At 32.1% G+C, this 221,526-nt stretch carries 198 protein-coding genes and 3 tRNA genes; 114 read left to right on the forward strand and 87 right to left on the reverse strand.

The features are described 5' to 3' along the window. On the forward strand, positions 1-228 hold a 228-nt coding region (locus M890_RS16035; RefSeq protein WP_036597425.1), incomplete at its 5' end, for a T9SS type B sorting domain-containing protein. Between the two features lie 82 nt (positions 229-310). Here the strand turns inward: M890_RS16035 and M890_RS0110080 are convergent. Beyond that, on the reverse strand, positions 311-511 hold the full coding sequence (locus M890_RS0110080) for a dodecin family protein (RefSeq protein WP_028283420.1): 201 nt from the start codon (positions 509-511) through the stop codon (positions 311-313). Positions 512-632: 121 nt separating this feature from the next. Then, entirely contained in the window at positions 633-1,535 is a 903-nt protein-coding gene (locus M890_RS0110085; RefSeq protein WP_028283421.1) for a NifU family protein, read from the reverse strand. Between the two features lie 252 nt (positions 1,536-1,787). Between M890_RS0110085 and M890_RS0110090 the strand changes: the two genes are divergently transcribed. Further along, on the forward strand, positions 1,788-2,798 hold the full coding sequence (locus tag M890_RS0110090; RefSeq protein WP_028283422.1) for a PorP/SprF family type IX secretion system membrane protein: 1,011 nt from the start codon (positions 1,788-1,790) through the stop codon (positions 2,796-2,798). Positions 2,799-2,857: 59 nt separating this feature from the next. On the opposite strand, the gene M890_RS0110095 is transcribed toward M890_RS0110090, so the two are convergent. Beyond that, positions 2,858-3,871 (reverse strand): SIMPL domain-containing protein, encoded by a 1,014-nt coding sequence (locus M890_RS0110095; protein WP_036597427.1) that lies wholly within the window; start codon positions 3,869-3,871, stop codon positions 2,858-2,860. A gap of 207 nt (positions 3,872-4,078) precedes the next feature. Here M890_RS0110095 and M890_RS0110100 point away from each other — a divergent pair, with 207 nt between their 5' ends. The 3 genes from M890_RS0110100 (at position 4,079) to M890_RS0110110 (ending at position 7,560) form a co-directional block, all read left to right on the forward strand. Beyond that, complete coding sequence (locus tag M890_RS0110100) at positions 4,079-6,244, forward strand: tetratricopeptide repeat-containing sensor histidine kinase (protein WP_028283424.1); 2,166 nt, start codon at positions 4,079-4,081, stop codon at positions 6,242-6,244. 2 nt (positions 6,245-6,246) lie between these two features. Beyond that, positions 6,247-6,981 (forward strand): LytR/AlgR family response regulator transcription factor, encoded by a 735-nt coding sequence (locus M890_RS0110105; protein WP_028283425.1) that lies wholly within the window; start codon positions 6,247-6,249, stop codon positions 6,979-6,981. A gap of 63 nt (positions 6,982-7,044) precedes the next feature. Further along, a complete protein-coding gene (locus M890_RS0110110; RefSeq protein ID WP_028283426.1) occupies positions 7,045-7,560 on the forward strand; it encodes a gamma carbonic anhydrase family protein in 516 nt (171 codons plus the stop codon). A gap of 87 nt (positions 7,561-7,647) precedes the next feature. On the opposite strand, the gene M890_RS0110115 is transcribed toward M890_RS0110110, so the two are convergent. From M890_RS0110115 to M890_RS0110125, 3 genes are all read right to left on the reverse strand, one after another. Continuing rightward, positions 7,648-8,013, reverse strand: coding sequence for a hypothetical protein (locus M890_RS0110115; RefSeq protein WP_028283427.1), 366 nt, complete (start codon positions 8,011-8,013; stop codon positions 7,648-7,650). A 30-nt stretch (positions 8,014-8,043) separates the two neighbouring features. After that, positions 8,044-8,268 carry a hypothetical protein gene (locus M890_RS0110120; RefSeq protein WP_028283428.1) on the reverse strand — a complete coding sequence of 75 codons (225 nt, stop codon included), beginning with the start codon at positions 8,266-8,268 and terminating at the stop codon, positions 8,044-8,046. 70 nt (positions 8,269-8,338) lie between these two features. Next, on the reverse strand, positions 8,339-9,133 hold the full coding sequence (locus M890_RS0110125) for a DUF2797 domain-containing protein (RefSeq protein ID WP_028283429.1): 795 nt from the start codon (positions 9,131-9,133) through the stop codon (positions 8,339-8,341). Between the two features lie 42 nt (positions 9,134-9,175). Here M890_RS0110125 and M890_RS0110130 point away from each other — a divergent pair, with 42 nt between their 5' ends. Continuing rightward, positions 9,176-10,690: a GH3 auxin-responsive promoter family protein gene (locus M890_RS0110130; protein WP_028283430.1), complete on the forward strand. Its 1,515-nt coding sequence runs from the start codon at positions 9,176-9,178 to the stop codon at positions 10,688-10,690. A gap of 220 nt (positions 10,691-10,910) precedes the next feature. On the opposite strand, the gene clpX is transcribed toward M890_RS0110130, so the two are convergent. The 6 genes from clpX to M890_RS0110160 all read right to left on the reverse strand — a co-directional run bounded on the left by clpX (position 10,911) and on the right by M890_RS0110160 (position 16,359). Then, the gene (clpX, locus tag M890_RS0110135) at positions 10,911-12,143 is read right to left on the reverse strand and encodes an ATP-dependent Clp protease ATP-binding subunit ClpX (RefSeq protein WP_028283431.1); all 1,233 of its coding nucleotides are present in this window, start codon (positions 12,141-12,143) and stop codon (positions 10,911-10,913) included. 81 nt (positions 12,144-12,224) lie between these two features. Then, positions 12,225-12,899, reverse strand: a complete 675-nt coding sequence (clpP, locus tag M890_RS0110140) for an ATP-dependent Clp endopeptidase proteolytic subunit ClpP (protein ID WP_028283432.1) — start codon at positions 12,897-12,899, stop codon at positions 12,225-12,227. 140 nt (positions 12,900-13,039) lie between these two features. Beyond that, complete coding sequence (gene tig, locus M890_RS0110145) at positions 13,040-14,368, reverse strand: trigger factor (RefSeq protein ID WP_028283433.1); 1,329 nt, start codon at positions 14,366-14,368, stop codon at positions 13,040-13,042. A gap of 131 nt (positions 14,369-14,499) precedes the next feature. After that, on the reverse strand, positions 14,500-14,853 hold the full coding sequence (locus tag M890_RS0110150) for a phage holin family protein (protein ID WP_028283434.1): 354 nt from the start codon (positions 14,851-14,853) through the stop codon (positions 14,500-14,502). Positions 14,854-14,877: 24 nt separating this feature from the next. Beyond that, positions 14,878-15,639 carry an alpha/beta fold hydrolase gene (locus tag M890_RS0110155; RefSeq protein ID WP_028283435.1) on the reverse strand — a complete coding sequence of 254 codons (762 nt, stop codon included), beginning with the start codon at positions 15,637-15,639 and terminating at the stop codon, positions 14,878-14,880. Between the two features lie 6 nt (positions 15,640-15,645). Next, on the reverse strand, positions 15,646-16,359 hold the full coding sequence (locus M890_RS0110160) for a pyridoxine 5'-phosphate synthase (protein ID WP_028283436.1): 714 nt from the start codon (positions 16,357-16,359) through the stop codon (positions 15,646-15,648). Between the two features lie 93 nt (positions 16,360-16,452). Here M890_RS0110160 and M890_RS0110165 point away from each other — a divergent pair, with 93 nt between their 5' ends. From M890_RS0110165 to murI, 8 genes are all read left to right on the forward strand, one after another. Further along, positions 16,453-17,112 (forward strand): CBS domain-containing protein, encoded by a 660-nt coding sequence (locus tag M890_RS0110165; RefSeq protein ID WP_028283437.1) that lies wholly within the window; start codon positions 16,453-16,455, stop codon positions 17,110-17,112. Positions 17,113-17,114: 2 nt separating this feature from the next. After that, positions 17,115-17,984: an NAD kinase gene (locus tag M890_RS0110170; RefSeq protein ID WP_028283438.1), complete on the forward strand. Its 870-nt coding sequence runs from the start codon at positions 17,115-17,117 to the stop codon at positions 17,982-17,984. A gap of 98 nt (positions 17,985-18,082) precedes the next feature. Next, on the forward strand, positions 18,083-18,772 hold the full coding sequence (gene porG / locus M890_RS0110175) for a type IX secretion system protein PorG (protein WP_028283439.1): 690 nt from the start codon (positions 18,083-18,085) through the stop codon (positions 18,770-18,772). A 58-nt stretch (positions 18,773-18,830) separates the two neighbouring features. Beyond that, complete coding sequence (locus M890_RS0110180; protein WP_394331868.1) at positions 18,831-19,514, forward strand: undecaprenyl pyrophosphate synthase; 684 nt, start codon at positions 18,831-18,833, stop codon at positions 19,512-19,514. Continuing rightward, on the forward strand, positions 19,486-22,101 hold the full coding sequence (locus M890_RS0110185; protein WP_028283441.1) for a BamA/OMP85 family outer membrane protein: 2,616 nt from the start codon (positions 19,486-19,488) through the stop codon (positions 22,099-22,101). The genes M890_RS0110180 and M890_RS0110185 overlap by 29 nt, the downstream gene beginning before the upstream one ends. A gap of 231 nt (positions 22,102-22,332) precedes the next feature. Continuing rightward, on the forward strand, positions 22,333-23,346 hold the full coding sequence (locus M890_RS0110190; RefSeq protein ID WP_028283442.1) for an OmpH/Skp family outer membrane protein: 1,014 nt from the start codon (positions 22,333-22,335) through the stop codon (positions 23,344-23,346). Positions 23,347-23,388: 42 nt separating this feature from the next. Next, entirely contained in the window at positions 23,389-23,898 is a 510-nt protein-coding gene (locus M890_RS0110195; RefSeq protein WP_028283443.1) for an OmpH/Skp family outer membrane protein, read from the forward strand. 63 nt (positions 23,899-23,961) lie between these two features. Beyond that, positions 23,962-24,741, forward strand: a complete 780-nt coding sequence (gene murI / locus M890_RS0110200) for a glutamate racemase (RefSeq protein WP_028283444.1) — start codon at positions 23,962-23,964, stop codon at positions 24,739-24,741. A gap of 145 nt (positions 24,742-24,886) precedes the next feature. On the opposite strand, the gene rpsU is transcribed toward murI, so the two are convergent. The 4 genes from rpsU to M890_RS0110220 all read right to left on the reverse strand — a co-directional run bounded on the left by rpsU (position 24,887) and on the right by M890_RS0110220 (position 29,667). Beyond that, positions 24,887-25,081, reverse strand: a complete 195-nt coding sequence (rpsU, locus tag M890_RS0110205; RefSeq protein WP_028283445.1) for a 30S ribosomal protein S21 — start codon at positions 25,079-25,081, stop codon at positions 24,887-24,889. A gap of 102 nt (positions 25,082-25,183) precedes the next feature. Continuing rightward, a complete protein-coding gene (locus tag M890_RS0110210; RefSeq protein ID WP_028283446.1) occupies positions 25,184-26,047 on the reverse strand; it encodes a sigma-70 family RNA polymerase sigma factor in 864 nt (287 codons plus the stop codon). Positions 26,048-26,204: 157 nt separating this feature from the next. Further along, positions 26,205-28,871 carry an AsmA family protein gene (locus M890_RS0110215; protein WP_036597431.1) on the reverse strand — a complete coding sequence of 889 codons (2,667 nt, stop codon included), beginning with the start codon at positions 28,869-28,871 and terminating at the stop codon, positions 26,205-26,207. 91 nt (positions 28,872-28,962) lie between these two features. After that, positions 28,963-29,667, reverse strand: a complete 705-nt coding sequence (locus tag M890_RS0110220) for a queuosine precursor transporter (RefSeq protein WP_028283448.1) — start codon at positions 29,665-29,667, stop codon at positions 28,963-28,965. Positions 29,668-29,739: 72 nt separating this feature from the next. Between M890_RS0110220 and folK the strand changes: the two genes are divergently transcribed. The 3 genes from folK to M890_RS0110235 all read left to right on the forward strand — a co-directional run bounded on the left by folK (position 29,740) and on the right by M890_RS0110235 (position 33,814). Continuing rightward, a complete protein-coding gene (folK, locus tag M890_RS0110225; RefSeq protein WP_028283449.1) occupies positions 29,740-30,876 on the forward strand; it encodes a 2-amino-4-hydroxy-6-hydroxymethyldihydropteridine diphosphokinase in 1,137 nt (378 codons plus the stop codon). After that, the gene (locus M890_RS0110230; protein ID WP_028283450.1) at positions 30,866-31,345 is read left to right on the forward strand and encodes a GyrI-like domain-containing protein; all 480 of its coding nucleotides are present in this window, start codon (positions 30,866-30,868) and stop codon (positions 31,343-31,345) included. The genes folK and M890_RS0110230 overlap by 11 nt, the downstream gene beginning before the upstream one ends. A gap of 123 nt (positions 31,346-31,468) precedes the next feature. Next, positions 31,469-33,814, forward strand: a complete 2,346-nt coding sequence (locus M890_RS0110235; protein ID WP_028283451.1) for a hypothetical protein — start codon at positions 31,469-31,471, stop codon at positions 33,812-33,814. A 7-nt stretch (positions 33,815-33,821) separates the two neighbouring features. Here M890_RS0110235 and M890_RS0110240 read toward each other — a convergent pair whose 3' ends face one another. Next, a complete protein-coding gene (locus tag M890_RS0110240) occupies positions 33,822-34,355 on the reverse strand; it encodes an RNA methyltransferase (protein ID WP_028283452.1) in 534 nt (177 codons plus the stop codon). A 99-nt stretch (positions 34,356-34,454) separates the two neighbouring features. Here M890_RS0110240 and mutS point away from each other — a divergent pair, with 99 nt between their 5' ends. From mutS to M890_RS0110255, 3 genes are all read left to right on the forward strand, one after another. Then, on the forward strand, positions 34,455-37,067 hold the full coding sequence (mutS, locus tag M890_RS0110245; RefSeq protein ID WP_028283453.1) for a DNA mismatch repair protein MutS: 2,613 nt from the start codon (positions 34,455-34,457) through the stop codon (positions 37,065-37,067). Between the two features lie 95 nt (positions 37,068-37,162). Further along, positions 37,163-37,234, forward strand: a tRNA-Gly gene (locus M890_RS0110250). A gap of 28 nt (positions 37,235-37,262) precedes the next feature. After that, positions 37,263-37,346 (forward strand) — tRNA-Leu (locus M890_RS0110255). A 131-nt stretch (positions 37,347-37,477) separates the two neighbouring features. On the opposite strand, the gene M890_RS0110260 is transcribed toward M890_RS0110255, so the two are convergent. Both M890_RS0110260 and M890_RS0110265 read right to left on the reverse strand, forming a co-directional pair. After that, positions 37,478-37,732, reverse strand: coding sequence for a hypothetical protein (locus M890_RS0110260; protein ID WP_028283454.1), 255 nt, complete (start codon positions 37,730-37,732; stop codon positions 37,478-37,480). Between the two features lie 86 nt (positions 37,733-37,818). Then, positions 37,819-39,054 (reverse strand): 3-deoxy-D-manno-octulosonic acid transferase, encoded by a 1,236-nt coding sequence (locus M890_RS0110265; RefSeq protein ID WP_028283455.1) that lies wholly within the window; start codon positions 39,052-39,054, stop codon positions 37,819-37,821. A 120-nt stretch (positions 39,055-39,174) separates the two neighbouring features. Here M890_RS0110265 and M890_RS0110270 point away from each other — a divergent pair, with 120 nt between their 5' ends. The 3 genes from M890_RS0110270 (at position 39,175) to M890_RS0110280 (ending at position 41,809) form a co-directional block, all read left to right on the forward strand. Continuing rightward, the gene (locus M890_RS0110270; protein ID WP_028283456.1) at positions 39,175-40,332 is read left to right on the forward strand and encodes a DegT/DnrJ/EryC1/StrS family aminotransferase; all 1,158 of its coding nucleotides are present in this window, start codon (positions 39,175-39,177) and stop codon (positions 40,330-40,332) included. A 101-nt stretch (positions 40,333-40,433) separates the two neighbouring features. Further along, a complete protein-coding gene (gene galE, locus M890_RS0110275; RefSeq protein WP_028283457.1) occupies positions 40,434-41,453 on the forward strand; it encodes a UDP-glucose 4-epimerase GalE in 1,020 nt (339 codons plus the stop codon). 164 nt (positions 41,454-41,617) lie between these two features. Further along, on the forward strand, positions 41,618-41,809 hold the full coding sequence (locus tag M890_RS0110280; protein WP_028283458.1) for a hypothetical protein: 192 nt from the start codon (positions 41,618-41,620) through the stop codon (positions 41,807-41,809). Between the two features lie 33 nt (positions 41,810-41,842). On the opposite strand, the gene lspA is transcribed toward M890_RS0110280, so the two are convergent. The 5 genes from lspA to M890_RS0110305 all read right to left on the reverse strand — a co-directional run bounded on the left by lspA (position 41,843) and on the right by M890_RS0110305 (position 46,213). Further along, positions 41,843-42,325: a signal peptidase II gene (lspA, locus tag M890_RS0110285; RefSeq protein ID WP_036597432.1), complete on the reverse strand. Its 483-nt coding sequence runs from the start codon at positions 42,323-42,325 to the stop codon at positions 41,843-41,845. Continuing rightward, positions 42,318-43,217 (reverse strand): ACP S-malonyltransferase, encoded by a 900-nt coding sequence (gene fabD / locus M890_RS0110290; protein WP_028283460.1) that lies wholly within the window; start codon positions 43,215-43,217, stop codon positions 42,318-42,320. Before fabD ends, lspA begins: the two co-directional genes overlap by 8 nt. 131 nt (positions 43,218-43,348) lie before the next feature. Beyond that, the gene (locus M890_RS0110295; protein ID WP_028283461.1) at positions 43,349-44,905 is read right to left on the reverse strand and encodes an NAD(P)/FAD-dependent oxidoreductase; all 1,557 of its coding nucleotides are present in this window, start codon (positions 44,903-44,905) and stop codon (positions 43,349-43,351) included. A 25-nt stretch (positions 44,906-44,930) separates the two neighbouring features. Then, entirely contained in the window at positions 44,931-45,290 is a 360-nt protein-coding gene (locus M890_RS0110300; RefSeq protein WP_028283462.1) for a hypothetical protein, read from the reverse strand. An 11-nt stretch (positions 45,291-45,301) separates the two neighbouring features. Then, positions 45,302-46,213 carry a dihydrofolate reductase gene (locus tag M890_RS0110305; protein WP_028283463.1) on the reverse strand — a complete coding sequence of 304 codons (912 nt, stop codon included), beginning with the start codon at positions 46,211-46,213 and terminating at the stop codon, positions 45,302-45,304. A gap of 262 nt (positions 46,214-46,475) precedes the next feature. Between M890_RS0110305 and M890_RS0110310 the strand changes: the two genes are divergently transcribed. Then, the gene (locus tag M890_RS0110310; RefSeq protein ID WP_028283464.1) at positions 46,476-46,772 is read left to right on the forward strand and encodes an isoamylase early set domain-containing protein; all 297 of its coding nucleotides are present in this window, start codon (positions 46,476-46,478) and stop codon (positions 46,770-46,772) included. A 27-nt stretch (positions 46,773-46,799) separates the two neighbouring features. On the opposite strand, the gene M890_RS16475 is transcribed toward M890_RS0110310, so the two are convergent. The 6 genes from M890_RS16475 to M890_RS0110340 all read right to left on the reverse strand — a co-directional run bounded on the left by M890_RS16475 (position 46,800) and on the right by M890_RS0110340 (position 52,760). Next, positions 46,800-47,678 (reverse strand): energy transducer TonB, encoded by an 879-nt coding sequence (locus tag M890_RS16475; RefSeq protein ID WP_051437505.1) that lies wholly within the window; start codon positions 47,676-47,678, stop codon positions 46,800-46,802. A gap of 9 nt (positions 47,679-47,687) precedes the next feature. Next, on the reverse strand, positions 47,688-48,512 hold the full coding sequence (locus M890_RS0110320; protein ID WP_028283465.1) for a thymidylate synthase: 825 nt from the start codon (positions 48,510-48,512) through the stop codon (positions 47,688-47,690). Positions 48,513-48,602: 90 nt separating this feature from the next. Further along, positions 48,603-50,288: a NupC/NupG family nucleoside CNT transporter gene (locus tag M890_RS0110325; RefSeq protein ID WP_028283466.1), complete on the reverse strand. Its 1,686-nt coding sequence runs from the start codon at positions 50,286-50,288 to the stop codon at positions 48,603-48,605. 10 nt (positions 50,289-50,298) lie between these two features. Further along, entirely contained in the window at positions 50,299-50,907 is a 609-nt protein-coding gene (locus M890_RS0110330) for a bifunctional nuclease family protein (protein ID WP_028283467.1), read from the reverse strand. 114 nt (positions 50,908-51,021) lie between these two features. Beyond that, complete coding sequence (locus M890_RS0110335) at positions 51,022-51,984, reverse strand: electron transfer flavoprotein subunit alpha/FixB family protein (protein ID WP_028283468.1); 963 nt, start codon at positions 51,982-51,984, stop codon at positions 51,022-51,024. Between the two features lie 29 nt (positions 51,985-52,013). Continuing rightward, positions 52,014-52,760: an electron transfer flavoprotein subunit beta/FixA family protein gene (locus M890_RS0110340; RefSeq protein ID WP_028283469.1), complete on the reverse strand. Its 747-nt coding sequence runs from the start codon at positions 52,758-52,760 to the stop codon at positions 52,014-52,016. Between the two features lie 242 nt (positions 52,761-53,002). Between M890_RS0110340 and M890_RS0110345 the strand changes: the two genes are divergently transcribed. The 6 genes from M890_RS0110345 (at position 53,003) to M890_RS0110370 (ending at position 62,432) form a co-directional block, all read left to right on the forward strand. Next, positions 53,003-53,980: a pyruvate dehydrogenase complex E1 component subunit beta gene (locus M890_RS0110345; RefSeq protein ID WP_028283470.1), complete on the forward strand. Its 978-nt coding sequence runs from the start codon at positions 53,003-53,005 to the stop codon at positions 53,978-53,980. 78 nt (positions 53,981-54,058) lie between these two features. Continuing rightward, on the forward strand, positions 54,059-56,560 hold the full coding sequence (locus M890_RS0110350) for a DUF5686 family protein (protein ID WP_028283471.1): 2,502 nt from the start codon (positions 54,059-54,061) through the stop codon (positions 56,558-56,560). A gap of 264 nt (positions 56,561-56,824) precedes the next feature. Next, positions 56,825-57,919, forward strand: a complete 1,095-nt coding sequence (locus tag M890_RS0110355; protein ID WP_051437506.1) for a methyltransferase — start codon at positions 56,825-56,827, stop codon at positions 57,917-57,919. 234 nt (positions 57,920-58,153) lie between these two features. Then, positions 58,154-58,681, forward strand: a complete 528-nt coding sequence (locus tag M890_RS0110360) for an inorganic diphosphatase (RefSeq protein ID WP_028283473.1) — start codon at positions 58,154-58,156, stop codon at positions 58,679-58,681. Between the two features lie 252 nt (positions 58,682-58,933). Continuing rightward, entirely contained in the window at positions 58,934-61,354 is a 2,421-nt protein-coding gene (locus M890_RS0110365) for a sodium-translocating pyrophosphatase (RefSeq protein WP_028283474.1), read from the forward strand. Positions 61,355-61,388: 34 nt separating this feature from the next. Beyond that, positions 61,389-62,432 (forward strand): App1 family protein phosphatidate phosphatase, encoded by a 1,044-nt coding sequence (locus M890_RS0110370; RefSeq protein ID WP_232219147.1) that lies wholly within the window; start codon positions 61,389-61,391, stop codon positions 62,430-62,432. 97 nt (positions 62,433-62,529) lie between these two features. On the opposite strand, the gene M890_RS0110375 is transcribed toward M890_RS0110370, so the two are convergent. Next, positions 62,530-63,144 (reverse strand): deoxynucleoside kinase, encoded by a 615-nt coding sequence (locus tag M890_RS0110375; protein WP_028283476.1) that lies wholly within the window; start codon positions 63,142-63,144, stop codon positions 62,530-62,532. Between the two features lie 2 nt (positions 63,145-63,146). Continuing rightward, a complete protein-coding gene (locus M890_RS0110380) occupies positions 63,147-63,926 on the reverse strand; it encodes a hypothetical protein (RefSeq protein WP_028283477.1) in 780 nt (259 codons plus the stop codon). A 156-nt stretch (positions 63,927-64,082) separates the two neighbouring features. Between M890_RS0110380 and M890_RS0110385 the strand changes: the two genes are divergently transcribed. Next, the gene (locus tag M890_RS0110385; protein WP_028283478.1) at positions 64,083-64,985 is read left to right on the forward strand and encodes a GLPGLI family protein; all 903 of its coding nucleotides are present in this window, start codon (positions 64,083-64,085) and stop codon (positions 64,983-64,985) included. Between the two features lie 32 nt (positions 64,986-65,017). Beyond that, complete coding sequence (locus M890_RS0110390) at positions 65,018-67,741, forward strand: TonB-dependent receptor (RefSeq protein WP_028283479.1); 2,724 nt, start codon at positions 65,018-65,020, stop codon at positions 67,739-67,741. A gap of 131 nt (positions 67,742-67,872) precedes the next feature. Here the strand turns inward: M890_RS0110390 and rodA are convergent, their stop codons facing one another. The 7 genes from rodA to M890_RS0110425 form a co-directional block, all read right to left on the reverse strand. Then, positions 67,873-69,147, reverse strand: a complete 1,275-nt coding sequence (gene rodA / locus M890_RS0110395; RefSeq protein ID WP_028283480.1) for a rod shape-determining protein RodA — start codon at positions 69,145-69,147, stop codon at positions 67,873-67,875. 21 nt (positions 69,148-69,168) lie between these two features. Beyond that, the gene (gene mrdA, locus M890_RS0110400) at positions 69,169-71,082 is read right to left on the reverse strand and encodes a penicillin-binding protein 2 (protein ID WP_028283481.1); all 1,914 of its coding nucleotides are present in this window, start codon (positions 71,080-71,082) and stop codon (positions 69,169-69,171) included. Continuing rightward, complete coding sequence (locus tag M890_RS0110405; RefSeq protein ID WP_028283482.1) at positions 71,079-71,585, reverse strand: hypothetical protein; 507 nt, start codon at positions 71,583-71,585, stop codon at positions 71,079-71,081. Before M890_RS0110405 ends, mrdA begins: the two co-directional genes overlap by 4 nt. After that, positions 71,578-72,393 (reverse strand): rod shape-determining protein MreC, encoded by an 816-nt coding sequence (gene mreC / locus M890_RS0110410; RefSeq protein WP_028283483.1) that lies wholly within the window; start codon positions 72,391-72,393, stop codon positions 71,578-71,580. Before mreC ends, M890_RS0110405 begins: the two co-directional genes overlap by 8 nt. A gap of 13 nt (positions 72,394-72,406) precedes the next feature. Then, complete coding sequence (locus M890_RS0110415; protein WP_028283484.1) at positions 72,407-73,435, reverse strand: rod shape-determining protein; 1,029 nt, start codon at positions 73,433-73,435, stop codon at positions 72,407-72,409. A 246-nt stretch (positions 73,436-73,681) separates the two neighbouring features. Further along, complete coding sequence (gene purH, locus M890_RS0110420; RefSeq protein WP_028283485.1) at positions 73,682-75,211, reverse strand: bifunctional phosphoribosylaminoimidazolecarboxamide formyltransferase/IMP cyclohydrolase; 1,530 nt, start codon at positions 75,209-75,211, stop codon at positions 73,682-73,684. 99 nt (positions 75,212-75,310) lie between these two features. Next, positions 75,311-75,766 (reverse strand): XrtF-associated fRMsr-like GAF protein, encoded by a 456-nt coding sequence (locus M890_RS0110425; protein WP_028283486.1) that lies wholly within the window; start codon positions 75,764-75,766, stop codon positions 75,311-75,313. 79 nt (positions 75,767-75,845) lie between these two features. Here M890_RS0110425 and xrtF point away from each other — a divergent pair, with 79 nt between their 5' ends. The 3 genes from xrtF (at position 75,846) to M890_RS0110440 (ending at position 80,969) form a co-directional block, all read left to right on the forward strand. Next, positions 75,846-76,388, forward strand: coding sequence for an exosortase family protein XrtF (xrtF, locus tag M890_RS0110430; protein WP_051437507.1), 543 nt, complete (start codon positions 75,846-75,848; stop codon positions 76,386-76,388). After that, positions 76,389-76,817 (forward strand): exosortase F system-associated membrane protein, encoded by a 429-nt coding sequence (locus M890_RS0110435; protein WP_028283488.1) that lies wholly within the window; start codon positions 76,389-76,391, stop codon positions 76,815-76,817. A gap of 198 nt (positions 76,818-77,015) precedes the next feature. After that, complete coding sequence (locus tag M890_RS0110440) at positions 77,016-80,969, forward strand: DUF8693 domain-containing protein (protein WP_084553648.1); 3,954 nt, start codon at positions 77,016-77,018, stop codon at positions 80,967-80,969. A gap of 78 nt (positions 80,970-81,047) precedes the next feature. Here M890_RS0110440 and groL read toward each other — a convergent pair whose 3' ends face one another. The 8 genes from groL to miaB all read right to left on the reverse strand — a co-directional run bounded on the left by groL (position 81,048) and on the right by miaB (position 88,728). Further along, positions 81,048-82,679 carry a chaperonin GroEL gene (groL, locus tag M890_RS0110445; RefSeq protein WP_028283490.1) on the reverse strand — a complete coding sequence of 544 codons (1,632 nt, stop codon included), beginning with the start codon at positions 82,677-82,679 and terminating at the stop codon, positions 81,048-81,050. Between the two features lie 92 nt (positions 82,680-82,771). Further along, positions 82,772-83,050 (reverse strand): co-chaperone GroES, encoded by a 279-nt coding sequence (locus tag M890_RS0110450; RefSeq protein ID WP_028283491.1) that lies wholly within the window; start codon positions 83,048-83,050, stop codon positions 82,772-82,774. 142 nt (positions 83,051-83,192) lie between these two features. Beyond that, positions 83,193-83,549 (reverse strand): preprotein translocase subunit SecG, encoded by a 357-nt coding sequence (secG, locus tag M890_RS0110455; RefSeq protein ID WP_028283492.1) that lies wholly within the window; start codon positions 83,547-83,549, stop codon positions 83,193-83,195. Between the two features lie 13 nt (positions 83,550-83,562). Beyond that, entirely contained in the window at positions 83,563-84,510 is a 948-nt protein-coding gene (locus M890_RS0110460; protein ID WP_028283493.1) for a DUF8458 domain-containing protein, read from the reverse strand. A 4-nt stretch (positions 84,511-84,514) separates the two neighbouring features. Further along, positions 84,515-85,021, reverse strand: coding sequence for an LptE family protein (locus tag M890_RS0110465; RefSeq protein WP_028283494.1), 507 nt, complete (start codon positions 85,019-85,021; stop codon positions 84,515-84,517). Positions 85,022-85,051: 30 nt separating this feature from the next. Then, a complete protein-coding gene (locus M890_RS0110470) occupies positions 85,052-86,320 on the reverse strand; it encodes a sigma-54-dependent transcriptional regulator (RefSeq protein WP_028283495.1) in 1,269 nt (422 codons plus the stop codon). Positions 86,321-86,329: 9 nt separating this feature from the next. After that, entirely contained in the window at positions 86,330-87,256 is a 927-nt protein-coding gene (locus M890_RS0110475; RefSeq protein WP_028283496.1) for a hypothetical protein, read from the reverse strand. Between the two features lie 26 nt (positions 87,257-87,282). Further along, positions 87,283-88,728 carry a tRNA (N6-isopentenyl adenosine(37)-C2)-methylthiotransferase MiaB gene (gene miaB, locus M890_RS0110480; protein WP_028283497.1) on the reverse strand — a complete coding sequence of 482 codons (1,446 nt, stop codon included), beginning with the start codon at positions 88,726-88,728 and terminating at the stop codon, positions 87,283-87,285. Between the two features lie 155 nt (positions 88,729-88,883). On the opposite strand from miaB, the gene topA reads away from it, so the two are divergent. The 7 genes from topA to M890_RS0110515 all read left to right on the forward strand — a co-directional run bounded on the left by topA (position 88,884) and on the right by M890_RS0110515 (position 98,525). After that, entirely contained in the window at positions 88,884-91,412 is a 2,529-nt protein-coding gene (gene topA, locus M890_RS0110485) for a type I DNA topoisomerase (RefSeq protein WP_028283498.1), read from the forward strand. Between the two features lie 9 nt (positions 91,413-91,421). Further along, positions 91,422-92,588, forward strand: a complete 1,167-nt coding sequence (locus M890_RS0110490) for a formimidoylglutamase (protein ID WP_028283499.1) — start codon at positions 91,422-91,424, stop codon at positions 92,586-92,588. A gap of 169 nt (positions 92,589-92,757) precedes the next feature. After that, positions 92,758-94,119 (forward strand): T9SS ring complex lipoprotein PorK/GldK, encoded by a 1,362-nt coding sequence (gene porK / locus M890_RS0110495; RefSeq protein ID WP_051437508.1) that lies wholly within the window; start codon positions 92,758-92,760, stop codon positions 94,117-94,119. Positions 94,120-94,189: 70 nt separating this feature from the next. Next, positions 94,190-94,822 (forward strand): type IX secretion system motor protein PorL/GldL, encoded by a 633-nt coding sequence (gene porL, locus M890_RS0110500; RefSeq protein ID WP_028283501.1) that lies wholly within the window; start codon positions 94,190-94,192, stop codon positions 94,820-94,822. A 48-nt stretch (positions 94,823-94,870) separates the two neighbouring features. Continuing rightward, the gene (gene porM / locus M890_RS0110505) at positions 94,871-96,436 is read left to right on the forward strand and encodes a type IX secretion system motor protein PorM/GldM (protein ID WP_028283502.1); all 1,566 of its coding nucleotides are present in this window, start codon (positions 94,871-94,873) and stop codon (positions 96,434-96,436) included. 43 nt (positions 96,437-96,479) lie between these two features. Beyond that, positions 96,480-97,379, forward strand: coding sequence for a type IX secretion system ring subunit PorN/GldN (gene porN, locus M890_RS0110510; protein ID WP_028283503.1), 900 nt, complete (start codon positions 96,480-96,482; stop codon positions 97,377-97,379). Between the two features lie 105 nt (positions 97,380-97,484). Continuing rightward, positions 97,485-98,525: an NAD(P)/FAD-dependent oxidoreductase gene (locus tag M890_RS0110515; RefSeq protein WP_028283504.1), complete on the forward strand. Its 1,041-nt coding sequence runs from the start codon at positions 97,485-97,487 to the stop codon at positions 98,523-98,525. Here the strand turns inward: M890_RS0110515 and M890_RS0110520 are convergent. Further along, complete coding sequence (locus tag M890_RS0110520; RefSeq protein WP_036597435.1) at positions 98,522-98,929, reverse strand: DUF983 domain-containing protein; 408 nt, start codon at positions 98,927-98,929, stop codon at positions 98,522-98,524. The two genes, M890_RS0110515 and M890_RS0110520, sit on opposite strands and share 4 nt — an antisense overlap. Positions 98,930-99,038: 109 nt before the next feature. On the opposite strand from M890_RS0110520, the gene M890_RS0110525 reads away from it, so the two are divergent. The 16 genes from M890_RS0110525 to M890_RS0110600 all read left to right on the forward strand — a co-directional run bounded on the left by M890_RS0110525 (position 99,039) and on the right by M890_RS0110600 (position 119,866). Beyond that, positions 99,039-100,943, forward strand: a complete 1,905-nt coding sequence (locus M890_RS0110525) for an ABC-F family ATP-binding cassette domain-containing protein (protein WP_028283506.1) — start codon at positions 99,039-99,041, stop codon at positions 100,941-100,943. A gap of 80 nt (positions 100,944-101,023) precedes the next feature. Further along, positions 101,024-102,160 carry an efflux RND transporter periplasmic adaptor subunit gene (locus M890_RS0110530; protein WP_028283507.1) on the forward strand — a complete coding sequence of 379 codons (1,137 nt, stop codon included), beginning with the start codon at positions 101,024-101,026 and terminating at the stop codon, positions 102,158-102,160. Continuing rightward, a complete protein-coding gene (locus M890_RS0110535; RefSeq protein ID WP_028283508.1) occupies positions 102,160-105,357 on the forward strand; it encodes an efflux RND transporter permease subunit in 3,198 nt (1,065 codons plus the stop codon). The genes M890_RS0110530 and M890_RS0110535 overlap by 1 nt, the downstream gene beginning before the upstream one ends. After that, on the forward strand, positions 105,347-106,663 hold the full coding sequence (locus M890_RS0110540; RefSeq protein WP_028283509.1) for a TolC family protein: 1,317 nt from the start codon (positions 105,347-105,349) through the stop codon (positions 106,661-106,663). Before M890_RS0110535 ends, M890_RS0110540 begins: the two co-directional genes overlap by 11 nt. A 185-nt stretch (positions 106,664-106,848) precedes the next feature. After that, on the forward strand, positions 106,849-107,664 hold the full coding sequence (locus M890_RS0110545; protein WP_028283510.1) for a leucine-rich repeat domain-containing protein: 816 nt from the start codon (positions 106,849-106,851) through the stop codon (positions 107,662-107,664). 77 nt (positions 107,665-107,741) lie between these two features. Beyond that, on the forward strand, positions 107,742-107,924 hold the full coding sequence (locus M890_RS0110550) for a CPXCG motif-containing cysteine-rich protein (protein WP_028283511.1): 183 nt from the start codon (positions 107,742-107,744) through the stop codon (positions 107,922-107,924). 120 nt (positions 107,925-108,044) lie between these two features. Further along, a tRNA-Met gene (locus M890_RS0110555) sits at positions 108,045-108,117 on the forward strand. A 280-nt stretch (positions 108,118-108,397) separates the two neighbouring features. Further along, on the forward strand, positions 108,398-109,957 hold the full coding sequence (locus M890_RS0110560) for a hypothetical protein (RefSeq protein ID WP_028283512.1): 1,560 nt from the start codon (positions 108,398-108,400) through the stop codon (positions 109,955-109,957). After that, positions 109,954-111,618, forward strand: coding sequence for a hypothetical protein (locus tag M890_RS0110565; RefSeq protein ID WP_028283513.1), 1,665 nt, complete (start codon positions 109,954-109,956; stop codon positions 111,616-111,618). The genes M890_RS0110560 and M890_RS0110565 overlap by 4 nt, the downstream gene beginning before the upstream one ends. 221 nt (positions 111,619-111,839) lie before the next feature. Continuing rightward, positions 111,840-113,114 (forward strand): TolC family protein, encoded by a 1,275-nt coding sequence (locus M890_RS0110570; RefSeq protein WP_028283514.1) that lies wholly within the window; start codon positions 111,840-111,842, stop codon positions 113,112-113,114. A gap of 6 nt (positions 113,115-113,120) precedes the next feature. Next, positions 113,121-114,041 (forward strand): efflux RND transporter periplasmic adaptor subunit, encoded by a 921-nt coding sequence (locus M890_RS0110575; RefSeq protein ID WP_028283515.1) that lies wholly within the window; start codon positions 113,121-113,123, stop codon positions 114,039-114,041. After that, positions 114,038-117,037, forward strand: a complete 3,000-nt coding sequence (locus M890_RS0110580) for an efflux RND transporter permease subunit (protein ID WP_028283516.1) — start codon at positions 114,038-114,040, stop codon at positions 117,035-117,037. The genes M890_RS0110575 and M890_RS0110580 overlap by 4 nt, the downstream gene beginning before the upstream one ends. Positions 117,038-117,050: 13 nt before the next feature. After that, positions 117,051-117,740, forward strand: a complete 690-nt coding sequence (locus M890_RS0110585; RefSeq protein ID WP_028283517.1) for a VIT1/CCC1 transporter family protein — start codon at positions 117,051-117,053, stop codon at positions 117,738-117,740. A gap of 53 nt (positions 117,741-117,793) precedes the next feature. Beyond that, the gene (locus M890_RS0110590) at positions 117,794-118,495 is read left to right on the forward strand and encodes a DUF1003 domain-containing protein (protein ID WP_028283518.1); all 702 of its coding nucleotides are present in this window, start codon (positions 117,794-117,796) and stop codon (positions 118,493-118,495) included. A gap of 7 nt (positions 118,496-118,502) precedes the next feature. Then, positions 118,503-119,267 (forward strand): patatin-like phospholipase family protein, encoded by a 765-nt coding sequence (locus M890_RS0110595; RefSeq protein WP_028283519.1) that lies wholly within the window; start codon positions 118,503-118,505, stop codon positions 119,265-119,267. A gap of 11 nt (positions 119,268-119,278) precedes the next feature. Continuing rightward, the gene (locus M890_RS0110600) at positions 119,279-119,866 is read left to right on the forward strand and encodes a DUF6134 family protein (RefSeq protein WP_028283520.1); all 588 of its coding nucleotides are present in this window, start codon (positions 119,279-119,281) and stop codon (positions 119,864-119,866) included. Here M890_RS0110600 and M890_RS0110605 read toward each other — a convergent pair. Genes M890_RS0110605 through M890_RS0110615 form a run of 3 tightly spaced genes read right to left on the reverse strand, consistent with a single transcriptional unit; the run spans position 119,855 to position 122,869 of the window. Continuing rightward, positions 119,855-120,265 carry a DUF1003 domain-containing protein gene (locus M890_RS0110605; protein ID WP_028283521.1) on the reverse strand — a complete coding sequence of 137 codons (411 nt, stop codon included), beginning with the start codon at positions 120,263-120,265 and terminating at the stop codon, positions 119,855-119,857. The two genes, M890_RS0110600 and M890_RS0110605, sit on opposite strands and share 12 nt — an antisense overlap. An 11-nt stretch (positions 120,266-120,276) precedes the next feature. Further along, complete coding sequence (locus M890_RS0110610) at positions 120,277-121,134, reverse strand: mechanosensitive ion channel family protein (protein ID WP_036597439.1); 858 nt, start codon at positions 121,132-121,134, stop codon at positions 120,277-120,279. Positions 121,135-121,138: 4 nt separating this feature from the next. Then, entirely contained in the window at positions 121,139-122,869 is a 1,731-nt protein-coding gene (locus tag M890_RS0110615; RefSeq protein ID WP_028283523.1) for an APC family permease, read from the reverse strand. A gap of 57 nt (positions 122,870-122,926) precedes the next feature. Here M890_RS0110615 and M890_RS0110620 point away from each other — a divergent pair, with 57 nt between their 5' ends. The 24 genes from M890_RS0110620 (at position 122,927) to M890_RS0110735 (ending at position 153,292) form a co-directional block, all read left to right on the forward strand. Next, positions 122,927-123,283 (forward strand): hypothetical protein, encoded by a 357-nt coding sequence (locus M890_RS0110620; protein ID WP_028283524.1) that lies wholly within the window; start codon positions 122,927-122,929, stop codon positions 123,281-123,283. A 67-nt stretch (positions 123,284-123,350) separates the two neighbouring features. Next, complete coding sequence (locus tag M890_RS0110625; RefSeq protein WP_028283525.1) at positions 123,351-124,025, forward strand: response regulator transcription factor; 675 nt, start codon at positions 123,351-123,353, stop codon at positions 124,023-124,025. 3 nt (positions 124,026-124,028) lie between these two features. Next, a complete protein-coding gene (locus M890_RS0110630) occupies positions 124,029-125,291 on the forward strand; it encodes a sensor histidine kinase (RefSeq protein WP_028283526.1) in 1,263 nt (420 codons plus the stop codon). Positions 125,292-125,350: 59 nt separating this feature from the next. Then, positions 125,351-125,662, forward strand: a complete 312-nt coding sequence (locus M890_RS0110635; protein ID WP_028283527.1) for a DUF6660 family protein — start codon at positions 125,351-125,353, stop codon at positions 125,660-125,662. Positions 125,663-125,759: 97 nt separating this feature from the next. Beyond that, positions 125,760-130,094, forward strand: coding sequence for a CusA/CzcA family heavy metal efflux RND transporter (locus tag M890_RS0110640; RefSeq protein ID WP_028283528.1), 4,335 nt, complete (start codon positions 125,760-125,762; stop codon positions 130,092-130,094). A gap of 4 nt (positions 130,095-130,098) precedes the next feature. Beyond that, on the forward strand, positions 130,099-131,304 hold the full coding sequence (locus M890_RS0110645) for an efflux RND transporter periplasmic adaptor subunit (RefSeq protein ID WP_028283529.1): 1,206 nt from the start codon (positions 130,099-130,101) through the stop codon (positions 131,302-131,304). 3 nt (positions 131,305-131,307) lie between these two features. Then, positions 131,308-131,721: a Fur family transcriptional regulator gene (locus tag M890_RS0110650; protein WP_028283530.1), complete on the forward strand. Its 414-nt coding sequence runs from the start codon at positions 131,308-131,310 to the stop codon at positions 131,719-131,721. A gap of 56 nt (positions 131,722-131,777) precedes the next feature. Next, entirely contained in the window at positions 131,778-132,140 is a 363-nt protein-coding gene (locus M890_RS0110655) for a DUF3703 domain-containing protein (RefSeq protein WP_028283531.1), read from the forward strand. Next, complete coding sequence (locus M890_RS0110660) at positions 132,137-134,086, forward strand: heavy metal translocating P-type ATPase (protein WP_028283532.1); 1,950 nt, start codon at positions 132,137-132,139, stop codon at positions 134,084-134,086. Before M890_RS0110655 ends, M890_RS0110660 begins: the two co-directional genes overlap by 4 nt. 60 nt (positions 134,087-134,146) lie before the next feature. Further along, the gene (locus M890_RS0110665; protein WP_028283533.1) at positions 134,147-134,560 is read left to right on the forward strand and encodes an HYC_CC_PP family protein; all 414 of its coding nucleotides are present in this window, start codon (positions 134,147-134,149) and stop codon (positions 134,558-134,560) included. A 111-nt stretch (positions 134,561-134,671) separates the two neighbouring features. Further along, positions 134,672-138,457, forward strand: a complete 3,786-nt coding sequence (locus tag M890_RS0110670) for an efflux RND transporter permease subunit (protein ID WP_028283534.1) — start codon at positions 134,672-134,674, stop codon at positions 138,455-138,457. Next, positions 138,454-139,671, forward strand: a complete 1,218-nt coding sequence (locus M890_RS0110675) for a TolC family protein (protein WP_028283535.1) — start codon at positions 138,454-138,456, stop codon at positions 139,669-139,671. Before M890_RS0110670 ends, M890_RS0110675 begins: the two co-directional genes overlap by 4 nt. Before the next feature lie 3 nt (positions 139,672-139,674). Continuing rightward, positions 139,675-142,059: a multicopper oxidase domain-containing protein gene (locus M890_RS0110680; protein WP_028283536.1), complete on the forward strand. Its 2,385-nt coding sequence runs from the start codon at positions 139,675-139,677 to the stop codon at positions 142,057-142,059. Positions 142,060-142,094: 35 nt separating this feature from the next. After that, a complete protein-coding gene (locus M890_RS0110685; protein ID WP_028283537.1) occupies positions 142,095-142,703 on the forward strand; it encodes a DUF3347 domain-containing protein in 609 nt (202 codons plus the stop codon). Continuing rightward, positions 142,704-143,162: a heme-binding domain-containing protein gene (locus tag M890_RS0110690; protein WP_028283538.1), complete on the forward strand. Its 459-nt coding sequence runs from the start codon at positions 142,704-142,706 to the stop codon at positions 143,160-143,162. It begins immediately after the preceding gene. 11 nt (positions 143,163-143,173) lie between these two features. Further along, positions 143,174-143,701: a YybH family protein gene (locus M890_RS0110695; protein ID WP_028283539.1), complete on the forward strand. Its 528-nt coding sequence runs from the start codon at positions 143,174-143,176 to the stop codon at positions 143,699-143,701. A gap of 4 nt (positions 143,702-143,705) precedes the next feature. Next, entirely contained in the window at positions 143,706-146,210 is a 2,505-nt protein-coding gene (locus M890_RS0110700; RefSeq protein WP_028283540.1) for a heavy metal translocating P-type ATPase, read from the forward strand. 18 nt (positions 146,211-146,228) lie between these two features. Beyond that, the gene (locus tag M890_RS0110705) at positions 146,229-146,711 is read left to right on the forward strand and encodes a DUF305 domain-containing protein (RefSeq protein WP_028283541.1); all 483 of its coding nucleotides are present in this window, start codon (positions 146,229-146,231) and stop codon (positions 146,709-146,711) included. Next, on the forward strand, positions 146,701-148,416 hold the full coding sequence (locus M890_RS0110710) for an efflux RND transporter periplasmic adaptor subunit (RefSeq protein WP_028283542.1): 1,716 nt from the start codon (positions 146,701-146,703) through the stop codon (positions 148,414-148,416). The genes M890_RS0110705 and M890_RS0110710 overlap by 11 nt, the downstream gene beginning before the upstream one ends. Before the next feature lie 33 nt (positions 148,417-148,449). Further along, positions 148,450-148,863, forward strand: a complete 414-nt coding sequence (locus tag M890_RS0110715; protein WP_028283543.1) for a heavy-metal-associated domain-containing protein — start codon at positions 148,450-148,452, stop codon at positions 148,861-148,863. 188 nt (positions 148,864-149,051) lie between these two features. Continuing rightward, a complete protein-coding gene (locus tag M890_RS0110720) occupies positions 149,052-151,469 on the forward strand; it encodes a TonB-dependent receptor (protein WP_028283544.1) in 2,418 nt (805 codons plus the stop codon). Between the two features lie 75 nt (positions 151,470-151,544). Continuing rightward, a complete protein-coding gene (locus M890_RS0110725; protein WP_028283545.1) occupies positions 151,545-152,021 on the forward strand; it encodes a PepSY-like domain-containing protein in 477 nt (158 codons plus the stop codon). Positions 152,022-152,183: 162 nt separating this feature from the next. Beyond that, a complete protein-coding gene (locus M890_RS0110730) occupies positions 152,184-152,648 on the forward strand; it encodes a PepSY-like domain-containing protein (RefSeq protein WP_028283546.1) in 465 nt (154 codons plus the stop codon). A 173-nt stretch (positions 152,649-152,821) separates the two neighbouring features. Next, positions 152,822-153,292: a hypothetical protein gene (locus M890_RS0110735; protein ID WP_028283547.1), complete on the forward strand. Its 471-nt coding sequence runs from the start codon at positions 152,822-152,824 to the stop codon at positions 153,290-153,292. A 73-nt stretch (positions 153,293-153,365) separates the two neighbouring features. On the opposite strand, the gene M890_RS0110740 is transcribed toward M890_RS0110735, so the two are convergent. The 3 genes from M890_RS0110740 to M890_RS0110750 all read right to left on the reverse strand — a co-directional run bounded on the left by M890_RS0110740 (position 153,366) and on the right by M890_RS0110750 (position 155,745). Further along, positions 153,366-154,136: a PepSY-like domain-containing protein gene (locus M890_RS0110740; protein ID WP_028283548.1), complete on the reverse strand. Its 771-nt coding sequence runs from the start codon at positions 154,134-154,136 to the stop codon at positions 153,366-153,368. A gap of 165 nt (positions 154,137-154,301) precedes the next feature. After that, a complete protein-coding gene (locus tag M890_RS0110745) occupies positions 154,302-154,796 on the reverse strand; it encodes a hypothetical protein (RefSeq protein ID WP_157243275.1) in 495 nt (164 codons plus the stop codon). A gap of 208 nt (positions 154,797-155,004) precedes the next feature. Continuing rightward, positions 155,005-155,745 (reverse strand): phosphatase PAP2 family protein, encoded by a 741-nt coding sequence (locus M890_RS0110750; RefSeq protein ID WP_028283550.1) that lies wholly within the window; start codon positions 155,743-155,745, stop codon positions 155,005-155,007. A 157-nt stretch (positions 155,746-155,902) separates the two neighbouring features. On the opposite strand from M890_RS0110750, the gene M890_RS0110755 reads away from it, so the two are divergent. From M890_RS0110755 to M890_RS0110890, 25 genes are all read left to right on the forward strand, one after another. Further along, the gene (locus M890_RS0110755; protein ID WP_028283551.1) at positions 155,903-157,879 is read left to right on the forward strand and encodes an LTA synthase family protein; all 1,977 of its coding nucleotides are present in this window, start codon (positions 155,903-155,905) and stop codon (positions 157,877-157,879) included. A gap of 1 nt (position 157,880) precedes the next feature. Next, on the forward strand, positions 157,881-158,762 hold the full coding sequence (locus tag M890_RS0110760; RefSeq protein WP_028283552.1) for a diacylglycerol/lipid kinase family protein: 882 nt from the start codon (positions 157,881-157,883) through the stop codon (positions 158,760-158,762). A 113-nt stretch (positions 158,763-158,875) separates the two neighbouring features. Further along, positions 158,876-159,451, forward strand: coding sequence for a phosphatase PAP2 family protein (locus M890_RS0110765; protein WP_028283553.1), 576 nt, complete (start codon positions 158,876-158,878; stop codon positions 159,449-159,451). A gap of 20 nt (positions 159,452-159,471) precedes the next feature. Next, complete coding sequence (locus tag M890_RS0110770) at positions 159,472-160,041, forward strand: phosphatase PAP2 family protein (protein WP_036597444.1); 570 nt, start codon at positions 159,472-159,474, stop codon at positions 160,039-160,041. Positions 160,042-160,094: 53 nt separating this feature from the next. Further along, positions 160,095-160,685: an HD domain-containing protein gene (locus tag M890_RS16045; RefSeq protein ID WP_051437509.1), complete on the forward strand. Its 591-nt coding sequence runs from the start codon at positions 160,095-160,097 to the stop codon at positions 160,683-160,685. 26 nt (positions 160,686-160,711) lie between these two features. Continuing rightward, the gene (locus M890_RS0110780) at positions 160,712-163,531 is read left to right on the forward strand and encodes a gluzincin family metallopeptidase (protein WP_036597445.1); all 2,820 of its coding nucleotides are present in this window, start codon (positions 160,712-160,714) and stop codon (positions 163,529-163,531) included. A 13-nt stretch (positions 163,532-163,544) separates the two neighbouring features. Next, entirely contained in the window at positions 163,545-164,531 is a 987-nt protein-coding gene (locus M890_RS0110785; protein WP_051437510.1) for a phosphatase PAP2 family protein, read from the forward strand. An 89-nt stretch (positions 164,532-164,620) separates the two neighbouring features. After that, positions 164,621-166,366 (forward strand): hypothetical protein, encoded by a 1,746-nt coding sequence (locus M890_RS0110790; RefSeq protein WP_028283557.1) that lies wholly within the window; start codon positions 164,621-164,623, stop codon positions 166,364-166,366. Positions 166,367-166,376: 10 nt separating this feature from the next. Then, positions 166,377-167,096: a hypothetical protein gene (locus tag M890_RS0110795; protein ID WP_028283558.1), complete on the forward strand. Its 720-nt coding sequence runs from the start codon at positions 166,377-166,379 to the stop codon at positions 167,094-167,096. 381 nt (positions 167,097-167,477) lie between these two features. Further along, the gene (locus M890_RS0110800; RefSeq protein ID WP_028283559.1) at positions 167,478-168,314 is read left to right on the forward strand and encodes a DUF932 domain-containing protein; all 837 of its coding nucleotides are present in this window, start codon (positions 167,478-167,480) and stop codon (positions 168,312-168,314) included. 260 nt (positions 168,315-168,574) lie between these two features. After that, positions 168,575-170,371 (forward strand): ParB/RepB/Spo0J family partition protein, encoded by a 1,797-nt coding sequence (locus M890_RS0110805; protein WP_028283560.1) that lies wholly within the window; start codon positions 168,575-168,577, stop codon positions 170,369-170,371. A 259-nt stretch (positions 170,372-170,630) separates the two neighbouring features. Beyond that, a complete protein-coding gene (locus M890_RS16755) occupies positions 170,631-170,792 on the forward strand; it encodes a hypothetical protein (RefSeq protein WP_157243276.1) in 162 nt (53 codons plus the stop codon). A gap of 36 nt (positions 170,793-170,828) precedes the next feature. After that, complete coding sequence (locus M890_RS0110815) at positions 170,829-171,374, forward strand: hypothetical protein (RefSeq protein WP_028283561.1); 546 nt, start codon at positions 170,829-170,831, stop codon at positions 171,372-171,374. Between the two features lie 356 nt (positions 171,375-171,730). Beyond that, the gene (locus M890_RS0110825; RefSeq protein ID WP_028283562.1) at positions 171,731-172,546 is read left to right on the forward strand and encodes an AraC family transcriptional regulator; all 816 of its coding nucleotides are present in this window, start codon (positions 171,731-171,733) and stop codon (positions 172,544-172,546) included. A gap of 75 nt (positions 172,547-172,621) precedes the next feature. Then, on the forward strand, positions 172,622-173,116 hold the full coding sequence (locus M890_RS0110830) for a VOC family protein (protein WP_028283563.1): 495 nt from the start codon (positions 172,622-172,624) through the stop codon (positions 173,114-173,116). Between the two features lie 840 nt (positions 173,117-173,956). Further along, a complete protein-coding gene (locus M890_RS0110845; protein ID WP_028283565.1) occupies positions 173,957-174,310 on the forward strand; it encodes a single-stranded DNA-binding protein in 354 nt (117 codons plus the stop codon). 77 nt (positions 174,311-174,387) lie between these two features. Next, positions 174,388-174,768, forward strand: a complete 381-nt coding sequence (locus M890_RS0110850) for a DUF6876 family protein (RefSeq protein ID WP_028283566.1) — start codon at positions 174,388-174,390, stop codon at positions 174,766-174,768. Between the two features lie 10 nt (positions 174,769-174,778). After that, complete coding sequence (locus M890_RS16950) at positions 174,779-174,976, forward strand: hypothetical protein (RefSeq protein ID WP_028283567.1); 198 nt, start codon at positions 174,779-174,781, stop codon at positions 174,974-174,976. Between the two features lie 390 nt (positions 174,977-175,366). Further along, positions 175,367-175,768 (forward strand): BfmA/BtgA family mobilization protein, encoded by a 402-nt coding sequence (locus M890_RS0110860; protein WP_028283568.1) that lies wholly within the window; start codon positions 175,367-175,369, stop codon positions 175,766-175,768. 4 nt (positions 175,769-175,772) lie between these two features. Further along, positions 175,773-176,801, forward strand: a complete 1,029-nt coding sequence (gene mobB / locus M890_RS0110865) for a MobB family relaxase (RefSeq protein ID WP_028283569.1) — start codon at positions 175,773-175,775, stop codon at positions 176,799-176,801. Between the two features lies 1 nt (position 176,802). Then, positions 176,803-178,398, forward strand: a complete 1,596-nt coding sequence (locus M890_RS0110870; protein ID WP_028283570.1) for a type IV secretory system conjugative DNA transfer family protein — start codon at positions 176,803-176,805, stop codon at positions 178,396-178,398. 45 nt (positions 178,399-178,443) lie between these two features. After that, on the forward strand, positions 178,444-179,808 hold the full coding sequence (locus M890_RS0110875; RefSeq protein WP_028283571.1) for an RNA-binding domain-containing protein: 1,365 nt from the start codon (positions 178,444-178,446) through the stop codon (positions 179,806-179,808). A 3-nt stretch (positions 179,809-179,811) separates the two neighbouring features. Then, a complete protein-coding gene (locus M890_RS0110880) occupies positions 179,812-180,345 on the forward strand; it encodes a hypothetical protein (protein WP_028283572.1) in 534 nt (177 codons plus the stop codon). Between the two features lie 14 nt (positions 180,346-180,359). Continuing rightward, the gene (locus tag M890_RS0110885; RefSeq protein ID WP_028283573.1) at positions 180,360-180,965 is read left to right on the forward strand and encodes an ankyrin repeat domain-containing protein; all 606 of its coding nucleotides are present in this window, start codon (positions 180,360-180,362) and stop codon (positions 180,963-180,965) included. Positions 180,966-180,968: 3 nt separating this feature from the next. After that, on the forward strand, positions 180,969-181,952 hold the full coding sequence (locus M890_RS0110890) for a hypothetical protein (protein WP_036597449.1): 984 nt from the start codon (positions 180,969-180,971) through the stop codon (positions 181,950-181,952). A 54-nt stretch (positions 181,953-182,006) separates the two neighbouring features. Here M890_RS0110890 and M890_RS0110895 read toward each other — a convergent pair whose 3' ends face one another. From M890_RS0110895 to M890_RS0110935, 9 genes are read right to left on the reverse strand one after another with little or no spacing between them, the layout of a single operon-like run. After that, the gene (locus M890_RS0110895; protein WP_028283575.1) at positions 182,007-182,372 is read right to left on the reverse strand and encodes a hypothetical protein; all 366 of its coding nucleotides are present in this window, start codon (positions 182,370-182,372) and stop codon (positions 182,007-182,009) included. Positions 182,373-182,379: 7 nt separating this feature from the next. Then, complete coding sequence (locus M890_RS0110900; protein ID WP_028283576.1) at positions 182,380-183,213, reverse strand: DUF4138 domain-containing protein; 834 nt, start codon at positions 183,211-183,213, stop codon at positions 182,380-182,382. 30 nt (positions 183,214-183,243) lie between these two features. Continuing rightward, complete coding sequence (gene traM, locus M890_RS0110905; RefSeq protein WP_028283577.1) at positions 183,244-184,173, reverse strand: conjugative transposon protein TraM; 930 nt, start codon at positions 184,171-184,173, stop codon at positions 183,244-183,246. 22 nt (positions 184,174-184,195) lie between these two features. Continuing rightward, positions 184,196-184,813, reverse strand: a complete 618-nt coding sequence (locus M890_RS0110910; RefSeq protein ID WP_028283578.1) for a conjugal transfer protein TraK — start codon at positions 184,811-184,813, stop codon at positions 184,196-184,198. Positions 184,814-184,833: 20 nt separating this feature from the next. Continuing rightward, positions 184,834-185,676, reverse strand: coding sequence for a hypothetical protein (locus tag M890_RS0110915; RefSeq protein WP_028283579.1), 843 nt, complete (start codon positions 185,674-185,676; stop codon positions 184,834-184,836). A gap of 2 nt (positions 185,677-185,678) precedes the next feature. Continuing rightward, positions 185,679-186,260, reverse strand: coding sequence for a hypothetical protein (locus M890_RS0110920; RefSeq protein ID WP_028283580.1), 582 nt, complete (start codon positions 186,258-186,260; stop codon positions 185,679-185,681). Between the two features lie 4 nt (positions 186,261-186,264). Continuing rightward, the gene (locus tag M890_RS0110925; protein ID WP_028283581.1) at positions 186,265-188,667 is read right to left on the reverse strand and encodes a TraG family conjugative transposon ATPase; all 2,403 of its coding nucleotides are present in this window, start codon (positions 188,665-188,667) and stop codon (positions 186,265-186,267) included. After that, complete coding sequence (locus M890_RS16955; protein WP_084553653.1) at positions 188,660-188,938, reverse strand: hypothetical protein; 279 nt, start codon at positions 188,936-188,938, stop codon at positions 188,660-188,662. The genes M890_RS0110925 and M890_RS16955 overlap by 8 nt, the downstream gene beginning before the upstream one ends. Continuing rightward, a complete protein-coding gene (locus M890_RS0110935) occupies positions 188,938-189,225 on the reverse strand; it encodes a hypothetical protein (RefSeq protein ID WP_028283582.1) in 288 nt (95 codons plus the stop codon). The genes M890_RS16955 and M890_RS0110935 overlap by 1 nt, the downstream gene beginning before the upstream one ends. 199 nt (positions 189,226-189,424) lie before the next feature. Between M890_RS0110935 and M890_RS16055 the strand changes: the two genes are divergently transcribed. The 5 genes from M890_RS16055 (at position 189,425) to M890_RS0110960 (ending at position 193,540) form a co-directional block, all read left to right on the forward strand. After that, the gene (locus M890_RS16055; RefSeq protein WP_084553656.1) at positions 189,425-190,078 is read left to right on the forward strand and encodes an N-acetylmuramoyl-L-alanine amidase family protein; all 654 of its coding nucleotides are present in this window, start codon (positions 189,425-189,427) and stop codon (positions 190,076-190,078) included. Positions 190,079-190,270: 192 nt separating this feature from the next. Continuing rightward, positions 190,271-191,257: a CBASS cGAMP-activated phospholipase gene (locus M890_RS16060; protein ID WP_036597460.1), complete on the forward strand. Its 987-nt coding sequence runs from the start codon at positions 190,271-190,273 to the stop codon at positions 191,255-191,257. A 55-nt stretch (positions 191,258-191,312) separates the two neighbouring features. Beyond that, positions 191,313-192,323 carry a CBASS cGAMP synthase gene (locus tag M890_RS0110950; protein WP_028283583.1) on the forward strand — a complete coding sequence of 337 codons (1,011 nt, stop codon included), beginning with the start codon at positions 191,313-191,315 and terminating at the stop codon, positions 192,321-192,323. 76 nt (positions 192,324-192,399) lie between these two features. Beyond that, the gene (locus tag M890_RS16065) at positions 192,400-192,780 is read left to right on the forward strand and encodes a type II CBASS E2 protein (RefSeq protein WP_157243277.1); all 381 of its coding nucleotides are present in this window, start codon (positions 192,400-192,402) and stop codon (positions 192,778-192,780) included. A 28-nt stretch (positions 192,781-192,808) separates the two neighbouring features. Further along, positions 192,809-193,540 (forward strand): AbiV family abortive infection protein, encoded by a 732-nt coding sequence (locus tag M890_RS0110960; RefSeq protein ID WP_028283584.1) that lies wholly within the window; start codon positions 192,809-192,811, stop codon positions 193,538-193,540. Between the two features lies 1 nt (position 193,541). On the opposite strand, the gene M890_RS0110965 is transcribed toward M890_RS0110960, so the two are convergent. From M890_RS0110965 to M890_RS16860, 6 genes are all read right to left on the reverse strand, one after another. After that, positions 193,542-194,660, reverse strand: a complete 1,119-nt coding sequence (locus M890_RS0110965; RefSeq protein ID WP_028283585.1) for an exonuclease/endonuclease/phosphatase family protein — start codon at positions 194,658-194,660, stop codon at positions 193,542-193,544. Positions 194,661-194,672: 12 nt separating this feature from the next. Then, the gene (locus tag M890_RS0110970; protein ID WP_028283586.1) at positions 194,673-195,329 is read right to left on the reverse strand and encodes a P-loop NTPase family protein; all 657 of its coding nucleotides are present in this window, start codon (positions 195,327-195,329) and stop codon (positions 194,673-194,675) included. Beyond that, on the reverse strand, positions 195,313-195,960 hold the full coding sequence (locus M890_RS0110975) for a hypothetical protein (RefSeq protein ID WP_028283587.1): 648 nt from the start codon (positions 195,958-195,960) through the stop codon (positions 195,313-195,315). The genes M890_RS0110970 and M890_RS0110975 overlap by 17 nt, the downstream gene beginning before the upstream one ends. 6 nt (positions 195,961-195,966) lie before the next feature. Continuing rightward, complete coding sequence (locus M890_RS0110980; RefSeq protein WP_028283588.1) at positions 195,967-196,248, reverse strand: helix-turn-helix domain-containing protein; 282 nt, start codon at positions 196,246-196,248, stop codon at positions 195,967-195,969. Positions 196,249-196,528: 280 nt separating this feature from the next. Next, positions 196,529-197,356, reverse strand: coding sequence for an RteC domain-containing protein (locus tag M890_RS0110985; protein WP_028283589.1), 828 nt, complete (start codon positions 197,354-197,356; stop codon positions 196,529-196,531). A gap of 192 nt (positions 197,357-197,548) precedes the next feature. Then, positions 197,549-197,824, reverse strand: a complete 276-nt coding sequence (locus tag M890_RS16860) for a helix-turn-helix transcriptional regulator (RefSeq protein WP_198018212.1) — start codon at positions 197,822-197,824, stop codon at positions 197,549-197,551. A gap of 731 nt (positions 197,825-198,555) precedes the next feature. Between M890_RS16860 and M890_RS0110995 the strand changes: the two genes are divergently transcribed. Continuing rightward, the gene (locus M890_RS0110995; protein ID WP_028283591.1) at positions 198,556-199,536 is read left to right on the forward strand and encodes a D-cysteine desulfhydrase family protein; all 981 of its coding nucleotides are present in this window, start codon (positions 198,556-198,558) and stop codon (positions 199,534-199,536) included. A 1-nt stretch (position 199,537) separates the two neighbouring features. Here the strand turns inward: M890_RS0110995 and M890_RS0111000 are convergent, their stop codons facing one another. The 6 genes from M890_RS0111000 to M890_RS0111025 all read right to left on the reverse strand — a co-directional run bounded on the left by M890_RS0111000 (position 199,538) and on the right by M890_RS0111025 (position 207,576). Continuing rightward, entirely contained in the window at positions 199,538-200,869 is a 1,332-nt protein-coding gene (locus M890_RS0111000; RefSeq protein ID WP_028283592.1) for a tyrosine-type recombinase/integrase, read from the reverse strand. Between the two features lie 817 nt (positions 200,870-201,686). Continuing rightward, positions 201,687-202,898 (reverse strand): DUF3089 domain-containing protein, encoded by a 1,212-nt coding sequence (locus M890_RS16480; RefSeq protein WP_084553663.1) that lies wholly within the window; start codon positions 202,896-202,898, stop codon positions 201,687-201,689. Between the two features lie 360 nt (positions 202,899-203,258). Further along, positions 203,259-204,524 (reverse strand): hypothetical protein, encoded by a 1,266-nt coding sequence (locus M890_RS0111010; RefSeq protein WP_157243278.1) that lies wholly within the window; start codon positions 204,522-204,524, stop codon positions 203,259-203,261. A gap of 278 nt (positions 204,525-204,802) precedes the next feature. After that, on the reverse strand, positions 204,803-205,888 hold the full coding sequence (locus M890_RS0111015) for a hypothetical protein (RefSeq protein ID WP_028283595.1): 1,086 nt from the start codon (positions 205,886-205,888) through the stop codon (positions 204,803-204,805). 161 nt (positions 205,889-206,049) lie between these two features. Next, positions 206,050-206,904 carry a DUF4437 domain-containing protein gene (locus M890_RS0111020; protein WP_028283596.1) on the reverse strand — a complete coding sequence of 285 codons (855 nt, stop codon included), beginning with the start codon at positions 206,902-206,904 and terminating at the stop codon, positions 206,050-206,052. A 12-nt stretch (positions 206,905-206,916) separates the two neighbouring features. Next, positions 206,917-207,576: an oxygen-insensitive NAD(P)H nitroreductase gene (locus M890_RS0111025; RefSeq protein ID WP_028283597.1), complete on the reverse strand. Its 660-nt coding sequence runs from the start codon at positions 207,574-207,576 to the stop codon at positions 206,917-206,919. A gap of 98 nt (positions 207,577-207,674) precedes the next feature. Here M890_RS0111025 and M890_RS0111030 point away from each other — a divergent pair, with 98 nt between their 5' ends. Further along, complete coding sequence (locus M890_RS0111030) at positions 207,675-208,028, forward strand: winged helix-turn-helix transcriptional regulator (RefSeq protein WP_051437512.1); 354 nt, start codon at positions 207,675-207,677, stop codon at positions 208,026-208,028. A 160-nt stretch (positions 208,029-208,188) separates the two neighbouring features. On the opposite strand, the gene M890_RS0111035 is transcribed toward M890_RS0111030, so the two are convergent. The 12 genes from M890_RS0111035 to M890_RS16760 all read right to left on the reverse strand — a co-directional run bounded on the left by M890_RS0111035 (position 208,189) and on the right by M890_RS16760 (position 221,151). After that, on the reverse strand, positions 208,189-208,578 hold the full coding sequence (locus tag M890_RS0111035) for a nuclear transport factor 2 family protein (protein WP_028283599.1): 390 nt from the start codon (positions 208,576-208,578) through the stop codon (positions 208,189-208,191). A 68-nt stretch (positions 208,579-208,646) separates the two neighbouring features. Continuing rightward, entirely contained in the window at positions 208,647-209,537 is an 891-nt protein-coding gene (locus tag M890_RS0111040) for an MBL fold metallo-hydrolase (protein WP_028283600.1), read from the reverse strand. A 90-nt stretch (positions 209,538-209,627) separates the two neighbouring features. Next, positions 209,628-210,206, reverse strand: coding sequence for a Crp/Fnr family transcriptional regulator (locus tag M890_RS0111045; RefSeq protein ID WP_028283601.1), 579 nt, complete (start codon positions 210,204-210,206; stop codon positions 209,628-209,630). Positions 210,207-210,504: 298 nt separating this feature from the next. After that, positions 210,505-211,755, reverse strand: a complete 1,251-nt coding sequence (locus tag M890_RS0111050) for an erythromycin esterase family protein (protein WP_028283602.1) — start codon at positions 211,753-211,755, stop codon at positions 210,505-210,507. 152 nt (positions 211,756-211,907) lie between these two features. Then, entirely contained in the window at positions 211,908-213,668 is a 1,761-nt protein-coding gene (locus tag M890_RS0111060; protein ID WP_028283603.1) for an amidohydrolase, read from the reverse strand. Between the two features lie 157 nt (positions 213,669-213,825). After that, complete coding sequence (locus M890_RS0111065; RefSeq protein WP_028283604.1) at positions 213,826-214,956, reverse strand: hypothetical protein; 1,131 nt, start codon at positions 214,954-214,956, stop codon at positions 213,826-213,828. 219 nt (positions 214,957-215,175) lie between these two features. Beyond that, complete coding sequence (locus tag M890_RS0111070; RefSeq protein WP_028283605.1) at positions 215,176-216,552, reverse strand: PAS domain-containing protein; 1,377 nt, start codon at positions 216,550-216,552, stop codon at positions 215,176-215,178. Positions 216,553-216,783: 231 nt separating this feature from the next. Further along, positions 216,784-217,692: an MBL fold metallo-hydrolase gene (locus M890_RS0111075; RefSeq protein ID WP_028283606.1), complete on the reverse strand. Its 909-nt coding sequence runs from the start codon at positions 217,690-217,692 to the stop codon at positions 216,784-216,786. Between the two features lie 161 nt (positions 217,693-217,853). Further along, the gene (locus tag M890_RS0111080; RefSeq protein WP_028283607.1) at positions 217,854-218,255 is read right to left on the reverse strand and encodes a hypothetical protein; all 402 of its coding nucleotides are present in this window, start codon (positions 218,253-218,255) and stop codon (positions 217,854-217,856) included. Positions 218,256-218,595: 340 nt separating this feature from the next. Beyond that, positions 218,596-219,093 carry a GNAT family N-acetyltransferase gene (locus M890_RS0111085; protein ID WP_232219150.1) on the reverse strand — a complete coding sequence of 166 codons (498 nt, stop codon included), beginning with the start codon at positions 219,091-219,093 and terminating at the stop codon, positions 218,596-218,598. An 816-nt stretch (positions 219,094-219,909) separates the two neighbouring features. Continuing rightward, the gene (locus tag M890_RS0111095) at positions 219,910-220,431 is read right to left on the reverse strand and encodes a hypothetical protein (protein WP_028283610.1); all 522 of its coding nucleotides are present in this window, start codon (positions 220,429-220,431) and stop codon (positions 219,910-219,912) included. Between the two features lie 180 nt (positions 220,432-220,611). Then, positions 220,612-221,151: a hypothetical protein gene (locus M890_RS16760; RefSeq protein WP_157243279.1), complete on the reverse strand. Its 540-nt coding sequence runs from the start codon at positions 221,149-221,151 to the stop codon at positions 220,612-220,614. Positions 221,152-221,526 lie beyond the last annotated feature (375 nt).

A 221,526-nucleotide genomic window follows, 5' to 3' on the forward strand; every position in this document is an offset into this window, starting at 1 on the left:
TGGAACATTTACGGGATAGAAGACCAATTAGATGCTGAGATATACATCTTTGATCGTTATGGTAAATTATTAAAACAATTAAGCCCAAGTGGTCCAGGATGGGATGGAACGTATAATGGTAACCCAATGCCAACCAGTGACTATTGGTTTACGGTTGAGTATAGAGAACCAAACGATACGACAAATACAAGAAAACAATTTAAAGCTCACTTTACTTTAAAAAGGTAAATAAGCAAGATTAAATAACACCAATAAAAAAGCCTGAACAAATGTTCAGGCTTTTTTTATAATAAAATACTTTAAAAAGGTATTAGTTAACTTCAAAAGTAATTTTAAGGTTAACTCTAAAATCTACAACTTCACCATCTTCAACGCTAGCGCTTTGGTCTTGTACATAGACAGATCTAATATTTTTAACGCTTTTAGACGCATGCTTTACTGCTTTTTTAGTTGCATCTTCCCAACTTTTATCTGAGTTTGATAATACTTCAATTACTTTTAATACTGCCATAATATTTGATTTTTAATTATTGTTTGTTTCTTAAAATTACAAATTTTAATACAATAATCACAGATTTAAATATCCTAACAATATAGCAAACAGGATAAACAGTTCATTTTATTGGTTGAAATTAACCATTTAAGGCTACAACCGACTCGACTTTACCCGCTAACATCTCTTTAAGCATGTTTTCAATTCCGTTTTTTAATGTAAATGTTGAAGATGGACAACCGCTACATGCACCTTGTAAAATTACTTTTACTGTTTTAGTAGTTTCATCATAGGATTCAAATTGGATATTTCCTCCATCACTGGCAACTGCTGGTTTTACATATTCTTCTAGAATATTTACAATTTGCTTAGAGGTGTCATCCAATGTTTCAAAGTGTGCTTCTACTTTTTCGACAGATTTTTCTACAACTTCTGGAGCGTCTGGAGATACAATTTCTTTAGCATCTTCTATGTAATTTTTTATAAACTCTCTTAATTCAAAAGAAATGTCATTCCATTCTGCGATATCATATTTAGTGATTGATACATAGTTTTCGTCAAAAAAGACACTTTTTACAAACGGAAAATGAAATAAAGCAGTAGCCATAGGTGATGGCTTAGCAGTTTCGATAGATGTAAACTCGTAAGAAGAGGTTACTAATTTTTTGTTTGAAACAAATTTTAATACTGATGGGTTTGGCGTGCTTTCCGTGTAAACGGTTACAGCAACTTTTTTTGTTGCAGCTGTGTCTGATACAGCAATTCCTCCATCGTTAAGATACGTTTCAATTTGTTCTGCAACTTCAGTTTTAACATCGTTCCATTCTACAATATTATATCTTTCAATAGCTATAAAATTACTAGAGACGTATACTTTTTTTACAAATGGAAGATAAAATAATTGTTGTGCTAAAGGTGAGTCCTTAGCCTCGTCAATATTATTAAACTCAAAGCTTTGATGCTTAGTTATAAACTGGTTAAGTTCAAATTTTATTATGGTTGGGTTAGAGGTTTCTTGTATTGAAACTTTAAAATCACTCATTGTTGCTTTTTTTTTGCAAAAATACTAAAGAAAAGTATAGATATCTATTATATTTGATTTTTATAAAATTTAACGATTTTTGAGGTTTATTTGATAAAACATTTTTATCTTGAACCTTTAACTTTTACGATTGAAATTATACGTTGTAAATTTATATATTTGAGACTAACTTTTAATTTTTAATTTAAAAGTTAGTTATAAACCCAATAGCGTAGCTATTTTATAGACCTGTCTACCTCGAAATAAGAGATTATGAGATTAAAAAACATATTTTTAATAGCAATTGTTGCTTTATTTGGCACTCAACTTTTAAAAGCCCAAGAGGGATTACCAATCTACTCAGATTATTTAACGGATAACTATTACTTGATTCACCCATCTATGGCTGGTGCAGCAAATTGTGCTAAGCTTAGGGTTACAGGAAGACAGCAGTGGTTTGGAGATGATGATGCGCCTAAATTAATTACTGCTAGTGTAAATGGTAGAATTGGCGAGTCACAATCTGGTATTGGAGCTATTGTTTATAGCGATAAAAATGGTTACCACTCTCAAACAGGAGCCTATTTTACTTACGCACATCATTTAATGTTTTCTAGAAGTACTACTGACCTAAACCAATTGTCTTTTGGGTTAAGTGTTGGAGCAATACAATATAAGTTGGATGAAACAAGCTTTTTAGCTGATGGTTTTGATCCTATAATTGCAGGAATAGAGCAGTCTGCTACTAATTTTAATGTAGACTTTGGTTTTTCTTACTTTTTATATGATTTTTATGCACACGCAACCGTAAAAAACTTATTGAAAAATGATGGTATTAACTTTAACGAACAAGGTTTAAGTTACGATAATTTAAGAACTTACTTAGTGTCTGTTGGTAACACATTTGGAAGCTATGGTAGTGAATGGAGCTTTGAACCTTCTGCAATGTTTATGTATAGAGATGCTACAGAGGAAGCATCATTTGATATTAATCTTAAAGCTTACAAAACTGTTGACTTTGGTAAAGTTTGGGGAGGATTGTCTTACAGACGATCGTTAGATGGAGCAGAATTTAGAGATGGATCTGGAGTAAGCAGCCAAAAATTACAATATATAACACCAATATTAGGTGTGGAAGTAAACAATTTTGTGTTTGCTTATAATTATAGCTATCAAGCAAACTCTGTGGTGTTTAATAACGGAGGATTCCACCAATTAACTTTAGGATTTAACTTTAATTGTGGTAAAGAAAGATATAGTTGTAATTGTCCTGCAATTAACTAAGTTAACTATATAATTTATAAAAAAAGCCTCATTTTATGAGGCTTTTTTTATGAATTTAATTAATGGTTAGTATTTAACTCTTTAACATCAATGCTTCCATCAGGTGATATAACAAAGTATTTATGTTTAATTTCTGTTTTAATAACAGGTTCTTGTTTTTGCTCAGCTGGTTTAGGTGTAAAATGTAATTTTATTTCCATTCCAATTTGTACTACTGGTTCTAAAATAGAAGGGTTTATTACAATGTCATAGTTTTCGTAAGATAAGGGTTGGTAATAGTATGAGGTTTGTTTTTTTGCTTCAGTAACGCCTTTATCCTGTTTTAACGCCTGAAAAGATATACTATTATAAGCTTGATAGTTTTGATAAAAATCTTTAGGGAAATAACAATATTTTTGATCTGCCATTACAACATTATAATTGTCTAACTTAAAACCTAATAGGTTGTAATATTCTTTTTTATCAGATATTAAATTTAGTAGTTTAGTTTGAAGATTTTTGTAGACTTCAGTAATGTTTTCAATAAAATAATCCACTTTAACTAAGTTGTAAATTTCATTTTTAGCACAAGCAGTTAAAATCTTTTCAAACTGTTGTGATTTAGTAAACTGGATATGAATATTTTGTTGCAGCTCAAATCCTTTTGGGACTTCTGTATAGGTTTTACTAAATAGTTTTTTGGTGACTTCCACCTCATAAACTGGAACAAACGATATCACATCAATAGCAATATCCTTTTCTAAAATTCCTATCAAGGACAATTCACTTTTGATATTTGCAATACGATTATTTAAAAGACTATTAGTGGTTTCAGCAGTTTCGCCAATTTGCGAAACATTAAAAATAGCAGTGTAATTAGTTGCCTTTACATTTTGCAACGCTCTAACGTCAATTACAATAGTGCTATTAGGATTTAAATTAGGTGTGACTTGTCTAGGTGAGTTACCATAAGCAATAGCATTTCCGCTAGTTATATTTTGTCTGGAAATACCTTGATTAAGATTACCCATATGTTGAGCTTGGATGTTAATAGAAAGTAAAGTAAATAGGGCAAATAATTTAGTAAGTTTCATAATGGTTATAAGTTTTTATTTTGGTAAACCTATAAGCAACATATTTAAAACAAAAACTAGATTGAGTAAACTAACAACATTAATGAGTCAGTTTAGTATATAAATGAGTTAAGACTATAATTTTAGTTATTTTACTTATCAAATTGAAAAAAGTACATTTTATTTAATGGGCTAAAGTGCGTAAGTTTATGTTTTATAATTTAATAAATGAAAAACCTACGCATACTACTAACTATTTTATTGTGTTTAACAGCACAGCATATCATGCAAGCTCAACAACAGTTTAATAAAACTGATGATGATGTTACTTTTACCATAAAAGGATTAGTTAGAGAGGTAGATACTTATAATCCTGTTGTGGATGTCAATATCCAAGTTAATGGAGGCTCTTACACTAGCACAAGTTTAAGTGGTGAGTTTAGGATTAGTGTAAAAATAGGAGATGAGATTATGATTAGTCATAAAGATTTTGAGACTATTTATTACACCGTAAAGTCCCATGACGATTTAACAGTTGAAGTGCATGCGTTAATTGAAGATGCTTACGTTAAAAAAATAAAAACAAAATCAAATTCGTTTAAAAGCACCATAGATTCTGCTGTTTTTTACAAGAAAATTTCAGCCGAAAAAAGTATACAATTTATAACCGAAAGTATTCCCAAAAGCACATCTGTTAAGCAAAATGCCGAAGCTTTTGAGGTCTTGGCAGATGTCTATATGTATTGGAAACAATACGATTTAGCAGTAACAAACTATCGTATAAGTTTAAATAATGTAAATGCAACAGATGTTAATTTAAAATTAGCTAAAGCCTATTTTAAAAACAAAAACCACCAAGAAAGTTTAGCAATATATAATAGTTTAAAAACTAGCGATTTGTCTAATTGGCAAAACGTAATACGTTACGAAGGATTAGGTGATGTATATGCTCAAATCAATCAAAACAGTAAAGCAACGCAAGCTTATACAGAAGGATTAAAAATAGCGACTACCAATCAAATTTTGCCAAAAATAACAGATCTAAATTCTAAATTAGGAGAGGTTTATAATTCAGAAGGTAATAAGGCTAAAGCCGAAGTGTTACTAGAAAACTCTGTAGCACTTGCTGCTCAAGAAAATAAAACAAGAGAGGTTGAACAAAAAATTAAGTTTGCAGATTTTCAAAATGTCAACCAATCTTACGATCAAGAAATTAAAACTAGAAAAGAGATTATTAAGGATATCGCTGTTATTGAAAAAGACTCTGTAATAGCTAACGAGAGTAACATCACAAAACAAAAACAAAACTATAAAATTGGTAATGCATATTTCCTTCAAAAAGAGTATAAAGAAGCCATTCCATATCTAGAAAAAAGTATTGAAGAAGCAGATAAAAAAGAAGACTTAATAGTTAAAAAAGATGCGACTAAAAAACTAACAGATGTGTATGTCGAGTCTGGTAATTTTAGCGAAGCTAAATTAATGTTTGACGAGTACGTTAAAACTGTGGACCAACTATACATTAAAAAAGAGCAAGAAATATCGCAAGCAGCACGATTTAATAAAAGTATTGCCGAAAAGCAAAACCGAATTACAACTCTAGAAACAGACCGAAAGTTGACGCTAAGTCAAGTTGAATTATCTGAAGAAAAAAATAAAAGTCAGCAACTTATTATATATTCATTAATAGGTGGTTTATTCCTGTTGGCAGTAACAGCTTATTTGATGTTTAAATATATAAAACAACAAAAATTAGCAAACAATTTATTGGCATTAAAGTCTTTACGTAGCCAAATGAATCCGCATTTTATTTTTAATGCACTAAACTCGGTAAACAGTTTTATTGCGACTAATGACGAGAGGACTGCAAACAAATACCTATCCGATTTTTCTAAATTAATGCGTGCAGTTTTAGAGAATTCTGAAGAAGATTTTATTCCGCTTCAAAAAGAAATTGAACTTATAGAATTATACACTAAGTTGGAGCATTTCAGGTTTAAGGATAAGTTTGAATACACCATAAATATAGACAAAACTATAGATATCGAAGCCTACCAGATTCCGCCAATGTTACTTCAGCCATATATTGAAAACGCAGTTTGGCATGGACTACGATATAAAAATGACATGGGATTGTTAGAGATTTCAATAACCAAAAAACAAAAAGGTGTAATAGCAATTACCATTGCAGATAATGGTATTGGACGTAAAAAATCTAAAAGTTTAAAGACCCAAAATCAACAAAAACACAACTCTAAAGGATTAGGAAATATTAAAAAACGTGTCTCTATTTTAAACCAAATGTACAAAGACAAAGTCGATGTGTATATAGACGATAATACAACTGAAGGTGACGTTGGGACAAAAGTGGTGGTAACCTTAAAGAAAGATTAATTATGAAACTAAACGCAATATTAGTAGAAGACGAAGCACAAAGTAGAGCCATATTAAAAAACTATTTAACCAAATACTGTCCTAAAGTTAATATAATTGGAGAGGCAGAAAATATTAACGAAGCCTTAGAGTTAATACGTACCTTAGATTTAGACCTAGTGTTTTTAGATGTAGAGATGCCATATGGTAACGCATTTGATTTATTAGACAAAGTTGGTGATCGCGATTTCGAAACCATATTTGTAACCGCTTATAATAACTACGCAATGGATGCCCTAAATGCACACGCCTCTTATTATTTAATGAAACCAATAGATATTGACGAGTTGATTAAAGCAGTAGACTACGTTTCTGAAATTAAGTCAAAAGAAGACGCGTTACAAGACCAAGTATTAATACCTAAAACCAATAATGTAGAAGGTAAAATAACCATTCCACAACAAGACGGTTTTGAGGTGTTAAATACCAAAGATATTTTATATTGTAAAGCAGATGATAATTATACTGAGATCTATTTAAACAACAATAAAAAGAAAGTTGTCAGTAAGACACTAAAATATTTTGAAGACGCACTAACACCATCAGGATTTGCTCGTGTGCACAAAAGCTACCTTATTAATGTAGCCGAAGTCGTTAAATACGTAAAAGGAAAAGGAGGAAGTGTAATACTTAGTAACGGACAAGAAATTATGGTATCTGCTTCAAAAAAATCAGATTTATTATCATACTTTAAATAATACAATACGTCAGTTCTGGTGTTTTTAGAGTAACTAACAAAAAAAACATAAAACAAATAACACATGCCAATAATAAAACCAGTAAACGGTAAAGCACCACAAATTACAGAAGACTGTTACATAGCCGAAAACGCAACCATAGTAGGCGACGTTCAAATAGGCAAACAATGCAGCATTTGGTTTAATGCAGTGCTACGTGGTGACGTAAATTATATAAAATTAGGAGACAAAGTCAATGTACAAGATGGAGCAGTCGTGCATTGTACCTATCAAAAATACCCAACTATTATAGGTAATAATGTATCCATTGGTCACAATGCTATAGTCCATGGATGCACAATTCACGACAACGTGTTAATAGGTATGGGAAGCATCGTAATGGATAATTGCGTTGTAGAAAGTAACAGTATAATAGCAGCAGGAGCTGTCGTAACCCAAAATACAATAGTCCAATCAGGAAGCATTTACGCAGGTGTACCAGCAAAAAAAGTCAAAGACATTAGTAAAGAGTTAATCAATGGAGAAATAAATCGTATTGCCGATAATTACGTCAAATACTCAGGTTGGTTTAAAGAGTAATTTTTGGGCGTTACCACAAGGGTCGCGTCATCCATTATATCTTTTTTTGCCATATATGTCAGCAAAAAAAGGATGTCATTACTACCGCTAACGCAACCTATCGCAAGACTTGGACTCAATAGTAAGAATTAGTTCTTCCACAGATGTTAAGGACGCAATAGCTTTGCTTGACAAAAAAGGTTGAAACGTGTTATTGGTTTTGGATAATATAATTGGGTAACTGAAATTTTCAGTTTTAAATTTTGCTTCAAACGCGTCAATATGTAAAAATTCAATTTCTAAATCAGTTCTATTTCTAAAATCCTTCCAAATTGTATTTTCTGTAAACCTGTTAAACGTTAAAGCACATAAATTACAAGCGTAAGTTTTAGGGCTAAATAATTTATGTGCAATATCAAGTGCTAGGTTTTTAAAACCTGATTTGGCATTATAAACAAATACTAGTGTAGTCATTTACACTAAGTCGAAAAACATTTAAAATAATTACTTTCTGTAATTAAAAGGTTTGTCTTCGTAAAAATGTTCAAATGTTTTATCCGTAAAGTAGTGGTCTTTTAATACTTTATAAACCATAATAGCTACAAAAATTTGTCCAATAACAGTTAGGTAAAAGACCCAACTAAAGGATATGTTCATGGCTACCATAATGGTAACAGTAATTAATAGTAAGGTAGTAATGACCACCCAAAGCATTGCAGGCGTTTTCATAGTTTTTATTTACAATTTACTAAAAACTAGAGTAATATGTTTTGTGTGGCTCGTTAATTTATTTATAAAATTAAGTAATACTAATATTTACAACCAGACCTTCATTACTTCTAATGTTACAAACAGTGTTGTCTTCAAAAATTAAATATTGTCCTTTAATACCTTTTAAAACACCTGTGTAATGTGGTGTTTTAGTAAAGTTTAAAGACTTAGGTTTTGTTGGATATTGTAAGACTGGAAATTCAATATTAGTTTCCTGATTATCTTCAATAAAATATTGTTTTGCTTCGTCAGGTATATACTGTTTTAGCTTATCACGCCATTCAATTAAATTTTCATCCTTAATATCATTTTTAAGCATGGTACGCCAATTAGTTTTGTCGCCAACATAATCCTTTAAAGCAACTTCAGTAATACCAGCCAGATATCTGTTTGGCACTTCAACAATTTCGATAGCTTCATGCGCACCTTGATCAATCCAACGCGTTGGGACTTGACCTTTTCTAGTTACACCAACTTTTATATTGCTAGAATTAGCTAAATAGACAATATGTGGTTGTAACTGTACTTGTTTTTCGTAAGCCAAATCACGTTCTTCAATATCCAAATGCGCTTGACTTAACTCGGGTTTCATAATCCAATCTGCTGCTTGCGGAATCTCAAAAAAGCAACTTTTACAAAAACCTTGACGATAAATAGGCTTATCTAAATGGCAATTTAGACACTCGTATTTTACAAAACTAAACGTTAAGGTTTTGTCTAATAATTGGTTAATATTAATAAAGTCATTTTTAAAAACCATATAGTAGTTTATAGGTTTAGAAAACTCGGTTTGCATTTTTGTCAACACACCTTGGTAGGTCATAAAAAAAAGTATTATTTTTAAAACTTAAAGATACAAATAACTATGCCAATTCCTCTTGTTAATTCTATTGCTTCATGGTTTTTAAAGAAGCGTTTTCATCAAATAGAGTTGTTTTTAAAGTATCCAAATGAGGTGCAGCAAGAGCTATTATTTAGTTTACTAGATATTGCTAAAGACACTGAGGTTGGTAAAAAGCACGAATTTGCTTCAATAAAAAACTATGCAACCTTTGCGGATCGCGTACCAATATCTACTTACGAGGATTTACAGGATAGTATTGAGCGCTCAAGACAAGGTGTAAATAATATTTTTTGGCCAAAGCCAATTAAGTGGTTTGCAAAATCTAGTGGTACAACCAGTGCTAAAAGTAAGTTTATTCCTGTTAGTTTTGACAGTTTAGAGGAGTGTCATTATGCAGCAAGTAAAGACTTGCTATGTATGTATCTCAATAATAATGAAGACTCGCAATTATTTACAGGTAAAAGCTTAAGGTTAGGAGGTAGTAAGGAACTGTACAAAGAAAACGGAACTGCATTTGGAGATTTAAGCGCTATTTTAATAGACAATATGCCTTTTTGGGCAGAGTTTAGTAGTACACCAAGTAGTAAGGTTAGTTTAATGAGTGATTGGGAAACTAAAATGGCTGCTATAGTTAACGAGACTATAAACGAAAACGTGACCAGTCTTGCAGGAGTACCAAGTTGGATGTTAGTTTTACTTAATAACGTATTAGATAAAACTGATAAAACAAGCTTATTTGACGTTTGGCCTAATCTAGAAGTGTATTTTCATGGAGGTGTAAGCTTTAATCCGTATATCGAGCAATACCGAAACATTTTACCTAAAAAAGATTTTAAATATTACGAAATTTATAATGCATCGGAAGGTTTTTTTGCAATTCAAGATCAAAATTACTCTGGCGATTTATTGTTAATGTTAGACTATGGTATTTTTTACGAGTTTATCCCAATGGATACATTTGGGACCAAAGACCAAAAAGTAATACCATTAAGTGAGGTGCAACTTAATAAAAACTATGCAGTTGTAATTACAACTAATGCTGGGCTTTGGCGTTATATGATAGGTGATACCGTAAGGTTTGTCTCTATCAGTCCCTATCGTATAAAAGTGTCAGGACGCACAAAACACCACATTAATGTTTTTGGTGAAGAGTTGATTATTGAAAACGCTGAAGATGCTTTAAAAAAAGTATGTAAAAAGACGAAGTCAGAAATTGTAGATTACACAGCAGCTCCAATATTTATGGAAGGTAAAGAAAAAGGTGCGCATGAGTGGTTAATCGAGTTTAAAACGCCTCCAAAGGATATTAATTATTTTAATGAGCTGTTTGATAATGCACTTAAAAGTCTAAACTCAGACTATGAAGCTAAACGTTATAATAATATGACATTAAATAAACCAAAAATACATATAGCTAGAGAGCAGTTGTTTTATGATTGGTTAAAGCAAAATAATAAGCTTGGAGGCCAACACAAAGTCCCAAGACTATCTAATACGCGTCAATATATGGACGAGCTAATACTTTTAAATACATAGGTAATAGTTAGTGTTATTTACTGTTCTTTTTAACTAATGTCTATTTTATAATTATCATAGTTTAAATAAATCAGTCTATTTATTTGGTTATCAAACAAATAAAACATATATTAGTCTTGCTATTAATCTGGCTTTAAGGGAAGTCATATTGAATTTAATCAAGAAAAAACCACTTTAAACATCTGTCTAAAGTGGTTTTTTTAATTGCGTAAACTATAATTTAAGAGACTGCTTTTAATTTTTTAATAGTAGTCTTGCTTAATTTTTGTTCAGCGTAAGCTTTTGTTACGTTTAGTTTTTTAGTGTCACTTCCAGGAAGTTCAAACATGGCGTCCGTAAGGATTTCTTCGCACAAGCTTCTTAATCCACGAGCACCAAGTTTATACTCTATAGCTTTGTCAACAATAAAGTCTAAAGCACCATCGGTTAAACTTAGCTCTATTTCGTCCATTTCAAACAGCTTTTTATATTGTTTGATAATGGCGTTTTTAGGCTCTGTTAATATAGCTCTTAACGTTTTACCGTCAAGTGGATCCATGTAAGTTAAAACAGGTAAACGCCCAATAATTTCTGGTATTAAACCAAAGTCTTTTAAATCCTTAGGGATAATATATTGTAATAAATTATTGTGGTCTACAACATCTTCTTTAATAGATGCACTATAACCTACAGCTTGCATGTTTAATCGTTTTGAGATTACACGCTCAATACCATCAAAAGCACCACCAGCAATAAATAAAATATTTTCGGTATCTACTTCAATAAACTTTTGGTCAGGATGTTTACGACCACCTTTTGGCGGAACGTTAACTACAGTACCTTCTAAAAGTTTTAGTAAAGCCTGTTGTACACCTTCGCCAGAGACATCTCTAGTTATTGAAGGGTTATCACTTTTACGTGCTATTTTGTCAATCTCGTCTATAAACACAATACCTTTTTGTGCTTTATCTAAATTGTAATCTGCAGCTTGTAATAATCGTGTTAAAATACTTTCTACATCTTCACCAACATAACCTGCTTCTGTTAACACAGTAGCATCTACAATAGCTAAGGGTACATTTAACATTTTTGCAATGGTTTTAGCCATTAATGTTTTACCTGTACCTGTTTGTCCAACCATTATAATGTTTGATTTTTGAATTTCAATATCATCATTAGTTGGAGGTTGTAATAAACGTTTGTAGTGGTTGTAAACTGCTACAGACATTACTTTTTTGGTGTATTCTTGACCAATAATATACTGATCTAAAAAGCTGTTTATTTTTTGCGGCTTTTTCAGCATCAATTCTGCTGAAAGATCTTTAGTGTCTTCTTCTTTAGATTCTTCAACAACAATACCATGTGCTTGCTCAATACATCTATCACAGATGTGTGCATCTAAACCAGCAATTAATAAATTGGTTTCTGGCTTTTTCCTACCACAAAACGAACATTCTAATTCTTCCTTTGCCATTTTTTTTGTTTAAAAGTCAATAGTTAATTGTAAGCTATAAAATGATAACTTATAATTAAAATGACCCTTTAATTTAAATATTTAGTTACGAGCTAAAATCTCGTCAATCATTCCGTATTCCTTAGCTTTGTCAGCTTTCATCCAGTAATCTCTATCACTATCTTCATACACTTTATCATAATCTTGTCCAGAATGCTTACTAATAATCTTGTAAAGTTCTTCCTTAAGGATTAAAATCTCACGTGCAGTAATTTCTATATCACTAGCTTGACCTTGTGCACCACCTAAAGGTTGGTGTATCATTACGCGAGAGTGTGTTAATCCACTACGCTTGCCTTTTGCTCCTGCACATAATAATACTGCTCCCATTGAGGCTGCCATACCTGTACATATAGTTGCTACATCTGGTTTAATAAATTGCATAGTGTCGTAGATACCTAATCCAGCATATACGCTTCCTCCTGGAGAGTTAATATATATTTGGATGTCTTTATTAGCATCTGTACTTTCTAAAAATAATAATTGTGCTTGAATAATATTAGCAACCTGGTCATTAATACCTGTTCCTAAAAATATAATTCTATCCATCATTAAACGCGAAAACACATCAAATATAGCAATGTTCATTTGACGCTCTTCAATAATGTTTGGCGTTAAGTTAGTAGGATACATACTACTTATAATTTTGTTGTAATACGTACTACTTATACCTTGATCTTTTATAGCGAATTTTTCGAATTCTTTTCCGTAATCCATAGTCTGCTTAAATGTTATTTTAATTGAAAAAATTAGGCGTTGTTTAGTCTTGCTAAACAACGCCTAAAGATAATGATTATTTTGTTAAACCGCTCCCAATACATTCTTATCAAATTGATAAAAAGATAATAGAGGGTTTATTATTTATCACCATATACTTCTTTGACAAAAGCTTCATAAGACATTTCTTTAGTCTTAATGTTAGCTTTTTCTTTGTATAGGTCCAATAGTTTTTGACTTACTACTTGCTCAGAAATACGTCTTACTTCTTCTTGGTTACCTAATACACGTGCAGCGATGTCGTCTAATTCTTTTTCAGAAGGATTTAATTGTCCAAACTGTGCCATTTGCATTTTAATCATGTTTTTGGCACTTGTTTTAACGTCTTCAAAGTCTACTTTAAGGTCGTTGTCTGACATTAATTTACCTTCAATAAGTTGGTAACGTAAGCTTTTTTCTGATTTTTCGTATTCTTCTTTAGCAGTCGCTTCATCCATTTCTTTTTCACCTGCAACTTGCATCCATTTAGTAAGGAATTCTGCTGGTAAATCAAATTTAGTATTGTCTACTAAGTATTCTGTTACGTCGTTTAATAATTTTTGATCAGATTGTTGTACAAATTGCTTTTCAGCATCTTCTTTGATCTTAGCTTTAAGTTCTGATGCAGATTTTACTACGTCTTTACCAAAAAGTTTATCAAATAATTCTTGATCTAAATCTGCTAATTCACGACTATTTATTTCTGTTATTGTAAAAGTAACTTCTATATCTAATCCGTGAGCATCATCATGTTGGATTTTTAAAGCGTTCATTAATTCATGATCGTCTTCGTATAATCCTTTAGTTTTTAATGTTATTACATCACCAACTTTAGCTCCAATAAATTTCTTTTCTGTTGCTTTACCTTTAAACTTGTCTAAAGTAATAGTAACTGTGTTGTCTATTTCTTTTTCTTCGTTTTTAAAAGTTCCGGTGATTTCGCTATCCTTTTTAACTTCAGTTTCTGATACGATTTTACCGTATTGTTTTTGGATGCGTTCCACTTGCTCATCAATCATTTTGTCATCTGCAACGATGTTATAATGTGTAATGGCTGTTTTGCTTTTTAAATCTACGCTAAATTCTGGAGCTAGACCTAATTCAAATTCAAAAGCAAAAGAATCAGACTCCCAGTTTATTTCATCTTGTTGCTTAGGTAATGGTTGACCTAATACGTCTAATTTTTCTTCAGTTAAATATTTGTTTAATGCATCTTGAAGTAATTTGTTTACTTCATCTACTAATACAGCTTTACCGTATTGTTTTTTTACCATTCCCATTGGTACTTGACCTTTTCTAAATCCTGGGATGTTAGCTGTTTTTCTGTAGTCTACTAAGATTTTTTCAACCTTATCGTTATAATCTTCTTTAACGATTTCTACTTTTACTACAGCATTTAATGCATCAATGTTTTCTCTTGTAATATTCATTTATAAATGATATAAAGCCCTAAAAGGGCATTTAACACTAGTTTTTTTTAATTAAAAAGGTGTGCAAAAGTACTACTTTTTTATAGTATTGCAAAGTTTTTAACATGTTGTGTTACAGACTATTTTAAGTTTTACTTGGTTTTAGTGTCTGACTTTAAAAAGGATTGTAATAGGGATTGTAAGATAGATAGCAAAATACTAAATAAAATAGCAGTCCAAATACTTGAAACAGTAAAGCCATCTATAAATTTATCTGCTAATAGTATTATTAAACCATTAATTACAAATAAAAACAAACCTAAAGTTATAATGGTAATAGGGAAGGTTAGTATGACAAGTATAGGTTTTACTAATAAGTTTAATATTGATAAAACAATTGCCACTATAATTGCTGTTAAGTAGCTGTCTACAACTACTCCGTTTAATATATGTGCTAAAACAAATACTGCTATAGCGTTAAGTAATAATCTTATAATTAAGTTCATAATTTATGTTTTAGTTATTAGACCTTAATTTACAAAATTTGTTACAGCATTATAAAAATCTTCGGGATTTTCTGCATGCAACCAATGTCCTGCATTACTTATGGTAATTATGTTTGCTTCCGGAAAATGGTTTTTAATTATTGCTTCATCTTGGTTGCCTATATATTCGCTTTTATCACCTCTTAAAAATAGTGTGTCTCCTTCAAATTTTGCGTGTATAGGTAATGCTTCTCCAACTTCCGAAACATTTTCTGTTAAAGCTTCCAAATTCATCCTTAGTGCTAATTTTCCTTTTTCTATCCAATACAGGTTTTTTAATAAAAACTGTCTTGTGCCAAAATCAGATACATAGTTGGCTAGTTGTTTGTCGGCTTGACTTCGACTTTTTAAAACATTAAAGTCTAAGCTATTTAAACCTTGTAAAATGGCATCGTGATGGATAGGATAAAAACGTGGAGATATATCTGCAATAATTAATTTGCTAACAAGTTCTGGATACAGCGTAGCAAATAACATAGCTGTTTTTCCTCCCATGGAATGTCCTAATAAAATGGCGTCTTTTATTTGGTTAGCGTCAAAATAATGTTTTAGATCTTCTGCTAAAGCTTCGTAATGAAAACTATCATCATGAAAACTTCTACCATGATTACGTTGGTCTACAAGATGGACTTGAAAATGCTCAGCAAATTGATTACCTAGAGTTTTCCAATTATCACTCATGCCTAAAAAGCCATGAAGAATGACAAATGGTTTACCTTCTCCTATAATATTTGAGTGTAAGAGCATATGGATTTATTTTAGTTTGTTTTTATACATGTTAACCACGTTTTCTATGCCTAAATATAAACTTTCAGAAACTAAAGCATGTCCTATGGATACTTCTAATAATCCTGGCATATTTTGTTTAAAATACTGGATATTATCCAAAGATAAATCATGTCCTGCATTAACACCAAGTCCTAAATTATTAGCTAGTTCGGCACATTTTGTATAAGGTAATATGGCTTCTTTGTTGCCTAAACTATATTGATGTGCAAAAGCTTCGGTGTATAATTCAATTCTATCTGTTCCTGTAGCTTTGGCACCTTCTATTTGTGCTAAATCAGGATCTACAAATATGGATGTTCTGATGCCTTTTTTCTTAAATTCAGTAATAACTTCAACTAAAAAAGCTTTATGTTTAATGGTGTCCCAACCTGCATTACTAGTTAAAGTATCAATACTATCAGGTACTAAGGTTACTTGTGTTGGTTGTAACTCTAAAACCATATCCATAAATTTAGGGATTGGATTACCTTCAATATTATACTCGGTATAAACTACAGGTTTTAAATCGTAAGCATCTTGATATCTAATATGACGTTCGTCTGGTCTTGGATGTATAGTGACGCCTTCTGCTCCAAAACGTTGGACGTCTTTAGCAAACTGAACGACATTAGGTGTGTTGCCTCCACGAGAGTTTCTTAAAGTAGCAATCTTGTTGATGTTTACGCTTAATTTTGTCATACTATTATTTAATTTAATAATACAAAAATACAAAGTATAAGAGGCTTTTTGTGCTAATTTTTAATTAATTTGCAAATCTAAAGATTTAATAAAATGAACCTTTCAGATTACATAATAAACGATATAAAACCATTACTTAATTCTGGGTTAGTAAGCGATTTGCAATTGCTTTTTAATCAGTTGACTTATTCTCATATTCCTATAAAAAATGAGGAAGGTGTGTATTTGGGATGTATATCAGAGAATGATGCACATTGTTTTCAAAAAGTTGAGGCTATTTCGGATTGTGCTTATGCTACTGAAGGTTTTTTTGTTAGAGAAGACACTAATTGGTTAGATGTGTTAGAGGCTTTTGCTCAAAATTCTACTAATATAATGCCTGTTTTAAATGCAGGTAATAAATATTTAGGTTATTATGAATTAAATGATATTATAGGATTGTTTAATGAAACGCCATTTTTCTCAGAGAATGGAGCTGTTTTAATCATAGAAAAAGGTTTACTAGACTATTCTTTTAGTGAGATTAGTCAGATTGTAGAAAGTAATGATGGTAAATTATATGGTGCATTTATTTCTAAAATAGAAAATGATGTGGCTCAAATAACCTTAAAAATTGGTAATGTTGGTTTAAGCGAAATTATGCAAACCTTTAGACGTTATAGCTATAATATAGTATCAGGTCATGAGGAAGATAGTTATTTAGATGGTTTAAAAGAACGCTCTGATTACCTTAATAAATACCTAAACATTTAATAATGAAAGTTGCCATATTTAGCCAATTTCAGAAAAAAAAACCACTGGCGTCTTTAGAGGTTTTATTAGATGTTTTAAATAAAAAAAATATTGAAATAATCATAGAGGAAGCCTTTTATAAAGGTGTGTCTCCAAAATTAAATACAGATTACTCAACCTTTAATAACTTAGATGCCAGCTATGATTTTTTAGTAAGTATTGGCGGAGATGGTACTATATTAAGAGCCATAACATTAGTGCGAGATTTAAATATCCCAATAGTAGGTGTCAATACAGGAAGATTAGGGTTTTTAGCAACTATCCAATATGACGAGATAGAAGCTGCAATACATGCCATTTTAGATAAAAAGTACGCTATTTCAGAACGTAGTTTATTAACTATTGAAAGCTCTGAGGATAATTCCGAAATTAATTCTTGCAATTTTGCTTTAAATGAAATTGCTGTAAGCAGAAAAAATACCACTTCTATGATTACGGTTGAAACCGAATTAAACGGAGAATATCTTACGTCGTATTGGAGTGATGGTTTAATAATTTCAACACCAACAGGATCAACAGGATATTCCTTAAGTTGTGGTGGTCCAGTAATAACACCTGATGCAGCAAGTTTAGTGTTAACACCAATTGCACCTCATAATTTAAGCGCAAGACCTTTAGTTATAGATGACAGCACTGTAATTACCTTAAAAGTAAACGGTCGTGAGAAAAAACATTTAGTGTCCCTAGATTCTAGAATTGCAACATTATCCAACAAAACTACAATTACAATAAAAAAAGCGCCATTTACTATTAAAATGATAGTATTAAATAATGAGACTTTTCTTGATACACTCCGTAAAAAGCTACTTTGGGGTGAGGATAATAGAAATTAAACAATAAATTGTTGTTAAATCTGTTTAAAAGTGTAACTATTTCAATCAAATTGTTATAGGCTAATCTTATTTATTATATTTGCAAACTTTGAAGATTTATGAAGCAGTTAACAGTAGTAGTTTTAACATTTTTATGCATACAATTAAGTAGTGCACAAATCAACGAGTTTGGGTTGTATTTGGGTGGTTCTAATTTTATTGGAGATGTAGGTGCTACAGACTATATTGCACCTAGCCAATTAGCAATTGGTGCTATTTATAAATGGAACAGAAGTCCTAGACACTCATACAGGATCTCTTTAACCTTTACAGAATTAGAAGGTATTGATATTAACTCAGATGATCCAAGTAGACAAATAAGAGGCTTTGAGTTTAATAATCAAATTATTGAACTGTCTGCTGGTTTAGAATTTACATTTTTTGATTTTAACTTGCATCAAGGTAACTTTGTGTCCACACCATACCTATATACAGGTTTTAGTGTCGCACAACATGATAACTTTTATTATAACAATTTAGGAGAAACACAGTCTGAAGACACACAAAGCTATGCTTGGGGAATACCTATGGTAATTGGTTTTAAAGCAGCTGTAACCCCTGAGTTTGTTTTAGCTTTTGAAGTTGGTGCACGTTATACCTTCTCTGACGAGTTGGATGGTAGTGTTCCTGATGCAGGAGAGCTGTCAAGCAGAAGTTTTGGAAATTTAAATAATAATGATTGGTATACTTTTACAGGCGTAACGTTAACTTACACCTTTGGAAAAAACCCATGTTACTGCGGATTTTAAAGTGAATATACAAGACCAAATACAAAAACAACATTTGCCAAAGCATGTCGCCATAATTATGGATGGTAATGGTCGTTGGGCAAAACAAAAAGGAATGCTACGTGCTTTTGGTCATGAAAATGGTACAAAATCTGTACGTCAAACCGTAGAAGCTTGCGCAGAGTTAGGTGTTAAACATTTAACACTTTATGCCTTTTCAACAGAAAATTGGAATCGTCCAAAGTTAGAAGTTGATACACTAATGAAGCTTTTAGTATCCTCATTAAAAAAAGAAATCAAAACCCTTTTAGATAATAATATAAAACTAAAAGCAATTGGTAATTTAAAATCATTACCAAAAAAAGTATATAAGGAGTTGCACGAAGTTATGGATTTAACTAAGGACAATACACATATGGATTTGACATTAGCATTAAGCTATGGCTCTAGAGAAGAGCTGCTAAATGCTGTTAAAGAAATAAGTGCTAAAGTTAAAAATAATATAATTTCTACAGAAAATATTGACGAATCGGTATTTAATGCACATCTTTACACGCAGACGTTACCAGATGTAGATTTACTTATTAGAACAAGTGGAGAGCAACGCATTAGTAACTTTTTGTTATGGCAAATAGCTTATGCAGAATTGTACTTTACACCAGTACTTTGGCCAGACTTTACAAAGCAACACTTATGTGAAGCTATTATAGAATATCAAAAAAGAGAACGACGATTTGGGAAAACCAGTGAACAAATTAGCTAAACAATTACCATTGAAAACAATATTAAATTACACCTTGTTAGCACTAATGCTTATTAGTGCTTTATCTGTTAAAGCACAAGACTTAAGCTACGAAGACGGTAAAAAATTAATTCTAGCCGAAATTACCGTAAAAGGGAACACTAGTTTTAGTGAGCAAACCATTATAACCTATTCTGGATTAAGAAAAGGTGCAGAAATAATGATTCCTGGAGAAGAAATTAGTGATGCTATCAAAAAGTTATGGAAATCTAATTTATTTAATGATATCGAAGTTTACTTGCTAAAAGTAGAAGGTGATAATGCCTTTCTTGAAATTAGATTAACAGACTTGCCAGAACTTAACGAAGTTAAAATTACTGGAGTTAAAAAAGGTAAGCACGAAACTATTTTAAAAGAAAATAAGCTTCAAAAAGGGACCAAAGTAACGGAAAACTTAGTAACAACTACCGAGAATTATTTAGAAAATAAATATAAAAAGGACGGATTTTTAAATGCTAATGTGCAAGTAAAAACTACCGAAATTAAAAACGACTCAATAGCTAAGTCTTTAGTAAACATGGTTGTTGCTATTGATAGAGGTCAAAAAGTTAAAGTAAAAAACATAGATTTTGAAGGTAATAGTGTTTTAAGTGATAAGAAGCTTAGAAAAGCCATGAAAAACACTAAAAAAATTAACCCTATCAGAATCTTAAAACGTTCTAAGTTTATTGAAGCAGACTATAAAGAAGACTTATCTAGCCTAATTGATAGATATAAAGAAGTAGGATATAGAGATGCAAGAATAATATCAGACTCGTTAATTATTAATGATGATAAAACGGTGTCTTTAAATATTACACTTGAAGAGGGAGAAAAATATACTTTTGGAGACGTAACGTTTATTGGTAATACAGTGTATTCTGATGAGGTTTTAAAAAGAAAGTTACGTATTGAAAAAGGAGATACATATAATGGTGTGCAACTTCAAAAACGAATTGCAGATAACACTAAGCCAGATGGTGATGATTTAACAAACTTATATCAAAACAATGGATATTTATTCTCTACAATTAACCCAGTTGAGGTTAATGCAGATGGAAATGTAATTGATATGGAAATCAGAATATCAGAAGGTAAACCTGTGTATTTTGACAAAGTATCTGTAGTTGGTAACAAAAAGACTAACGACCACGTTATTTATAGAGAGATCAGAACAAGACCAGGAGAATTATATAGTAAAGAAAACGTAGTACGTACTATTAGAGAGTTAAGTCAATTAGGATTTTTTGATGCGGAGCAATTAACACCTAACTTTAAAAACCCAAATCCAGAAGAAGGATCAATAGATATGGAATATTCTCTAGTAGAGTCTGGTTCTAGTCAAATCGAACTTCAAGGAGGTTATGGTGGAGGAGGTTTTATAGGTACCTTAGGATTATCTTTTAATAACTTCTCTATTAAAGATATATTTAAAAAGGATGCTTATACACCAATACCAATGGGTGACGGTCAAAAATTATCTTTAAGATTACAAGCAAGTCGATTTTTTCAAACCTATAGTTTTTCATTCTCTGAGCCTTGGTTAGGAGGAAAAAAACCAGTACAATTTTCAACGTCGTTATCACATACAAAGCAATTTTTATATGATGCGACAACTGGAAATGCAGATAAGGATAAGCGTTTTAATATTACAGGTATAACCTTTGGATTAGCAAAACGTTTATCTATTCCAGACGATTTCTTTACATTATCTCAAGCAGTTAGTTTTCAACACTACAACTTAAAAAACTATAATACTGGTTTATTTACATTTGGAGACGGTTACTCTAACAACCTATCTTATACTTTAGGATTAAGCAGAAACAACACGTTTAACGATCCTATTTTCCCAATGGGAGGATCAAGTTTTACAGCAACAGCTAAATTATCTATACCTTATTCTTTATTTAGTAGTGTAGACTATACAGCTTTAAGTATTGAAAGAGCAGAAAATCAAGCAGTAGTTAACGACACTAATGCAAACGTAATTCTTAGAAACGAAGCTGCAGCTAGAATTAGCGAAATTGATCAAGAACGTTTCAAGTGGTTAGAATTTTACAAAGTTAAATTTAGAGGAGATTGGTATACAAGACTAGTAGACAAGTTAGTATTAAGACCAAGTGTAGAGTTTGGATTTTTAGGAGCTTACAATCAAGATAGAGGTGTGATTCCTTTTGAGCGTTTCTTTGTTGGAGGAGATGGACTTGGAAGCTATAGTTTAGATGGTAGAGAAGCAGTAGCCTTACGTGGTTACCCAAATCAAGCATTATCATCTCAAGATGGAGGAACAATTTATAACAAATTCTCATTAGAGTTAAGATATCCTATTACTTTAAAGCAATCTGCTAAAATATATGCATTAGGATTTTTAGAAGCAGGTTCTTCTTACGATAATTTTAAAGACTACAATCCTTTTACACTTAAAAGATCTGCAGGTTTTGGTGTCAGAATCTTTATGCCAGCATTTGGATTATTAGGGATTGACTTAGGTCATGGATTTGATCCTTTACCAGGAAGCTCTGTTAAACATGGTTGGGAAACACACTTTATTATTGGTCAACAATTTTAATTAATATATCACTAAACCTAATTAAATCAATAAATAACAATTATAGTTTTTTGTTTTTTATATTTTTGGCACGATATTTTCTAATAACCTAATAAGGATTTGATAAAAGAATTAAAATTTTTAAAATTAAAATTCGTTATTTTGAAAATACTTACTCAAAAAACTATTCTATTTACAATGAATTAAGTTATTTTGAGTTTATAATCAAGAAATAATAAAACAAATTCCAAAATGAAAATAAAAGTTCTTATTGTATTGGTAATGCTTGCAGCAGGTTTTTCTGCTAGTGCACAACGTGGCGTTAGGATTGGTTACATTGATACAGAATATATTTTAGAAAACATTCCAGAATATACTGAAGCAACTAGTCAATTAGAAAGCAAAGTCCAAAAATGGAAAACAGAAATTGAAGGCAAACTTAATGATGTTAAGCAAAAACGCGAAGCGCTTAATAACGAAAAAGCATTGCTGACTAAAGAGTTGATTGACGAGCGTGAAGAAGATCTTTTATTTGAAGAAAAAGAAATTTTAGATTATCAACAAAAGCGATTTGGTCCAAATGGAGATTTAATGATCCAAAAAAGACAGTTAATGCAGCCAGTTCAAGATCAAATTTTTCAAGCAGTTCAAGATATTGCTAAAGCTAAAAAATATGATTTTGTATTTGATAAGTCAGCCGATGTTGTAATGCTGTATTCAGCAGAGCGATTTGATATGAGCGAGCAAATTATCAGAACAATTTCTAGAGCTTCAAAACGTACACAAGCTAAAAATAAGGCAGAAAGAAAAGATGCTAAAGACGAAGATGTTATAGTAGAAATAAATGAAGCACAAGAAGAACGTCAAAAAATATTAGACGATAAAAAAGCAGAAAGAGAAGCAGCTACTGAAGCAAGAAAAAAAGAACTTTTAGAGGCTAGAGAAGCTAAAAAGAAAGAAGCTGCAGACCGAAGAGCACAAATATTAGAAGATCGCGCTAAAGCAAGAGAGGAAAAGCTTAAAGAAAGAAACGGAAATACAGAAACTGAAACTAATGACGTATCTGAAGACCGTAATGAAGAGGACAAAGTAAATCAAGAAGACGCTCCAAAAACTAGAGAGCAAATTTTAGAAGAAAAAAGACAACAAAAATTAGCAGATAGAGAAGCCAGAAAATTAGAACTTGAAGCTAAAAGAAAAAAAATCTTAGAAGATCGTAAAAAAGCTAAAGACGAAAAAGAGAGCCAAGACAACGAAGATAACTAAGACAAATATTAATAATTATAACACACAAATACTTTTTTAAAAATGAAACAAATTAAAACACTTTTATTTGCAGCAGCATTATTTATTGGTGCAACAAGTTTTACAAATGCTCAAACCAAAGTAGCTCATATTAATACAGGAGAACTTGTTGAGTCTATGCCAGAAATGAAGTTAGCTAAAGCTGAAATGGAAAAGGTAGGTAAAACTTTTCAAGCAGATATTCAAGAAATGGTACAAGAATACCAAACCAAAGCAAAAAGATACGAATCTGAAGCTGCAACTAAAACTAACGAAGTAAACCAACAACGTGGTGAAGAGTTAGCACAAATGCAACAAAGTATCCGTCAGTTTCAAGCAGATTCTCAAAATCAAATTGACAAAAAAGAATTTGACTTATTAAAGCCTATTACAGATAAAGCTAAAGCAGCTATCATTAAAGTTGGTAAAGCACAAGGTTTTAATTACATATTAGATTCTTCTCAAGGATCAGGTGTCATTATGGCTGAAGGTAAAGACTTATTAAAAGACGTTCAAAAAGAATTAGGATTTTAATTAAAATCCCTTTCAAATTAAAAAAAGCTGTCTAACTTTAGACAGCTTTTTTTATTTATAATTATGAGTAAACAACCCATTGGTATTTTTGATTCTGGAGTAGGTGGAACATCCATCTGGAAAGCTATTCATGGATTACTTCCTAACGAGAATACAATTTATCTTGCAGATAGTATTAATGCACCATATGGTCCAAAAGGAAAAGAGGCTATTATAGCGCTTTCTGAGAAAAATACAGAGTATTTGCTTAATCAAAACAGTAAGCTAATTGTAGTAGCTTGTAATACAGCCACGACTAATGCTATTAAACACCTTAGACAAAAGTATAAGACACCTATTATTGGTATAGAACCTGCTATAAAACCAGCTGCTTTAAATACAAAAACTAAATCCATAGGTATTTTGGCTACTAGAGGTACTTTAAGTAGTGAGTTGTTTCATAACACCTCTTTGTTGTATAGTGATGGTATTACTATTATTGAGCAAGAAGGTGAAGGTATTGTACAATTAATAGAAAGCGGTAATATCGTATCTAGTCAAATGACAGATTTGCTTAAAACGTATCTTAAACCTATGATACAAGCAAATATTGATTATCTAGTTTTAGGGTGTACACATTACCCATATTTAGTTCCTCAGCTTTTAAAACTTCTACCTAGTCATGTTAAGATTATAGATTCTGGTGCTGCAGTTGCTAGACAAACAAAATCTGTTTTAGAACAACACGGTTTATTAAATCAAGTAGTTAATAAACCTGCTTTAAAGTTTTATTCTAACAATAATCCGGTAATTATGAAAGATTTGTTAGATGGTGATTTTGAAGTTGAATTTTTAAGCTTTTGATATTGGGTAATAAAATTTTGGATTAAACACGTTAAAATAAGTACGATACTTCCCGAATAATATAAGATGCTTTCCAAATAAAAGTCAACAAAAAAACCACGACATTTAAAAATGCGTGGTTTTTTTATATAAATAAAGTAGTTAATTATATATTCTCTGCGTCTCTAAGACCTTGAATATAACTAGCTTTTTGTATTTGTCTTCTGTTTTTTACAGATGGCTTAGTAAAGTATTGCTTCTCTCTTAAGTTTTGCATAACTTTTACGTTTCTGTGCTTACGTTTGTAACGTTTTAGAGCACGTTCTATATTTTCGCCTTCTTTTATTTCAATTCTTAACATATCTAAATTTTAAATCTGGTGCAAATATCTATTAAATTAAAATATAATTCAAATTAATATTGCATTTTTTTACTATTTAATATCTAAAAAAGTCTATTTGGTTTATCCTAAATAGGTTTTTAATATCTTACTCTTAGAAGTTTGACGTAAACGTCTGATTCCTTTTTCTCTAATTTGTCTTACACGCTCACGTGTTAAGTCAAATGTACGACCTATTTCGTCTAATGTCATTGCTGGTTGATCGCTTAAACCAAAGTTAAGTCTAATAACATCACTTTCTCTAGGTGTTAAAGTTTCTAAAGCTCTGTCAATCTCAGTATTTAATGATTCTCTCATTAAATTAGTATCTGGATTTGGAGAGTCGTTAGAGCTAACTAAGTCATATAAACTATAATCTTCACCTTCTTTTAAAGGTGCATCCATTGACACGTGTCTGCTAGAAATTTTCATAGATTGCTTAACATCACTTATAGTCAAATCAAGCTCTTTTGCGATTTCTGAAGCACTAGGTGGTCTTTGATTAACTTGCTCTAGATGAGACGTTACTTTTCTAATCTTATTTATAGATCCAATTTTATTTAATGGTAATCTAACAATTCTAGATTGTTCTGCTAAAGCAGAAAGAATTGCTTGTCTGATCCACCAAACAGCATAAGAAATAAATTTAAATCCTCTAGTTTCATCAAAACGCTTGGCAGCTTTTACAAGTCCTGCATTACCTTCATTAATTAAATCTGGTAACGTTAATCCTTGGTTTTGATATTGTTTTGCAACAGAAACTACAAAACGTAAGTTAGCAGTGGTAAGTAAATCTAAAGATTTTTGACAGCCTTCTCTAATTTTTTGAGCTAACTCGACCTCTTCCTCTGCTGTAATCATGGGAAGTTTGCTAATGTCTTGTAAGTATTTGTCTAGTGATTTAGATTCGCGGTTGGTAACTTGCTTGGTAATTTTTAATTGCCTCATTCAGTCCAAATTGTTTTAAAGTTATACCTACAATCTAACATAATTTTTGACAAATCCTAATTATTAACAGTTTCTTTTTAAGAAACAGCCCAAACAACTAAATTTCATTAAAAAATCATTTAAAAACGACTAAAAAATGTTAAAATTTTAAATTTTATTATTTATCCTTTTTACCAAACAACCCTTTTATAGCATCTTTTACTTGATCTTTAGGCTTGTCATTTGTTGTTTTGGTTGTGTCTTTTGGCGTGTTGTTTCCGTTTAATATATTACCTAAAACATCCTTAACACCACCATTACTTTGTGTTGATGTACTGTCTTTAGGTTTGTTTCCTCCTAATATGTTACCAACAACATCAGTAAGTTTGTCCTTTCCTTTATTAATTAATTTTTGTTTTTCAATTTCAATTAATTGAGAGGTTAGGTTTTTAACACCACTGGTTAAGTCTGTTGTTACCTGAGGTTTTAGTGTGTTTCCAGATATGGTTGCAGTCACAGGGATCTTAATGTCATTTACTGCTGCATCATTTATTTTGTTTATCAAATTATTGACTTCTGTACCTAAATATTTTGCTGGCACATCTAATACAACTTGATAATTCATAGTGTTACTAAAGGTGTGTGATCCTCCAACGGTCATTTTAATATCCTTATATTTTATATCAAATGGCTTAACATTTACTTGACCATCGTTAAATGAAAGCTTAGTTTTTAAATCTTTTAAATCTAATTTACTGAAATCTAAAAAGTTTAATTTACTTTCTAACAACGAAAATAATTGCTCATTTTTAGGTTGAATTTGTGTTGTTATCAACTCTGCTAACGCATCTCCGGAAATGGTATTTAAAAGCGGAGTAAAGTCTTCGCCTAATGTACCAGATAGATTAATAGAACTGTTTAACTTACCTTGTAATGCTTTGGTTATTGGAGCCAAGGCTTGCAGTAAATTTAAATCGTTGAAGGATTGTGCGATATCAAAGTTTTTTGCACCAACATTCATATTAAAGGTAGGTTTTGTAGTTTTTGTATCTACCAATCCTTCAAGGCTAAGATTACCATTAAATATGCTTGAGGTAACATTATTTAATTGCGCAGTCTCATTTGCTATTTTAAGACTACCTTTTACATCTTTTAGTATTAAGTTATCGTAATAAACGGTTTTAGCATCAGCAGTTATGGTACAATCTAAAAAGGCAGGGATTTTTAATGCTGTAGCAGGCTCTGCACTTTGATTGATTGGTGCTTTGCTACCTCCTTCAATCATAAAGTCACTAATTTTAAAAACATTTGACTTAACATTAAAGTTACCTTCTAGTTTCTTGTCACTTAATAAAAAGCCAAGTAAATTATTTATAATTCCAGTAGCATTAAGGTCTGTTTGACCTGTTGTAGCAATAAAATTGTCTAAAGTAATAGTGCCTGGATTAAAATTTATTGAAGCTTTAGAAATATTTATTGGGTTAACAATATCTGCGGATGAAAACACAAAGTCCGATACGCTTACGCTTCCGTTGTTTTTGATGCGTTCATAAGGATTAGTTTCAATAGCATTCATATCAAAACTAGTATTTAATTTTGCTTTTAAAATTCCTTTTAATTCATTTTCTAACTCAATCGGATACGCTTTTGTTAAGTTTGCTAAGTTTAAAACACCATCTAAATTAGCGTTAACTAGCATGTTTTTGGTTAAATTTTTAATAGTGGCCGAACTCTTAAATTGGTCTTGGTCTATTTTAAAATCTAAAGTATTAATGGCTATATATGTGTCATCAACTAGTCCGTTATTATTTTTAATTTCGACATTAATATTAATATTTTCTACACGTTTTGGTAAGTCTGCAAATTTAAAAGACGCATTGTTTGATACTATATTAATATCTAAGGTTGGAATGGTTGTTTCAGTAGATTCTCCTTTAATAACTCCGTTTATTTTGAAGTTACCTGTTGTATCAACATTATCTAAGTTTTTAGCATAAGTTTTAGGTATCACAGCCAAAAAATCTTTAAAGGTAGATCCTGGATTTTCAAAGGTTATATCAATTGCTTGACCTGCTTCTATTAATTGTACATAACCTTTAAACTCTAAAGGTAAATCATTAATTAAAGCTTTGTTTTCTTTAAAAGTGTACTTGTTATTTGGTAAGTCTAAGTCTATTAAAGCGTCTAGTTTTAAACTGTTATTACTTAAATATTCTGTGTCTTCCATACTAAAAGTCACATTTGCTTCGGTTTTGGTGTCTAATTCTGATGTGTCGCCAGAGAAGGTTCCGTTTCCGGAATGATTTAAATTGGTGATTTTAAATATAGTATTGTTAGTTTCATCTAAATAATTAAACGCACTATTGGTAATGCTATAGTTTTCGATATCAAAAACAAAGCCATCACTACTTGAATTGTTATCTGTTGTTGGTGTGTCTGATGCTTTTGCAATATCCCAATTAACAGCTCCTTCTTTATTAGTTTTTAGATTTACTAGCGCATTGTCAATTGCAATAGAGTTAACAATTATAGGCTCTTCAGTAGCATTTTTAAAAAGCTCTTTTATAGACATGTCTAAAGACAATGATTGAACTTTGGCTAAAGTATCATTTTTAAATGGGGCAAAATTGGTTATTGTTAAGTTGTCCAAGGTTACGTTAGCCTGCGGAAAACTTCTTATAAAGCTTAAGTCAACATCATCAAAAGTAACTTTGGCGTTTACGCTTTCATTAATATAATTGCGAACCATATCTTTTATTTGACTCTGGAAAATAAAAGGACTAGCAATTAATAATGCAACAAGAATTAGTAATGATATACCTACGATTTTTAGCTTTTTTTTCATCAAATAGTGTTGTTTAATCTTTAATCTATCTACGTTTAACTTAAGTAAATAGTTGTCCAAACAAAAGTATTTAATAAAAGTTTAGCATTTGTTAAAGTAGTTGTAATTCTTCATTTTGCTTCAGTTTAAAGCGTTTTTTAAATAGGTAAACACCTAAATATAAAAAAGGTGTGTCAAGTATGGCAATTAGTACTTTAAATATAAAACCGCTTATTAATAGTCCTGCAAATTTATCCCAACCAATCTCGCCAAACGAGCATAATAAAAATAGTACAGAAAACGTGTCTACAAACTGCGATAAAAAGGTCGAAAAATTATTGCGTAACCATAAATGTTTGCCTTTAGTAATACGTTTCCAAAAGTGGTAAATCTGAATATCTACTAATTGAGCTAATAAATAAGCCATCATACTAGCAAAAACAGCAATCATAGTATTGCCAAATACAGTGGTAAATAGACTGTCATTAACTGGTGACCAGCTTGTGGCAGATACAGCATTAGCTGTGTAAACAATTAATAATGAAAAAAACGAAGCAAATATTCCGCCTATAACTACTTGGTTTGCACGTTTCTTACCGTAAATCTCACTTATTAAATCGGTTATTAAAAAGGTGACAGGATAAGGTAATATGCCTACAGAAACCTCAAATAGCTTAGAGCCAAAAATTTCAATGTTAAAAGGATACCAATAAAAAAACTTTTGAAAGATTAGATTGGACACCACTAATGAGGTTATAAAAAGCGCACCTAGAAGTAAATAGATTTTTTGAGCAAGTAATTTGTCTTTTAAGGTCATAAAAACTTATTAACAGATTTGATAAAGATAAGAACTAAGTGAATTTCTTTTAGTTATTTTGCTGAAGAAATTATGCAGGAGATTAAAACAGTATATATAGCATTAGGCAGTAATAAAGGCGATAAGTTTAAAAACTTACAAAACGCTATAGACGCTGTGTTTACAGAAGTTGGTAGTATTGTTAGTATAGCAAAAGTCTATCAAAGTAAAGCCTATGGCTTTGAAGGTGATGATTTTTTAAACACATGTATTGCAGTAAAAACAAGGCTTAAACCTAAAAAGGTATTGAGTGTTTTATTGCAAATTGAAAAAAAATTAGGACGTACGCCAAAACAAACAGAAGGGTATGAGTCTAGGATAATAGATTTAGATATTATCTTTTTTGAAGATGAAATTATTGAAGACAAAAATTTAATAATTCCACATCCCGAAGCTCATAAACGTCGTTTTGTATTGGAGCCTTTACAGTTAATTGCTGGCAACTTTATCCATCCTAAACTAAAACAGTCTGTTGATGATTTGTTAGCTACATGTGATGATACTAATGAATTAGAGCAAATTAAAATTTGGTTGAAAAATCCTAATAAGCAATTTGACTTTTCTAAACATAATTATATCGCTATTGAAGGTAATATTGGTGCAGGTAAAACCAGCTTGTCCACACAAATAGCTTCAGATTTTAATGCTAAGTTAGTGTTAGAGCGTTTTGCAGATAATCCTTTTTTGCCAAAATTTTATAAAGAACCACAACGTTACGCCTTTACTTTAGAAATGTCTTTTCTTGCAGATCGTTACCAGCAAATAACAGACGACTTAGGACAATTAGACTTGTTTAAAGATTTTATTGTTAGCGATTATGATGTCTTTAAATCTTTGATTTTTTCTAAAATAACACTGCAACCAGACGAGTTTAAGCTGTATCGTAAATTATTTTACTTGATGTACAAAGACATTGCAAAACCAGATTTGTATGTCTATTTATACCAAAATACAGAGCGTTTACAAGCTAATATAAAAAAACGAGGTCGTAAGTACGAAAGTGAAATTGAAGATGATTATCTGGAAAAAATTAATGCAGGTTATTTAGAGTTTTTGAAAAGTCAAACCGAATTTAATGTTAAAATTATTGACATCTCAGATAAAGATTTTGTTAAACATAGGGCAGATTATTTATGGCTTTTAAAACAAATATGTAACGATGACGCCTAAAATTATTAACACTAAGCCTATTGTTATAGTTGGATTAAAAGCAAATTTATCTTTTACAACTAATGGTCCAGGAACTGCGAAGTTGGCTAAACAGTTTATGCCAAATCGCAACCATATTGTAAACCGTGTTGGGTCAGAAAAATTTTCAATTCAGATCTATGATCAATTTGATTACAGTAAAATGTCTCCTAATACATTATTTGAAAAGTGGATAGGCGTTGAGGTGTCAAATGCTAAAGCTTTACCAAGTGATATGGAAGTTTTAACAATACCAACAGGTCAGTATGCTGTATTTAATTATAAGGGTAAACCGGATGGTTTTTTTAAGGCTTGGCAATACATACACACTACTTGGTTGCCTAAGTCTGGTTACAACTTAGACGATAGACCACATTTTGAAAAACTTCCGGAAGATTACCATCCTTCAAATCCTGAAGTTGAAGAGGAAATTTGGGTGCCAATTATATAAAGGTTATTGGTTATGGTAGCGCTTTTACGTTCTAGTTCAATTTTTATTTTCTAAGTATTAGTATTTATTTCATTGATTTTGTGTAATTTGATTGGCAATCAATCAATCAATCAATCAATCAAAATGAAATATAATCTAAGGTTTGTTTTTATTTTTATTACGCAACTTGCATTCGCACAAAGTAATACTTTGGATTCTGTTGTTGCAGCCTTGCAAAAAGACCAATTACTTTTTGAAAAAGTGTATGTGCATACTAATAAAACCAGCTATTCTGCTGAAGATGTGATTTGGTTTAAAGCCTATGTTTCGGATACTTATAATAAGCCTTCAGTGCAAACATCTGTATTATATGTAAGTTTATTTACGGATAATGGTATTCTTTTAGAAACTAAAAATGTTTTAATCACAGATGGTGTTGGTGTTGGGCAATTTCAGTTTTATCAAGATTTGCCAGAAGGGTTTTACTTTATCCAAGCCCATACTAATTACATGAAAAATTTTGGAGAGGCTAATACATTTGTTTCTAAGATTTTTATCAAAGGAACTATCCTAAAACCTAAACCAAATACATTAAAGCAAACTGTTTACGACGCTCAGGTATTTCCGGAAGGCGGTTATCTTCTAGAGGATGTGAACAATACAATAGGGCTTAAGGCATTGGTTAATGGTAAAAGCATTGCATTTAGTGGTCGCATTTTAGATTCAAATCAAAAAGAAATCACCACTTTTAATGATGACCATTTAGGGATGGGTAGTGTTAGGTTTAAGTATAAATCTACTGAGTCTTATATAGCCGAATTTTTTATAAAAGACACTATTATTAAAGTGATGATTCCTGAGGCTAATAAACAAGGAGTTTCGGTCATGGTTAACACGTCAAATAAAGATGTTGTTAGTGTAAAACTTCAATCTAATCGCACAACTGTAAAAGCCAATCATCCTAAGTACACGTTGTTATTTCATCAAAAAAATAAAATATTTGATTTTGTTGAGATAGCAATTAAAGATAGTTTGCCTGTAGTCTTAGAGTTAAATAAAAAGTCCTTATTTAATGGCGTAAATACAGTTACTGTTTTTGAAAATAATAAGCCAATATTGGAACGACAGTTTTTTGTGTATAAGCCGGAAAAATATTCAACAATCGAAATTGAAAAATTAAATGTTCTTCAAGATTCTATTATATATCAACTTAAGTTAAAAGACTTAAATATAAAAAGTAACTTAAGTATATCAGTGCTAAAATCTGATACAGAATATAAACCTTATACAACAATACAAAGTGCTTTTTTGCTATCACCTTATGTTAAAGGTTATGTAGAAAATCCAGCAACTTATTTTGATAAAAACACAAAAGATAAAACTAGAAAGATTGATTTGTTATTATTGACTCAAGGTTGGTCGCAGTATACGACCAAAGCGTTTGTGGATTATAACAATCCTAAATATAGTTATGATTTTGAATCTGGTTTTAGTCTAACAGGTACAGTAAGTCCTTTAAAATCAAATAATTTGGTTTTGCTTTCTGATGACAATCAAATTGTGGCTAAAACGTATTTAAATAGTAAGCTTAATTTTAAATTTAAAAATTTAATAGCGTACAAAGGGGATTCAATAAAAATAAGTTTTATTCGCAATGGTGAAGAATTAGTCAAGCCTCTTAACATGTATTTTGATAGTGTTCCAAAGCTGGCTAATAGTTTAAATAGCTTTTATTTTAATAAAAATAATGGAGCGCCTTTAGTGGTAGATGATTTTTATAAAACAAATCTTGAAAATAATGATTTGGGTTATATATATACTAGTTCAACTTATTTAGACACTGTTAAGCTTAAATCTAGCAAGGCTAATAAGATGAGGTTAGATAGTAGGGCTTTTATGAAAAAATATAGAGAATACGAAGACAGCATAATGTTTTATGACCCAATGGAGATTCCGGAACACTATTATAACAAAAATCTAACCTTATTTGAATATTTAAAAGCTACAGAAGCTGCTAGTTTGGTCAGTTGGAGAGGTGTGGAAACCTATCTGATTGCTAGAGGTTTAGAAGCGTTTTTAAAAGTGGATGGTAAAGGGATGGATACTTATAGTTTGCCTAATGCATTGCAAATCCGGATGGAAGATATTAGTGATATAGCTTTTAGAAGAGAGCCAAAAATTACGATTTTTCATGTGTTTACTACAGAAAATTATAAAAATAGTGTAAAGGAATTATTCCGAAAACATTTTTTTGAATCAGGATTTGACAAAGCAAAATCCTATTATACTCCTAAGTATATTAATACTACAGATAATTTAGAGCAAGAGGTGGATTGGAAGCCTATAATTGTAACAGATAGCAAAGGACAATCGGTTTTTAAAATAAACGATAGTCTAGAAACAAATTATTTGCTTTCCATACAAGGGTTTTCCGATAATGGAGATTTAATAAGCGAAATAAAATTTTTAAAGGATATGTTGATTAATTAAGCTACGTTTATAAGGCTTTTATCTTAGAGAAAATATCCCAAGTAACAACACCGCAACTAACACTAATGTTAAGCGAGTGTTTGGTCCCAAACTGAGGGATTTCAATAACAAAATCGCTTGCACTAACTACATCTTGTGCAACACCTTTAACTTCATTACCAAAAACCAAAGCATACTTTTTATTGGTTTCGACTTTAAAGTCGTCTAACATGGTGGCATTTTCAGCTTGTTCGATAGCACAAATAGTGACATTCTCAGATTTCAATTTTTCGATTAAATCCATCGTATTTTCAATATATTCCCAAGCTACAGTGTCTGTACTCCCTAAAGCTGTTTTATGTATGTCTTTGTGTGGTGGTGTTGCAGTGATTCCGCATAGGTATATTTTTTCAACTAAAAAGGCATCACTAGTTCTAAATACACTACCAATATTATTTAGGCTTCTAATATTGTCTAAAACAATAATTATTGGTGTTTTTTTTGCAGATTTAAAGTCGTCTATACTTAATCTGTCTAATTCGCTATTTTTTAGTTTTCTCATCAAAATAATTGTGAATAATTATCAATAACTAAACTTAAATAGACTTCTTAAAAAATCAATATTTAGTTACATTGCAAACTTAATAAAAACGTATATCCTTTGGCAACAAAAAGCAAAAAAGTCACTCCGTTAATGAAGCAATACAATGCCATCAAGGCTAAGTATCCTGATGCCATGTTATTATTTAGAGTAGGTGATTTTTACGAAACCTTTGGCGAAGATGCTATAAAGGCAGCAGGTATTTTAGGTATTACTTTAACTAAACGAGGTGCAGGAAGTGATAGCGAGACAGAGCTGGCAGGTTTTCCGCATCACTCTATAAATACCTATTTGCCTAAATTAGTAAAATCAGGAGAGCGTGTTGCTATTTGTGACCAATTAGAGGACCCTAAGCAAACCAAAAATATCGTTAAGCGTGGTGTAACCGAATTGGTAACGCCAGGAGTTGCGCTAAATGATGAGGTGTTACAATCCAAAACAAATAACTTTTTATGTTCAGTTTACTTTGGTAAGGTTAATATTGGGATTTCGTTTTTAGATATATCTACAGGTGAGTTTTTAACCTCACAAGGAAATCAAGAGTATATAGATAAGCTACTTCAAAATTTTAGTCCAAGTGAAGTATTAGTTGCAAAACCTAAGCGAAATAAATTTACAGACTATTTTGGAGCCGATTTCCATACCTTTAATTTAGAGGATTGGGTCTATCAACCAGATTATGCAAACGAAACATTATTAAAACATTTTGACACTAAATCTTTAAAAGGATTTGGGGTTGAAAACTTAAATGAAGGTATTATAGCTTCAGGTTCGATACTTCATTATTTAGCCGAAACACAGCACAACAAGCTAGAGCACATTTCTTCAATTTCGCGTATTGCAGAAGACGATTATGTCTGGATGGACCGTTTTACCATCCGAAACCTAGAGCTATACAACTCTACAAACAACAATGCAGTCACGTTATTAAATATTATTGATAAAACTATTTCTCCAATGGGAGGACGATTGCTTAAGCGTTGGCTAGCATTGCCTTTAAAGCAAATAGATCAAATCAAGCAACGTCACGAAGTCGTCTCTTTTTTAAAAACTGAAGGTGTTGTTTTGGATAAGATTCAGCATCATATAAAACTAATAGGCGATTTAGAACGTTTGATTTCTAAAATAGCAACGCAAAAAGTAAGTCCTAGAGAGGTTATTCAACTTAAAAATTCGTTAGAAGCTATAATTCCTATTAAGGAGCTGTCATCTAATTGCGATAACGAGTCCCTTAAAGTTATTGGTGATAATTTACAAAGTTGTAACGTGCTTCGCGAAAAAATAAAAGAGACTTTAAACGAAGAAGCACCTGTAAATATTTTAAAAGGAAGCTCAATAGCTGCTGGATTTTCATCCGAATTAGATGAGCTTAGAGCATTGTCAACTTCAGGAAAAGATTATTTAGATAAAATGTTACAACGCGAAAGCGAGCGTACAGGTATAACGTCTCTTAAAATAGCATCTAACAATGTTTTTGGTTATTATATAGAAGTTAGAAACACACATAAAGATAAAGTTCCGGAAGAATGGATTCGTAAACAAACTTTAGTAAATGCAGAACGTTACATTACTGAAGAACTTAAAGAATACGAATCTAAAATTCTTGGAGCTGAAGAACGCATCATGGCTATTGAGCAAAAGTTATTTGCAGATTTAGTGCAATGGATGAACCAATATATAAAACCTGTACAGCAAAACGCGTATTTAATAGCTAAAATTGATTGCTTATGTGGATTTGCACAATTGGCTTCAGATAATAACTATGTATATCCTGCTTTAGATGATTCTCACGATTTAGACATCGTTGATGGACGTCATCCAGTAATTGAAAAGCAATTGCCAATAGGTGAGCCTTATATAGCAAATAATGTGTTTTTGGATAGAGACACACAACAAATAATAATGATTACTGGACCAAACATGTCTGGTAAGTCAGCTATTTTACGCCAAACAGCTTTAATAGTGTTATTGGCTCAGATAGGAAGTTTTGTACCTGCAAAAGAAGCTAGAATAGGTGTGGTCGATAAAATATTTACTCGTGTTGGAGCAAGTGATAACATCTCGATGGGAGAATCTACGTTTATGGTAGAGATGAATGAAACAGCATCAATCTTAAATAATATATCAGATCGTAGTTTAGTCTTGTTAGACGAAATTGGAAGAGGAACAAGTACCTATGACGGAATCTCTATTGCTTGGGCAATTAGTGAATATTTACACGAGCATCCTGCAAAACCTAAAACGTTATTCGCAACCCACTACCATGAGTTAAATGAAATGACAGAGACCTTTGAGCGTATTAAAAACTTTAATGTATCTGTTAAGGAGTTAAAAGACAATGTACTATTTCTGCGTAAGCTAGTAGAAGGTGGTAGCGAACATAGTTTTGGTATACACGTAGCAAAAATGGCTGGAATGCCACAACAAGTGCTAAGACGCGCTAATCAGATTTTAAAAAAGCTGGAAAAAAGTCATTCAAGCGAGGAGTTGACAGATAAAGTAAAATCTATGCAAGATGAAATGCAATTAAGTTTCTTTAATTTAGACGATCCATTGCTTGAAAACATAAAAGAAGAGATCCTACATATCGATATTGACACCTTAACACCAGTTGAAGCTTTAATGAAACTAAATGAGATAAAACGTATGTTGGTGAAAAAGAAGCAAGTATAAATTTTTTTAAATTTTTTTCAAAAAAAGCTTTGTACTTTGTATAAAAGTACTAAATTTGCAACCGCAATACGATATTGCACGTTCATTTAAAGACTGCGAAAGTAGCTCAGGGGTAGAGCATCACCTTGCCAAGGTGGGGGTCGCGGGTTCAAATCCCGTCTTTCGCTCTGAGAATTTTCCTTAAAATATTCCTTCGCTCGGGTGGTGGAATTGGTAGACACGTTGGACTTAAAATCCAATGTCCATTAGGACGTACGGGTTCAAGTCCCGTCCCGAGTACTAGACCTCTTGTTAATCATATGATTTTCAAGAGGTTTTTTCATTTATAAAAGTTGAAACCAAGTCCGTTTAAAACAAAAAAAACCTTATCAATTGATAAGGTTTTTTATTTTGATAAGTCTTAAAAAGAATTAATCTTTTTTCAAATCGTCGGAAACTTCATTTACTGCATCTTTAACAGATTCTCCAGCTTCTTTAGTTTCATTTACAGCATTATCTATTGCTTTTCCAGTAGCTTCAAATCCGCCTTCAACTGCTTCTCCAGTCTCTTCAGCAGCATTCTCAATAGCGTCTCCTGCTTGTTCTGCGTTATTTTTATCCTCTTCTCTACAAGATGTAAAAGTAATTGCTGATACAAGAACAGCACTTAATAGTAATTTTTTCATTAGTTATTGTTTTTAGTGTTTAATATGTTATCAAACTTAATAATTAATTTAGTTAATAAAGAATTATGGTTATGATACATAGTACTTTATTTACGTAAATACTGCATGATTTGGATTACAGCTCCTTCGTTTTTTTTGATAAAGTCCGCGTTTTGATTGCCAGTAGTTAGTCTTGACTCTGGATCATTTATCAAGCTATTTAATTCTGTGCTTAACTCTGTAATATTAGAAACTGATTTAACACCTTTATTTTTTATCATATCAAAAGCTTCGGGAAATTTTTGGTAGTTTTTTCCAATAATTATTGGAACTCCAAAAACAGCAGGTTCTAGTATGTTATGTAAGCCAGTATTCCCCATTGCTCCTCCTACATAAGCTATATCTGCATAGCTGTAGGCTTTACTTAGTAGTCCTATGGTATCTAATATAAAAACATCGTATTGGCTTAAATCCTTCTTTTCTTTTTGGGTAAATAAAATAGAAGGCTTTTTTAAATTAGTCTGTATGTTTTCTATTTGTTTAGACTTGATGTTATGTGGTGCAATAATAAACTTTATAGGTATTCCTACGTAATTATTTATAAACTCAATAATTAGCGATTCGTCTTCAGGCCAAGAACTTCCTACAACGATACAAAGTTTATTGTCTTTAAATACTTTTATGAAATCTAAATTATTATCTGTGTTTAATTGGTTTGAAACACGATCAAATCTTGTGTCACCAGATATAGTTGCGTTGGTGTAATTTATAGACTCTAATAGTTTTTTAGAGGTTTCATTTTGTGTAAATATGTGTTCAAAAGCAAATAAAGCCTTTTTAGTTTGGCTACCATACCATTTAAAAAAAGATTGGTCTTTTCTAAACACTGCCGATATTAATATGGCTCTTAGTCCTCTACTTTTAATTTCATTTAAGTAATTAGGCCAAATTTCATATTTAACAAATACGGTTAATTCAGGATTTACAAGATTAATAAAACGCTTGGCATTATTTTTTGTGTCTAAGGGTAAGTAAACCACAAGATCTGCAAAGGGTGCGTTTTTTCTTATTTCGTAACCTGAGGGTGAAAAAAAAGAGAGTACAATTTTATGATTTGGATAATCCTTTCTTAATTCTGTAAAAATGGGTAAACCTTGCTCGTATTCGCCTAAGGAGGCACAATGAAACCATAAAGTTTTATCACCTTTATTTAAAAATTGATCAAGTTTATTAAAAGTTAATGCGCGACCATCAACACCTAATTTAAGCTTATTATTAAATAAACTTAAAAGTTTTAAAACTACAGAGGCTAGTTGTATTGTTATATTATAAAGTAAATTCACGTATCTATTTTTGCTAAAATAAACAATTCATTGCTTAGCGTTTGGTATTTTTGTAAATTCGATAATTATAAATTAAAAGTAAAACTAAGTTACTCAAGTTAGTTTACCACATATACAGAGATGAAAAAAATACAAATGGTTGACTTAAAAGGTCAATATGCAGCTATAAAAAATGTTGTTGATTCTTCAATACAAGAAATTATTGATAATACAACTTTTGTTAATGGACCTAAAGTACACGAGTTTCAAAAAAACCTAGAAAACTACTTAGGTGTAAAACATGTTATTCCGTGTGCAAACGGGACAGATGCTTTACAAATAGCAATGATGGGATTAGGTTTAGAACAAGGCGACGAGGTTATTACTGCAGACTTTACCTTTGCAGCAACCGTGGAGGTTATTGCTTTATTAAAGCTAACTCCTGTATTAGTAGATGTAGATCCAGAAACTTTTAATATAGACATAGAGGCTGTTAAAAAAGCCATTACACCAAAAACCAAAGCGATTGTACCTGTGCATTTATTTGGTCAGTGCGCCAATATGGAAGCGTTAATGGATTTAGCTAAGCAGCATAATTTATATGTAATAGAAGATAATGCTCAAGGTATTGGTGCAGATTACACTTATGCTGATGGTACTAAAGCAAAATCTGGAACCATTGGACATGTTGCATCAACTTCATTTTTTCCATCCAAAAACTTAGGTTGCTATGGAGATGGAGGAGCGATTTTTACAAACGATGATGATTTAGCACACACCATTAGAGGGATTGTAAATCACGGAATGTATGAGCGTTATCACCACGATGTAGTAGGTGTAAACTCACGTTTAGACTCAATACAAGCAGCAGTATTAGATGCTAAATTACCTAAATTAGACAGTTATAATAATGCAAGACGTAATGCAGCTAGAAAATATAACGCAGCATTTAAAGACGTAAAAAATATAATTACACCAAAAACAGTAAATGGATGCGAAGGTATTTGTGACACCTGTAACTGTCACGTGTTTCACCAATATACATTAAAAGTAAAAAATGTAGACAGAGACGCTTTAGTAAAGCATTTAAACGAGAACGGAATCCCATGTGGTGTATATTACCCAATACCATTACACGCTCAAAAAGCATATCGCGACACAAGATATAACGAAGCCGATTTTAAAGTAACCAATCAATTAATAAAAGAAGTAATTTCATTACCAATGCATACCGAGTTGGAAGATGATCAAATTGACTTTATAACAAAAACAGTTAAAGATTTTATAGCAAATAATTAGGACGTTACCACAAGGGTCGGGCTATCCACTAAAATCTTTTTTTGCCATATATGGCAGCAAAAAAAGGATACCGTTTCTATCCCTAACGCACGCATCAGCAAATGAAGATATTAGTTACAGGAGGTTTAGGCTTTATAGGGTCACATACAGTTGTTCAGCTTCAAAAAAAAGGCTATCAAGTTGTAATCATAGATAATCTTTCCAACACTACTTTAGACGTGTTAGAAGGGATTGTAGCTATAACAGGACAGCCACCAATTTTTGAAAAACTTGATTTAAAAAATAAGGCAGCAGTGCAAAACTTTTTTAAATCGCACCAAGACATACAAGGGGTTATTCATTTTGCAGCAAGTAAAGCAGTAGGAGAGAGTGTTGTTAATCCATTATTATATTATGAGAACAATATAAATACCCTAGTTTATGTTTTACAAGAATTAACCAAACTAAAAACATCTAATTTTATTTTCAGTTCTTCATGCACTGTTTATGGTCAAGCAGATACCATGCCTATATCAGAAACAGCACCAATTAAAGTCGCACAATCACCTTATGGTAATACAAAACAAATCGGAGAAGAAATTATAAAGGATACTTGTCAAGTTTATCCTAAATTAAAAAGTATCGCATTAAGATATTTTAATCCCATAGGAGCACATGAGTCTTCAAAAATAGGCGAGTTACCTATTGGTGTACCTCAAAATCTAATACCCTATATAACGCAAACAGCAATTGGTAAGCGTGCTCAATTGTCTGTTTTTGGTAACGATTATCCAACCATAGACGGAACCTGTGTTAGAGATTACATTCATGTTGTTGATACAGCCAAAGCACATGTTGTTGCTTTACAAAGGTTGTTAAATAACGAAAATCAATCCAATTTTGAAGTATTTAATATAGGTACAGGACAAGGTAGTACAGTTTTAGAAGTTATAAAAGCATTTGAAAAAGTATCAAACACCAAACTAAATTATAAAATAGTAGGCAGGCGTCCAGGAGATGTAGTGTCTGCTTTTGCAGATACAACAAAAGCAAATAACATTTTAGGATGGAAAGCAGAATATAATTTAGAAGATGCTATTTTATCAGCTTGGAAGTGGCAAAATACCATAAAACAGGATTAGTATATCCTAAATTAGAAAGGCTTATGGTTGATAATCTCTTAGTTATTAGACTCAATTTTTAGAGATTTCACATTAATATTCTGATTAACAATATTTTAGTAGTTAGGATTCGTCGTTGGTAATTATTATGTTTTACTTTGTAAGCTAATGCAAATGATAAAATAATGAAATTGATTACAGTAAAACGTCAGACAAGACAAGAAAACAGATTTGCTCCTAAAATGGGACGATTAAATGCCAAAGTAACTTATATTAAAAAACAAGTGTTAGGCATACCAGTTAAAACGCTTCATAAATATCGTGAAACGTACTACGGAGAAGTAAAAGATTGCAGAGATTGTAATTTAGCTAGATAAATAAAAAAGCCTCGAAAATTTCGAGGCTTTTTTTTATGCTTTTTTGTTTTTAAAACTACCTACAATTAGGCAACCCATACCAACCATAACAGATACGTCTGCTAGGTTAAATATTCCAGTTCTAAATACGCTTCCTAAATCGATGTGTAAAAAATCTGTAACAGACCCATATACAACTCTGTCATAAACATTAGCTAATCCACCACCAACAATACAACAAAATCCTACTAAGGTCATGGTGTTAATTGTTTTATCTTTAATAATATGTCTTAGGACTAATGCTAAAACAATGATAGGTAAAACTAATAATAAGGCAATTCTTAGGGTAGGGCTAAAGTCACTTCCCATACCTAAAAAGGCGCCTTTATTTTCTACATTATGAAGTGTAAAATATTGACCAAAAATTTCAGTTTCAGATCCAGCAATTACATCTGCTCTAACAATAAATTTAGAGACTTGATCTAAAATAATATTAAAGACTACTAAGCCAAGTATTAGTATGTTTCTACTACTCATCAGTCTTAGTTTCTAGAGTTGCAGATTCTGTTTGGGCTTCTCTATCTATTTTTTTAACTAGACCTTGAAGTACTTTTCCAGGACCAACCTCTGTAAATAAAGTAGCACCATCTTTAATCATTTGTTGTACAGATTGTGTCCAACGTACAGGAGCTGTTAATTGAGATATTAAATTTGCTTTTATTTCGTTTTCATCTGTAATTGCTGTTGCAGTTACATTTTGGTAAATTGGGCAATTTGGTTTGCTAAACGTTGTGTTTTCAATAGCTGCTGCTAGTTCTTCTCTTGCAGGTTCCATCATTGGCGAGTGAAACGCTCCTCCAACAGGAAGCATTAACGCACGTCTTGCTCCAGCTTCTTTTAACGCTTCGCAAGCACGTTCTACAGCACCAACTTCTCCAGAGATTACTAATTGTCCTGGACAATTGTAGTTTGCTGCCACAACAACACCATCAATTTGCGCACAAATATCTTCTACAACTTTATCTTCTAAGCCTAAAACTGCAGCCATAGTACTAGGTTGTAATTCGCACGCTTTTTGCATAGCTTGTGCACGTTGTGATACTAATTTTAAACCATCTTCAAAGCTTAATGCTCCAGCAGCTACTAATGCCGAAAATTCTCCTAAACTATGTCCTGCCACCATTTCTGGTTTAAAACTGTCGCCTAAAGTTTTAGCTAAAATAACAGAGTGTAAAAATATAGCAGGTTGTGTAACGTTAGTTTCTTTTAACTGTTCAGCAGTACCTTCAAACATTATATCTGTAATGTTAAAGCCTAAAATGGCATTTGCATCTTCAAATAAATGTTGAGCTTCTGGTGAGTTTTCGTATAAATCAAGACCCATTCCAGTAAATTGGGCACCTTGACCAGGAAATATATATGCTTTCATTGATTTCTTAATTTAAAGACAAAAATAAGAATAAAATTTTTATAAGAAGCAAGACTATTATTAAGACTTGTTGTCAAAATAGTAATAGTTTTTACTTAAAAAAGTTGTGGTATTTACTGTTTAAAAAGGACTTACAGTTTGCCTGTTGCAGCTTCTGCACAACGCTCTCCATCCATTGCAGCACTTATAATTCCTCCTGCATAACCACCACCTTCTCCACATGGATATAAATTTGTAATTTCTGGATGAGCTAAATTTTCGTTTCTAGGAATACTAACAGGAGAAGAGGTGCGTGATTCCACACCAATTATATTAGCTTCTTCAGTATAATAACCTTTCATTTTATCACCAAAAGCTTTAAAGCCTTTTCTTAAAGACGCTCCGATTAATTTAGGAAATAAACTATGCAGTGGTGCACTGTTTAAACCTGGTTGATAAGAGGTTTCATTTAAAGTGTTAGATAACTTACCTTCTACAAAATCGGTCATGCGTTGTGCTGGAGCAACTTGGCTACGTCCTCCTGCAGTAAAGGCTAGTTTTTCTAAATCCTTTTGAAATTCTAAAGCTTTTAAAGCACCAAAGTGTTCGTATTTTTTTAGGTCACGTTCCGCATTAATTTCTACAACTATTCCAGAATTTGCAAATTTATTGTTTCGTCTAGAAGGTGACATCCCGTTAACAACAACTTCTCCGTTGGCAGTTGCTGCAGGAACAATAAAACCACCTGGACACATACAAAAGCTGTAAACGCCACGTCCATTAACTTGCTGCACCAAACTATAGGAGGCTGCAGGTAATAGCTCTGGTCTTGGACCTTCACAATGGTATTGTATACTGTCTATGATGTGTTGTGGATGTTCTGCTCTAACACCCATTGCAAAAGATTTTGCTTCGATTGCAATATTTTTATCGTGTAATAATTTAAAAATATCACGTGCAGAATGTCCTGTGGCTAAAATTACTTTGTCTGTAATTAACTCTTCGCCATTTTGAAGTTGTATAGCTTCAATTTTGTTATTCTTAATGGTAAAATCTGTAACACGCGTATTAAAATGAATTTCGCCTCCAAACTTTATTATATTCTCTCTAATGTTTTGAACAACTTTAGGAAGTTTATTGGTCCCAATATGTGGATGCGCATCAACCAAAATTTGATCTGTTGCACCATGGTATACAAGATTTTCAAAAATACGTCGTACATCACCACGTTTTAAACTACGTGTATATAATTTACCATCACTATAGGTTCCTGCTCCACCTTCTCCAAAGCAATAATTAGAATCTTCATTTACAAAATGGTCCTGATTAATAGCTTTTAGGTCACGACGTCTATCTTTTACGTTTGCACCACGTTCCAATACAATTGGTTTAAAACCTAACTCTATACAGCGCAAAGCTGCCCACATACCAGCTGGACCAAATCCAATGATATGAATTGGTTTTGCTTTTGAGACATCCTTATAGTTAAACGTATAATCTGAAGTTTCCGGAACGGGTTCTTTTATGTAAACCGATACTTTGTAGTTTAATATTATTTTAGGCTTTCTGGCATCAATTGACTTACGTAGTACTTTAATACCTGTAATGTCATCTCTAGATATGGATAGCCACTCCGCAGATTTTTTAATTAAAATATCCGGAATTTCTTCTTCTTTTAAAGAAACACGAAGTTGAATGTCTTTTACCATGCTGCAAAATTAGGCAAAATATAATCTATCCAAATATATTTAGTGTAATTAGTCCAATTAAGCAACCAAAAAAGAACATTGAAATGATTAATTTGTGAGAAATCTCAAAATCTACACCTTCAATTTTTGGAATTTTAGCTTTTAATTTTTTTGATATTAAAGAGCCAAATATGGCATCAAAAACACCAAGTATTCCACAAGACATTATTCCTGTAATTGTGTTACTGACTTTGGCAGAATATATAGCGACGAGGCCATAAATTATTATTGATCCAATAGTTAGTATAGCGTAATTAAAGTTTAAGACTCTTGACAAAATTGCTCCAATAGCATCAAAAATAGCCACTACTAGAAAACCTGTTAACAACACTAAAATGATATTCATTTTAAAGGAAATTATTTTCTCTCAAAAGTTAAAAAAGAAAATTCAAATTCATGGTTTTCATCTTTTTTATGAAAAGTATTAGCGGTTTCTTTCCATTGGGTCATATCTATTTTAGGAAAAAAGGTGTCTGCGTCAAAATTAGAATGTACTCGAGTCAGTTCAATTTTAGAGGCATAAGGCATGGCTAGTTTGTAAATTTCTCCTCCACCAATTATAAAGGGTTGTGCATCATTTTTAGCTAAAGCAACAGCGTCTTCTAAATTATTAACAACTAAAACACCTTCTGGTACTTGATAGTCTAATTGTCTTGAAATTACAATATGTGTGCGATTTGGTAGTGGCTTAGGAAAGCTCTCAAATGTCTTTCGACCCATAATTATATGATGGCCAGATGTTAAAGCTTTAAAGCGTTTTAAATCATCCCGTAAGTGCCAAATTAGGTCGTTGTTTTTACCAATTTCATTATTTTCTCCAGCTGCAACAATCATGGTTAGATTTTTATTTGCTTTAGTTTGTTGTGCTTTGAAGACTTCACTTTTTGCAAGTGTTAAATCTTCTTTCTCAACTTGTAGTTTTAATTTTTCAATTCTAACTTTTTGTTTGTTTACAAGTTTAGCCAATTGTTGTTCTTCCCAATCTTTACCCATAAATTTAGAGGTCACAAAAACGCTAAATAAATGATATAAAAAGAAGAATAGCCAAGCCATTATGGCAAATACAAACCAATTGATGCCAAAAAACTTAGTGTCTTTACCTATCCCTAAAACTGTATTAGCTACAATTAAAAAAACAGCTCCAATTAAGAAAATAACAAAATGCGCATAGAGGCGTTTTTTTTGCTTAATTCTGCGTTGTGCATTTTTAATTAATTCTAATTGCTCTTTATCTATTTGAGGTTTTTCTTTTTTCTTTAATCCAAACATATCTTACTATTATAATGTAAAGTTAATGATTTTATGAGATTTGATTTTGTAATTTATAAACGAAATCGATTTAGTTTGATTATCAGTTATTTATGATAAATTTTGTGTTGTTATTATTAATAATTTATTACCCTTAATTTAATAAAAATAGTGATTTTAAGCTTTAATTTTAATAATCTCATAAAAGTTTAAAATTATTTAAATTTTATGTTGATGACTGAAAAAATCTTGTCTAATTTTAAAGCTTTAAAACATTAATATTATGGCTGTTAAGAAACAATTTTTGAAAAGTAAACCAATTTGTAAAGTCACTTTTACTGTTCCAGCAGCAGGAGCAAAGCAAGTTACTGTTGCAGGTAATTGGAATGAATGGAATACAGAAGTAGAACCATTAAAAAAGTTAAAAAACGGAACATTTAAAGGGACTGTAAATCTAAAAGCTGGTCAAGCTTACGAGTTTAAATATGTTGTTGATGGACAATGGGAAAACGAAGTGGAGGCAGACGCTTATGTATGGAGTGATTATGCAGCTACAGATAATAGTGTTATAAAGTTATAAGGCTTAAATTACTAAATTGGTCTACAATTATTCTTTCCTTTTTATGCGTTTAAGCCTTTTACGTTCTTTTCTCTGAGCAGCTGTTTCTGCAATGTTAAAGGTTATTGGCAAACCGTAAGGAACGTTTACTGCCTTACCTTTTTGCATTCCTGGTGATTCTAGTTGAGGTAAAAGATTTATTACCCTTTTTGCTTCTTTTTCTAAAGCAGGATGTGGCGCTCTAGTTAAGATGTCTACAACTTTGCCTTTTTTGTCTATCTTAAAACCAACATATATTCTGATAACTCCAGAAGGCAAATTAAGTGTAGATGCTAAGTTAGTATTAAAATTTTGTAGCACATGTTTACCAATAGCATTGCTCATACATTTTCTTGCTGCTTCTTGGAGTAAACTTGGAGCGCAACCTGGATATACAGGTACTTGTTCTACTAAAGAAAACGGAACATCTTTAGGTATGTAGTTTTTTATTGGTATAATGGTACTATCTGCTCTATTTATTTTAAAACCTAGGAGTAGATTTTTATAATCGGCAACTCCATTATCATATTTGTCTAATACAGGTAATACTTTAGGAAAGCTATCCTCAAGATAATTTAATTCATTTTTTAAACTGTCCATATAAATTTGAAATCCAGACATTTTTTTTATTAAATCTCCTTCTTCATTAAAAAATATATTGGCAGATAGGTCTAGTGTATCTTTTTTTGAATAACGAATTATTTTAGTTTTTATACTTTTTGTTAATGAAGAATCTATGAATTGTAAAACCTTATTTTCAAAACATAACTCTAAATCCTCTGCACTCTGGCAACCAGGGAATATTGCTTTTTCGCGATTATATTCAGGTTTTGATTGGCTAAATGCAAAACTTGAAAATAAAAATAACCATAAATAGATATATTTCATTTGATAGATTTATACTGCTACAGCACCTTTTATGTGTGGATGTGGATTATAATTTTCTAAGGTGAAATCTTCAAATTTAAAGTCAAAAATATCTTTAACATCAGGGTTAATTTTCATTGTTGGTAATGGTCTTATGTCTCTAGAAAGTTGTAATTCTAATTGTTCAAAATGATTGCTATAAATATGTGCATCTCCAAAGGTGTGAATAAAATCACCTGCTTCATAACCACAAACTTGAGCCATCATCATAGTAAATAAAGCATAAGAAGCAATATTAAAAGGAACACCTAAAAAAGTATCAGCACTACGTTGGTATAATTGACACGAAAGCTTACCATCTGCTACATAAAACTGAAAGAAAGCATGACAAGGTGGTAATGCAGCTTTACCGTTGGCAACGTTTTCTGAAAAACTTTTTGAGTTGTCTGGTAATACTGAAGGATTCCAAGCCGAGACTAACATGCGTCTACTATCTGGATTGTGTTTTAAGCTATGTATAACATCTTTAATTTGGTCAATTTCATCACTATTCCAATTTCTCCATTGGTGTCCATAAACAGGTCCTAAATCTCCGTTTTCATCAGCCCAATCATTCCATATTTTAACTCCATTATCTGTTAAATACTTAATGTTTGTATCGCCTTTTAAAAACCATAATAACTCATAAATAATGGATTTTAAATGCAATTTTTTAGTGGTTACCATTGGAAAACCTTCACTTAAATCAAAACGCATTTGATAGCCAAAAACACTTTTTGTGCCTGTTCCTGTACGATCTCCTTTTACGTTTCCGTGTTCTAATATATGTTGTACTAGGTCGTGGTATTGTTTCATTTTATTAAGTTTTCAAGAATTTAAAAGTATAAAAAAGGGTTAACATTAAAATGTCAACCCTAAATTATATATGAAAAGTTATTAACTACTTTATCCAATAATCATACCTGCAATGGTTGCGGATATTAGAGATGCTATTGTACCACCTAGTAATGCTTTCATACCAAATTTAGATAACGTTTTACGTTGTCCTGGAGCTAATGATCCAATACCTCCAATTTGAATACCAATAGATGCAAAGTTAGCAAAACCACAAAGCATATAGGTTGCCATAATTATGGATTTTTCATAGGTCAAATGTGTTGCTTTGGCTACGTCTTTTAGTTCTGCTAATTGGATGTATCCAACAAATTCACTAGCAGCTAACTTAATACCTAATAGCTGTCCCATAAGTGCCATATCTGTTTTAGCAACACCAATTAACCACATTAATGGTGCAAATATGTAACCCAAAATAAGTTCTAGTGATAATGCTTTATAGCTTGTGTTATTTTCTACCCAGTCATTTAGTGTTGTAACATCTCCAACCCATCCTAAAATACCGTTTACCATAGCTATAAATGCAACAAATACTAATAGCATTGCGCCAACGTTAACAGCAAGTTTTAATCCTTCTGTAGTTCCGTTTGCTATCGCGTCTAATATGTTAGATCCTATTTTGTCTTGAGATACTTCTACGTCTGTGTTTACTTCTTCTGTTTGTGGAAATAGTATTTTTGAGATTACAATTGCTCCTGGAGCTGCCATTACAGATGCTGCTAATAAGTGCTTAGCATAAAATAATCTTAAAGCTTCATCATCACCTCCTAAAAACCCAATATAAGCAGCAAGTACTGCTCCTGCAACGGTTGCCATACCACCAATCATAACTAAAAGCATTTCTGATTTAGTCATTTTTTCTAGGTATGCTTTTATAAGTAAAGGTGCTTCGGTTTGACCTAAAAAGATATTTCCCGCTACGCTTAAGCTTTCTGCACCAGATATTTTAAGTGCTTTAGATAATAACCAAGCCATAGCTTTTACTACACGTTGGATTATCCCTAAATAAAATAATAATGATGTTAATGCAGAGAAGAAAATGATTGTTGGTAATACTTGAAAAGCAAAAATAAATCCAAAGGTATCCATGTCTACCACTAAGCCTTCAAATAAAAACTTGCTACCTGCTCTAGTAAAATCTAATACACTTATAAATAAACCACCTACAAACTCGAAAGCAGTTTTAATAAATTCAACTTTTAAAACACCAATAGCTATTAATAGTTGGAAGGCTAATCCTATACCAACAATTTTCCAATCGATTGCTTTACGGTTACTACTAAATAAAAACGAGATAAAAATTAGGGCTACCATCCCTAAGGCTCCTCTCCATAAACTATTAAAAGAAAAACCTTTGCTTGGTATTATTTTATTAGCTTCTGAAACCGCTAATTGAGCAGCTGTTTTTTCTTTTATTTTAAAAGAATATATGTTTTTATTTTCTTTAAAGATTAAGGTTGAATCTGTTAATGTTTGGACTTTAAGACGTTTTGAGACATCTGAAGGTGTGTCATAATAAAACACTAAAACATTTTTTTGAAACAAGTAATCTCCTGATAAATTGTTGTGTTTAAAAATACCGTCTTTAAGTGTTAAGATGTCATTTTTAGAAAGGAAGCTAGTTGAGTCTAGTTTGGTTTTGCTTGCTTCGAGTTGCCAATCTTTTTCAATATCCTGAGCAAAAATAGATGTAATACTTATTAGGGTCGCTACAATAGCAAGTGCAAAATGTTTCATTGTAAAGGAATTATCGTTTAGAGATTTCGTCTCTTATTTTAGCTGCTTTTTCGTAATCTTCGTTAGTTACAGCTTCGTCTAGTAGATTGTGTAATTCTTCTACTGTTTTGGAAAAATAATCGTCTTGAGAAGGTTCTAGTTCTATATCCTCGTTAAGGATGTCTTCAATTAAAATGTTGTCAGGATCTTCTTCTTTAGTTGGATCTACTTTTAAGTAAATTCCAGCTTTGTCTAATATGTTTTTATAAGTAAAAATTGGCGCATCAAAACGTAAAGCTAAAGCTATTGCATCACTGGTTCTGGCATCAATTATTTCTTCAATATTATCGCGTTCGCAAATTAAAGAGGAGTAGAAGACACCATCCACCAATTTATGAATAATTACTTGTTTGACAACAATATCAAATCGGTCAGAAAAGTTTTTAAATAAATCGTGGGTTAATGGTCTTGGTGGTCGTATTTCTTTTTCTAAGGCTATAGCAATGGATTGCGCTTCAAAAGCACCAATAACAATAGGTAGTTTTCGGTCGCCATCTAATTCGTTTAAAATTAGTGCGTAAGCGCCATTTTGTGTTTGGCTATACGATATACCTTTTATATTTAATCGGACTAAACTCATAGTATTTAAAAAGCAAAGAACTGCTTAAATTAGGACTTTACCAAACTACATTACGCAGTTTTTTGTACATAATTTAAACAGTCCTTTGTTAATAGAACTTAAATTTATAAAAAATTATGCGTTTGCTGCTTTAAACGCTTTTAATTTTTCAATTAGTTGTGGTACAACTTCAAAAGCATCTCCAACAACACCATAATCTGCTGCTTTAAAGAAAGGTGCTTCTGGATCTGTATTTACTACAACTTTTACTTTTGAGGCATTAATACCAGCTAAGTGTTGTATTGCTCCAGAGATTCCGATTGCAATATATAGGTTAGACGCTACAGGTTTTCCTGTTTGTCCAACGTGTTCACTATGAGGTCTCCATCCTAAATCAGATACTGGTTTAGAGCAAGCTGTTGCTGCACCTAAAACATCTGCTAACTCTTCAATCATTCCCCAGTTTTCTGGTCCTTTCATTCCACGTCCTGCAGATACTACAATTTCTGCATCAGCTATGGTAACTTTATCTGTTGCTTTATCAACAGACTCAACAGTTACACCTGAAGCAGGTAGGCTAGGCGCAAAATCTTCAGCTGTAGCTGCACCATTGTTTTCTACCAATCCAAAAGAATTGTTAGATACACCAACAATTTTAACATCTGTATCAATTGTTGTTAAATTGAATGCCTTATTTGTAAAAGCTGTACGTTTTACTGTAAAGGGAGATGTTGAGGTTGGTAATTCCATAACGTTAGAGGCATATCCTGCTTCTAAACCTACAGATAATATAGGTGCTAAATATTTACTATCTGCACTTTGACTTAATATTACAACTTTAGTCCCTTCGTTTTTTGCTGCTTGAGCAATTGCCGAAGCATATGATTTTGCATTAAAATTATTTAAAGTAGCATCAGATACTTTTAACACTTTATCTACTCCGTATTTTCCTAATTCTGAAACATCATTGGCATTAACTGCAACAGCTGTAACTGTCGTACCTAATTGGTCAGCTACTGCTTTGGCGTAAGATGCAACTTCAAAAGCTGTTTTTTTAAAGGTTCCGTTTTCTGATTCTGTATATACTAAAACTGACATGTTTTTTTTGTTTTAAGATTAATAACTGATTAAATGACTTTAGCTTCGTTGTGAAGTAAGTTAATTAATTCATCTAAATTATCTGGTGACACTAAAGTTACAGCGCCTTTAGGTGCTGGTTTTTCAAACTTAACAGAAGCTGTTTCAACTGAAGCACCTGTAGGTTCTAAAACATTTAATGGTTTTTGACGTGCTTGCATAATCCCTCTCATGTTTGGAATACGTAAATCACTTTCTTCAACCAATCCTTTTTGCCCACCAATAACTAAAGGTAAGGTAGTAGATACGGTTTCTTTACCACCATCGATTTCTCTTATAGCTTTTGCGTTAGTACCATCTACTTCTAAGCTAATACAATTAGTTACAAAGTTAGCGTCAACCATTTCTGCAATCATACCAGGAACCATTCCTCCATTATAATCAATAGATTCACGACCAGCAATTACTAAATCATAAGCACCATCTTTAACAACTTTAGCTATTTCTTTAGCGACTTGGTATCCATCTTTAGCTTCTGTATTAACTCTTATTGCAGTATCTGCACCAATAGCTAATGCTTTACGTAAAGTAGGTTCTGTTTCAGGACCTCCAACATTTACGACATCTACAGATGCACCTTGCTTTTCTTTAAACCACATAGCACGTGTTAAACCAAATTCGTCATTTGGATTAATTACAAATTGTACTCCATTTGTGTCAAATTTTGAATCTCCATCTGTAAAATTAATTTTTGATGTCGTATCTGGTACATGACTAATACACACTAAAATTTTCATATTTTTTTGTTTTTTATAAGTTCTGTTACGTTAGATGTAATTAACTATAACGATATAGTTAGTCTAACCTTAATATAAATTTTCAACAAATTTAAGCGTTAAAAATGCGCTTAAATCTTACGGATACGAAGATAATTATTTTATTTCGAAAAAATACTATGCATGCATAGTAAATTTTAAATAATTCTTTAGTCTAAAGTTTTTCATTTATTGTTATTTTTGCTTTTCAAATTATTATTTAGATGAAGACAATTCAATTTAGAGAAGCTATTTGCGAAGCCATGAGCGAAGAAATGCGTAGAGATGAAAGCATTTTTTTAATGGGAGAAGAAGTAGCAGAATATAATGGTGCTTACAAGGCATCAAAAGGGATGTTAGACGAGTTTGGTGCAAAACGTGTAATTGATACACCAATTGCCGAACTTGGATTTGCTGGTATAGCTATTGGATCTACCATGACTGGTAACAGACCGATTGTAGAGTATATGACTTTTAACTTCTCTTTAGTTGGTATTGACCAAATTATTAATAATGCAGCTAAAATTAGACAAATGTCTGGTGGTCAATTTAATTGCCCAATAGTATTTAGAGGTCCTACTGCAAGTGCAGGACAATTAGCAGCAACACACTCTCAAGCTTTTGAAAACTGGTTTGCAAACACACCAGGATTAAAAGTAGTCGTGCCATCTAACCCTTATGACGCAAAAGGTTTATTAAAATCGGCTATACGTGATAACGATCCTGTGATCTTTATGGAAAGTGAGCAAATGTATGGAGATAAAGGTGAAGTGCCAGAAGGAGAATATACAATACCTTTAGGAGTTGCCGAAATAAAAAGAGAAGGTACAGACGTAACTATCGTATCTTTTGGTAAGATTATCAAAGAAGCTTATATCGCAGCAGACCAGCTAGCTAAAGAAGGTATATCATGTGAGATTATCGATTTACGTACAGTACGTCCAATGGATAGAGATGCTATATTAACATCAGTTAAAAAAACTAACCGTTTAATTGTTTTAGAAGAAGCTTGGCCTTTTGGTAACGTAGCTACTGAAATTACATACCTAGTACAAAGCGAGGCATTTGATTACTTAGATGCACCAGTTATAAAAATTAATACAGCAGATACACCTGCGCCTTACTCTCCAGTATTGTTAGCAGAGTGGTTACCAGACCATAAAGATGTGATCACTGCTGTTAAAAAAGTAATGTATAAATAAAAAAATAGTACTTTAGATTTATCAAAAGCTTCATTAGCACGATTGTTGATGAAGCTTTTTGTATTAAATAACCACATAATGAATAGTAAACTTTTTTGTATCCTTTTTTTCTTCGGAAGTCTTTTTGCTGTAGCACAAACTAAAGTTAGTGGTGTTGTGTTTGATGAGTTTAATCAACCTGTGTCATTTGCAAATGTTATATTTAAAGGCTCTTCAATAGGTGTAATTACCAATGAAGAAGGTCGCTTTTATATGGAAGACAGTAATACGTGGGACACGCTTTCTATATCATTTATAAGTTTTGAAACTCAAGAAATTAAACTAACTAAAAAAGTAAACTACGACTTAAAAATTATTTTAAAAGAAGAAGTTGCAGCATTAGATGAAGTTGTTATAGTATCTGGTAAGCAATCCAAAAAAAATAATCCAGCTATTGACATTTTAAGAAAAATATGGGCCAATAAACGTAGTAATGGATTAAAAAAATATAAGCAATACCAATACGATAAATACGAAAAAGTCGAGTTTGATCTTAATACAATTGATAGTTCTTTAATGGAAAGTAAACTATTTAAAGGTATGGAGTTTGTATTTGAGCAAGTGGACACCTCTAACGTTACCGGAAAAACGTATCTGCCAATGTTTATTAATGAGTCCTCTAGCCAAGTATATGGTGACAACATTATAAATGCAAAACGTGAAGTATTAAAAGGTAATAAAAACTCAGGTTTTAGTAATAACCAAATAATAATAGACTTTGTGGATGACCTATATTCAGACTACGATGTGTATGATAACTACTTAAAGTTTTTTGATAAAAGTTTTACTAGTCCAATTTCTAGAACCGGAATTCAGACCTATAACTATGTGTTAGCAGACAGTAGTTTTATAGATAACAAATGGTGTTACAATATTATTTACTATCCTAGACGAAAAAACGAATTAACTTTTAAAGGTGATTTTTGGGTTGCAGATACCACATTTGCTATTAAAGAAATTAACATGCAAGCCTCTAAAAGTGCTAATATAAACTGGGTTAAAGAAATCTATATTGAGCAAGAATTTGAAGTATTAAATGACTCGGTGTTTTTAATAAAGCGAGATTACTTCATGAGTGATTTTGCATTTAACAAAAAGGAAAAATCAAAAGGAATTTACGGTAAACGTACCACACTATATGATAACTATACCTTTGATCAAGTAAAAGACCCTAAATTTTACAAAGAAAAAGTATATAGTTTTGACCAAGACATCTATAATCAAGATGATAGTTTTTGGGAACAAAATAGGATGGAATCTTTAAGTAAAGACGAAAAAGGTGTCTACGTCATGTTAGACTCTTTAAAAAACACACAAAAGTTTAAACGTCTTTATAATTTAGGAAGCATATTAGCCTCAGGTTATGTTGAGTTTCCACAACTTAATTTAGACTATGGACCAATTTTTTCAACCTTTGGTTATAATGCAGTAGAAGGTGTAAGGCTAAGAGCAGGAGGTCGTACCTACTTTGGGCAAAACGATTTATGGCGTATAGAAGGATTTACAGCTTATGGTTTTAAAGACGATAAATTTAAATATGGACTATCAGGTAAATGGTTATTAGATAAGCGTAGTCGATTAATTATTGCAGGAGGTAACAGGCGTGATGTCGAGCAAATTGGAGCAAGTTTAACAACTAGTACAGATGTATTAGGACGAAGTTTAGCCAGTAGTGCAGTAGTTGGAACAGGAACAAATGATAAACTAACTAACATAAATCTAAGTACATTATCTATCGAAGCAGAGCCATTTCGTAATTTAGTTACACGCCTAAGCGGAAGTTATAGAACTTTAGAGTCAGCCTCTCCAACATTTAGTTTAGACTATTTTACAGACGCTACACAATCCACAACTAAATCTGAAGTTAAGCAATACGAAACAGCTTTTTCAATGTCCTTTTTTCCTAATAGAGAAATGACAGGTTACGGTGTAGAAAGACGAACTAAAAACGATGACTTTGCAAGGTTGTTTGCACAAATAACAGTTGGAGATAAAAGTGTTTTAAACAGTGATTTTGATTATACAAAATTACAATTTTCATATACGCAACCATGGTCATTAGGTGGTTTTGGACGTCTATATACAACTGTAGAGGCAGGTAAAACCTATGGAGAAGTACCACTAGGGTTACTAAGTGTTGTGCCAGGAAACCAAAGTTATTTCTCTATCTATAATACATTTTCTAATTTAGATTTTTACGAGTTTGTTACAGACGAGTATGCCACTTTACACGTAGAGCATAATTTTAACGGACGACTATTTTCTCGTATTCCATTCTTAAAAAAATATAATTTAAGAGCTATTGTTGGAGCAAGAGGAGTTATAGGAGATGTATCTCAACAAAATAAAGATATTAATGCGTCAGGATTAATATATAGAGCACCAAGTAAAGATGCGTATTACGAATATAGTGTTGGAGTAGGTAATATATTTAAAGTACTAAGAATAGATTTTAACTTTAGAGGTAATTACTTAAATGCTGTTACCAATCCAGATGCTAGAAAATTTGGTGTTACAGGAAGCTTTGGCTTTTATTTTTAATAGTTAACCCAATTATAACATATTTTAAATTTCTGATTAATTATAAGCTACCTTTATAGTCTTATTTATAGTAGTAATTAGCTTTTTGTATTGTTTAAGCAAAAAGCAGAGTCTTTTTATTTAAAGCCTCTATTTTTTTATTTTGATTATTGAAACACTAACAGTCAAATTAATGCCTGATTGTTAGAACATGATTACTTATAGTGATTTTAATCTTACGCCTTGCGCACCTCATTACTCTGCAATTCGTTTCAATACAAAATAATGGGAATAACCAATGCAGAAGGTAGTAGTGCAACTAATTGCAAATTAAACAAACCAGAGATAATTATTACAGATAAACAACTAATGCTGTTTAGTAGTAATACAGATATTAAGTTAACAATAAAAACTTTAGAAGCTGGTCATCCTGTATTGATTACAGCATTTTATAGTAATGGTTTAAGTTTATTAAAAGCCCTAAAAGTACATCTTCAAAAAAAGTACATAAATAAATCATTTAAGGAGCAGCGTGAGTATAGGTCTAAATACAACAAGCTTTCTCAACTAATTTTAATTGAAGTTATTAATTATAAATTAGTAGTTAAAAAAGCACCATTTATAGGTTGGTTAGAAAAGTTTTATCCAGAAACTAGCGACTTTTTATTACCATTTGTAAAAATACAAGGGTTAAATAGTGCTTGGCAATGGTATGAAAACGGAATATCTATTCCTGTACTACGTAATAAAATTTATCCGTTTTACGGTACTTATTTTCCAACACGATTTGATCATTTAATACTTTTTGATAATTGGTTAAACCGTTATGATGGACCAAAAAAAAATGCAATAGATGTTGGAATTGGTAGTGGAGTATTGTCTTTTCAGATGCTAAAACATGGTTTTCAAAAAGTATATGGTACAGATACTAACCCAAATGCTATTGTAGGCTTAACTAATACTATAAAGGATACCAAGTTATCAAGAAAAATTACTTTAGATTTTGGTCATCTTTTTGCAAATGCTAATCAACTAACAGAGCTAATTGTTTTTAATCCACCTTGGTTACCACAATCTTCTAATTTAAATATGTTGGACGAAGCTATTTATTATGATAAAAACTTATTTACTCAATTTTTTAAAAAGGCTAAACAACTACTATTACCAGAAGGACAATTGGTTTTAATATTTTCTAATCTTGCTCAAATTACCAAAGTAAACAAACAACATCCAATTGAATTAGAACTTGCAGAAGGTGGACGATTTATATTAGAAAAATGTTTAAAAAGAAATGTAAAAATGGCATCAGGTAAAACCAAACGAGATCAACATTGGAGAGCGGAAGAAGCAGTTGAGCTTTGGGTATTAAAGCATTTGTAATAATTAGATTTTAGCTAAAACTAATTAAAGATTATTAATAGCTATGTCTAACTACTAAGTCAGTAAGTTGTTATTTATAGTCTTTTTTTTCATCACACTTAGATTTAAAATAGTAAAGTAAGTAAAAATCAAAGCGTTTCTCTTGTCAAAACCTAAATAATCTTGTACTTTTGCAAGCCGAAAAAGTAAAGCAAAATTTAAATTCCGCTTGACGGAAAACTAAAATAATATAATATGAGTCCATCTGGAAAAAAGACATTTGACGTATTAATTGAAATACCTAAAGGAAGTAGAAATAAGTATGAATACGATTTTGAATTAAACAAAATCCGTTTTGACCGCATGTTGTTTTCTTCAATGATGTATCCAGGAGATTATGGTTTTATACCAGAAACATTAGCATTAGATGGAGATCCATTAGATGTTTTAGTAATGGGGACAGAGCCAACTTTTCCTATGTGTGTTATGGAAGTTAAACCAATTGGTGTATTCCATATGGCTGATGAAAAAGGTCCAGATGAAAAAATTATATGTGTACCAGTTACAGATCCAATTTGGAATAGCTGTAATGATATCGAGGATTTAAATCCGCACAGAATTAAAGAAATTACTCACTTTTTTCAAGTTTATAAAGATTTAGAGAAAAAGAAAGTTGATGTTGGTGGATGGGGAGATGCTAAAGAAGCTTATGACATATTAAACAAATGTGTTGAGCGTTATGAAAATAGTGAGCACAAAACAAATGGAGATTTTACTATCTAAGTAATTAAACCAAAACTTTATTAAAACCCTTTCAATTATTATTGAAAGGGTTTTTTTATACATTATTAACAAGATTGGGGCTATTTTTAATATGTATTAATTTAATTTCTATTTCTAATTATATATAATTGTTATTCTCATAAAATTAATATAAATGTAAAATTATTGTTAAAAAATTGCGATGTTAATATTTTGACTTCTGTTTGATTTTGTTACTTTAGCAGTAATTAAAAACTAATCAAACAAACTAATATGGAATCAATGATGATTTATATGCCTATTGCTATGGCAATTTTAGGCTTAATTTACATGGTTATAAAACAGTCTTGGGTAATGAAACAAGATGCAGGAGATGGAAAGATGAAAGAAATTTCGGATCACATCTACGAAGGAGCATTAGCATTTCTAAATGCCGAGTATAGATTGTTGTCAATATTTGTATTTATTGTAAGTGCACTACTTGCGGTAGTTGCTTATTTTGTGCCAACTACAAGCTATTTAATTGTAATCGCCTTTATTTGTGGAGCTGTGTTTTCTGCTTTTGCAGGAAATATAGGAATGAAAATAGCAACCAAAACAAATGTAAGAACAACACAAGCAGCCAGAACAAGTTTGCCAAAAGCACTTAAAATTTCTTTTGGTGGAGGTACAGTAATGGGACTAGGTGTTGCGGGACTTGCAGTTTTAGGTCTAACTGCGTTTTTTATTATTTTTTACAAGTTTGTATTTATGCCAGATGGTTGGACAAATACGGATGATATGACTTTAGTTTTAGAAACGTTAGCAGGATTCTCTCTAGGCGCAGAATCAATTGCATTATTTGCACGTGTTGGAGGTGGTATTTATACTAAAGCTGCAGATGTAGGAGCCGATTTAGTAGGTAAAGTTGAAGCAGGTATTCCGGAAGATGATCCTCGTAATCCTGCTACAATTGCGGATAATGTAGGAGATAATGTTGGGGACGTTGCAGGTATGGGAGCCGATTTATTTGGATCGTATGTAGCAACCGTTTTAGCAGCAATGGTTTTGGGTAATTATGTAATCAAAGATATGGGTGGAGCAATTACTGATGCTTTTGGTGGTATTGGACCAATTTTATTACCTATGTCTATTGCTGGTGCAGGTATTATTATTTCTATCATCGGAACGATGTTAGTTAAAATTAAAAATAACGACGCCAAGGAGGCTCAAGTAATGGGAGCATTAAATATTGGTAACTGGACATCTATTGCATTAGTTGCAGCAGCTTGTTATGGTTTAGTTACGTGGATGTTGCCAGAAACTATGCAAATGAAATTTTTTGGAGAAGGTACTCTTGAAATATCTTCCATGCGTGTATTTTTTGCTACGTTAGTAGGATTATTTGTTGGAGCTGTTATTTCATCAGTTACTGAATATTATACAGGATTAGGTAAAAAGCCAATTTTAAATATTGTACAACAATCTAGTACAGGAGCAGGAACCAATATTATCGCAGGTTTGGCAACAGGAATGATATCTACATTTCCTTCAGTTTTATTGTTTGCTGGAGCAATTTGGGGATCATATGCTTTAGCAGGATTTTATGGAGTAGCTTTAGCAGCATCAGCAATGATGGCAACAACAGCAATGCAATTAGCAATAGACGCTTTTGGACCAATATCGGATAATGCAGGTGGTATTGCCGAAATGAGTGAACAAGAACCAATTGTAAGAGAGCGTACAGATATATTAGACTCGGTTGGTAATACAACTGCTGCAACAGGTAAGGGTTTTGCAATTGCTTCTGCAGCACTAACATCGTTAGCCTTATTTGCAGCTTACGTTACATTTACAGGAATTGACGGAATTAATATTTTTAAAGCACCAGTTTTAGCTATGTTATTTGTTGGAGGAATGGTGCCAGTAGTTTTTTCAGCATTAGCAATGAATGCTGTAGGTAAAGCAGCTATGGAAATGGTAGAAGAGGTGCGTAGACAGTTTAGGGATATTCCAGGAATAATGGAAGGTACTGGTAAACCAGAATACGATAAGTGTGTGGCTATTTCAACTAAAGCCTCTTTAAAAGAAATGATGTTACCAGGCTTATTAACTATTGGTTTTCCGCTGGTAATTGCTTTTGTTCCTATGATTTTTGGAATGAAGCATTTAGCAATTGCCGAAATGTTAGGAGGTTACATGGCAGGTGTAACAGTTAGTGGAGTGCTTTGGGCAATTTTTCAAAATAATGCTGGAGGTGCATGGGACAATGCTAAAAAATCGTTTGAAGCTGGAGTAGAAATTAATGGAGAGATGACCTTTAAAGGAAGTGATGCACATAAAGCAGCAGTTACTGGAGATACAGTAGGAGATCCATTTAAAGACACTTCTGGACCTTCAATGAATATTTTAATTAAGTTAACTTGTTTAATAGGTTTAGTGATTGCTCCAATTTTAGGAGGTCATGCGGACACTGGAGTGTCTAATATTGAAGAAATAAATATTGAAAAGGAGATGGTGGTTACGGATAATATTGCTGAAGCAACAATAACCTATTCGGTAATTATTGATGGTAAAGAGGTTATTAAAGAGGAAAAATTTAGAGGAAGTAAAGAGGATGTTGATGCCAAATTAAAAGACTTTGAAGCCTCTAACAATCTAGCAAATGAAGAGAATAAAAAAGTAATTAAAAAAATTAATGTCAAAAAAGGCTAGTACTTTATTAGAAATGTAAATTTTAAACCTGCTAATGACATTAGCAGGTTTTTTTTATATTATATTTGATGTGATGAGTTGGTTTAAGAAAGATCCTTTACAAATAATTTCATTTTCAAGTTATGGTACATCTAAGCGATTATACCATCGTGGTCGTGCGTTGGAAGATGAAACCATCGACTTAGAACAAAAAAGCCTATTAGCTCTGGTATTAAATACTTGGAAAAGATTTGAGTCAGATGAAATAAAAAATACTAAGATTAAAATAACCTTACCTAATAATAAAGTCTTTTATACCAAAACAGACAAAGATGGTTATTATAAAATCGATAAGGAAATAGAAAACATTGAGTCTCTAATAAATTCTGAAGGTTGGCTAAATATAGAGGTGTCTTATGACGATGCAACATTAAAGCGTACCATACAAAATCAAAATAAATTTCCTGCCGAAATACTGATACCTAATCAAAATTGTGATTTTGGGGTTATTAGTGATATTGATGACACTATATTACACACAGGTGTTGTGTCTATATTAAAGTGGCGTGTGTTGTATAATACGTTTTTTAAACATGCGCAAAACAGAACACCTTTAGAAGGTGCTGCAGAGTTTTATCATTTACTACATATAGGACCAAATGGGGACAAGACTAATCCAATTTTTTATGTTAGTCATAGTCCCTGGAACTTATATAGATATTTAGAGTTTTTTCTTAAAAAAAATAATTTTCCAAAAGGACCAATTTTACTTAGAAGTTTCAGAACTATCTTTAAGAAAAAATCATCGACCTGTAAACCTGAAAAACAACTAGAAATAGAAAATATATTAAAAACCTATCCTGCTTTTTCATTTATATTAATTGGTGATAGTGGAGAGCATGATCCAGATATTTATCTAGAAATAGTAAATACATTTCCTAATCGTATTAAAGCAGTTTATTTAAGAAGTGTAAATGATAGTAAAAAAATTAAACGCGTTAAAAGCTTACTTAATGACTATAATACTACACCAGTGTTGTTGGTAAACTCTAGTAAAGATGCTATTTTACACGCAAGAGCAAATGGTCTAATTAAATAGGTTTAAAGCTAAATTAAAAAGGTCACATATAAAATATGTGACCTTTTTAATAAATATATTTTAATTGTACAATCTTAAAAAAAAAGCAGAATTAAGTTTAAAATAAACCGTTAATCTCTGCGTCTATTTTATTAATAATTGTACCTAAATCTTCTGGGTTTGCAACAAAATCCATATTGTCAACATCAATAACTAATAAGTTACCTTTATTGTATCCATGGATCCAAGCTTCATAACGTTCGTTAAGTCTGCTTAGGTAATCAATACTAATAGAGTTTTCATAATCACGTCCACGCTTGTGTATTTGAGAGACTAAATTTGGTATAGAGCTGCGTAAGTAAATTAATAAATCTGGACCTTCAACAAAACCTTCCATTAATTCAAATAAAGATTTATAGTTTTCAAAGTCGCGATTGGTCATTAAGCCCATTGCATGTAAATTGGGTGCAAAGATGTGTGCATCCTCATATATGGTTCTGTCTTGAATAATGTCTCTTCCGCTTTCGCGAATTTGTGATACTTGTCTAAAACGACTATTTAAAAAGTAAACCTGTAGGTTAAAACTCCAGCGTTCCATTTGATTGTAAAAATCGTCAAGATAAGGGTTGTCTACAACGTCTTCTAATTGAGCCTCCCAGTTAAAATGTTTGGCTAATAATTTAGTAAGCGTCGTTTTTCCTGCGCCTATATTTCCTGCTATGGCAACGTGCATAGTTAGTCTGTTTTAAGTTGGTATTGATAAAGTAATTTGCGAGTGTAAATATAAAGGATTTGGTTGGTTACAAAAAACTGACTTATTAACATATTTGGTATGTTGATAGCACTTATAGTTTTTGTTTTATTATTGTAAAATAACAAATCATTTGCTTTTTGAAGTATTAAATTCTCATTGTAGGCCTTAATATTTGTATAACCTTCATTTTTAAACTTATATACTAAGCTTCCAAAATAATTATAACAATACAAATTGTTTTCTGTAAGTAACCAGCAATAGTTATAATTGCTTGTTAAGTCTAAAACTTTGGAACTAACAGGAATTGTTTTATAACGTGATGTTTTATTTTGATAGTCGTATAGCTCTAAGTACTGAAAATCTTGATTAAATAACCAAATGGTATTATCAAAACCAGTGGTTATATGAGAAATGTTTTTATAAGGTTGTTGTTGATTAAAATCCAATTTAGATACTTCAGCTAACCTATTATCCAATATAACAACGGTATTAAGGTCGCTATATAGTACATTAATTTTTAGTGGATTAAAAGTATGTACAGACGTGATTTTGCCTAATTGGATATTACTATAATTAATAGTTTGCTTATCAGATTTTTTAAAAAGCACATTGTCTTTTATGTAGTACAGGTTTTCAAAATTATTTTTTGAAATAAATACGTCGACATTTAGACTATCCTTACCTGTAAGATCTACCAAAATTTTGTTTTGTGCAGACAACGATACTGTCGTTAAAAAAAATAAAATTATTAGTGGTTTCATTGGGTAACAATGTACAAAAACTAAACCAAACTTGTAACAAATTGTTGGTCTAGTAGACTAATATAAATATTACAAACTTTTAACAGTTATGGATTAAACCCTAAACAATATTAATAGTCTAATTTAAAAATATTCAAACAACAAAATTTAAATAAAATGAAATTAAAATCAACTTTTAAAAACTTAGCAACACTGTTAGTTTTGATTATCACGTCAAGTGTTTTTGCACAAGATGGCTTTCAAGGTCAAGCCACATACATGTCTAAAACAACGATGGATATGGATAACTTTGGTGGTCGTGAGTTAAGTCCAGAGCGAAAAAAAATGATAATGGAGCGTATGAAAACGATGCTTGAAAAAACATTTATTTTGGATTTTAATAAAACAGAATCTACTTACAAAGAAGACGAAGCTTTAGAAGCACCTGGTGGAGGAAGAGGTTTCATGATGGGTGGAATGGCTGCAGGAACGATATATAAAAACGTAAAAGAAAACTTGTTGTTGCAAGATCAGGAGTTTTTTGGTAAACAATTTTTAATTAAAGATAGTTTAGTAAAATTAGATTGGAAAATGAGTGGCGAGTCTAAGCAAATAGGTAAATACACTGCTTTTAAAGCAACTGCTACCAAAAAAGTAGACGCTGCAGATTGGACCAATATGAGAAGAAGAGGTAATGATAAGGATAAAAAAGAGGACGACAAAAAAGAAGTTGCTGAAGTAAAAAAGGATAGCACAAAAACTGATGCACCAAAAGATCCTTTTGAAGATATTGAAATTCCGGAAGAGATTGAAGTTACTGCTTGGTATACTATGGATATACCTGTAAATAGTGGTCCTGGTGAGTATTGGGGACTTCCTGGTTTAATATTAGAAGTTAATGCTGGTAGAACAACTATTTTATGTTCTAAAATTGTTATGAATCCTTCTGATAAAAATGAAATAAAAAAACCTTCTAAAGGAAAAGAAGTATCAATGGAAGAGTACCAAGATACTGTTAAGAAAAAAATGGAGGAAATGCGTGAGATGTTTAGATCGCGTGGTGGAAGAGGTAGAAATTAATTTTTTTCAATAAAAACCAATCAAAAAAACAAATGAAACACATATTTTCAGTACTACTGTTTTTAGTAGTAAGCACAACCTTTGCACAAGTTAAGTTTGAAGGTGTCGTTAAAGATAGTACAGGTTACGGACTAGAATTAGCAAATGTTGTTGCAATAAATCAAGCTACAAAAACATTAGAAGCTTATTCAATTACTAACGATAAAGGACGTTACAAATTAAATTTAGATGTCAATTCATCATATAGCATACAAGTTAGTTATATTGGAATGAAACAAATTTCTGAAACCATTCAAACCAAAGAAACTGATATTTCTAAAGATTATGTAATGGCTATGGATAATAGTTTAGATGAAATTGAAATCACCTATGAAATGCCTGTTACCATTAGTGGTGACACAATAACCTATAATGCAGATTCTTTTAAAAACGGAACAGAACGTAAACTTGGTGATGTGCTAGAGAAGATGCCAGGTGTTGAGGTAAATGATGATGGAGAAGTAGAGATTGAAGGGAAAAAGGTTGGTAAAGTCATGATTGATGGTAAAGAGTTTTTTGATGGCGACACTAAATTAGCAACAAAAAACATTCCAGCAAATGCTATTGATAAAGTACAAGTTTTAAAGAATTATTCTGAAGTTGGACAATTAAGTGGTGTGACTAATAATCAAGATAATATCGCTATTAATATTAAATTAAAAGAAGGTAAGAAAAACTTTTGGTTTGGTACAATAACAGCTGGAGCAGGAGACTCTAGTAGTGGAGAGTTGTATTTAGCGCAACCTAAATTATTTTACTACAGTCCTAAAAAAAGTATCAACTTTATTGGTGATTTAAACAACATTGGAGAGTTAGCATTGTCTAGACGAGATATATTTAATTTTTCAGGTGGATTCCAACAACCTAGTCAACAAAGTGGTACCAATATCAGCTTAGGAAGCAATGATTTAGGTTTTAGACAGCTTCAAAATAATCAAGCTAAAAGTTTAAATACCAAATTTGGTGCAGCTAACTTTAGTTACTCTCCAACAAGTGTTTTGGATGTTAGTGGTTTTGCAATTTTTGCTAGTAGCAGGATTGAATTACAAGAAGATAGTCAAGTGTTATATACAGACCAAACTTTAGGTATTCCAGATGAGACAACATCAAGTAATACACAACAAAAAAGTGACCTTGGATTAGTTAAATTTAGTGCAAAGTATAAGCCTAATGCTAATAATCAATTAGACTATGATATACTTGGACGTACTTCTAAAGATCAACAATTAAATGGAACTTTTTCTAATGTAGTAGGACCAATTGATCAGTTTGAAGAAACTAATCCGTATAAAATAAATCAAAACCTGAATTATTATTATACCATGGATGAAGATAATATTTTCGCGTTATCTATTCAGCATTTATTACAAGATGAAGATCCGTTTTATAACGCATTATTACAAAATGATCCAACAAGTTCTGCAGATCCATTTGATAATACAGCAGTAGGTCTTGGATTAGATGGTACACAGGTTACCTATGATGTAAATCAACAAAAACGAGTTAAGACAAACCAATTAGATGCTAAAGTTGACTATTGGAATATTTTAAATAAAAAGAGTGATATAAACTTTACTGTTGGGACTATTTATAGTAATCAACAATTTGATTCTAATGTGTTTCAAACTTTGGATGATGGAAGCGAGGTTGATACCAACACGTCAATACCAGGAGTGTCTGATGTAAATGATATTAAATATACGTTTAGTGATATTTATCTTGGAGCGCATTACCGATTTAAAACTGGTAAATTTACAATTAGTCCAGGTTTATCTGCACATGCTTATAGTGCAGTTAATGACCAGTTTAATACGACAACAACGGATAACTTTTTTAGAGTACTTCCTGATTTAAATGTACGCGTGCAATTAAAAGGGACTGAAAATTTAAACCTATCATACAAAATGCAAACGCAGTTTACAGATGTAAACCAATTTGCTCAAGGTTTAGTTTTAAATAATTATAACTCGCAATTTATTGGTAATCCAGAATTAGAAAGTGCATTGTCACATAACATTAACTTAAGCTACTTTAGCTTTAATATGTTTAATTACACTAATGTATTTGCCTTTATCAATTACTCTAAAAACATTGATAATATTAGAAACGTATCAGAGTTTCAACCTGGATCAGTTATTAGAACAAGTACACCTTATAACTCTGGTTTAGAAGATGAGAGTTTAAGTGCTAGTGGTCGTTTTCAAAGACGTTTTGGTAAACTACAAGCAAGCGTTAGGGGAACATTTAATTACTCTAAGTTTAATCAATTTATTAATACTCAGGTTTCTGAAAATCAAAACTACAGTCAAAACTATACTACAGAGTTAAGATCAAATTTTAGAGATGCACCTAACTTTGAGTTGCGTTATACTTACGGAATTAATGATAACGATCAAGGTACAAGAAGAACAAAAATTTATACAAATGCACCAGCTGTTGAGTTTGATGCGTTGATATTTAAAAAGTTTACATTTAAAACAGATTATACTTATAGTCGTCAAACTATTGATGGTAATAGTAATAGTTTTGGATTATGGAATGCTAATTTAGCCTACCGTAAAACAAGTGATAGTAAATGGGAGTATGAGTTAAAGGCTACTAACTTATTGGATACAGATTCTAGAATACAAAATAGTAATGGAGCTTTTTCAGTAAGTACTAGTGAGTACTTTATACAACCAAGATTTTTAACTGCTAGATTTATATATAATCTATAAGTCACATAATTAGTCTTAGGTAAAAGCCCTTTAAACAATAGTTTAAAGGGCTTTTTTATATAGAGTAGTCTTAATATTGTTGTATGCTTGGTTGAGTGTTTAAGATTAGGTAAGTGTAACTTTTAATGGTATTACCATTGGTTAATACGGTTAGAGTCTAGTTTAATAAAAATAAATACAAGAATCGTAAAACCCCAAAGTCCAGAACCACCATAACTAAAAAAGGGTAGAGGTATACCAATAGTAGGTATTAATCCCATCACCATGCCAATATTAATTAAAAAGTGTAAAAATAAGATGGCACCTACAGCATAGCCATACATTCTACTAAATTGATTTTTTTGTCTTTCGGCTAAAACTAAAATTCTTATTATTAAAAGTAAGAAAACTACAACTGTTAGGAAACTTCCAATAAAACCCCATTCTTCACCAACAGTACTAAAAATATAATCTGTATGCTGTTCTGGTACAAAATTTCCTGTTGTACGCGTTCCTTCTAAAAATCCTTTTCCTTTAAATCCACCACTACTAATTGCTTTTTCAGACTCGTTAAGGTTATAAGCAACGGTCTTTTTCATTCGTTCTAATTTATCTGGATCTTTTTCTAAACTTAGCCAAACAGTAATACGATCCTTTTGATGATCTGGCAATACGTTTTCATAAAAAAAGCGAACCGTAAACGCTAGAGAAGTACATAGCAGTATTACAATTAATGGTTGTATTATTGATGGTTTCTTTTTTCTTGTAAAGTAGTAGGTAAGCACCACAATGGCTGTTATAAGTAACGTGCTAACAACGCCAAATTTTAAAGCAAAAATGGAAAGTAATATTAATAAAATTCCAATTATTAAGTAAATGTGTGGTAATCCTTCTCTGTATAATACAAAGAAAAATGCACCATATACAATTGCGCTTCCAGCGTCTGGTTGTAATAAAACTAATAAAGCAGGAACAACAATTATAGCAAACGTTTTAAGTTGGTCACTAAAACGCCTAATATCTGTATTTAAGTCGCTTACATATTTAGCAACAGCTAATGCTGTAGCAACCTTTGCAAATTCTCCTGGTTGAAAGGTGAACGATCCAATTGGATACCAAGAAGTTGCTCCATTTATATTTTTACCAAATACAAAAAGACCAGCTAAGGATATTAATGCAATAAAATAAATAATACTTGAAAATCGCTCGTAAAACTTAGACTCGATGGATAAGACCAAAATAATTAAAACAATGGATAATCCAATAAAGACTAATTGCTTACTATAAAAATGAGAGAAGTTTGTAAACTCTAATGCTTCTCCTGAGTGTGATGCAGAAATTATATTTACCCAACCAAATATGACTAGAATAAAAAACAGGAAGATTGTTAGCCAATCAAATTTATAATATCTATCAGTTTGCCTCATGCTTTGCTTTAGCTGTCTTTATTATTGTGTGTCTGTATCTTTTAAAGTTGGCGCAGGAACAATTTGTAATTGCGTTTCTCTGTTAATTTTAAAAGGTTCTCCAGAGTGTGGTTTGGCATATTCATTTTCTAAACTATGCGTTAAAATCCAGGTTTCTAGATCTGTACGAGAGATGGTTCCTTTTAAATATTTTTCAATCATTAAGCTTGCCATTTTACCTGCAAATCGGCTTCCCCAATACCCATTTTCAACAAATACTGCTATAGCTATTTTAGGGTTGTCTTTAGGTGCAAAAGCAACAAAAATGGAGTGGTCAGTAAGCTGTGTTTTTACACCATTAACTTTTGCGTAATTTTCTGCAGTTCCTGTTTTACCACAAATTTCAATACCCTCAACTTGCAGGTTTGATGCAGTACCTTTATTATATACATCAAACATCCCTTGTATTACTGGTTCAAAATGTTTTCTATCAATTGTTGTATATCTTGGAGTGGTATATTTTTCGTCAATAGATTCACCTTCAATTTCTTTAATTATATGAGGTGTAATAAAATAACCACGATTAGCTATAGCTGCTACCATATTGGCTAATTGTATTGGTGTTGCTTCAACTTCACCTTGCCCAATCGCGTTGGAGGTCATAAAGGTGGAGCTCCATCTATTTTTACCATACCACTTATCGTAAAACTTACTATCAGGAATTCGTCCTTTTCTACCAACTACTAAATCGTATCCAAGATAATCACCTAAACCAAAACTTTTAGCATGATTACTCCAAGCATCCATTCCTGTGGAAGCGTTTGGATATTTTTCAACAATACGTCTGTATACATTTACAAAATAAGCGTTACAAGATTCGTAAATCCCCAAATTCATATCAACAGGACTTCTATGACTGTGACATCCATGAAGTTTTCTTCCATTATAATAATAACCCATTCTGCAGCTAAATTGTTCTGTTGGGTTAACAACACCTTCTTGTAGTCCAATAAGAGCGTTAATAACTTTAAAAGGAGAACCTGGTGCGTATTGTGCTTGTAAACTTCTGTCAAATGTTGGATTAGCTATGGAGTCGTTATATAGTTTGGTAAAGTTTTTAGAACGATCTCTACCTACCAAAATATTAGGGTCGTAACTGGGTCCAGAAACTAAAGCTAAGATTTCGCCTGTTTTAGGATCTAAAGCAATAATGCCTCCTCGTTTATTGGTCATTAATAACTCGCCATAGGCTTGTAAAGTAGCATCAATGGTTATTTTTATGTCCTTACCTGCTTCTGGTAATGTGTCATGGATACCGTCTTGATAAGGACCTAGGTTTCTGTTAAATCTATCTTTCTGTATAAATTTAATGCCTTTCTGACCACGTAATGTCGTTTCATAAGACGCTTCAACCCCTTGTTTACCAATTAAGTCTCCGGATTGATAATAGCTGTCGTTTTGTATGTTTCTATTGTTAACCTCTCCAATATCTCCTAATACATTGGCTCCTATAGCAGTTTCGTATTTTCTTAGGTTACGTTTTTGAATATAAAACCCTTCATATTTACGCATTTTTTCCTGTAATACTGCATAGTCTTCTTTGGATAAATGCGACACAAATACGTATGGTAGTCTTGGTGAGTACCTGTAGGCTTTATTATATTTTTCAATAAAAGTTTGTTTGTCTATTTTTAACAGATTGCAAAACTCAATCGTATCCAAAGGTTTAACTTCTCTAGGGATAACCATGACATCGTAAGAGGGTTGGTTGGATACTAGTAGTTTGCCATTTCTGTCATATACAAAACCACGTTTAGGATAATCAAAGACTTTTCTAATAGCATTGTCTTCGTATAGATTTGTTGAGGTTGCATTGTATACTTGCAGGTATAGCAATCGTCCAGTAAAAACAATTCCAACAATTATTACCGATAAAAGAAGAAATAATTTTCTCATTTAGATTTTGTGCTAAATATAGATGTTATTAATATACATAGCGTGATGGTGAATATACTAGAGAATAACGTGTTTTGTAATACTAAAATTATTTTTGAAATGTTAAAAATTTCGAATAGAAAATAAGTAAAGTGATGTATAAATGTTAGTATTGTAATGTACGTTAATCTTTGTCCAAAATCTATATTATTAAACTTTAGTGCTTGATGCTCATAAACTGCTCCAAAACTAAATTTTAAAACTGCTGGTCTAATAAAAGCGACCACTAAAGCAGCAGTTGCATTAATACCACCAGAGTCCATAAAAATATCAATGATTAGTCCCATTAAAAAACTAATAAATAAAAACAAAATACGATTGTTTTTAACAGGATATAAGATTATAAAAAGGATATAGATATAAGGGTTTATATAGCCTAAAAAATTTATGTTGCTAAATAAAAGCACTTGCAGTAATATAAGAACAACAAATCTTACAGTATGTATAGATAGTAGGTTATTCATTAGATTGAAGCAAATTATTAATTAGTGTTTTATCCTTATTTTCTATAATACTTACATGCTCAAGATTAGTCATATCATTAAACAAAAGGACTTCCACTTCATAATAGTTTTTTGTAGCGTCCAATTTAAAACCTTCTACTTGACCAACTAAAATACCTTTAGGAAAAATAGAAGAACGTCCAGAAGTTATTATAGTATCTCCTTTGGTTAGTTTTGCATTTTTTTGAATGTCTGATAATTGAATGTATCTTGGTGATTTACCATTCCAACTTAGTGTACCAAACTGGTTTGTTTTTTTTAACTGACCACTAATTTTATTTGTCGTGTTTAATATTGAAACTACTGTTGCGTATTTACTATTAGTATTTCCAATAATACCAATAATTCCCTTAGATGAAATAACACCTAAATCCTGCTTTATACTATCTCTGCTACCTTTATTAATTGTAAGATAATTGTTTTGAAGCGAATAACTGTTTTTTATAATCTTAGCAGTAGTAAACTTATACTTAGTGGTATAGGAAGTCGAGTCTATAAAGGTCTCAGACTTTTCCATTTGATTATTTAATATGGATCGTAAACGCGTGTTTTCCTCATGCAGCTTGTCATTTTCTTCTTTTAAATGAAAATAACTACTAACCGAGTTTCCTAAATTATAAACACCACCAGTAACATTATTAGCCGAGTTTATAAACTTGCTTTTATGATAAGAATGCGATTGTATTGTCAGTCCTACTGAAACGCAAAGCAACAACAAGAAAAACAAAAACGATTTGTTTCTAAGTATAAAATTTACAATTTGTTGCATTTGGTTTTTGTTACTACTTTATCAATACACTTTTGTATTTCGGAATATTTTTAAGTGTGATTCCTGTACCTCTAACAACAGCTCGTAATGGGTCTTCAGCAATATAAACAGGTAAATCTGTTTTTTGAGACAGACGCTTATCTAAACCACGTAACATAGATCCTCCACCAGCAAGATAAATACCAGTATTGTAAATATCAGCAGCTAACTCTGGAGGTGTTTGAGATAAAGTTTCCATAACAGCATCCTCAATACGTAATATAGATTTGTCTAAAGCTTTAGCAATCTCTCTATAGCTAATTTGTACTTGCTTAGGTTTTCCAGTTAATAAATCACGTCCTTGTACGCTCATATCTTCTGGCGGAAGATCTAAATCCTCAGTAGCAGCACCAATTTGTATTTTAATTTTTTCAGCAGTACGTTCTCCAACATATAAATTATGTTGTGTGCGCATGTAATAAATAATATCGTTAGTAAACACATCACCTGCAATTTTTACAGACTTATCGCATACAATTCCACCTAAAGCAATAACAGCAATCTCTGTAGTACCACCACCTATATCCACAATCATGTTTCCTTTAGGTTGCATAATATCTACACCAATACCAATCGCAGCAGCCATAGGCTCATGTATTAAGTATACTTCTTTACCATTTACACGTTCTGCACTTTCCTTTACAGCACGCATTTCTACCTCAGTAATTCCAGACGGAATACAAATAACCATACGTAAAGCAGGCGTAAATAATTTCTTTTTTAACGCAGGAATATTTTTAATAAACAGACTTATCATTTGCTCAGACGCATCAAAATCTGCAATTACACCATCTTTTAAAGGCCTAATAGTTTTAATGTTTTCATGCGTTTTACCTTGCATCATGTTGGCTTCTTGTCCAACAGCAATGATTTTTCCGCTAATACGGTCACGTGCTACTATGGAAGGAGCATCGACAACGACTTTGTCGTTATGAATAATTAAAGTGTTGGCAGTACCTAAATCTATAGCGATTTCTTCTGTCAGGAAATCAAAAAATCCCATGTGTTATATGTAATTATAAGGCGTTATTAAAAAGATGCAGTAAAAGTAATAAAAGTATGGTAATATAAGGATTTAATACCTTACAAATTTTATTAATCGTCACACAATTAGAAGATACGTTTAAAAACAAGTTTTGGACGTTTTACGCTTTCGCGGAAATTTAGCCAAATGGTATAAAAAAAAGCTTCAGTCTTTAAACTGAAGCTTTTAGTTATTTAAAATTCTTTCGTTTAAAAATAAAACTGATTAGTGTTTAAAATGACGCGTACCAGTCATAACCATTGCAATATTATTATCGTTACAATAATCAATACTTAATTGATCCTTAATGGATCCTCCAGGTTGGATTACACTAGTGATTCCTGCGTTACCAGCTATTTCAACACAGTCAGGAAACGGAAAAAACGCATCACTAGCCATCACGCTATCTTTTAAATCAAAGTTAAAAGACACAGCCTTATGTATGGCTTGATTTAAAGCATCAACACGACTAGTTTGACCAGTTCCGCTTGCACATAATTGTCTGTTTTTTACTAAAACAATAGTATTTGATTTAGTGTGCTTACATATTTTTGAGGCAAAAATTAAATCAGCAATAGCATCGTTAGATGGTTTACTATTTGTTACATAAGTTAAATCTTCAATTTGGTCTGTTTTATTATTTTTATCTTGTACTAAAACTCCGTTTAAACAAGTTCTAACCGTTGTTGGAGCAAAATCAGTGTCTTTTAAAACTAGTAAGATTCTGTTTTTCTTTCCTTTTAGGATTGCTTCAGCTTCAGTTGTAAAACCTGGTGCTATAACGACTTCACAAAATAATTTATGAATTTCTGTAGCACACGCTTCATCAATTTGGGTATTACTAATTAAAACACCTCCAAAAGCAGAGACAGGATCACCAGCTAAGGCATCTACATAAGCTTGTAATACAGTATCACGTTGCGCAAATCCGCAAGCATTGTTGTGTTTTAAAACAGCAAAAGTTGGTTTTTCACCTTTAAATTCTTGAATTAAATTTACTGCAGCATCAACATCTAAAAGGTTATTGTAACTTAGTTCTTTACCATGTAGTTGTGTAAAAAGTGCATCAAAGTCTCCGTAGAAAAAACCTTTTTGGTGTGGGTTTTCTCCGTAACGTAATACTTTACCATTAGTCTCGCTAATTTTTAAAGCAGGAATAGTTTGGTCTGCATTAAAGTAGTTAAAGATAGCAGAGTCGTAATGCGATGACACATTAAAAGCTTTTGCAGCAAATGCTTTTCTGTCAGTTTCAGATAAATTTCCTTTTTTATCAGTAATTAATTCTAAAAATTCAGCATAATCATCAACAGAAGACACGCAAATGACGTCTGCATAGTTTTTTGCAGCAGCACGAATTAAAGAAATTCCTCCAATATCAATTTTTTCGATAATGTCTTGGTTAGAAGCTCTAGAAGCTACTGTTTTTTCAAAAGGATATAAATCTACAATTACGACATCTATTTGTGGTATGTCAAAGTCTTTCATTTCTTTAACATCACCATCGTGGTTTTGTCTATTTAAAATTCCTCCAAATACTTTTGGGTGTAACGTTTTTACACGACCACCTAAAATAGAAGGGTAAGAGGTCACATCCTCTACAGGAACGACATCAATACCAAGATTTTTAATAAAAGTTTCGGTTCCACCAGTAGAGTAAATGGTTACACCTTGTTTATTTAGCTCTTTTACGATAGGTTCTAGTCCATCTTTGCTAAATACTGAGATTAATGCAGATTTAATTGTTTTGTTGCTCATTATAGTTGTGTTAATAAGCAAGCAAATTTAAGCAAAAGGAAATTGTTTTAGTTGAAAAACTTTAGTGGTTTTTCAACTAAAACAAGTAGTTATTAACATCTAAAGTATTTCTGAAACTTTACTACAAACAAACTCTAAAAAGCGCTCATCAGCTTCTGTAAAGGGATCAGGAGTGTTAGAGTCGATGTCTATCTGTCCTATGTTTTCTCCATTTACAAAAATAGGAATGACAATTTCAGCCTTAACAGTTATGCTACATGCAATATAATTATCTTGTGCAGCAACATCAGGGACTACAAAATTTTGATTGCTTACTGCTACCTGACCACAAATCCCTTTTCCAAAAGGGATAATGGTATGATCCGTTGGAGCCCCAACGTATGGTCCAAGTTTAAGTTCGTTTTTATCTCCATTTTTAAAGTAAAAACCAACCCAATTATAATAGGATATGTTATCATCTAGTAGCTGACAAATTTGTAATAATTTTTCGTCTCTAGTAGATGTTGTATTAGAAACGATAGTTTCAATTTGAGGTTTTAAAGTTTCGAAAGCCATTTGTTTGAAAATTTTGGTAAAAGTATTTAAAAAGACGTAATTTTAACCATTATAAAAACTTAAAATTTATTCTTTTTTATTGAAAGATTTATTTATAAAATATAGACTAGTAATTAAATTTATACTTACATTTTTGTTAGTATACGGGTTTTTATCATTTGCTTATAACTATTATTTAGACGCTTCTAAGGGTGGTTATTATTATCCAGATTACATTACTAATTTGGTCGCTAATCAATCCAAAAACTTACTGGAAAATATTGGATATGCTACACAAGTCATTCCGCATCCTGATGAGCCTTCTATGAAATTAATATTAGAAGGAAAGTATTTGGCTAGAGTTATAGAGGGTTGTAATGGAATGAGTGTTATTGTATTATTTGTTTCGTTTATAATAGCCTTTTCGGGAAAACTTAAAACAACAATACTATATCTTTTGTCAGGTAGTGTCTTATTATATGTTGTAAATCTACTACGAATCGTTATTTTATCTGTTGGCTTGTATCATTATCCTTGGCGTAAAGAAGAGTTGCATACAGTGATTTTTCCGGCTATAATTTACGGAATGGTATTTTTGCTTTGGATGTTTTGGGTTAATCGATTTTCCAATATTAATAAGTAGATGACAAAATTTTATAAATATCTTTTAGTTGCTTTTTTGTTTATACTATTAGCTCTAATCAGGTGGTTTGAAAACGAGTTGTTTTATGATCCCTATTTATTGTTTTTTCATAACGATTATTTATATATGGATTCGCCACGACAAGAAGTTTTTAAGTTGGTGATCAATACATCTTTTAGATACTTATTAAATACAATACTATCGTTAGTAATTTTATATGTCTTTTTTAAAGAAAAAAGTTTAATTAAATTTTCTAGTGTTATTTATTTGGTTTCTTATATTTTGTTGATTGTGTGTTATTTATATTTTGTTTTAGATCCAAAACAAGAAAACTATTATATCTTTTTTAACCTTCGTCGTTTTTTAATTCAGCCTATCATTCTGCTACTGCTATTTCCTGCATTTTATTATAATAAACTACGTCAATAATTTAATGCTGTAACATTCTAATGTGTTTAAAGTCAAAGCTTTTTGTCGTTAAAATAATCATTTTCTTACACTTAGTCGGTTATAGTTGTTTTTTAGCGATTAAATGATTTCAGTCTATTGTTGTAAACCTACTTTTGCTTTAGTATCATTTACTTTGCCCGAGTGATGATATATCCCTCAAATTAAAAATCTTAACCTATGAAGAAAACTACTTTGTTTTTCAGTGCGCTTATTTGCGTGATGTTATTTTTCTCTTTTACAGCTCAAGCTCAAGAATCAGATTTTGATAGTGATGGTATTGTTGATCGATTAGATGTCGATGACGATAACGATGGGATTAGAGATACTGTAGAGTGTCCTACTATTCCTGGAGCTGCTAATGCAAAAGGAGATAAAATTTCTTGGGAATTAAACCAATTTAAAGTGTTTACAATTGGAGCTAACACAAATGGTTTAGGTTACCAAGAGTCTGGTTTTCAAAAAGAAGTATATGATAGAGGTCAACCTCTAACAGTTTTAAATGGAGCTTCGGATTATTCTTTTACGCAAACTACTCCAGGTACAGCTACAACTACATTAGGGACATTTGCTAATGGTACGTTAGATTTTGAACATAATTATATTTATAGAGCTGTACCAATACATCAATTTAGAACAACTACTGCTGGTGGTTTTACTTCAGGTAGTGGGCCTTCTAATGGTTTATATGTCTATCCAGAGGTAGGTTCTCAAACAGGTGATTATTATACAGTAAACATTAATTTCACAGAGCCTGTAGCATCTTTTAGTTTTGATTTTGTAGATGCCTATGATACCAATGCTAATACTGAGATTATGAACTATGAAGTATATGCAGACGGAAACTTAATCGCATATTTTAGTAATGCTTATATTGGAAATGATGTTACGGGAAATATTAGTTTATATGATGCTAATGGTACTTTTAGAGGATCTGTCTTAGCTGGACAAAATATTGAAAACACTATAGGTTTTGTTACTAGTGATCCTGTTAGTCATGTTGCTATTAGACACATTGTGGTTTCTGGTGGATTAGGAGCGAGCACACATGATCCTCATGGATTAGATAGTTTAGCTTACAGTTTTTTATGTCAGCCTCAATTTGATATTGATGTTGATAATGATGGTATTCCTGACAATGTTGAAGCACAGACAACAGCTGGATATATTGCTCCAAGTGGAGTTGTAAATACAAGTGGAGCAAATAGTGGTATGTATAATAATTACGGTTCTGGATTTACACCTGTAAATACAGATGGGACAGATCTACCAGATTATTTAGATACAGATACGGATAATGATGGTATATTGGATATTGATGAAAATGGTCAAGCTAGCACAGTATCAAATTTAGACACAGATAAAGATGGTTTAGATAATAATTTTGATTTTGTAACTGTAGGATATGACTCTAATGACGAAGTGACTACAGGAGATATTACAAACCTAGTGTCTTCTTTTGGTGATTTTGATAATGATGCTGCAACGGGAGGTGATTTGGATTATAGAGATAATAATACAGCTATTATAGGATCTAATACCATAGATTTTGATGGTGTTGACGATTATTTAGATGCGCCAAATTTTATTAGCAATTGGACGGAAGCTACAATGATGGCTTGGGTTAAAATAGAAGGTAATAATACTACATTGCCTAATCTATTTAGCATCGCAGGACAAGAAAATATGCGTTTATACATTAGTACTGGTAGAGTGCCAGGATTTCTTGTCTATACTCAAGATCAAGTTACTTTAACAGATAATTATCCTAATACAAGTTTTACAGCATTACCAGATCCTTCACTTAATTTAAAAATTGAAAGTGATTTATGGTACCATATTGCGGGTGTTTTTGATGCATCAACAAATTCTATTAAACTATATGTAAATGGAGAATTAGTAGGTACAGAAACAGATCCATTATTAAATTCAGAATTACTAACTAAAAATTTTAATGGAACGTCTCATATTTATTCAAGTAGACCTTTTACTGTTGGAAGATACCCAACCAATACTAGTCCAGCAGGTTTTGGACATTTAGATGGTAATATAGATGAGGTTAGAGTCTTTAAAAAAGCGTTAACTGAAGATCAATTACAGAGTATGGTTTATCAAGAAATTGAAAATAATTCTGGAACAATACAAGGTGCTACAATTGAAAAAAATATTATTGATTTTACAACGTCAGCACCAATACAATGGTCTACATTAGAAGCATACTATCCAATGACAAGTATTGTTAATGGTTTGGCTTATGACGAATCTAATGCATCGCGTCATTTAAAATTAAATAATATTACAACAGTACAAGAACAAACTGCGCCTATGCCTTATCAAACGACTAGTAATGGAGCTTGGACAGATGAAAGCACTTGGTTACATGGTGATGTTTGGGATATCGAAAATTTGCCAAACAAAGATTGGTCAATAGTACATATTAAAAACCGAGTGACTACAAATGCGTCACACACACAATTAGGTTTGATTATAGACAATAATAAAAGGCTTGTCGTTAATGGAAATAATGAGATTAAAAATACTTGGTATTTAGAGTTAAATGGAACTTTAGATTTAAAAAATGAGTCTCAGTTAGTACAAACTAGATTAAGTGAATTAAAAGTGACAAGCTCTGGTAAAATTTTAAGACGTCAACAAGGGACTAATAATGTTTACAGATATAACTATTGGAGTTCTCCTGTAGGTGCACAAAGCACAGTGGCTAATAATACAGACTTCTCTTTAAATATGTTAAGTGATGCTAATGGAGCAATACAGTTTACAACAGGCTATACACCTCCAGTTACTACTCCAGCAACATTAAGTACGTATTGGTTATATACTTATAAAAATGGATTTAACTACTATCAATGGTCTCCATTGGATGAAAATTCTGCTATAGAACCAGGAGTTGGTTATTCGCAAAAAGGAACAGGAGTTGGTACTACTGATTTTGAATATACTTTTGAAGGAAAACCAAATAATGGCGACATTTTTATTAGTGTAAATGATGCTGGCGGACCAGGATCTGTTGGAGGAACTTCTAAAACACAGTATTTATTAGGTAATCCTTATCCATCTGCTATTGATGTTAATGCTTTTATAGCTGATAATGCAGGTTTAATAAATGGCGCAGTATACCTTTGGGAACAATGGGCTGGTAATAGTCATATTTTAAATCAGTATGAAGGTGGTTATGCGACTTTAAATTTTGTAGGAGGAACCAAAGCGTATCAGTTTGTAGGTTTAAATGGTGATAATACTGGTGTGCAAGGTGGAACTAAAACACCAAAACGTTACATTCCAGTTGCTCAAGGTTTCATGACTGAAATTGTAGGAAGTGGAAATGTAGAGTTTAATAACGATCAACGTGTATTTAAAACAGAGGTTTCAGGTGATTCTCAGTTTTTAAGATCAACTGCAGCAACAACTCCAGATGCTAATGATTCAGAATTGCAAGTTATGAGATTAGAATTTGAAACTTCTAGTCATTTAACAAGAGAGTTATTATTAGCTTTTGGTAATAATACAGGAGATGATGTTTTTGATTACGGTTATGATGCTAAAGCGAATGAGTTTTTTGCAAACGATTTATTATCAACATTAAATAATGAGAAATATACTATTCAGGCCTATTCTACAATTCAATCTGATAAAGAAGTTGCATTAGTTTTAAACAGTGATGCAACAGTAACTTATACTATTAGAATGACTGAAATAGAAAACATTGATGATGCTCAAGAAATCTATTTATATGATAGTTTGGAAGGTGTTTATCACGATTTAAGAACAGGAGATTATAACTTTAGTGCGACAGCTGGAGAAGATGCTACACGTTTTAAAATAGTATTTAATTCAGGAGAATCTTTATCAAACGAAGAATTTGAGGCAGCTAACGATATTTCTATTTTTGTTAATAATAATTTAAGCCAGTTACATATTAAAGGTTTGAGTCAAGATATTAAAGGTTTAAACTTAATTAATATGTTAGGTCAAAATGTATTGAGAATGACTAACGTTAGTGCAAATCAAGTAAGTTCAGGAGTTAAGCTTAATAATTTAAGTACTGGAGTTTATATAGTAGATGTTACTTTAAAAGATGGAAGAACATTATCTAAAAAAGTTACGATTAACTAAGTTAGATTTAAGGATATAAAAAAGCCTCAACATTTGTTGAGGCTTTTTTTTGTATAAAAATAATAAGTTTAGAATGTATTACATCATTCCTGGCATACCTCCACCCATTGGCATTCCACCTCCTGCGCTTTCTTCTTTAATATCAATTAAAGCACACTCGGTAGTTAAGATCATTCCAGCAACAGAAGCTGCATTTTCTAAAGCAATTCTTGTTACTTTTTTAGGGTCAATAATACCTGCTTTTAGCATGTCTACGTAAGTTTCTGTCTTAGCATCGTATCCAAAGTCTTTTTTACCTTCCATAACCTTAGCAACCACAACGCTACCTTCTCCGCCAGCATTTTCAACTATAGTACGTAATGGTGCTTCAATAGCACGCGCTACAATTTGTATACCTGTAGTTTCGTCTAAGTTTTCAGTAGTAATCTTTTCTAGAACAGATTTTGCTCTAACTAAAGCAACACCACCTCCAGCAACAATACCTTCCTCTACTGCAGCACGAGTAGCGTGTAAAGCATCATCAACACGATCTTTTTTCTCTTTCATTTCAACTTCACTAGCTGCACCAACATAAAGTACTGCAACACCTCCTGCTAATTTAGCTAGACGTTCTTGTAGTTTTTCTTTATCGTAGTCGCTAGTTGTTGTTTCAATCTGAGCTTTAATTTGATTTACTCTGTTTTTAATTAAGCTTTTATCTCCAGCTCCATTTACAACTGTAGTGTTGTCTTTGTCAATAGTAACGCGTTCTGCTGTACCTAACATCTCTAAAGTTGTATTTTCAAGAGTAAATCCTCTTTCTTCAGATATAACAGTTCCTCCAGTTAAAATTGCAATGTCTTCTAACATAGCTTTTCTACGGTCTCCAAAGCCTGGAGCCTTAACTGCAGCAATTTTAAGTGATCCACGTAATTTATTTACAACTAAAGTAGCTAAAGCTTCACCATCTACATCTTCTGCAATAATTAATAAAGGCTTACCTGATTGAGCAACTGGCTCTAATACTGGTAATAAATCCTTCATAGTAGATACTTTTTTATCGTATAATAAAATGTAAGGGTTTTCTAAATCAGTAATCATTTTGTCACTGTTAGTCACAAAATAAGGTGATAGATAACCTCTGTCAAACTGCATACCTTCTACAATATCAACATACGTTTCTGTTCCTTTTGCTTCTTCTACAGTTATAACTCCTTCTTTACCTACTTTACCAAATGCTTTAGCGATTAAATCACCTATTACATCATCGTTATTAGCAGATATAGAGGCAACTTGCTTAATCTTTTCAGAAGAGTTTCCTACTTCTTTGGATTGCTTACCTAAATCTTCTACAATAGCTTCTACCGCTTTGTCAATTCCACGTTTTAAATCCATTGGATTTGCGCCAGCAGCAACATTTTTTAAACCTTCTTTAACTATTGCTTGTGCTAATACAGTAGCTGTAGTTGTTCCATCTCCAGCTAAGTCATTAGTTTTTGAAGCAACTTCTTTTACCATTTGAGCTCCCATGTTTTCTAATGGGTCTTCTAATTCAATTTCTTTAGCAACACTAACTCCATCTTTAGTAACAACAGGAGCGCCAAAAGAACGACTAATAATTACGTTTCTTCCCTTTGGTCCTAAAGTAACTTTTACTGCATTTGCTAATGCATCTACACCACGTTTTAATCCATCACGTGCTTCTACATCAAATTTTATATCTTTTGCCATTTTTATTTTATTTTGCTTATAGTTTTTAGAATTATCTAGTAACTATAAGATTGATTAATTGTAAAAATTTTGTTTTGAAAACTAAAGCTATATTAGATAATAGCCATAATGTCTTCTTCACGCATCATTAAATACTCTTTTCCGTCTAATTTAATTTCAGATCCAGAATACTTTCCATAAAGTACTGTGTCTCCAACTTTAACAGTTAAAGGTTCGTCTTTTTTACCGTTTCCTATAGCAACGATAGTTCCTTTATGTTGTTTTTCTTGAGCTGTGTCTGGTATGTATAAACCAGAAGCTGTTTGTGTTTCGGCAGGAAGTGCTTCTACTAGCACACGGTCTGCAAGTGGTTTAATGTTTAATTTACTCATAATATATATGTTTAATTAATTAGAAAATTTGTGATTAACAATAAGCTAAAAATGTGCCAATAGAAGACAACTGACAAACTTGCAGAAACAAAAAATGCCAACTGATTAAGTTGGCATTTTAAAGTATGTTTTTAAAACAGGATTATTTTCCAGCTTCTGGTGTAATTTCTTTTGTAGCTTCATCTGCAGTTGGTGCAGGTGTAGTAGGAGTAGGTAACTCTATATTATCGCTTTCTAAAATTTTAGATTCTCCAGCAGTTCCATTTCTGTCAATACCTAAGCTAGATGCTAAGATTAATGCTAATAAGATAGTTGCTAATGTCCAAGTACTTTTGTCTAAAAAGTCTGTTGTTTTTTTGACACCACCTAATTGTTGTGTTCCACCACCTCCAAAAGAAGAAGATAATCCTCCACCTTTAGGATTTTGTACCATTATTACGACTATTAGTAGAAATGCTACTATCACGATTAGGACTAAAAAGATTGCAAATGTGCTCATTATAATATGTTATTTATTCTTGTAATTTTTCTATTGCTTTAATTTGGTCTGCAAAGAAACCACTTTTTTCTGGATATTTCAAACTTAAAATTTTATAAGATTGAATCGCTTTTTTATAGTTTTTTTGTTCTACATAGATACGAGCCAAAGTTTCTGTCATTAAAGACTCTGGTTGAATCATTTGTTCTTTGGCTATATTATGCGTTGTAATGTTTGATTTTTTTGCTTCTAGCTTTGGGTTTTTAGTAATAAACTTATCAATTAACTCAAATTTTTTAGCGCGTTCTAAGTCATTTATATCATTATTGTTTTCAGGTTCGACAGATTTAGCGTTCTGTTCTGCAATAATAGTTTCTCTTTTAATAGGCTTGAATTGCGCTAGGTTTAACCACTCGTTAAAACTATGTTTTTCAGATTTTTCAAATTGAAGTGGTGTTCCAATTTTTAAAATGTCTTTAGCTTGAGCGGTTTCTGAATCGCTTAATTTTTTATTTATGTCAGAATCTGATGGTGTTATATCAGAATTACCATCTGTTAAATTACCACTTTCAGTTTTTGGCTGAAACAATTCTGGATTTATGGTGTGCCTTGTGTCTTCTATTTGTTGATCAAGTATCAGATCGTAATTAGTTTTGTTACTTACAGAAATATCTTCTGTTACGACTTCTAAACTATTTATATAATCTAAATTATGTTTTATGTATTCTGAAACTTCGTTTTGATTAAAAGACTCAGAGGTAATAAAATCAAATAAAATACTTCTGTCAGTCGTGTAGGCTGCTGTGGTTTTTAGTGCTTGATTGTACTTAAAGCTTTCTTTGTTTTTTAATCCTTTTAGGTGAATTGCTCTAGCCGATTGAAAATAAGGAAACTCTTTAATAATACTATCTAATAAGTCTGTTTGCTCAGCACTTATTAAATGGGGTTGTTGTAATATTTTAGATAATTCGTGGCTAGTCATTTGTTTACCAATTTGCAAGTGAGGCGTTAAAAATATCTTGTGTTAGACGTTCAAAAATTTCTTCAAAAGCAGTGGTTTTGATGGCGCCTGATAATAACTCGCTACCAGTATAATCATAGTAAAAAGAGAATTTTTTTTCAAAATCATTTTCGTCATCCTTTTTATTATAATATCTAACATTTACACCAATAGTTAGTCTGTTTTGTGCAGCAGTACTGTTGGCTGTTGCAGTGGTTGGAGAAATACGGTATTCGGTAATTTCTCCTTCGTACACCAAATCTCCGTTTGAGTTTACTAGGCTTAAATTGGTTTGGTTTAATATTAAGTCTTGTAAGGCTATGGTAAAATCTCTTTCTAATCCAGGCTCTACTAATGCTGCATTATTTTGAAAATAATTAACCTGAAAGGTTTTTGCATCTCCTAAATCTTGCACACCAGTAAATGAGTATGCTCCACAACCCAAAAAGGTTGCCATTATGGTTAGTAGTAAAAAATATTTAAGTGGTTTCATTTTATTAGTGTTTCTCTATAAAACGTTAGATTATAAATCAAATTGTTTGATTTTACGATAAAGTGTACGCTCGCTAATACCTAACTCTTCTGCTGCTAGCTTACGTTTTCCGTTATGACGCTCTAAGGATTTTTTTATTAATTCCAATTCTTTGTCATGTAATGACAAGGTTTCTTCTTCTTCAATTTCTTCGGCAAAATGATACTTGTCTTGTGCGCTATCAATAGGATTAGTGTTTGATAGTCCAGAGTTTTGAGAGATTGATAAAACTTCCATGTCTTCTACATGTTCATCAAATTCAGCTTCACTTTCATTCTCACCATAAATTTTTTGAATTAGAGTTTCGTTATTTTTTTGAACATCTTTAGCGTTACCAGTTTTCATTAATTCCATGGTTAGCTTTTTTAAGTCATTTAAATCGGCTTTCATGTCAAATAAAACTTTGTATAAAATTTCGCGTTCACTACTAAAATCACCTTCGGATTTAGAGGTGTTTATTACTGCAGGAAGGTTGTTTCCGCTTGGTAAATAACTGTGTAAAACTTGAGCGGTTATGGTTCTGTTTTGTTCTAAGACAGAGACTTGTTCTGCAACATTACGTAGTTGTCTTATGTTTCCGCTCCAGCGATATTTTAACAATAAACTAATGGCGTCGTCCGTTAATTTAATGGTTGGCATTTTATATTTTAATGCAAAATCACTAGCAAATTTTCGGAACAGTATATGGATGTCTTCTTGTCGTTCTCTTAAAGGAGGAAGATTGATATCTACAGTACTTAAACGGTAAAAAAGGTCTTCTCTAAATTTTTCTTTTTTAATGGCATCAAACATATTAACGTTTGTAGCAGCAACAATCCTAACATTGGTTTTTTGGACTTTACTAGATCCTACTTTTATAAACTCACCATTTTCTAATACTCTTAGTAAACGTACTTGCGTAGTTAATGGTAATTCTCCTACTTCATCTAAAAAGATGGTTCCACCATCTGCAACTTCAAAATAACCACTTCTAGTAGCTGTTGCTCCTGTAAAGGCTCCTTTTTCATGACCAAAAAGCTCACTGTCTATAGTTCCTTCTGGAATTGCACCACAGTTAACTGCAATATATTTACCGTGTTTACGATGCGATAATTGATGAATTATTTTTGGAATACTCTCTTTTCCAACACCACTTTCTCCAGTTACTAAAACAGAAATATCTGTTGGAGCGACTTGAATTGCTTTTTCAATAGCACGATTTAATGTTGGGCTATTTCCAATAATTCCGAAACGTTGTTTTATTGATTGTATTGATTCCATTTAGACTTTTTAGTTGGTATAATTAAAAGTTTCTTCTTGTACTAAACTTATGCCATCCAAAGAAAATACTCCATTTCTACTTGTAATTCGGTTTGCAGTATTATAAGTCATCATAAAAGTGACTGTGTTTCCGTCTGCAGTAACAGAGTTCCAATTGTTTGTGCTATGAAATTGGACTATTGTTGGTCCAGCCTCTTCAGTATAATCATCATCTAAAATAGCTAACCAATATTGGTCACTAAACCCATTTTTTAAAGGGTTGATAAAATTGTCATAACCGTAAGTTGTACTATTATTATTTTCTCCAGATGATAACACAGAAATACAATTTCCGTTATCATCATAAGTTAAAAATTCTTGTTGAATACTTATACCATCTTCAAACGATATTTTTTCAATTAACCTTCCTGAGGCATCTGTTTTGTATTGTGTTTCAACAGGATTACCTGCTTGTGTTTTTGTTGTTACATTACCAGATGTAGTAAAGTTGTAGGTGTAGTCCTCTGTATCGTCTTCAAAGTCATCATATGCAATTTGAGTAACGTTGTTGTCTGATGAATAACTAATGTTTGTTTGGTTAATTTGTGTAGAACCTTCAAAGTTTTTTACTGTAATAATGTTTCCAGAAGCGTCTCTGGTTAATGTTCCGTTGGCAACAATAGGAAAGCCAAATGCAACTGTTTCTACATCTAGGTCAGACACTTTATTATTAGTATTAAATGTAAAGTCTGTATTAATGGTAATTGGACCTAAAAAAGGTACTTCGGTATCAACATCCCAAGTGTAGTTTGATAATTGTAAATCGTTACTGTCTGATCCATCTGTTGGGTCAGGCTCGCCAGTAATTGTGTCGTCAAAAGTAAATCCTTCTAAAGGCTCATTTTGGCAAGAGGTTAAAAAGCTTAATGTTACTAGTAGTATAATTATTTTTTTCATAATGGGTAATTATAATGTAAATACGATTAATTGTTTGCGTTACTAACAGCTTTACCAATAAGTGTTGCTTTTGTACAATCTGTTACAATAACGTTGACAAAATCTCCAATTTTATAGTTTTCTTTTGGAAAAACAACGACTATGTTTTGTTGTGTACGACCAGACCATTCTTGGTTTGATTTTTTAGATTCTCTTTCAACTAATACTTCTACGGTTGTATTTAAAAACTCTCTGGTTCTAAACTCACTATGTATTAATTGTAAAGCAATGATTTCTCTTAGACGTCTACTTTTAGTTTCTTCAGGCACATCGTCTTCAAATTTACGTTCGGCTAAAGTCCCAGGACGCTCAGAATAGGTAAACATATATCCAAAATTGTATTTGACATATTCCATTAAACTTAAAGTGTCCTGATGGTCTTGTTCTGTTTCTGTTGGGAAACCTGAAATCATATCTTGACTTATCGAACAATTTGGAATTATTCTTTTAATATTATCTATTAATGTAAAATATTCCTCTCTTGTGTGTAAGCGATTCATTGCTTTTAAAATACGATTACTTCCGCTTTGGACAGGTAAATGTATATGATTGCATATATTATCATATTTAGCCATAGTCTCAATAACCTCAAGATGCATGTCTTGTGGATTAGAGGTACTAAATCTAATTCGCATTTTAGGTTGTGCTTTTGCACATAGCTCTAACAACTTAGCAAAATCTGTTGCAGTCGCTTTTTCAATATCAGAAGCTTTATCAAAATCTTTTTTCATTCCGCCTCCATACCAAAGGTAGCTGTCAACATTTTGACCTAATAAAGTAATTTCTTTGTAACCCTTGTTCCAAAGGTCATTTACTTCTTCAATAATACTTTGTGGGTCACGACTGCGTTCTCTTCCTCTTGTAAAAGGAACGACACAAAACGTACACATATTATCACATCCTCTTGTTATAGATACAAATGCAGTAACACCATTACTGTTTAATCTAACAGGACTTATGTCTCCATAAGTTTCTTCTTTAGAAAGGATTACGTTTATAGCGTCACGACCTTCATCTACTTCTGCAATTAAGTTTGGTAAATCTTTATAGGCATCTGGTCCTACAACTAGATCAACTATTTTTTCCTCTTCTAAAAATTTACTTTTTAAACGTTCTGCCATACAACCTAATACACCCACTTTCATTTTTGGGTTTACGTCTCTTTTAATGGCATTATATTTTTGTAAGCGTTTGCGTACTGTTTGTTCTGCTTTATCACGTATAGAGCAAGTGTTTACTAATACTAAATCTGCTTCCTCTAGATTTTGTGTTGTATTAAACCCTTCTTTATTAAGGATAGAGGCAACAATTTCGCTATCACTAAAATTCATAGAACAACCATAACTTTCAATAAAAAGTTTTTTGGTGTTCTCTTTTTTTTGAGGGATAACTAATGTCTCTCCTTGTTTGTTTTCGTCTATTGTCTTTTCCATAAATATATTGAAATCACTCATCTCCAATAAGCACGCAAAGATAGGATTATTTTAAAATTATGACAATCTGACAGACCTTTAATTTTAGCTAAAAGTTATAAAATTAGGAAGATAAATTTTTTTTGATATACCTTTGCACTCACAAAAATCGAAGAATGGCGAAGAATTTAGTAATAGTAGAGTCACCAGCAAAAGCAAAAACAATAGAGAAATTTTTAGGAAAAGACTTTAAAGTCGAATCCAGTTTTGGGCATATTGCTGACTTACCATCTAAGGAATTGGGAGTAGATGTAGAGGGAGATTTTGATCCAAAATACGAAGTGTCTTCAGATAAAAAAGCATTAGTTAAAAAATTAAAAGATTTAGCTAAAAAAGCCGAAATGGTTTGGCTAGCAAGTGATGAAGATAGGGAAGGAGAAGCAATTGCTTGGCATTTAGCCGAGTCTTTAAACTTGGATAAAGAAAAAACAAAACGAATCGTTTTTCATGAGATTACAAAAACTGCTATTCAAAAAGCAGTTGAAAATCCAAGACAAATAGATTATGATTTAGTAGATGCGCAACAAGCACGTCGTGTATTAGATAGAATAGTAGGTTACGAGTTGTCTCCAGTTTTATGGCGAAAAGTAAAAGGAGGCTTATCTGCAGGTCGTGTACAATCAGTATCTGTTAGATTAATTGTAGAGCGTGAACGCGAAATACAAGATTTTAAGCCAGAAGCGTCTTACAGAATTGATGCTGAGTTTTCAAACGAAGCAGGACAATCTTTTAAAGCTAAGCTTCCTAAAACATTTTCAACAAAAAAAGAAGCTTTTGACTTTTTAGAAAGTAATGCAGCTGCTAATTTTAAAGTCGCTGATTTAACTAAAAAGCCAGCAAAAAAATCTCCAGCAGCACCATTTACAACATCAACCTTACAACAAGAAGCGTCACGTAAATTATACTTTTCTGTTAGTAAGACTATGACTATGGCGCAACGTTTGTACGAAGCCGGTTTGATTACCTATATGAGAACAGATAGTGTTAACTTATCTGATGAAGCTAGAAAAGGTGCCGAAAAAGAAATTGTTGCAGCATATGGTAAAGAATATGCTAAAGAACGTAACTTTAAAGGTAAATCTAAAGGCGCTCAAGAGGCTCACGAAGCGATTAGACCAACAGATTTTAAAACACACAGCGTTGATATTGATTATGATCAAGCACGCTTATATGATTTAATTTGGAAACGTGCAATTGCATCTCAAATGAGTGAAGCACAATTAGAACGTACCAATGTAAAAATTGAAGCAGATACACATGACCAAACCTTTACAGCTAATGGAGAGGTGATTAAATTTGATGGGTTTTTAAAAGTATATCTTGAAGGTACTGATGATGAAGATTTAGAGCAAGAAGGCATGCTTCCAGCAATGAAAACTAACGAGACACTACTTAATAAATACATATCAGCAACTGAGCGTTATAGTCGTGCGCCATATAGATATACTGAGGCTTCTTTGGTTAAAAAATTAGAAGAGTTAGGTATTGGTCGTCCATCTACTTATGCGCCAACAATTTCTACTATTCAAAATAGAAATTACGTGGAGAAAGGAACTATTGAAGGTGTAGAGCGTGAGTATACACAATTAATGTTAGAAGAAGGAAATGTAAAAGACAATACGTTAACTGAAAAAGTAGGTTCAGATAAAGGTAAGCTTGTGCCAACAGATATTGGTATGATAGTTACAGACTTTCTAGTTAATCATTTTCAAAGTATTTTGGACTATAACTTTACAGCTAAAGTAGAAAGTCAATTTGATGATATTGCTGAAGGTAAAGAAGACTGGAAAAAAATGATGAAAACTTTCTACAAGAAATTTCATCCAGTAGTAATAGATGTACAAGAAAATGCAGATAGAGAATCCGGAGAACGTATTTTAGGTAAAGATCCTAAAACAGGAAAACAAGTTAGTGTACGTTTAGGTAAGTTTGGACCAATGGTACAAATGGGAACTGTAGATGACGAAGAAAAACCAACATTTGCAAGTTTAAGTCCAGATCAACAATTAGGAAGTATTACCTATGAAGAAGCAATGGATTTATTTAAATTGCCAAGAACTTTAGGTAAATATGAAGACGAAGCTGTAGAAGTCAATAATGGTCGTTTTGGTCCTTATGTAAAATATGGCGATAAATTTGTATCCTTAGCTCCTGGTCAAGACCCATTAAATATAGAGATTGAAGATGCAATAGAACTTATTAAAGAAAAAGAAATTGCAGACGCTCCTGTGTATAATTATAAAGGACACGGAGTCACAAAAGGAAAAGGACGTTTTGGACCTTTCATTAAATGGAATGGTTTATTTATTAATGTCAATAAAAAATACGATTGGGATAACTTAACCACTGAAGAAATTGAAGAATTAGTTGATGCTAAAATTCAAAAAGAAATTGATAAAGTTGTTCATAATTGGGAAGAAGAAGGCATACGTGTAGAAAAAGCACGTTGGGGAAGACATAATATCTTAAAGGGTAAAATTAAAATAGAGCTTCCTAAGACTGTAGATGCTGCAGCTTTAACTTTGGACGAGGTTAAGGATATGATTGAAAAGAAAGCGCCTAAAAAGAAGGTAGCAGCTAAAAAGAAAGCACCTGCAAAGAAAAAAACAACTACTAAGAAAAAAACAACAGCTAAAAAGAAATAGTATTACATAATGAATTTTAATTTTCTTACTCCAGTCCCAGACACTGTTTTAGCGCATAATCAATTATTATCGCCATTAAGTTTAGGTCAAAAAATTAAAATTCATTCAGAACAGCATGGACTGCCTGATTTAGATGATGTAAAAATTGTAATCTTAGGAGTGCTAGAAAATCGAAACGATGTTAATTACATTGGAGAAGATTTTAATTTAAACGAAATTAGAAAATCATTCTACACTTTATACCCTGGAAGTTGGAGTTCGTCGATTGCAGATATTGGAGATATTCAAAAAGGAGATACCGTTGAGGACACCTATTTTGCATTAAAAGAAACACTAACTATTTTAATAGAAAATAAGATTATCCCAATAATAATAGGTGGTAGTCAAGATTTGTCCTACGTTAACTATCGTGCTTATGATAGTTTAATGCCAATGGTTAACATTGTAAATGTTGATAAATCTTTTGATTTAGGAGATTCTTCTAAACCAATAAAAAATACTAGCTTCGTCGGAAAAATTATTTTAGACGAACCTTACAATCTTTTTAATTACGCCATAATTGGATATCAAACTTACTTTAATAGTCAAGAAGAGATTGATCTAATGGAGCGTTTGTATTTTGAACCCTATCGTTTAGGAGAAATATCAAATGACCTTACTCTTGTTGAGCCAGTCATGCGTGATGCTAATATAGTTACAGTGGACTTAGGTGTGTTAAAAGCATCAGAGGTAAGTCAAAAACAAAAAGTATCACCTAACGGATTAGATGGTAAAGAGATTTGTACAGTAGCAAGGTATGCTGGTATTAGTAATAAGGTGTCTTCGTTCGGTATTTACGAGTATAAACCATCTCAAGATGACGACATTACATCCATGCTAATTTCTCAAATGATATGGTATTTTATAGAAGGAGTAAATTGCAGAGTTAAAGATGATGATTTTTCTAATGATGATAATCATCAAAAATTCATTACTTTAGCCGAGTCTCACGAATTAATTTTTTATAAGAGTACAAAAACAGGACGTTGGTGGATAGAAATACCATTTTTAGCAAATGTTAATAATAAATTAAAAAAACACACGTTATTACCATGCACGCATCAAGACTATCTAGATGCTTGTAATGACAAAATACCAGAGCGTTGGTATAAGGCATATCAAAAAAATAGCGTGTAATCGATATAGACGAACAGATAAACGACAATTAATATCGTTTAAATGTTAAATTTTTACGATGAAATGTATTTTTTTTTATCGAAAAAGTTGTTTTTTAAAAAATATATAAATATGTTTACGCTCTTAAAAAATTTAAGAGTATAAAATTAACCTCGAGTTTTCAATGAATATGAAGAAGTTTGTATTATTAACAGCGGTTTTCGCACTATTAGTAAGTTGTGGATCAAAAGATAAGGGTCAGCTTGTTGGTGCCAAAGGAAAAAAATGGCACCCAGAAAAACCTTATGGTATGACATTAGTTCCTGGTGGAGCTTTTATTATGGGTAAAGCAGATGATGATTTAGCTGGAATCCAAGATGCACCTGCAAAAACAGTAACTGTTGCATCTTTCTATATGGATGAAACGGAAATCACAAATAGTGAGTATCGTCAATTCGTAGAATGGGTAAGAGATTCTACAATCCGTACTAAATTGGCAATTTTAGCTGATGAGGTTGGTATGACTCAAGCTGATGGCGGAATTGGAGAATTTGCTTTTAAAGATGCAGATACAACTAACTCTTCGGCATATGAGAAGTACATGCTAGATAACTATAGTGGTCTAGGGGAAACAGGATATGAAGGTAGAAAATTAAATCACGATGTAGATTTAATTTTTGATACAGCAGATTATCCAGACGAGTATTACGTAGAGGTTATGGATACCATGTATTTACCTTTAGAAGAGTCTTATAATGGACAACGTACTTGGGATGTTACTAAATTTAAGTTCCAATACACTTATATGGATATTGCTAAAGCAGCAAAAAATAAAAACTTACGTCGTAAAGATGTTATAGTTAGAGAAGAAGTAGAAATCTATCCTGATACTACATCATGGATTAGAGATTTTGCATATTCTTATAATGAGCCTATGCACAACGATTACTTTTGGCATGATGCATATAGTGACTATCCAGTGGTTGGAGTGTCTTGGCAACAAGCTAAAGCATTTTGTGAGTGGAGAACTAAATATCACAACGACTCAAGAAGAAAAAGAAAAATGCATAACGTAGCGCGTTATAGATTACCATCAGAAGCACAGTGGGAATATGCTGCAAGAGGAGGTCTTCAAGCTGCAACTTTCCCTTGGGGAGGACCTTATGCTAAAAATGATAGAGGATGTTTTATGGCTAACTTTAAACCATTACGTGGTGATTACGCAGCAGACCAATCATTATATACAGTAGAAGCTGATGCTTATGAGCCTAACGACTTTAACTTATATAATATGGCTGGAAATGTATCAGAATGGGTTGACTCATCTTACGATCCATCTTCATATGAATATGCTTCAACAATTAATCCAAGTGTAAACGATCCAAGTAACAAACGTAAAGTTGTTCGTGGTGGTTCTTGGAAAGATGTTGCATATTACCTACAAGTTAGTTCAAGAGACTACGAATATGCAGATTCAGCAAGAAGCTATATTGGTTTCAGAACTGTGCAAGATTACATGGGAACAGATATAACTGCTAACGCAAGACAATAAGATTAAACACACTTAACTAAACAACTAAAATTAACAACTAAAACTTAACAACTAAAAAAACTTAGAAATTATGGCACAAAAGAAATTATCAACAATGAATATGGTTTATGGTATTGGAGCAGCAATTGTAATTATTGGAGCTTTATTTAAAATACAACACTGGCCTTATGGATCTCTAATTTTAACAATAGGGATGATTGTTGAAGCAATCGTATTTACTTTATCTGCTTTTGAGAAGCAAGGAGGAGAATTAGATTGGTCATTAGTATATCCTGAATTAGCAGGAGGACAAGCAACTACTAAAAAAGCTGCTAAAGAAGAGCCAAAAGATGCAGAAGGATTATTATCTAAAAAATTAGATAACTTATTAAAAGAAGCTAAAATTGATGGTGAATTAATGAGTAGTTTAGGACAAAGTATCAAAAACTTTGAAGGTGCTGCAAAAGGAATTTCTCCAACAGTAGATTCTATAGCTGCAACTAAAAAATATGGTGAAGAAATGTCATTAGCTGCTGCACAAATGGAGTCTTTAAATAGTCTTTATAAAGTACAAATGGAAAGTGCAAGTCGTCAAGCTTCAATCAACGAAGAAGCTGTTGAAAATGCAACTAAATTAAAAGAGCAAATGCAATCTTTAGCATCTAACTTATCTTCTTTAAACGGAGTATATGGTGGTATGTTATCTGCAATGAACAAAAACTAATTAGTGATTAATATCAACTAATATTAATAAATAATAAACTAATTAGAAATGGCAGGAGGAAAACAGTCCGCAAGACAAAAGATGATTAACTTGATGTACTTAGTATTTATTGCAATGATTGCAATGACTATGTCAAAAGAAGTGCTATCTGCATTCGGGTTAATGGATAAGAAATTTGATAGAGCTAATGAGTTAGCTATAGCATCAAATAATGGTATTTTAACGCAGTTAAAAACACAAGCTGAAGAAAAGCCTGAAGAATTTGAATCTGCAAACAAATTAGCAAACCAAATTAGCGCAATATCTGATGATTTTTATAAGTTTTTAGGAACAGTTAAAGCTAACGATATCGTTAAGAATGGAGGTTACGAGTTAGAAGAAAATGGAGATTTACCTTACGAAGAAATGGATAAGGGAGATAAACTTGACGAACTTTGGTTTACTGGAGACAGATTAACTAAAAGAGGCCAAGAAGTTTTAGACAGAATAGAAAAGTATAAAGCTGATATTAAAGCTGTTTTGCCTAAAGAAGGTAAATGGCAACCTGTAGTTCAAAGTTTTGAAGATCGTTTTAGTACTGCACCAGTTAAAGATAACGATGGTGTTGAGAAAAAATGGTTAGATTATCACTTCCAAGGATTTCCAGCAATAGCATCTTACACTAAGTTAACAGCTATGCAAAATGATGTAAAAGCTACAGAAACTAACATCTACAATGGATTTTTAGGTAACCTTGTAAGTAATGCAACATCATTAAAAAACTATACAGCTATAGTATTAGCAGATAAGTCTGCGTTTTTTGCAGGAGAGAAATTTCAAGGAAAAGTAGTTTTAGGTAAATATGCTAACGTTGCTCCAACTAAAATGAGTGTAGCAGGAAAAGAAGTTGATTTATCTAAAGCAATCGATTCAACCGGAGCAGCAACATTAGATTTTAATGTTGGTAATGTAGGAGAGCATGAAATTGATGGTAAATTTACTTTCAAAGAAGATGGTAAGGAATTAGAAATTCCTATTATTGGAAACTACGTAGTAGTACCTAGACCAAATTCAGCAACTATTTCAGCTGACAAAATGAATGTTGTTTATAGAGGTGTATCTAACCCAATGACAATTTCATTTGCAGGTGTACCTGATAACAAAGTAAATGCTTCAGGTTCAGGATTGTCTAAAGCTAGTGGTGTTGGAAAATACTCAATGAATCCAGGAACAGGTAAAGAAGTTACTATTAATGTAACAGCTAAGCTTGATGATGGATCAACTGCGACAGATAGAGCTGTGTTTAGAATAAAAGATATTCCTAAACCAACAGGTACTATAGCAGGTCAATCTGAAGGTGGTTTACCAAGAAATAACATTGAAATTGGTACTATTAAAGCAGAATTATCTGACTTTGATTTTGATCTACCTTTAACAGTGACATCATTTAAATTTAAAGTACCTGGTCAAGCTACTGTTAACGTAAACGGTAACAAACTTAATGGAACAGCTAAGGCTGCCTTAAGAAAAGCAAGAAGAGGTGATGCAGTACAAATATTTGATATTAAATCTAAAGCTAATTCAAGCGTTAGAATTAAACCAGCAAGTCCAATAGCAATTGAATTAGCTAACTAATCAAAATATTTGATTAATTAAAAATTATAAAAACAATTTTCAGATGAATTACAAATCTTTATTAGCAGTCGTATTTGGTGTAGCATTTACCGCACAAATCAATGCGCAATCTAATATTCTTAATGCTAAATCTCCAAAAGAGATTGGTGTTAGAACAGATGAACAAAAAGCGTTAGATAACGATAAGCCTCTAGAATACGGTTATGTTGATGATAGAGATGTTATGTTTGCTAAAATGACCTGGGAGAAAGTTGTATTAGATGAACGTGTTAACTTTCCTCTGTACTACCCAGTAGATACAAATAACATTGGAAGCGACAGACGTTCTTTATTTGATGTACTTACTAAAGCAATTGATGAAGGTGAAATTGAAAACGTTTATAACGATTCTTATTTTACCGGAAAACGTACTAAAAAAGAGTTAGCTCAAATTAGAACAGCTGTAGATACTATGGATATTGGATACGATCAGTTAAATGCTGATGGTTATGTAGATCCAGAATATATTACTACAACTACTATTTCGTCTTACGATGTTTCTGCTTACTTAATTAAAGGTATGTGGTATTTTGATAAGCGTCAAGGTGAATTAAAATATAGACTATTAGGTATAGCGCCTGCTGCACCAGATGTTAACTATGTTAATTCTAATGACGAGGCAAATAAAGAGCCTATTCCTTTATTCTGGATTTTCTATCCAGATGCACGTAACGTTTTACATGAAGCTAAAGCGTTTAATGCAAAAAACAGTGCAATGCCTTTCTCTTTTGACCATATCTTAAACGCACGTCGTTTTAGTGGTATCATTTTCAAGGAAGAAAATGTATTTGGAGATCGTAAGGTTGAAGAGTATATTGCTGAAAATTCATTAATGCAATTATTAGAATCTGAAAGAATAAAAGAAAAAATCAGAAACTTTGAGTTAGACATGTGGTCTTACTAAATAGTTAGATTTAATCATATTTAAAAAACGTTCACTGAAAAGTGAACGTTTTTTTTGTTTTTATATGTTCTTATATTATTCAAATAGATATTCTATTTTTGTGGTATGAAAGTAGATTATATAATTGTAGGTTGTGGCTTAGCTGGTGTTGCGTTTAGTGAAAAGCTTAAAGCAAAAAATAAATCGTTTGTAGTTTTTGAGGATAGTTCACAGCAATCTTCAATAGTAGCAGGTGGATTATACAATCCCGTAACTTTAAAAAGATTTACTCCTGTATGGAAAAGTGAAGAACAGTTACAAACAGCATTACCTGTTTACAATAAACTTGAAAAGGAGTATGATGTCACTTTAGATTATAAAATTCCTGTCAGACGTCGTTTTACTTCTTTAGAAGAGCAAAATAATTGGTTTGAGGCATCTGATAAAGTTGGTTTAAAACCTTTTTTAAATACCACGTTAATCGATAATAATAACCCAAAAATTGATGCACAGTTTAAGTTGGGTGAAGTATTAAGTACGGGACGTTTAGATACTAAATTATTGGTTGAAAAATATCGTGCTGATTTAAAAACTAAAAATTGTTTAATAGAAGAATCTTTTGATTATGATGCATTATCAATAGGTCATGATTGTGTCATTTATAAAAATATAAATGCTAAACATATTGTTTTTGCTGAAGGTTTCGGTTTAAAACAAAACCCTTATTTCAATAATCTTCCATTAGGTGGCACAAAGGGTCAATTATTAACCATCCAAGCACCAGATTTAAAATTAGATTATGTACTTAAATCAAGTGTATTTGTTATTCCTTTAGGTAATCACAACTATCGTGTTGGTTCAACGTACGAACAAAAAGATAAAACCAACACTATTACATCTGAAGCTAGAGATATGCTTTTAGATAAGCTTAAAACCTTTATCAAATGTGATTTTGAGGTATTAACACAAGTCGCAGGTGTCAGACCTACAGTTAAGGACAGAAAACCATTAGTTGGTAGACATCAAACGTTTAAAAACATGTATATTTTTAATGGCTTAGGGTCTCGAGGCGTTATGATTGCACCATACGTTGCTAATCAATTATATGATTTTATTGAAAACAATGTAGCAATTGATGCAGAGATTGATTGCAGTAGGTTTTACTAAATAGCGTTATTTTTGGTAGCTGATTTTTCAGCTAAACTTTTGTCATAACTCATAAAAATATTAATCCAAATATTTCTTGATAACCTAACTATAACAGGGTAAAAGACAATTAGCGCTACAATAATTGCAATAAAAGCAGTGTTAAGTGTGCTGCCTAAAAATAAGTAACTTATTACAAAAGCAGCAACAGCAAAAGCTATCCCAACACCATAACTTACATACATAGATCCATAAAAAAACGATGGTTCTATTTGATATTTTGTATTACAATGTTTACAACGTTCATGCATACTAAATAGTTTATTTAGCACATATGGGTTTGGATTAGTATACATAGATTCTTGATGACACTTTGGACAAGAGCCAGTAAAAATAGAGTATAATTTAGAGCCTTTTTTAAACATAATAATTGTGTACTTTTGCAATTCAAAAAATGTGTGTTGAAGTTTTTAAAACTTCCATCACAAAATTAAGTTTTATTCTTTCAACATTAAGTAACATAAGTCACAATTCATGCTAAATATTCATAATTTATCCATTTCATTTCAAGGAGAATACCTTTTTGAAGATATCACATTTAAATTAGGAAATGGAGATAGAGTAGGACTTATAGGTAAAAATGGAGCTGGTAAGTCTACCATGCTTAAGATTTTGTCAAAGGAATTAGAACCAGATTCTGGTCAAATTGCAGCAGATAAAACCCTTAAAATTGGATTTTTAAAACAAGATATAGATTTTGTTTTAGGAAGAACTGTTTTAGAGGAATCTTACCAAGCTTTCACAGAAATTAAAGAGATTGAAGCCAAAATAGAACATATTAACACACAATTAGCCGAACGTACTGATTACGAAAGTGATGCTTACCATGATTTTATGGTTGAATTAAGTGACATACAACATCAATATGAAATTTTAGGAGGTTATAACTATCAAGGTGAAACTGAAAAAATATTACAAGGATTAGGGTTTAAACGTGAAGACTTTAATAAATTAACAGATACCTTTTCTGGTGGATGGCGTATGCGTATTGAGCTAGCTAAATTATTATTGCAAAATAATGATGTGCTACTTTTGGATGAGCCTACCAACCACTTGGATATTGAGTCTATTATTTGGTTAGAAGGATTTTTAAAAAATTATCCAGGAGCTGTCGCAATTGTATCGCATGATAAAATGTTTTTAGATAATGTTACTAATCGTACTATCGAGATTTCTTTAGGGCGTATCTATGATTATCCAAAACCTTATACTCAATATTTAGTACTACGAGAAGAAATTAGAACACAGCAGTTAGCGTCTCAAAAAAATCAACAAAAACAAATAGAACAAACTGAAAAGTTAATTGAAAAGTTTAGAGCCAAAGCTAGCAAAGCAACTATGGCTCAATCTTTAATGAAAAAGCTAGATAAAATTGATCGTATAGAGGTAGATGAAGATGACAATAGTGTAATGACTTTAAATTTTCCGGTATCAATAACACCAGGTAAAGTTGTGGTCGAAGCTAATAATGTTTCAAAAAGTTATGGTGATAATCAAGTATTAACAGGTGTTGATTTGTTAATAGAACGTGATGTTAAAACTGCTTTTGTTGGGCAAAATGGCCAAGGAAAATCTACTTTAGCTAAGATTTTGGTTGGAGATTTAAAGCATGAAGGCCATCTTAAATTAGGTCACAATGTACAAATAGGATACTTTGCGCAAAACCAAGCCGAATATTTAGATGGTAGTAAAACCGTTTTAGATACTATGATTGATGCTGCAAACGAAACTAATAGAAGTAAAGTTCGTGATATTTTAGGATCATTTTTATTTAGAGGTGAAGAAGCAGAAAAATATGTTAGAGTATTATCTGGAGGAGAGCGTAATAGATTAGCTTTAGCTAAATTAATGTTGCAGCCATTTAATGTGCTAATAATGGATGAGCCTACTAACCACTTGGACATTAAATCTAAAAACGTTTTAAAAGATGCCTTACAACGTTTTGAAGGTACTTTAATACTAGTGTCTCACGATAGGGACTTTTTAAAAGGATTAACTAATACTGTTTTTGAATTTAAAGATGGAAACATTAAAAAGTATTTAGGTGATGTCGACTACTATCTAGAACAACGTAATGTTGAAAATTTACGTGAAGTAGAAAAAAGAACCGTTGTTAAAAGTCAACCTAAAGAAACACCAAAACAAACCTACGAAGACCAGAAAAAAATCAAGTCTTTAAATAATAAGTTAAGTAATTGCGAGTCTAAAATTAGTCAGTTAGAAAAGGATATTAAAGCTATAGATACAGAATTAGCTAATAATTATGATGAAACCGTTGCAAAACCTAACTTTTTCGAAAATTATCAGGCTAAAAAAGACCAATTAGCAAAACTTATGCAAGATTGGGAGGATATAACATTGCAATTAGAGGCTTTTTAATAATTTCTTTTAGGTTTTTTTTAACGTTTTGCGTTTAAACTAAAGGCTAATTTTGCGGTCATATCATCAAAACCAACCGCATGCGCAACATTATATTATCCATTTTAGGTGTTTTATTTATTATTGCTACAGTATTTATTTCTAAATCATTAATAGATAATAAAAACAAACCAAAGCCTATAGCAGCAAAAGTTATCAAAACCGTATTTACCGATACGGTAAATAATACAACCATACCTATTGTTATACCAGCAAATGGTAACTTAACAGCAAAGCAACGTGTAGAGCTTTACTCGGAAGTACAAGGTATATTTCGTAATGGTAGTTACTTGTTTAAACCAGGTCAAAACTATCGTAAGGGACAAACGTTAATTCGTGTTGATGCTGCAGAGTATTATGCTAGTGTTCAATCTTCAAAAAGTAATTTGTACAATTCGATTGCTGCAATAATGCCAGATTTACGTCTAGATTTTCCGGATGTGTTTCAAAAATGGCAAACTTACTTAAGCAGTTTTGACTTAAATAAAACCACACCAAAATTACCAGAAATAACGTCAGATAAAGAAAACTACTTTATTACTGGACGTGGTATAATTACAAATTATTACAATGTAAAAAACTTAGAACAACGCTTATCTAAGTACACAATATCTGCACCTTTTAATGGGATTTTGACTGAGGCTTTAGTTACTGAGGGATCTTTAATTAGAAACGGTCAAAAATTAGGAGAGTTTATTAATCCTTCAGTTTATGAGATGCAAGTCGCTATTAGCAAGAGCTTTGCAAATATCTTAAAAGTTGGCGAAACTGTTAGTTTAACTAATTTAGATAAAACAGAATCTTATACAGGTAAAGTATCTCGTGTTAATGGTAGTATCGATGCTAACACTCAAACAGTAACTGCTTTTATTGAAGTTGAAAATAGTAACCTTAAAGAAGGTATGTATTTAGAAGCAAATTTAAATGCTAAAAGTATAGAAAATGCTATCGAAATTGATAGAAACCTGCTGACGGATAATCAAGAAATCTTTGTAATAAAAGACAGCTTGTTAGACGTTATGCCAGCTAAGCCAATACATTTTTCTGACACTAAAGTGGTTTTAAAAGACGTACCTAACGGAACCGTTATATTAAAACGACCTGTTCCTGGTGCTTATGCAGGAATGTTAGTCCAGCCATTTGTTGAAAACAATACCAATAACAATAGCGCTGAATAATGAGAAAAATAATAACTTATTTTATAAAATATCACGTAGCAGTTAATGTCTTTATTTTAGCATTTGTTGTTTTTGGTATTCTAGGATATTCGTCTTTAAAGTCTTCGTTTTTTCCTTTAGTGGAGTCAAAAATTATCAACGTTAGTATAGCGTATCCTGGAGCATCTCCTCAAGAAATTGAAGAAGGTATTGTGCTTCAAATCGAAGAAAATTTAAAAGGACTAAAAGGGGTTGATCGTGTCACCTCTGTGTCTAGAGAAAATAGCGGAACCATTACTGTCGAGATTGAAAAAGGTGAAAACCTTGACTTTATGCTGCTTGAGGTTAAAAATGCAGTGGACAGAGTGCCAACTTTTCCAACAGGTATGGAGCCTTTAGTGGTATCTAAACAGGAAGAAGTCCGTCAAACTATTTCTTTCGCTTTAAGCGGAAAAGACATTCCGTTAGCCACATTAAAACAATTAGGTCGTCAAGTAGAAAATGATTTACGTGCTATTGATGGTATTTCGCAAATTGAAGTGTCTGGTTATCCAGAAGAAGAAATTGAAATAGCAGTAAATGAAGGTAGTTTATTGGCGTATAATATAACATTTAGTGATGTTGCCAATGCAGTATCAACATCTAATATATTAGTAACAGGTGGTAATATAAAAACTGATGCAGAGGAGTATCTGATTAGAGCTAACAATAAACAATATTATGGAGACGAGATGTCTAACATTATTGTAAAAGCTTCAGCAGATGGTAAAGTAGTACGTTTAAAGGATGTTGCTGTTATCAGAGATCGTTTTTCTGAAACACCAAATGCAACCTACTTTAATCAACAATTAGCAGTTAATATTACTGTAACAAGTACAAATAACGAAGACTTAATAAGCTCTGCAGATAAGGTAAAAGATTATATCCAGGCTTACAACCAAAAACATAATAATGCACAATTAAATATTGTAAGAGATTTATCTATTACATTAAATCAGCGTACAGAGTTGCTTACAGAAAATGCTATTGTCGGAATGATTTTGGTATTAGTATTTCTATCGCTATTTTTAAATACAAGACTAGCTTTTTGGGTAGCCTTTGGGTTACCAATTTCATTTTTAGGAATGTTTATTTTTGCAGGACAATTTGATGTTACCATTAATGTTTTGTCATTATTTGGGATGATTATTGTTATTGGTATTTTAGTAGATGATGGTATTGTTATTGCAGAAAATATTTATCAACATTACGAAAAAGGTAAGACGCCAATCCAAGCAGCTATTGATGGGACAATGGAAGTAATTCCTCCTGTGGTTTCAGCAATTATAACAACACTATTAGCCTTCTCGTTATTCTTATTTTTAGATAGTAGGATTGGAGAGTTTTTTGGTGAAGTTTCCGTCATAGTTATATTAACCTTAGTAGTATCATTGGTAGAAGCACTAATAATACTACCAGCTCACTTAGCACATTCAAAAGCTTTAAGACCACATATTGAAGAAGAAAACCCATCAAGAATCAAACAATTTTTTGGTAAAATGAGGTTTATTAACAAAGCAGGAGATAAATTGATGTCTTTTTTAAGAGATAAAATATATGCACCAACTTTAGACTTTGTACTTCAATTTAAAATATTGTCACTAGGGATTTTTGTAGGTCTCTTAATTTTAACTTTTGGATCCATTGGAGGAGGTATTATAGGTGTAACTCTGTTTCCAAGCATTGCTAGTGATACAGTTACGATTCAGCTAGAAATGCCTAACGGAACAAATGTTAAGGTGACAGATTCTATTATGTCTATGATAGAAGAAAAATCATTTATAGTTAATCAAGAGCTATCAGAAAAGTATTTAAAAGGTACAGATAAACAATTATTTGAAAACACAATATTGACTTTAAATAGCAGTTCTAGTGCATCTTTAAAATTAAATATGCTTCCAGGAGAAGAACGTCCAGACGCCATTAAAGCGTCAATGGTAGCTAATAGATTAAGAGAATTAGTTGGACCTGTTGTTGGTACAGAACGTTTAATATTTGGATCAGGAGGAAACTTTGGTGGTAGTCCAGTATCTGTATCATTGCTAGGTAATAATATTGAAGAGCTTAAAGCGTCTAAAATAGAAATGAAAAACTATTTAGAAACCAATCCGCTACTTAAGGATATCGAGGATAATGATCCAGCTGGTATTAAAGAAATAAGATTGCAACTTAAAGAAAGTGCTTATCTTTTAGGGTTAGATTTACGTACAGTCATGACTCAGGTACGTTCTGGATTTTTTGGTGTGCAAGCACAACGTTTTCAGCGTGGACAAGATGAGATTAGAGTTTGGGTTAGGTATGATAGACCAAACAGAAATTCGATTAACGATTTAGATGATATGCGTATTTTAACACCATCAGGTGAGCGTGTTAATTTAAAAGATATTGCTAGTTATACAATTGAAAGAGGAGATGTCGCAATTAATCACTTAGAAGGTTTAAGAGAAATTAGAGTATCTGCAGATTTAAAAGATCCTAGTACAAGTAATACAGATATTTTAGATGATATTAAAAATAATTTTATTCCGCAATTGCAATCTAAATATCCAACAATTACAGCTTCATTTGAAGGACAAAAGAGGGAAGCAACTAAGTTAAAAAGTTCTTTATGGCAAGCAGGAATACCAATTTTACTGCTAATCTATATTACTATCGCTTTTACTTTTAGAAGCTACAGTCAACCTATATTATTAATATTATTAATTCCATTTAGTTTAACAGCAGTAGCTTGGGGACACTGGATATTAGGGTTTCCAGTAAATATATTATCACTACTAGGTATTATTGCATTAATTGGTATTATGGTAAATGATGGATTGGTATTAATAGGTAAATTTAATAGTAATTTAAAGGAAGGTATGTCTTTTGATTTAGCAATTTCTGAAGCTGGAAAATCACGTTTTAGAGCCATTTTTCTAACCTCCTTGACAACGATTGCTGGTCTTGCTCCATTATTATTAGAAAAAAGTAGACAAGCACAATTCTTAAAACCAATGGCAATCTCTATATCTTTTGGTATTGCCTATGCAACAATTTTAACCTTACTAGTGTTGCCTTTATTTTTATCTTTTAGTAATACTTTTAAACAAAAAGCAAAATGGTTGTTTACAGGTAATGAGGTGACTAAAGAAGAAGTTGAACGTGCTATTAAAGAACAAAATGAAGAAAATGAGTATTAATTACAATCTAATTATAGCAATATTTTGTTGTGTTACCATTGGTAAAGCGCAGGATATTTTAACACAAGAACAAGCTGTAAAATTAGCTTTAGAAAATAACTACGGAATTAAAATAGCGAATAACGCTGTAAGAGTTGCCGAAAATAATACAAGTATTTTAAATTCAGGTTTCTTGCCTACGCTTACAGGTAATGCAGGAGCAACTTATAATTTAGATAACACTGAAGCTGAATTTTCAAACGGTACATCAACAGTTTTAAATGGAGCAGAGAGTGACAGGTATAATGCTTCAGTAAGTTTAAACTATACATTATTTGATGGATTGGGTAGACGTTACAATTATAAAAGTTTAAAAGAGCAGTACCAATTATCAGATTTGCAAGCTAGAGAAACGATAGAGAATACGATTACTCAGTTATTTTCTATTTATTATAATGTAGCACAACTAACAGAAAATCTAGATGCTTTGTCAGAAACCTTAAATGTGTCTAAGGATAGATTGGTACGTGCGCAATACCAATTTGATTATGGTCAAAATACTAAACTTGGTGTTTTAAATGCCGAAGTAGATATAAATAATGATAGTATTAATATTATATCTGCAGCACAACAATTAAAAAATGCCAAACGTGATTTAAATGTAGTACTGGGTAATACCTTAGGGACTGATTTTTCCGTTAGTACAGAGGTTGACTTTACTTTAAAGTTTCAAAAAGACAGTTTATTTAATAAAGCTAAAACTAGAAACGTAGCCCTGCTTCAAACAGAAAAAAATATTGCAATAAGCCAATTAGATATTAAATCAAGTAAATCAGGTTACCTTCCAACAGTTGGATTAAATGGTACTTATGGATGGAATAAAAACAATAATAATGCAGCGTCTTTTGTTGCAGTTAGTACTAATACAGGTTTATCAGGTGGTTTAAATTTAACTTGGAATTTGTTTGATGGAGGCGGAACAATTACTAGAGTAAAAAACGCAAAAGTTAATTTAGAATCACAACAATTAGAAAAAGAAAATATATTAATTGGTATTGAGCGTGATTTTGAAAATGCTTGGGAGAATTTTTACAATAAATTAAATATTTATAACATCCAGCAACAAAATATTATGACCTCAGAAAATAATTTTGAGCGAACAAAAGAACAATTTAAAATTGGTCAAGTAAATTCAATTGAATTTAGACAAGCACAACTTAATCTGTTAAATGCAGAATTAAGCAGAAATCAAGCAAAATACGATGCAAAATTAGCAGAGTTGCAATTGCTTCAATTAAGTGGAGAGCTGTTAAATGTTCAGTTTTAAGTTTTTTATTTTCAGTGGTTTATAAATTATTTAATACTCTGTTTCTATAATTAAAAGAGCAGTAATTGGGTAAAACAGTGCTAAAAGACAAATTAAATGTTAATGTTTGTTGCATTTAATCGAAATAATTTGTCATTTAACCTCTTTTGTGTTAAGTTTGATGTAGTTAATCCTAAATCATTAACATGAAAACGATAAAATTAACTTTACTGATGTTTCTTTTTGCTTGTGTAGCATTCGCAAGTGTATCAAATTCTGAAAAAGAAGCTTTAATTGCACTTTACAATAACACAAATGGACCAGAGTGGAATAACACTTGGGATCTTGAAGCTTCTATTGATACTTGGCATGGTGTAACTATAATTGATTCTAAAGTTGTTAGTTTAAATTTATCTTTCAATAATCTTAAAGGATCTATACCATCAGAGATTGCACAATTAAGCAACTTACAAGTATTAAATTTAAGTTTTAATAAATTAACTGGAGATTTGCCAGAAACAATGTCTAGCATGCAAAACTTGTACTCTTTACAATTGTTTTTAAATCAATTTGATGGCCAAATTCCTAATTGGATTGGTAACCTTTCAAATTTAGAATCTTTAGCACTATATAGTAATCAATTTACCGGAGAAATTCCACAGTCAATTACAAGTCTAACTAAATTACGCAACTTAGAGTTAGGAAGTAACTTTTTAAGTGGAACAATACCTTTTGATATTAGTAACTTAAAATCTTTAAAAAAATTAAGCTTATTAGATAATCAATTAGAAGGTCAAATTCCTGAAAGTATTGTAGAATTATCTAATCTAGAAGAATTAGTATTATCAAGTAATAAATTATCAGGTACTTTACCATTTGAGTTATCACAATTATCAAACTTAAAATTAGTTATGGTAAGTGATAATTTATTAAACAACGATTATTTAACAGTAGTAGATGACTCACCAAATAAAATGTCATTATTTTTAGAAGACTCGGAAGTTGTTTTAAATCAAGAGTAAGAGTAAATAGCTGTTAAAATATATTTAAAATAGTCAACCTTTGGTTGGCTATTTTTATTTTTGATAAAAAGTAAGTTATGTTTGAGCACTATTTTCAATGTCCATACTGTTGGGAAACCATATCCATGTTATTAGATCCAAGTGTAACTAAGCAAACTTATGTAGAGGATTGTGAGGTGTGTTGTAACCCGATTCAAGTATCTCCTCAATTTGAGGAAGCTGAACTTGTTGGTTTTGAAGCGCTTAATATAGAGCAATAAAAAAAGTTTAAATAATGCTTGTAATATGCAAAAAGGGTTGTATATTTGCAGTCCGAAACGATTACGTCGACATTATGAATCGAAAGTTAAAAGCTAAGGTAATCATTTAGGAATATAAATCGCGGGATAGAGCAGTAGGTAGCTCGTCGGGCTCATAACCCGAAGGTCACTGGTTCGAGTCCAGTTCCCGCTACTAGTAAAACCAAGCCTTTCAAGAAATTGAAAGGCTTTTTTATTTCACACAGTACAGAATAAGTACAGAATTTGGCTGTTTATCTTAGACCTTATAGTATTTGATTTAGATTGATTTCATTTAGTATGTGAAATCAAATTTGAACTACATTTTTCTGCAAGAATTGAAGATTATGGAGTCGTTATTCAAAATTTCTGTCAGTTTTTCATAATGGCTTCAATTCTTTTTTAACTTTAGAAAAATTATAATTCTTTTTCATTTGCAATTCCTTCAAGACTTATTGAATAATAAAGCACCTATTAATCGCTGGCAAGATTATAGAACCTTTTGTGACGATATTAAAAATGTTGATATAAACCTTTACATAAAGGCATTACCTGAACTACTGAAAAATTTAAAAAATAACTATCCAACTAGAAACCTTTTGGTCGCATTAGAACGAGAAGCAAAAGAGGATGCTTCTTTTGGTAAAGAAATTTATTTAAAAACACTTGAAACGAAAAATCCTGATTCGTATTTTACATTAATGGATATTCTATCCGGATTATATCATTCAGACCAAAAGTTTTCAATAGATGAAATTAAACGCCTAATCGAAGATGATAACATAAGCTTAAATGAAATAGGAATAAAATCTATCGTCAAAATTGATTTGATAGCGAAAACAGCACCAAAAACATTTGTGAGCTGGATTGAGAAACAATTCAATAGTATTATTAATAATAAGACTCTTGAGGAGTTATGGCCATCAGTTTTCTTTACCATTAGAATTAAAAGAAATGAATTAAAAAATGCAGATAAAATTATAGATAAGCTATCAAGTATTAAGACTATTGAAATTCAATTAGAGCTCATATACTTCTTGGATTACAATATAGATTTAGAAAACGAAATACACCTCTTCAAAAAATATCTTCCATTGTTGCTTCACATTGATTTAGAACATGCTGGTGCATATAGTCAATTGGCATATCGATTAGAAAATGTAGCCAAAACCAATTTAAGTTTGGTGGTTAGTTTTATAACAGATTGGGTTGATATGAGTCCTGAAAATGCTAGAAAAATAAAATATTTCAGCCATTTGCTAAACACACTTTGCGATGATTTTTATTCTGAATTTCAAAAGCTGTACACAAATTGGTTAAATAAAGACAATCCTAATTTTCATATTGCCATTTTTGAAATGAATAGTGCCAGATATATGAGAGATTTATCAGGATTGACGGTTTCAGAAGTTCTAATAAAAGACTTTTCAGATTACGATATTGAATATATCACCTACAAAATACTTGCCTATGTTTATGATAAAGACACCTCTTTGTCCTTGGTATATTCTATACTTGAACAAAAAGTAGATAATAAAGAGGTTGTGGTTTTTTTAGCTGATTTGTTTATTAACCATTTAATATTCAATTACTATTCAACTATTGAATTTTTAAATTTAAAAAAGAAGGCTGCTAATAGAAAACTTAAGAAAATAATAAAAGATATTGTTGAAGAAGGAGAAGATAAATATAAGGCTTATTCAGATTTAGAAAACCTAAAAGAGTTTGCGCCTTCAGAGCGAAGATTGATATATTATAATAAAATTCAGAATAGAAAATTTAATAAATCCTATAAAGAGAGTGAAGCAGAAAGCTCATCATTCTTAAGTATGGTTAAAAATATCAATTACAGAACTGGCAAATCTACATTTTCAAAGTACCAAGGCGAATATACCGAAATGATGACACCAGGCCTTATATCTCATTCTGGCGAAATGCCAAGAGGCGAATTTATTGACCCCATTGGTCAAGCCACAGAACGGTTACTATGGCAAAATTTTAAAAGAAGACAATGAGATTTTTACTGAGTGAATATATTAATCTTTTAAAAGAGGATAAAGAACTTGATGCATTGCTGACTGACTTGTTAGTTGGAATGAAATTTACAACCATCTCAAAGCCAATGAAAGGTCGTCAGTTTGGCGTAGATATTTCAGCTGTAGGTATTGATCCAGAAGATGGTATTAAAAAGGTGTTTTTATTTGCTGTAAAACAAGGCAATCTAACAAGAACCACTTGGGATGGAGATGTAAACGCTATACGTTCAACTCTTAATCAAATTAAAGACACTTTCATTCCAACTTCACTTACTAATCGTTTAAAAAAGCTTCCTAAAAAAATAATAGTTTGCACTAATGGTGTTATAAATCAAAATGTTTTAGTGGATTGGACACAGTATATCGACCAGAATACTACAGATGCTGTTGAATATGATTTTTGGGGAACAGGAGAAATAACTGCAATGCTTGACGACTATCTTGTTAGCGAAAAACTATTTCCACAGGAATATCAATCATTATTAAGAAAGTCTTTGGCGTTTTTAGATTTACCAGACTATGATTTATCACATTTCTATACGCTAATTCAAAAAATTTTAGACAAGCAACCCAAACAAAAAAGACAAATCTTAAAAAAGTTAAGACTGGTGCGATTATGCCTGAACATTATATACAAATGGTCCCAGGACAATAATAATTTAAAACCTTCAATTTATGCAAGTGAAAGATGCTTGTTACTCGTCTGGCACTTTATGCAAGAAGGCAATCATTTAGAGAAAAACTATGTAAGGCAAGAGTTTTACAAAATTCATCTTTTAAAAAGAGCAATTGGTGTAAACTATTTTAATAAAGTGGTTGAACACTATAAGGTTGAACACAGCATCTACAAATACAGCAGAAATAGCTTAGAATATAGCCTAAATGTATGGGAAGAAATAGGAATTATAGCAACCATAGGGTTAACCGAAATTCAAGAATTTAGAATCTATTATAATGAAGGACAAAAAAAACAAGCCGACGTTTATTATAAAAGCGCTGTATCGATAAGTAATGCATTAGGTTTGTTTATTCAAAACAATCCACCTTTAAAATATCCAGAATACGATGTACATAGCGTTGAGATTGCATTAGCACTCAACTTACTAAATTTTACAAGAAACTTCAATCCAGCAAAAAAATGGATTTCTGAAATGACTTTGGGTTTTAACAATAGGTATAAAATAAATAAGTTGTTTCCGTTATTTAGAAAAAACTACGATAAGCTAGTTGATATTCATAATGGCGATGAAGATTGTGAAATTCAATCTTCAATGATTGTTCCTATTTTGGCTGAATATGCCTTGATTTTTGATGAAGAAGAACTCTATCAATTTGTTCGAAAGATTACAACTGAACTATTTACAGAATTGAATTTACAAATCTGGTTTCCACTTGAAGAAATGGAAGACAAAATTTGTATTCAAGATTATAGTCATGGCGAAGGAACATCAAAGCATTCTCTTATACTTTATGAAGATGCTGAAGAATACAAAAAAGAAGTGTTGGCTGAAATTGACCTTTTCGGACCAGAAAAGAACTTTAAAATTTTCGCCCACGGTTTCGATATTATAGCTCATGTAGCAAGTAGGCATTATAAAAGTCAGCCTTTCCCTTTAACTTGGCGAGTGATGCTTAAATAACAATTCAGTCTCTAGTTTAGATAAAAACAATTTACTTATCCAAAGCTTCTTTAAAAAATCTTTAGAATCTTTATCTACATTTATACCAAATAAAGACCTGTAAGGGAAGTGTTATTATTTTGATTGGATATGAATACCACTTCTCTTGTCAGGCACAACTATTTGAAAATTATACCATTAACAAGAGATATTAGTTGTCTTGTATAAAATTATAAAAGCTTGTGAGACTAACTATACTTTTCTTTTTTCTTTTAACCTGCTTTGTCAATGCGCAAGAGGTCAAAAATCTTGATTTTTTTAAAGAGGAAGCTATTCAAAATACGCCAGTTTTAAAGGATAACGGAAACCTTCAAAAAATAAATGAAATTCAAAATAGTATCATTCTTGCCCAAAACAAGGCTTTTCAAATCAATGCCACTTCAGATATTTTAGTAGCACCATACTTTAATAATAATGGTAAAATTGTAGATGTCACCACTACACCTTCAGCAAACGCTTTTGGGTATGATATAGGTATTACAAATGGTGGTTTATATTCTGCTCAAATCAATGTTACCAAAAACCTATTTAATCAGGCAATTACAGATAATTTACTATTTCAAAATAAAATAGCCAACAATACAATTACGCTATCTTCAGAAGAAATCAATCATAACATTATTAAGAATATTACAGACGCTTATATACTTACTTATCAATTACAATTACAGGAAGAATTTACAAAAGAAATTCTAAAAGACCTCGAAAAGCGATTACAAGTTGTAGAATTATTAGTAAAGCGAGCTGTTTTAATGGAAAGTGATTATTTACTGTTACAACTGGATATTGAAGGCAAAAAATTAGAACTTCAGCAAATACAAAACAACCTTAAAACCTCAATTAACCAATTGTACAGTTTAAGCGGAACACCAATTGGATCTATTGAAAAATTGGAAGCACCAAATTTTAATACCACTTCTAAACCTTCACGGTTTTTTTATCAGAAAAAATTTGAGAATGATAGTCTGCAAGTAGTTGCCAATCAAAAGGTTTTTGAGAATCAATACAAACCGCAGGTTACTGCTTATGCTAATACAGGTTTAAATGCTGTTGAAATTCCTAATATCTACAGAAGGTTTGGTGCAAGTGCTGGACTGCGGTTAACGATTCCTATTTATGATGGAAAGCAACGCAAGTACAATGCACAGCAAAGTCTTTTAAAAGAGGAAAGTTTAGCGTTTTACAGGGATAATTCAAAAATACAAGTTAACAACAATATTAAAAATATTGAACAACAAATCCAGGCCTTGAATGACAATATGGTGCTACTTAACAAACAACTTGAGAAGCAACAAAACATATTAGAAATCTATAAAGGGAAATTGGTTCAGGGACAAATTTCTATTGTAGATTATCTAAATGTTATTCAGAATTATAAGCTTAATAGCTACACTAAATTACAAATGCAAACCAACTACTGGTTATTACAAAGCCAGTATAACTTTATAAACTGGTAATTGATTATGAACAAACACTACTTTAAACATATAGCCATTTTATTATTAGTTATTAATTTTTCCGCTTGTAAGAAGAAGGTTGATACAGTTTCAGAAAAAAAAGCACCAATAAAAGTAAGCGTTGTTGCTGTTCAACATAATGATATTAAAGAATACCTAACGTTTAATGGTGTTACGCAATACCAAAGAAAAGAAAATATACGCTCAAATGTAACTGGCTATATTTCTTGGATGAAATATAAAATTGGCGACAATATTCGTAACGGACAAACATTTGCTTCGGTTAGAACTAAAGAGCAAGATGCGCTTAAAGAAGCTGTTAAAATAGACAGTTCATTATCAAAATTTGTGAGTCCTATAACCATTAGAAGCAATGCTACTGGCGTTTTTACTGTGCTCAATATAACTGCAAATGATTATGTTGCTGAAGGCGATGTTTTAGCTACAGTAGTGCAACCAAAATCGTTGGTAATACAAGTAAACGTGCCTTACGAGTATGAAGATGCCGTTAAAATAGGTTCGTCCTGCGAAATTATGTTGCAAAATGGCGAAGTGTTGACTGCGAAGGTAACAGGAACCCTACCTACAATAGATTCAGTAGCGCAATCACAAGTATTTTTAATTGCTTTGCCAGATGCAAATCTTCCAGAAAATTTAAATGTTCAGGTAAGGACGATTTACAAAGAAGATGTAACTGCAATGACCATTCCCAAAACTGCTTTGCAGACCAACGAATTATTATCAGATTTTTGGGTACTGAAAATAGTAAATGACTCAATGGCATTAAAACAAAAAGTGAAGCCTTTACTTCGGAATGATTCTTTGGTTCAAGTAAAATCAGAACGTCTTAAAGTAAATGATTTAGTGATTACCGAAGGTGGTTACCAAATGCAGGATTCAACAATTGTAAGCTTCAAAAAACAATGAAAAAACTGCATTCCAATTATAAATTCCCGTTACTCGCTATAGGTATTCTAATACTTATTGGAGGGTTTTTTACATACCAGAATTTAAAGACAGGTTTATTTCCAGATATTACGTTTCCGAAGATTAAGGTTATTGCAGATGCAGGACAACAACCTGTGGACAAAATGATGACTACCGTAACCATTCCTTTAGAAAACATCATCCGTCGTACAGAAGGTTTACAATATATACGCAGTACAACCTCTCGTGGGAGTTGTGAGATTTCAGTCTTTTTAGATTGGAATATGGATATCAATACTGCCAAAGCACAAATAGAGTCCTTTATCAATCAGTCACAAGGAAGTATTCTACCAAACACCAAGTTTTCCGTAGAAAAAATGAACCCATCTATTTTGCCGGTTATGGGCTATTCCTTAGAGGGAGAAGGCTTATCGCAAGTAGATTTAAAGAAGATTGCAAAGTATCAGGTAAAACCATTTTTAGCAGCTACACCAGGCGTTTCAGACATTGCCGTAATTGGCGGTAAAGACAAAGAGTTTCAGGTTATTTTAAAACCAGATGTTATCAAATCTTTGGGGATTTCTATTGCAACTATTCAAAATGCTGTAGTCAATTCTAACCTACTACAATCCAATGGCTACATCACAGATTTTAATAGAATGTACCTTACGCTTACCGATAATGCAGTAGATGATATTGACGATTTACAAAACCTCGTTATCATCAATAGTCCTAATCGATTAATACGGTTGAAAGACGTTGCTAATATTGAAGTTAACGAAGTCAAGGAGTATGTGAAAATCCTTGCCAATGGTAAAAATGTGCCTATCATCGCAGTAGTAAAACAACCGAATGCAAACCTTATTGAAGTCAATAATACCATTGAACAAAAAGTTGCAGAACTCTCAAAAACACTACCTAAAGGCGTTGTGATAAAGCCCTATTACAAACAAGCAGATTTTGTAAACACCAGTATTGCGAGTATCAAAGATGTGTTGTGGATTGGTTTGGTTTTGGCACTTTTGGTTGTGATTCTATTCTTGCGTTCGTTTTCCGCAAGTATGGTAGTGCTGTTTACCATTCCTGTGTCCTTGTCTTTAACGCTCATTGTTCTTGATGCCATAGGTTACACTTTTAATATTATGACTTTGGGAGCAGTTGCAGCTGCCATTGGCTTAATGATAGATGATGTTGTAATTATTATTGAACAAATACATAAAATTAGAGAAGAGCATCCAGAACAACCAATGAGTTGGGTAGCACACGAGGCTATTACGCATCTGTTTCCTGCAATGATTGGCTCATCTTTAAGTACGCTGGTTATTTTTATCCCTTTTGTTTTAATGACAGGAGTAGCAGGCGCGTATTTTCAGGTAATGGCATTTAGTATGATTATTGCTTTATCTGCGTCCTTTTTAGTCACTTGGTTAGTTGTGCCTGTATTATCTATTTTGTTTACGAAGAACAAATCGGTAGAGCGCAAACACGAGCCAAAAACAAAGTGGATTCATAGCGTATTAAGCAAACCAATTATTGGAATTTTCTTTTTATTGGTTTGCGTCGTTATTCTTGTAGTCATCCCTTCTAAATTGCCATCTGGATTTTTGCCAGAAATGGATGAAGGTAGTATTGTTTTAGATTATAATAGTCCGTCAGGAACTACTCTGGAAGAAACCGATAGAATGTTACAAATTGTAAATGGAGTTTTGGACACACAGCCTGAAGTCGAAGCGTATTCGGCAAGATTAGGAACACAAATGGGTTTCTTTATTACTGAACCTAATCGTGGCGATTATTTGATTAAGTTGAAAGATAAGCGTAATAAAACCACAACTGAAGTTTCAGATGAGATTAGAAAGCGTGTTGAAGAAAAAATTCCACAATTAACCATTGATTTTGGTCAGGTCATTGGCGATATGTTAGGGGATTTAATGAGTTCTGTTCAGCCCATAGAGATTAAGGTTTTTGGAACTAATATAAATACCTTGGAAAGCTTGTCACAGGAAATAGCTAAAGAAGTTGAAACTGTTCAAGGTACAGCAGATGTAAATGATGGTATTATTGTCGCAGGACCAAGTTTGTCCATAGTCCCAAACGTTCCCAAACTTTCACAATTAGGAATGACAGTTGCTGATTTTCAATTACAGTTACAAACCCAAGTTGAAGGAACAGTTGTAAGCTCGATGATAGATAAAGAACAAATGGTAGATATTCGTCTTATTTATCCAAATGCACAACAAACTTCAGTATCTGATATAAAAAATACAGCCATCTTATTGCCAAATGGTTCTAGCGTACCTATCAATCAAGTGGCATCTATTGAAATGGGAAAAGGTGTAGCAGAAATCAATCGTGAAAATCAAAAATCGATGGGTGTAATTACCGCAAGATTAAACAATCGTGATTTAGGATCTACACTCAAAGACATCCAAAGTCATTTAAATAATAATGTATCACTTCCTGCTGGGTATTCGATCGAATATGGAGGCGCTTACAAAGAACAACAAAAGGCATTTAAAGAGTTGATGATGATATTAATATCTGCCATATTACTGGTGTTTATTGTGATATTATTTCTATTCAGAAAAGTTAAGATTGCATTGGCAATTATTGTAATTGCGATATTAGGAGTTGCTGGAAGTTTATTGAGTTTATACTTGACAGGAACACCTTTAAATGTTGGTAGTTATACTGGAATTATTATGATAGTTGGGATTATTGGTGAGAACTCAATTTTCACTTACAGGCAGTATCAAGAAAGCGATAATTCCTTATCACATATAGAAAAAATTGAATACTCAATTGCAGCACGATTACGACCTAAATTAATGACTGCTTTTGCAGCAATAATGGCATTAACACCTTTAGCATTAGGTATTGGTGCAGGTGCGCAATTACATCAACCATTAGCCATTGCTGTAATTGGAGGATTGTTATTTGCATTACCGTTGTTGCTAATCGTATTACCTACAATTTTGAAAGTCATAAAGGAATAATTTATATTAAAAAATGAAAATAGAACAACATTACGGACACAGGGGGAACTGGTTAAGAGCAGCAGTTCTTGGCGCAAATGATGGTATTCTATCTACAGCAAGTATTATTATTGGTGTTGCAGCAGCAAGCACCACAAGGGAACCTGTTATTTTAGCTGGTGTTGCAGGTTTAGTAGCTGGAGCATTATCTATGGCAGCAGGTGAATATGTTTCGGTGAGTTCTCAAACTGATATTGAAAAAGCAGATTTGGCAAGAGAACATAAAGAACTCGAAGAAATGCCAGAACAAGAATTAGAGGAACTTACTAAAATTTATGAAAAACGAGGGCTTTCCAAAAACTTGGCTTATCAAGTTGCAAAAGAACTAACTGCACATAATGCTCTTGAAGCTCACGCTCGTGATGAATTAGGAATTAATGAAATTACGCAAGCTCATCCATTGCAGGCGGCTTTATCATCTGGTGCAGCGTTTACCTTTGGTGGTATATTGCCTGTTTTGGTCGCTATGTTCGGTTCAATAACTAAAATGGAATATTTACAATATGGTTTTGCCATTCTATTTTTAACCGTACTAGGAGCTATAGCTGCTAAAGTTGGTGGAAGTAGCATAAAAAAAGCTATTATCCGAATAACATTTTGGGGAACTGTAGCAATGGTGTTAACCGCAGCTGTTGGGTATTTGTTTGGGACAAGTATTAGATAATTTCAGATTAGGGTTACATTTTTAATATAAACTAATTTTTAAAAAGTAAACAAATGGAAACATTTAAAAGCAACATATCAAACAATGAGTTTCCTAAATCTGAAGTGGTTCTGGCTGTAAACATTCGAGCTTCTATTTTTGAATTTATTAAGACTGAAAACCCCAATTTTAATAAACATAGTAAACTTGCTATTTCTGAGTTAAACCGTTTTAGACAGAAATACTTAGAAAGCTATCTTTTAAAAGAAGCTGGAGATTTATCACAATTAGAATTGGATGTTTTAAAAAGTATTGAAAAACAAGAATTAATTTCAGCTAATATCATTTCCGAAGAGAAAGAAACATCGAGTAATTATGGTCAACGATTAGCAGATAAAGTGGCTTCTTTTGGAGGTAGCTGGAAATTTATCATTCTTTTTTCTGTCATTATTTTTATTTGGATTACAGCAAATATTGTATTTCTTGCTAATAAAGGGTTTGATCCCTATCCATTCATATTACTTAATCTAATTTTATCATGTTTGGCAGCTTTGCAAGCACCAGTAATTATGATGAGCCAAAATAGGCAGGAAGAAAAAGACAGAGATCGAGCCAAACAAGATTACATGATAAACTTAAAGGCAGAATTAGAAATAAGAACTTTGCACGAAAAACTAGATCACCTCATTATACATCAACAACAAGAGTTATTAAATATTCAGCAAGTACAAGTAGAAATGATGGAAGATATTATGAGGAAAATAAACACAAAATAGTTAAAAAGTGGATAGAATAGGAGTAGCACTATCTGGAGGTGGAGCGCGAGGTGCAGCACATATTGGTGTACTTCAAGCGTTAAATGACAATAGTATATTTCCAGATCGAATTTCGGGTACAAGTGCCGGAAGTATAATTGGAGCATTGTATTGCTATGGCTATACACCAAATGAGATTTTAATGCTTTCTCACGAAAAAGCATTTCTAAAAATTTTTAAAATCGGTTTTTTGAATAAAGGGTTAACAGAACTTACATACTTAAAAGATTTTCTGAAAAGTCATATAGCAACTAACAAGTTCGAAGACTTAAAATTACCTTTACATATATGTATTTCTAATATTAACTCAGGAAAATTTGAGATTATTTCTCAAGGAGATTTGTTTGAGGTTTTAGCAGCATCTTGTGCTTTACCGCTTTTGTTTAAATCTGTCAAAATTAATGGAAACACATATTTAGATGGAGGTTTGCTAAATAACCTTCCCGTAGAACCATTATTAAAACAATGCGAAAAAGTAATAGGTGTTAGTGTTTGTCCTCATGAAATCAGAAATGACATTAAAGGAATCAGAAATATTGCAGAACGTTGTCTTCAGCTCGCCATTTGGGGAACAATGCAACATCGTTTAAATCAATGTAATATAGCGTTAGAAATCGAAAAATCTTTTAAATATGGAATGTTTGACGTTAAAAAGTCGCAAGAACTTTTCGATATTGGTTATGAATCGACTATTGAAAGGATGGAGGACATAAAACAAAAACTTAAGAATTAAAATTTATAAATATGAAATATGAGCTTATAGCCTTATTGATTTTAACAAGTAGCTTCGTAATCGCACAAAGTGAAACACTTAACTATGATTTAAGTGTGGAAGGAAGTTCTATAGGTACTTTAACAGCTGTTAAAACTGTAGAAGGAAATAATACTACCTACGCAGCAAATAGTATAGCAACCGTACATTTATTTGGCGAAACACAAATAACAACGTACTTAATTGTAAAATTCACAAATGGGATATTGCAGTCTAGTCATTACAGGATTGAAAAGAATGGAACACTCAATGATGAATCGACTATTATTCTTAAAAATGGTGTTTATAACATAAATCATAATGGTAAAACCACACAAATAAATTCGCCAATAACGTATACCACAACAATGTTATATTTTGAAGAACCGAAAAAAGTTGATACTGTTTTTGCTGAGCTTGAGGGAATAAATAAAAATATTGTCAATAGTGGTGTATCTACATATCAATTAACAGATCCTGGTAACCATCATACAAATAATTATACCTACGAAAATGGAGTGCCAAAAGAAGCTTTAATATCGCATACATTATTCAATTTTAAGCTGTCCCTAAAGAAGTAGTCTTTTATCGTTCTGAGATAGTTTAGCGACCATATCTTTTAATTCTTTAACCTCTTTTAAAAGGGTTGTAATTTCTTTTTCAGCTTTGATATTTACATTAAAATCATTTTCAGCACGAATTTCGGCACGTTTTGCCTGAAGATTTTGACCAACCATTAATAATGGCATCAAAAAAATTTGTATCATATTTGATATAAAGAGCCATAAAACAGAAGCCGGATAAGGATCAAAGCGTAAATGTTTAGGTGTAAACATATTCCAACTCAACCATAACACAGTCCAAAAAAATATAACCAGAAAAAAACCAATTGTGCCAATTTTATCTGTTATCCAAATGGCAAATCTTTCTGAAGCTTTAAGTTCATTTTTATAAATATGATTGGTGTTTTTAATTTCCATTATCTTAGCTATTAATTATTTTCATTATTCTTAGAGTACGTTATGGTTCGTTGAGGAAAAGGAATTTCAATACCCTCATTATCAAAACGGTTTTTTATGCTTTGTAGCAAATCACAATATAATACATACCCATCACTAGAATCTTTAGCCCAAGCCCAAACTCTTAAATTTACATCTGAATCGCCTAAAGCAGTTACCCTTGCAATTACCAAAGGAACATTGTTTTCGATATCTTCAGTGGTGCGATTATCTATATGTAAAGGATGATTACCAACTTCCTCTTTCATAATGTCTAGCGCACGTTCTATATTTGATGAATAACCAATACCAATGTCAATCAGTTTGCAACACTTTTCTTCACCAATATGAGCGTTTACAATTAGGTCGCTACTAATAACTGAGTTTGGTATAATTATCCTATTGTTTTCAAAATCTCTAATCACGACTTGTCTTAGATTAATGTCTTCTACAGTTCCAGTAAAAGAGCCTCTTAAAGTAATTTTATCATTTATTCTGAAAGGTTTAAATACAACAATTAAAATACCACTCATAATATTACTTAATGCTTGTTGTGATGCTAAACCTGCTATTAGTGAAATCACACCAGCACCAGCCAGTAATGAGTGTCCTACAATTTTAAATTCAGGTATTTGTACTAAAGCAAAAGCAAACCCTATAGCGTATACCAATGCTGTTAGAATATGTTTTAAAAATAAATAACCAGTAAGATCTCTATGATGATTAATAAGCGATTTTTTTATAAATCGTTTTAGAAACCAATTTAAGAGTATGGAAAAAAAAATAGTACCAACAATTATTATAGCAATAGTAGTTTCTATTTTAAATTCTGAAAAATATTTTTGCATCATTTGATTAGATTATTAAACGAACTTCGCCCAATTCTTGAATTTTATATGGAAACTTATGTCCAGGGGAAGCAATAAACATAAAGTTTATTGGAATATGCCAACGTTTGGATAGTTCTTTAATTTTTTCAGGACCAAAAACACCCGGCTCTATAATAAACTCGACATTAATTAAGGGATAAGCTCTATCTAAAGTTTCAATATCTTTTGTAAGATTTGTAGCAATAGTTTCGCCTTCATCTAAAACGGTTACAATTTTTACGCTTCGCGTAGATTCATTATTAGAAATATATGATAGCACCTTATTTAAAATAGATACATCATCATGATTGGTAAAATAGACAAATTGCTGTTTGTTAATAGAATTGAGTGCTTTTTTTATTGGTTTTTTTAGCTTAATAAAAAGTGAATTTTTTTCTGGAAAAGCATAGTCAAGAATTTTTAGAAAAACTTTAAAGATAGAAGTACGATATAACATAAAGAACACAACAGCTAACGTTGGTATGAGATATTCCATAAAAATGGCTAAATATTGTGGGTTTAAAATCACATTACCAACAATCGCAGCTGCAACTGCTATGACACCTATAAATAATCCTAACCAACTTGATCTTTCGGGTCTGGGTAATCGAGAACGATTTACTTTTAGCAACAAGTTTCCGATACCAAATAAAATCATAACAGACAAAAAAGCAATGGTATAAACACCAGCTAATTTTGCTAAGTCACCTTGAGTAATCAACAAAATGGAAACACAGAGTCCAAAAAACAACACGAAGATTAAATAATTACTTCCTTTTTTCGTTTTCTTCAAGAGTACTTTTGGCAGTATTCTATCTAAAGCCATGCGTTTCATCAAGCCACCGACACCAACAAATGAGGTAAGTACTGCGCCACTTAATACTAATGCTGCATCTATCCCAATTAGTAATGATAACCAATTTCCACTAGCGGTTTTTCCCATTATGGATAATAATGCATCTTGATTATCTACAACAGTAGAAATAGGTATGATGCACAAAGCCAAAAAAGCAATTAGTGGATTAAAAACTGTAACTACTACCCACATATTACGTAAGGTTTTTGGGAAAACACCTTTTTCCTGTTCTTCAACATAATTAGCAGAACTTTCAAAGCCACTAATACCCAACATAGCAGCAGAAAAACCTAAAAATAAAGCAGTAATTATACCACCTTTTACTGGTGTGTTAAAATTAGAAAAGAGTATTTCCGTTCCATTTTCAAATAAGAAAACTAAACTGAATCCGCAGAGTATAATGAGTGATAATAAGTGAAATAGAAATATAGCAATCGCTACTTTAGACGATTCGCCAATACCTAAAATTACCAATCCCATAAATAACAAAAGCAAACCAATGGTAACAGGAATTACAGGAATAACAATCCAAATACTATGCGCATATTTCACAGCTTCACTTGTAGAAATGACTGCTGTTGCCATATAAGATAGTACGGTTAAGGCAGCTGCTAATGAAGCAGTAGATTTTTTAGTAGTGTTTAGTAAAGCATTGTAAGCACCACCATTTAAAGGTAAAGCACCTACAACTTCGCCATATATTTTTCTAAAAAAGAAAAGTACAACAGCAACCATTAAAAGTGAAATCCAAGCATATTGCCCTGCATATACAATAGCCAGTGCAGAGACATATAAACAAGAAGAACTTATATCATTACCGCAAATGGCTGTGGCTTCTAATTGATTGAGTTTTTTTGCCATACGGTAAATTTACTAAAGAAATCTTAAGTAAATTTGAAGTTTATAATTGTAATTATCATGTCATTTTTAAGATTTGAACAAAAGAAAAGTCCTGTTATTCAAAGGAAAAGATTTTTTATTAGAGCATTACGCTACGTAATGTATGCAATAATTATGGTGGCTATCTCTGTTTCTATTGGCACTTTAGGTTATCATTATTTTGGATTTTTATCTTGGATAGACGCTTTCTATAATGCCTGTATGATACTTGCTGGCGTCGGGCCAATAGCAGAAATGCCAAATGACACCGCTAAATTATTTGCATCTTTTTATGCCCTTTTTAGTGGTACTGCTTTTTTTAGTGTTATTGCGGTAGTAATGGCACCAATCGTTCATAGGTTTTTACATATTATAAATTCTGATAATACCGAATAATCATAGATTTCGTCTTTAGAATATATTTAGAATCAAATACTAATTTTATTGTTTTAAATTTATAGAAATGAAATATTTAATAGCTGAAGACGAACTCGATTTACAACAATCTATTGTTACGTATTTACAACGTGATGGCAATATCTGTGAAGTAGCTTCAGATTTTGGGGAAGCTTCAGAAAAAGCCGCTATATACGATTACGATGTTATTATTTTGGATATTAATTTAGTCACAGGTAGTGGATTAGACGTACTTAAAACGTTGAAGAAAGAAAAGAAAAGAGCTGGTGTGATAATTATTTCTGCAAACAATTCATTGACAGATAAACTGGAAGGCCTCGATCTAGGTGCGGATGATTACATTACTAAACCTTTTCATTTAGCAGAATTAAATTCTCGCATTAATGCTGTACTTCGACGTGGCAAATATGGTGGCGATGAAATTATGGAGTTCAACGAAATAAAAATTGATACCAAATCCAGAACCGCTTACATTGATGGTAAAGCAATGGCTTTAACACGCAAGGAATACGATTTATTGGTATTCTTTATATCTAACAAAGGACGTGTCCTTTCTAAAGAAATCATTGCAGAACATCTTTGGGGAGATGATAGCGATTTACTCGATAATTTTGATTTTATTTACGTACACATCAACAACTTGCGTAAAAAGTTAACTGCGGAAGGTGCAAAGTATATCAAAACAGCCTATGGAAGTGGGTATAAATTTATAGAAGATTAATCCGTGTCTAAAAAAATAAAACTTATAAAAAAAACATCCAAAACCTTCTTAATTACTGGGTTGTTTTTAGCATTGCTGAGTTCCATAGCTTTGTTCTTTTATACCAGCCATCTTTTAAAAAGTGAAGTTGAAGAGGTTTTGTATTCCACAGAAGCAAGAGTTGAAGCTGCCTTAAAAAATAATCGAAAAATATACTCATTACCACCAGTTACAGAGGTTCGGGAGGTTGAAATTTTAGGAAAAGAAATATTAAAGGACACCATCATTTATGATCCTTCAGAAGATGAAATGGAATTGTTTCGAGAACTATCCACCTACAAAGCAATCAATGGGAAAAACTATCAGATAACCATTAGAAATATGGTCGTCGAATCTGAAGATTTTGCTTTAGCCATTGTTATCTCAAATATAGCCATATTCGTTTTAGCTTTCATATTTTTATTTTATTTCAATACCACAAGAAATCTTCAGTTATGGAGTCCTTTTTTCAAGAATTTAGAGCAGATGAAACGATTCTCGCTCACATCAAAAGAGCCATTGCGTTTAGTTGATAGCGATGTTTTAGAGTTTTCAGAATTAAAAACCGAAATTGAGACATTAACAGATAAAGTAAGGTCAGATTATGAGAGTTTAAAGCAGTTTACGGAAGATGTCTCGCACGAAATGCAAACGCCTTTAGCAATCATTCAGGCAAAAATTGATAACCTTATTAATGAGCAGGAGATAAGTGATAAACAGTTTGAGCAAGTTACCTCTATTCAAAAAGATATTCAACGCTTAAAACAACTTAATAAGAGAATAACGACCTTAACTAAAATTGACAATAATCAATTTATAAATATTGAAAATATCAACCTATCAGATTTAATAAAGGAAAAGATTGAAAGCTTTAAAGAGCTTCAATTTGCAAATCTCGTTTACACTTTAAAAAACGAATTATTTGTTTCTATGGATGCCTACTTAGCAGATATTTTCATTAATAACTTGGTTTCAAATGCCATAAAACACAGTAAAAAAAATGAAGAGATTGCTGTCGTCACAAAAGATAACTTACTCATTATTTCAAATTTTGGAGAAAAGGCCTTGGCACATCCCGAAAATTTGTTTTTACGTTTTTATCGAGAATCTAACGCCAATCAATCCACAGGTTTAGGATTGGCAATCGTTAAGAAAATATGTGATTTATATGGGTTTAAAATCTCATATCAATTTGAGGTTGACCACCATGTATTTTCAATAGATTTTTCAGTTGTAAATAAAAGTTAAGAGAAAGCATAACGTTATTTGCAATACCATTGCATTAAATAATTTATATCTTTGCTACGATGAAATTTTTAGCTTTTATATTATCAATTTATATTTTCGCGCTTAATTTAGCACCTTGCGAAGATTATACTACGCTTGATAATGAGGTGCAAACTGAGATTTCACAAGGTATGGACAATGACCATCAACATCAAGATTCTGGTTTATGTTCGCCTTTTTGCATTTGTCAATGCTGCCATGTAAGTGCTGTGAATTTTGATATTCCAGATTTAAAATTAGACATATCTTTTATTTCCACAAAAGATGTTTTATACCTAAGCGGTTCAGAAAAAGACTTCACAAATTCCGTTTTACAACCACCACAAGTGTAATGAATACCTGCTACGCAGGTGTATTATAAATCTATGCTACCATCGATACTCTTTGGTAACTATTCTTTATTTATAAATTCATTATAACTATAATTCTATGATTAATAAAATCATTGATTTTTCAATCAATAACAAATTCATTATTGGTTTGCTAACGCTTACCATTGTTGGAGCTGGTATTTGGAGTATGACTCAAGTACCTATCGATGCGGTACCAGATATTACCAACAACCAAGTACAAGTCATTACGCAAGCACCAAATTTAGGAACAGAGGATATTGAGCAAATCATAACCTATCCAGTAGAGGTAGCAATGAGCAATCTACCTAATGTCCAAGAAATTCGTTCAATTTCTCGTTTTGGCTTATCAGTTGTTACCATTGTTTTTGACGATGATATGGGAACGTATCTGCCACGTCAATTAGTCGCTGAAAAACTCAACGACATTAAAGAACAAATTCCCGAGGGATTCGGAGAACCTTCAATGGGTCCTATTTCATCTGGTCTAGGAGAAATATATCAATACACACTTAAAGTCAAACCAGAATACAAAGAGAAATATTCAGTTACTGATTTGCGCACCATGCAAGATTGGATAGTACAGCGTCAAATGGCAATGGTAGAAGGTGTTGTTGAAGTTAATGCTATTGGCGGAAAAATTAAGCAATATGAAGTCGCTGTTGATCCAAATGAGTTGCGAGCAATCGGATTAACAATTACCGATGTCTTTGAGGCTCTAGAAAACAACAATCAAAATACAGGTGGTGCATATATCGAAAAGAACCATCAAGCCAATTTTATACGTGGCGAAGGTTTAGTGCGTAGTTTGGATGATATTAAAAAAATAACAGTAAGAAACGTCAATAATATTCCTATAACTATTGGCGATATTGCCAAAGTACAATTTGGTTCAGCTATTCGTTATGGTGCATTAACACAAGATGGCGAAGGAGAAGTTGTAGGTGGTTTGGTAATGATGCTTAAAGGAGCAAACTCAAACGATGTTATTGAGAATGTAAAAGAGCGAATGACTCAAATAGAAAAGTCATTACCAGAAGGTGTGATTATTGAACCTTTATTAGACCGAAGTAAGTTAATAGCAGAAACTACATCAACTGTAGCAACAAACCTTATTGAAGGTGCATTAATAGTAATATTTGTACTCATCTTTTTATTAGGAAATTGGAGAGGTGGTTTAATAGTGGCATCCACTATTCCGTTATCGTTGTTGTTTGCATTTATCCTTATGAATGTGTTTGATGTTTGGGCTAATTTAATGAGCTTAGGAGCAATAGATTTCGGTATTATTGTAGATGGTGCTGTAATTATTGTAGAAAGCACAGTTTTTCTTATTGCATCACAAGTACTAAAGAAAAGGAAATTGACATCCAAAGAGCGTGATGGTGTTGCAGCTGATGCTTCAAAAAAAATGATGAATGCTGCGTTTTTCGGTCAGCTTATTATCCTTATTGTTTTTCTTCCAATTCTGGCTTTACAAGGTATTGAAGGGAAAATGTTTAAACCAATGGCATTGACTTTTATTTTTGCAATGATTGGTGCCATGGTTCTTTGTTTGACGTATGTGCCAATGATGTCTGCTTTGATTTTAAGAGCACCAAAGTCAGACAAAAAATCTTATGGCGACAAATTTGTGCATTGGGTAGAAGGTAAATACCAACCTTTATTAGAAAAAGCCTTAAAAAAAGGAAAACTAATAATTGGTGTTTCTGTTGTTCTATTCGGTATTGCAGTCTTTATGTTTACACGAATGGGTGGCGAATTTATACCACAACTCGATGAAGGCGACATTGCGTTTCACGCCATTTTAAAACCAGGCAGTTCCCTTACAGAAACTATTGAAACGACTACAAAAATTGAACAAATTGTAAAAGCAAAGTTTCCAGAAGTTGAGAAAATTGTAAGTCGAATTGGTGTTGCTGAAATTCCAACAGATCCCATGCCAATGGATATTGCAGATGTTTTTGTGATTTTGAAACCAAAAAGCGAATGGACTACGGTAGCATCTAAAGATGAACTCATCGAAAAAATGAAAGAAGCTGTTGAAATAATTCCTGGTGTTAACTATGAATTTACACAACCTATCGAAATGCGCTTTAATGAATTACTTGAAGGTGTTAGAGAGGACATTGCCATAAAACTTTACGGAGAAGATATAAATATACTGTCTCAAAAAGCAGAAGAAATATCTAAAATTATAGCTGGTACTGAAGGTATTGGAGATATGAAAGCGGAAGCCACAACAGGGTTGCCACAAATGACCATTACGTATAATAGAAATAAATTAGCTCAATACGGACTGCAAATAAATACGTTGAATCAAATCGTTCAAACAGCTTTTGCAGGCGGTACAGCAGGTATTATTTTTGAAGGCGAAAAGCGATTTGATTTAGTGGTAAGATTGAATTCTCAAAACCGAAAGGATATTTCAGATGTTCAAAATTTATATATCAATTTACCGTCTGGTACTCAAATTCCACTTCGTGAAGTTGCAGATATAAGTTACAAAGGAGGTCCAATGCAAATAAGCAGGGATAATACAAATAGAAGAACCTATGTTGGTATCAATGTAAGAGGACGTGATGTAAAATCTTTGGTAATGGAAATAAAGTCAAAGTTAGATGCTAAATTAGAATTACCAACAGGTTATTTTATTCGTTATGGAGGTGCATTTGAAAATTTAGAACGTGCAAGTAATCGCTTACTAACAGTTGTACCAATTGCGTTATTACTCATTTTTGTACTTATTTATTTTGCTTTAAAATCGTTGCCACAAACCTTAATGATTTACATCGCGATTCCTATGGCAACCATTGGTGGTGTAGTAGCATTGTGGTTAAGGGATATGCCATTTAGTATTTCAGCAGGCGTAGGTTTTATTGTTTTGTTTGGCGTTGCTGTTCTTAACGGTCTGGTAATGATAAGCGGACTGAATGAACTTAAAGAAGAAGGTGTCACCAATCTTAAAGATAGAATTATAGAGGGAACAAAACGAAGAATTAGACCAATTATGTTAACCGCTTTTACAGATGTTTTAGGCTTTTTACCTATGGCAATTTCGGCATCAGCTGGTGCAGAAGTACAACGGCCTTTAGCAACGGTTGTAATTGGTGGTTTATTAACATCTACACTATTAACATTGTTCGTTTTACCTATATTATATCATTGGGTAGAAAACAAATCATTCAAGTTTAGAGCAGACAAAAAAGTGATTACAGTTACTGCTATGGTAGCTTTTATGTTTTTGTTACCAATAACAGGAAACGCCCAAGAAGTTAACGATACGTTGCCAATCATTTCGATGAATGAAGCGGTTAAATTATCAAAAGAAAATTTTCCGCTTTTAAAACAAAAGCAATTAGAAATCAGCAAACAAGAGCAGTTAAAAAGTACAGCTTATGATTTTGGAACGACTCAAATTTTTACTGGAGGCGAGGAAATTAATAACGGAAATGGTATTTATACAACTATAGGAATTGGTCAAAGCAACATTGATGTGTTTGGTATTTCTGCAAAAAAACGATTGCAAGAACAACGCATTCAACTAGCTCAAAAAGCGTTTCAACTTTCAGAATTAGATTTAGAATTGGAAGTGAAAAAAGCCTGGGCAAATGCCTTGCAGAGTAAAAGGAATTATAATTTATACAGAGAGTTAGATTCAATTTATACCAATTTTGAAAAAGCAGTAGCATTAAATTATGAAGTAGAAGCGATTTCAAGGTTAGAATATTCAGCAGCTAAAAATCAAGCTTTACAGATTCAAAATAAATTTATGCAATCAAAAAGTGAATATAGTATTGCATTACAACAGTTAAACCTATGGTTGGTTTCTGATACATTCTATACCGTTCCCAATGATTTTGAAATCACTAGTGAAATTGATGTTGATACTTTTAACTTAGAAGAACATCCCTTATATGGTATAGCACAATTACAGGTAACAGAAGCAGAAGCCACATATAAAGCTGCCAAAGCAGATAATTTACCCAAGTTAAATTTTCAAGGTGGTTTACAAAACTTAAATGGTAATTCAGGGTTTTATACCTATCAAGCAGGTGTTTCCATTCCTTTTTTGTCTGGTACAAATAAAGCAAAGGTTAAAACCGCAAAAATCGATAAGGAAATTGCTGATACGAACATTCAGTTCAAAAAACAAGAAGTACAATCCAAGTTTGTACAATCAAAAGAGAATTATCAAAAATGGAAAACGTCTTGGTTTTTCTATAAAAATGAGGTGTTACCACTTGTGAAAGAACAAAAATTGGGGGCTTTATTTGCCTATAAAGAAGGAGAGATAGATTATACAGGGTTTACACAACTCATAAAAGAAGCTATTCAATCTGAATTACAAGCTCAAGAAGCATTAATAAATTATTTAGAAAGCACATTTCAACTACAATATTTTAATAAATAAGAAAATGAAAAACACACGATATATAATCTTAACATTACTAACAGTTTCACTTTTAGTAGTTGCCTGTGGAAATAAAGAAAGCCATAAAGAAGGCGATGGTCATGCACACAATGAAGATGTAAAGCCAGAAGCCGAAGAAGCTCATAGTGATGAAGAAGAAGTGATGCTATCACAACAACAGTTTGATGCCTTAAAAATGAAAACAGACACCCTAGCATTGCGTAATATGAGCGGTTATGTAGAAGCCAATGGCACATTAGAAGTACCACCACAAAACGAAGCAGCAATAACTTCTGTAGTTGGTGCAAATGTGGTATCAATAAAAGTTATTGAAGGCGATAAAGTTAATAAAGGTCAAGTGGTTGCATATTTATCTCATCCTAATATTATAAAAATGCAGACCGATTATTTAAATGCTTTTAGCAACAGTAATTTTTTAAAGAAGAACTATGAACGTCAGCAAAAATTATATGATGCAGGAGTTGGCTCTGGTGCAAGTTTTCAAAAAGCCGAAGCAGAATATGATGCCTCTAAAGCTATGGTAAATGGATTGGAAGCTCAATTGAGACTATTAAACATAAACACGTCATCAGTACGAAATGGAACCATTGCTCAAAGTATATCATTACGTAGTCCAATAGAAGGCTTTGTCCAAAAAGTTGAAGTAAAAACAGGACAATATGTAGAACCGCAAACCGAACTTTTTGAAATCGTAAACACGCATCACGTTCATGCAGATTTAATGGTGTTCGAAAAAGACGTTTATAAAGTAAAGAAAGGTCAAAAAGTGATTTTCAATTTACAATCTAATACAGACGAAGATCTTACAGCAGAAATCTATTCGGTAAGCAAAACTTTTGAAGATAATCCTAAAGCACTACACGTCCATGCTGAAATTGAAAACAAAAAAGGGAATCTAATTCCAGGAATGTATATTAAAGGTAAAATTCAAGTTGAGAACGCAGAAACTCATGCATTGCCAGAAAGCGCAATTATAAAAGAAGGCGATAGATTTTATGTCTTTTCAGTAGAAAAAGAAAATGACGATTGGAGTTTTAAACCTATTGAAGTGCTTTTAGGAGCAAAAGATGGCAATTGGGTAGCTGTTCAATTTACTGAAGAACAAGATAAAATCACAAAATTCGCTTATAACAATGCGTATTATTTAATAGCCGAAATGAAAAAAGGCGAAGCAGAACACGAACATTAGATTATGCAAACCATAGAACAATTATTAGAGTTAAAAAATATTCGCGTTACGGCAATGCGTTTATTGATTTATAAGTTTCTTGCAGAGAAACAAGTAGCAGTAACATTAAGTGATATAGAAAATGCTTTTGAAAAAGCAGATAGAACTACATTGTACAGAACTATTAAAACATTCGAGGAAAAAGACATTGTACATCAAATAGATGATGGTACAGGTATTACCAAATATGCTTTATGTGAACAAGGTTGTAGTTGTGATATAAATAAAGATTTACACTTACATTTCCATTGTAACAATTGTAATGAAACCATTTGCTTAACAGACCATAAAATACCAAAAATTAAAGTGCCTGATGGCTTTGTTTCAGAAAATGTAAACTTGGTTGTAAAAGGTATATGTGATAAGTGTAGTGGATAACAAATGCACTTCCATTGCACTAACGATTGTACTACTTTTATTCAAAATTAATGGATATGAAGTTTAATACTAAAATACCTAAACCTCTTAAACAGGCTTATATAGAAGAATTAAAACAATACAGTTTCTGTTTAGAAAATAAGCAGTATAATAATGCTTGGTATCATTTAGAACGCAGTCATATCATAGGGCAATCTTACCCAATAGAACATACCTATTCACATTGGTTAATGCTAAAGTTTGGATTTATGCAAAAAGATACTAAAGAAGTACTCGGCCAAATTATTAGGTTACTTGTTGGTGGTTGGAAATCATTTATTGACCACGTGCCACTTGGTAACACAGGCAGTGCAAACGTACCACCATTAAAATCTATGCCTATACCTAATGATATTAAAAATTTATTCAATTCAAAATGAAAAAAAAGAAAGTCAATTTAAGAGATTTAAAACCAAATTCAGAAGAGCAACATTCTCACGATGATGGTCATAATCACGGTAATGGAAGTGCATTTAAAACTTATGTGCCAGCAATTATAAGTTTTACGATGCTTATGATGGGTATAGGTTTAGATTATTTTGATGTTTCTTTTTTTAAGAATTGGACTCGTATTGTTTGGTACAGTATAGCATATTTGCCTGTAGGTTTTCCAGTAGTAAAAGAGGGTTGGAATAGTATTAAAAAGGGTGATATTTTTACAGAGTTCTTTTTAATGTCTATAGCTACTATTGGTGCGTTTATAATTGGTGAATATCCAGAGGGTGTAGCAGTAATGTTGTTTTATGCAGTAGGAGAATTATTTCAAAATACAGCAGTAAATAGAGCAAAAGGAAATATTAAAGCATTATTGGATGTTAGACCAAATGAAGCTCTGGTATATCGCAACAATAATTATGTGTCTGTAAGTCCAGAAACGGTTGAAATTGGTGAAAAAGTGCAAGTACGTGTTGGAGAAAAAATCCCTTTAGATGGTATTCTACTTTCCGACAAAGGTTCATTCAACACAGCAGCATTAACAGGCGAAAGCAAACCTAATACGATTGTAAAAGGCGAAAAAGTATTTGCAGGTAGTATTAATTTGGATGGCGTTATAGAAATTAAAACCACTAAAGAATTTAAAGATAGTTCCATTGCTCGAATTTTGGATATGGTACAGAATGCCACAGCTCGCAAATCGAAAACAGAATTATTCATCAGGCAGTTCGCTCGAGTTTATACGCCAATAGTTGTGTTTCTAGCTATTGCGGTTACATTTTTACCCTATTTTTTTGTAGATCATTATGTCTTTAGAGATTGGTTATATCGTGCCTTGATTTTTCTTGTAATTTCTTGTCCTTGTGCTTTAGTAATTTCTATTCCATTAGGCTATTTTGGTGGTTTGGGCGCAGCTTCAAAAAATGGAATTTTATTCAAAGGCGCTTCCTTTCTCGATGCCATGACCAAGATAAATACTTTGGTAATGGACAAAACAGGAACAGTTACTAAAGGTGTCTTTAAAATTAAAGAAGTCAAAGCAATTGGTTGGGATGAAAAAGAGTTTATGAAATACCTGATGGCGATGGAAGAACAATCCACACATCCAATCGCAAAAGCTATTTTAGAATATAAAGATGAAGGTACAGATTATGAAGCTTCCGAAGTATCTGAAATAGCAGGAAAAGGTTTAAAAGGTATTGTGGATGGTAAAGCTGTTTTAGTGGGTAATAAAGCCCTAATGACAGCCAATAATATTGATGTTTTAGAGGAAACAGAAACTATTGTAGAATCGATTGTTTTGGTTGCGATTGATGACAAATTCGCAGGTTATGTGGTTATTGCAGATGAATTAAAAGAGGATGCGAAAGAAACGATTACCGCATTACATAAAGTAGGTGTCAAAAATATAATGATGCTCTCTGGAGATAAGGATTCCATAACTCAAAAAGTTGCTTCCGAGTTAAATATCGAAATTGCTAAAGGTGGTTTATTACCAGAAGACAAATTGAATGAAGTTGAAATTTTAAAACAAAACCCCAATAATAAGATTGCTTTTATAGGCGATGGAATTAATGATGCACCAGTTTTAGCAGCAAGTGATGTAGGAATTGCAATGGGAGGATTGGGAAGTGATGTCGCAATTGAAACAGCAGATGTTATTATTCAAACCGACCAACCTTCAAAAGTGGTAAAAGCCATTAAAATTGGTCGTTCAACACGTAAAATCGTTTGGCAGAATATAGGTTTGGCTTTTGGTGTAAAAGTCATTGTTTTAATTTTGGGAGCTGGTGGTTTGGCAACAATGTGGGAAGCAGTATTTGCAGACGTAGGTGTCGCATTGTTAGCCATTTTAAATGCGGTTAGATTACAGAGGATGAGTTGGGATTGATTGATTAAATTTCTGTTAATTAAGATTTTGAATGTTAAAATTTTATATCTTTGCTATAATATGAAACAAGTATTCCATAAAACAATGTCTTTGGCAATGGCTTTTGTAGTGTTATGCTCTACAATGTCATTTACGCTTAATATGCATTATTGTGGAGATACTTTAGTAGAAACGGCTATATTCCATAAAGCCAAAGGTTGCGGTATGGAAATGGAAAAACCTTCTACTGAAGGATGTTCTATTACCAAGAAAAATTGTTGCGATGATAAACAATTAGCAATTGAAGGTCAAGACGAAATTCAATTACAAGTTGACAAAATTTCTTTTGAAAAACAAGTTTTCATTGCCTCATTTGTTTATACCTATATTAACCTTTTTGAAGGTTTAGATAACAATGTATCTTCTTTTGAAGAATACGATCCACCACTCGTCGTCAGGCAAATCTTCAAGATTGACGAGACTTATTTAATTTGATTTTTAAACAATAGACTGTTTTATCCTATGACTTTATAATGTCATAAGGATAATTTGTTGTATTCGGTGTTTTCCTAACGCCAATGTCTAACTGTTTAATAATCAAAATATATGCTTAATAAAGCAATCAAATTTCTTATAGAGAATAAACTCGTTGCAGTTCTACTACTTGCCCTTTTTGTTGGATGGGGAACTGTAAACGCACCTTTCAATTGGGATACAGGGTTTTTACCAAGTAATCCTGTGGCTGTTGATGCCATTCCAGATATCGGAGAAAATCAACAAATTGTATTTACAAAGTGGGATGGTCGTTCGCCACAAGATATAGAAGACCAAATCACTTATCCATTAACGACTTCTTTACTCGGTATTCCAGGAGTAAAAACGATTCGTAGTTCGTCTATGTTCGGCTTTTCAAGTATCTATATCATTTTTGAAGAAGATGTAGAATTCTATTGGAGTCGTAGTCGTATTCTAGAAAAACTCAATTCATTACCAAGTGGTTTATTACCTGAAGGTGTTAATCCTGCTTTGGGTCCAGATGCAACAGGATTAGGACAAATATTTTGGTATACACTTGAAGGACGTGATGAAAACGGAAAAGTTACTGGTGGTTGGGATTTACACGAACTGCGTAGCATTCAAGATTACTACGTAAAATATGCTTTATCTAGTGCAAGCGGTGTTTCTGAAGTCGCTTCTATTGGTGGTTATGTTCAGGAATATCAAGTGGATGTCAATCCAGAGTTGATGCGTCAATATAACATTAGTTTAAACCAGATTGTAAAAGCGGTTAAAAGTAGCAATCAAGATATTGGTGCGCAGACTTTAGAAATCAATCAAGCTGAATATTTAGTGCGTGGTTTGGGTTATGTGAAATCTGTTGAAGATATTGAAAATGCTGTAGTGACATCAGAAGATTTTACCTCAATTAAAATTAAAGACATTGGTAAAGTATCATTAGGTCCTGCAACACGAAGAGGTTTATTAGATAAAGAAGGTGCGGAAGTGGTTGGTGGTGTTGTAGTGGCACGATATGGTGCAAATCCAATGGAAGTCATTAACAATGTAAAGGCGCAAATTGAGGAACTGAAAGGTGGATTACCAACAAAAGTATTGGCAGACGGTAGAACATCTCAATTAACAATCGTTCCTTTCTATGATCGTACCGAATTGATTCATGAAACATTAGACACGCTTAATGAAGCATTGACACTAGAAATATTAATTACCATTTTGGTTATTATTGTTATGGTTTTCAATTTAAGAGCTTCTATTTTAATTTCTGGATTGCTGCCTGTCGCCGTATTAATGGTATTTGTTACCATGAAACTGTTTAACGTTGATGCCAATATTGTAGCCCTTTCAGGAATTGCTATTGCTATTGGAACTATGGTAGATGTAGGCGTCATTCTCGCAGAGAACATGATTCGCCATCTCGATGATAAAAAATTACGATTGCGTGACGATGGAACATCATTTACCACAGATGAAATAATTTATAATGCCACAGCCGAAGTTTCTGGAGCGATTTTAACTGCGGTATTAACCACAATTATCAGTTTTGTTCCTGTGTTTACAATGATTGGTGCAGAAGGAAAACTATTTAGACCACTTGCTTTTACCAAAACGATGGCGTTATCAGCATCTTTGGTCATTGCATTGTTTTTAATTCCACCATTTGCAGCTTATTTATTCAGAAAAACATCACTTAAAAATTCTTTTAAGCATATTTTAAATGGTGCTTTAATAATTGCTGGAATCGCAATTATAGGTGTTGGATATTGGTTAGGTATAATTTTAATTGCTTTTGGTGTCACAGGTTTATTGGGAGTTTCGAGAAAACTCAACAAAAAGAATAGCAATCTTGTTAATATCATCATCTCTTGTGCTGCTATTGTATTCTTACTTGCTGAATATTGGAGACCGCTAGGTTTTGACAGAAGTATCTTCATCAACTTAATTTTTGTCGCTATCATTTGCTTCGGAATTTTAGGAATATTTTCAATTTTCAGAAGGTATTATGGACAGATTTTAAACTGGGCTTTAGCAAACAAACTCTTGTTTTTAATGATACCAACTACCGTGCTTATTTCTGGTATTTGGATTATGAACAATACTGGAAAAGAATTTATGCCATCTTTAAATGAAGGTTCATTTTTATTAATGCCAACCTCATTACCACATTCTGGTGTTGAAGAAAACAAAAGAGTGCTTCAACAATTAGATATGGCAGTAGCTACTATTCCAGAAATTGAAACCGTAGTTGGAAAAGCTGGTCGAACAGAATCGGCTTTAGACCCAGCACCTTTGTCGATGTATGAAAATATGATTCAATACAAATCTGAATATATGCGAAATTCCGAAGGTAAAAGGCAACGTTACAAAGTAAATGAGGACGGTTTATTTGAATTGAAAGATGGTAGTTTATTTCATAACCAAAATATAGCAGTCAGTTCGAGTGCTTCGGCTACGCTCAGCACAGGCTCTGTCGAGAAGAAAGCGGTAAGAATTTCGACTTCTAAAAATCTAACAAATGAACAACTAATTGAAGACGATAATGGAGAATACTACAGAAATTGGCGACCAGAAATACAATCACCAGACGATATTTGGAATGAAATCGTTAGAGTTACCAAATTACCAGGCGTTACTTCCGCACCAAAATTACAACCCATAGAAACCAGGTTGGTTATGCTGCAAACAGGTATGCGAGCACCAATGGGAATAAAAGTAAAAGGACAAGATTTAAAACAAATTGAAGCGTTTGGTTTGCAATTGGAAAGTCTTTTAAAACAGGCAGAAGGTGTTAAGGTTGAAGCTGTTTTTGCAGATAGAATTGTTGGTAAACCGTATTTACTCATTGATATTGATAGGGAAAAGATAGCACGTTATGGTGTGTCAATTGAAGATGTGCAAAACGTGCTAAAGGTTGCAATAGGTGGTATGGCTTTAACGCAAACGGTTGAAGGTAGAGAGCGTTATGCTGTTAGAGTACGTTATCCAAGAGAGCTGCGTGGTAACCCAGAAGATATAAAAGGCATTTATATTCCTGTTGAAAAAGGTAGCCCTGTTCCATTAAGTGAGTTAGCGACTATTCGCTATGAGCAAGGTCCACAAGTCATTAAAAGTGAGGACACCTTTTTAGTCGGTTATGTATTGTTTGATAAATTAGATGGGTTTGCAGAAGTGGATGTTGTTGAAAATGCACAAGCGTTGTTTCAACAAAAAATAGATGCAGGAGAATTAACTGTTCCTAAAGGCATCAGTTATAAATTTACGGGAACTTATGAAAATCAGTTGCGAGCTGAAAAAACTTTATCAGTTGTCGTTCCATTAGCGCTTGCAATTATTTTTATCATTCTGTATTTCCAGTTCAAATCTGTTACTACTTCACTAATGGTATTTACAGGAATAACGGTTGCATTTGCAGGGGGTTTTATTATGCTATGGCTTTACGGTCAAGATTGGTTTTTCAATTTTAGTTTGTTTGGAGAAAATATGCGGGAACTTTTCAATATGAAAACCATCAATTTAAGTGTGGCGGTTTGGGTAGGTTTCATAGCCCTATTCGGTATTGCAACAGATGATGGTGTCGTAATGGCAACATACCTCACGCAAACTTTTGAGCGAGAAAAACCTTCGGATAAAAAGAGCATAAGAACTTCCGCTTTACAAGCGGCCGAAAAACGTATTCGCCCGTGTTTAATGACTACGGTAACTACCATTTTGGCGCTGTTGCCGGTATTGACATCCACAGGAAAAGGAAGTGATATTATGATACCTATGGCAATTCCAATATTTGGAGGCATGGTTATAGACATTACCTCTTATTTTATTGTACCAGTATTATATAGCTGGAGAGAAGAGTTTAAATTGAAAAGAGCAAACAAATGAAAAGAATAATTTATACACTCATAGGTTTATTAGCTTTTAGTGTTTCTAATGCACAAGAATTAGAAACGCTTATTAATGAAGCATTAAGTAATAATCCTGAAATTCAAAAATTTGAGTTGCAATACAAAAGAGCTTCTGAAAAAGTAAACGAAGTCAATACCATTCCTAATACCGAATTTGGTGTAGGTTACTTTGTGAGCGAACCAGAAACGAGAACAGGAGCGCAACAATTTAAAATATCGGCTAAACAAATGTTGCCTTGGTTCGGAACCATTACATCGAGAGAAAATTATGTGAGTTCATTAGCGGATGCAAAATATGAAGACATTGTTATTGCAAAGCGAAAATTGATGGCTTCAGTATCACAATCCTATTATAATTTATACGCTAACAAAGCGAAACAAAGGGTGCTAACAGAAAACATTAAACTATTGGAAACCTATGAAACATTAGCACTAACATCTGTTGAGGTTGGTAAAGCATCTGCTGTAGATGTGTTGCGATTGCAAATGCGTCAAAATGAAATGCAACAACTAAAAGATGTTTTAAGTCAACAGTTTTTAGCAGAACAAACCAATTTCAATAAGCTTTTGAACAGGAAAAATGATACTGCTGTTACTGTGGTAGATAGTTTAATGATGCCTTCAGAAGACTTTGAAATCACTACTAAAAATTTAGCCTTACACCCTGAATTACTAAAATTCGATAAACTTTATCATTCGGTAGAGCAATCCGAATTATTAAACCAAAAAGAAAGCAGTCCTATGATTGGTTTTGGCTTGGACTATATCAACGTTTCTGAAAGACCAGATATGAATTTCTCTGATAACGGTAAAGATATTGTAATGCCTATGGTTTCGGTGTCCATCCCAATTTTTAATAAAAAATATAAATCTCAAACCAAGCAAAATGAGTTAGAACAGCAAGAAATAAGAGCTCAAAAACAAGAACGATTAAACACTTTGGAAACGCTTTTAAGTAAAGCAATTAATGAGCGTATTTCGACAAGAATAAGTTATGAGACTCAAACCAAGAACTTAAAACAAGCCAAAGATGCAGAAGACATTTTAATCAAAAGCTACGAAACAGGAACGATTGATTTTAATGATGTTCTGGATATTCAAGAATTACAACTAAAATTTCAAATGAACCAAATAGAGTCTGTTAAGACCTACTATGTTCAGAGTACTATAATTAATTATTTAATTCAGTAAACAATGAAAATATTAAACACAATACTTCTTTTATTCCTAGCGTCAATCTCATTTGCCCAAGTAGGGACTAATGGAGATGATAGAAACGAAGAAGGAAGAAATATAAAAGAGTATAACCTCACTATAGAAGAAAATGAAATGACACTTGCTGGTGTAACTGCAAAAGGTATGACAATCAATGGTAGTATTCCTGGGCCAGTTTTAGAATTTAATGAAGGAGACCTCGCTATTATTAATGTTACCAACAAAATGGATGAAGAAACCTCTGTGCATTGGCACGGATTAATTCTTCCTAATTTTTATGATGGTGTGCCCTATTTAACAACGCCACCAATAAAACCTGGTACAACATTTCAATATAGAATCCCTATCAACCAATCTGGTACGTATTGGTATCATTCCCACACCATGTTACAAGAGCAGAAAGGAGTATATGGCTCAATTGTTATTCGGCCTAAAGAAAAAACATTGGAATATGATATAGATTTAGTCGTAGTTCTTTCGGATTGGACAAATGAAAAACCAATGAATGTGCTTCGTAACCTTAAACGAGGTAACGAATGGTATCAAATTAAAAAAGGAACAGCTGTACCGTTAAGTAGAGTTATAAAAGAAGGTGCATTAGGTGCGCAATTTAAGTTTTGGCGCGATAGAATGGAAGGCGCAGATATTGCTGATATTTATTACCCTGCCTTTCTATCTAATGGTAAAAAATTGGCGGAATATCCAGAGTTTAAATCTGGAGAAAAAGTAAGACTTCGTTTTATCAACGCCTCTGCCTCATCTTATTATTGGATGGATTTTGGAGCAGGTAACCCATTAATCGTATCAAGTGATGGTGTTGATGTCACACCAGTCAACAAAAGCAGATTTCTCTTTGGTATCGCAGAAACCTATGATGTTATAGTGACTATTCCTAACGGTATATTGGAAGTTACAGCAACCACACAAGATGGCTCTGGCAGTACATCCATTCGTTTAGGAAGTGGCAAACTTTTTCCTGCAACTGTAATAGATAGACCAGACAAAGTTGCGATGATGAAGCAAATGGCTAAAATGGATATGAAAATGGGTGCACCTGCAATGGCAGGAAATCAAAAGAAAAATACACCTGAAGCTTTAATGAAAAGGTATGGAATGCAAATGGATATGAAAGATGGCAATATGAATATGGATATGAATAATAAGATGTCGATGAAAGATGGTAAGATGGATAACCAAATGAGTATGAAAAAGGACGACCAAAAACCTATGAATATGAATGATAATCATATGCAAATGGAAATGGACAAAAAGATGGATATGAAAAAGGATTCTATGCCAATGAACCATAATATGTCTATGATGCAGAAAGACTCTAGGTCGTTTGATTATAATGCACGTAAAACATATTTCAACTATGATTTTTTAAAGGCAAAAGAAAATACTACTTATAAGGAAGATTTACCTGTAAATGACCTTTTACTCAATCTAACAGGTAATATGCAACGCTATGTGTGGAGCATAAATGGTGTGCCATTATCTGAAACCGATAAGATTAAAATTAAAGGTGGAGAGGTTACCAGAATAACCTTAAATAACTTAACAATGATGCACCATCCAATGCATCTTCATGGTCATTATTTTAGGGTTATTAATGAAAATGGAGAACGTTCGCCTTTAAAACATACGGTCAATGTGCCACCAATGCAAAAAGTGATTATTGAATTTTATAACGAAGAATATGGCGATTGGTTTTTTCATTGCCATGTATTATATCATATGATGGGTGGTATGGCAAGAGTATTTAGTTATGACACACCAAGGGATGAAAGAATGGAAGCCTATCCAGTTCAAAAACTCATCAATGAAACAGACCATTATTATTCTTGGGGAAGAGCTCGTGCAGGTTCAAATTTCACAGAATTAAACCTTATGTCCAGTAATATTAGAAATGAATTTGGCTTGCGTGCCGAATTTGACTATGACCGAAATGCTGAAGTAGAAGTAAATTACAACCGATACTTAAATGATTGGGTGCGCGTGTATGCAGGTGTAAATACCGAAACGTCAACACCGGATTCTTATGACACGTTTAATACCGTAGGATTAGTTGGTGTTAAATATTTCACACCCTATAGATTTAATGTAGATGTGAGTATGGACCATCAATTGCGTCCAAGAATCCGTTTAGATAGAGAGCTTTTGCTATTTCCAAGACTTTTTATAGAAGGCGAATATGAATACAGAGCAGACTTTGGTTGGGTCAATGATATAGGGAATACATCCTATCAAGGTGAAACCCAATGGTTAGTTGGAGCCTCTTATATTTTATCACGAAATTTTTCAATACAAGGCAACTATAACAACCGATACGGTTGGGGTGGCGGTCTTTTGGTAAGATTTTAAACAATAAACATTAATAATTAAATAAATAAAAAACAATGAAAAATTTAAAAGTAATAACAGGAATTTTAGCAATGACATTTTTAACATTAATCGCGATGTCGTGTAAAGACGCAAAAAAAGAACAGAACAACGATGAAGGTCATAAAACAGAAATGAATCACGACAATAGTGATGGTCATCACGATAGTGATAAAAAAGAAATGGCAATGACTAGCAATCAAGACGGAAATGCAGAAATGATACTTAAAGATTATTTCAATCTAAAAGATGCTTTAGTTGCAGATGATGAAACTAAAGCAAAAGAATTTGGGGCAGTATTAAAAAAAAGTTTAGAAAATTTAGATGTTTCTAAATATACAGAGGAGCAACAAACAGAATTAAAAGAAATTGTTGAAGATGCAATAGAACACGCAGAACATATTTCAGAAAGTCCAATGGCACATCAAAGAGAACATTTTAAAGTTTTAAGTAAAGATGTTACAGATATGGTTGCCATTACAGGCACAGCAAATACTTTATACGAGCAATTTTGCCCAATGTACGATAAAGGAAGTGCTTGGTTAAGTAAAAATGAAGAAGTACGTAACCCGTATTACGGAAGCCAGATGTTGAAATGTGGTAAAGTACAGAAAGAGATTAACTAAATGAAAATTGTTAAAAAGATAATATTGGTTTTATTAGTTGCTTTTGTGGGAATACAATTTATTCCCACAGAACACAACCAAAGCGCTATTGTTCCTGTAACCGATTTTATGTTAGTTAACAAAGTTCCAAATAACATTAAAAGTAAGTTGCAAGTATCTTGTTATGATTGCCACAGTAATAACACAAACTATCCTTGGTATAACAAAATGCAACCAGTTGCTTGGTTTTTAGAAGACCATATTAAAGAAGGTAAAGCCGAATTAAATTTTAGTAAATGGGATTCTTTATCTGACCGAAGAAAGGCAAGTAAGTTAAGTTCAATAATTAAGCAGATTGAAAGTGATGAGATGCCTTTATCTTCTTATACTTTGATTCATAAAGAAGCAAGGTTTTCAGAAGAAGAAAAGGAAGAAATCCTCAATTGGGTTAAGCAATTAAAAGACAGTATAACTAATTAAAAACCAATTCTATGAAACTCAAAAAATCCGTATTACTCATTCTTTTAAGTTTTGCTATTATTAGCAGTTGTAAGAACAAAGAACAAGCAGAAGTAGAAACGTTAGCAAAAGAAGTAGTTGTAGTTATACAATCTGAAAAACAGTCAGTTGAAAAAGTAATGAAGGCATATAAAGATGCTATTCAAAATCTAACTACCAAAGGTACTTTTGAGCTTTTTACACCAGATGCAACCGTATTTGAACAAGGTAAAGTTGAAGGTACTTACAAAGATTATATAGACCACCATTTAGGACCCGAATTAGGCCATTTTAAAAGCTTTACATTTTCAGATTATGAAATCAATACTACTGTAAACTTACCTTACGCTTATACTACTGAAAACTATTTATATACGATAGTTCTAAAAGGTGATGAAGTTAAAGGTACACAAGAGCGAACTATTGAAAGCAAAGGTGTGGCGACTTCAATTCTTGAAAAGATTAATGGAGAATGGAAAATTATCCATTCACATACATCATTTAAAAAAATAAATCAATAAGCTTATGAAACACACATATCACATACACGGAATGACCTGTAACGGTTGTCGTACTCACGTAGAAGAAACACTTTCAAAAGTGGAAGGTGTTTCAAAAGCAACAGTCAATTTAGAAAAGGCAGAAGCTACAATCGAAATGGAATCGCATATTCCTATAGAAACATTTCAAGAAGCCTTAAAAAATGATGGTGGGAGATACAGTATTCATAAACAAGGTGAACATCATCATCATTTAGAAGATAAAACAGAAAAAACATCAAAAGGCAAAGGTACAGGCACATTTTATTGCCCAATGCATTGCGAAGGGGATAAAACTTACGATAAACCAGGCGATTGCCCTATTTGCGGAATGGATTTGGTCGAAGAACAAAATCTATCAAAACAAGCTACAGCTGAACAATGGACATGTCCAATGCACCCAGAAGTTGTAAAAGATGAAGCAGGTTCGTGTCCTATTTGCGGTATGGATTTAGTACCAATGCAACCAGATGTTTCAGCAGAAGAAAAGACCTATAAAAAATTATTGAAGAAGTTTTGGATAGCATCCGTTTTCACTTTACCAGTTTTTATAATCGCAATGAGCGAAATGCTCAATAACAATCCATTGTACGATATAATGGAACAGAAATACTGGAATTGGATTCAGTTTGCATTATCCATTCCAGTTGTATTTTATGCCACGTGGATGTTCTTTGAACGTGCTTATAGAAGTATAAAAACATGGAATCTTAATATGTTTACACTCATTGGGATTGGTGCAGGTGTAGCTTGGTTATTTAGTGTTTTTGGTATGTTGTTTCCAGATGTGTTTCCTGCTCAATTTAAAACAGAATCAGGTGCAGTACACGTCTATTTTGAGGCAGCAACGGTTATTCTAACCTTGGTGCTTTTAGGACAGTTGTTAGAAGCTCGTGCGCATAGTAAAACCAATTCCGCAGTAAAAGAATTGTTAAAGTTAGCACCCAATAAAGCTATAAAAGTAGTAGATGGCGAAGACGTTGAAGTAACCATCGACGCTATTGAATTAAATGATATTCTAAAAGTTAAACCAGGCGATAAAATTCCTGTGGATGGCTCAATAACAGAAGGAGATACAACCATTGATGAGTCCATGATTACTGGAGAGCCAATTCCTGTTAATAAAACAGTAGATGATAAAGTTAGTAGCGGAACAATAAATGGTAATCAATCTTTTTTAATGAAAGCTGAAAAAGTGGGGAGCGATACACTACTTTCTCAAATCATCCACATGGTTAACAATGCTAGTAGAAGTCGTGCACCAATTCAGAATTTGGCTGATAAAGTATCCGGTTATTTCGTGCCTGTTGTGGTCATTATTTCATTACTAACTTTTGCGGTTTGGGCAATTTGGGGACCAGAACCAGTTTATGTTTATGCCTTTGTGAATGCTATTGCTGTTTTGATAATAGCTTGTCCTTGTGCATTGGGATTGGCAACACCTATGTCTGTAATGGTTGGTGTGGGTAAAGGTGCTCAAAATGGTGTATTGATTAAAAATGCCGAAGCACTTGAAAAAATGGATAAGGTTACGACGCTAATTGTAGATAAGACAGGAACAATTACAGAAGGAAAACCAACCGTTGAAACAGTAGGTGCTTTTGATGCTGATTTTAGCGAAAATGACATTCTGAAATATATCGTTTCATTAAATACCAATAGCGAACACCCATTAGCAGAAGCTACAGTTAAATATGGAAAAGAACAAAATTCTGAAATTTTAAAATCAGATGCATTTAGCGCAGTTACAGGTAAAGGTGTAGAAGCTACTATTAATAATAAAAAAATAGCATTAGGAAATCCTAAGATGATGGATTATGCCAATGCAGCCATAACCTCTCAAATGGAGGAAGAAGCTAAAACGTATCAAAAACAAGGAAAGACAGTTTCTTATTTATCAATTGATAAAACAGTTACTGGTTATGTAGTAATAGGAGATAAAATTAAGGGGACTAGCGCCAAAGCCATTAAGGAACTTCAAGACAAAGGTATTGAAGTCATCATGTTAACAGGCGATAATCACGACACAGCGCAAGCAGTAGCAACCGAATTAAATCTTACAGATTTTAAAGCAAGTATGTTGCCTAAGGATAAACTCAAAGAAATCGAGAAACTACAAGAAAAAGGAAAAGTTGTTGCTATGGCGGGCGATGGTATTAATGATGCACCAGCACTTGCTAAAAGTGATGTAGGTATCGCTATGGGTACAGGTACATCTGTAGCTATTGAAAGTGCTATGATAACCTTGGTAAAAGGAGATTTACACGGAATTGTAAAAGCAAAAAATTTGAGTCATGCTGTGATGAAAAATATTAAACAAAACTTATTTTTTGCACTCATTTACAACACATTAGGAGTGCCTGTTGCAGCAGGTGTTTTATTTCCTTTTCTCGGAATTTTACTCTCGCCTATGATTGCAGCGTTAGCCATGAGTTTTAGCTCTGTTTCGGTTATCGCCAATGCATTAAGATTAAGAACAATTAAAGTTTAAATATTAAATCAAATAATTATGGAAAATTCAAATCAACACTCAAATAAAGGAAACTATAAAACATTTTTTTTAATGTTAGGGTTATCATTTATAGCTATGTATATAACAATGTACTTAAATACCTATGCCATAGATCACGTATATTTCAGCTTGACTCGTTTTTATATGGTTTGCTTAGGGATTTCAACAATGGCAGTAATTATGCTGTTATTCATGCTGAAAATGTATAAAAACAAAAAGAAAAATATGGCAATACTTATAGGAAGTCTAGTGCTTTTTATTAGTGCGTTAGGATTAGTTAGAGCACAAGCACCAATTGTAGGAGACGTACTTTGGTTAAAAGGTATGATTCCACATCATTCCATTGCTATATTAACAAGTGAGCGTGCAGACATTCAAGACCCAGAAGTTAGAAAACTGGCTGATGATATTATTGAAGCGCAACGAAAAGAAATAGAAGACATGAAAGCAATGATAAAAAGATTAGAGAATGAAAAATAATAAAATAGTTATTTACATAGGGATATTAGCAATTGGACTCTTTTTAGGATGGTTTCTTTTTGGTAATTCATCTTCCAAAGAAACTGAACACAATCACGAAGCAACAGCAGAAACCAATCAAATGTGGACGTGTTCTATGCATCCACAGATTATGCAACCAGAAGCTGGCGATTGCCCAATTTGCGGTATGGATTTAATTCCTGCCGAAAGTAGTGCAGATGGTTTAATGGCAGACCAATTCAAGCTAACAGAAAACGCAATGGCTTTGGCAAATATTCAAACGTCAATTGTAGGCAATGGTAAAACAGAAGATAGTACAGTTAAATTATCTGGAAAAATTGTAGAGAATGAAGAAGCGAATGCCGTTCAAGTCAGTTATTTTTCAGGAAGAATAGAACGACTTAATGTAAGTTTTACAGGCGAAGAAGTTAGAAAAGGACAGCTATTGGCAACTATCTATTCGCCAGAATTATATGCAGCTCAACAAGAACTCATTACAGCATCTTCACTAAAAGAATCACAACCTGCATTATACAAAGCTGTGCGCAACAAATTAAAATTGTGGAAACTCTCTGAAAATCAAATTAATCAAATTGAAACTTCTGGTAAGGTTAAAGAAAATTTTCCGGTATATGCAACGGTTTCAGGAACAGTTTCTGAAAAATTAGTAGAACAAGGCGATTATATCAAACAAGGACAGCCTTTGCTCAAAATAGCAAATCTAAGTACAGTTTGGGCAAGTTTTGATGTGTATGAAAATCAAATCGATGTATTTAAAAAAGGACAAGAGATTTCAGTCACTACAAATGCTTATGCTAATAAAGAATTTAAAGCTAAAGTAGATTTTATAGATCCTGTTTTAGATACCCGAACAAGAACTGTGAAATTAAGAGCTGTACTTAATAATAAACAGGATGTTTTTAAGCCAGGAATGTTTGTTGAAGGAAAAGTTAAAGGAATGACTTCAAGTAAAGAACAAGTACTGACCATTCCATCCACAGCCGTTTTATGGACAGGAGAGCGTTCTGTCGTGTATTTAAAAACCAGTCCAGACCAGGCCATTTTTGAAATGCGTGAAATTGTTTTAGGCAATCAAATAGGCAATAATTATGAGGTTTTAGATGGTTTGAGTAATGGCGATGAAATAGTAACAAATGGAACATTTACTGTTGACGCAGCAGCGCAATTACAAGGCAAAAAATCTATGATGAATCAATCCAAAAAAGAAGAATCCATGGTTTCAATGGAACATATGGAAATGAAATTTCCTGAGAGTTTTCAAAAGGAATTCAGAATCATACTAAAAATGTATCTAAATATGAAAGATGCTTTTGTTCAAAATGATACTAATAAAGTTTCTGATTTTGCTAAAACCATGTATTCTAAAACTAAAACTATTGATGCTAGTGGTTTAGCAAATATGGAAACAACACACTTCAATAAAACTAAAGAAATGATAATGGCTATTTCTGAAAATAGCGATATTGAAAAGCAACGCTCTCATTTTGTAATACTCAATGAAAACATAATAGCTATGGCTACAAATATCAATGATTTAGATACGACATTATATGTTCAAAAATGTCCAATGGCAAATAATAATAAAGGTGCAATATGGTTAAGCGCTGAAAAAGAGATTAGAAATCCATATTACGGAGACGCAATGTTAACCTGTGGAGAAGTAAAACAAGTCATAGAAAAATAATAAATCAAATAATAACAATTAAATTTTAAAAAAATGAACAAAGTAATTTTAAGTGTAGCTGCAATAGTAGCTATAGGATTAACAAGTTGTAAGAACGAAACCAAAAAAGTTGAAGAAACTACGACTATGGAAGTATCAAAAGAAATGGCTATGACAGACCTATCTTTTGGTGTAAGAGGAAATTGCGGAATGTGTAAAAACACTATCGAAAAAGCAGCTAACGGTGTTGAAGGTGTTTCAAATGCCAATTGGGATGTCGATAAAAAGAAAATTGATGTCTCTTTTGATGATACCAAAACCAATGCAATGGCAATTCATAATGCAATCGCAGCTTCAGGATATGATACTGAAAAGGTAGCAGGAAGTGAAGATGCTTACAATAGTTTACCAGGTTGCTGCAAATATGACCACGAAATGATGATGAATCAATCAGGTGAAAAAGAATAGAGATAACAATTCAGAATACTAAAAATTTGAAATAATAAAAGGCTGTGTGAATGAGTTTGTTTTAACTCATTTGTGCAGCCTATTTTATAGTAATAAACCAACAGAAAAGTTTAACACATTATATTTTAACTTCTTTAGCATCCCTTTAGATTTCAACACTACTTTTGCCCTATAAAAATTGAAACCTAATGATAAAGCAAACGCTTACAATACTTTTACTATTTATTTCATTCCTTGTAAACGCACAAGAAACAATTACTATTACTGGTCAAATTATAGACCAAAAAACTCAAGAAACTTTGCCTTTTGTTAGTGTTTCTGTAAATGATGAAGCCACTAATGCCATAGTTACAGGAAGCATTAGTGATGATAATGGGCGATTTGAAATCAAGGATTTAAAAACAGGAAAGTACATCGTAAACATTACCTATTTAGGTTTTGAAACGGTACAGCGGAAAATTGCTTCTGGCGGATTAAACCCAATTTTCGATTTAGGTAAAATAGAACTAAAACCCTCTGCTGAAGCTTTAGATGAAGTGACCATTGAAGCAAAACGAGCGACTGTAAATTCAGCATTGGATAAAAAGTCTTTTAGTCTTACTGATAATGTTGCACAATCTGGTGGTTCTGTGGTGGATGCTATGAAAACAATGCCAGGTGTTGCTTTCGACCAAGAAGGGAAAGTGGTGCTGCGTGGTAGTGATAAAGTAGTGGTTTTAATAGATGGGAAACAATCAAGCCTTACAGGTTTTGGTAACCAAAAAGGTTTAAGCAATATTCCTGCATCTAATATTGAACGTATTGAAATCATCAACAATCCATCCGCAAAATACGATGCTAACGGTTTTGCAGGTATTGTAAATATCATTTATAAAAAGGAAAAACAAACAGGACTAAATGGAGATATAGGACTTTCTTTTGGGTTGGGTGCCTTATCGAAACGAAAAGAAGACACACCAACAGATTTTGGTAGTTTTTCAGTTAACCCAAAATTGATTCCAAGTTTGAATCTTAATTATAGAACAGATAAACTTAATTATTTTCTTCAATCAGAATTCATCATTCAAGAAGCGTTGCCTAACAATGAATTTACAACAAGAAATTATGATGATGGTCGTAATATCATTTCGCAAGTTCCTGAAAACAGAAGACAGTTTCGTTCTATAATTACAGGTGGCGTAGATTGGGAACTCAGCGATAATGATGCCATCACATTTTCTGGAATGTTTGATAGGGAAAAGCATATTGACACCTCGCAAGTCGCATTTATCAATTTAGATAATAATGTTCGTAATCGTTTATATACTTGGAAAGAAGAAGAGGTTACAAGCTTTATAAATGTAGCAGCCAATTACAAACATAATTTTCCGCAAGCAGGTCATTCGTTATCTGCAAATGCACAATATACAAGAGGTTTAGAGGATGAAAGCTACTTTTTAAACGATAGTTCTGCGGTTCGTATTGGTAGAGATATGACTAATATTAGAGCGATTGAACACACCACAAGTGTGTCAACAGATTATGCCCGTGCATTAAGTAGCGGTAAAATTGAAGCTGGAGCAAAAGTGAGATTTAGAAATTTACCTGTGGATTATACGATTAATAGAGGAAACCAGTCTATTATTTATCCCGATTTGGGCGATTTTTCAAAATGGAAAGAAAACCTATATGCGTTCTACGGAAACTATCTTTTAGAAAAAGAACGTTTTGATGTTGAAGCAGGTTTACGTGCAGAACAGACAGATGTGTCTTACGTTTTAGACTCACAAAATGCTTATTATCCAAGTAATGATAAATATGATTATTTTGAATTATTTCCAAGTGTAAGATTCACATATAAATTGAATGATAAAAACAAGCTGTCATTATTTTACAATCGTCGAGTAGACAGACCAGGAGAACCCGAATTGCGCATCTTTCCAAAATATGATGACCCAGAATTATTAAAGGTCGGAAACCCGTATTTACGTCCTCAGTTTACAAACAGCGTAGAAGCAGCGCATCGTTATAATTGGGGTTCAGGTTCATTATTTTCAGCCATTTATCACAGACAAATTAAAGGTGCTTATCAACGCATTTTTAGTGTAGATAATAGCAATCCAGATTACGATATTGTCAACCGAATTTACCAAAATACTGGCGAAAGCACCAACACAGGTATCGAGTTATTATTCAGTCAAGACTTAACTGAAAATTGGAAATTAACAGCAAGCACCAATATTTATCGAAATAGTATTAATGCTTTTGAAGGTACATTGTTATTTCCATTTGTAAGACCATTTAGTATTGCCAAATCATCAGACACAGCAGGAGATTTTAAAATTTCAAATTCGTTTACTTTACCTTATGAAATTGAAGCACAAGTTACCGGATTGTATTATTCAAAACGAAACATTCCACAAGGCGAAGAGTTGGCACGTTCTTCAATAGATTTAGGCTTAAAGAAATCCATTTGGGATAAAAAAGGAGAAATTACATTATCGGCAAGCGATTTATTCAACAACTTCGGATTAAGACAACGAATCAAAGGAGAAGGGTTTACCGCACTTTACGAAAACTATTACGAAACCCAGATTGTAAGATTGGGAATGAAATATAAGTTTTAAAACTTAAGATTCTCTTAAACAAATCTTTAGATTTCAATATTACTTTTATTTGATAATTCTTAAAAACTATCTAAAATGAAAAAAATTACATTTTTCGTATTAATGGGAATCGCTGTCAGTTTTATGTCCTGCGATGACGATAGTAATGCGCCGCAAAAAGTGAAAGAGACCTTTGCTATGAAATTTCCAAATGCAACTAATGTAGAATGGGAAAAAGAATCAGATACAGAATGGGAAGCAGAGTTTAAGCTTAACGGAAAAGAGCACTCTTCAAATTTTATGCAAGATGGTACTTGGATAGAAACTGAATACGAAGTTTCTGAATCTGAAATTCCACAAGTAGTTATGGATGCAATGAATACCAATTTTGAAGGCTACGAGATTGAAGGAATGGAGCTAACCGAAACCAAAGATGGTAAAGCCTATGAAATGGCAATTGAAAAAGGCGAAAGTAACATGGAGGTTATTATAGATGCCAACGGAAAGATTATAAAAAAAGAAAACAAACAAGAGGATAACGAAAATGAAGACGATGAAACGGATAATGATTAATAGCAAATTTCCCTTTAATTCCTCTTTAAAGGCGCACCTCATTGTAGATGCGCCTTTTTTATTAAAATAATGTTAATTGAAATTTACTTTAGATTTCCTTAAAATCAACTTTAGAATTAGGTACTACATTTATACTATTATTAATTTAAAAAACGATAAAAAATGAAAACATTAAAAGTAATATTAGGAGCTTTTTTAGTAACAACAATATTTGCTTTTGCTTCAGGAGGAGACAAAGCACCGCAAAAAGTGAAAGAAGCATTTGCAAAAAAATTCCCTACTGCTAAAAAAGTAAAATGGGAAAAAGAAAACGCTACCGAATGGGAAGCAGAATTCAAAATGAATAAAGTAGAATATTCTGCTAATTTCTTGGAAGATGGCACTTGGAAAGAAACAGAACACGAAATTGAGGAAAAAGACATCCCACAAAATGTAAAGACCGTATTAGCCACTAAATTCCCAGGATATGAAATGGAAGAGGTAGAAATCTCTGAAACCAAAGATGGAATGGTCTATGAATTTGAAATAGAAAAAGGAGAAAGCAACATGGAAGTTGTAATAGATACAAATGGTAAAATAGTAAAACAAGAAGTAAAAAAAGAAGACGATAAAGAAGATAAAGATTAATGTTAAGTTAAGTTTTTCATAATAGTTTGATTGGTTAGTTTTTTTGATAAAGAGACCCTAGTTTGTGTGCCAGATTAGGGTCTTTTTTATTTTCAAATACGCTTAAAAATATCTTCCATTTAGAGCCATAATTCGATTTTACATTATCACTTAAATTAAAAGAGTCATATATAATGAATCTAAAAACAGTTTTTAAGGCAGCTTTTCTTTTGCTGTTGGTTATTTCTTGTAGTCCCAAAGTTCCTTTTGAGGTTCAGGAATCGTTTACCAAGCAATTTAAAAACCCACAAGATGTTTGTTGGTTAAAAACTCATGATAGTACTTGGGAAGTTTCTTTTTATCAAAGAAAATTTTATTACAAAACTGTTGCATATAGTGATAGCGGGAAGTGGATGTCTACCAGAATTGAGGTTTCAGAAGATAGTGTTCCAAAACAACTTTTGTCAGCACTCACAAAACAAGTGCCTGAAGCATTTCTGATAAAAATTTACAACAAAAATACGTCCGAAAATAATCAGTATCAATTAGAAATTTTAAGCAAAGGGAAAGTTTATGTCGTAGCTTTTGATACAACAAGCAAGTTAGTTGTTTTGGAAAAAGAAACAGACAGAGCCAGAAATGATTTTGTAATAGAAAATGATTAATATAAAAAAAGGCCTTCCAAAACTGGAAGACCTCTCTCAACTAAATTAGGGTTAGGGATTATCTAATTTAATCTTAATCACCATTACCGTCATCATCGTCATCACCATCACCTGTTTCGGTAAAATTACCATTGGTATCAAAATGAAGCTCTAAGCCAGTATTTAAAGTTACCTCATAGCCACCATCACTTTCCGTTTTTGCCTGTAAAATATTTTCATTTGGATAATTAGTACTAATATAGTCTAGCACCATTTGTGGTAATGTTGAAGGATCAATAACTTGGTCATCATCTTCGTTTTCGTCGTCATTATCATTTCCATTGTTATCATCTTCATCAACACCAACGCCTAGAAAAGTACCATTGCCATCAAAGACTAAAACAATACTGTCATCGAGTTCTATTTCGTAGTTACCATTATTTTCTAGCTCTGCTTCAGTAATAGTGTTATTTGGATAGTTTACAAGAACATAATCCAAAATACTTTGTGGCAGATCTTCTGGATTAATGTCTGTGTCACCAAAATCATCAGTTCCATCATTATCAATACCTAAAAAAGCACCATTGCTGTCAAAAATAAGCTCAACACCAGTATTTAATTCCACTTCATAATTACCGTTATCTTCAATTTCAGAAGTCGCGATAGTTTCACTTGGATAATTTGTAGAGATGTAGTCTAAAATGGTTTGGGGAACTGTTGCTACATTTATAGAATTATCGGCTCTTGATGCTATTAAGTTTGCATTTGTTGGACCGTCTGGAGTTGTATTGGGATTGTCTTTTGAACAAGAAACTATGCTTACTGTCACTAACACTAAAAGTATTGTTGTTTTTATTGTTTTCATACTATTTATTTTTTATTGAACATTTGTTTTTTATCAGCTTTTAGTTTTGCTTCATGCATTTAGGGATTAAAATTAGAATGGTAGAGTTGTTCAATAAATAGAAAATAGTTTTTGATTTATTAGTGCAAGTTTAGTCTTTAAATCTAAAGATTTGTTTAAGACAATCTAAAGAACACTTGAGATTTCGTCTTTGTATATCCAACTATTAAATGGGTTGTAAAAAATCATTAGGAAAATAAAAGCGAAACAAAATTCATACAATTCCCATTTACGTTCAGCAGGAATAATAACAATGATAACCGTAGAGATTATGAATGCTAAAACGTGATGCGCTTCCATTATAGGAATAGCAAAATCATCCATTAATTTTTGCGCTCGATGAAAAAGAAGGTAGACAACTGGTAAAATCAATATGTAAATAAGTAAAGTTCCAAAAATGATTTTGCTAAAAACAAGCTTGTTTAGACTTATGTTACCAATGGTTAAATTGTGAAGATTGGTTTCTTTTTGAAGGTTGTTCTCTACAAAGAAAGCGTTTGATTCAATATTAAAAATACGCTGTCCCCAAGAAATTTCCTCGCCAGCAGCAAATAAGAACAATAATGCCATTAGTATCATCCCAAACTTCCAAGAGCGTTGTTTTATTGACCAACTTTTCAAAGTTTTGTAGAACAGTAATATACAGCTCGACAAAAGAAACAAAAATGTAAACCATTCTATAATGCCATCTTCAGCTGTAAAAACGGAATTAAAATATAATTCGTTTGCGAAAGACAAGTAAAGACCAAACAACATCAGCATAAGTAATAGGCTATAACTAATAAACTCTAATCTGTTGGGTTTTAGACTTGGCACCATTATTTTGGATTTAAAACGTTTTACTTAAATAAAAACCATATTGATTGTTATCTATTTGTGGTATAAAAGTAACCCCTTTTACTTTTTTAAACGGGTTCCATTTAATGATTGGATCAAAGAGATAAACCAATTCTGTAACTAAAATACCTATGCCAGCACTCACAATAACATCACTAATCCAATGCGCATTGTTCATTACTCTAAATGCACCAGTCGTAGTCGCAATTGCATAACCACTATAAGCTAAATAAGGAGAGGTGTCTTTAAATTCCTGATATAATATTCCAGCATTGGTAAACGCAAAAGATGTATGACCAGACGGAAATGATTGTAGGTCATCACCACCGTTTGGTCTTCTTTTATTAGTCCACTTTTTTAATCTGAAGGTAATAAAATCTGAAACGATAATAGCAATAGTTAAATTCTTGGTTTGGTCAAACCAATGATTTTTAGAAGGAACACCAAAAGCATCAGCAGCATACATTTCAACTATGGGAACATAGCGCGCATAATCATCAAATCCAAATGCAAAATCGTTGCCAACGGCATTTCGTACATCACGCTGAAAATTCTTTTCAAAACCACTTCCGCTTATTAATGTGCCACCAATAATCAAGGATGCTGGCAGAATACTTTTTTGAAGAAAAGTTTTGTCTTTCTTTATTTTAATTGAGATTGTGTCTTGTTGCGCGTTTACACTAGGTATAGCTGTCATAAGAAAAAAAACTATCAATAAGTATTTTGATTTCATAATTCATTTTTTTAAAACTTAAACTTACACGCCAAATCTTAATAGATTCTAAAGATGGTCTTGCCAAAGTATGATTATATGCGAGTAATGAACTTTAATTTTTCTTTAGATTCTGCAATTACTTTCGTGAACAATTAAACTTTCAATTTTATAATTAATGTCTAAACTATTCCCGAAGCGATTTGCTTTACTCAAAGCCTATATTGGTTTGTTTTTAATATTATCGTTTATAGTAAGATTAAGTTTCTTGATTTGGAATTTTTCCGAAGTAGATAAAAACCTATTCACGTTAGGCAACACATTTGTCATTGGTTTTTTATTTGATGTGGCTACGATTTCGTTTTTTGCAATTCCGTATATTATTTGTCTATTGCTTTTTCCAAAACGCTTCTATGGTTCGGTAGTCGATAAAGTTATTACCTATTTTGGTTTTTCATTAGGAGTATTAATTGTGTTCTTTTCATTTTTTGGAGAATTTACTTTTTGGGACGAGTTTCAAAGACGCTACAATTTTATTGCGGTAGATTATCTCATTTACACCTATGAAGTTGTAAAGAACATCAACGAGTCTTATCCACTACCGATTTTAATTTCTACAATGTTGGCTTTGGTGTTTGCAAGTATATTTATTGTCTATAAATTAGGATATTTCAGTAAAGCTTTTAAAAGTGAAACACCCTTTAAACCTAAATTGATTGCATCCATGCCTTGGTTTTTAATTGTAGCTATATGCATATTTTTTGTAACAAATAAACAAGCTGATTTTTCTGAAAATCGATATAATAACGAACTCGCAAAATCTGGAATCTACTCATTCTTTGCAGCCTTTAGAAATAACGAATTGCCTTATAATGAATTTTATAAAACCATTCCAAAAGAGCAAGCGTTCCAAACCGTTAAATCCAGTTTTTCAGATTCAAGAAATACGTTTATAAATCCAAATGTAAATGCTATTTACAGGTCAATTGTAAATTCAGATAGCATCTCAAGACCATCGAAGCCTAATGTCATTTTCATTTGTATAGAAAGTTTAAGTGGTAGCTTTTTAAAGACATTTGGAGGTAAAAGTAACATTACACCAATTTTGGATTCGCTCGCAAATAAAAGTCTGTTTTTCGAAAATTTATATGCCACAGGAACACGAACCGTAAGAGGTATGGAAGCCATTACCCTATCCATTCCACCAACGCCTGGGCGAAGTATCGTAAAACGAAAAAACAACCAAGGCTTATTTACAATTGGGGAAGTCTTTAAAAAACAAGGTTACGAACGCAACTTCTTTTACGGAGGCGATGGCTATTTTGATAATATGAACACCTATTTTGGAGGTAATGGATTTAATATTGTGGATAGAGGTCGTGGGTTTTTATTAGATAAAAGCATTACAACCACACGAACTAATATTGAAGATGACGAAGTAACCTTTGAAAATGCTTGGGGAGTTTGCGACATGGATATTTACAATAAAGTACTGAAAGAAGCAGACAAAGCTCACAAAACAGGAACACCTTTTTTCGATTTTGTAATGACCACTTCAAACCATAAACCATATACCTATCCAGAAGGTAAAATTGATATTCCTTCTGGAGCAGGACGTCATGGTGCAGTAAAATATACAGATTATGCTATTGGCGAATTCATTAAAAAGGCAAAGCAGAAACCGTGGTACGACAATACGGTTTTTGTCATCATGAGCGATCATTGCGCAAGTAGTGCAGGACGATGGGAATTGGATGTGAAAAACTACCACATTCCTGCATTAATCTTCAATTTGCCAAATCAGCAACCAGAGAAAGTAAACAAACTGGCGTCTCAAATAGATGTGTTTCCAACCTTGTTTTCGGTTTTGAATTGGGATTATGAATCTAATCTCTTCGGAAAAGATATTCTATCCATGCAACCAAAAGATGAACGCGCATTTATAGGAAACTATAGAAAGTTGGGCTATTTAAAGGATGACAAAATATTGATTTTAGATGAACAGGCAAATGCGAATTTCTACTCTTGGAATCCATCTGATAATAGCTTAAACACTATTCCTTCCGAAGAAAAATTTCAAAATAAAAGCATTTCATTCTATCAAGTAGCTGATGATTTGTACAGAAACGAGGGTTTAAAAATAAAGAGCGAATAAATTGATAGACATACATTTCATAGTAAATCCAATCGCTGGCTCTGGCCATCATAGTTTTTCTGAAACGTTTCTTCAAGATTATTTTGAAGCGGACATGTATAATATAATCATTAAATCTTCAGGATATAAAGGTCATGCCATTGATTTAACTAAAGAGTCCATACATCAGCAAGCTGATATTATTGTGGCTTGTGGTGGAGATGGCACCATAAATGAAGTGGCTTCAACCTTAGTTGGTACAACCATTCCTTTGGGGATTGTTCCTGTTGGTTCTGGTAATGGATTGGCTTCTAATTTGAACATTCCACGACATATAAAAAAAGCACTCTATATCATTAAGAATAACCAATGCACAACGATTGACGTGGGTTGTGTGAACCAACGTTACTTTTTTAGTAATACTGGTTTTGGTTTTACTGCCAATGTTATAGAAAACTATGAAGCGTCACAAAAAAGAACATTACTGTGTTATCTAAATGCGTCCTTAAAATCCTTTAAATACTATAATAAAAAGGAAGAAATGGTCATTTCTATTGATGATAATATTGAGGTGGTCAATCCTTTTTTAATCTTCATTTCAAACTCAAATGTTATGGGTTATAACATGAGTCTTACACCAAAGGCATCTTTAACAGATGGTCTTCTAGATGTTATTATAGTGCCAAAAATAAGCAGGTTGAAAATGTTATTTTTCGGGTTTTGTATGCTTATGAAAAAGCCAGAACTGCTTAAAGAAGTCAAATATTATCAAACAAGTAAACTGAAATTATCCCGAAAACAAGGTGCGTTTTTCGAATCTCAGATTGATGGCGAAATATCAAAAATTAATGACACAACACTTTCAATATCAATTAAAAAAGAATCTTTAAGTGTCTTAATATAAATCAATTAATGTGTTGGGAGGATAGCTTTAAATTTTCTTAAGATTTCCCAACTACATTTATCATAAAATAAACTGCATATACAGAAAGCTACTTTAATTAAAACACCCAATTAATGATATCAAAGCATCTAAAATTCTTATGGCTGTTATGCACAGTTTTATTTTTATCCACAATTCCGCTTCAAGCTCAAGACACAAGTGAGACAAAACCACAAGTTGGAACAACTCAAAAAATAGGCGATGTTATTCTCTTTGCGTTACCAGTAGCCACAGTAGGAACCTCATTTGTAATAGGAGATGAAAAAGGAGCATGGCAATTTACAAAAGGACTTTTGCTTACAGCTGGAGTAACTTACGGATTAAAGTACAGCATAAATAAACAGAGACCGGATATGAGTAATGACAACTCGTTTCCGTCTGGCCATACCTCTACAGTATTCCATAGTGCAGGGTATATTCATAGACGCTATGGGTTTAAATATAGTATTCCAGCCTATGCGCTTGCAGGTTTTACAGCAGCAAGTCGAATAGATTCTAAGAAACACGATATCCTTGATGTATTGGCTGGAGCAGCTATAGGTTTGGGGAGCAATTTACTTTTTACTACAGAATATCAACAAGAACACATGGAACTTACCTTTAACAGTAATGACGGAAACTATCTACTCGGTTTCACCTATAAATTTTAACTGAACTATATTTTTTTAAAATGAAAAAAACAATTTGCCTTTTAGTGGCTTTCATGCCTTTTATGGTCTTAGCCCAAGACATTGATTCGCCTTCAGAAATTAGAAGAGAAACAACTTATGAAGTATTAGGAGATTATGGGCAACATGTACCAGCGTTAACTTCTTTGGTTATGATTATTGCAAAAAAAGACAAAAAAGGATTCTGGCAGTTTACAAAATCGTATGGTACGACTTTGGCTCTAACCTACGGACTAAAATATGCTATTGATAAGCCAAGACCAGATGGTAGAACAGACGGTAAAGCATTTCCATCAGGACATACATCTGTAGCCTTTTCTGGAGCTTCTTTTTTACAGCGTCGCTATGGTTGGGAGTATGGAATACCTGCTTATGTTGTTGCTGGATTGGTAGCATACAGCAGACTAGAAGGTATTAATGAAAGACACGATGGTTGGGATGTTTTAGGTGGTGCATTGGTCGGAATTGGGAGTACCTATTTATTTACAACACCTTACCAAAAAGAACATTATGAACTCACGTTTAGTGGTGGAGACGGAAACTACTTGCTTGGTTTCAAATATAAATTTTAGACAGGATGAATTCAATAGTTTGCAAAGTAAAAAAACATTGCCTCGATTTGCTAATGCACAGTCGTTGTAAAGTGTTGCCATTTCATTGTGTACAACACACTTTGGAAGTGTACAAAAATGTACAAACTATTGGTAAGCAAGAAGAATGTAATGCAGAGGAATTAGAAATTTTGAAAATAGCTGCACTATTTCACGATACAGGAGTTTCTGCCACTTATAAAGGTCACGAAGATATAAGTGCCAATAAGGCACATCTATTTTTAAGCGATTTAAAATATCCAGTTAACAAAATCGTGGAAGTGATGAACTGTATCAGCGCCACTAAAATGCCACAAAATCCTAAAACAAAGTTAGAGCAGATTATTTGTGATGCCGATTTATTCCATTTGTCCACGAAAACATATATGCTTAAAAACGAATTACTACGTATAGAATGGAAAACCTCTATGGATTTAATATTTACAGACCAAGATTGGTTTAAGCTAAATCTCGATTTTTTATCAGAGCACCACTACCATACAAACTATGGTAAAAATGTACTTCAAGATAAGAAGCAAAAGAACATGATGTTAATGGAACAGCTAAAAGCAGATGCTATGGCTAAACCATTTCAAGAAAGAACAAACAAGGACGTAGAAAACTAAAAATTGATGTATATGACTAGTATTTAATGACTACAACTAAATTTATAACCAGTATTGCCTTTTTTCTAATTACAATTGTAGGTCTTGCACAGCATAAAATAGCTATCAATGCAGAACTAGACACGATTAACCATACCATTAAAGTAAAGCAAAAAGTGGTATTTTACAATACCTCTAAAGACACCTTAACCCAAATTTTACTACACGATTGGGCCAATAGTTATTTAGATAAAGAAACACCATTAGCCCAACGTTTTGCAGAAGACTACAGACGCAATTTTCATTTTGCGAGTGATTTTGAACGTGGTTATACTAATATAGATTCCATTAAAAACGAAGCAAAAAGCTCATTGAAATGGCAACGTTTTAATGGTATTCAAGATGTTTTAGAAGTCGAATTAAATGAACCTATTGCGCCTGAGGATAGCATGCAAATCTTTTTTTCATATTCGGTTAAACTTCCAGATGATAAATTTACAGGGAACGGTTACACCAATAAAAAAAATTACAATCTACGCTATTGGTATTTAGTTCCTGCGGTTTATGACACGGAATGGGAAGTGCATAGCAATAAAGATTTAGGAGATTTTTATGCACCATTGGCATCCTATAATATCAAATTTAAACTTCCTACTAATTATACATTAACTTCAGGTCTTAAAGAATCTGAAAAGGTCATAAACGGAAATAAAACGATTTCGGTTTCAGGAGACAATCAGCGAGAGGTTAAATTATATATTCAGAAAACAGCTGATTTTTACTATCTTAAAACAGATGAATTTGATTTGGTTACTAACATTTCCGCAGACAAAGTTGAAGATTCAATAAAATTAGAAACAGCCAATAAAATTGTCACGTTTCTAAAAGATAATTTAGGTGATTTTCCGTTGGAAAAACTCATCGTTTCAAATATCGATAAACGCAAGAACCCTATTTATGGCTTCAATCAACTTCCTGAAAAATTCAGACCTTTTTCAAATGAGTTTCAGTTTGAAATATCCTTGCTAAAAAGCACGATTGATGCAATGTTAGAAAGCACTTTAGTCATTAATCCAAGAGAAGAAAAATGGGTTACAGATGGTATTTTGGTGTATTTGATGATGGATTATATGGACAACTATTATCCTAAAATGAAATTAGGTGGTACACTTTCAAAAGTTATTGGTTTGCGCTGGTTTCATGCAGCGGATTTAACCTTTAACGAACAGTATTATTTGGGCTACAAAAACATGGCAAGACGTTTTATAGACCAACCGCTGGGAACACCAAGAGATTCATTACTAAAATTCAATTATAATATAGCAAACACATATAAAGCTGGTCTAGGTTTTAAATATTTAGAAGACTATTTGGATGATAAAACGGTAAGCAAAAGTATAAAGCAATTTTATTTTAATTACAAGCTGAAACCGACATCTGCAAAACAATTTCAAACGGTTATTGAATCTTTAGCAGAGAAGAAGACCAATTGGTTTTTTGATGAATTTATTGCAAAGAATGATAAGCTAGACTTCAAATTCAAAAGCGTTAAAGAAAGAGGGGATTCATTAATTATTATTTTAAAGAATAAACGGGAAAACACGATGCCAGTTTCTATTTCATCCATTAAAGACGATAAGGAGATTGACAAGATTTGGATAGATGGTTTTCTAGATGAAAAACAAATCATCATCAAAAACAATAATGCAGATAAGCTGGTTATTGATTACGACAGAAATATTCCTGAAGTGAAACGTTCAAATAATTATAAAAATCTTAAGGGAATATTAAATAAGCCACTACAAGTCAGGTTGTTGAAAGATGTTGAAGACCCAAGTAAAAATCAAACCTTTTTTATGCCAGTTATTGAGTTTGATAATATTTATGATGGTTTAACACTTGGCGGAAAACTCTATAATAAGACCATAATAGCAAAACCATTTATTTACAAAATTACACCGACTTATGGTTTTAAATCCAAAGCCTTAATAGGTTCGGCCTCTTTAGTATTAAATGAACAATTTAAGGAGTCGGGTTGGTACTCTTATAAGATTGGTCTATCTGGAAACAGAACCAGTTATACGCCAGAATTATTTGCCAATAGCTTTACACCTTATATCGATTTCAATTATAGAAGCAAAGATTTAAGGAGTAATTTAATACAAACCATCACATTAAGAAATGTTACTATTTCTAGGGATGTTGATGTAGAAGTGCCATTAGAAACACCCAATTATAGTGTGTTTAATACTAGGTACATATTTTCCAACTCTAATTTTTCCAACAGTTTTGTCTTTCAAGGAGATTATGAATTATCTAAAAAATTTAGCAAAGTGTCGGTTACAGCATTTTACCGAAAATTATTTCTTGATAACAGGAAAATCAGTTTAAGGCTGTATGCAGGAACTTTCTTAAACAACAAAACACAAGCAGATAATGGCTATTTTGATTTTGCGTTAGATAGACCAACAGATTATTTATTCGATTATGATTACCTTGGAAGGTCTGAAGACGAAGGTTTATTTTCTCAAGAATATATTACTGCCGAAGGTGGTTTCAAATCCATTTTAGAGACCAGATTTGCTAATCAATGGATAACGACTTTAAACGGAGAAGTGAGTATTTGGAATTGGATTCACGCTTATGGCGACGTTGGGTTTTTAAAGAATAAAGGTGTAAGCCCTTACTTTGCTTATGACTCTGGAGTAAAATTAAGCTTGGTAGAAGATTATTTCGAGTTGTACTTACCAGTAGCATCAAATAATGGTTTCGAATTAGGGCAAAATAAATACGGAGAAAAGATTAGATTTAAAGTCACGTTAAGTATTTCCACACTCATAAAATTATTTACAAGACGCTGGTATTAATATAGATTTCAATATGAATATAAATTACAATAACATAATTAAAACGATCACAATATTAAGTTTTGTCTTATTATCTAGTACCAACTACGCACAACAACTTGAAGATTCACAAACCTTCGAAATGAAAGATGGAACAACCTTTACCTATACCAAGCCCAAGTTTTTTGATATGTTTCGGTACATTCCAAATGATGTATATGAATTTGGAAAATATACAGTCCAAAAAGAAAACTTACTTTATACAGGAATGGCAGTTGGTGGTACGTTAGCGTTAATACCATTTGACCAAAAATTATTGGACAACGCACAAGAATTAGGCGAGCCACTTGGATTAGCAGAAGATGTGAGCTATACTAGACTTTTAGGTATAGAGGTGCTTCCAAAAGATATTAATGGAACAATTTATTATATCGGAAATGGATTAACACCAATTCTGTTAAGTGGTGGTTTTTATATTTCAGGAAAAATTAATAACGATTATCGTGCATTGAATACATCAAGTGAATTAATAGAAGTGTTGTTATCTTCTGGTGTAAGTACACAAATAATCAAAAGAATAACAGGAAGACAAAGCCCAAGTGCAGCGATTGAAAGCGGAAACCCAGGAGGTCATTGGACACCTTTTCCAAGTTTTAAAGCCTACCAAACCAACACACCAAATTACGATGCTATGCCATCTGGCCACATGACCACTTACATAGCGACGCTTACTGTTATCGCAACTAACTATCCAGACGTTAAATGGCTTAAGCCAGTAGGTTATACAATAGCAGGAGTTATGGCTTTTCAAATGATGAGTTCTAGGGTACATTGGGCTTCAGATTATCCATTTGCCATTTTAATGGGTTATGTTATAGGTAAAAATGCAGCCAACCGAAGAATTAAAAAAGAAGTAAAACGCGATGTTACAGGCGAAATAATCGAACCACGATTTAAAACCAATTTCACGTTTTCGTCACATTCAGGTTATAATATGGCAGGTGTTGTGATTACGTTTTGAGATATTATTTTAAATTATATTTAACTTCATTTCAACTGAGCGGACAATATATTTTTTAACTTGTTAGATTAATCTAAAAAGTAGAAAAATTGTTCAAACTCGGAATAACTTTTGAAGCCTGTTTTCCTGATGAGGAAAGAGGCGAATTAGGGGAATATTTATCAGGAATTAATAAAGCAGACCTACTCAAAATGGGTTCTTTTTTCTTAGGGTTTAATGTCGAAAAATCTAGATATTCAAACATTCCTCATTTTTTGCAAATGTTTTTCGGTCCAGAAAACTCTGATTTTGCACAAGCTATTTATACCAATATACTACGATATATAGAAACAACAGAATACCCATTAGAAATTTATGAAGTTCCTTATGTCGTTTCAAGTTTGAAACTGTTTGAGTTTATTTTTGATTCGATACCTAATGACCAAGAAACCACAAAAACAAATAAGCAAATTGAACAAGATACATTTAAAGCTTATGTATTATTAAATCAGATAACGATTACAGATAGATTTCTTATAAGTAAGCAAATTAAGGAAGAAAATAATTTAAGCCCTACACCTGCTCAGGCCTTATTAGAAATAAGTTTTCATAATAGTGACCTCATAAACTATAGAGTTGATAAACTTTATGAATGCCAGTTTAAAAGGGCTTTGCTTTATTTTGAGTTTTTATCAGCACAAGCCAATTGTACCACATTACTTAACGCTTTTTATGCACATTATGAAGTTACCGGTTATAAAGATTATTTAAAGCGTCTATTCGGAATAGTTTATTCGGTTTTAATGATGGACAAGGAATCTCACGTGGAAATTCATCTTGAAGAACAAGAAAGCATGGCATTCATTGATAAGCATATTGCCAATGTTGATGAATTAATTACTGAAGTCGATTTTCTAAATGTTCGTAGCAATCCGCTGTATAAATTTGAAGAAGATAAATACAGAATCATTTCGCCTTTATTCACTATCGAAATGATGTACAACGGTTTATTTTTTAGATTGAAAGCTATTAATGAAGAGTTGGCAAATGGAGATAAGGTGACTAATTTTTATAATCTCAAAACATATCAGTTTAGCGAACAGTATGTTTTATCTAAACTTTTAAAAGAAATTTATGGTAATAGATATGTTCAAAAAACGGGTTTAGAGTTAGATGGCATTATAGACGGTGCGCCAGATTACTACATGCGTAATGGAAAATATATTCACGTTTACGAATCTAAAGATATCTTAATTACCAAAGAAAGTAAACAATCATTGGATTATAGGGATTTAGAAAACGAATTAAGGATTAAACTATTTGAAAACGAAAAAGGTAGTCCGAAGGCGGTAAGACAATTGGTTGAAACAGTAAGAAAAATATTGAATAGCGAAGCTGTTTACGATGCAAATATACCTCTGGCAAGGGTGCATATATTTCCAGTATTGGTTCTGCATTACAGAATGTTTAACGCAGCAGGATTAAATAGTGTCATTAATTCGTGGTTTGATGAGGAGTTGGCAAAATTAGAGGCATTGGGTTTGGATGTTTCCAGAGTGCACAGTTTGGTAATTATCGATGTTGAAACTTTAATGTTCAATAAAGATGCGCTTGTTAAAAGAAAGATAACAGTTCAAAATGCCTTTCTTGAATATGAAAAAGAGTATCTAAGATTCAATATGGCCAATGCTAGACCAAAACCGAGAAGTATGGTTGAAGCAAATAAATTAATAGAAGATTCTCTGATACCATTTTCTTTTTATTTAGATAATAAAATTGAAAAACTGGGTTACAAACGCTCAGGTAAAGATTTGCTTGAAAAAGCAAGTGTCTTATTTGATGAAGAAAACGAATAGCTTATAATGTATGATTGATGAATTAAGAAAACTATACATACGTTTTAATTATACTGATGAAAACGGTTTCATTTTCAATGCGCCAACTTTAAATAAAGGAGAGCATATCTCAATAGGTTTTGATAATAAAAGAAAAGAATTTAATGTACATTTTACCGATGATAGTATTAAAGAACTAGGAGCAAAAAGAAGGACGTTCATTTTTGTGATTTCTGCATTCCGCTTTTTTCTTTTCTTAAAACGTTTTGAGGTATTTTACAATCAGAGTATTCTTAATCTTGTATTTAGCTCAAAAACTAACTTTGGTAAGTTAAAGAAACACAAGCTAATCATAAATACGTTTATGACTTCCGATGAAGCTGAAGAAAAACTCATTCATAAAAGGAAAAAAGGGAAACATTGGAAATTTAGAGAGAACTTTGATTTTGATAATATCCTAGAAAACTATAAATATATTGAGGAGTCCGATTTATCAAACAATAGCTTTTATTACGCTTATAAGTTTAAGAAGAACAATTTATCGGTACAAGGGATTATATTTAAGATTGAAAATTTAAATAGTATCTATTTCATCCCAATTAAAAAATGGAATCGATTTATGAGGCAAATGGCTATTGCTATGTATAATTATTTCAATACATATCCAACCGAAGAAACTTTGCCTTTCAGACAACTAATGTACGAGCGTCTTAAACATCCCTATTTAAATGATGAAGTTGGTAAGGAATAGTAAAATTAGCCATTTCTTCACACTCAGCACATTTCCTTACATTTCGTTACTCTACATTCCGAGAAAAGAGCTTCACTAACAGAAGTCTTGAACACAATTCCAAAATTTCAGATTTCCACTTCGCTTGATCCTGCTTAATCCCGAAACTTCGGTAGCAGGAACACTACATTCCTAATATAAAATTTTGAAATAGCGTCCGCTAAAAAGAGTTATTCATACAATATGTGACGCAAGTTAAACTCGTAAAATACACCCATCAAAAGACTACGGCATAAAGCCAAAGCTTCGTCCACTACTTATGTATTCCGTTTCCTTTTGAGCTGAGATTTCAGCTTCCGTTTGGTTCTAGCTTAAATATTGTTTAATCTAAAATCAAATATTATGTATTTAAGTAATTTACAACAAGATGAGATTTTTGTTTCTTCAGAAATGAAATCCTTAAAAAGCCTCACGCAGATGGAATCTCGTAGAGGACTTGAAAATACCATTATCTCAAATGGTAAAATCGTTAATGTGGTATCAAACAGTTATGGCCATATTCCCAATCAATTATTCTTCAAGAAAGCAGAACAGATGCTTTTGGATGCTGGACTAAATTATCACAAACGAAGCGTCAATAGAAACGATAGGTCTTTCATAATAGACTTTATTATTGAAGATAGCAACCAGTTCAAATTAAAGAACAAGGAAGATTTAATACTACCCATGCTACGATTTAAAAACTCGTATGATGGTAGTGAAAAAACTTCTGGACATTTTGGTTTTTACAGAAAAGTATGCTCAAATGGATTGCACGTTTCGCAAGCAGAAATTGAGTTTTCCATAAAACATAGCAAAAATAATACAGAATTGATTATGCCAAGAATGAATGGCTTATTCGATAAGTTCCTGAACAATGAGTTTTATACCATCGTCAAGAAATTTGAAAAGATGAAAGATTTCAAAATCATCGACACCAAAGAATTTGTAAAAGCCATTTTGGATAAAACTAAGCTGTTTAGATATGAATGTAGCGATACTAATGAAGAGCCTTCAAAGAAATCCCGTGAAGTTCTTGAAACCTTGAACTACGAAGCACTACTGCTAAACGAAGAACCGAATTTATGGTTAGGCTACAATGCCTTCAATTCCATGTTACACAATACATTGAAGAAGACATTTTCACAACAAGAAAAGTGGGATAAAAAACTATTCAATGAAATATATGAAATGGTTTAAAACCTGATAATTAAAGGTTGCTCTAGTACCTTAAAACTAGAGCATTTTTTAGATTCATACTTTATTTCTGCTAAAAAAGGGGAGAGATATCTATATCAATATTGGTACAAAGATAAACTCGCAAAATATTATCATCAAAAGACTACAGCATAAAGCCAACGCTTCGCCCACAACTCATTTATTCCGTTTCCTTTTGAGTAGAAATTTTGTCTTCCGTTTGGGTTCTGCAAAAATATTGTTTAATCTAAAATTTAAGTATTATGACAACAAAAGCAAGTACTACAAGCAAAAACGGAAAGGCAACAGCCACCGTTAAAAATGAAGTCAAGAAGAAATTGACACAAGGCGCCATTGGACTTCAAGTTCAAGAACTACCTATCGGAAGGATTATTCCAGACCCAATGCAACCAAGAAAAACCTTTAACGATGAAGCGCTTAAGCAACTATCTGAAAGCATCGAAGAACACGGTGTCCTACAACCTATTACTGTCCGAAAATCTGGAAAAGATTACATCATCGTCATGGGAGAGCGTAGGTTTCGCGCAAGCAAATTGGTAAAAAAGAAAACCATTCCGAGTATCGTTAGGGAATATGCTAATAATGATGTTCTAGAAATTCAAATTATCGAAAATCTGCAACGACAGGATGTTGAACCTACTGAAGAAGCCGAAGCTGTAGCATTCCTAAGCGAAAAATATGCGCCAACGGAAATTGCAAAACGGTTGGGAAGAACAGAAAACTTTGTAAGGCAACGTTTAAAATTAGCAGCTCTAATTGAAGGTTTTAAAGTGTTTGTTCGTAATGGCGAAATGACGATTTCGTTAGGTGTAGGTGTTGCGCTTTTCGAGCCAGAGGAACAGCAAATGATGCTAGAAACAATGGGCGAAGATTTTAATGCACATCAAATTAATCAGATGATTAAAAATCAGACTTATGATTTGGAGAATGCACCTTTCGATGTGGTTGATGACAAATTGATTACTAAAGTCGGAGCTTGTACAACATGTCCGTTCAACGCAGCAAATCAAGGTAATTTGTTTGGCGAAGGTAAAATGGTGTGTACAAAATCAGCCTGTTATGAAACGAAGAAAAGCAAGTCATTCTTGAACTTGATTGAGAAATCGAAGAAAGAGAATGTGTTGTTGATTCCTGAAATTCGCAAATATTGGGCAACTGATGACAATAATAAGCTCATTATATCGCAATTGGAAAAAAGTGGCTTGAAGGTCTATCTGCTGGATGATGTTGAAATAATCGAAGAGCCAATTGAACCTACAATAGAAGCAATTAAGAAAGAATACCAACATTACGACTATTCTGAAAATGAGCTGAGCGCTGAATTTGAAGAAGTGACTCAGAATTACAAAGAAGAATTAAAAACATATAATTCAGCAAAAGAAAATGGATTTGTAAATGGTGTTATGTTTCATCCAAAAACGTATGTTCACAAAGCAATCTTTGTGAAGCTAGTAGAAGATTCAAAAACTGAAAATTCTACATATTCGGAACCGTTGGCAAATAGAAAAATGGCAGAGTGTTCGCCAGAAGAGCAAATCGTTAAAATCAACGAAAGAGAAACACGAAAGCGACACATCGGGCATAATAAGGAATTTGAGGACATAGTTCAGATGATTCGTGAAACCGATTATATCGAAAAGAAGAAATCACTTTCGGTAGATGAAATGGTGGCTTTCTCATTAACGGTATTTGAAAACAATGTGGACTATGTAGGTCGACAAAAACACTTTTCAAAATTATTGGGTAACACATCCAAGAAGACTGATGTGGAAACTGTCGAGAACTTCAAAAAGAATTTCAAAAAGGAAACCTTTTATAAGTTGATTCGGTACATCCTTACCAAGCAAGTACATTTTGGCGAAAGCAATCACGTTAATAACTTAACAAACATTTCATTCTACAATGCGATGCAAGGGTATTATAAAACCAAAATTGCCAATATTGAAAAGGAATATGCAGAAGAGAGAAACAAGCGTGAAGCACGTTTGAAAGAGCGAATAGGAAAACTTGAAAAGAAAATTCAGGAATTAAACGATTAGCTTTTGTTGTTGGAAGTAAGGGGCAGCATTCGTGCTGGCTCTTATTTTTTTATATAGTCCTTCGTAAAAAAAAGGTAGGTAGAACCTATTCAATCAATATCAGCGCAAAGGTAAACTCGTAAAATACACCCATCAAAAGACTACGGCATAAAGCCTACACATCATCCAACGCTTATTTATTCCGTTTCCTTTTGAGCTGTGATTTTATCTTCCGTTTAGATACTGCTCAAATATTGTTTAATCAAAAAATATTAGAATTATGAAACAAGTACCTGAAAAACCCAACATGTCATTACAAGAAGCAGAAGAACATTACCGATTAAGTAGTGAAAATTACGATGTCGATAGTGGAGAAAGTCATTTAGCTTATTACAGGGAAAAGCATCCTGCGAATTATCAAGTATTATTAGATAGCGTTTAACCTGCCTGTCGGCAGACAGGTTTAAAATCTCACATCATGGAAAATTTAAAAGTAGTTCAGTTCGATTTCGGTTTTGAATGTAAGCCGATATTAGCAAAAGAAAAAGTAGTAAAACCAACTAAAAAGCATAAGAGTGATTTCGTTTTCGATTTTATGGATTGCCTTGCGAGTCCAATAATTGTTTTTAAATCAGCATGGCAAGACACTATTCCAAAAGACATTCTTGGTAGAATAAAATTATCACGAATAATATGCTCAATGACGCAAGAGAAAATGGCATCACTTATAGAGACTTTAGCCTATATGATGCCAAGAACTTATGAAGCACCCATGCAAACAGAATGGGTAAACATTTACACGTGGCTAGGACTTCAATATGCAATGCAGACCAAAAGTAAAGACCAATTAGAAGCTATGATTGAAATAGCACCAAAAGAATTGTCAGATTATGAAAAAGGACTCTTAAAAAACCTGAGATTATGGATTTATGATAAGCGAAGAAAAGCGCTTAAGGGTATTTTGAAAAAGAATAAAGTATCAAAAGACGATGGTATTTTGGATATTCAAGAGAAGTTGTTTTAAAATAATATTCCGCTTATACGAGGAGATTGTCTTATCATGCCATTCAGCACATTTCCTTCCATTCCGTACCCGCCTGCCGGACGGGCAGGAAAACTACATTCCAGAAAATGAGCTTCATTATCAAAGTCTTGGACATAATCCACACTTTTGACTCTTCATTCCGTTAACCCTTTCCGCTTCTCTGGAAAGGAACACTTCATTCCCAAGTAAAAAGTGTGGATCAAGTCCGATTCTCTAAAATACAGAAGCACAGGATTAAATAAAAAATACTTTTATTACATATCGTTATTGGGATAATGTTATATTTATGAGTTATAATACACATTGTGCGTTATTCAAAAAACAGCAATAAATAAATGAAATACCAAACATTTCAACCAAATTCAGATTTGGAATCTCTTATCAGTTGTTATTGGACTTTAGAAGTTCCTGCTGAATCTGATGCACAAAGACAGCGGATAATTCCAGATGGAACAATTGAAATGGCTTTTATACTTGGAGACGATATTAAACGATACACTTCGGAGAATGAATTCATTATACAACCTCGTGCAATGGTTCTCGGACAGACGATTGAACCCTTTTATATTGAACCGACAGGCTACGTGAATACATTTGCAATTCGTTTTTATCCTTATGGTTTTGCGAATTTTGTAAATATGCCGATTAAGAATTTAGCAAATAAGGAAACACCTATTGAATTTTTGTTCGGAGAAAAAACAGCTAATGAATTGGAACAAAAAATAATTCAGGCGATCAATAGTCGTGAACGAATAGAAATCATTGAAAATTTTCTATTAGATAAATTAAACAAAAAAACTACAATTGACAATATCGTAAAAACAACGATTGATGCCCTTTTAGCAACGAATGGAAGTGCTTCGATAAGTACTATTCTTAAAGGAGATTTATCAAAACGGAGACAACTTGAACGGAAATTTTTAAAACAAATTGGAGTTAGTCCAAAACAATTAGGTAAAGTAATCCGACTGCAAACTGCCCTAAAATTGCTTCTTAATAAAGAGTCTGAAAAATTGACTGATATTGCGTATAAAACAGAATACTTCGACCAAGCACATTTTACAAAAGACTTTAAAGAGTTTACTGGAATTAACCCAAAGGAGTTTTTAAGCAATGAAAATATGACACTTTCTACCCTTTTCTACAAATAGTCAGGGTGTCGCATTTTTACAATTTTTTTATTTGTACTAAGCCTAAATTTGTCTTGTAAAATCAAACAGGACGAAATGAAAAAAACCATTCTTTATACAGCCATAATTCTTTCATTTAGTATTACAGCCTGTAACAATCAAAGCAAATCTAAAACCGAAACTATCTCGGTAGAATCTAATATTAATCAAAAAACAGAAAAAATGAAAAGTCATATTTCAATTTTTGAAATTCCAGCAACGGATATTTCACGAGCAGTTAATTTTTATCAAGCAATTTTAGACCTTAACATTGAGAAAATGGAAATGCCCGAAATGGAAATGGGAATATTTCCTTATGAAGAACAAATGGTTACTGGAGTTATTATTAGAGCAGAAGGCTATAAACCTTCGGCTAATGGTGTAACCATATACTTAAATGGTGGAGATAATCTTCAAGTAATTCTTGATAAAGTTGAGAAAACTGGAGGAGAAATAATTGTTCCGAAATCACTTCACGCAGACGAAAGTGGTTATTACGCTCTATTTCTTGACTCGGAAGGAAATAAAATTGGTCTGCATTCCCCAAATTAAATACGGGAAAAAGAACGAACGAAAAACAACGTATATAACTCATAGCTAATTAGTTTTTTGTTTAAACCGTATTTGCATTTTATTTATTAGATTACTTTCTGAAAATTAATTACAATTTATTTCCTTACTATTCTTATACTAGAAAGTTTCCTCGTCCTAATTTTAAATTTTATTAATTAGTCACTAACAATTAATTATTCATGACGATGGTAACCTCTTTTTCAGAATCCATTCAGCACATTTTTTTCCATTTCGTAAAAACTACATTCCAGTAAAAGAGCTTCATTAAAATAAGTCTTGGTCCTAATCCACACTTTTGAAACTTCATTCCGTTAACCCTTTCCGCTTCTCTGGGAAGGAATACTTCATTCCCAAATAAAAAGCGTGAATCAAGTCCGCCTAATAGGATAAAATTGTATTTGCATTTTGTTCCACTTCCTATGATTTTGTATTTCACAAAGACTTTAGAATCACTTCCGTAATCCAACACCGTCATACCTTTTTTTGACAGCAAAATAACAACATTCAGCTTTGAACGACAGCATAACCAGGCTCACTTCGACTGCGCTCAGCGCAGGCTAACCTCGCACTTTTTATATGTCTAAACAAAGCTGAATATTGGAGCGCACTAAGCAACAAAAAGAAGGTAACAGCGTCGGCTCTATGGGAAGTAAATCTAAAATGAATCTTATGAAATCTTACAAAATCAATAAAAAGGAAGCGGAACAAAAGTTAAAAAAACAAAAAAAGGAAAACGCTCTGGATATAATAAGTAAATCAATAACAAAGCCTTTCTGAATAGTTCAGTTAGGTCAATATTAATCTTTAAATTTTTTAATTATGAGTACTCTAAAAAACAAAGTACAGTTAATTGGCAACGTAGGAAACGAGCCAGAAATCACAAACCTTGAAAGCGGAAAGAAAGTTGCAAAATTTTCAATCGCAACCAATGAATCTTATAAAGATTCTAAAGGCGAAAAAGTGACAAATACCCAATGGCACAATATTGTAGCATGGGGAAAGATTGCCGAAATTGTTGAGAAATATGTAGGCAAAGGAAAAGAAGTAGCACTAGAGGGAAAATTGACCTCACGCTCTTATGAAACCAAAGAGGGAGAAAAAAGATACGTTACCGAAGTGGTCGTAGATGAAATCTTGCTTTTAGGAATTAAAGGCGAAAACGCTACTGAATAATTGAAAATTAAAAGAGAGCGTTCTTGTCGAAAAGTTGCGCTCTCTTTTTCATTATTAACTTATAAAAAGAAAAAACAATGAAGGATAAAGTTAACAAAATAAAAGCCGATTTGCAACATTTTTGTGGTACAGAAATGTTCTTTAAAATCCCATTAATTGGAACTCGTTTTACTGACGGATTGAAATATTTAGCCAACGAAGCGGAATGCTTTTGGCTGATTACAGATGCATCAGTAATTGCAAAAAGTTTATCAAATAGAAGCTCTTTTATTACTATCGATTTTAAGCGACTTTCTGAAAAGGAACAGTTTGAAAAACAATGTGAAGCCATCATTAATTATAGTGATGGAAATGATAAAATTTTTGAAACGCACCGATATAATGTAACCGATTTTCCTTTGGATGAATTGCGATTATTTTTCGTAGATAATACGTTGATGCTTCCGAGCGAATACTGAAAATTGTGTTATGGTATATCTCAATTATACGAACCTCGATAACGAAACCCAAGAACGTTTGGTTTCGGTTTCCAAAAAAGATGTTGAGCATAAATTTGGAAATGATTTGAAACGCTATGCCGAAGAACATCATATTGAATATGATACACTTTTGGAAGAAGAAGCTCTAAGAAATTTGTATTCTTATGACTATGTTTTTAATATTTAAAATCGAATTATTAACCCAGGGCCTTTAATTATTTAGAGGTCTTTTTTTGTCATGTTATTTTATATTCTGCAACAAAAAGAGGGGTTTGTTAAACATACTTTTAAACTTCAATTGAAACACTCTTAAAAAATCTAATTTCAATTCGTATTACAGAAAAAGCCATTACATTTTTGGATGTAATGGTATTTTTTTTGTCCCGCTAAAGCGGGACGAAAAGGAATAGCAAGAGGGTAACACGCTAGCGCGATGTTTCGATTTTCAGTTTTTTCAAAACCCTAGTGAAATCAACACCTATCGGCGATTGATTGTTTTGGTTTTCAAATTTTTAGCATCGTTTTTTCAGAAAATAACCTCGCAACCCAATAAAAACAACAAATTTTTTCAGAAAAAATGGATAAAGGATATGAAAAAGAGCGGTTTGAGAAGCTCGGGATTAAAACTTCAGTAGCAGAGCGTTTTCGAGAGTTTAGTAAAAAATTGTCTAAATCACAATCGATGACGTTGCTTTTGATGCTAGACTTTTTTGAGAATAATGGCATTTCACCAAATGAAACTTTGGGACCAAATATGCAAACATTGGAGAGTGAAATTAAGAAGCGAATCAATGCGGTAATCGCCATCATAAAAGACATAGAAAAGAACCATGACAAACCTACAACCGCGATGTTGGAATCCTTGTTTATGGGATTAGAACCCAAACCGAAAAAGCTGATTTTAGCGAAAGAAATTAAAGAAGTCAAAGACACAAAAGTTCAGTTTGTCGAAAAAAAAGATTCAAATAATCAATTATAAAATTATGTATATCACAATTACAGCTCAAAAATTAGGAGGAGATTATTCACAAAGCTCTACGGATTTTGCTCAGTATCTGGAGAAGGAAAATCAAGGATTGGAGCAAGAAGATGTCGAACATTTTTTTAATCAATATGGAGATGAAATTCAAGTGAAAGAAGTGGTAAAAGAAATCGATGGTAATACTGCAAAACTGAAAAAGAAAGAACCAAAATTTTATTCAATTACAGTTAGTCCTAGTAAATATGAATTGAGAAAAATGCAGAATAATTCTGAAGATTTAAAAAAATATACAAGAGCCATAATGAAGGATTATGCAACATCATTTAATCGAGAAATAAATGGTAAGCCAATAACAGTTGACGACATAAAATATTTTGCAAAAATTGAGCATCAAAGAACATTTAAAGGAACAGATAAAAAGGTAAAAGAAAACCAACCTTTTGCCACAAAAATACTTCAGCTAAAAACTGATATCCGAAAAATAGAGAATCATCAATTAGAGGGAAATATAAAGAAAATGAAATCCCAAATAATCAAACTCGAAGCTGGAGCACCACACCAACAAAATGGAAAACGGATTGTTCAAGGGATGAAAAAAGCGGGTAATCAAAGTCATATTCATATTATCGTGAGCCGAAAAGATGCCTCAAATTCTGTGAGTTTATCGCCAGGATCTAAACACAAAGCTTCTGAAGTTGAGATGCATGGTAAAATTGTAAAACGTGGTTTTGATAGAGATGCATTTTTTACAAAAGCTGAAAGCACTTTCGACAAAACATTTGGCTACAAACGCAACTATGCAGAATCGTATAAATCGAAGAAAGATTTCATTAAAAATCCAAAGTTGTACTTCGCAACACTATTAGGATTGCCAGCAAGTGAGAAAGCCATAGCTTTTAAAATGCTTGCGAAATCTGGAGTACCTATTATGAGTATTCCAACTAATCAAGTGCAGTTGGCACTAAAAACAATCAGGACTTTAAAACGTGGTGTGGACGTGGCGATTAAATCTGGTTCAATAGGCATATAACATGGAAATACAAGGAGTCATATTTACTATTGGGTTATTATTTGGAATGAGCTTGGTGTTCTCTAGTCTTTTCAAAATGACGCAACATGCCTTTTTTATAAATCTAATTTTGACTGTAATTTGTTTAGGTCTACTTTTCAGAATGAGCCCATATTTTATGCAATGGGTTATACAATTACTTTATATTGGTTGCCCACTTTTACTTATCAATACAGTTTTATATGTATTTCTTCACAAGGAGAATGAAATGTTAGATTCCAATAATAAGCACCAAGTCCATTTTAAAGTAAAACGTGGAAGTTTTAAAATAAACAACATCAAACGAGGTGCTTCAATAATTGGTTCTGCAGGAAGTGGGAAAACTGAAAGTGTCGTTTTTAATTTTCTTCAGCATTTCAGTAAGCATAAATTTTCTGGTGTGATTCACGATTACAAGAATTTTGAAATCACAGAAATGGCATTCCCCTTATTTGAAAAAAACGAAATTGATTTTAAAGTGATTTCATTCGATAATATTCATGATCGAGTGAATCCGATAGCACCAAGATATATGACCAATGAAGAAAGCGTAAATGAAGTTGCTCGTGTACTCATTGAAAACTTATTAGAGCAAAGAGAATCTGGAAGTATAGGAACAACAAAATTTTTTAATGATGCAGCAGAAGGTTTAATTAGTGGTTTGATTTGGATGTTGAGAACGAAATATCCGCATTTGTGCACACTACCACATTTAATAGCTATTTATCAATTTCTAGACACAGATAGTCTAATTGCTTTTTTGAGTTTAAATACAACATCGAGAGCGATGGCAGATGCGTTTATTAGTGGTAAGGATTCCGACAGACAAACCGCTGGAGTAAAAAGCACTTTGGCCAATGCGCTCAAAAAAATAAGTACGCTACGTATTTTTATGACCTTATCCGCAGATGATGTTCCGTTAGATATAAATAGCCAGGAGAAACCTTTAGCAATTTCAGTAGTCAATAATCCGAAATACGAGACTGCATATTCGCCAATTATAGCGACTATTATTCACACGATTACCAAACAAATGAGTGTACGAGATTCAAATGCTTCGTTTTTGTTGATGGAAGAAGCACCAACAATCAGATTATTAAATATGCACAGAATTCCAGCCACATTGCGTAGTTATGATATTGCCACGATTTACGTAATGCAAGACAAAATACAGAATGATATGATGTATGGAGATAAGGCGAGTAAAGCGATTTTAAGTAATTTATCATATCAATTCTTCGGAAAGGTAAACGATCCAGACACCGCGAAATATTACGAACGCTTTTTTGAAATTGTAAAGAAAGAAACCACAAGCGTAAACAGAGGTCATAATCTTAATTTTGATACACGAATTACAACAGGAGAGCGTGAGGTTGCAAAAATTAGAGCTGATGTGTTTTTCAGACTGAAAGAAGGCGAATTTATTACGTTCGCAGATGGAAAGGACAGAAAAGTACAATTTAAATTGCCTAAAATTGAAAAGCGACTACCAACAAAGCAGCAGAACTATTCTGATGCTGATTTACAAGCTAATTTTGATAGAGTTTATAAAGAAGTTAGATCGATTTTCAAAAATTAATATCAGTATCTTTATAGCGTAATTAGTTAGACCATTTCAATTTTCATGACCGAGACCAATCGTATAGAATACAAACAAGAGCTTACTGAAGGATTAGAAAAAGAAGTCATTGCTTTTCTGAACTATCGCGAAGGTGGCATTATCTATATAGGTATTGATAAAACAGGAAAAACTTATGGTTTGGCAGATTCAGATAGTGACCAATTAAAGATAAAGGATCGGTTGAAACACAATATTAAACCATCTGCATTAGGCTTATTTGATATTGTTAGTGAAGAACGTGAGGGTAAGGATATCATAAAAATTATTGTAGCAAGTGGACCAGAAAAACCATATCATTTAAGAAAATATGGTATGAGTGAAAAGGGGTGCTTTATACGAATTGGAACTGCTGCAGAACCAATGCCTCAAAAAATGATTGATACGCTTTTTTCTAAACGTACTCGAAATTCCATAAGTAAAATCAAAGCAACGACACAAGACTTGACTTTTAGCCAACTGAAAATATATTATGAAGAATCAGGCTATAAACTAGGCAACGCATTTGCTAAAAATTTAGAACTACTTACTGAAGATGGCGCATATAATTATGCAGCTTATCTTTTGGCAGATAAGAATAATACGTCTATTAAAGTTGCTAAATATTCTGGTACAAATCGAACAGATTTAATAGAAAGTAATGAGTATGGCAATGAGTGTTTAGCAAAGGCAACTAAACAAGTCATAGATAAAATTGCTGTAGAAAATAGAATAGCTACAAAAATCACTTCAAAGGAGAGAGAACAAAGCCACCTATGGAATCCTATTGCATTACGTGAAGCCATTATTAATGCTTTTGTACATAATGATTATACCAATGAAGTACCGCCCAAGTTTGAGATTTTTTCAGATAGAATTGAAATTACATCTGCTGGAGGTTTACCTGAAGGATTGAGTCAGCAAGAATTTTTTGAAGGGTTTTCAGTCCCTCGTAACAAAGAACTGATGCGCATATTCAAAGACTTGGAGTTAGTAGAACAATTGGGTTCTGGTATTCCACGTATTTTAGATCATTATGGTAAAGAGAGTTTTAATTTTTCTGAAAACTTTCTTAGAATGGCTTTTGTTACTAAAGAACTTACTACTAAAGTAGATGATAAAGAAGATAATGGAGAAGGTGGTGCAATAGGTGGTGTAATAGGTGGTGTAATAGGTAGTGAAATAGACGATAATTCTAAATTGACTAAAAGGCAAAAAGAAGTACTTAAACTAATTGCTGAAAATAAAACCATAACTTATAATGAAATAGCTGAAGTTTTAGGTATCAATGAATCTGCTGTTGGTAAACATATAAATGCTATTAAAGAAAAAGGCTATTTAGAACGAAAAGATGGTACTAGAGGGTATTGGGAAATTAATATGAGTAAATAACCAATGACAGGAATTCTACTTATTTTATTAATATTATTCTTTCTCGGACTTCCATTCTATTGGATTTATAAACTGATTTCAAAAAAGAAAAAAGGAAATAAAACTAATGTTCAAAACTTATCAAAAGATGAATCTAAATTTGAAGCTTCAGATTTAATTAGGAAAACGAAGTTTATGTTTATGGACGATTATCGAATGTGGACAAAACTATCTGAGGCTGAAAGGAAAGAACGTTTAAACGATATTCAAGTCATATTTGATTATGGTAAAGACCATATCACAAGAGAAATGATAAAGAAAGGTTTTGAACCTGGCTCAAAAATAATTGATATTAAATATTTTACAGGATTGTCCGAACACGGATTTACAATTTCAACATTTATTATTCAACACAAAGATGGTGGGGAAATAAGAGCTTTAACAATGAATATAGACTTGAAGAAAATGGAATTTAAAGCCACTCGAAATGCTTATTTTAGTTCAGGAAAGGAAAAATATTACTATTTGAAAGATAGAGAAAATTTAATGGAAATATAAGACCTGTTTAATATATGACAGACCAAGAAAAAAGCTTCATAGAATCCTGTTTTGAAGGCAATTTAAGATTTATCAAGACATGTGTAAAACACGGAGTAGATATTCATGTTGCTAATGATTGGTGTATAGATATTGCTGCTAGAAAAGGATATTCTAAAATTGTCACCTATTTTCTAGAGAATGGAATTTCTCATGAATCTGCTGCTAAAAAAATGGTACTTGCATATACTTGTGATGCTCAGGACTTGGAACTTGTAAAGTATCTCATTGGGAAATCAGCAGAATATAAAAATGAGACTTCTGCATTGCAATGGACAGCAGCTAAAGGTAATCTACCAATTATGGAATTGCTACTTGGTTACTTTAACGAGTTTAACGGTATTTTTTGTAGTGCAGCTAGTACAGGTCAAGTAACGTTGTTACAATTCTTAATAGATAATGACCTTCATAATCTTGATAGTGGAGCAGAAAGAGCTGTTTACTGGGCAGGAGAGAAAGGAAAATGGAATGCGGTTGAATTACTACTCGAAAATAATATTGGAACTCTCGATAACTTAGGAGCAGACTATAGTGCTAAACTTATTGATTGGAGAGAGAAAACGAAAAAGAATAAATTATAGATATTGAGGGCACAAATACATTATTTAGAATTAGTATATCCACCCATTTCGAATCAAGAATCTGAGTGGCTGAAAAACGATACGGAGTCTTTAGATTGGTTTAAGAGAAGTAAAATTTATTTTATAGGACAAAGGGCAGAATCAAAATTCATTTTTGAAAATGAAAATTTAGTTTTGATGAATTTGAGTCTTTCAGGTAAAATCAACTTTAAATTTGAATCTGGAGGCAATGAAATGTCCGGAAGTATAGATTTAGTTGAATTGTTTAAAGCTCATGATTTACCACTTATGGAATTTGGAGATTTAGATATAGAACTTGGAGATAAGTTAATTAGAATATGGAAAAAATCTGAAGATCCTGAAGTAATAGATTGGTTCACAACAGAGAAATTTCTTTATAATCTTTCATATCAACCACCATTTTTATCAGGGTTTGAAAATTACAGAGATTTTACAAAGTACCATTTGCACTACATAGGAATTTCTACGAAGAATGATAGCTTTAGTAGGCTTGTGATTAAACCTCATGACAAGCGACTTAGAATACTTTCAAATGAGCATCCGCATAATAAAGGTTCTAGGGTTACAGATGAAATGATATTGTTTTTTTTCGATATTAATTCATTAGAAATAAAGCAATATTTGCATCCGACAGATTTTAATGAACTTGGGAAAAATGAATTAGAAGATAGATTAAGAATTTTTAAAGATGCGGAGAAAGCATTTGTAAATATTCTTGATACCAACTATAATGAAATTAAATTTAAGGATTACCCAAATTATGCTGATACTTTAATTAATTCTACAGTAGAGCGATATTCTTTCTCGATTAATGAGGATATTGAATTTATAACAGATAAGACAACAATTTTTGGCGCAAGAGAAAATTATGGAATGTCAAAAGATCAAGCAGATTTCATTTTTATTGAAAAAGATACAGGTTCAGTAGAATTGATGAAATTGAAAGACAAAAGCACAAAGGGATGAAAGTAATTTCATCCCTTATAAGTTAATTTTATATTTAAAAAAAGTATCTAATTTTCACAACGGCGCTTTTTCCTTAGGATCTCTAACCGTAACTTTCCAAACACCATCTTGCTTTACCAATTTAAAAATGCCTGGTGTTTTGTCATAAGAGGTCGAGTATTTTATCCAAGCAACATCGCCTTCTGTAACTTCATCTATAAGTTTAAAATTTGATTCTGAACCTTTAGGTTTAGCAAACATTTTTTGAAGATTGGAAAATGTGGCAAAACCTTCTGGTGTTGTATGCTTTTTAAGCGTGGCTTCTTTGCCTTGATAAAAACTTTCTGCAACGATTTCTGCTACCGATGAAGGATCTGAATTCGTAGTTCCCGCACAAGAAATAAATAAGGCAACAAGTGAGTAAATGGCTATTTTTTTCATGATATTATTAATTTGGGTTATTGATATATTTATGTGATACTTTCATTTCAATATTTCGTTCGCCATCTTTCTCATTTAATTCTAAAACTACTCTTCTGTCATTAGATAACGAAAATTTAGGCATAACATATATAAATCTTACGGTTTCATTTACCACAATTTTAGAAGGCAGATGATGTTTAAAAATAGGCTCTATGTACAAACGTTGTAAAGATTTCTTTTTTCCTTTTTGTCGCGTTTCAACGGAAAGGTTTAGGAAATTCAAATCATAATCCAAAGTAGAATTATTCCTAATTTGAATAACGAAGTAGAGCTCTTCTTTATCAAAAACAACATTTTCAAGCCTCATGACAACACCATTATTTCGTCTTGTATGTCTTCCAAGATATTGTCTTCCATCAAGAAGATAAGAGCAGAATTTTTGATAATAATACGTGCTATTATCAATCTTCTTTTCAAAATTTTTAGACAGAATCGAGTCCTCAACTTTTGGTTTTTCACTCCCGATACTACTTGTCATCGGGATGAAATAATTGAGCTTTGAAAGCTGCGCTTTATACCTTACAATATACGAAAAAATCGAACCATTTCTATTGATTACCAGTAGATTACTTTCTTTTCCCTGCTTGGCTTGCAGTAAGCCGAAATATTGTTCTTTTTCACGATTGTAGGTAAATACAAAATTTTCTGAACCTGTTATGCCTTGACGAATAGGCTCAGGAAAAAAGAGCGCAACATTTTTAGTGTCGTTTGCATAAATAGTGTCAAGTGAGGTTGTTGTTTGCGCATTCATAGAAACGGAAACAATAATTAGAGTCAAAATGTTGATATAGTTTTTCATAAGAGTGCGTTTTTAAATACCCATAATGGGTCATAATTTTGGTTTTAGAATAAGTTTGTAATTGTTTAATACGGTAATCTTTACATTTCGATTACTACGTCTTAGTACCTTTGTAATACCACCTACCTGCGGAACAGTTGGGATATTGATATCGCTAATAACATCGTCTAGAACTTCATTTGTCGCTTCAGCTCTAAAATTGTTTTCCACATAAATACCTTCGCTACCATCTTGTAAATCGAAAGCTTTGAGTTTTGTGGGATGATGATTGATGTTTTCAATTTCAATTAAAGCACGATTAGGCTGAAAGCTTATGAACCCGAATACAAGTGTGTTCTTGGGCATTAGTTTATTGTTGATTGTTGCAGCTTTGGTAAGTCGCATTCTCAATCTGGTGTTTGCCTTTACAATTTGGTCGCCATCAACAACCACGTAAATGGTAGCATCCGTATTGCCAATAATAGAAAGTTCATTGGGTTTTGGTGCAGCTGCAAAAAACAGTTGATGTTCCAAGCCTAATTCTTTAGCTTGAATTTTAAGTTCTCTAAGTATTTCTGAAGAATCAATTTCTATAGGTTGCTTCTTTTCGACTTTCTTCTGTCCGAAGTTTTGATATTTTTTATCAGAATATAGAATTTTGCCTGCATCATAAATACTATCTACAATACGTTTTCTTTCACGTTCTGGAAGGTCTGGATCGTAATAACCCATAGAATCAATTAATTTTTCATCATAGATGCTGGGTGCATTGGTTTCGCGTACTTCTTTTAAATCATTAAGAGCATCTAACTTAGAATCATACTCTTTTTGATTTTCTTCCAAATCTGGTATCAAGGTCTGTTCTAGGTTTTCATTCTCATTGTCATCGTCGCCCATTACCATCACGGAATAGGAAATAATGAATATAAAGACAATGGCTAATACAGCTGCAAATACTATTTTGTTCTTTTGTACTTTCATAAGAGTGATATTTTAATGCTTATTATGGGCTTTCATTGCTTAATTTTTTTAGAGTGTTTTCGAAATAATTGGTAATTAACAATCCGTGTGGATTATTAGGAAAGTTTCGATCAACCATAATTAGGTTTCCGGTGGAAACCAATTTATATGTGTCAATTATAGAACCTCTATTGATTTCAAAAATGGTGGTTGAAGTAAAACCATACGCGCCATTATTTTCTGTTATCTGCGACTCGATGCTCAGTACTTTTTGAACTAATGAATATTGCAATAATCGATTATAGACACCATCAGCTTTTTTCTGACGATATAAGTTGTCGACCGAACTATTACCAAGCCAAAGTGCCTTTTTCAGATTCTTTTCATAATTGCTGGCATCGATATTATAGAAGTAATTGTGAAATAGTTCTAAATGCGCCAAAGCTTCAACCTTAAAGTTTTCTTTTTGGTTAACGAGCTTCAGCGGAATAATACTGCCATCTGTATTAATGGCAAAAGCACTATTCATCGCATTTTTATTTGTATTAAATGCCATCCAAACCGAAAAAGTACTAGATAGCAATGCGCAAACGACTACTGCCAAAACAATAAATCGATTCAGTTTTAGTACGTTGTAAATATTTTTGTATGGTGTTTTCATATTTTTATCTTTAATCTGCCTTAGGCAGTAAATAATCTAAGAGTAAAAGATGTAGCGCGTTTATATAACTTGAACTTCAGGAATACGATAAAGCCAACCGAACCTAATTGTACAACAGGCGCAAAGAATCCCTGGCCAAAATCGGTACCAAACAAGTTGGTCCAGAAGTTGGTGTTTATTTCAGTATAGATGGCATTGACAAACACATTGACCAGAAAAAATGCTGGCACTAACATATAAACAGCTGCATAGAGTTTGAAAAATGTGTAGGCAAGAGAGCGGAATTTTTCAAATACAGCTAAACTTATAACCAATGGGAAAAACGCTTGCATAATCCCCAACAGGAAGAAGCGTTCTGCTAAAAATAGCGGGTAAATAAACAGGTCAAGAATCCATAAGATGGTACTCAACATAAATGCTAATATCTTGAATCCATAAAGTGGTGTTACTAAAGCTTCATAAAGTAAAGTCATTGCCATACTTGCAGCATCTAATAAACCGACTTCTTCTTCAAGCGGTAAATCCTGTAATTGCAATGGTAATAACGCAGGTGCAGTCCCTCGATATTGTCCTTCAATGGCAACTAAAATACCATCGAAAAACCCTAACACCTGCGTTGAAAAAATAACCAAGATTACCACAGCAAAATTCTTTGCGAGTTCGCCTGGACTCAATCCCCAAGAATAGCCATCTTTATCCGCAATACCTTCATTGTATTTTTTTAGGATATTGACCAAGAAAAACAATACAGCAAGCGTTTTCATTCCTGCAATGGTATATTGCGAAAAACTGCTGTTCTGTATGGTTTGAAATACCGTGTCGATATATTCCAGTCCAATTCCTAAAATGATGGTTGCGGTCATTTCTAATAGATTGTTTCGCGATTATTAACTTTATCTTGCATTTTTCTGAAGGAAATAATATCTCTATATCGTTTCGTTTTTGTAGTGATATTTGAAACCATTTCTTTAGATTCCTGTTCTTTCTTTTTAAGAACTTCTGCACGTTCGGCATCGGTCATTTTAAGATTGTCGCTGGATAAAATTTCGCCCATAAATTCAACGGTGTCCAATGAGTTTTGGACTATCGCATCGAATGATTCTGCAATTCGTGTAACTTCTTCAGGTTTTATATAAGGCGAGTTCAAAATGTCTTGCAAATCGTTTTGCATAACCTGAATAAGACGTTGATTGTTTTGTGCAATTTCCTCAACCGCTCTGAGTTGTTGTACCACACTAGAAACTTTTTCTATGGCTTCTTTTGCATCCTTTAAAAATTTCACAGACTTAATCATTTGAGCTGTCTGTTTACCAGATTCTACAAGTTGCTTTACCAAACTAATAAAATTGGTGTTGTCATAAGTAGGCATTCCTTGGCTTGTTGCCTTTGATGGAATTAATAGCATTAATGCTACTGCCATTACTAAAATTCTGATTTTCTTTTTCATAATATTACGTTTTAGATGTGAATTGAATTATTGCTTTTTGCATGTCATGATGCTCTTCATAGAACTTCATTATGTCTTCGTTTTCTTGTCCATCGGTCAAATAAGCTGCATAAACTTCTTTGGGAACTTCGAGCCTAAAAATGTTGCTTTCTTTTCCGATTTTAATAAACATTTCGGTGTACTTGCGTGGACCAGAAAGATTGTTTTTAATGGATTTTAATTGGTTTAAGTCGTGGCTAGATAGATTGAGTCTTTTAACCAGTTCTTCATAACCTTTTTCATTATTAAGACTGTAAATGACTTGCGTGTTTTCTAGAATACTTGCAGATGTTGAATTATTCGGAAGCTGATTAATCGATTGCAGGATAATTCCAATAGCGCCATTTTGTTTACGAATAGCTTGATAGTAGAACTCTACACTTTCAAGTACGTTTTCAAACTTCAGTTGTTTGGCAAACTCATCAAATAAGATGATGCCTTTTTCAGCTCTGTTTTTCCAAATGGTTCTTTGAATGGCTGACTTAATCAACTTCAACATTACGGACAAAATTTCCTTATTGTCCTTTACTTCGTCGAGTTCAAAAACAATCAATCGTTTGTCTTCTATTTTATAAGTTTGGTCTTCGCTAACTTCAAATAGAAAGCTATATAGACCATCGCCAACGTACTCAGACATCACATGCAAGAAGCTCGTAACATTAAAGTAGTCAGGATGGATTTTTAAGGTACTCAGAAGATCTTCCTGATTCCTTTCTATAAAGTTATAATAGCCTTCCAAAGAATGATTTTCTGAAGTGCTATTGTAATAATGGCGCAGTATCTTTTTAACCGAAACTGATTGCGCTTTAGTTACTTTTAAATCCGAAGCAAACAGTTCAAAAAGAAAGACCGATAAATCTTCAAGTCGCTCAGGTGTTAAATCTTTTACGTCACTAATATAAAAGGGATTGATACCTAAGTTCTTTCCGCTTTCGTATCGTAATACGGTATATTTTTCAGGATAGAGCTTGGCGAATTTGGTATAAGAACCACCCAAATCTATTATGACTAAACGAACACCACTTTCAAAATATTGGCGCAGAATGTTGTTGGCTAAGAACGATTTGCCTTCGCCTGTTGGTGCGAAAATGGCAAAATTTCTAGCCTTGATGCGTTTCTTTTTTTCATCCCAAACATCTTTTAATACCGGAATGTTATGTTCTCTATCATTAAAGATGATGCCTGTTTTATCTGATTTGTAGTTGGTGTTATTTAAAAACAAGCAAAGCGCATGCTTTAAATCAGTTACGTATAAATCATTGTTTGAAAAATTAGAAGAGAAGCAACAGTAACTATTTAGTATATAATTTTTGCGTTCTTCGCCTCGTGGATAGTAAGGAATGATATCCAATTCTTTAAATTCGGTTTTAATTTTGGAAGTTATTTTATCTAACTCTTTAGCATCCTTAGACCAATACACAATATTGAGATGACCACGTATTATTCGTGAATTGTCATCTGCATTAATTTGGTCCAGAATGTGCTGAATTTTACCAAGCACCACTTTGTTCTGTGAACCAAAATTGGAACTCTTATTGAGTTCCTCTATTTTCTTATCGAGTAGCTTACGCCACTTCTGTTTGTCATCCAAATAGAGAATCTGGTTGACAATATGATTTTCATTGAGCGTAAGTCCTAAACCATCAATAAACCCTTGATGAAACACAAAATCGTCCGAAGTGAATTTCTCATTAGTTTTGCTACTCTGAACATTTTCGCCAAAGCATAGTTCGCTGTTGATGGCAAGCGCATCAAAATAGTTTTCGCCAATATTGACGCTTTTCTTTTTCAATAAAATATCGGTATCAAATCCTTCATTAAAACCATTAAAATAACAACTTGTTAGTTGCTGAATATCTTCTGATTTTAGCGGAAGAAATTCTATTTTCCTACTATTATTTATAAAGGAAACCGAATCGTTTACTGAGTTTGCGAAGCTCTTAATATTATCGTCGAGTTCTTGTACAATGCCTTTTGAAATTTTTCTGAAAGGATTGACGTATTTCGGATTGTTGAGTGCTTTGTTCTTGGTTAATATGAAGAACAAATAACATTTATGCTCTATATGTCCGCGACCTTTAAAATGGGCGTGTGTGGCTTTTTCTAAAAAGGTGGTATTTGGAAGTTGTTCCGAAGTATAAGTTTTTTTTAGGTAGATGTCTTGTTTATGGACAACAGTTCCAATAGGTAGCGATTTCAAAGCTTGAAACCATGCACCATGCATATCTTCAAAATCCTTTTCGGATAAGGAATAGATTTCTGGCAGATTCCCTTCATAGCATAAAACCACATTGCCATTATTAGCAAATACAATATGGTCTTGAATATCTACAATGGGTTGATATGCTGAAATACTAATCTTACTCATAATCGAAGCCGGAGTTTCTTTTGTTACTTATAATTCTTGGGAAGGCTTTTGCCATCTGAAAAAGTTGTGGATTGTGGGTTATGCGCGTCAAGGCAACATATAATGCAGAATTAAAAATCAGAATGCCAATTATCAACACAAAACTGAAAGAGAAGATGATAATTAATAATGATGCTAATATAGAAACCATCATTAAGGCAAATAGGGAAATGGGCAAGCCAAAAATGACCGCCCGTTTCCTAATGTTTTTATAGACCTCGTATCGCTTCATTAAACAACTATTGTTATTAAGTAAGTGAATATGCCTACCACAGCACCAGCGATGAGAACAAATACTAAAACACGAGTAATACCTTTTTTAAGGTCTGCGTTTTCGCCAAAGAAATGACCAGCATTAAATAGGAAACCAATAAGAAATATGACACCTAGGATGATGGGGAAAATGGTTCTAATGGTATCTGAAACATCGTTTACAGAATCTTCAATACCACCAATTTGTGCAAAGCTTGACGCTGATGTTAGCAAGAATGTGAGTAAGACAAAAATTGATTTTTTCATAACGAATAGATTTTAAATTATTTATTATCCGTGCAGTACGTCAAACTTCGCCGTCTGCTAAGACTTTTGTGAAATCTATTATGAAATGAAGATGAAGGAAGAAAATCTCTAAATTTTAACGCTAATTGGTGTTAAACTTTTGAAGATTATTAAGGAAGTGATTGATTTCTTAAATATTGTGTAATCTAAAACGATTATTATGAACACATTAAATCAAATTACACTCTTACTATTCTGTATAGTTTTTTTAAATCTCACTTATGCACAAAATGGTAAAGACCAAGTAAGGAACCCTATTGTAGTTATAGACCCTGGACATGGCGGAAAAGATGCTGGTGCATCAACCAGAAATGGTATAAAGGAAAAAGATATTGCTTTGGGTATTGCTTCTAAAATAGTGGTGCTAAATAGCAAGTTGATTGAAAATCCATTACTATTATTTCTTACTAGATATACAGACACATTAATATCTCTTAGCGATAGAACGGAACTATCCAAAAAATTAAAAGCTGATATATTTATTTCGATACATTGCAATCAAGCTATAAATAGAACAGCATCAGGAACAGAAGTTTTTATTCATCCTAAAAGTGAAGTGCAAGCTGAAAAATCTGCCTATTTAGGTTTTACTATACAAAAAGGATTAGCTGATATACTTGGCATTAAAAAACGTGGATTGAAATATGGAAACTTCCAAGTTCTGAGGAATAGTTCTAGCGGTAGCGCAAGTATTCTTTTAGAACTTGGGTTTTTATCTCAAACCGATGAGGCAATATATTTATCTAAGGAAGAATCTCAAAGTGCAGTTGCTTTGGTTATACTTCAATCGATTGTTAAATTTTTAGGGTTATGAGTGAGTTTATGATTGCTATTGTTAAGAGTTTAAAAGAAATTCTAGTAGCCTTGTTTAATTCTTTATTTAGAAACAAAAGCCTGTAATTGTTTAGTTTACTATTGACATTTTGTCAGAATTAAATTAAAAATAGCACTAAAATAATATTGGTCAGCTTATTGATATAAATGTTAAAGAAATTATAATATTTGTATGCAAAACCAACCAAGACTTAAAATATTATCCATTGATGGAGGAGGAATTAAAGGTGTTTTTCCTGCGAAATTTTTAGCCTTGCTTGAGGAAGAAATAGGAGAAGGACAAATACACAAGTATTTCGATATTATAACTGGTACTTCAACTGGAGGTATAATAGCTTTAGCTCTTTCATTAGGTGTTCCAGCAAAAAGAATTCTTGAACTCTATAAAGATAATGCGTACACTATTTTTGGAAAAAAAAGATATAATATTTTTAGACGTGCATTTTACAATAATGAGCCATTGGAAGCACTTTTAAAAGATATATTCAAGGAATATCATAACAAAGATGTACATCCCAGAATAGATGATGCTAAAACGAAACTGCTGATTCCTATTTATAGCTTAACGGATGGTTCAACGCAAGTACTTAAAACACCACATGCATCGGATTTAATTTTAGATAAGCATATACCTATGTATATGGCAGCAATGGCAACATCGGCAGCACCTACTTTTTTTAATCCGTATTCAAATAATTTTAAGAAAATTGATTCTACAACGGTTGAGAGTTTTACCAATAAGGTAGATGGTGGTGTTTATGCTAATAATCCGAGTATGATTGCACTTATAGAAGCACAGACCAGATTAGAAAAAAATCTTTCCGAAATAGATTTACTTTCATTGGGAACAGGACAAAAAATATTTTCCAATGCCAAGAAGAAAAAAAGATGGCAGGTTTTCTATTGGATTTGGAAAAAAAGAATTATCGAATTGTTTATGCAAAGTCAGTCACAAATAGTGCATAACTCTATTTCTGTGTTGAATAATTTTAATAACGATTTTAATTACCATAGAATTGATTTAGAGTTTGATGATAACTTTAAAGTTGCTATGGATGAGAAAAACGCAAATAAATTGGAGGCTTTAGCTGAACGAGCAACCAGAGAATATCAAAAAAACTGTAAAGATGTATTGGATACCTATTTTGGCAATAGGTAGTTACCTATTACTCAAAAACACTAATGAAAAGAAACCTAGAAAAAAAACTTATAATATGGCAAACTGTAATAAACTTTTTAAAGACTATAATGTTAATTTAACAATCAAGTCGGCAAAAAAAGACCGTCTGAAGGAGTCAAAAAGAGTATTAAGAGATAGAATTAGAAAATATTTCAAAGATAATCATCCAGATTATGTGCCTGAGTTTTATATTCAAGGTAGTTACAAAATGAAAACTACTATTGTAACGAAGGATGACGATTGTGATTTAGATGATGGTGTCTATTTTAAAAGAGAAGTAGGTGTAACTGGTACAACACTTCAAAAATGGGTTAAAGATGCAGTAACTGGTGCTACTTCTGCCGATCCTCAACATAGAAAAAGATGTGTTAGGGTTATTTACGCAGCAGATTATCATATTGATTTTCCAGTTTACTATTTTCAAGAAGATTGGGAACATCCTCGTTTAGCAGTTAAAGATGAAGAATTACAAGAGAGTGATCCAAAAGAGGTTATTGATTGGTTCGCTGGGGCTAAAGATGAGAATGGTCAATTAGTAAGAGTAGTAAAGTTTTTAAAGGGTTGGGGAGATTTTAAAAGAAATAAAATGCCAAGTGGATTAGCTATGTGCATTTTGGCTGAGAAAAATATTAAATATAACGATAGAGATGACATCTCGATAAAAGAGACATTAGAAACTATTAAGACGGCATTAAACAATAGTTTTGAATGTATTGTTCCTGGAACGCCATATGATGATTTATTTTCAGATTACGATGATTCAAGAAAGAATAACTTTCTTTCAAACCTTGATGACTTCATCAAAGATGCTACAAAAGCAGTTGAAGATGAGCCTAATCAGTTAAAATCAAGTAAACTATGGAGAAAACACTTTGGAGATAAGTTTCCTTTAGGAGCAGATGAAGATGTTGACGCTAAAGAAAAAGCATTACTAGCTCAATCGGCAAGTATTCTATCAGGTACTGCGCATACAAAAAGAGATGGATCAATAAGTGATTCAGGAAGTGTGAAAAATAAACCGCATACTAATTATGGCGGGAAGTAAATTTCATAAAAATAGAGCCCAAAAATCATCAAGAGCAGGTTTAATAAAAAGAGCTATTTTAATCCGTGAAAAAAAGTTGCTAAAGACATATTTTGATTTTTTGGATTGTCGTATTAGTAAAGGTGTACTTATTGTAAAAGGTATTTGTAAGCCGACGGAACAGTCGCCAGAATACCGATATACGTTAACTTACAATGCTGTCGCACCACCAAAGATTTTCGTTGATTCGCCACAAATTGATTATAATGACGAAATACATATGTTCCCATCAGATAACTCACTTTGTCTATATCATGCGAAGTCAGATGATTTAGTTTGGGATTCACGAAATCATAACCTCTACGATACTATTATCCCTTGGACACAAGAATGGTTTGTTTATTATGAACTATACAATATTACTGGTAAATGGGAACATCCGCATATAGATCATAGGCTAAACAAATTAGTAGAATAATTGCCATAAAAATTAAAGTATTAATACAATGCAAGAAGTAACTTTTATTAATCTTTCTAAAGCAAAATCTAAAGATTTAAACATTAATATCTTTGAAAATGCAAAACGGTTAAAATCTGATTCTTTAGTATTAGTAGATGTAAACAAATCATATAGCAGCGCAAGTTCTTTACTTATTTTGAGTTCCGAAGAAGTCATAAAAGCAATATTAGTATTATTGCATAGTCATGGTTACAGAGTGTATTTACTGAAAGATGCTAAAGGATTTTTTAAAAATCACGAAATAAGACATTCACTTCAAATGCTTATTGAAACTGGAATGTCTCTGTTTGATACAATTGATAAATGGGAAAATAGAGAAATCAAAAAGCAAATTCTTAACACGAAAAAGAAATGGCTTAACAATACTTTGCAATTTTTATCTGATGCCGCATTTGTATTATCAAATGCTAGTACGGCAATTAATAGGATTGAGGGCATCAAAAAGTTCAACGATTTAAAAAACGCAGGTTTTTATGTAGATTATAGGAATGAAATTTTAATTCCACAAAAAACTGTCAATAAGGAGGATTATAATTCGATTTTAGATACATCAAACCGACTGATTATATTTTATAAACAATTAAGAATTTTATTTCATCCTTCAATCACAAAGCATATGTCAAATGATAAGATTGAAGAAATAAAAAATGGGTTACATACCTTCATAAATGAAGCTTTAAAAGACTTTTCTTTTAAGGAGATAAATAAAATGAAGTAGTTTAAATATCAACATTCCCCCAAACCAAAGGATGCTCACTAGCAGCAACATTTCTATTAGAAACAGATTTGTAGATAGACCATTGCGGATGCTTTTCTGGCCACATCGCTTTGCGATTTAAACCACTATCTTTCATCTTATTGAATAAGGCTGGAGAGAACAGCATATAATCTTTCTGCTTAATGTTTACACCCATTCTGTAAGCACCTAATCTAAAGTAAGTGCCATCGTTTCCCTTATCAATATCCACTTCAAAAGAGAGATGTTTTGTAATATCTTTCAAGTCTGTGTCTTGAATTAAAGGCGATAAAGAATTACAATAAGATGGCGCGTTAAACGTACCTGCGATGATGACATTGGTTTTACCTTCAGCTATTAGTTTTTTATAAACTTTAGCGATCTTCCAAACTTGTTTTTTTCGAATGCTATCCGATTGTTTTCTGTCCTTTGCAGGCTTATTTAAATAAGCATTTAATAGCCAAATGGTATCTTTTGATGGTGTGCTAATTTCATATTCAATCAAATTTTTGCCATCATAATTAATCGTTTGATTGATATTGTGAGTTCTAATAGCATTGAGATTATAGCCTTGTCTCAATGCTATTCCCATTTCTAAACTATCCATATCATTGCCTTGAATCACAAAAGAGTGTTCATAAGGTTTACAGTCAAATTCTGGTAGAATGAGTTGGTTAAAATCCTCAAAAGAAGCTCTATCCTCAATTTCTTGTAGCAGTAAAATATCTGGATTTACATTCGCAATAACTTGGGCTTTATGTTGTGTGGACTTGGGATGAATAGGAACGGTTTGAAGTTTTATCCATCCATTCCAATCTGTAAGATTGCCAGCTTTGTTATCAATAGAATGGCTAAGACCTTTCATAAATAGAAAACCTGCTTTTCGTCTCAAAACTGCATAAGGCCGCGGACTTGATTTTTCAAAACCAATTAAAAATGAGAGTTCTCTTATCCGATCTTGTTGATTTAATGATTTTGAGGGTTCGAGCATAAGTGCATCAAGCTCTGTTGTCCAATCAGGAATTAAATTTTCAATTGGTTTTTCTAACAGACTTCTGTCTCTGTGAAATAAGTTCTGAACATTAAAAGTTGCAATTTTCATGATTTCTAAATTTTATTTTCGTTTATCGCTAGTATCTTGGTCAAATGCTACAAGGTTGAATAATTCTCGCATTCTGCTTCGGACTCTATTGCCATACAAATCTTCCAATTCTTCAGCATTTAGGTTTGTAGTTCCGTGTGTTTTTATGTGATGGTTTATAAAAAGTTCGTGACGAGAAAGCAAGATTTCGCCCATGACATTACAATCCTTTCCGTAGTGTCTTCCAATAGGTTCAACACCTAAATCATCAAAACAGAAAAACTGTCTACAACCATAATCTTCAATAGTTTTGTAGCCAATATGATTGAAACCAAATACGATATTTCTAGAAGGAATTAGGATGTATGGTTTCTGCAACGGAACGATATTTTTTAGCAAAATCATCAAGCTTGTTTTGCCACAGCCAACGGGTCCAGAAAGTAAAATACCTTTATCTGGATCAATCTCATTTTTCTTGCAATTTTCTTTGTCTTTTATGAAATAATGACAGAGTTTTAAAATGATTGGACGATCTTCATCATAAATTTTAAAACCGTTACCGAAGAGCATTTTTCCTTTGACTTCTAGGTAGATTAAGATTTTTTCAAAATCGTACATCACTTCTTTGCCATCAAAAGTGCCAATGTCATACGTTTTGTGTTCTTCGACTATTTTACAAGGGTTGACCATAATCTTTGTTTTTATTGGTTCTCAGATTGTCCTTTTTTTGAGGAACTGCATCTGCAGTTTCAAATTCATTGGCTTTTAGCATCCAATTACTCGCTGTAGCATGCCAATCTTCAATTTTTATTTTGCCACCAATTTTCCATCCGATGCCTTGATAGTGGTTGTAGAATTTCTTGGCTTCATTAGCAGGCCATTTTTTCTTTTTAAAAAAATCAATCACTTCAAATTCATTTTTTGGTAGCTTAGTTTTATTTATGTTTTCTATTTGTTTATTACTGTTTGTATTATGTATCAATGCTTGTTCAGTAGTTGTTTCAAACTCACTCACAGCTTGTTCAGAGGTTGTACCGAAATTGAACAACTTGATTTTACTGCCTTTATATGGATTGTGTGAAGGGAAATATTTTAGATAATTCCATGAATCCATTTGTTTTAAACAGCGATGATAAGTTGCTGTCGAACCAATTTTTGAGAGTTCCATAACTTCTTGCCTATCTATGTAAAATTCTTCTCGAAATCGGTTTAAATTCCAAAACTGAAACAAAGCCATATACAAGCTGATATGAGTTGTGTTTAGCCTTTTGTCTGCATAGAATTTTTGAAATACAGCATTGAGATGTTTTATATAATTCATACATATTTATTCCGTTTTATGATGCACACGGTTGTTGTCCATAACCTTTTGGATTTCTTCGGAATCATAAAAAATAATTCCACCAACCTTTGTATAGGGTAGTGTGCCTTTAATTCGAAGATTTTGGAGAGTGCCAGGGCTAATTTGCAGTAAGTCCATGAGTTCTGAAGATTTTAGATATTTCTTCAGTTTACCTTGTGCTTGTTTACTTAACAGTTTTTTGATGTCGTCGAGCAATTCAAGTTTAAAATCTCTGAGATCATCTGTAGTAATAATTGTTGCTGGCATAGTAGAACTATTTTTAGAAAAGAACTACCATTTTTCTTTCAACTAAAATGATAGTCCTTGACCTGATTTGACTTTCGTTCTACAAATTTGAATAGTATTGATGGATTTTAATCACAAGTACGACCAGAGTACGGTCAAATTTTAACATTATTAAATTTGATGCTATTTGGTACGTTTTGGGGTTGTAATAAGTGAATTTTAGATTTAAAAAAGAATATAATTGTAACAAAATTATGAAAGCAGGAGGTCAACCGTATGTGGTTAAAAAAAGGAAGATATTTTATTCTTCTGCGCTATCCATTTGTAGGAGTAAACCATTGGATAAATCATCCAAAAATTTGGTTCTGCTTATTTTTCGAGATTTGATTTCAGAAAATATTTTGTAGAAATCCCCAAGGTCAAATTGTAATACTTTTTGTAACGCAATTGCTATTTCTTTTATGTCGACGTTTCCATTATTTATTACGCGATTATAATAAAGTGCATAGATTAATTCTGTCAATGCAGATTTAGAAGATGTCCATTTTAGATTTGTATTATTTACGTAATTGGTTGAATTTCTATTTTTGATTTTATCAAGCCTTAATTTTAGGTAATTCATAAAAAGCTTGTAGGCTTTAATCTTACCTAAAAGCATATCACGTGGCGTACTAAAATCAGGATCTTGAAAATAGAATTTTGATGATGAGATTGAAAAACGGTCTAAATGGCCTCTTGTGTAATATTGCTTATCAAAGTGATGGAGTTTAGCTTCAACATATTGGTTGAAATCAATATTGTATAAATAGAACCGATTAAGCTTTCGAAGTTTTTTCTTTAAAGCTTTTTCTTGGTCTTGAACATTTGATTTTGGAAACTGAAGTTCAAAAGAACGTATTTCGGTATAATAGATAAGTTGAATTAAAGAGGTTTGTTTTTGATGTTTGAAGAATTCTACTTCCTTTGGAACTGAAACAAAATCCGTTTTAATAATAGCTTTTTTAAAATCATTTAAAGTGTTGCGAGATAGAATTATGATTTGTCTGGACGTGTCAAGGATGGATAAAGAACTTTGTTCGATTTTTTCAAGTTCCTTAGTGTAGATAGTATTGCTTAAAGTAAAATCCATTACAAAAGTTTAGTTATACACGCGGTGCCCAATAGATTATCTATTGACTTTTAATAGTATTTGGTAGATTTTAGGTTAGTTTAATAAAGATGGTTAGAAATACATAAATGAAGGACAATAAACTGTGTAAATTTTGCGTATTTGCTATGTGAATTTTATACACAATTCATAAATGCTATTGAGATTAGTTTATTAATTCACTTTATCAATAAGTTCTTGTCTGCTCGAACAGTTTGATTTGTTAAAGATGTTAGAAGCGTGCTTTCTAACTGTACCATAGGATATAAACATATTTTCAGCTATTTTTTTATAACTGTAGCCTTCTATTATCTGAAGTACAATTTCATTTTCTCTATTTGTAAGACCGTATAGGTCTGCAATATCTTGATCTAATTTGTAGGTGTTCTTTAATCGATATAAATAGCTATTTACTTCCATTATAGTAACGAAAAAAAATGATGACGTCATTATGGAATGCGTTATGGGCTGAAAATCGCCGAAATAAGTTAATGCAGGAAGCATAACTAAAGAGAAAATTGAACTTAAACCTAGATTCGTTTGAATTTTAAAATAGCGGTCTCTTTTAGTTTTCTTTTTAATCACTAGAAAGAAATATACAATAAAAACTATGGAAAGTATAGTAGGGAAAATTAGAAATAGACTTCTAGCGAAATCTAGAGAGCCTGTATAGTAATAGGGGATTATAAAAAGTAATGCAAAACAAAGAGAAAGAATGATAATTAAGTTCTTTATTTTGAAAAATGTATTTGGTGTTTTAATATTAAATTCTTTATATAAATACCAAACTAGATAGATGCACATTACAATTGAAATTGAATAAGTTATTATGTATTGAAGGAATCTAGGACCAGGAAAGTTATCGTCTGGTAATAAACCATTCAAAAGATTATATAGTAGAAAAATAATAGCTAAAATTAGATATCGATACTTAGATTTAATGTTTTGACGCTTACCAAATCCAATATTAAAAAGCTGAAAAATTATGATTATGCTAATAACTATGCACAAGAAAAGCACCACCCAATGCATAGAAGAAGCGTAGGTGTATTCTGGGACAAATCGATATTTTTGAATTAAGTAAAACATATAACCACATGTACAACAATATTTTAACTTAAAATTCCGAGAGTACTAAATATAACTTATCTTAGTGTGAATCAAAAATTATAAAGCGTAAAATGCTGAATAACAAGTATAAACTAGGTCTTTTCCCTACGGCTTTGGAGAGAATGGATAACTTATCCAAAGTCTATCCAAACTATAATTTGTATATCAAAAGAGATGATAACTCAGGTTTAGCATCTGGCGGAAACAAAGTAAGAAAGCTTCAGTTTTTTATTTATGAAGCTTTAAGTAACGGATGTGATACGATTATTACAGCTGGAGCCCAACAATCTAATCATTGCCGACAAACAGCAGCAGCTTGTGCTAAAGCAGGACTAGAATGCCATCTACTGTTAGGTGGTAAGAAGCCTAAAAATTACAATGGTAATTTATTGCTTTCTCATTTATTAGGAGCTAAAATTCATTTTACTGGAGATAATAGAAAAGGGGAAGATATAATTAAATTAAAGCAAGATTTAGAAATACAGAAAAGAAATGTTTACGAAATTCCTTATGGTGGATCTAATTTACTTGGAGCTTACGGCTTTGTAGATGCTGTTAAAGAATTGAAGGAACAACTTTTAGAAAATAACTTGAAAATCGATTACATTTTCTTTGCATCAAGTTCTGGCGGAACACAAGCTGGGCTTAAACTTGGTATAGATTTATACGATCTTGATATAAAACTAATGCCAATTAGTATAGATAAAATTGGTTTAGGAGATAAAACACTAGACGATGCTGTTTTAGAGATACTGCATCAAGGTCAAAAAGAATTGAGTATTCAAAAAACGTACTCAATTAAAGATGCAACACTTATTAGAGATTATGATAAACCTGGTTATGGAGTAATTACTGAAAACGAAAAGATGGCCATAAAGCAATTGGCTCAAAGTGAGGGTATATTGTTAGACCCTGTTTATTCTGGTAGAGCTTTTTACGGGATGATAGATCATCTTAAAAATAATAAGATAGAAAAAAACTCTAATGTGCTCTTTTGGCATACAGGTGGCTTACCGGCAAATTTTTATTATTCCGAAGAACTTTTAAAATAACTTAAAAGTTGATTACTTCCTCTAAAGCATCATCAGCTTCTTCATGGATAAAGTTAGCTTGATAGATTAAAGTCGTTTTTAAATCGCTATGTCTGTATAGTTTTTGAAGCATTCTAGGATGAATCTTATTACCAGCGATATTTCCAAAACTATGTCGAGCAATGTGGTTAGAAAGGTTCTTGTCTATTTCACAGATGCCACCAATTCGCTTTAAATATTTATTAAGCAGTTTAGTCGCGTTTCTAGTTTTTCTAAACACATCTTCAGTATCAGATTCATTTACGTCTTTTAGAAATGGGAAGATAAACCCATTGTTAGCTTCTTTTTCTTGTTTGTAATATTTTAATATTGCTTCTGCCTTCTCAGACACTTTAAGACTTAACGGCTTTTCATTCTTATTCATTACATAGAACAAACGTCCATCCTTAAAGTCTGACCATTTTAATTTTATTGCATCTGAAATTCGTATTCCAGCAAAATAAAAAGCAAATAGCCATACGTTTTGAGTGTGGAAAATTGAGGTGTTAGGTTCTAATTCTAGAAGTTCAATCTGCTCTACCTCAGTTACTATCAAACCTATTTTATGACTAGAGCCAATCCGGATTTTTTCTTTTTCACCACCGAACGGATAAAATTTGGAATCGACTATACCATCTTTAATAGCCTTATTAAAAAGTGTACGGATAAAAATGAGTTGATTAGTTATAGTACGTGTTTTTTGTTCAAGATAGACTGCACAGAAATCTTTATACTTATCCAAGAAAGATTCGTTAATATCTTGGAATTTCAAGGATTTATTCTTTTTAAAGTGTTCAACAGAATCCATGAAAGTATGCTCACCTTTTCGCCCTTTGCTAACTCTAATCTTTCTACGGGTCTTAATTCCGCGAATAACCAGCTCTTTTTCTTGAGAGTCATTATGGTTTAAAAATTCTTCTAAGTTGTATAAAATTGATAATTCAGATTTTGCAACTGAAAATACATCACGTTCATATTTGCTTTTGATTCTGTCTGAGGCAACATGGAAAAATGATATAGAGCCACCAGCACCTTTCAATTTTAACTTGACTTGCTTTGGTGTTATTTTGTCTTTAGAGTCATAGTAAACGTCATTTGCTTCAGTAAGTTTTTTTAGAAGATAGTTATTAAGTTTCTTGGCGTTTGGGTGCGTTTTTTTTACTCTTCCTATATCTTTATCCCAATCTTTTTCTAGTACATACTGTCCAAGCCATTTATAATTTGTCTTATAATTTTCACTAATACGAATTGCAAGTGGGATAGTTTTATCTTTGCGAATCATATTTTTCCGAAGTACTATTTTAATAATCGCCATAATCACTTAACTTAGAATATAAAGATAATCATTTTTAAAATAATCAGTACAGAATAAGTACAGAATAATTTGATTTTAATTGTATTTAAATGATTTTATTTAAAATGTATAGTATTGATTATCATAGGTTTTACTAGATTACGAGCTGTTTAGTGCTTTGGCACCTTTAAGCTCATAACCCGAAGGTCACTGGTTCGAGTCCAGTTCCCGCTACTAAGTAAAGCTTCACAGAAATGTGAAGCTTTTTTTATGCGCATATTTTTGTTATGTATCTAAGATGCTTATCGATTAGTATTTAAATGTGTTACATCATTACTATAGCCTTTTTAAGCTGTTTTATGCAGCTTTTATACAATGTTATATTAATAGTGTTAATAGTTATTTTAAGGAATATAAATGACTATTAAATCAAATAACAAAACAGTTGATTTTTCTGTTTAATTTTGCCAACATTTTTAATTTATGTTTTTTCTATATACCGTATTATTACTCTGTCATTTCTGTATAAAATACTTAAATTAATTAGTCTTATTCAAGGTCTAATCACGATTGTAACCAATGGTTTTGTATATGAAAATGATACTGACAATAAGTAATGTTTTTCAGATTTATCAAAAGCTGAATTTTACTACTTATCTTTCTATTAGAAATTTTCTAATATAAACATTGGACTACTTTCCAAAAAATGCCTAAATCATTTTGATAGCAATGTCTTGTGCTATTTTTTTATGCAATGCTAGCAATAGTTTTATCGGATTAAATGTCTTAATTTAATTAAAGGTGTAAAAAGGATTAATTATTTTACAAGGTTTTTTTGTTATAAACAAGTATTAATTTTATCATCAATTTGTTGCATCAAAGTCCAAATATAAATATGATAATCTTTGATGTGATAATCGCCAACTTCAAAGGAACTAAGGCTTACTATGTTTTCCAATTCATTAGGTCGTTGGTCTGTAAAATTAGCAATGTAATCTATTGCCAAACCTGTTTTTATAGTCGATTCTCTTTTAAAACGTGCTGTATACATATTGTCAAAGGCTACAAAATTTGCACCATTACTAAAACTATATTGAATACCTGGTGTTATATAGCGTAGTGGACTGCTTTGAGTATTAAAAACTAAATTGTCTTGAAAAAAAGTGTCATTATTTTCTTCAGTTGTACGAAATACTAATCCAATTTTTTTTAAAGTTTCACTATACGATGGAAAGGTGGAGTTTGGTTCTGGTATAGCCAAATCATTTTCATAACTTCTCCAAAAATGAACACAACCACATTCAGTAGTAACTTTGCAAAGCCCTATATTTTGCCACCAACCTCCTAATGTTGAGGTGTCGCTAGAATATACATAGCCCATTCCTCCTAATGCAGCAGTTACCAACTTTTCTCTTAGTTCTGGATTAGTGTCAAATAGGTCTCTAACTAACATGGCTAAAAGAAAGGAACCTTGTGAATGCCCAGCGAGAATAATTTTGTTGCCATTATTATGGTTGTCTAGATAATTTTGAAAAGAAGCCTTTATATCGGAATACGCTTCTAGCAATCCTGCAGCTCGTTCTTCTTCAGTATGAAAAGGACTTAAAAAAGATGCAGGTGTGGCTTGCCTATATTTTGGCGCATAAAAACGACCATATTTTGCTAATAATGCTCCCTGAGCTAAAATAGAAAGACCAATAAAATTTGTATCCTGATTATCAATTGATACTGTACTTGGATCTGTAGATGGATTATCAAGATGGGTTGGGTGTACCCAAAACACATCAATACCTGTATTTGTAGTAGCATTATTGCTAATCTCAATGTTAGAGCTGATGTTTAAATTTTCATCAATTACAGCAATATCTAAATCATAAGTTTCTAAAAAGTTAAAAGGTTGATTTGGATGAAAATACCAATTAGTCATACTATCATAGTTGATAGTAGAAACAGGAATTTCAATACTATTTGGCTCAAACGCTTGCTCGTTTTGAACAGATGAACAAGAGAGGATGAAAAATAGTAGTGAAAAGGTCAGGAGATGTTTCATTATTTAAGGTTTGATAGTTATTTGACTTATTTGGTCTCAAAAAGTTTAATCTAAAATACAAACCAATTTTAACCATAGTCAACACTATGTTGTATTATAAAAACAAATAATCAGTTGTTTTTAAACGCAAATATGCTTAATTATTGTATATAATAACGTTGTATATTTAAGTGAGAAAGTTAGCAAATAAATCACAGTTAGAAAGTCAGCGAAGTCTTTCTAAATTAGATTATAACTAATAATTAATTATACAAGGTCTTGACAATTGACTTTTTGTATCCTAATTTATTGATTTTTAAAATTTCTATTTTATAAGAAGAAGTTCATCACCTTAATAAAAATACAAATTGAATGTTCTTATCAATTAATAGGTGTTATACATCTTCTTAATTGATATTTTCTTTTTAAATAAGGGGTTGTTTCATCAATTTTAACAGCTGAATAAAACACCCAAACTTTTTCATTACCAACATAGGGTTCTGGCTCAGAAATATTTAAATTGTCATCAAATGAACTTAATAACCACATTTGTTGATTTGGATTATCGATAGTTGTTAACCAAATTTCACCAGCTTGATTGAAGGTGGTATCTAAGAAATTTCCACCGTCATTATTAATTTGAAATGTCGAATATAATTTATTATTAAAAGTAAAAGGTTCATGTGATTGATTTAATGAAGGGGTTTCAAGATTTTCTGAAATTGGCATAACAACTTCATGTTCTACAAAGATTGAATTAAATGAAGTTCTTTTGTAAAAATAAGCAGTATTTGTTGCGTCTATGCCACTTATAAAATATTGATTTCCGTTCGACAGATTAAAAGCTGAATTACCATCAACTTTATTAGCAAAATCATTGGTTACGGGAATTGCAGGATCGGTTGGTGCAAATGCATTAAACTCTTTAGCTTGAGCTTTACCATTGGAATCTTTATAGCCATATGTAAGATAGTGGCTTCCTTTAATCCATCTAGGTACTATAACGTCCATTGCTACAGTTTGTGGATAAGTACTAGGTTGCTCTTCTATTAAATAATCATTAGTAGGATTATCTAAATCAAGTAAACGTAACTGAAATTTTGTGTTTTGAGGATAGGTTGAAGAAAACCCATTTATTACATCATTTAATATATACGATACAAATCGTTTGTTTTCATTTGGTAGTTGTGATGGGTAAAAAACTCTACGTTTATTGTTAATTGGTATTGCAATATCTGTAACAGTTGCAGATGTTGGACTTGTAGGTCTTACCATTTTCATTTGCCCTAAAGGTGTTGCTCCTACATAATAAACTCCTAAATTGTCTAAACCCCAATCTGCCGGACGTGAATAAATATTTGAAACAAATGGATTAAATCCTTTTCCATCTGCAGGAATTAATTCGCCATTGTCTGGGTTAATTCCACATTGCCAAACTTTTCCTGTAATACCATTTAAAGTATCAATTTCTATCCAAGTCATATAATTTCCACTGGGTGAAATTTCAGGATTTACATAGTTAACAGAAAAATCTCCAATTCTAACATCAATTTCATAAACTGGCTCATTTATAAAATTGTCACTCTCTGTTTTAGAGCAATTTGCCATAAGTAAGGCAAAAAAGAAGATTAGAGTTAATTGTTTCACAGTTTATATTTTTCAATAAGACTATATTCTATATAAAAAGTTTAATTGCTTTAATAAAATCTAATTACTGTGAGTAAGTAATGTTGTGTTAAGTTATTTCATTTTTGGTTTAGAAATACCATAATTAATTTTAAGGATTGCTTGTTTAATATGCTATATCTACTTTTTAAGTTTGTTGCTAAGTTTTTTATGTGGTTTGTTGTGTGATATAGTGGTTAACTTTACAAGTATAGGAGTCAAGCAATAACTTTTAGTCATTCTTGTTGTCGTTTTATTTTTTACTTACTTAAATCTGTTAATTTGGTGTAAAGTATTTCGTTATGATTTTTGTAAAGTCTGAGCATCACACGTTTTGCGTTTGTTGTTTCTGTATTAATTTCTACAATATAAAGATACTCTCCGTTTTCAAATCGATAATCAAAACCAGGACCATATTTAGTTTGTTGTTCAACCTCACCATTATACAAAACTAAATTAGGTCTATCATTAGTGCTGTTTGGTTTATTCCAAGATGTATATCTGAAAGTACCATTTTTTAGTTTATCAACTTTAATTGTAAACTTATTATTTTCAGAATGTATAATATTTTCTTTATACTCATTACGATAGTTAACTAGTTTGTCTTGAATTTTAAATTTAAAATAGTCATTACCATTACTAGCATAGAAACTACTATCCGAAACCCAAAATGCTTTACCAAAAGAACTGAAATCAAAGTTGTATTTTTCCTCTATTTCGTAATCTGTAATAAGAATTGGTTGAGCTTTTTTATCTATAATTTGATGTAAAGAAATACCTGCAAAATCAATTCCATCAGTAGCGTAACTATATATAAACTTTAGATTTGGAGAAAAAATGAGCTCGTTACCAGTTATATAGGATGTTGAGCCATTTTCTAGATTTATCAATAAATTTGTTGTACTTGACTCAAACCAGTTTTCGTAAAAAACACAGCTATTTATTGTTTTTATGAATCCACTATAAGATAAACTAATAAGTTCATCATCATCTTCTAAACAGGTTTTAACAGTCTTAATTGGTGTTTTGACAGTGTAGCAAGATTCAGTCAAATTTACCTGAGAAGGAATTATAGTTTTATCTAATAGTTGAGTTGTCTTAATTTGTTTCGCTTCTTCATAATCTTCCTTTTTTATAGTAGTTAAGATTATATCAAAATTTTCGTTTCCACTAATCAATAAATCATGAGTTATGCTGTTTGGTTTGATTGAGTCTATGGTGTGCTTATAATAAAGTGTTTTTTTTGGTTTTATTTTGTTGCAATCTTTAATGTCATTAAATACATGGTATTCTTTTAATGAAATACTAAGTAATAAAATATTAAGAATTATTGTCGTTAATTTCATTTTTTAGCTGCTTATTTTAATTACATACAAAGGATGTGTATATGATAAGTTATTGATTAAATGTGCTAATTTTAGTTTAGAAACAAATATAGCAGAAAAGAACCAAACTTTAAGTTTAGCTCTTATCTGCTATTTTTTATATTCGTTTTTGGTAACTGGCTTTATTTTATTTCAATTATGTTATTAGTTCTAATATAAATCAATGCTTCTTTGGTTGTTGAGATTTCGTGAACACTATTTCCTGTTGATTCAAAATAACTACCAGCATCTAAATTTGTTACAGCATCTAAATTAGGCATTTTGTAATCAACATTTCCTTCAATAATAACTCCATATAAAATAGTTCCTTTACTGTAAATGTTTCCTTTAAAATGCGCAGGGAGTTTCACTAAAACGCCACGAACATCTTCTGCATTTTTCCATAAAAAACTAATTTTGGATTGGTTATTGGCTGAAATCCAATTGGTTTGGGTATTGTCAAGCCAAACAATATTAGAGGCATCAATATTAATTGGGCGTTCCCCTTGATCAAAAGATTCATTTGTTGGTTTTACTAAATATGGTCCATTATCGATTTCGATATAAGCCATTGTTCCTTCTCCTTTGGCAGCAGTAATATGCGGTTCACCAGCAGGTTGCGTCCAAAATGAGCCAACAGGCATCCACATATTTTCTGCTTTTGGGTCGTCATTATGTATTAATCCTTTCATCACAATGGCACGATAAGTTACATTATGAATGTGTGGTGGAGATGAAAACCCATCTACAAATTTCCCTATATATCCAGTTGGAACTTCGTCTTTTCTATTACCCCAAATTGTTCCAGCTAAAGGGCTTTTATCTCCTCGTGCTGGATTCATTTGTTCCCAAATAATATCAGTACTTAAACCAATTTTATTTGTTGGGTTTTCTACAATTTGAGAAATAGTAGTTTCTGTCGCTTTTTCTTCTGATTTTGGATTGTTGCATGAAAGAAGTAACCCTAAAATTAAGATTAAATAAGTGATTGATTTCATTGTTTTTGTTATTTAGATTACTGTCATTATTTCACTTTCTGGCAATCTTGATTTTGGTGTTTTTTCAGTAGAATTAAAATCAGAAGTTGCTCTGTAACCTATTGATACAGCTACTAAGGAAGTGTAGCCTTTTTCTCTTAATCCAAACTCTTCGTCTAACGCTTTTACATCAATACCTTCCATTGGTGTAGCATCTATTCCTAGACTTGCTACTCCTAATAAAAAGCTTCCTATATTTAAATAAACTTGTTTTTCCATCCAATGATTAAGGTCTTTCAAGTCATATTTATGAATGCCTGCAAATGTTTTTACAGCACCTAAAAATCCTTTTTTTATGTCTTCATCTGGAAATCTTCCGTTTTTATCATCCGTATCTGCAATATGTTGATAATACTTTTCATCAGCATCAATTTTTGAACAAAACAATACAACAGCTGATGCATTTAAAACTTTAGGTTCATTAAATTGAAAAAAGCCTTGTGTCCCTTTTGCAACTCTTTCTTTACCTTCTTTAGATTCAGCTATAATAAAGTGCCAAGGTTGCAGGTTTACGCTTGATGGACTCATTCTCAATAAATTTTTCACTTCCTTCATATCTGATTCAGATATTTTTTTGCTTGTGTCAAATTCTTTGGTGGTGTATCTCCAGTTTAAGATGTCTTTTAAGTTCATTTTTTTACTTTTTTATTTAACTATCATTTTTATAGTTGCTAAAGTAAGTATAGTCATTTACTTTTGCAATAACGGTCAAAAATGATAGTATAATTTTTATGGAAACAAAAAAGCCAAAAATGCTTAAATTTAAAGGGAATGAATACCCTTGCTGCGCAAGCTTAACCATGGGACTCATTGGCGGAAAATGGAAAACAGTTATTCTTTTTTATTTGATAAATGAAAAGTTAAGGTATAACGAATTGAGAAAATCAATGCCTACTGTTACCGAAAGAACATTGAGCTTACAATTAAAAGCTTTAGAAGAGGATGGTTTAATTAAAAGAAAGGTTTACACTTCAAAACCTCCTTTAAAGGTCGAATATTCACTAACAGATTTTGGTAAAACTTTAATTCCGTTAATTCAATCTATTGCAGATTGGGGCGATTTAGTCGTTGAGAAATATTCTTAACTGATTGGTTTTTTGCTTTTAGCCAATATTGTTGTGTATGTTTTGTTACGTGGTTTTAACACCTAATTTATTTAACAAAAACCTAATAGAAAATTTGCGTGGATTTTGATAAGTAGGCTAGTGCGTACAATAAATTACATATGGTGTAAGGCTAAATGTTTTAACGGATGGCATCGTCAACTGATTTACTGTCTACAAACTGCTCAAAACTGATAATTTTACCATTGTTTAGTTTCCAGATATGGGCAACACGCGCTTCAAAATACTTGTTCGTTTTTTTATAGGTGCCGGAATATGTGCCATATGCAACTACTTTGTCTTTATTTGAAATATAATCTTCAGGAGTAAATTTATAATTAATCCACTCGCTACCTAAGCGCTGAAAAACATTTTCGGTAATACTTTCTAAACCAATATATGTTCCTGCATAAGGAAAACCTTTGGCTTCTGTCCAACTAATATTTTCAGCTACATGTTTGGCTAAATTTTCACCGTTTTCTTCTGAAGTTTTACCTTCATACGTGCTTTTTATAATTTCTAAATTTGTCATTGTTTCTTGTTTAAATGAACAACTTGACATTACTAAAAGTAATGCCAAGTTGATAATTATTATAAATCTTACCATTTCATTTCTCCTGTATTCACTTTTGCTCCTAACACTAGTGCTGTTTCAAAAGTTAAATTTGGATATTTTGATTTTATCGTTTCTATCAATTCTTCAGATGTAGAGTTGCTTTTTAAAGCTTCTTCATAAAACTGAATGTAATTTTTGGTATGATTTACAGCATCAATTGTAAAGTCGGAATTTGTATTTGCGTGCGCAGGAATTACTATTTCAGGTTTTAAATCACTTATTGTATTTAAAATTGAAATCCAGTTACTACGTGCCTCTGTTGTTTGTGCATCTGCCATCCATACATTAAATGTTGTGCCAAAAACATTAATACCACCTAGAGCTGTTTTAATTGAAGGTATCCATACAAAAGTTCTTTTTGGGAAATTGTCTAATCCAATGATTTCTAGTTTTTCGCCTTCTAACTCAATAGTGTTTCCTTTTAGAACTTGCGGTAAAATAACGTTAGACGTGATTTTATCACCTAATCTTTCGCCCCAAACGTCTAATTTCTTTTGAGCTGTCGCTTTTATATGTTCTATTGTTGCAGGCGATGCATAGGCCGTAACCTCAGGAAAATATTTTTTGAATACTTCTAATCCGAAATAAAAATCTGGGTCACCATGAGACACATAAATAGTAGTTAAGGTTTTCCCTGAGTTTTTAATTTCTTGGGCTACTTGTTCTGCCTCTGCCAATGTAAATTGTGCATCAATCAATACGGCATCATTTTTACCTGAGATAATTACAGATGCCACGCCGAAACTATTTTCGGATGCGTTGTAAACTTGAAGTTTAAATTTGCTTGTTTCTATTGTTTTAAAACTTTGTTCTTGTGCGTTCATTTTGAATAAAATTAAAATTGTGAATAATGCTGTTGAAATAATTGATTTCATTTTTTTGTCTTGTTTTTAATGATGGTACAAAGATGCAACGGTTACCTACTTCAAAACATTGAACAAGTTCAATAAATAAACTATCAGTAATTATTTACTAGCTATTTTTCGTCTTATTTTACTCAAAAACTCGTGGCTTATGCCGAGGTAAGCGGCAATTTGTAGGTTGGTTAATCGTTGAAAGAGGTTGGGGTATTTTTCAATAAAGTCTATATATCGTTGGTCGGCTGTTTTACTCAAATTATCTATCATTCGTTGCTGTAACGCGATATGCGTTTTTTGAGTCATGATTCTAAAGAGTTTTTCTATTTTAGGAATATTGATATAAGCAAACTCTTTATCTTTCTTTGAGATTAATAATACTTCACTGTCCTCTAATGCTTGTATGTAAAGTTGTGATGGTGTTTCGTTGGTAAAACTATCTATATCGGTAATCCACCAATTTTCTTGAGCAAAATAGAGCACTTGTTCAAAACCATTACTATCTATGTGGAACACTCTAAAAAGACCTTTGTTAACAAAGCCCTCAAACTTGCAAACCTCTCCTTCACGCATAAGGAACTGCTTTTTTTTAACGTCCTTTTGGTTGAATAAGATGCAAAAATTTTCTAGCTCTTTGGTAGAAAGTGTAATGTGCTTAAGGATGTTATGTTTTAGTAACTCTGTCATACTTGTAGAATTTTTACATTACGCCCAACGATTTTGTATATGATTTTGTTGCGTGTTAAAGTAACTAAGTTAGCAAATACAATCCAAATAGAAAATTAGAGAGGGTTTTGGGAGGTAGGCGAGTACTATTTTTTTTCACAAATAACTTTTCATCTTTCAAATGTTTAAGAAGAGTAGTGGTTTTAAGATCACAGATTTTTCAGTTTAGACCATATTTTATTGTTGTTATTATCTTTTGTTTCGGCCAAATTTTACCATTATTTATATAAGTTGTTATGTGTTGGCCTTTTTTTTAGTTCTATTTTAATGATGAGTTTAATGTAACTTTTTTAACAAATATTAAGGCATCATACATTTCAAATAATTTTCCTTTTATCAATGCATATTTAATTTGTCTTGGTAAAATTCCATAGCCACCAATTCCTAAATAGTAATTATTTTTTGTTAAAAAATTGTTCATTTTATCATCTTTAATTGCTTCACTAAAATCAAAATAAAAAATAGCTTTTGATGATTTAAAAAAAATTTCTGAAAATGTGTTTTTAGTAACAGTATTAATTTCTGCCTCTTCCCATTTTTTGTCTTTATTATATCCTTTTACTTTACCAACACCAAAATCGAAACCTACTGAATAATATTTTAAGCCAATTTTTTTTTCTAGCCAATTGCCTAATGAAGGGATTGAAGTTTTTGGTGGTAATTCAGTTTTTTGAATATGGTAATTATGTGCAGAAATAAAAGCTTTTTTAAAGTCCGATGCATAAAATATTAAATCTGCCATGTTTTTATCTCTAATGTTTTGAGTAGGTTCATTCATAAAAGTGATATAACTTTTCAAAGCCTCTAGACCATTTAGAGCATCTTGCTTATTTTTAAAAAGTGATATATTTTTTATGCTGTCTTGTACTGATTGAATTTGAGAAATTTCTGCTGTTATCTCTTTTATTTTATAAGGTTCAAATTTTTCTACTTTATATTTTTTAAATAACTCTAATATATTGCTTTTTAGTTCAAAATTATTTTCTTGAAATATTGATTCTAGTATGGATACTATATTATAGTTAAACATGCAATCCATACCATAAATTTGGATTTGATTTTGGATAGTTTGACTCTCATTATATGTTTTAATCCATTCGATAAGAGACAACATTTCTGACGTATGCAAAAATCCTTGTCTAAAATTTTTAATAATTTCTACTGGATTTCCTTCTCCATTTTTAACATATTTATTTGCTGAATATGCACCGCCAAAACTTTCTTCTAAAAAAAGAATTTTCAAATTATTATTAATTACTAGATATTTGAAAAATTTTGTTTTTAAATTAAAAAAATCTTTGTGTTGGTGTGATGCTTCTCCAAACCCATAGATTCTCGCATTTTTAAATTTTTCTGACATACGATCAAAAGGGATATTGATGTCGTTAGTTTGATTGGAATTTGAAATATTTAAAGCATTGTTATCAATCCATCCGATAATTGGTTTCTCTTGAGCTCTTGCAAAATTGAAAAATATTAAAATGATAAAAATTATAAATTGTTTATTCATAAATCGGGTTTCATTTTTTAACTTAAACGTGTTTTTGTATGATTAGTGGTGTTATTTAGCACCTAATTTAGCAAATAAAAACTGAATAAAATCGACTGGAATTTTTGTATGTAAGCTAGCACTAACTATTAATTTTATAAGTTGTTTTACAGTTAATTTGCTAGATTTCCGTTGATAAATGTTTTTAAGCATTTAATTTTACTCAATGTATTTGTATCAACTTTTAAAGGGTTCTTATCTAAAATAACAAAATCTGCATATTTCCCTTTTTCTAAAGAGCCTATTTTAGTTTCCATGTTAATTTGCCAAGCTGCATCCAATGTTAAGGATTTTAAGGCATCCATTACAGTTAATTTTTGATTATATCCTAACGTATCTCCTGAAGATGTTTTACGCTCTACTGCTGTTTGGATTAATCTAAAAGGATGACTTTCAAACATAGGTTGATCTGCGTGTAGGGTAAATTTAATATCCTTATCTCTAACAGAGGCTAAAGGTAAAATTTTTTCTGCTCTATCTTTTCCAATTAAACTTGCTTTTAAAGCATCACCATAATAATATAAATGATTGATATGAAAGCTTGGCGTAAGATTTAGTTTTTTAACTCTATCAATATTATCAATTGGAAATAGAAGACCATGTTCTAGTCGATGCCTTGAAGTTGAAAAATCAAGTTCCTTTTCTAGTTCTTCATATATATTTACAACATCATTTACAGCAGCGTCTCCTTGTGTATGAATTGCTATTTGCCAGTCTTTTTTGTGATAGTCGATAATAAATTTTTTCAATTCATCCTTATTAATTAATGCTTTTCCTTTATGCTCATTGGGTATATGCAATTTATGGTTTGAGAGATCGGAATCTATATATGCTTCGTTTAAATACATAGTGCCAATATAGGGAGAACCATCATACCAATGTTTAATTCCAATAATATCGTAAAAATCATTTCTACTATTATTGTTTTTTGGCATTAGATGTCCCATATCATGTCGGATATACATAAAGTGTCTTGGGTTTTGTTTTCTTTTTGGTAAGTATCCAAATTTTTCTAAAATACTTCCCAATAGTTTGGGGTCTTTATTAGACAAGTGGTTAAATAGCATTAATGGTTTTTGGTCTTGAATTGTAATTCCAGCAGAAACAATTGTAGTGTTTCCATTTTTTGCGTATTCAGACATTACTTTTGAAGCAGCATTAATTAGTTTTTTTTGTGTTAATACTTCCGATTTTAAGATGTCGAAAAAGGGTTTTATTGCAAGTTGCTCAACAATTAAACCATTAAGTTCTCCTTTGTTATCTTTTCCGTAGAAACTTTGATTAGAAGGGTTTTGAGTATTCTTATCTATTTTTACAATATCAAAAGCTTTAGAATTTGCCCAATAATTATGCAAGCTTTGACTAAAAAATAGTACAGGATTATTTGGTGCGATACTATCTAAATATTTTATCGAAGGTGGAATTAAATCATTAACCAGTATTGGATCAATACCTTTGCATATTATCCACTCTCCTTTATCTGCGTTCTTGATTATTTTTTCAAAACTACTCCAGACTTCCTTATTTGATGTATGTTTAAAGCCAGATAAATCATGCATTTCAGATAAAAACATACTAATTGAGAAGTGTGTATGTGGATCAATAAAACCTGGTACTATTGTTGCTCCTTTTAGATCTACTACTTTAACGTCTTTAGAAATGAATTTTTCAAGTTCTTGGTTGGTTCCAATTTCTATTATTTTACCATTTTCAATATACATTGCCTCTGCAAATGGTTGATTCTCATTTAGGGTAATTATATGAGAATTCTTGTATAATGTTGGTGGATTTTTCTCAAAATCTTGTTTAAGGTAAAAACATGAAATTAGAATAAAAATTATTGTAATCAAACTAGCTTTCAATATCTTTTTCATAGTTTATGTTTAATTGTAGACAAAGGTCTTGGCTATGAGTAGATGCGTAAGTTAGCTCTTAACTTTGAAAGTACACACCAAGATGGAAATTCTGTAGAATTTCCAAAGTAAGGAAAAACGAGCCATTACTTATAGCTATTGTTGGTAATAGTAGTTTTTAATAGTAGTTTATTTTAAAAGAATTGACTTGTTTTGATATTGGGACATGTTTTCCATTACCTTGAATATATATTTTAGGGATTTTATTACTCGATTTAACAAAAGGGCCTATTCCTGAGATGAAAATAGAATCATTTTTGAATTCAAATTTATACTTTAGATTCCCTAAAGAATCTTGATAATAACTAATATTATCTTCTATTTTTATTTCGGTTAACAGAGATGTTGTTTGATAGCTTGGAGCTGCTTTGGTTATGCTATGGTATATATAAACACTATTGCTTGAACAAGGCTTTATTAATATCTCTCCACAATTTTCTGTTTCGATATTTTTACCAAATTTATAAGTTCCTACAATTTTTTGATGTTTAATTGAGACGTTATTTGTTTTATACTTTGTGACTATAGAATCAGGCGTTTTAACATTTTTAATTTCACCATCATTATCAATCCGTAATAATTTTTTCATAGTAACATCATAAATTTGTCTATCATCAATATCATATAAATCTGTAGGTTCAGCATTTATAATTTTGATATAATTTGGATAAAATTTAAAGTCTATTTGCGTACCCTCTATGGCACCACCACCAATATTGAATTCGTCAATTTTTTCTCCCCCTTTATTGTAGGTAATTAATGAATAAAAATCATAGGATACATCAGAACTACGAAGTATAATGGAGTAAAAATTATCGGATAAATTAACGTATGATATTAATGAATTTTTAACCTCGAAAAGGTTATTTTTATTTGTGTTGTTGTTTATCTGTAAAATTTTTTCTTGAATATTGTTTAATTCATTTCCAGTATAATGTTTTGGACTGATTTGTAGCAATGAATCTATAAATAATTGAGTTTTATCTTGAAGGTATTTATTATTACCAAATTCAATAATATCAAGAGCTAATGTGTCAGCCCCATAACTATTTAAAACTTCCCACATAAATAAATCTTTATCAGTATCACTAGCTAAATCTGTTGGGTTAGTTTTCTCTTTATTAATTGTAATATCACGTTCAATTTGTGCCTTTTTACTATCAATGTTTTTTTCTGTATTATTTTCTTTACAAGCATAAATAAATAATATAATTGGGATGATGAATTTAGCGGTATTAGAAAATTTCATTTAGTTATACGATTATTAATTATTAACAATAGTTAGTGTATGCGTAGTGGCAAATTTAGTAGCTACTTGCTAATAAACTTTAATGGTATAGATGCGAGCTACAAACTTTGATATTTATTACTTTACCACCACTAAGTAGGACACATTGTCACAGCCATGTGCTGTGTTTTCGGAATGTCTTATTAAGTGAATAATCCAAAATATTTTCAGTTTTTTTCTTTATTGAATTTTGCTTTGAAGTTCTTTCACTTTATCTTTCAATTCTTTTATCCTTAATTCCTTATTAATAAAAAATTTGTTAAATGATTCAAGTTCTTTGTTTTTTTCTTCAAGGTCTTTTGTCCTTTTTTTTACTAAGTCTTCGAGGTGGTTTTTATGTTTTTGAATTTCTTTTTCGTTTTCTTCTGCTTTTTCTTTTAATAAAATTTGCTCTTTCTCAAATAGTTTTATATCAGTGATGTCCGTAATGGTACCAACATATCCTATTATTTGATTATTGTCGTTTATTTCAGGAGCAGCACGACCCAATACCCATTTAGTTGAACCATCACTTAACAAAAAACGATATTGAGTTTCGGATGTTCTATTCTCAATGGTTGCCAGTTTCCATTCCTTTTTAACTTTTTCAATATCATCAGGATGGACTGCTTTAAACCATCCATCACCAAGAGCTTCATTCATCGACAAACCGGAAATCTCACACCATTTAGGGTTGACAAAAGTTGTGTATCCATCACTGAGTGTATGAAAAACACCAACGGAAGACGTATTCGTTAGTGTTTGATATTTAATTTCCTTCAATTTAACTTCTTCTGAAGTTTTTATAGCATCAGATTTAGCGATTTCAAATTTCTGTCTGTAAGTTAATGGCTTGAATACATCATTTATTTTTAAGTAATTGGTTTTGAATTCCCTAGTGTCGAAATGCTTTAAATAAATAGAAAAGATAACACTATAAAAAATTGCAACAAAACCTTTTGAAATTAAGCCCGATATTACAATAGTATTAATGTTATCGTAGTTCCAAAATGCTGTAATCGAAAAGAATGTAGTGTCGAAACTCACCACGATTAGCATGGTCAAACAAATTTGAAAAAATAGGCTTGAGAGGCGTTTGGATATAAATTCATAGATAATAATGATTAATAATGAATCGAGAAAAAGCGCAATTGTGCCTATAAATAACACCCATGCATTATTATTAAAAAGATTTGTTGAAACATTAAATGGGTTGTATGTAGATGTTTCTTTAATATTCCAACCAAAAGATTCAATAAGTAGCGACATGACAATATTTGTAATCAACAAGGCATAAATTATTTTTCGGGTTTCACTAGCATCTTCTTTTATGTAAATAATTAAGATAGCAAAAAGTGACGCAGTAAACAAAATTGATGAACCTGGTGATACGAGGAAATTCTTTGCCAATTCAACATAAACTGTGCTTGAAAGAAACACTTGCATAAATTGGAATAACCCCAAACATGCAAAGACTATTCCTATTCCAAGTTTTTTACGAAGGTGGAATAGCATTAAAATCAATAATGAAACTAATATACCTTGTGATAATAATATTCCTAATTGATAATAGTTCATATTCAAAATTTATTAAAAGTATTGATTAAAATCATACTGTTAAATTCTATTTTTTGTCAACATTGGCTAGGTTGTTGTTTATGGTTTGTTGCGTGTTTAAGCATCTAATTTAGCAAACAAAAACGAACGCGAGAAAATTCCGAAGAAATTTTCCAAATAAGCACTAGCCAAAGCAATTAAATATTTACGGTGTTGTAAAACGTTTTTTCAATAAAGACTTTAGTTATGTGGTTATTGATAACTGTTTATTTTCTCAATTACACTTTTTCTTAAAGCTGTATCGATATTTCTTTTGAACTCTTCTGTTGTTAAAATTAGTGGATTTTTTTCTGTTGATTTTCTTAATCTAAGTAATTTCATATCATCTAATAAATTATTTACAAACGGATGGTTTGAAATTTGAGCATCGACACCATTCTTAATCGCAAATGATTCAAAATAATTAAGGGATTTCAGATGTTTTTTATTTTCTTCAAGAGTATTGGGTAATCCTGTTCCTCCCCATATTGAAACATCGTGATCAATATTATTATCAGTTGTATTGATTACTAATGAAATAGCACCTTTAGTATGGCCTGGTGTTAACAATACTTTTATGTTAGTTTCCCCAAGAGATATAATTTCTTTATCATCTACTTTTTGATAGGATTGTGGTAGTGGTAAATCACTTGATTTATTTCCAAAAGGATCTACTAAAACAAGTGCATTGGGATCGTGAATACCATTCCAAGCAACTTCGCTCATTAGAATTTTGGATTTATAGGTTTTCTCAATATAATTAGCGCCACCATAATGATCGGCATGCTCGTGAGTAACCAATAGGTACTTAATATCTTTAGGGTTTAATCCAAGTTTTTCTATGCCAGGAATAATAACATTCTTTGCATCATCATTAGTCCACATGGCGTCTATTAATATTATTCCTTGTGTAGTATTTACAATAAATGCTCCCACACCTTCATAACCAACAAAGTAAATATTATCAAATAATTTTGTAGGTTCAACAATTTCTGTATTGAATAGTGGTGAATCACTAAGATCATTTTTTTCGTGAGAATTTGAAATAGGTTCTTCTTTCTTCTTTTTAGAATTACATCCCAATATAAGTACTGTGAAAACTAGTAAAATTATGTTTTTCATGTTTTGATTTTAAATGTTTTACAACGTGTTTGTGTATGATTAGTGGCGTGGTTAAGCACCTAATTTAGCAAATAAATCACAGATAGAAAGTCCGCGAGGACTTTAGTAAGTAGGCTAGAACCAGCCTTAATTATACACGTTGTTGCCCACAGTTTTTATTTTCAGTACTTTTTTTCCAAGTAAGCGATTAAATTCATTAAAGTTTTTTCATTGGCTGGAATGAAATAATTCATTAATGACAAGTATTTCGGATTGTTTTTATATTTAATTCCGAATGATTTAATATTGGTGTGTCCATTTTCTAACTCGTCAAAATAAATAACATTGAAAAAATCCTTGGCATCATCTTTCATAAATTCAGGGAAATTATCGGTTATTTCTGCTTGTAAAGTCAGAAGTCTTTTTGGTACGTAATTTATGATGTGAGTAACAATTGTAGTGCTATCTCCAATTTTACCTTGTTTATTATAATTCGTTTTGATATATCCACCAACTTTCAGGTCAACTTCCGCAAGTGGTACAGCCCAATTTTCCCAACCTTTTTTGTAGTGTAAGCATTCCAAACAGAATCTATTGGTGCTTTTACAATTAGTTCTTGGATTAGAACTAATTCAGGTGTTTTTGTTGAATCAATTTTCGATACAACTCTTTTCTCTTGTCCGAATGCAATTGAGGTCAGAAAGACTGAAAAGAGAAGGATTAGTGTTTTTTTCATTTGACTTTATTTTTCATTATTTCGTTTTCTTAAATTGTGGGCAACGTGCTTGTGCATGTTTAGTTACGTGGTTAAGCAACTAATTTAGTAAACAAAAACCGAATAGAAAGTCCGCTAGGATTTTCGTAAGTAGGCTAGAACCAAGCAATAAATTATATAGGGTGTTAGCGGTTCGGGCTTTTTTCCACTTATTTATTTTTATTACTAATGTTCAGTCGGAATAAAATCAAATTTGAATTTGTCTCATCAATTCTATCAGTACTTTTAAATTTCAATTCTTTAAGTAGATTGGTTGAACTTTGGTTGTCCTTATGTGTATAAGCATCAATTGTTTTTAGTCCGAGTGTTTGAGTTGAATATTCAATTATTTTTTTCACTGTTTCTCTCATAATTCCTTTTCCCTGATATTCAGTTAAAAGTTCATATCCAATTTCACATTTTTTAAGTTCTGCTGAAATGTCGAAAAGACAAATTGTCCCAACAAGTTTTTTGTTTCCTTTTTGTTGAATTGCCCAATAAGAAAGGCTGTTGTTTTTTATCTTCTTAATAAATACCAATGCGTCTTCCAGTGTCTTACTTGGATTTCTGTCAAGATATTTGTTTATTAAAGCGTCAGAACGAAGAATAAATATTTCCTGGACATCGTTGTCAGATAATTGTCGAAGAGTCAATCTTTCAGTTGTCAATATAGGGAAGGTTTTCAAATTTCTATGTTCCATTATGTGATATAATATTTGCGTCTGATTTCGTTTTCCTTGCCTGACCGTTAACGGTCTTGTGTATGATTAGTGTCGTGTTTAAGCACTAAAGTTAGCAAATACTAACCGACTAGAAAATCCGCGAGGATTTTCGTAAGTAGACTCGTACCAAGCAATTAATTTTATACGTTGTTGGCTTCTAGTGCTTTTTGTCTGCATAATTTTTCGTTCCGATTTTCTTTTTTCAGTCAGCTTTTAATTCCGCAAACTTGCTAAATTTCCACAATATTTTTCAATTCCGATTTCAGGGAGCAATTCCGAAACTTGATTAATTCCGTTTGAGTGAGATTTCGAGTTTCCAATTCAGATTCAAATTCCGCAAACAAACTAAAGTTTCTAATGTGATTTTTTTCTATAAAACAGATTTAGATTTTCGATAGTTAGAATATATTTTAATAATACCAAAAGCCGAAACGAACAATATCATAAAAAATCCTACATAACTACTTTTAAATGGTGATTCCTTGAAAAAATCAGTCATTAATAGTAGGAAAGTACCTGTGCTAAAGAACCACAGAATAGTCAATATTATTAATTTCTTCTTTGAAGGTTTTTTCTGTTCTTCATTTTTGATGTTTTTCATATTTCGTTTTTTGGCATTAAAGCTAACGTTGTTGTATATGGTTAGTTGCGTGTTTAAGCAACTAATTTAGCAAATAAAAACCGAATAGAAAATCCGCGAGGATTTTCGTAAGTAGGCTCGTACCAAGCAATTAATTTTATACGTTGTTGTGCGTAGTTTTTTTATTTAAATGGTGCGAACACATTATCATTATTCTTTTTACTTTTCCTAAATAAAATTCCAATTCCGATGAAGACAATCGTGGCGAGAGGAACTATTTCTTTGGTGAAATTATAGTAGATAATTAAATCAGCTATAATTCCAATAAACACATAAAATCCAATTGGAAGTTTAGTCCTAAACTCACTTTCAAACATTAAGTGAGAACCAACGGGATAAATGTACTTATTGTATCTTTTCCTACTTTCCATTTTCTGTTTTTGAATTTCAGAATAGTTGTTTTCGTCTATCGAGAAGTCTATTTCTTTTACTAATTCAAAATACTCAATTAGTTTATCTTTCAGAGCATTCGCTTCAGAATTGTTGAACCGAATTATTTTATTAGATGCATTAATTACAGATTGGTAATGAAGCAATTCCTTTATTTTTTCAGGCGCATTTTCAAATTCCAATATGAATTCAGCCAACTTTTCGCCAACTAAATTTTTATATCTACCAAAATTTTCAAAACTGTCTGATTTCATTAAATTTTTTGGGTTAGTTTGAGTGAGTTCAAATTACTCACAACGTTGTTGTGTATGGTTAGTTGCGTGGTTAAGCAACTAATTTAGCAAATAAATCACAGATAGAAAGTCCGCGAGGACTTTCGTAAGTAGGCTTGAACTAGCAATTAATTTTATACGATGTTAGCCGTTCGGTTTTTATTAATCATTTTCTAAGAAAATTTCCCAATATTCAATATTCATTCCGTTATTATCATTTTTAGTTTTAGATAAAAAGCTTTCCAATTCCATAACCGAAATTGGATTTTTTTCAATTTTATTTGGATTTTCTCTTTCGATTGATAATTTTTTTAAATCATGTAATATTTGACTAAAATTTTCAATTGAAATTGCAATATTAATTTCTTCCCATTCTCCAATTCCATGTTCAGCAGTATAAACAGGTAAATTTGGTTTTTCAATATCGACAAATATCGGATCAGCCATATCATCAGTTGCAATTACAATCCAATTTTTTTTCCAATCTCCATTGTTTTTTCCAATTAACGATTTCCAATTTTTTGTCAGGCTATATCCAATTTGCTCTTTTTTAATGTTTTCTAATTTGAATATATTTATTTCGCTAAAACCAATTGAAATATCTTCTGCATTTGAAATAAATCTTTTAAAGTTTTTATTAGCCAACAGCGCATTCAAATTTGGATTTTCACTACCATTAAATAATTTACTAAAAACACTCATTTATTCTATAGGTTAAATTAATATTTCGTTTCGGATTTCTGCAATTGTCGCAAACTGAAGGCTAACGTGTTGCATATGGAAAGTTGTGTTTACGAGCAATGAAATTCCGAAGGAATTTCAGCAGTAAGTAAATAAACAACTTCCATAACTTAAGCACTAAAGTAAACAATTTTTTATATGCTGTGTTGCCTACAGTTTTTAAATTTTACTTTTTTTTGAGTAACAAGCTAATTCGGTTTACGTCGTTGTTACGTCTGAGTGAAATTCTGTATTACGTACTTTTTGACTTTTAATAACTTAAAATTCTAAAAAAAATCGCGAAAAACTATCAGGCTTTTAATCGGTGTTTTAGATCCGCAATCAGGCTAAAATTCT

Source organism: Olleya marilimosa CAM030, from assembly GCF_000518485.1.
Lineage (GTDB): Bacteria > Bacteroidota > Bacteroidia > Flavobacteriales > Flavobacteriaceae > Olleya > Olleya marilimosa.

What these genes read in the sequence shown, in the direction of transcription:
- M890_RS16060 (WP_036597460.1), top strand. Translation starts at nt 190,271, where the DNA reads ATGCAAAACCAACCAAGACTTAAAATATTATCCATTGATGGAGGAGGA.
- M890_RS0110105 (WP_028283425.1), top strand. Translation starts at nt 6,247, where the DNA reads ATGAAACTAAACGCAATATTAGTAGAAGACGAAGCACAAAGTAGAGCC.
- M890_RS0110270 (WP_028283456.1), top strand. Translation starts at nt 39,175, where the DNA reads ATGAAAAAAATACAAATGGTTGACTTAAAAGGTCAATATGCAGCTATA.
- folK (WP_028283449.1), top strand. Translation starts at nt 29,740, where the DNA reads ATGCAGGAGATTAAAACAGTATATATAGCATTAGGCAGTAATAAAGGC.
- M890_RS0110470 (WP_028283495.1), bottom strand. Translation starts at nt 86,320, where the DNA reads ATGGAATCAATACAATCAATAAAACAACGTTTCGGAATTATTGGAAAT.
- M890_RS0110170 (WP_028283438.1), top strand. Translation starts at nt 17,115, where the DNA reads ATGAAAGTTGCCATATTTAGCCAATTTCAGAAAAAAAAACCACTGGCG.
- M890_RS0110195 (WP_028283443.1), top strand. Translation starts at nt 23,389, where the DNA reads ATGAAACAAATTAAAACACTTTTATTTGCAGCAGCATTATTTATTGGT.
- M890_RS0110700 (WP_028283540.1), top strand. Translation starts at nt 143,706, where the DNA reads ATGAAACACACATATCACATACACGGAATGACCTGTAACGGTTGTCGT.
- M890_RS0110665 (WP_028283533.1), top strand. Translation starts at nt 134,147, where the DNA reads ATGAAACAAGTATTCCATAAAACAATGTCTTTGGCAATGGCTTTTGTA.
- M890_RS0110545 (WP_028283510.1), top strand. Translation starts at nt 106,849, where the DNA reads ATGAAAACGATAAAATTAACTTTACTGATGTTTCTTTTTGCTTGTGTA.
- M890_RS0111025 (WP_028283597.1), bottom strand. Translation starts at nt 207,576, where the DNA reads ATGAACTTAAAAGACATCTTAAACTGGAGATACACCACCAAAGAATTT.
- clpP (WP_028283432.1), bottom strand. Translation starts at nt 12,899, where the DNA reads ATGGATTACGGAAAAGAATTCGAAAAATTCGCTATAAAAGATCAAGGT.
- M890_RS0110110 (WP_028283426.1), top strand. Translation starts at nt 7,045, where the DNA reads ATGCCAATAATAAAACCAGTAAACGGTAAAGCACCACAAATTACAGAA.
- M890_RS0110780 (WP_036597445.1), top strand. Translation starts at nt 160,712, where the DNA reads ATGACTACAACTAAATTTATAACCAGTATTGCCTTTTTTCTAATTACA.
- M890_RS0110345 (WP_028283470.1), top strand. Translation starts at nt 53,003, where the DNA reads ATGAAGACAATTCAATTTAGAGAAGCTATTTGCGAAGCCATGAGCGAA.
- murI (WP_028283444.1), top strand. Translation starts at nt 23,962, where the DNA reads ATGAGTAAACAACCCATTGGTATTTTTGATTCTGGAGTAGGTGGAACA.
- M890_RS0110720 (WP_028283544.1), top strand. Translation starts at nt 149,052, where the DNA reads ATGATAAAGCAAACGCTTACAATACTTTTACTATTTATTTCATTCCTT.
- M890_RS0110130 (WP_028283430.1), top strand. Translation starts at nt 9,176, where the DNA reads ATGCCAATTCCTCTTGTTAATTCTATTGCTTCATGGTTTTTAAAGAAG.
- M890_RS0110350 (WP_028283471.1), top strand. Translation starts at nt 54,059, where the DNA reads ATGAATAGTAAACTTTTTTGTATCCTTTTTTTCTTCGGAAGTCTTTTT.
- M890_RS0110900 (WP_028283576.1), bottom strand. Translation starts at nt 183,213, where the DNA reads ATGAAAAACTATATCAACATTTTGACTCTAATTATTGTTTCCGTTTCT.
- M890_RS0110530 (WP_028283507.1), top strand. Translation starts at nt 101,024, where the DNA reads ATGCGCAACATTATATTATCCATTTTAGGTGTTTTATTTATTATTGCT.
- M890_RS0110280 (WP_028283458.1), top strand. Translation starts at nt 41,618, where the DNA reads ATGAAATTGATTACAGTAAAACGTCAGACAAGACAAGAAAACAGATTT.
- M890_RS0110825 (WP_028283562.1), top strand. Translation starts at nt 171,731, where the DNA reads ATGAAATACCAAACATTTCAACCAAATTCAGATTTGGAATCTCTTATC.
- M890_RS0110975 (WP_028283587.1), bottom strand. Translation starts at nt 195,960, where the DNA reads ATGAATTATATAAAACATCTCAATGCTGTATTTCAAAAATTCTATGCA.
- M890_RS0110355 (WP_051437506.1), top strand. Translation starts at nt 56,825, where the DNA reads ATGGGAATAACCAATGCAGAAGGTAGTAGTGCAACTAATTGCAAATTA.
- groL (WP_028283490.1), bottom strand. Translation starts at nt 82,679, where the DNA reads ATGGCAAAAGATATAAAATTTGATGTAGAAGCACGTGATGGATTAAAA.
- secG (WP_028283492.1), bottom strand. Translation starts at nt 83,549, where the DNA reads ATGAGCACATTTGCAATCTTTTTAGTCCTAATCGTGATAGTAGCATTT.
- M890_RS0110935 (WP_028283582.1), bottom strand. Translation starts at nt 189,225, where the DNA reads ATGAAAAAATCAATTTTTGTCTTACTCACATTCTTGCTAACATCAGCG.
- M890_RS0110675 (WP_028283535.1), top strand. Translation starts at nt 138,454, where the DNA reads ATGAAAAGAATAATTTATACACTCATAGGTTTATTAGCTTTTAGTGTT.
- M890_RS0110150 (WP_028283434.1), bottom strand. Translation starts at nt 14,853, where the DNA reads ATGAACTTAATTATAAGATTATTACTTAACGCTATAGCAGTATTTGTT.
- M890_RS0110795 (WP_028283558.1), top strand. Translation starts at nt 166,377, where the DNA reads ATGATTGATGAATTAAGAAAACTATACATACGTTTTAATTATACTGAT.
- M890_RS0110520 (WP_036597435.1), bottom strand. Translation starts at nt 98,929, where the DNA reads ATGTTTAAAAAAGGCTCTAAATTATACTCTATTTTTACTGGCTCTTGT.
- M890_RS0110860 (WP_028283568.1), top strand. Translation starts at nt 175,367, where the DNA reads ATGGATAAAGGATATGAAAAAGAGCGGTTTGAGAAGCTCGGGATTAAA.
- M890_RS0111000 (WP_028283592.1), bottom strand. Translation starts at nt 200,869, where the DNA reads ATGGCGATTATTAAAATAGTACTTCGGAAAAATATGATTCGCAAAGAT.
- M890_RS0110490 (WP_028283499.1), top strand. Translation starts at nt 91,422, where the DNA reads ATGAATTTTAATTTTCTTACTCCAGTCCCAGACACTGTTTTAGCGCAT.
- M890_RS0110635 (WP_028283527.1), top strand. Translation starts at nt 125,351, where the DNA reads ATGAAATTTTTAGCTTTTATATTATCAATTTATATTTTCGCGCTTAAT.
- M890_RS0111045 (WP_028283601.1), bottom strand. Translation starts at nt 210,206, where the DNA reads ATGACAGAGTTACTAAAACATAACATCCTTAAGCACATTACACTTTCT.
- M890_RS0110540 (WP_028283509.1), top strand. Translation starts at nt 105,347, where the DNA reads ATGAGTATTAATTACAATCTAATTATAGCAATATTTTGTTGTGTTACC.
- M890_RS0110465 (WP_028283494.1), bottom strand. Translation starts at nt 85,021, where the DNA reads ATGAAACCACTTAAATATTTTTTACTACTAACCATAATGGCAACCTTT.
- M890_RS0110370 (WP_232219147.1), top strand. Translation starts at nt 61,389, where the DNA reads ATGACATTAGCAGGTTTTTTTTATATTATATTTGATGTGATGAGTTGG.
- M890_RS0111075 (WP_028283606.1), bottom strand. Translation starts at nt 217,692, where the DNA reads ATGAAAAACATAATTTTACTAGTTTTCACAGTACTTATATTGGGATGT.
- M890_RS16045 (WP_051437509.1), top strand. Translation starts at nt 160,095, where the DNA reads ATGCACAGTCGTTGTAAAGTGTTGCCATTTCATTGTGTACAACACACT.
- M890_RS0110875 (WP_028283571.1), top strand. Translation starts at nt 178,444, where the DNA reads ATGACCGAGACCAATCGTATAGAATACAAACAAGAGCTTACTGAAGGA.
- M890_RS0110800 (WP_028283559.1), top strand. Translation starts at nt 167,478, where the DNA reads ATGTATTTAAGTAATTTACAACAAGATGAGATTTTTGTTTCTTCAGAA.
- M890_RS0110080 (WP_028283420.1), bottom strand. Translation starts at nt 511, where the DNA reads ATGGCAGTATTAAAAGTAATTGAAGTATTATCAAACTCAGATAAAAGT.
- M890_RS0110650 (WP_028283530.1), top strand. Translation starts at nt 131,308, where the DNA reads ATGCAAACCATAGAACAATTATTAGAGTTAAAAAATATTCGCGTTACG.
- M890_RS0110915 (WP_028283579.1), bottom strand. Translation starts at nt 185,676, where the DNA reads ATGACCGCAACCATCATTTTAGGAATTGGACTGGAATATATCGACACG.
- M890_RS0110425 (WP_028283486.1), bottom strand. Translation starts at nt 75,766, where the DNA reads ATGGCTTTCGAAACTTTAAAACCTCAAATTGAAACTATCGTTTCTAAT.
- M890_RS0110600 (WP_028283520.1), top strand. Translation starts at nt 119,279, where the DNA reads ATGAAATATGAGCTTATAGCCTTATTGATTTTAACAAGTAGCTTCGTA.
- porK (WP_051437508.1), top strand. Translation starts at nt 92,758, where the DNA reads ATGAAGAAGTTTGTATTATTAACAGCGGTTTTCGCACTATTAGTAAGT.
- M890_RS0110305 (WP_028283463.1), bottom strand. Translation starts at nt 46,213, where the DNA reads ATGTTTGGATTAAAGAAAAAAGAAAAACCTCAAATAGATAAAGAGCAA.
- miaB (WP_028283497.1), bottom strand. Translation starts at nt 88,728, where the DNA reads ATGGAAAAGACAATAGACGAAAACAAACAAGGAGAGACATTAGTTATC.
- M890_RS0110620 (WP_028283524.1), top strand. Translation starts at nt 122,927, where the DNA reads ATGTCATTTTTAAGATTTGAACAAAAGAAAAGTCCTGTTATTCAAAGG.
- M890_RS0110335 (WP_028283468.1), bottom strand. Translation starts at nt 51,984, where the DNA reads ATGTCAGTTTTAGTATATACAGAATCAGAAAACGGAACCTTTAAAAAA.
- M890_RS0110645 (WP_028283529.1), top strand. Translation starts at nt 130,099, where the DNA reads ATGAAAAACACACGATATATAATCTTAACATTACTAACAGTTTCACTT.
- rpsU (WP_028283445.1), bottom strand. Translation starts at nt 25,081, where the DNA reads ATGTTAAGAATTGAAATAAAAGAAGGCGAAAATATAGAACGTGCTCTA.
- M890_RS0110755 (WP_028283551.1), top strand. Translation starts at nt 155,903, where the DNA reads ATGTCTAAACTATTCCCGAAGCGATTTGCTTTACTCAAAGCCTATATT.
- M890_RS0110710 (WP_028283542.1), top strand. Translation starts at nt 146,701, where the DNA reads ATGAAAAATAATAAAATAGTTATTTACATAGGGATATTAGCAATTGGA.
- M890_RS0110435 (WP_028283488.1), top strand. Translation starts at nt 76,389, where the DNA reads ATGACAAAATTTTATAAATATCTTTTAGTTGCTTTTTTGTTTATACTA.
- M890_RS0110715 (WP_028283543.1), top strand. Translation starts at nt 148,450, where the DNA reads ATGAACAAAGTAATTTTAAGTGTAGCTGCAATAGTAGCTATAGGATTA.
- M890_RS0110920 (WP_028283580.1), bottom strand. Translation starts at nt 186,260, where the DNA reads ATGAAAAAGAAAATCAGAATTTTAGTAATGGCAGTAGCATTAATGCTA.
- M890_RS0110660 (WP_028283532.1), top strand. Translation starts at nt 132,137, where the DNA reads ATGAAAAAAAAGAAAGTCAATTTAAGAGATTTAAAACCAAATTCAGAA.
- M890_RS0110240 (WP_028283452.1), bottom strand. Translation starts at nt 34,355, where the DNA reads ATGAGAAAACTAAAAAATAGCGAATTAGACAGATTAAGTATAGACGAC.
- M890_RS0110640 (WP_028283528.1), top strand. Translation starts at nt 125,760, where the DNA reads ATGATTAATAAAATCATTGATTTTTCAATCAATAACAAATTCATTATT.
- M890_RS0110550 (WP_028283511.1), top strand. Translation starts at nt 107,742, where the DNA reads ATGTTTGAGCACTATTTTCAATGTCCATACTGTTGGGAAACCATATCC.
- M890_RS0110850 (WP_028283566.1), top strand. Translation starts at nt 174,388, where the DNA reads ATGAAGGATAAAGTTAACAAAATAAAAGCCGATTTGCAACATTTTTGT.
- M890_RS0110895 (WP_028283575.1), bottom strand. Translation starts at nt 182,372, where the DNA reads ATGAAAAAAATAGCCATTTACTCACTTGTTGCCTTATTTATTTCTTGT.
- M890_RS0110750 (WP_028283550.1), bottom strand. Translation starts at nt 155,745, where the DNA reads ATGAAATCAAAATACTTATTGATAGTTTTTTTTCTTATGACAGCTATA.
- M890_RS0110085 (WP_028283421.1), bottom strand. Translation starts at nt 1,535, where the DNA reads ATGAGTGATTTTAAAGTTTCAATACAAGAAACCTCTAACCCAACCATA.
- M890_RS0110805 (WP_028283560.1), top strand. Translation starts at nt 168,575, where the DNA reads ATGACAACAAAAGCAAGTACTACAAGCAAAAACGGAAAGGCAACAGCC.
- porM (WP_028283502.1), top strand. Translation starts at nt 94,871, where the DNA reads ATGGCAGGAGGAAAACAGTCCGCAAGACAAAAGATGATTAACTTGATG.
- M890_RS0110160 (WP_028283436.1), bottom strand. Translation starts at nt 16,359, where the DNA reads ATGACAAAATTAAGCGTAAACATCAACAAGATTGCTACTTTAAGAAAC.
- M890_RS16760 (WP_157243279.1), bottom strand. Translation starts at nt 221,151, where the DNA reads ATGAGTGTTTTTAGTAAATTATTTAATGGTAGTGAAAATCCAAATTTG.
- M890_RS0110415 (WP_028283484.1), bottom strand. Translation starts at nt 73,435, where the DNA reads ATGGGATTTTTTGATTTCCTGACAGAAGAAATCGCTATAGATTTAGGT.
- M890_RS0110125 (WP_028283429.1), bottom strand. Translation starts at nt 9,133, where the DNA reads ATGACCTACCAAGGTGTGTTGACAAAAATGCAAACCGAGTTTTCTAAA.
- M890_RS0110625 (WP_028283525.1), top strand. Translation starts at nt 123,351, where the DNA reads ATGAAATATTTAATAGCTGAAGACGAACTCGATTTACAACAATCTATT.
- M890_RS0110830 (WP_028283563.1), top strand. Translation starts at nt 172,622, where the DNA reads ATGAAAAAAACCATTCTTTATACAGCCATAATTCTTTCATTTAGTATT.
- M890_RS0110180 (WP_394331868.1), top strand. Translation starts at nt 18,831, where the DNA reads ATGGATGGTAATGGTCGTTGGGCAAAACAAAAAGGAATGCTACGTGCT.
- M890_RS0110910 (WP_028283578.1), bottom strand. Translation starts at nt 184,813, where the DNA reads ATGAAAACACCATACAAAAATATTTACAACGTACTAAAACTGAATCGA.
- M890_RS16480 (WP_084553663.1), bottom strand. Translation starts at nt 202,898, where the DNA reads ATGAAACATCTCCTGACCTTTTCACTACTATTTTTCATCCTCTCTTGT.
- M890_RS0110815 (WP_028283561.1), top strand. Translation starts at nt 170,829, where the DNA reads ATGGAAAATTTAAAAGTAGTTCAGTTCGATTTCGGTTTTGAATGTAAG.
- mobB (WP_028283569.1), top strand. Translation starts at nt 175,773, where the DNA reads ATGTATATCACAATTACAGCTCAAAAATTAGGAGGAGATTATTCACAA.
- M890_RS0110670 (WP_028283534.1), top strand. Translation starts at nt 134,672, where the DNA reads ATGCTTAATAAAGCAATCAAATTTCTTATAGAGAATAAACTCGTTGCA.
- M890_RS0111095 (WP_028283610.1), bottom strand. Translation starts at nt 220,431, where the DNA reads ATGAAATCAGACAGTTTTGAAAATTTTGGTAGATATAAAAATTTAGTT.
- M890_RS0111035 (WP_028283599.1), bottom strand. Translation starts at nt 208,578, where the DNA reads ATGACAAATTTAGAAATTATAAAAAGCACGTATGAAGGTAAAACTTCA.
- M890_RS0110515 (WP_028283504.1), top strand. Translation starts at nt 97,485, where the DNA reads ATGAAAGTAGATTATATAATTGTAGGTTGTGGCTTAGCTGGTGTTGCG.
- rodA (WP_028283480.1), bottom strand. Translation starts at nt 69,147, where the DNA reads ATGAGGCAAACTGATAGATATTATAAATTTGATTGGCTAACAATCTTC.
- M890_RS0110980 (WP_028283588.1), bottom strand. Translation starts at nt 196,248, where the DNA reads ATGCCAGCAACAATTATTACTACAGATGATCTCAGAGATTTTAAACTT.
- M890_RS0110870 (WP_028283570.1), top strand. Translation starts at nt 176,803, where the DNA reads ATGGAAATACAAGGAGTCATATTTACTATTGGGTTATTATTTGGAATG.
- M890_RS0110605 (WP_028283521.1), bottom strand. Translation starts at nt 120,265, where the DNA reads ATGGAAATTAAAAACACCAATCATATTTATAAAAATGAACTTAAAGCT.
- M890_RS0111015 (WP_028283595.1), bottom strand. Translation starts at nt 205,888, where the DNA reads ATGAAATTAACGACAATAATTCTTAATATTTTATTACTTAGTATTTCA.
- M890_RS0110100 (WP_028283424.1), top strand. Translation starts at nt 4,079, where the DNA reads ATGAAAAACCTACGCATACTACTAACTATTTTATTGTGTTTAACAGCA.
- M890_RS0110695 (WP_028283539.1), top strand. Translation starts at nt 143,174, where the DNA reads ATGAAACTCAAAAAATCCGTATTACTCATTCTTTTAAGTTTTGCTATT.
- clpX (WP_028283431.1), bottom strand. Translation starts at nt 12,143, where the DNA reads ATGGCAAAGGAAGAATTAGAATGTTCGTTTTGTGGTAGGAAAAAGCCA.
- M890_RS0110460 (WP_028283493.1), bottom strand. Translation starts at nt 84,510, where the DNA reads ATGACTAGCCACGAATTATCTAAAATATTACAACAACCCCATTTAATA.
- M890_RS0110220 (WP_028283448.1), bottom strand. Translation starts at nt 29,667, where the DNA reads ATGACCTTAAAAGACAAATTACTTGCTCAAAAAATCTATTTACTTCTA.
- M890_RS0110330 (WP_028283467.1), bottom strand. Translation starts at nt 50,907, where the DNA reads ATGAGTTTAGTCCGATTAAATATAAAAGGTATATCGTATAGCCAAACA.
- purH (WP_028283485.1), bottom strand. Translation starts at nt 75,211, where the DNA reads ATGAGCAACAAAACAATTAAATCTGCATTAATCTCAGTATTTAGCAAA.
- M890_RS0110320 (WP_028283465.1), bottom strand. Translation starts at nt 48,512, where the DNA reads ATGAAACAATACCACGACCTAGTACAACATATATTAGAACACGGAAAC.
- M890_RS0110260 (WP_028283454.1), bottom strand. Translation starts at nt 37,732, where the DNA reads ATGAAAAAATTACTATTAAGTGCTGTTCTTGTATCAGCAATTACTTTT.
- M890_RS0110525 (WP_028283506.1), top strand. Translation starts at nt 99,039, where the DNA reads ATGCTAAATATTCATAATTTATCCATTTCATTTCAAGGAGAATACCTT.
- M890_RS0110680 (WP_028283536.1), top strand. Translation starts at nt 139,675, where the DNA reads ATGAAAATATTAAACACAATACTTCTTTTATTCCTAGCGTCAATCTCA.
- M890_RS0111065 (WP_028283604.1), bottom strand. Translation starts at nt 214,956, where the DNA reads ATGAAATTTTCTAATACCGCTAAATTCATCATCCCAATTATATTATTT.
- M890_RS0110155 (WP_028283435.1), bottom strand. Translation starts at nt 15,639, where the DNA reads ATGCTCTTACACTCAAATATTATAGGAGAAGGTAAACCATTTGTCATT.
- M890_RS0111030 (WP_051437512.1), top strand. Translation starts at nt 207,675, where the DNA reads ATGGAAACAAAAAAGCCAAAAATGCTTAAATTTAAAGGGAATGAATAC.
- M890_RS0110565 (WP_028283513.1), top strand. Translation starts at nt 109,954, where the DNA reads ATGAGATTTTTACTGAGTGAATATATTAATCTTTTAAAAGAGGATAAA.
- M890_RS0110765 (WP_028283553.1), top strand. Translation starts at nt 158,876, where the DNA reads ATGATATCAAAGCATCTAAAATTCTTATGGCTGTTATGCACAGTTTTA.
- M890_RS0111070 (WP_028283605.1), bottom strand. Translation starts at nt 216,552, where the DNA reads ATGAACTATTATCAATTAGGAATATTATTATCACAAGGTATATTAGTT.
- M890_RS0110655 (WP_028283531.1), top strand. Translation starts at nt 131,778, where the DNA reads ATGAAGTTTAATACTAAAATACCTAAACCTCTTAAACAGGCTTATATA.
- M890_RS0110845 (WP_028283565.1), top strand. Translation starts at nt 173,957, where the DNA reads ATGAGTACTCTAAAAAACAAAGTACAGTTAATTGGCAACGTAGGAAAC.
- porL (WP_028283501.1), top strand. Translation starts at nt 94,190, where the DNA reads ATGGCACAAAAGAAATTATCAACAATGAATATGGTTTATGGTATTGGA.
- M890_RS0110950 (WP_028283583.1), top strand. Translation starts at nt 191,313, where the DNA reads ATGGCAAACTGTAATAAACTTTTTAAAGACTATAATGTTAATTTAACA.
- M890_RS16955 (WP_084553653.1), bottom strand. Translation starts at nt 188,938, where the DNA reads ATGAAGCGATACGAGGTCTATAAAAACATTAGGAAACGGGCGGTCATT.
- M890_RS0110970 (WP_028283586.1), bottom strand. Translation starts at nt 195,329, where the DNA reads ATGGTCAACCCTTGTAAAATAGTCGAAGAACACAAAACGTATGACATT.
- M890_RS16055 (WP_084553656.1), top strand. Translation starts at nt 189,425, where the DNA reads ATGAACACATTAAATCAAATTACACTCTTACTATTCTGTATAGTTTTT.
- M890_RS0110880 (WP_028283572.1), top strand. Translation starts at nt 179,812, where the DNA reads ATGACAGGAATTCTACTTATTTTATTAATATTATTCTTTCTCGGACTT.
- M890_RS0110690 (WP_028283538.1), top strand. Translation starts at nt 142,704, where the DNA reads ATGAAAATTGTTAAAAAGATAATATTGGTTTTATTAGTTGCTTTTGTG.
- M890_RS0110375 (WP_028283476.1), bottom strand. Translation starts at nt 63,144, where the DNA reads ATGCACGTTGCCATAGCAGGAAATATAGGCGCAGGAAAAACGACGCTT.
- M890_RS0110385 (WP_028283478.1), top strand. Translation starts at nt 64,083, where the DNA reads ATGAAATTAAAATCAACTTTTAAAAACTTAGCAACACTGTTAGTTTTG.
- M890_RS0110585 (WP_028283517.1), top strand. Translation starts at nt 117,051, where the DNA reads ATGAAAATAGAACAACATTACGGACACAGGGGGAACTGGTTAAGAGCA.
- tig (WP_028283433.1), bottom strand. Translation starts at nt 14,368, where the DNA reads ATGAATATTACAAGAGAAAACATTGATGCATTAAATGCTGTAGTAAAA.
- M890_RS0110165 (WP_028283437.1), top strand. Translation starts at nt 16,453, where the DNA reads ATGAACCTTTCAGATTACATAATAAACGATATAAAACCATTACTTAAT.
- M890_RS0110580 (WP_028283516.1), top strand. Translation starts at nt 114,038, where the DNA reads ATGAAAAAACTGCATTCCAATTATAAATTCCCGTTACTCGCTATAGGT.
- M890_RS0110215 (WP_036597431.1), bottom strand. Translation starts at nt 28,871, where the DNA reads ATGAAAAAAAAGCTAAAAATCGTAGGTATATCATTACTAATTCTTGTT.
- M890_RS0110120 (WP_028283428.1), bottom strand. Translation starts at nt 8,268, where the DNA reads ATGAAAACGCCTGCAATGCTTTGGGTGGTCATTACTACCTTACTATTA.
- topA (WP_028283498.1), top strand. Translation starts at nt 88,884, where the DNA reads ATGGCGAAGAATTTAGTAATAGTAGAGTCACCAGCAAAAGCAAAAACA.
- M890_RS0111020 (WP_028283596.1), bottom strand. Translation starts at nt 206,904, where the DNA reads ATGAAATCAATCACTTATTTAATCTTAATTTTAGGGTTACTTCTTTCA.
- M890_RS0110740 (WP_028283548.1), bottom strand. Translation starts at nt 154,136, where the DNA reads ATGAAAACAATAAAAACAACAATACTTTTAGTGTTAGTGACAGTAAGC.
- mrdA (WP_028283481.1), bottom strand. Translation starts at nt 71,082, where the DNA reads ATGAGAAAATTATTTCTTCTTTTATCGGTAATAATTGTTGGAATTGTT.
- M890_RS0111040 (WP_028283600.1), bottom strand. Translation starts at nt 209,537, where the DNA reads ATGAAATCAATTATTTCAACAGCATTATTCACAATTTTAATTTTATTC.
- M890_RS0111050 (WP_028283602.1), bottom strand. Translation starts at nt 211,755, where the DNA reads ATGAATAAACAATTTATAATTTTTATCATTTTAATATTTTTCAATTTT.
- M890_RS16950 (WP_028283567.1), top strand. Translation starts at nt 174,779, where the DNA reads ATGGTATATCTCAATTATACGAACCTCGATAACGAAACCCAAGAACGT.
- M890_RS0110535 (WP_028283508.1), top strand. Translation starts at nt 102,160, where the DNA reads ATGAGAAAAATAATAACTTATTTTATAAAATATCACGTAGCAGTTAAT.
- M890_RS0110115 (WP_028283427.1), bottom strand. Translation starts at nt 8,013, where the DNA reads ATGACTACACTAGTATTTGTTTATAATGCCAAATCAGGTTTTAAAAAC.
- M890_RS0110405 (WP_028283482.1), bottom strand. Translation starts at nt 71,585, where the DNA reads ATGAATAACCTACTATCTATACATACTGTAAGATTTGTTGTTCTTATA.
- M890_RS0110615 (WP_028283523.1), bottom strand. Translation starts at nt 122,869, where the DNA reads ATGGCAAAAAAACTCAATCAATTAGAAGCCACAGCCATTTGCGGTAAT.
- M890_RS0110300 (WP_028283462.1), bottom strand. Translation starts at nt 45,290, where the DNA reads ATGAATATCATTTTAGTGTTGTTAACAGGTTTTCTAGTAGTGGCTATT.
- M890_RS0110390 (WP_028283479.1), top strand. Translation starts at nt 65,018, where the DNA reads ATGAAACACATATTTTCAGTACTACTGTTTTTAGTAGTAAGCACAACC.
- M890_RS0110725 (WP_028283545.1), top strand. Translation starts at nt 151,545, where the DNA reads ATGAAAAAAATTACATTTTTCGTATTAATGGGAATCGCTGTCAGTTTT.
- M890_RS16755 (WP_157243276.1), top strand. Translation starts at nt 170,631, where the DNA reads ATGAAACAAGTACCTGAAAAACCCAACATGTCATTACAAGAAGCAGAA.
- traM (WP_028283577.1), bottom strand. Translation starts at nt 184,173, where the DNA reads ATGAAAGTACAAAAGAACAAAATAGTATTTGCAGCTGTATTAGCCATT.
- M890_RS0110360 (WP_028283473.1), top strand. Translation starts at nt 58,154, where the DNA reads ATGAGTCCATCTGGAAAAAAGACATTTGACGTATTAATTGAAATACCT.
- M890_RS0110965 (WP_028283585.1), bottom strand. Translation starts at nt 194,660, where the DNA reads ATGAAAATTGCAACTTTTAATGTTCAGAACTTATTTCACAGAGACAGA.
- M890_RS0110995 (WP_028283591.1), top strand. Translation starts at nt 198,556, where the DNA reads ATGCTGAATAACAAGTATAAACTAGGTCTTTTCCCTACGGCTTTGGAG.
- M890_RS0110735 (WP_028283547.1), top strand. Translation starts at nt 152,822, where the DNA reads ATGAATCTAAAAACAGTTTTTAAGGCAGCTTTTCTTTTGCTGTTGGTT.
- fabD (WP_028283460.1), bottom strand. Translation starts at nt 43,217, where the DNA reads ATGAAAGCATATATATTTCCTGGTCAAGGTGCCCAATTTACTGGAATG.
- M890_RS0110325 (WP_028283466.1), bottom strand. Translation starts at nt 50,288, where the DNA reads ATGAAACATTTTGCACTTGCTATTGTAGCGACCCTAATAAGTATTACA.
- M890_RS0110785 (WP_051437510.1), top strand. Translation starts at nt 163,545, where the DNA reads ATGAATATAAATTACAATAACATAATTAAAACGATCACAATATTAAGT.
- M890_RS0110310 (WP_028283464.1), top strand. Translation starts at nt 46,476, where the DNA reads ATGGCTGTTAAGAAACAATTTTTGAAAAGTAAACCAATTTGTAAAGTC.
- M890_RS0110685 (WP_028283537.1), top strand. Translation starts at nt 142,095, where the DNA reads ATGAAAAATTTAAAAGTAATAACAGGAATTTTAGCAATGACATTTTTA.
- M890_RS0110190 (WP_028283442.1), top strand. Translation starts at nt 22,333, where the DNA reads ATGAAAATAAAAGTTCTTATTGTATTGGTAATGCTTGCAGCAGGTTTT.
- M890_RS0110230 (WP_028283450.1), top strand. Translation starts at nt 30,866, where the DNA reads ATGACGCCTAAAATTATTAACACTAAGCCTATTGTTATAGTTGGATTA.
- M890_RS0110365 (WP_028283474.1), top strand. Translation starts at nt 58,934, where the DNA reads ATGGAATCAATGATGATTTATATGCCTATTGCTATGGCAATTTTAGGC.
- M890_RS0110235 (WP_028283451.1), top strand. Translation starts at nt 31,469, where the DNA reads ATGAAATATAATCTAAGGTTTGTTTTTATTTTTATTACGCAACTTGCA.
- M890_RS0110475 (WP_028283496.1), bottom strand. Translation starts at nt 87,256, where the DNA reads ATGAAAAAAATAATTATACTACTAGTAACATTAAGCTTTTTAACCTCT.
- M890_RS0110090 (WP_028283422.1), top strand. Translation starts at nt 1,788, where the DNA reads ATGAGATTAAAAAACATATTTTTAATAGCAATTGTTGCTTTATTTGGC.
- lspA (WP_036597432.1), bottom strand. Translation starts at nt 42,325, where the DNA reads ATGAGTAGTAGAAACATACTAATACTTGGCTTAGTAGTCTTTAATATT.
- M890_RS0110590 (WP_028283518.1), top strand. Translation starts at nt 117,794, where the DNA reads ATGGAAACATTTAAAAGCAACATATCAAACAATGAGTTTCCTAAATCT.
- M890_RS0110705 (WP_028283541.1), top strand. Translation starts at nt 146,229, where the DNA reads ATGGAAAATTCAAATCAACACTCAAATAAAGGAAACTATAAAACATTT.
- porG (WP_028283439.1), top strand. Translation starts at nt 18,083, where the DNA reads ATGAAGCAGTTAACAGTAGTAGTTTTAACATTTTTATGCATACAATTA.
- M890_RS16475 (WP_051437505.1), bottom strand. Translation starts at nt 47,678, where the DNA reads ATGAAATATATCTATTTATGGTTATTTTTATTTTCAAGTTTTGCATTT.
- M890_RS0110885 (WP_028283573.1), top strand. Translation starts at nt 180,360, where the DNA reads ATGACAGACCAAGAAAAAAGCTTCATAGAATCCTGTTTTGAAGGCAAT.
- galE (WP_028283457.1), top strand. Translation starts at nt 40,434, where the DNA reads ATGAAGATATTAGTTACAGGAGGTTTAGGCTTTATAGGGTCACATACA.
- M890_RS0110450 (WP_028283491.1), bottom strand. Translation starts at nt 83,050, where the DNA reads ATGAGTAAATTAAACATTAAACCACTTGCAGACCGTGTGCTAGTAGAA.
- M890_RS0110770 (WP_036597444.1), top strand. Translation starts at nt 159,472, where the DNA reads ATGAAAAAAACAATTTGCCTTTTAGTGGCTTTCATGCCTTTTATGGTC.
- M890_RS0110610 (WP_036597439.1), bottom strand. Translation starts at nt 121,134, where the DNA reads ATGATGCAAAAATATTTTTCAGAATTTAAAATAGAAACTACTATTGCT.
- mreC (WP_028283483.1), bottom strand. Translation starts at nt 72,393, where the DNA reads ATGCAACAAATTGTAAATTTTATACTTAGAAACAAATCGTTTTTGTTT.
- M890_RS0110960 (WP_028283584.1), top strand. Translation starts at nt 192,809, where the DNA reads ATGCAAGAAGTAACTTTTATTAATCTTTCTAAAGCAAAATCTAAAGAT.
- M890_RS0110925 (WP_028283581.1), bottom strand. Translation starts at nt 188,667, where the DNA reads ATGAGTAAGATTAGTATTTCAGCATATCAACCCATTGTAGATATTCAA.
- M890_RS0110340 (WP_028283469.1), bottom strand. Translation starts at nt 52,760, where the DNA reads ATGAAAATTTTAGTGTGTATTAGTCATGTACCAGATACGACATCAAAA.
- porN (WP_028283503.1), top strand. Translation starts at nt 96,480, where the DNA reads ATGAATTACAAATCTTTATTAGCAGTCGTATTTGGTGTAGCATTTACC.
- M890_RS0110380 (WP_028283477.1), bottom strand. Translation starts at nt 63,926, where the DNA reads ATGAAACCACTAATAATTTTATTTTTTTTAACGACAGTATCGTTGTCT.
- M890_RS0110575 (WP_028283515.1), top strand. Translation starts at nt 113,121, where the DNA reads ATGAACAAACACTACTTTAAACATATAGCCATTTTATTATTAGTTATT.
- M890_RS16860 (WP_198018212.1), bottom strand. Translation starts at nt 197,824, where the DNA reads ATGACGTCATCATTTTTTTTCGTTACTATAATGGAAGTAAATAGCTAT.
- M890_RS0111060 (WP_028283603.1), bottom strand. Translation starts at nt 213,668, where the DNA reads ATGAAAAAGATATTGAAAGCTAGTTTGATTACAATAATTTTTATTCTA.
- M890_RS0110985 (WP_028283589.1), bottom strand. Translation starts at nt 197,356, where the DNA reads ATGGATTTTACTTTAAGCAATACTATCTACACTAAGGAACTTGAAAAA.
- M890_RS0110295 (WP_028283461.1), bottom strand. Translation starts at nt 44,905, where the DNA reads ATGGTAAAAGACATTCAACTTCGTGTTTCTTTAAAAGAAGAAGAAATT.
- M890_RS0110730 (WP_028283546.1), top strand. Translation starts at nt 152,184, where the DNA reads ATGAAAACATTAAAAGTAATATTAGGAGCTTTTTTAGTAACAACAATA.
- M890_RS0110440 (WP_084553648.1), top strand. Translation starts at nt 77,016, where the DNA reads ATGAAGAAAACTACTTTGTTTTTCAGTGCGCTTATTTGCGTGATGTTA.
- M890_RS0110095 (WP_036597427.1), bottom strand. Translation starts at nt 3,871, where the DNA reads ATGAAACTTACTAAATTATTTGCCCTATTTACTTTACTTTCTATTAAC.
- M890_RS0110210 (WP_028283446.1), bottom strand. Translation starts at nt 26,047, where the DNA reads ATGAGGCAATTAAAAATTACCAAGCAAGTTACCAACCGCGAATCTAAA.